The 226,950-nt window shown below is 71.9% G+C and carries 220 protein-coding genes and 4 pseudogenes (2 of these 224 cut by a window edge); 141 read left to right on the top strand and 83 right to left on the bottom strand.

The features are described 5' to 3' along the window. A protein-coding gene (locus C4J65_RS18855; protein WP_115743455.1) for a molecular chaperone Hsp90 crosses the window boundary here: on the top strand, nt 1-2,945 show its 3' portion. 214 nt of this gene lie to the left of the window's left edge; 2,945 of the gene's 3,159 nt are visible here — the last part of the coding sequence; its start codon lies off the left edge, out of view; the stop codon is at nt 2,943-2,945. 127 nt (nt 2,946-3,072) lie between these two features. Here the strand turns inward: C4J65_RS18855 and C4J65_RS18860 are convergent, their stop codons facing one another. Next, entirely contained in the window at nt 3,073-5,481 is a 2,409-nt protein-coding gene (locus tag C4J65_RS18860; protein ID WP_115743456.1) for an HAD-IC family P-type ATPase, read from the bottom strand. Between the two features lie 99 nt (nt 5,482-5,580). Continuing rightward, nucleotides 5,581-5,841: a DUF2530 domain-containing protein gene (locus tag C4J65_RS18865; RefSeq protein WP_115743457.1), complete on the bottom strand. Its 261-nt coding sequence runs from the start codon at nt 5,839-5,841 to the stop codon at nt 5,581-5,583. Between the two features lie 203 nt (nt 5,842-6,044). On the opposite strand from C4J65_RS18865, the gene C4J65_RS18870 reads away from it, so the two are divergent. Continuing rightward, nucleotides 6,045-7,502, top strand: a complete 1,458-nt coding sequence (locus C4J65_RS18870; protein WP_115743458.1) for an NCS2 family permease — start codon at nt 6,045-6,047, stop codon at nt 7,500-7,502. A 31-nt stretch (nt 7,503-7,533) separates the two neighbouring features. Here C4J65_RS18870 and C4J65_RS18875 read toward each other — a convergent pair whose 3' ends face one another. After that, the gene (locus C4J65_RS18875; protein WP_003974640.1) at nt 7,534-7,722 is read right to left on the bottom strand and encodes a hypothetical protein; all 189 of its coding nucleotides are present in this window, start codon (nt 7,720-7,722) and stop codon (nt 7,534-7,536) included. Nucleotides 7,723-7,871: 149 nt separating this feature from the next. On the opposite strand from C4J65_RS18875, the gene C4J65_RS18880 reads away from it, so the two are divergent. The 3 genes from C4J65_RS18880 to thpR are packed head-to-tail and all read left to right on the top strand — an operon-like array spanning nt 7,872 to nt 10,338. Next, nucleotides 7,872-8,309, top strand: coding sequence for a MarR family transcriptional regulator (locus C4J65_RS18880; protein WP_003974639.1), 438 nt, complete (start codon nt 7,872-7,874; stop codon nt 8,307-8,309). A gap of 26 nt (nt 8,310-8,335) precedes the next feature. Next, the gene (locus tag C4J65_RS18885) at nt 8,336-9,715 is read left to right on the top strand and encodes an MFS transporter (protein ID WP_115743459.1); all 1,380 of its coding nucleotides are present in this window, start codon (nt 8,336-8,338) and stop codon (nt 9,713-9,715) included. A 50-nt stretch (nt 9,716-9,765) separates the two neighbouring features. Continuing rightward, nucleotides 9,766-10,338, top strand: coding sequence for an RNA 2',3'-cyclic phosphodiesterase (gene thpR, locus C4J65_RS18890; protein ID WP_115743460.1), 573 nt, complete (start codon nt 9,766-9,768; stop codon nt 10,336-10,338). A gap of 141 nt (nt 10,339-10,479) precedes the next feature. Here the strand turns inward: thpR and C4J65_RS18895 are convergent, their stop codons facing one another. Together C4J65_RS18895 and C4J65_RS18900 are read right to left on the bottom strand one after the other, a co-directional pair. Beyond that, nucleotides 10,480-11,472 (bottom strand): aldo/keto reductase, encoded by a 993-nt coding sequence (locus tag C4J65_RS18895; RefSeq protein WP_115743461.1) that lies wholly within the window; start codon nt 11,470-11,472, stop codon nt 10,480-10,482. Nucleotides 11,473-11,523: 51 nt separating this feature from the next. Further along, nucleotides 11,524-12,111, bottom strand: coding sequence for a Uma2 family endonuclease (locus C4J65_RS18900; RefSeq protein WP_115743462.1), 588 nt, complete (start codon nt 12,109-12,111; stop codon nt 11,524-11,526). 90 nt (nt 12,112-12,201) lie between these two features. Here C4J65_RS18900 and C4J65_RS18905 point away from each other — a divergent pair, with 90 nt between their 5' ends. Next, nucleotides 12,202-12,990 carry an aminoglycoside adenylyltransferase family protein gene (locus C4J65_RS18905; protein ID WP_115743463.1) on the top strand — a complete coding sequence of 263 codons (789 nt, stop codon included), beginning with the start codon at nt 12,202-12,204 and terminating at the stop codon, nt 12,988-12,990. Here C4J65_RS18905 and C4J65_RS18910 read toward each other — a convergent pair. Then, a complete protein-coding gene (locus C4J65_RS18910; protein ID WP_115743464.1) occupies nt 12,963-13,652 on the bottom strand; it encodes a GDSL-type esterase/lipase family protein in 690 nt (229 codons plus the stop codon). The two genes, C4J65_RS18905 and C4J65_RS18910, sit on opposite strands and share 28 nt — an antisense overlap. A 112-nt stretch (nt 13,653-13,764) precedes the next feature. Here C4J65_RS18910 and C4J65_RS18915 point away from each other — a divergent pair, with 112 nt between their 5' ends. Further along, on the top strand, nt 13,765-14,748 hold the full coding sequence (locus C4J65_RS18915) for a WD40 repeat domain-containing protein (protein WP_162833244.1): 984 nt from the start codon (nt 13,765-13,767) through the stop codon (nt 14,746-14,748). Here C4J65_RS18915 and C4J65_RS18920 read toward each other — a convergent pair. Further along, the gene (locus C4J65_RS18920) at nt 14,722-15,528 is read right to left on the bottom strand and encodes a TetR/AcrR family transcriptional regulator (protein WP_115743466.1); all 807 of its coding nucleotides are present in this window, start codon (nt 15,526-15,528) and stop codon (nt 14,722-14,724) included. The two genes, C4J65_RS18915 and C4J65_RS18920, sit on opposite strands and share 27 nt — an antisense overlap. Nucleotides 15,529-15,624: 96 nt before the next feature. On the opposite strand from C4J65_RS18920, the gene C4J65_RS18925 reads away from it, so the two are divergent. The 6 genes from C4J65_RS18925 to C4J65_RS18950 all read left to right on the top strand — a co-directional run bounded on the left by C4J65_RS18925 (nt 15,625) and on the right by C4J65_RS18950 (nt 20,462). Further along, nucleotides 15,625-16,632 (top strand): ATP-binding cassette domain-containing protein, encoded by a 1,008-nt coding sequence (locus C4J65_RS18925; protein WP_115743467.1) that lies wholly within the window; start codon nt 15,625-15,627, stop codon nt 16,630-16,632. Further along, a complete protein-coding gene (locus C4J65_RS18930) occupies nt 16,629-17,471 on the top strand; it encodes an ABC transporter permease (RefSeq protein WP_115743468.1) in 843 nt (280 codons plus the stop codon). The genes C4J65_RS18925 and C4J65_RS18930 overlap by 4 nt, the downstream gene beginning before the upstream one ends. A 114-nt stretch (nt 17,472-17,585) precedes the next feature. Beyond that, nucleotides 17,586-18,125, top strand: a complete 540-nt coding sequence (locus C4J65_RS18935) for a hypothetical protein (RefSeq protein ID WP_115743469.1) — start codon at nt 17,586-17,588, stop codon at nt 18,123-18,125. A 2-nt stretch (nt 18,126-18,127) separates the two neighbouring features. Further along, the gene (locus C4J65_RS18940; protein WP_115743470.1) at nt 18,128-19,345 is read left to right on the top strand and encodes a histidine kinase; all 1,218 of its coding nucleotides are present in this window, start codon (nt 18,128-18,130) and stop codon (nt 19,343-19,345) included. Beyond that, nucleotides 19,342-20,022, top strand: a complete 681-nt coding sequence (locus C4J65_RS18945; protein WP_115743471.1) for a response regulator transcription factor — start codon at nt 19,342-19,344, stop codon at nt 20,020-20,022. Before C4J65_RS18940 ends, C4J65_RS18945 begins: the two co-directional genes overlap by 4 nt. Before the next feature lie 59 nt (nt 20,023-20,081). Continuing rightward, nucleotides 20,082-20,462 (top strand): nuclear transport factor 2 family protein, encoded by a 381-nt coding sequence (locus C4J65_RS18950; RefSeq protein WP_115743472.1) that lies wholly within the window; start codon nt 20,082-20,084, stop codon nt 20,460-20,462. Between the two features lie 22 nt (nt 20,463-20,484). On the opposite strand, the gene C4J65_RS18955 is transcribed toward C4J65_RS18950, so the two are convergent. After that, entirely contained in the window at nt 20,485-20,952 is a 468-nt protein-coding gene (locus C4J65_RS18955) for a hypothetical protein (protein WP_115746522.1), read from the bottom strand. A gap of 90 nt (nt 20,953-21,042) precedes the next feature. Then, nucleotides 21,043-21,276, bottom strand: a complete 234-nt coding sequence (locus C4J65_RS18960; protein WP_115743473.1) for a DUF397 domain-containing protein — start codon at nt 21,274-21,276, stop codon at nt 21,043-21,045. A gap of 179 nt (nt 21,277-21,455) precedes the next feature. Here C4J65_RS18960 and C4J65_RS18965 point away from each other — a divergent pair, with 179 nt between their 5' ends. After that, a complete protein-coding gene (locus tag C4J65_RS18965) occupies nt 21,456-22,220 on the top strand; it encodes a DUF6879 family protein (protein WP_115743474.1) in 765 nt (254 codons plus the stop codon). Nucleotides 22,221-22,238: 18 nt separating this feature from the next. Next, nucleotides 22,239-23,087 (top strand): helix-turn-helix transcriptional regulator, encoded by an 849-nt coding sequence (locus C4J65_RS18970; RefSeq protein ID WP_115743475.1) that lies wholly within the window; start codon nt 22,239-22,241, stop codon nt 23,085-23,087. A gap of 248 nt (nt 23,088-23,335) precedes the next feature. Here C4J65_RS18970 and C4J65_RS18975 read toward each other — a convergent pair whose 3' ends face one another. Further along, a complete protein-coding gene (locus C4J65_RS18975; protein ID WP_115743476.1) occupies nt 23,336-23,755 on the bottom strand; it encodes an ATP-binding protein in 420 nt (139 codons plus the stop codon). Between the two features lie 136 nt (nt 23,756-23,891). On the opposite strand from C4J65_RS18975, the gene C4J65_RS18980 reads away from it, so the two are divergent. The 3 genes from C4J65_RS18980 to C4J65_RS18990 all read left to right on the top strand — a co-directional run bounded on the left by C4J65_RS18980 (nt 23,892) and on the right by C4J65_RS18990 (nt 26,021). Then, nucleotides 23,892-24,761 carry a helix-turn-helix transcriptional regulator gene (locus C4J65_RS18980; protein ID WP_115743477.1) on the top strand — a complete coding sequence of 290 codons (870 nt, stop codon included), beginning with the start codon at nt 23,892-23,894 and terminating at the stop codon, nt 24,759-24,761. Continuing rightward, entirely contained in the window at nt 24,758-24,940 is a 183-nt protein-coding gene (locus C4J65_RS18985) for a DUF397 domain-containing protein (RefSeq protein WP_115743478.1), read from the top strand. Before C4J65_RS18980 ends, C4J65_RS18985 begins: the two co-directional genes overlap by 4 nt. A gap of 160 nt (nt 24,941-25,100) precedes the next feature. After that, nucleotides 25,101-26,021, top strand: a complete 921-nt coding sequence (locus C4J65_RS18990; protein ID WP_115743479.1) for a hypothetical protein — start codon at nt 25,101-25,103, stop codon at nt 26,019-26,021. 74 nt (nt 26,022-26,095) lie between these two features. Here C4J65_RS18990 and serC read toward each other — a convergent pair whose 3' ends face one another. Further along, on the bottom strand, nt 26,096-27,214 hold the full coding sequence (gene serC, locus C4J65_RS18995; protein WP_115743480.1) for a phosphoserine transaminase: 1,119 nt from the start codon (nt 27,212-27,214) through the stop codon (nt 26,096-26,098). 110 nt (nt 27,215-27,324) lie between these two features. Here serC and C4J65_RS19000 point away from each other — a divergent pair, with 110 nt between their 5' ends. Then, nucleotides 27,325-30,177, top strand: coding sequence for an FAD-binding and (Fe-S)-binding domain-containing protein (locus C4J65_RS19000; protein WP_115743481.1), 2,853 nt, complete (start codon nt 27,325-27,327; stop codon nt 30,175-30,177). Between the two features lie 19 nt (nt 30,178-30,196). On the opposite strand, the gene C4J65_RS19005 is transcribed toward C4J65_RS19000, so the two are convergent. Both C4J65_RS19005 and C4J65_RS19010 read right to left on the bottom strand, forming a co-directional pair. Beyond that, the gene (locus C4J65_RS19005) at nt 30,197-31,357 is read right to left on the bottom strand and encodes an alpha/beta hydrolase (RefSeq protein WP_115743482.1); all 1,161 of its coding nucleotides are present in this window, start codon (nt 31,355-31,357) and stop codon (nt 30,197-30,199) included. Nucleotides 31,358-31,496: 139 nt separating this feature from the next. Further along, on the bottom strand, nt 31,497-31,847 hold the full coding sequence (locus tag C4J65_RS19010) for a hypothetical protein (protein ID WP_115743483.1): 351 nt from the start codon (nt 31,845-31,847) through the stop codon (nt 31,497-31,499). Between the two features lie 201 nt (nt 31,848-32,048). On the opposite strand from C4J65_RS19010, the gene C4J65_RS19015 reads away from it, so the two are divergent. Further along, nucleotides 32,049-33,566 carry an FG-GAP repeat protein gene (locus tag C4J65_RS19015; protein WP_240330457.1) on the top strand — a complete coding sequence of 506 codons (1,518 nt, stop codon included), beginning with the start codon at nt 32,049-32,051 and terminating at the stop codon, nt 33,564-33,566. A 73-nt stretch (nt 33,567-33,639) separates the two neighbouring features. Then, nucleotides 33,640-34,218 carry a DinB family protein gene (locus C4J65_RS19020; protein WP_115743485.1) on the top strand — a complete coding sequence of 193 codons (579 nt, stop codon included), beginning with the start codon at nt 33,640-33,642 and terminating at the stop codon, nt 34,216-34,218. A gap of 15 nt (nt 34,219-34,233) precedes the next feature. On the opposite strand, the gene C4J65_RS19025 is transcribed toward C4J65_RS19020, so the two are convergent. Continuing rightward, nucleotides 34,234-34,686, bottom strand: coding sequence for an NUDIX domain-containing protein (locus tag C4J65_RS19025; protein WP_115743486.1), 453 nt, complete (start codon nt 34,684-34,686; stop codon nt 34,234-34,236). A gap of 197 nt (nt 34,687-34,883) precedes the next feature. Here C4J65_RS19025 and C4J65_RS19030 point away from each other — a divergent pair, with 197 nt between their 5' ends. From C4J65_RS19030 to C4J65_RS19080, 11 genes are all read left to right on the top strand, one after another. Continuing rightward, a complete protein-coding gene (locus tag C4J65_RS19030) occupies nt 34,884-35,882 on the top strand; it encodes an EamA family transporter (protein WP_162833245.1) in 999 nt (332 codons plus the stop codon). 124 nt (nt 35,883-36,006) lie between these two features. Further along, on the top strand, nt 36,007-37,779 hold the full coding sequence (locus C4J65_RS19035) for a serine/threonine-protein kinase (RefSeq protein WP_115743487.1): 1,773 nt from the start codon (nt 36,007-36,009) through the stop codon (nt 37,777-37,779). 150 nt (nt 37,780-37,929) lie between these two features. Beyond that, on the top strand, nt 37,930-38,781 hold the full coding sequence (locus C4J65_RS19040; RefSeq protein WP_115743488.1) for a TIGR03084 family metal-binding protein: 852 nt from the start codon (nt 37,930-37,932) through the stop codon (nt 38,779-38,781). Beyond that, nucleotides 38,778-40,454 carry an acyclic terpene utilization AtuA family protein gene (locus tag C4J65_RS19045; protein ID WP_115743489.1) on the top strand — a complete coding sequence of 559 codons (1,677 nt, stop codon included), beginning with the start codon at nt 38,778-38,780 and terminating at the stop codon, nt 40,452-40,454. Before C4J65_RS19040 ends, C4J65_RS19045 begins: the two co-directional genes overlap by 4 nt. 37 nt (nt 40,455-40,491) lie before the next feature. Then, nucleotides 40,492-42,090, top strand: coding sequence for a carboxyl transferase domain-containing protein (locus C4J65_RS19050; protein WP_115743490.1), 1,599 nt, complete (start codon nt 40,492-40,494; stop codon nt 42,088-42,090). An 8-nt stretch (nt 42,091-42,098) separates the two neighbouring features. Continuing rightward, nucleotides 42,099-43,949 (top strand): biotin carboxylase N-terminal domain-containing protein, encoded by a 1,851-nt coding sequence (locus C4J65_RS19055; RefSeq protein ID WP_115743491.1) that lies wholly within the window; start codon nt 42,099-42,101, stop codon nt 43,947-43,949. 80 nt (nt 43,950-44,029) lie between these two features. Further along, complete coding sequence (locus tag C4J65_RS19060) at nt 44,030-45,178, top strand: acyl-CoA dehydrogenase family protein (RefSeq protein ID WP_115743492.1); 1,149 nt, start codon at nt 44,030-44,032, stop codon at nt 45,176-45,178. A gap of 39 nt (nt 45,179-45,217) precedes the next feature. Further along, complete coding sequence (locus C4J65_RS19065; RefSeq protein ID WP_115743493.1) at nt 45,218-46,786, top strand: 4-coumarate--CoA ligase family protein; 1,569 nt, start codon at nt 45,218-45,220, stop codon at nt 46,784-46,786. Next, on the top strand, nt 46,783-47,526 hold the full coding sequence (locus C4J65_RS19070) for an enoyl-CoA hydratase family protein (protein ID WP_115743494.1): 744 nt from the start codon (nt 46,783-46,785) through the stop codon (nt 47,524-47,526). Before C4J65_RS19065 ends, C4J65_RS19070 begins: the two co-directional genes overlap by 4 nt. Continuing rightward, nucleotides 47,514-48,143 carry a TetR/AcrR family transcriptional regulator gene (locus C4J65_RS19075; RefSeq protein ID WP_205351036.1) on the top strand — a complete coding sequence of 210 codons (630 nt, stop codon included), beginning with the start codon at nt 47,514-47,516 and terminating at the stop codon, nt 48,141-48,143. Before C4J65_RS19070 ends, C4J65_RS19075 begins: the two co-directional genes overlap by 13 nt. A 51-nt stretch (nt 48,144-48,194) precedes the next feature. Then, entirely contained in the window at nt 48,195-48,782 is a 588-nt protein-coding gene (locus C4J65_RS19080) for a hypothetical protein (protein WP_205351037.1), read from the top strand. Between the two features lie 18 nt (nt 48,783-48,800). Here C4J65_RS19080 and pdxH read toward each other — a convergent pair whose 3' ends face one another. Next, a complete protein-coding gene (pdxH, locus tag C4J65_RS19085) occupies nt 48,801-49,505 on the bottom strand; it encodes a pyridoxamine 5'-phosphate oxidase (protein WP_115743496.1) in 705 nt (234 codons plus the stop codon). Nucleotides 49,506-49,782: 277 nt separating this feature from the next. On the opposite strand from pdxH, the gene C4J65_RS19090 reads away from it, so the two are divergent. The 3 genes from C4J65_RS19090 to C4J65_RS19100 all read left to right on the top strand — a co-directional run bounded on the left by C4J65_RS19090 (nt 49,783) and on the right by C4J65_RS19100 (nt 53,665). Next, on the top strand, nt 49,783-50,883 hold the full coding sequence (locus C4J65_RS19090) for a citrate synthase 2 (protein ID WP_115743497.1): 1,101 nt from the start codon (nt 49,783-49,785) through the stop codon (nt 50,881-50,883). Between the two features lie 337 nt (nt 50,884-51,220). Beyond that, on the top strand, nt 51,221-52,096 hold the full coding sequence (locus tag C4J65_RS19095; RefSeq protein WP_115743498.1) for a GNAT family N-acetyltransferase: 876 nt from the start codon (nt 51,221-51,223) through the stop codon (nt 52,094-52,096). Between the two features lie 165 nt (nt 52,097-52,261). Continuing rightward, entirely contained in the window at nt 52,262-53,665 is a 1,404-nt protein-coding gene (locus C4J65_RS19100; protein ID WP_115746525.1) for a PAS domain-containing protein, read from the top strand. 10 nt (nt 53,666-53,675) lie between these two features. Here the strand turns inward: C4J65_RS19100 and C4J65_RS19105 are convergent, their stop codons facing one another. Continuing rightward, nucleotides 53,676-54,431, bottom strand: coding sequence for an SIS domain-containing protein (locus C4J65_RS19105; protein ID WP_115743499.1), 756 nt, complete (start codon nt 54,429-54,431; stop codon nt 53,676-53,678). 222 nt (nt 54,432-54,653) lie between these two features. Between C4J65_RS19105 and C4J65_RS19110 the strand changes: the two genes are divergently transcribed. Both C4J65_RS19110 and C4J65_RS19115 read left to right on the top strand, forming a co-directional pair. Further along, entirely contained in the window at nt 54,654-55,346 is a 693-nt protein-coding gene (locus tag C4J65_RS19110) for a metal-dependent transcriptional regulator (protein WP_052839193.1), read from the top strand. Between the two features lie 501 nt (nt 55,347-55,847). After that, entirely contained in the window at nt 55,848-56,738 is an 891-nt protein-coding gene (locus tag C4J65_RS19115) for an alpha/beta hydrolase (RefSeq protein ID WP_162833247.1), read from the top strand. 550 nt (nt 56,739-57,288) lie between these two features. Here the strand turns inward: C4J65_RS19115 and C4J65_RS19120 are convergent. The 3 genes from C4J65_RS19120 to C4J65_RS19130 form a co-directional block, all read right to left on the bottom strand. After that, entirely contained in the window at nt 57,289-58,941 is a 1,653-nt protein-coding gene (locus tag C4J65_RS19120) for a transporter (protein WP_115743501.1), read from the bottom strand. Then, entirely contained in the window at nt 58,938-59,729 is a 792-nt protein-coding gene (locus tag C4J65_RS19125; RefSeq protein ID WP_115743502.1) for an ABC transporter ATP-binding protein, read from the bottom strand. The genes C4J65_RS19120 and C4J65_RS19125 overlap by 4 nt, the downstream gene beginning before the upstream one ends. A 140-nt stretch (nt 59,730-59,869) precedes the next feature. Continuing rightward, nucleotides 59,870-60,523, bottom strand: coding sequence for a bifunctional DNA primase/polymerase (locus tag C4J65_RS19130; protein ID WP_115743503.1), 654 nt, complete (start codon nt 60,521-60,523; stop codon nt 59,870-59,872). Nucleotides 60,524-60,827: 304 nt separating this feature from the next. Here C4J65_RS19130 and C4J65_RS19135 point away from each other — a divergent pair, with 304 nt between their 5' ends. Further along, on the top strand, nt 60,828-62,213 hold the full coding sequence (locus tag C4J65_RS19135) for a transcriptional regulator (protein WP_115743504.1): 1,386 nt from the start codon (nt 60,828-60,830) through the stop codon (nt 62,211-62,213). A 202-nt stretch (nt 62,214-62,415) separates the two neighbouring features. After that, nucleotides 62,416-64,158 carry a hypothetical protein gene (locus C4J65_RS19140; RefSeq protein ID WP_240330458.1) on the top strand — a complete coding sequence of 581 codons (1,743 nt, stop codon included), beginning with the start codon at nt 62,416-62,418 and terminating at the stop codon, nt 64,156-64,158. A 52-nt stretch (nt 64,159-64,210) separates the two neighbouring features. On the opposite strand, the gene C4J65_RS19145 is transcribed toward C4J65_RS19140, so the two are convergent. After that, nucleotides 64,211-65,527: an ABC transporter substrate-binding protein gene (locus C4J65_RS19145; protein WP_115743505.1), complete on the bottom strand. Its 1,317-nt coding sequence runs from the start codon at nt 65,525-65,527 to the stop codon at nt 64,211-64,213. A gap of 116 nt (nt 65,528-65,643) precedes the next feature. Here C4J65_RS19145 and C4J65_RS19150 point away from each other — a divergent pair, with 116 nt between their 5' ends. Beyond that, nucleotides 65,644-66,144: a hypothetical protein gene (locus tag C4J65_RS19150; protein ID WP_115743506.1), complete on the top strand. Its 501-nt coding sequence runs from the start codon at nt 65,644-65,646 to the stop codon at nt 66,142-66,144. A 73-nt stretch (nt 66,145-66,217) separates the two neighbouring features. Beyond that, nucleotides 66,218-67,111, top strand: coding sequence for a formyltetrahydrofolate deformylase (gene purU / locus C4J65_RS19155; protein ID WP_115743507.1), 894 nt, complete (start codon nt 66,218-66,220; stop codon nt 67,109-67,111). 166 nt (nt 67,112-67,277) lie between these two features. Here purU and C4J65_RS19160 read toward each other — a convergent pair whose 3' ends face one another. Together C4J65_RS19160 and C4J65_RS19165 are read right to left on the bottom strand one after the other, a co-directional pair. Next, the gene (locus C4J65_RS19160; RefSeq protein ID WP_115743508.1) at nt 67,278-68,510 is read right to left on the bottom strand and encodes a zf-HC2 domain-containing protein; all 1,233 of its coding nucleotides are present in this window, start codon (nt 68,508-68,510) and stop codon (nt 67,278-67,280) included. After that, the gene (locus tag C4J65_RS19165; RefSeq protein ID WP_115743509.1) at nt 68,507-69,100 is read right to left on the bottom strand and encodes a sigma-70 family RNA polymerase sigma factor; all 594 of its coding nucleotides are present in this window, start codon (nt 69,098-69,100) and stop codon (nt 68,507-68,509) included. Before C4J65_RS19165 ends, C4J65_RS19160 begins: the two co-directional genes overlap by 4 nt. Nucleotides 69,101-69,430: 330 nt before the next feature. Between C4J65_RS19165 and C4J65_RS19170 the strand changes: the two genes are divergently transcribed. The 3 genes from C4J65_RS19170 (at nt 69,431) to C4J65_RS19185 (ending at nt 71,455) form a co-directional block, all read left to right on the top strand. Continuing rightward, nucleotides 69,431-69,811, top strand: a complete 381-nt coding sequence (locus C4J65_RS19170) for an STAS domain-containing protein (RefSeq protein ID WP_115743510.1) — start codon at nt 69,431-69,433, stop codon at nt 69,809-69,811. 71 nt (nt 69,812-69,882) lie between these two features. Further along, a complete protein-coding gene (gene calD, locus C4J65_RS19175; RefSeq protein WP_115743511.1) occupies nt 69,883-70,395 on the top strand; it encodes a calcium binding protein CalD in 513 nt (170 codons plus the stop codon). 583 nt (nt 70,396-70,978) lie between these two features. Next, the gene (locus C4J65_RS19185) at nt 70,979-71,455 is read left to right on the top strand and encodes an ATP-binding protein (protein ID WP_162833601.1); all 477 of its coding nucleotides are present in this window, start codon (nt 70,979-70,981) and stop codon (nt 71,453-71,455) included. Between the two features lie 326 nt (nt 71,456-71,781). Here the strand turns inward: C4J65_RS19185 and C4J65_RS19190 are convergent, their stop codons facing one another. Further along, nucleotides 71,782-72,843: a helix-turn-helix domain-containing protein gene (locus tag C4J65_RS19190; protein ID WP_240330459.1), complete on the bottom strand. Its 1,062-nt coding sequence runs from the start codon at nt 72,841-72,843 to the stop codon at nt 71,782-71,784. Nucleotides 72,844-72,927: 84 nt separating this feature from the next. On the opposite strand from C4J65_RS19190, the gene C4J65_RS19195 reads away from it, so the two are divergent. Continuing rightward, nucleotides 72,928-74,244 carry an MFS transporter gene (locus C4J65_RS19195; RefSeq protein ID WP_115743514.1) on the top strand — a complete coding sequence of 439 codons (1,317 nt, stop codon included), beginning with the start codon at nt 72,928-72,930 and terminating at the stop codon, nt 74,242-74,244. A gap of 137 nt (nt 74,245-74,381) precedes the next feature. Beyond that, on the top strand, nt 74,382-74,513 hold the full coding sequence (locus tag C4J65_RS37070) for a hypothetical protein (RefSeq protein WP_275898160.1): 132 nt from the start codon (nt 74,382-74,384) through the stop codon (nt 74,511-74,513). Here the strand turns inward: C4J65_RS37070 and C4J65_RS19200 are convergent. Next, entirely contained in the window at nt 74,510-75,724 is a 1,215-nt protein-coding gene (locus tag C4J65_RS19200; RefSeq protein WP_115743515.1) for an NAD(P)/FAD-dependent oxidoreductase, read from the bottom strand. The genes C4J65_RS37070 and C4J65_RS19200 overlap by 4 nt on opposite strands. A gap of 99 nt (nt 75,725-75,823) precedes the next feature. On the opposite strand from C4J65_RS19200, the gene C4J65_RS19205 reads away from it, so the two are divergent. Beyond that, nucleotides 75,824-76,444, top strand: a complete 621-nt coding sequence (locus C4J65_RS19205; RefSeq protein ID WP_115743516.1) for a GNAT family N-acetyltransferase — start codon at nt 75,824-75,826, stop codon at nt 76,442-76,444. A gap of 7 nt (nt 76,445-76,451) precedes the next feature. Here the strand turns inward: C4J65_RS19205 and C4J65_RS19210 are convergent, their stop codons facing one another. The 3 genes from C4J65_RS19210 to C4J65_RS19225 form a co-directional block, all read right to left on the bottom strand. Then, complete coding sequence (locus C4J65_RS19210; protein ID WP_115743517.1) at nt 76,452-77,120, bottom strand: pyridoxal 5'-phosphate synthase; 669 nt, start codon at nt 77,118-77,120, stop codon at nt 76,452-76,454. Between the two features lie 13 nt (nt 77,121-77,133). Further along, a complete protein-coding gene (locus tag C4J65_RS19215) occupies nt 77,134-77,559 on the bottom strand; it encodes a pyridoxamine 5'-phosphate oxidase family protein (RefSeq protein WP_115746528.1) in 426 nt (141 codons plus the stop codon). Nucleotides 77,560-77,886: 327 nt separating this feature from the next. After that, nucleotides 77,887-78,522, bottom strand: a complete 636-nt coding sequence (locus C4J65_RS19225; RefSeq protein ID WP_115743518.1) for a TetR family transcriptional regulator — start codon at nt 78,520-78,522, stop codon at nt 77,887-77,889. A 134-nt stretch (nt 78,523-78,656) separates the two neighbouring features. Between C4J65_RS19225 and C4J65_RS19230 the strand changes: the two genes are divergently transcribed. The 3 genes from C4J65_RS19230 (at nt 78,657) to C4J65_RS19240 (ending at nt 82,636) form a co-directional block, all read left to right on the top strand. Next, the gene (locus tag C4J65_RS19230; RefSeq protein ID WP_115743519.1) at nt 78,657-79,415 is read left to right on the top strand and encodes a VOC family protein; all 759 of its coding nucleotides are present in this window, start codon (nt 78,657-78,659) and stop codon (nt 79,413-79,415) included. A 219-nt stretch (nt 79,416-79,634) separates the two neighbouring features. Next, complete coding sequence (locus tag C4J65_RS19235) at nt 79,635-82,028, top strand: PQQ-binding-like beta-propeller repeat protein (RefSeq protein ID WP_115743520.1); 2,394 nt, start codon at nt 79,635-79,637, stop codon at nt 82,026-82,028. 71 nt (nt 82,029-82,099) lie between these two features. Next, entirely contained in the window at nt 82,100-82,636 is a 537-nt protein-coding gene (locus C4J65_RS19240) for a hypothetical protein (protein WP_115746529.1), read from the top strand. Between the two features lie 74 nt (nt 82,637-82,710). Here the strand turns inward: C4J65_RS19240 and C4J65_RS19245 are convergent, their stop codons facing one another. The 4 genes from C4J65_RS19245 to C4J65_RS19260 all read right to left on the bottom strand — a co-directional run bounded on the left by C4J65_RS19245 (nt 82,711) and on the right by C4J65_RS19260 (nt 88,172). Further along, nucleotides 82,711-82,905: a hypothetical protein gene (locus tag C4J65_RS19245; RefSeq protein WP_115743521.1), complete on the bottom strand. Its 195-nt coding sequence runs from the start codon at nt 82,903-82,905 to the stop codon at nt 82,711-82,713. 197 nt (nt 82,906-83,102) lie between these two features. Continuing rightward, entirely contained in the window at nt 83,103-86,078 is a 2,976-nt protein-coding gene (locus C4J65_RS19250; RefSeq protein WP_115743522.1) for a BTAD domain-containing putative transcriptional regulator, read from the bottom strand. A gap of 102 nt (nt 86,079-86,180) precedes the next feature. Beyond that, a complete protein-coding gene (locus C4J65_RS19255) occupies nt 86,181-86,591 on the bottom strand; it encodes a nitroreductase family deazaflavin-dependent oxidoreductase (protein ID WP_115743523.1) in 411 nt (136 codons plus the stop codon). A 69-nt stretch (nt 86,592-86,660) separates the two neighbouring features. Then, nucleotides 86,661-88,172: a CehA/McbA family metallohydrolase gene (locus tag C4J65_RS19260; RefSeq protein ID WP_115743524.1), complete on the bottom strand. Its 1,512-nt coding sequence runs from the start codon at nt 88,170-88,172 to the stop codon at nt 86,661-86,663. A gap of 188 nt (nt 88,173-88,360) precedes the next feature. On the opposite strand from C4J65_RS19260, the gene C4J65_RS19265 reads away from it, so the two are divergent. Both C4J65_RS19265 and C4J65_RS19270 read left to right on the top strand, forming a co-directional pair. Continuing rightward, nucleotides 88,361-90,964 carry a bifunctional FO biosynthesis protein CofGH gene (locus C4J65_RS19265; protein ID WP_115743525.1) on the top strand — a complete coding sequence of 868 codons (2,604 nt, stop codon included), beginning with the start codon at nt 88,361-88,363 and terminating at the stop codon, nt 90,962-90,964. A gap of 97 nt (nt 90,965-91,061) precedes the next feature. Continuing rightward, entirely contained in the window at nt 91,062-91,625 is a 564-nt protein-coding gene (locus C4J65_RS19270) for a hypothetical protein (protein WP_162833248.1), read from the top strand. Between the two features lies 1 nt (nt 91,626). Here the strand turns inward: C4J65_RS19270 and C4J65_RS19275 are convergent, their stop codons facing one another. The 3 genes from C4J65_RS19275 to C4J65_RS19285 are packed head-to-tail and all read right to left on the bottom strand — an operon-like array spanning nt 91,627 to nt 93,158. After that, the gene (locus C4J65_RS19275; protein WP_115743527.1) at nt 91,627-92,136 is read right to left on the bottom strand and encodes a DUF2165 domain-containing protein; all 510 of its coding nucleotides are present in this window, start codon (nt 92,134-92,136) and stop codon (nt 91,627-91,629) included. Between the two features lie 21 nt (nt 92,137-92,157). Beyond that, nucleotides 92,158-92,349, bottom strand: coding sequence for a DUF397 domain-containing protein (locus C4J65_RS19280; RefSeq protein ID WP_115743528.1), 192 nt, complete (start codon nt 92,347-92,349; stop codon nt 92,158-92,160). Then, entirely contained in the window at nt 92,346-93,158 is an 813-nt protein-coding gene (locus tag C4J65_RS19285) for a helix-turn-helix transcriptional regulator (protein WP_115743529.1), read from the bottom strand. The genes C4J65_RS19280 and C4J65_RS19285 overlap by 4 nt, the downstream gene beginning before the upstream one ends. A gap of 116 nt (nt 93,159-93,274) precedes the next feature. On the opposite strand from C4J65_RS19285, the gene C4J65_RS19290 reads away from it, so the two are divergent. Then, nucleotides 93,275-93,706 carry an ATP-binding protein gene (locus tag C4J65_RS19290; RefSeq protein ID WP_115743530.1) on the top strand — a complete coding sequence of 144 codons (432 nt, stop codon included), beginning with the start codon at nt 93,275-93,277 and terminating at the stop codon, nt 93,704-93,706. 225 nt (nt 93,707-93,931) lie between these two features. After that, nucleotides 93,932-94,777 carry a helix-turn-helix domain-containing protein gene (locus C4J65_RS19295; protein WP_205351038.1) on the top strand — a complete coding sequence of 282 codons (846 nt, stop codon included), beginning with the start codon at nt 93,932-93,934 and terminating at the stop codon, nt 94,775-94,777. A gap of 47 nt (nt 94,778-94,824) precedes the next feature. Here the strand turns inward: C4J65_RS19295 and C4J65_RS19300 are convergent, their stop codons facing one another. Further along, nucleotides 94,825-96,039 (bottom strand): serine hydrolase domain-containing protein, encoded by a 1,215-nt coding sequence (locus C4J65_RS19300; RefSeq protein WP_115743531.1) that lies wholly within the window; start codon nt 96,037-96,039, stop codon nt 94,825-94,827. A gap of 233 nt (nt 96,040-96,272) precedes the next feature. On the opposite strand from C4J65_RS19300, the gene C4J65_RS19305 reads away from it, so the two are divergent. Both C4J65_RS19305 and C4J65_RS19310 read left to right on the top strand, forming a co-directional pair. Beyond that, the gene (locus tag C4J65_RS19305; protein WP_115743532.1) at nt 96,273-97,388 is read left to right on the top strand and encodes an ADP-ribosylglycohydrolase family protein; all 1,116 of its coding nucleotides are present in this window, start codon (nt 96,273-96,275) and stop codon (nt 97,386-97,388) included. A 52-nt stretch (nt 97,389-97,440) separates the two neighbouring features. Next, nucleotides 97,441-97,851: a VOC family protein gene (locus C4J65_RS19310; RefSeq protein ID WP_115743533.1), complete on the top strand. Its 411-nt coding sequence runs from the start codon at nt 97,441-97,443 to the stop codon at nt 97,849-97,851. A gap of 70 nt (nt 97,852-97,921) precedes the next feature. Here the strand turns inward: C4J65_RS19310 and C4J65_RS19315 are convergent, their stop codons facing one another. From C4J65_RS19315 to C4J65_RS19325, 3 genes are all read right to left on the bottom strand, one after another. Next, complete coding sequence (locus C4J65_RS19315; protein WP_115743534.1) at nt 97,922-99,505, bottom strand: sodium:solute symporter family protein; 1,584 nt, start codon at nt 99,503-99,505, stop codon at nt 97,922-97,924. Between the two features lie 235 nt (nt 99,506-99,740). Beyond that, a complete protein-coding gene (locus C4J65_RS19320; protein ID WP_115743535.1) occupies nt 99,741-101,618 on the bottom strand; it encodes an MFS transporter in 1,878 nt (625 codons plus the stop codon). Between the two features lie 219 nt (nt 101,619-101,837). Beyond that, the gene (locus C4J65_RS19325) at nt 101,838-104,573 is read right to left on the bottom strand and encodes a D-alanyl-D-alanine carboxypeptidase (RefSeq protein ID WP_240330460.1); all 2,736 of its coding nucleotides are present in this window, start codon (nt 104,571-104,573) and stop codon (nt 101,838-101,840) included. Between the two features lie 189 nt (nt 104,574-104,762). Here C4J65_RS19325 and C4J65_RS19330 point away from each other — a divergent pair, with 189 nt between their 5' ends. From C4J65_RS19330 to C4J65_RS19340, 3 genes are all read left to right on the top strand, one after another. Beyond that, nucleotides 104,763-105,521 (top strand): GPP34 family phosphoprotein, encoded by a 759-nt coding sequence (locus tag C4J65_RS19330; RefSeq protein ID WP_007388668.1) that lies wholly within the window; start codon nt 104,763-104,765, stop codon nt 105,519-105,521. 323 nt (nt 105,522-105,844) lie between these two features. Beyond that, entirely contained in the window at nt 105,845-106,702 is an 858-nt protein-coding gene (locus C4J65_RS19335) for a helix-turn-helix transcriptional regulator (RefSeq protein WP_162833249.1), read from the top strand. A gap of 174 nt (nt 106,703-106,876) precedes the next feature. Continuing rightward, complete coding sequence (locus C4J65_RS19340; RefSeq protein ID WP_059301326.1) at nt 106,877-107,068, top strand: DUF397 domain-containing protein; 192 nt, start codon at nt 106,877-106,879, stop codon at nt 107,066-107,068. Nucleotides 107,069-107,163: 95 nt separating this feature from the next. Here C4J65_RS19340 and C4J65_RS19345 read toward each other — a convergent pair whose 3' ends face one another. The 3 genes from C4J65_RS19345 to C4J65_RS19355 form a co-directional block, all read right to left on the bottom strand. Continuing rightward, entirely contained in the window at nt 107,164-108,036 is an 873-nt protein-coding gene (locus tag C4J65_RS19345; RefSeq protein WP_115743537.1) for a MerR family transcriptional regulator, read from the bottom strand. Between the two features lie 73 nt (nt 108,037-108,109). Continuing rightward, nucleotides 108,110-108,631, bottom strand: coding sequence for a glutathione peroxidase (locus C4J65_RS19350; protein WP_115743538.1), 522 nt, complete (start codon nt 108,629-108,631; stop codon nt 108,110-108,112). Between the two features lie 10 nt (nt 108,632-108,641). Continuing rightward, the gene (locus C4J65_RS19355) at nt 108,642-109,628 is read right to left on the bottom strand and encodes a winged helix-turn-helix domain-containing protein (protein WP_115743539.1); all 987 of its coding nucleotides are present in this window, start codon (nt 109,626-109,628) and stop codon (nt 108,642-108,644) included. Nucleotides 109,629-109,716: 88 nt separating this feature from the next. Here C4J65_RS19355 and C4J65_RS19360 point away from each other — a divergent pair, with 88 nt between their 5' ends. After that, a complete protein-coding gene (locus C4J65_RS19360) occupies nt 109,717-110,934 on the top strand; it encodes an MFS transporter (protein WP_115743540.1) in 1,218 nt (405 codons plus the stop codon). A 184-nt stretch (nt 110,935-111,118) separates the two neighbouring features. After that, nucleotides 111,119-112,207 carry a PP2C family protein-serine/threonine phosphatase gene (locus tag C4J65_RS19365; RefSeq protein WP_115743541.1) on the top strand — a complete coding sequence of 363 codons (1,089 nt, stop codon included), beginning with the start codon at nt 111,119-111,121 and terminating at the stop codon, nt 112,205-112,207. A 90-nt stretch (nt 112,208-112,297) separates the two neighbouring features. On the opposite strand, the pseudogene C4J65_RS36720 reads toward C4J65_RS19365, so the two are convergent. Beyond that, nucleotides 112,298-112,828: pseudogene (locus tag C4J65_RS36720) on the bottom strand (DUF5701 family protein); the annotation flags it as partial. On the opposite strand from C4J65_RS36720, the gene C4J65_RS19380 reads away from it, so the two are divergent. Beyond that, a complete protein-coding gene (locus C4J65_RS19380) occupies nt 112,731-114,305 on the top strand; it encodes an MFS transporter (RefSeq protein ID WP_115746532.1) in 1,575 nt (524 codons plus the stop codon). The pseudogene C4J65_RS36720 and the gene C4J65_RS19380 overlap by 98 nt on opposite strands. Here C4J65_RS19380 and C4J65_RS19385 read toward each other — a convergent pair. The 3 genes from C4J65_RS19385 to C4J65_RS19395 all read right to left on the bottom strand — a co-directional run bounded on the left by C4J65_RS19385 (nt 114,277) and on the right by C4J65_RS19395 (nt 116,626). Then, on the bottom strand, nt 114,277-115,428 hold the full coding sequence (locus C4J65_RS19385) for a DUF6596 domain-containing protein (protein ID WP_115743542.1): 1,152 nt from the start codon (nt 115,426-115,428) through the stop codon (nt 114,277-114,279). The two genes, C4J65_RS19380 and C4J65_RS19385, sit on opposite strands and share 29 nt — an antisense overlap. A gap of 97 nt (nt 115,429-115,525) precedes the next feature. Further along, nucleotides 115,526-115,933, bottom strand: coding sequence for a YciI family protein (locus tag C4J65_RS19390; RefSeq protein WP_115743543.1), 408 nt, complete (start codon nt 115,931-115,933; stop codon nt 115,526-115,528). Nucleotides 115,934-116,026: 93 nt separating this feature from the next. Next, a complete protein-coding gene (locus C4J65_RS19395; RefSeq protein WP_115743544.1) occupies nt 116,027-116,626 on the bottom strand; it encodes a TetR/AcrR family transcriptional regulator in 600 nt (199 codons plus the stop codon). Nucleotides 116,627-116,763: 137 nt separating this feature from the next. Between C4J65_RS19395 and C4J65_RS19400 the strand changes: the two genes are divergently transcribed. Both C4J65_RS19400 and C4J65_RS19405 read left to right on the top strand, forming a co-directional pair. Continuing rightward, nucleotides 116,764-117,336: a hypothetical protein gene (locus C4J65_RS19400; protein ID WP_115743545.1), complete on the top strand. Its 573-nt coding sequence runs from the start codon at nt 116,764-116,766 to the stop codon at nt 117,334-117,336. Nucleotides 117,337-117,443: 107 nt separating this feature from the next. After that, entirely contained in the window at nt 117,444-117,584 is a 141-nt protein-coding gene (locus tag C4J65_RS19405; protein WP_162832947.1) for a hypothetical protein, read from the top strand. A 78-nt stretch (nt 117,585-117,662) separates the two neighbouring features. Here the strand turns inward: C4J65_RS19405 and C4J65_RS19410 are convergent, their stop codons facing one another. Next, a complete protein-coding gene (locus C4J65_RS19410) occupies nt 117,663-118,664 on the bottom strand; it encodes a DUF389 domain-containing protein (protein ID WP_115743547.1) in 1,002 nt (333 codons plus the stop codon). A gap of 142 nt (nt 118,665-118,806) precedes the next feature. Here C4J65_RS19410 and C4J65_RS36725 point away from each other — a divergent pair, with 142 nt between their 5' ends. From C4J65_RS36725 to C4J65_RS19425, 3 genes are read left to right on the top strand one after another with little or no spacing between them, the layout of a single operon-like run. Then, nucleotides 118,807-119,598, top strand: coding sequence for a hypothetical protein (locus C4J65_RS36725; protein ID WP_115743548.1), 792 nt, complete (start codon nt 118,807-118,809; stop codon nt 119,596-119,598). A gap of 30 nt (nt 119,599-119,628) precedes the next feature. Beyond that, nucleotides 119,629-120,783: a sensor histidine kinase gene (locus C4J65_RS19420; protein ID WP_115746533.1), complete on the top strand. Its 1,155-nt coding sequence runs from the start codon at nt 119,629-119,631 to the stop codon at nt 120,781-120,783. Between the two features lie 2 nt (nt 120,784-120,785). Further along, nucleotides 120,786-121,472, top strand: coding sequence for a response regulator transcription factor (locus tag C4J65_RS19425; RefSeq protein WP_115743549.1), 687 nt, complete (start codon nt 120,786-120,788; stop codon nt 121,470-121,472). A gap of 80 nt (nt 121,473-121,552) precedes the next feature. Here the strand turns inward: C4J65_RS19425 and C4J65_RS19430 are convergent, their stop codons facing one another. The 3 genes from C4J65_RS19430 to C4J65_RS19445 all read right to left on the bottom strand — a co-directional run bounded on the left by C4J65_RS19430 (nt 121,553) and on the right by C4J65_RS19445 (nt 123,567). Continuing rightward, a complete protein-coding gene (locus tag C4J65_RS19430; protein WP_162833250.1) occupies nt 121,553-122,212 on the bottom strand; it encodes a DUF305 domain-containing protein in 660 nt (219 codons plus the stop codon). 117 nt (nt 122,213-122,329) lie between these two features. Beyond that, the gene (locus C4J65_RS19435; protein WP_115743550.1) at nt 122,330-122,722 is read right to left on the bottom strand and encodes a DUF6153 family protein; all 393 of its coding nucleotides are present in this window, start codon (nt 122,720-122,722) and stop codon (nt 122,330-122,332) included. Nucleotides 122,723-123,009: 287 nt separating this feature from the next. After that, nucleotides 123,010-123,567, bottom strand: coding sequence for a TetR family transcriptional regulator (locus tag C4J65_RS19445; RefSeq protein ID WP_115743552.1), 558 nt, complete (start codon nt 123,565-123,567; stop codon nt 123,010-123,012). 125 nt (nt 123,568-123,692) lie between these two features. Here C4J65_RS19445 and C4J65_RS19450 point away from each other — a divergent pair, with 125 nt between their 5' ends. Further along, nucleotides 123,693-124,952, top strand: coding sequence for an MFS transporter (locus tag C4J65_RS19450; protein ID WP_115743553.1), 1,260 nt, complete (start codon nt 123,693-123,695; stop codon nt 124,950-124,952). 52 nt (nt 124,953-125,004) lie between these two features. Continuing rightward, a pseudogene (locus C4J65_RS19455) lies at nt 125,005-125,400 on the top strand (arsenical-resistance protein); the annotation flags it as partial. Nucleotides 125,401-125,437: 37 nt separating this feature from the next. On the opposite strand, the gene C4J65_RS19460 reads toward C4J65_RS19455, so the two are convergent. After that, on the bottom strand, nt 125,438-125,803 hold the full coding sequence (locus C4J65_RS19460; protein ID WP_115743554.1) for a metalloregulator ArsR/SmtB family transcription factor: 366 nt from the start codon (nt 125,801-125,803) through the stop codon (nt 125,438-125,440). A 116-nt stretch (nt 125,804-125,919) separates the two neighbouring features. Between C4J65_RS19460 and C4J65_RS19465 the strand changes: the two genes are divergently transcribed. Then, nucleotides 125,920-127,260, top strand: coding sequence for an NAD(P)-binding domain-containing protein (locus tag C4J65_RS19465; RefSeq protein ID WP_115743555.1), 1,341 nt, complete (start codon nt 125,920-125,922; stop codon nt 127,258-127,260). On the opposite strand, the gene C4J65_RS19470 is transcribed toward C4J65_RS19465, so the two are convergent. Continuing rightward, complete coding sequence (locus C4J65_RS19470; protein ID WP_240330461.1) at nt 127,251-127,793, bottom strand: hypothetical protein; 543 nt, start codon at nt 127,791-127,793, stop codon at nt 127,251-127,253. The genes C4J65_RS19465 and C4J65_RS19470 overlap by 10 nt on opposite strands. Then, nucleotides 127,790-128,227: a hypothetical protein gene (locus C4J65_RS19475; protein ID WP_003974483.1), complete on the bottom strand. Its 438-nt coding sequence runs from the start codon at nt 128,225-128,227 to the stop codon at nt 127,790-127,792. The genes C4J65_RS19470 and C4J65_RS19475 overlap by 4 nt, the downstream gene beginning before the upstream one ends. Nucleotides 128,228-128,712: 485 nt before the next feature. Between C4J65_RS19475 and hemL the strand changes: the two genes are divergently transcribed. The 7 genes from hemL (at nt 128,713) to ccsB (ending at nt 136,655) form a co-directional block, all read left to right on the top strand. After that, entirely contained in the window at nt 128,713-130,029 is a 1,317-nt protein-coding gene (gene hemL / locus C4J65_RS19485) for a glutamate-1-semialdehyde 2,1-aminomutase (protein WP_115743556.1), read from the top strand. Beyond that, a complete protein-coding gene (locus C4J65_RS19490; protein WP_115743557.1) occupies nt 130,026-130,733 on the top strand; it encodes a histidine phosphatase family protein in 708 nt (235 codons plus the stop codon). Before hemL ends, C4J65_RS19490 begins: the two co-directional genes overlap by 4 nt. Before the next feature lie 165 nt (nt 130,734-130,898). Continuing rightward, nucleotides 130,899-132,209: a hypothetical protein gene (locus C4J65_RS19495; RefSeq protein WP_115746536.1), complete on the top strand. Its 1,311-nt coding sequence runs from the start codon at nt 130,899-130,901 to the stop codon at nt 132,207-132,209. Between the two features lie 66 nt (nt 132,210-132,275). Then, entirely contained in the window at nt 132,276-132,977 is a 702-nt protein-coding gene (locus tag C4J65_RS19500; protein WP_115743558.1) for a TlpA disulfide reductase family protein, read from the top strand. Between the two features lies 1 nt (nt 132,978). Then, nucleotides 132,979-133,749, top strand: a complete 771-nt coding sequence (locus tag C4J65_RS19505) for a cytochrome c biogenesis protein CcdA (protein ID WP_162833251.1) — start codon at nt 132,979-132,981, stop codon at nt 133,747-133,749. Between the two features lie 3 nt (nt 133,750-133,752). Continuing rightward, nucleotides 133,753-135,516 carry a cytochrome c biogenesis protein ResB gene (locus tag C4J65_RS19510; RefSeq protein WP_115743559.1) on the top strand — a complete coding sequence of 588 codons (1,764 nt, stop codon included), beginning with the start codon at nt 133,753-133,755 and terminating at the stop codon, nt 135,514-135,516. Then, the gene (ccsB, locus tag C4J65_RS19515; RefSeq protein ID WP_115743560.1) at nt 135,513-136,655 is read left to right on the top strand and encodes a c-type cytochrome biogenesis protein CcsB; all 1,143 of its coding nucleotides are present in this window, start codon (nt 135,513-135,515) and stop codon (nt 136,653-136,655) included. The genes C4J65_RS19510 and ccsB overlap by 4 nt, the downstream gene beginning before the upstream one ends. Before the next feature lie 133 nt (nt 136,656-136,788). On the opposite strand, the gene C4J65_RS19520 is transcribed toward ccsB, so the two are convergent. Both C4J65_RS19520 and C4J65_RS19525 read right to left on the bottom strand, forming a co-directional pair. Next, nucleotides 136,789-138,210, bottom strand: a complete 1,422-nt coding sequence (locus tag C4J65_RS19520; protein WP_115743561.1) for a condensation domain-containing protein — start codon at nt 138,208-138,210, stop codon at nt 136,789-136,791. A 168-nt stretch (nt 138,211-138,378) separates the two neighbouring features. After that, nucleotides 138,379-139,143 carry a MerR family transcriptional regulator gene (locus tag C4J65_RS19525; RefSeq protein WP_115743562.1) on the bottom strand — a complete coding sequence of 255 codons (765 nt, stop codon included), beginning with the start codon at nt 139,141-139,143 and terminating at the stop codon, nt 138,379-138,381. A 42-nt stretch (nt 139,144-139,185) separates the two neighbouring features. On the opposite strand from C4J65_RS19525, the gene C4J65_RS19530 reads away from it, so the two are divergent. Next, entirely contained in the window at nt 139,186-139,788 is a 603-nt protein-coding gene (locus tag C4J65_RS19530; RefSeq protein WP_162833252.1) for a class I SAM-dependent methyltransferase, read from the top strand. Between the two features lie 68 nt (nt 139,789-139,856). Here C4J65_RS19530 and C4J65_RS19535 read toward each other — a convergent pair whose 3' ends face one another. Together C4J65_RS19535 and C4J65_RS19540 are read right to left on the bottom strand one after the other, a co-directional pair. After that, nucleotides 139,857-140,750 (bottom strand): alpha/beta fold hydrolase, encoded by an 894-nt coding sequence (locus C4J65_RS19535; protein WP_115743564.1) that lies wholly within the window; start codon nt 140,748-140,750, stop codon nt 139,857-139,859. Between the two features lie 181 nt (nt 140,751-140,931). Beyond that, the gene (locus C4J65_RS19540; protein WP_115743565.1) at nt 140,932-141,534 is read right to left on the bottom strand and encodes a TetR/AcrR family transcriptional regulator; all 603 of its coding nucleotides are present in this window, start codon (nt 141,532-141,534) and stop codon (nt 140,932-140,934) included. Between the two features lie 200 nt (nt 141,535-141,734). On the opposite strand from C4J65_RS19540, the gene C4J65_RS19545 reads away from it, so the two are divergent. Next, nucleotides 141,735-143,570 (top strand): serine/threonine-protein kinase, encoded by a 1,836-nt coding sequence (locus tag C4J65_RS19545; protein ID WP_115743566.1) that lies wholly within the window; start codon nt 141,735-141,737, stop codon nt 143,568-143,570. Here the strand turns inward: C4J65_RS19545 and C4J65_RS19550 are convergent. Beyond that, nucleotides 143,567-144,448, bottom strand: a complete 882-nt coding sequence (locus tag C4J65_RS19550; protein WP_240330462.1) for a LysR substrate-binding domain-containing protein — start codon at nt 144,446-144,448, stop codon at nt 143,567-143,569. The genes C4J65_RS19545 and C4J65_RS19550 overlap by 4 nt on opposite strands. Before the next feature lie 80 nt (nt 144,449-144,528). Between C4J65_RS19550 and C4J65_RS19555 the strand changes: the two genes are divergently transcribed. Together C4J65_RS19555 and C4J65_RS19560 are read left to right on the top strand one after the other, a co-directional pair. Further along, nucleotides 144,529-145,092, top strand: coding sequence for a cupin domain-containing protein (locus C4J65_RS19555; RefSeq protein ID WP_240330463.1), 564 nt, complete (start codon nt 144,529-144,531; stop codon nt 145,090-145,092). After that, complete coding sequence (locus tag C4J65_RS19560) at nt 145,089-145,451, top strand: DoxX family protein (RefSeq protein WP_115743568.1); 363 nt, start codon at nt 145,089-145,091, stop codon at nt 145,449-145,451. The genes C4J65_RS19555 and C4J65_RS19560 overlap by 4 nt, the downstream gene beginning before the upstream one ends. A gap of 63 nt (nt 145,452-145,514) precedes the next feature. On the opposite strand, the gene C4J65_RS19565 is transcribed toward C4J65_RS19560, so the two are convergent. Then, entirely contained in the window at nt 145,515-146,519 is a 1,005-nt protein-coding gene (locus C4J65_RS19565; RefSeq protein ID WP_115743569.1) for a YafY family protein, read from the bottom strand. Between the two features lie 102 nt (nt 146,520-146,621). On the opposite strand from C4J65_RS19565, the gene C4J65_RS19570 reads away from it, so the two are divergent. The 3 genes from C4J65_RS19570 (at nt 146,622) to C4J65_RS19580 (ending at nt 150,828) form a co-directional block, all read left to right on the top strand. Then, nucleotides 146,622-147,029, top strand: coding sequence for a VOC family protein (locus C4J65_RS19570; RefSeq protein WP_115743570.1), 408 nt, complete (start codon nt 146,622-146,624; stop codon nt 147,027-147,029). A gap of 59 nt (nt 147,030-147,088) precedes the next feature. Next, nucleotides 147,089-148,858, top strand: a complete 1,770-nt coding sequence (locus tag C4J65_RS19575; RefSeq protein ID WP_115743571.1) for a LamG-like jellyroll fold domain-containing protein — start codon at nt 147,089-147,091, stop codon at nt 148,856-148,858. A 128-nt stretch (nt 148,859-148,986) separates the two neighbouring features. Continuing rightward, nucleotides 148,987-150,828 carry a serine/threonine protein kinase gene (locus C4J65_RS19580; protein ID WP_115743572.1) on the top strand — a complete coding sequence of 614 codons (1,842 nt, stop codon included), beginning with the start codon at nt 148,987-148,989 and terminating at the stop codon, nt 150,826-150,828. 14 nt (nt 150,829-150,842) lie between these two features. On the opposite strand, the gene C4J65_RS19585 is transcribed toward C4J65_RS19580, so the two are convergent. Then, entirely contained in the window at nt 150,843-151,151 is a 309-nt protein-coding gene (locus tag C4J65_RS19585) for a PLD nuclease N-terminal domain-containing protein (protein WP_115743573.1), read from the bottom strand. Between the two features lie 88 nt (nt 151,152-151,239). Between C4J65_RS19585 and C4J65_RS19590 the strand changes: the two genes are divergently transcribed. The 11 genes from C4J65_RS19590 (at nt 151,240) to C4J65_RS19635 (ending at nt 160,351) form a co-directional block, all read left to right on the top strand. Next, nucleotides 151,240-152,697, top strand: coding sequence for a menaquinone biosynthesis decarboxylase (locus tag C4J65_RS19590; protein WP_115743574.1), 1,458 nt, complete (start codon nt 151,240-151,242; stop codon nt 152,695-152,697). Then, complete coding sequence (mqnP, locus tag C4J65_RS19595) at nt 152,694-153,599, top strand: menaquinone biosynthesis prenyltransferase MqnP (protein WP_115743575.1); 906 nt, start codon at nt 152,694-152,696, stop codon at nt 153,597-153,599. Before C4J65_RS19590 ends, mqnP begins: the two co-directional genes overlap by 4 nt. 55 nt (nt 153,600-153,654) lie before the next feature. Further along, the gene (locus C4J65_RS19600) at nt 153,655-154,305 is read left to right on the top strand and encodes a UbiX family flavin prenyltransferase (RefSeq protein ID WP_115743576.1); all 651 of its coding nucleotides are present in this window, start codon (nt 153,655-153,657) and stop codon (nt 154,303-154,305) included. 67 nt (nt 154,306-154,372) lie between these two features. Beyond that, nucleotides 154,373-154,828, top strand: a complete 456-nt coding sequence (locus C4J65_RS19605) for an Lrp/AsnC family transcriptional regulator (protein WP_030401669.1) — start codon at nt 154,373-154,375, stop codon at nt 154,826-154,828. 61 nt (nt 154,829-154,889) lie between these two features. After that, complete coding sequence (gene mqnE, locus C4J65_RS19610; protein ID WP_007443789.1) at nt 154,890-156,053, top strand: aminofutalosine synthase MqnE; 1,164 nt, start codon at nt 154,890-154,892, stop codon at nt 156,051-156,053. A 226-nt stretch (nt 156,054-156,279) separates the two neighbouring features. Beyond that, entirely contained in the window at nt 156,280-156,918 is a 639-nt protein-coding gene (locus C4J65_RS19615; RefSeq protein WP_115743577.1) for a UdgX family uracil-DNA binding protein, read from the top strand. 16 nt (nt 156,919-156,934) lie between these two features. Further along, nucleotides 156,935-157,459, top strand: coding sequence for a GNAT family N-acetyltransferase (locus C4J65_RS19620; protein ID WP_115743578.1), 525 nt, complete (start codon nt 156,935-156,937; stop codon nt 157,457-157,459). A gap of 100 nt (nt 157,460-157,559) precedes the next feature. After that, on the top strand, nt 157,560-157,859 hold the full coding sequence (locus C4J65_RS19625) for a DUF4229 domain-containing protein (RefSeq protein ID WP_115743579.1): 300 nt from the start codon (nt 157,560-157,562) through the stop codon (nt 157,857-157,859). 140 nt (nt 157,860-157,999) lie between these two features. Beyond that, nucleotides 158,000-158,101 (top strand): putative leader peptide, encoded by a 102-nt coding sequence (locus C4J65_RS37195; protein ID WP_309546884.1) that lies wholly within the window; start codon nt 158,000-158,002, stop codon nt 158,099-158,101. Between the two features lie 72 nt (nt 158,102-158,173). Continuing rightward, the gene (locus C4J65_RS19630; protein ID WP_115743580.1) at nt 158,174-159,496 is read left to right on the top strand and encodes a dicarboxylate/amino acid:cation symporter; all 1,323 of its coding nucleotides are present in this window, start codon (nt 158,174-158,176) and stop codon (nt 159,494-159,496) included. Between the two features lie 60 nt (nt 159,497-159,556). Further along, nucleotides 159,557-160,351: a TetR/AcrR family transcriptional regulator gene (locus tag C4J65_RS19635; protein ID WP_240330464.1), complete on the top strand. Its 795-nt coding sequence runs from the start codon at nt 159,557-159,559 to the stop codon at nt 160,349-160,351. Here C4J65_RS19635 and C4J65_RS19640 read toward each other — a convergent pair. Both C4J65_RS19640 and C4J65_RS19645 read right to left on the bottom strand, forming a co-directional pair. Then, complete coding sequence (locus tag C4J65_RS19640) at nt 160,336-161,211, bottom strand: MaoC/PaaZ C-terminal domain-containing protein (protein ID WP_115746539.1); 876 nt, start codon at nt 161,209-161,211, stop codon at nt 160,336-160,338. The genes C4J65_RS19635 and C4J65_RS19640 overlap by 16 nt on opposite strands. Further along, nucleotides 161,211-162,503: a 3-oxoacyl-ACP reductase gene (locus C4J65_RS19645; RefSeq protein WP_115743581.1), complete on the bottom strand. Its 1,293-nt coding sequence runs from the start codon at nt 162,501-162,503 to the stop codon at nt 161,211-161,213. Before C4J65_RS19645 ends, C4J65_RS19640 begins: the two co-directional genes overlap by 1 nt. 418 nt (nt 162,504-162,921) lie before the next feature. Here C4J65_RS19645 and C4J65_RS19650 point away from each other — a divergent pair. The 6 genes and pseudogenes from C4J65_RS19650 to C4J65_RS19675 form a co-directional block, all read left to right on the top strand. After that, a pseudogene (locus C4J65_RS19650) lies at nt 162,922-163,605 on the top strand (response regulator transcription factor); the annotation flags it as partial. 137 nt (nt 163,606-163,742) lie between these two features. Further along, complete coding sequence (locus tag C4J65_RS19655) at nt 163,743-165,221, top strand: HAMP domain-containing sensor histidine kinase (RefSeq protein ID WP_115743583.1); 1,479 nt, start codon at nt 163,743-163,745, stop codon at nt 165,219-165,221. A 131-nt stretch (nt 165,222-165,352) separates the two neighbouring features. After that, nucleotides 165,353-166,495: an ROK family transcriptional regulator gene (locus C4J65_RS19660; protein ID WP_240330465.1), complete on the top strand. Its 1,143-nt coding sequence runs from the start codon at nt 165,353-165,355 to the stop codon at nt 166,493-166,495. Between the two features lie 95 nt (nt 166,496-166,590). Continuing rightward, nucleotides 166,591-167,001: a cysteine/serine endopeptidase inhibitor gene (locus tag C4J65_RS19665; protein WP_115743585.1), complete on the top strand. Its 411-nt coding sequence runs from the start codon at nt 166,591-166,593 to the stop codon at nt 166,999-167,001. Between the two features lie 16 nt (nt 167,002-167,017). After that, nucleotides 167,018-167,758 (top strand): chitinase, encoded by a 741-nt coding sequence (locus C4J65_RS19670; RefSeq protein WP_115743586.1) that lies wholly within the window; start codon nt 167,018-167,020, stop codon nt 167,756-167,758. A gap of 12 nt (nt 167,759-167,770) precedes the next feature. Then, nucleotides 167,771-168,271, top strand: a complete 501-nt coding sequence (locus tag C4J65_RS19675) for a CAP domain-containing protein (RefSeq protein ID WP_115743587.1) — start codon at nt 167,771-167,773, stop codon at nt 168,269-168,271. 80 nt (nt 168,272-168,351) lie between these two features. Here C4J65_RS19675 and C4J65_RS19680 read toward each other — a convergent pair whose 3' ends face one another. After that, complete coding sequence (locus tag C4J65_RS19680) at nt 168,352-169,530, bottom strand: beta-1,3-glucanase family protein (RefSeq protein WP_115743588.1); 1,179 nt, start codon at nt 169,528-169,530, stop codon at nt 168,352-168,354. A 235-nt stretch (nt 169,531-169,765) separates the two neighbouring features. Here C4J65_RS19680 and C4J65_RS19685 point away from each other — a divergent pair, with 235 nt between their 5' ends. Together C4J65_RS19685 and C4J65_RS19690 are read left to right on the top strand one after the other, a co-directional pair. Continuing rightward, on the top strand, nt 169,766-171,052 hold the full coding sequence (locus C4J65_RS19685) for an acetyl-CoA C-acetyltransferase (protein WP_115743589.1): 1,287 nt from the start codon (nt 169,766-169,768) through the stop codon (nt 171,050-171,052). Between the two features lie 223 nt (nt 171,053-171,275). Continuing rightward, a complete protein-coding gene (locus tag C4J65_RS19690) occupies nt 171,276-173,204 on the top strand; it encodes an AMP-dependent synthetase/ligase (protein WP_115743590.1) in 1,929 nt (642 codons plus the stop codon). 215 nt (nt 173,205-173,419) lie between these two features. Here the strand turns inward: C4J65_RS19690 and C4J65_RS19695 are convergent, their stop codons facing one another. Beyond that, entirely contained in the window at nt 173,420-173,623 is a 204-nt protein-coding gene (locus C4J65_RS19695) for a cold-shock protein (protein ID WP_003974443.1), read from the bottom strand. 291 nt (nt 173,624-173,914) lie between these two features. Between C4J65_RS19695 and C4J65_RS19700 the strand changes: the two genes are divergently transcribed. From C4J65_RS19700 to C4J65_RS19710, 3 genes are all read left to right on the top strand, one after another. Beyond that, nucleotides 173,915-174,766 (top strand): menaquinone biosynthesis protein, encoded by an 852-nt coding sequence (locus C4J65_RS19700; RefSeq protein WP_115743591.1) that lies wholly within the window; start codon nt 173,915-173,917, stop codon nt 174,764-174,766. An 81-nt stretch (nt 174,767-174,847) separates the two neighbouring features. Beyond that, nucleotides 174,848-176,683, top strand: coding sequence for a serine/threonine-protein kinase (locus C4J65_RS19705; protein ID WP_115746540.1), 1,836 nt, complete (start codon nt 174,848-174,850; stop codon nt 176,681-176,683). Between the two features lie 180 nt (nt 176,684-176,863). Continuing rightward, nucleotides 176,864-179,170: a PQQ-binding-like beta-propeller repeat protein gene (locus C4J65_RS19710; protein ID WP_115743592.1), complete on the top strand. Its 2,307-nt coding sequence runs from the start codon at nt 176,864-176,866 to the stop codon at nt 179,168-179,170. 89 nt (nt 179,171-179,259) lie between these two features. On the opposite strand, the gene C4J65_RS19715 is transcribed toward C4J65_RS19710, so the two are convergent. Next, the gene (locus C4J65_RS19715; RefSeq protein ID WP_115743593.1) at nt 179,260-183,858 is read right to left on the bottom strand and encodes an FtsK/SpoIIIE domain-containing protein; all 4,599 of its coding nucleotides are present in this window, start codon (nt 183,856-183,858) and stop codon (nt 179,260-179,262) included. A gap of 274 nt (nt 183,859-184,132) precedes the next feature. Here C4J65_RS19715 and C4J65_RS19720 point away from each other — a divergent pair, with 274 nt between their 5' ends. The 10 genes from C4J65_RS19720 (at nt 184,133) to C4J65_RS19765 (ending at nt 191,640) form a co-directional block, all read left to right on the top strand. Beyond that, a complete protein-coding gene (locus C4J65_RS19720) occupies nt 184,133-184,432 on the top strand; it encodes a WXG100 family type VII secretion target (protein WP_240330467.1) in 300 nt (99 codons plus the stop codon). 109 nt (nt 184,433-184,541) lie between these two features. After that, complete coding sequence (locus C4J65_RS19725; RefSeq protein ID WP_162833253.1) at nt 184,542-184,856, top strand: hypothetical protein; 315 nt, start codon at nt 184,542-184,544, stop codon at nt 184,854-184,856. 72 nt (nt 184,857-184,928) lie between these two features. Then, nucleotides 184,929-186,251, top strand: coding sequence for a hypothetical protein (locus C4J65_RS19730; protein ID WP_115743595.1), 1,323 nt, complete (start codon nt 184,929-184,931; stop codon nt 186,249-186,251). A 31-nt stretch (nt 186,252-186,282) separates the two neighbouring features. Next, a complete protein-coding gene (locus tag C4J65_RS19735; protein WP_115743596.1) occupies nt 186,283-186,945 on the top strand; it encodes a hypothetical protein in 663 nt (220 codons plus the stop codon). Further along, nucleotides 186,942-187,547, top strand: a complete 606-nt coding sequence (locus C4J65_RS19740) for a hypothetical protein (RefSeq protein WP_115743597.1) — start codon at nt 186,942-186,944, stop codon at nt 187,545-187,547. The genes C4J65_RS19735 and C4J65_RS19740 overlap by 4 nt, the downstream gene beginning before the upstream one ends. A gap of 240 nt (nt 187,548-187,787) precedes the next feature. Further along, on the top strand, nt 187,788-188,087 hold the full coding sequence (locus tag C4J65_RS19745) for a WXG100 family type VII secretion target (RefSeq protein WP_240330467.1): 300 nt from the start codon (nt 187,788-187,790) through the stop codon (nt 188,085-188,087). 271 nt (nt 188,088-188,358) lie between these two features. Next, entirely contained in the window at nt 188,359-188,658 is a 300-nt protein-coding gene (locus C4J65_RS19750; protein ID WP_115743598.1) for a hypothetical protein, read from the top strand. Nucleotides 188,659-188,660: 2 nt separating this feature from the next. Then, nucleotides 188,661-189,911, top strand: coding sequence for an enoyl-CoA hydratase/isomerase family protein (locus C4J65_RS19755; RefSeq protein ID WP_115743599.1), 1,251 nt, complete (start codon nt 188,661-188,663; stop codon nt 189,909-189,911). Between the two features lie 52 nt (nt 189,912-189,963). After that, complete coding sequence (locus C4J65_RS19760; protein WP_115743600.1) at nt 189,964-190,878, top strand: hypothetical protein; 915 nt, start codon at nt 189,964-189,966, stop codon at nt 190,876-190,878. 192 nt (nt 190,879-191,070) lie between these two features. Continuing rightward, entirely contained in the window at nt 191,071-191,640 is a 570-nt protein-coding gene (locus C4J65_RS19765) for a hypothetical protein (RefSeq protein ID WP_240330468.1), read from the top strand. A gap of 110 nt (nt 191,641-191,750) precedes the next feature. Here C4J65_RS19765 and C4J65_RS36730 read toward each other — a convergent pair whose 3' ends face one another. From C4J65_RS36730 to C4J65_RS19780, 4 genes are all read right to left on the bottom strand, one after another. Beyond that, nucleotides 191,751-192,044, bottom strand: a complete 294-nt coding sequence (locus tag C4J65_RS36730) for a hypothetical protein (protein WP_240330469.1) — start codon at nt 192,042-192,044, stop codon at nt 191,751-191,753. Between the two features lie 63 nt (nt 192,045-192,107). Further along, nucleotides 192,108-192,233, bottom strand: coding sequence for a hypothetical protein (locus C4J65_RS37075; protein ID WP_275898162.1), 126 nt, complete (start codon nt 192,231-192,233; stop codon nt 192,108-192,110). A 162-nt stretch (nt 192,234-192,395) separates the two neighbouring features. Continuing rightward, nucleotides 192,396-193,418 (bottom strand): hypothetical protein, encoded by a 1,023-nt coding sequence (locus C4J65_RS19775; RefSeq protein WP_240330637.1) that lies wholly within the window; start codon nt 193,416-193,418, stop codon nt 192,396-192,398. 59 nt (nt 193,419-193,477) lie between these two features. After that, complete coding sequence (locus C4J65_RS19780; RefSeq protein ID WP_162833254.1) at nt 193,478-194,149, bottom strand: hypothetical protein; 672 nt, start codon at nt 194,147-194,149, stop codon at nt 193,478-193,480. Between the two features lie 211 nt (nt 194,150-194,360). On the opposite strand from C4J65_RS19780, the gene C4J65_RS36735 reads away from it, so the two are divergent. Then, on the top strand, nt 194,361-194,552 hold the full coding sequence (locus C4J65_RS36735; RefSeq protein ID WP_240330470.1) for a hypothetical protein: 192 nt from the start codon (nt 194,361-194,363) through the stop codon (nt 194,550-194,552). Next, entirely contained in the window at nt 194,552-194,923 is a 372-nt protein-coding gene (locus C4J65_RS19785) for a hypothetical protein (protein WP_240330471.1), read from the top strand. Before C4J65_RS36735 ends, C4J65_RS19785 begins: the two co-directional genes overlap by 1 nt. 111 nt (nt 194,924-195,034) lie before the next feature. Here the strand turns inward: C4J65_RS19785 and C4J65_RS19790 are convergent, their stop codons facing one another. After that, nucleotides 195,035-195,919, bottom strand: coding sequence for a hypothetical protein (locus C4J65_RS19790; RefSeq protein ID WP_240330472.1), 885 nt, complete (start codon nt 195,917-195,919; stop codon nt 195,035-195,037). Between the two features lie 516 nt (nt 195,920-196,435). Between C4J65_RS19790 and C4J65_RS19795 the strand changes: the two genes are divergently transcribed. The 9 genes from C4J65_RS19795 (at nt 196,436) to C4J65_RS19835 (ending at nt 203,150) form a co-directional block, all read left to right on the top strand. After that, entirely contained in the window at nt 196,436-197,155 is a 720-nt protein-coding gene (locus C4J65_RS19795) for a hypothetical protein (RefSeq protein WP_115743604.1), read from the top strand. 18 nt (nt 197,156-197,173) lie between these two features. Continuing rightward, nucleotides 197,174-198,046 carry a hypothetical protein gene (locus C4J65_RS19800; protein ID WP_115743605.1) on the top strand — a complete coding sequence of 291 codons (873 nt, stop codon included), beginning with the start codon at nt 197,174-197,176 and terminating at the stop codon, nt 198,044-198,046. Further along, nucleotides 198,043-199,350 (top strand): ATPase, T2SS/T4P/T4SS family, encoded by a 1,308-nt coding sequence (locus C4J65_RS19805; RefSeq protein WP_115743606.1) that lies wholly within the window; start codon nt 198,043-198,045, stop codon nt 199,348-199,350. Before C4J65_RS19800 ends, C4J65_RS19805 begins: the two co-directional genes overlap by 4 nt. An 82-nt stretch (nt 199,351-199,432) precedes the next feature. Then, a complete protein-coding gene (locus C4J65_RS19810; protein ID WP_240330638.1) occupies nt 199,433-200,425 on the top strand; it encodes a type II secretion system F family protein in 993 nt (330 codons plus the stop codon). Then, nucleotides 200,422-201,342, top strand: coding sequence for a type II secretion system F family protein (locus C4J65_RS19815; RefSeq protein WP_003974413.1), 921 nt, complete (start codon nt 200,422-200,424; stop codon nt 201,340-201,342). Before C4J65_RS19810 ends, C4J65_RS19815 begins: the two co-directional genes overlap by 4 nt. Nucleotides 201,343-201,440: 98 nt before the next feature. Beyond that, nucleotides 201,441-201,701: a hypothetical protein gene (locus tag C4J65_RS19820; protein WP_016326983.1), complete on the top strand. Its 261-nt coding sequence runs from the start codon at nt 201,441-201,443 to the stop codon at nt 201,699-201,701. A gap of 172 nt (nt 201,702-201,873) precedes the next feature. After that, nucleotides 201,874-202,254, top strand: a complete 381-nt coding sequence (locus tag C4J65_RS19825; protein ID WP_202493508.1) for a TadE family protein — start codon at nt 201,874-201,876, stop codon at nt 202,252-202,254. Continuing rightward, nucleotides 202,255-202,692, top strand: coding sequence for a TadE/TadG family type IV pilus assembly protein (locus tag C4J65_RS19830; protein ID WP_115743608.1), 438 nt, complete (start codon nt 202,255-202,257; stop codon nt 202,690-202,692). It abuts the gene before it with no gap. Beyond that, nucleotides 202,689-203,150 (top strand): pilus assembly protein TadG-related protein, encoded by a 462-nt coding sequence (locus C4J65_RS19835; RefSeq protein WP_109035685.1) that lies wholly within the window; start codon nt 202,689-202,691, stop codon nt 203,148-203,150. Before C4J65_RS19830 ends, C4J65_RS19835 begins: the two co-directional genes overlap by 4 nt. A gap of 22 nt (nt 203,151-203,172) precedes the next feature. On the opposite strand, the gene C4J65_RS19840 is transcribed toward C4J65_RS19835, so the two are convergent. From C4J65_RS19840 to whiJ, 8 genes are all read right to left on the bottom strand, one after another. After that, entirely contained in the window at nt 203,173-203,640 is a 468-nt protein-coding gene (locus C4J65_RS19840; RefSeq protein ID WP_115743609.1) for a hypothetical protein, read from the bottom strand. Then, the gene (locus C4J65_RS19845) at nt 203,588-203,962 is read right to left on the bottom strand and encodes a hypothetical protein (RefSeq protein WP_115743610.1); all 375 of its coding nucleotides are present in this window, start codon (nt 203,960-203,962) and stop codon (nt 203,588-203,590) included. The genes C4J65_RS19840 and C4J65_RS19845 overlap by 53 nt, the downstream gene beginning before the upstream one ends. Before the next feature lie 2 nt (nt 203,963-203,964). Beyond that, nucleotides 203,965-204,306: a hypothetical protein gene (locus C4J65_RS19850; RefSeq protein WP_115743611.1), complete on the bottom strand. Its 342-nt coding sequence runs from the start codon at nt 204,304-204,306 to the stop codon at nt 203,965-203,967. A gap of 22 nt (nt 204,307-204,328) precedes the next feature. Continuing rightward, nucleotides 204,329-204,952, bottom strand: a complete 624-nt coding sequence (locus C4J65_RS19855; protein ID WP_115743612.1) for a hypothetical protein — start codon at nt 204,950-204,952, stop codon at nt 204,329-204,331. Then, nucleotides 204,952-205,635, bottom strand: a complete 684-nt coding sequence (locus tag C4J65_RS19860) for a hypothetical protein (protein ID WP_115743613.1) — start codon at nt 205,633-205,635, stop codon at nt 204,952-204,954. Before C4J65_RS19860 ends, C4J65_RS19855 begins: the two co-directional genes overlap by 1 nt. 76 nt (nt 205,636-205,711) lie before the next feature. Continuing rightward, complete coding sequence (locus C4J65_RS19865; protein ID WP_115743614.1) at nt 205,712-207,298, bottom strand: WXG100 family type VII secretion target; 1,587 nt, start codon at nt 207,296-207,298, stop codon at nt 205,712-205,714. 78 nt (nt 207,299-207,376) lie between these two features. Beyond that, nucleotides 207,377-207,568 carry a DUF397 domain-containing protein gene (locus tag C4J65_RS19870; RefSeq protein ID WP_115743615.1) on the bottom strand — a complete coding sequence of 64 codons (192 nt, stop codon included), beginning with the start codon at nt 207,566-207,568 and terminating at the stop codon, nt 207,377-207,379. 10 nt (nt 207,569-207,578) lie between these two features. Further along, the gene (whiJ, locus tag C4J65_RS19875; RefSeq protein WP_115743616.1) at nt 207,579-208,430 is read right to left on the bottom strand and encodes a transcriptional regulator WhiJ; all 852 of its coding nucleotides are present in this window, start codon (nt 208,428-208,430) and stop codon (nt 207,579-207,581) included. 213 nt (nt 208,431-208,643) lie between these two features. Here whiJ and C4J65_RS19880 point away from each other — a divergent pair, with 213 nt between their 5' ends. Both C4J65_RS19880 and C4J65_RS19885 read left to right on the top strand, forming a co-directional pair. Beyond that, nucleotides 208,644-209,069 carry an ATP-binding protein gene (locus C4J65_RS19880; RefSeq protein ID WP_115743617.1) on the top strand — a complete coding sequence of 142 codons (426 nt, stop codon included), beginning with the start codon at nt 208,644-208,646 and terminating at the stop codon, nt 209,067-209,069. Between the two features lie 35 nt (nt 209,070-209,104). After that, nucleotides 209,105-209,350, top strand: coding sequence for a hypothetical protein (locus C4J65_RS19885; RefSeq protein WP_240330473.1), 246 nt, complete (start codon nt 209,105-209,107; stop codon nt 209,348-209,350). Here C4J65_RS19885 and C4J65_RS19890 read toward each other — a convergent pair. Beyond that, nucleotides 209,340-210,449, bottom strand: coding sequence for a hypothetical protein (locus tag C4J65_RS19890; protein WP_240330474.1), 1,110 nt, complete (start codon nt 210,447-210,449; stop codon nt 209,340-209,342). The two genes, C4J65_RS19885 and C4J65_RS19890, sit on opposite strands and share 11 nt — an antisense overlap. Beyond that, the gene (locus C4J65_RS19895) at nt 210,446-211,111 is read right to left on the bottom strand and encodes a hypothetical protein (RefSeq protein WP_115743618.1); all 666 of its coding nucleotides are present in this window, start codon (nt 211,109-211,111) and stop codon (nt 210,446-210,448) included. Before C4J65_RS19895 ends, C4J65_RS19890 begins: the two co-directional genes overlap by 4 nt. A gap of 283 nt (nt 211,112-211,394) precedes the next feature. On the opposite strand from C4J65_RS19895, the gene C4J65_RS19900 reads away from it, so the two are divergent. From C4J65_RS19900 to C4J65_RS19925, 6 genes and pseudogenes are all read left to right on the top strand, one after another. After that, nucleotides 211,395-214,415, top strand: a complete 3,021-nt coding sequence (locus tag C4J65_RS19900; protein WP_115743619.1) for a bacterial transcriptional activator domain-containing protein — start codon at nt 211,395-211,397, stop codon at nt 214,413-214,415. Next, nucleotides 214,412-215,257: an A24 family peptidase gene (locus tag C4J65_RS19905; RefSeq protein ID WP_115743620.1), complete on the top strand. Its 846-nt coding sequence runs from the start codon at nt 214,412-214,414 to the stop codon at nt 215,255-215,257. Before C4J65_RS19900 ends, C4J65_RS19905 begins: the two co-directional genes overlap by 4 nt. Before the next feature lie 78 nt (nt 215,258-215,335). Then, nucleotides 215,336-216,535 (top strand): cyclic dehypoxanthinyl futalosine synthase, encoded by a 1,200-nt coding sequence (gene mqnC, locus C4J65_RS19910; protein WP_115743621.1) that lies wholly within the window; start codon nt 215,336-215,338, stop codon nt 216,533-216,535. Between the two features lie 7 nt (nt 216,536-216,542). Continuing rightward, a complete protein-coding gene (locus C4J65_RS19915) occupies nt 216,543-217,142 on the top strand; it encodes a hypothetical protein (RefSeq protein WP_115743622.1) in 600 nt (199 codons plus the stop codon). 71 nt (nt 217,143-217,213) lie between these two features. Continuing rightward, a pseudogene (locus C4J65_RS19920) lies at nt 217,214-217,697 on the top strand (acyltransferase); the annotation flags it as partial. Nucleotides 217,698-217,765: 68 nt separating this feature from the next. Continuing rightward, complete coding sequence (locus C4J65_RS19925; protein ID WP_115746545.1) at nt 217,766-218,461, top strand: demethylmenaquinone methyltransferase; 696 nt, start codon at nt 217,766-217,768, stop codon at nt 218,459-218,461. Here the strand turns inward: C4J65_RS19925 and C4J65_RS19930 are convergent. After that, complete coding sequence (locus C4J65_RS19930) at nt 218,448-218,795, bottom strand: PASTA domain-containing protein (protein ID WP_115746546.1); 348 nt, start codon at nt 218,793-218,795, stop codon at nt 218,448-218,450. The two genes, C4J65_RS19925 and C4J65_RS19930, sit on opposite strands and share 14 nt — an antisense overlap. 104 nt (nt 218,796-218,899) lie before the next feature. Beyond that, complete coding sequence (locus tag C4J65_RS19935) at nt 218,900-219,415, bottom strand: GNAT family N-acetyltransferase (RefSeq protein WP_115743623.1); 516 nt, start codon at nt 219,413-219,415, stop codon at nt 218,900-218,902. Between the two features lie 97 nt (nt 219,416-219,512). Here C4J65_RS19935 and C4J65_RS19940 point away from each other — a divergent pair, with 97 nt between their 5' ends. After that, entirely contained in the window at nt 219,513-220,805 is a 1,293-nt protein-coding gene (locus C4J65_RS19940; protein ID WP_003974386.1) for a geranylgeranyl reductase family protein, read from the top strand. A gap of 64 nt (nt 220,806-220,869) precedes the next feature. On the opposite strand, the gene def is transcribed toward C4J65_RS19940, so the two are convergent. Together def and C4J65_RS19950 are read right to left on the bottom strand one after the other, a co-directional pair. Continuing rightward, the gene (def, locus tag C4J65_RS19945; RefSeq protein WP_115743624.1) at nt 220,870-221,496 is read right to left on the bottom strand and encodes a peptide deformylase; all 627 of its coding nucleotides are present in this window, start codon (nt 221,494-221,496) and stop codon (nt 220,870-220,872) included. 129 nt (nt 221,497-221,625) lie between these two features. Further along, complete coding sequence (locus C4J65_RS19950) at nt 221,626-222,459, bottom strand: C40 family peptidase (RefSeq protein ID WP_115743625.1); 834 nt, start codon at nt 222,457-222,459, stop codon at nt 221,626-221,628. An 807-nt stretch (nt 222,460-223,266) separates the two neighbouring features. Between C4J65_RS19950 and C4J65_RS19955 the strand changes: the two genes are divergently transcribed. The 5 genes in view from C4J65_RS19955 to nuoE are tightly spaced (at most 12 nt apart) and all read left to right on the top strand, a layout consistent with a single transcriptional unit that may run on beyond the window. Then, nucleotides 223,267-223,626 carry an NADH-quinone oxidoreductase subunit A gene (locus C4J65_RS19955; protein ID WP_003974383.1) on the top strand — a complete coding sequence of 120 codons (360 nt, stop codon included), beginning with the start codon at nt 223,267-223,269 and terminating at the stop codon, nt 223,624-223,626. 12 nt (nt 223,627-223,638) lie between these two features. Next, a complete protein-coding gene (locus tag C4J65_RS19960) occupies nt 223,639-224,193 on the top strand; it encodes an NADH-quinone oxidoreductase subunit B (RefSeq protein ID WP_006133126.1) in 555 nt (184 codons plus the stop codon). Continuing rightward, nucleotides 224,190-224,945: an NADH-quinone oxidoreductase subunit C gene (locus tag C4J65_RS19965; protein WP_115743626.1), complete on the top strand. Its 756-nt coding sequence runs from the start codon at nt 224,190-224,192 to the stop codon at nt 224,943-224,945. Before C4J65_RS19960 ends, C4J65_RS19965 begins: the two co-directional genes overlap by 4 nt. Further along, nucleotides 224,942-226,264, top strand: coding sequence for an NADH-quinone oxidoreductase subunit D (locus C4J65_RS19970; RefSeq protein ID WP_115743627.1), 1,323 nt, complete (start codon nt 224,942-224,944; stop codon nt 226,262-226,264). The genes C4J65_RS19965 and C4J65_RS19970 overlap by 4 nt, the downstream gene beginning before the upstream one ends. Next, a protein-coding gene (gene nuoE / locus C4J65_RS19975; RefSeq protein WP_115743628.1) for an NADH-quinone oxidoreductase subunit NuoE crosses the window boundary here: on the top strand, nt 226,261-226,950 show its 5' portion. It continues 183 nt past the right edge of the window; only the first 690 of its 873 coding nucleotides appear in the window; it begins with the start codon at nt 226,261-226,263; the stop codon falls past the right edge of the window. Before C4J65_RS19970 ends, nuoE begins: the two co-directional genes overlap by 4 nt.

Below are 226,950 nucleotides of genomic sequence, written 5' to 3' on the forward strand. Positions count from 1 at the left end.
CCGGCCGGCTCCGGCTCACCCTGCGCGACGGCGTCCTCGTCGCCGCCAACACCGGCGCCCCGCTCGACGCGACCGGCGTCGAGTCGCTGTCCACCCTGCGCGCCTCCGCCAAGCGGGACGCGGTTCACGGCTCGGTCGGCCGGTTCGGGGTCGGCTTCGCCGCCGTCCTGGCCGTGACCGACGAGCCCGCCGTGGTCGGCCGGCACGGCGGGGTGCGCTGGTCCCTGGCCGAGGCCCGCGACCTGGCCGCCGACACCGCCCGGCACAGCCCCGGCCTGGGTGACGAGATCCAGCGGCGCGACGGTCACGTACCGCTGCTGCGGCTGCCGTTCCCCGCCGAGGGCACCGCCCCGGACCCGTACGACACGGCGGTCATCCTGCCGCTGCGCGACACGGCCGCCGCCGACCTCGCCGAACGCCTCCTGCACGGCGTGGACGACGCCCTGCTCCTCGCCCTGCCGGGCCTGGCGGAGGTCGTGATCGAGGCGGGCGACGAGGTGCGCACCCTCTCCCGCCGCGCCGAGGACGACCTGACCGTGGTGGAGGACTCCCGGCAGGGCGTCACCCGCTGGCGCACCGCCGCCGCGCACGGCCCCCTCACCCCCGACCTCCTCGCCGACCGGCCGGTGGAGGAACGGCTGCGCCCCCACTGGTCCGTGACCTGGGCGGTGCCCGTCGACGCCGACGGCGCACCCGCCCGCCCCCGCACCAGCCCCGTCGTGCACGCCCCGACCCCCAGCGACGAGCCCCTCGGCGTGCCCGCCCTGCTCATCGCGTCCTTCCCGCTGGACGCCACCCGCCGGCACACCGCGCCGGGACCGCTGACCGACTTCCTGGCGGAACGGGCCGCCGACGCCTACGCCGGGCTGCTCGCCGACTGGCGGCCGGTCACCGCCGGCCTCATCGACCTGGTGCCCGGCGTGCTGGGCCGGGGCGAACTGGACGGCGCGCTGCGCCAGGCGATCCTCGACCGGCTGCCGCGTACGTCCTTCCTGCCGCCCGCCGCCCCCTCCGGGGGCCAGGACGCGGAGGACGACCTCCCGGAGTCCCTGCGGCCGCGCGACGCCGAGGTGGTGGAGGGCGCGGGCGCCGACACCGTGCGGGTGCTGGCCGAGGTGCTGCCGACCCTGCTGCCCGCCGGCCTGGAACGCCGTGCCGAGCTGCGCACGCTGGGCGTGGCCCGGGTGCCGCTGACCGACGCGATCGACCGGCTGGCGGGGCTGGAGAGGGCCCCGGCCTGGTGGCGCAGCCTCTACGACAGCCTCGCCGGGGTCGACCCCGACCGGCTGTCCGGGCTGCCGGTGCCGCTCGCTGGGGCTACCTCCCAGGCTTTCGGCTCTGGGGGAGGCCGGACGGCCATCGGGCCCCGGCAGGTGCTGCTGCCCTCCCCGGAGGCCGCCTCCCTCGACCCGGAGGTCCTCACCCGGCTCGGCCTCAAGGTCGCCCACCCCGACGCCGTGCACCCGCTCCTGGAGAAGCTCGGCGCCCTCCCCGCCACCCCGCGCGCCGTCCTCACCACCCCGCAGGTGAGGGCCGCCGTCGCCGCCTCCCTGGACGACGAGGGCGCCGCCAACTGGGAGGAGGACGCCCTCGACGCCGAGGAACTGGCCGACACCGTGCTCGGCCTGGTCCAGGGCGCCGGACTCGACGCCGGCGACGAGCCCTGGCTGGGCGCCCTGGCCCTGCCCGACGAGGACGGCGAACTCTCCCCGGCGGGCGAACTCGTCTTCCCCGGCAGCCCGTTCGCCCGGGTCATGCGCGAGGACGAACTCGCCGCCGTGGATGCCGAACTCGCCGAGAGGTGGGGTCCCGAGCCGCTGGCCGCCTGCGGCGTCCTGGTCACCTTCGCCCTCGTCCGCGCCACCGACGTGGTCCTGGACCCCGACGAACTGGAGCCCCGCGAAGGAGACTTCGCCGAGCCCGACGACGCGGGACTGCTCGACGCCGTGGACGTGTGGAGCGAGGACGTCCTCGACCGCTTCCCGGACACCCCCGTCCCGCCGGTCGCCACCGAGATCGTCGCCGTGCGCGACCTCGACCTCGTGGACGACGACCACTGGCCCGAGGCCCTCGCCCTGCTCTCCCGGCCGCCGCTGCGCGACGCGCTGGTCCAGCCGGTGCGCGTCCTGCTGCCCGACGGCACCCACGAGGTCGTACGGCCCTACACCGCGTGGTGGCTGCGCGGGCACCCGGTGCTCGGCGGACGCCGCCCGGCCGGTCTGCGCGCGGCGGGCGGCGACCCGCTGCTGCGGGGCCTGTACGACGAGGCCGACGCGGCGGGCTTCGAGGACGAGCAGGTACTGCGGGCCCTGGGCGTCCGCACCTCGGTCGCCGCGCTCCTCGACGAGCCCGGCGGCGCGGCCGAACTCCTGGACCGCCTCGCCGACCCGGACCGCCCGGTCACGGCCGCCCAACTGCACGCCCTGTACGGGGCGCTGGCCGAGCTGGACCCCGAGCGGGTCACCCTGCCGGACGAGGTGCGGGCCGTGGTCGACGGCGAGGTGCGTGTGGTGGACGCCGCCGACGCCGTCGTGGTCGACTCGCCCGACCTGCTGCCCTTCACCTCCGGCGTGCCGCTGCTGCCGGTCCGCCCGGCCCGGGCCGCCGAACTGGCGGAGCTGTTCCAGGTGCGGCGGCTGAGCGAGTCCGTCACCGGCCGCGTCGACTCCGAGGGCACGGAGCACGACGTACCGGAGCCGGTGCGGGTGCTGCTCGGGGCGCGGACCCCGACGTCGTACGTGGAGCACGGGGAACTGCTCGTCGACGGCTTGGAGATCGACTGGCGCCTCACCGACGACGGTGCGCTGCACGCGGCGACGCTGGAGGGCGTGGCGGCGGGCCTCGCCTGGGCAGCGGGCCAGTGGCCCCGCCGCTTCGAGGTGGCGGCCCTCCTGGAGGACGAGTCACGGACGGAGGAACTGGCGAGGGACCGCTGGTTCGACTGACGGGCGGTGCCATCCGGTGGCGCGGGGCTGTGACGCGCCCCTTCAGGGGCGCGGGGCTGTGTTCGATATGCGGCTCCGCCGCGTGGGCGCGACCAGCCACGACGGCGCCGCGGCGGACAACGAACCGTCATACGGGAAACCGCCGATCCACCCACCTCCAGGTGAACTCCAGAACGCCCGCCCCGACCACCGCGATGCCGACGGCAGTCCACGGCATCGTCACCCCCACCAGCTTCAGCGCGAAGAAGTCCTGCAGCCACGGCACCGCCAGCACCACCACGAAGCCCAGCCCCATCGCCGCCACCAGCAGCACCCGCCACCAGGTGTAGGGCCGGGCGATGATCGCCAGCACCCACATCGAGATCAGGAACAGCGTCAGCGTCGCCGCGCTGGTCTCCGCGTCCAGCGCGCCCGGGCCGGTGTAGTGCTGCCGGGCGACGAGGTAGGTCACGAAGGTCGCTGCCCCCGCCACCACCCCGCCCGGGATCGCGTACCGCATCACGCGCCGGACGAAGTGGGGCCTGGCCCGTTCCGTGTTCGGGGCGAGGGCCAGGAAGAAGGCCGGGACGCCGATGGTGAGCGTGGAGAGCAGGGTGAGGTGGCGGGGCAGGAACGGGTACTCCACCTGCGAGCAGACCACCAGGATCGCGAGCAGCACCGAGTACACGGTCTTGACCAGGAACAGGGTCGCCACGCGCGTGATGTTGCCGATGACGCGGCGGCCCTCGGCCACCACCGACGGCAGCGTGGCGAAGCTGTTGTTGAGCAGCACGATCTGCGCGACGGCCCGGGTCGCCTCCGACCCGGAGCCCATCGCCACGCCGATGTCGGCGTCCTTGAGCGCGAGGACGTCGTTGACGCCGTCGCCGGTCATCGCGACCGTGTGGCCGCGTGACTGCAGGGCGCCCACCATGTCCCGCTTCTGCTGCGGGGTGACCCGCCCGAAGACCGTGCCCTCGTCGAGCGCCCCGGCCATCTGCTCCCGGTCCGAGGGCAGCCGGCGCGCGTCGACGGCGGCTCCGGACAGCCCGAGCTTGGCGGCGACCGCGCCGACCGACACCGCGTTGTCACCGGAGATGACCTTGGCGTGGACGTCCTGCTCGGCGAAGTAGCGCAGGGTGTCGGCGGCGTCCGGGCGCAGCCGCTGCTCCAGTACCACCAGGGCGGTGGGCTCGACGCCCTCGGCGACCTCGGGGTCGTCCAGTTCGCGGGAGGCGCGGGCCAGCAGCAGTACCCGCAGGCCCTGTTCGTTGAGCCGGCCGGTCTCGGCGAGCGCCGGGTCGTCCTCGGTCAGCAGCACGTCCGGGGCGCCCAGCAGCCACGTCCCGGCGGCGCCGTCGCCGTCGTCGAACGTGGCGCCGCTGTACTTGCGGGCGGAGGAGAAGGGCAGCGACCGGGTGTGCCGCCACGCCCCGGCGGGCCCGTCGACCGGGTAGGTGTCGATGATCGCCCGGAGGGAGGCGTTGGGGCGCGGGTCGGCCGCGCCGAGGGCGCCGAGCACGGTGCGGACGTGAGTCTCGTCGGCGCCGTCGAGCAGGCGCAGGTCGGTGACGTCCATGCCGCCCTCGGTGAGGGTGCCGGTCTTGTCCAGGCAGACGGTGTCGACGCGGGCCAGGCCCTCGATGGCGGGCAGCTCCTGGACGAGGCACTGCTTGCGGCCGAGCCGGACGACGCCGATCGCGAAGGCGACGGAGGTGAGCAGGACCAGGCCCTCGGGGACCATGGGCACGATGCCGCCGACGGTGCGCGCGATCGAGTCGTCCAGTTCGTTGTCCTTGGCGAGCAGCTGGCTGAGGATCAGGCCGATCGCGGTCGGGACCATCATCCAGGTGACGTACTTGAGGATCGTGGAGATGCCGGAGCGCAGCTCGGACTGGACCAGCGTGAAACGGGAGGCCTCCTCGGCGAGCTGTGCGGCGTACGCCTCGCGGCCGACCTTGGTGGCCCGGAAGGCGCCGCCGCCCGCGACGACGAAGCTGCCCGACATGACCTGGTCGCCGGGCTGTTTGACCACGGGGTCGGCCTCGCCGGTCAGCAGCGACTCGTCGATCTCCAGGCCGTCGGCCTCGACGCACACCCCGTCGACGACGGCCTTGTCGCCGGGGCCGATCTCGATGACGTCGTCCAGCACGATCTCGGACGTACTGATCTCGGCCGGTCTCCCGTCCCGGCGCACCGTCGGCCGGACCTCGCCGATCAGGGCCAGCGAGTCGAGGGTCTTCTTCGCCCGCCACTCCTGAATGATGCCGATGCCGGTGTTGGCGAGGATCACGAAGCCGAACAGGCTGTCCTGGATCGGCGCGACGAACAGCATGATCACCCAGAGCACGCCGATGATCGCGTTGAACCGGGTGAAGACGTTGGCGCGGACGATGTCGGCCAGGGAGCGGCTGCTGCGCACCGGCACGTCGTTGACCTGGCCGCGGGCGATCCTCTCGGCGACCCCGGCCGCCGTGAGTCCGGCCGCGGGCGAAGGGGCGTCAACGGCGTGCGCGGGATGCCCGGGGTCGAGTCTGTCCGCGTCGAGATGCGTCATGGATTCGACGGTACGTGCGGATTTACGGCTTCACCCATCGAGTGCGGCGAAGATCCGACCTGGGTACGAGACGGGCGGGCGCGGTGTGCTGCCCTGGTACTAGTTCTCCGCCCTGGCGGCCGTGTCCCGCTTGATCGCGGCGTCGCGCCCCCGGACGTACCAGATGCCGATCAGGCCGAGCCCCGCGCCGGCCAGGCAGGTCCACACCCACCAGGTGTGCCCGTGGTCGTCGAACCAGCCGTAGAAGGGCAGCTGCACCAGGAAGAGGACGAACCAGAGGATGGTGCCGCCGACGATGGTCGGAACCACGGGGCCCTCCAGGGGCTCCGGCGCCTCGTGCGTGGGTGTCCACTTCGTCATGCGTACAGCTTACGAGGAGCGTGCGAACGGGTTGACGGCGCGGCGCCACACGGCGATTCCACGGGTCTACGCGCGGAGATAGCGATCAGGGGCTCATACGTTCATACTGAACCCGTTTGTCTCTGACCGCTTTCATTCGTAGAAAACACCAATAGGAACACCGACAAGGCCGTGGGGGAACCTGTTGGTGATGAGGTCCCCGCATGTCCACCTCGGCCTCCGCCAAGGTCCCCCCGTCCCCCGAGTCGCCGGAAGACCGGCGGCCCCCGCAGAACGGCCTCGACCGTTACTTCAAGATCTCCGAGCGCGGCAGCACCCTGCCCCGTGAGATCCGCGGCGGCTTCGCCACCTTCTTCGCGATGGCCTACATCATCGTGCTGAACCCGATCATCCTGGGCAGCGCGAAGGACATGTACGGCAACCAGCTCGACAACGGTCAGCTGGTCACCGCGACCGCGCTGACGGCGGCGTTCACCACGCTGCTGATGGGCGTGATCGGCAACGTGCCGATCGCACTCGCCGCCGGTCTCGGCGTGAACTCCGTCGTCGCCCTCCAGCTCGCCCCGCGGATGTCCTGGCCGGACGCCATGGGCATGGTGGTGCTGGCCGGTTTCGTCGTCATGCTGCTGGTGGCCACCGGGCTGCGCGAGCGCGTGATGAACGCCGTGCCCTACAGCCTGCGCAAGGCCATCGCGATCGGCATCGGCCTGTTCATCATGATCATCGGTCTGGTCGACTCCGGCTTCATCACCCGGATGCCGGACGCCGCCCAGACCACGGTCCCGATCCAGCTCGGCACCGGCGGGCACCTGCACGGCTGGCCGGTCCTGGTCTTCGTCCTCGGTGTGCTGCTGACCCTCGCGCTGATCGTCCGCAGGACCCCGGGTGCCATCCTCATCTCGATCGTCGTGATGACGGGCGTCGCGATGATCATCAACGCGGTCACCGACATCCCCTCCTGGGGCCTGACCACCCCCGAGTGGCCCGGCAACCCGGTCGCCACGCCGGACTTCGGGCTGGTCGGCGAGGTCAGCCTGTTCGGCGGGTTCGACAAGGTCGGTGTGCTGACCGGTGTGCTGTTCGTCTTCACCGTGCTGCTGTCGTGCTTCTTCGACGCGATGGGCACGATCATGGGCATCAGCGACGAGGCGAAGCTGACCGACGGCGAGGGCCAGATGCCGGGCATCAACAAGGTCCTGTTCGTCGACGGCGTCGCGGTCGCCGTGGGCGGTGCCAGCTCCGCCTCCGCCACCACCTGCTTCGTGGAGTCCACGGCCGGCGTCGGCGAGGGCGCCCGCACCGGCTTCGCCAACATCGTCACGGGCGGGCTGTTCGCCCTGGCGCTGTTCCTCACGCCGGTCGCCACCATGGTCCCGTCCCAGGCGGCGACCCCGGCGCTGATCGCGGTGGGCTTCCTGATCCTGGCCGGTTCGATCAGGGAGATCGACTGGTCCGACTTCACGGTCGCCATCCCGGCCTTCGTGACGATGCTGATGATGCCGTTCACCTACTCGATCACCAACGGCATCGGCATGGGCTTCATCACCTTCTCGGTGCTGCGCCTGGCGGCCGGACGGGGCCGCGAGGTGCCGGTGGCGATGCACGTCGTGTCGGCGGTCTTCGCCTTCTACTACCTGATGCCGGCCCTGGGCCTGACCTGATCCCGCGAGGGTCCGAACCGGGCCCTCCGGCTCACGGCACCCCGTAGAACCGTTCCGTCTCCTCCACGGCGGACTGGAACCGCTCGTCGAAGTCATCGCGGATGAGCGTCCGGACGACATAGTCCTGGACGCTCATTCCTCTTTTGGCCGCATGGTCCCGGAGCCGGTCGAGCAGCTCCCCGTCTATCCGCAGGCTGAGCACGCTGGTCCCCATGAGCACGAGGGTCGCCCCGGCCGACCGGGTGATGCCTCCATTTCCGGACACGACTCACTCGTACGGGTGAACTGCGGGTTTGAGTGGCGGGCGTCACGGGCACCGGGGTGACGTGCGGTGGTATTTCGCCAGACTAATGAGTTACGCTAAGGAACATGCCGGACCTCAAGCATGGCGACGACGCCGCCGCCGTGAACTCCCTGCGCTCCGCCGTGATGCGACTGTCCCGTCGGCTCAAGCACCAGCGGGTCGACGAGTCGCTCAGCCCCACCGAGATGTCGGTCCTGGGCACCCTGTCGAACTGCGGCAGCGCGACCCCGGGCGAGCTGGCCCGCAAGGAACACGTCCAGCCGCCCTCGATGACCCGCATCGTGGCACTGCTTGAGGCCAAGGGCCTGGTCCGGCTGGAGCCGCACCCCGAGGACCGGCGCCAGAAGGTCGTGACGCAGACCGAGCAGGCCGTGGTGATGCTCGAGGAGAGCCGCCGCAAGCGGAACGCCTTCCTGGCCACGCTGGTCGAGGGCCTCGACGAGGACGAGTGGGCCAAACTGCGCGCCGCCGCCCCCGTGCTGGAGAAGCTCGCACACAAGTAAGCAGTTCTCGCGAGGAGGCGAACCTTTTGAGTACGGGATCCGGAGCAGCTTCCGCCCCCGCACCTGACGGCCACGACAACCCGACCACCCCCGACGGTCCGACGGGCCCCGCCGCCCCGCGCAGGACGTCGATGTTCGCCTCCCTGAAGGTCAGGAACTACCGCCTGTTCTTCATGGGCCAGGTCGTCTCCAACATCGGCACCTGGATGCAGCGCATCGCCCAGGACTGGCTGGTGCTCAGCCTCACCGGCTCCTCGGCCGCCGTCGGCATCACCACCGCCCTGCAGTTCCTGCCGATGCTGCTCTTCGGCCTCTACGGCGGCGTCCTCGTCGACCGCCTGCCCAAGCGGCCCACGCTGCTGGTCACCCAGACCGCGATGGCCCTGACCGCGCTCGCCCTCGCCGTCCTCACCCTGAGCGGACACGTCCAGGTCTGGCACGTCTACGTCGCCGCCTTCGCGATGGGCCTGGCCACCGTCATGGACAACCCGGCCCGCCAGACCTTCGTCTCCGAGCTGGTCGGCCGCGACCAGCTGCAGAACGCGGTCAGCATGAACTCGGCCAACTTCCAGTCCGCCCGCCTCGTCGGCCCGGCCGTCGCCGGTCTGATGATCACCGGCGTGGGCACCGGCTGGGCGTTCCTCGCCAACGGCCTGTCCTTCGTGGCGCCGCTCACCTGCCTGCTGCTGATGCGCGCCCGCGAACTGCACACGGTCGAGCGCACCCCGCGCGGCAAGGGCCAGCTCCGCGAGGGCCTGCACTACGTCGCCGGCCGCCCCGAGCTGATCTGGACGATCACCCTGGTCGGGTTCATCGGCACCTTCGGCTTCAACTTCCCGGTCTTCCTGTCCGCCTTCGCCGACGACGTCTTCCACGCCGGCGCCGGGGCGTACAGCCTCTTCAACACCCTCATGGCCGTCGGCTCGCTGGCCGGCGCCCTGCTCGCCGCCCGGCGCGGCACCGCCCGGCTGCGCGTCCTGATCGCGGCGGCCCTCGGCTTCGGCGCCCTGGAGATCGTGGCCTCGACCGCGCCCGAGCTGTGGCTCTTCGCGCTGCTCATGGTCCCCATCGGCGTCTTCAGCATGACCGTCAACGTCACCGCCAACACCAGCATCCAGATGTCCACCGACCCGGCCATGCGGGGGCGCGTGATGGCCCTGTACATGATGGTCTTCCTCGGCGGCTCCCCGGTCGGCGCCCCGATCGTCGGCTGGGTCACCGACACCTACGGTGCCCGGGTCGGCTTCGCCGCGGGCGGCGCGGTGGCCGCCACCGCCGCCCTCGTCATCGGGCTGGTCCTGGCCCGCGTCGGGAACCTGCGCCTGTCGGTCGGCTGGCACCGCGGCCACCCGCAGGTGCGGTTCGTGCCGCGGGAACGGCAGGAGGCCCTGGCACCGGCGGCGTAGGGGGTGGAAAACCGGGGGTCCGGGCGGCGGGGCTCTGCCAGGCTGGCCCCATGAGACTGTTCGCCGCCGTACTGCCGCCCGAGGACGTCACCGCCGCCCTCGCCGCGGAGGTGGCCGTGCTGCGGGGGCTGCCCGGCGCCGACGGGCTGCGCTGGACCGGCCGTCCGGGCTGGCACCTCACCCTCGCCTTCTACGGCGAGGTCGACGACGAACTCGTCCCCGACCTGGCGGCCCGCCTGGAGCGGGCGGCCCACCGCACCGCGCCCTTCGAACTGGCGCTGCGCGGCGGCGGCCAGTTCGGCCGCGGGCGGGCGCTGTGGGCGGGCGCGGAGGGCGGCCTGGCGGCGCTGCGGCTGCTGGCCGACCGCGCGGAGGCCGCGGGGCGCAGGGCGGGCGTCGAGATGGGCGAGCACCGGCGCTACCAGCCCCACCTGACCCTGGCCCGCAGCAGGCAGGCCGTCCATGTCCGCCCCTACGTCGAGGCGCTGTCCGGCTTCACCGGCCCCACCTGGACCGTGACCGACCTGGCGCTGGTCCGCAGCAACCTGCCGGAGTCGGGCGTGCCGGGCGAGCAGCCCCGTTACGAGGCGGTCGCCCGCAGCCCGCTCGGCGCCTCCGGTTAGGCTCGGGGGCGTGGACCCGAAGACCCGAAACCGGATCATGGCCGGTGTGCTCGTGCTGATGCTCGTGGTGGTGGCGTTGGCGGCGGCCCTCGGCTGACCGGCCCGTGCGGCGGCCGCCGCCCCGCTCACCACCTCACCCCGCTACCAGGCGAAGGCCTCCGGAGAGGGCCCCGGCCCCGGGAAGACCTCGTCGAGCCCGGCCAGCAGCTCCTGGGACAGCTCCAGCTCCACGGCCCTGAGCGCCGACGCGAGCTGCTCGGCGGTGCGCGGACCCACGATCGGGCCGGTCACGCCGGGCCGGGTCAGCAGCCACGCCAGCGCGGCCTCGCCCGGCTCGACGCCGTGCTTGTCGAGCAGGTCCTCGTACGCCTGGATCTGTGCCCGCTTCGCCGGGTCGGCCAGGGCGTCGGCCGCCCGTCCGGAGGCCCGGCGACCGCCCTGGACCTCCTTCTTGATGACCCCGCCGAGCAGCCCGCCGTGCAGCGGCGACCACGGGATGACGCCGAGGCCGTACTCCTGCGCGGCCGGGATCACCTCCATCTCGGCGCGGCGCTCGGCCAGGTTGTACAGGCACTGCTCGCTGACCAGGCCGATGGTCCCGCCGCGCCGGGCGGCGGTCTCGTTGGCCTGCGCGATCTTGTATCCGGGGAAGTTCGAGGACCCGGCGTACAGCACCTTGCCCTGCTGGACCAGCGTGTCGATGGCCTGCCAGATCTCGTCGAAACCGGTGGCGCGGTCGATGTGGTGGAACTGGTACAGGTCGATGTGGTCGGTCTGGAGCCGCTTCAGGCTGGCGTCCACCGCCCGCCGGATGTTCACGGCGGACAGCTTGTCGTGGTTGGGCCACGCCTCGCCGTCGGCGCCCATGTTGCCGTACACCTTGGTGGCGATGACGGTCCGGTCGCGCCGGTCGCCGCCCTGGGCGAACCAGTTGCCGATGATCTCCTCGGTACGGCCCTTGTTCTCGCCCCAGCCGTACACGTTGGCGGTGTCGAAGAAGTTGATACCGGCGTCCAGCGCCGTGTCCATGATCGCGTGGCTGTCGGCCTCGTCGGTCTGCGGACCGAAGTTCATGGTGCCGAGGACGAGCCGGCCGACCTTGAGTCCCGTGCGTCCGAGCTGCGTGTACTCCATGTCCCCAAGCCAACGACTTGGAGTGCGCTCCAGGCAAGCGGGCAGGTCCGGTCAGTCGCGGGGGAAATCCGCGGTGGGGAGCGTGAGGCCGAGGACGGTGTCGGTGAGGTCCAGGTCCTGCCCGAAGGCGAGCCGGAACTCGGCCGTGTAGTCCCCGTCCTTAGGCTGTGAGAAGACGTGGCAGCGCCCCTGGTAGGGGTCGGCGATGAGGTAGAGGGGGACCTCGGCTGCGGCGTAGGCGAGCTTTTTGGGGCCGTAGTCGTTGGCGGCGGTGCCCTGGGAGATGACCTCGGCCACGAACTCGACGTCCTGGTAGCGCCAGTGGCCCGTTCCGTCCGGCTCCGCTCCGTCGCGAAGTTTGGCGACGTCCGGGCAGAAGCCGTTCTCATGGCCGGGGAAGTCGATGCGAACGTCCGAGAAGATCTTGACGTCCTTGCCGAACTTGTCGTCGACGGCTCGTGCGATGCGGAAGATGATCGCCCAATGCGTGTCCCGCTGCGGTGTCATATGAACGTTGCCCTCGACGATCTCGACCCTGAATCCTTCGGGGACGGGCATCCGCTCCAGCCGCTCGAACCACTCGTCCAAGCGCTTGGTGTTGGCGTCGGCCATGTCGATCCTGTCGTCAAGGACGGTCATCGTGGCGCTCCTCCCCGGCTGTCCCACGGGCGGGAGCAGCCGCGCGGTACAACGATACGCACGGCGACCTGGACACGGGAGGACGCGCATATGCCAGACCTGGAGCGGGACCGGGACCGCACCGATCACCTCGTCGCCCTCGTCCGGCGTCACCTCGACCAGGACGGCGACGTGCTCGGCGTCTACGCGCACGGCTCCGCCACCCTCGGCGGGCTGCGCCCGTACAGCGACCTCGATCTTCTCGTCGTCCTGGGACGTCCGACGACGGCCGGGCAACGCGCGCGGCTCACCGGGGAGTTGCTCGGCGTGTCCGGTGGTGCGGGGCGCCCCGTCGAGCTGATCGCCGTGGTGCGGGACGAGGTCCGGCCCTGGCGGTATCCGCCCCGCCGGGAGTACCTGTACGGCGAGTGGCTGCGCGACGCCTACGAACGCGGCGCCGTCCCGGAGCCGGAGGACGACCCCGACCTCGCCCCGCTCCTGACCATGGTGCTGCGCGCCGACGCCCCGCTGTACGGCCCGCCGCCCGCGACCCTCCTGGACCCCGTGCCGCACGGCGACCTGCGGCGGGCGATCACCGCCGGGGTGCCGGAGCTGCTGGGCGAGCTGGAGTCGGACACGCGCAACGTGCTGCTCACCCTCGCCCGCGTCTGGAGCACGCTCGCCACCGGTGACATCCGGTCGAAGGACGCGGCGGCGGACTGGGCCCTGGGGCGGCTGCCCGCCCCGTACCGGCCGCCGCTCGCCCACGCGCGCGCCGTCTACCTCGGGCGGGAGACGGAGAACTGGAGCGGTCGGGCGGTGCGGGCCTGCGCCGACCGGCTGGTCCGGGAGATCCGGGAGATCCGGGCGGTCTACGGGGACGGGGGGCCGGGGGAGTAGGGCCCGCCGAGCCCCCACTCCTCGGCCATCGCCGTCGCGAAGGCCTCCGCGATCCGGTGCTCGCCGCGCTCGTTGGGATGCGTGCCGTCGTAGGTGTCGGTGTGGAAGTCGTACCCGGGCGGCGGCGGGACGAGCAGCAGCGGGGAGCCCTCGTCGTCGAGGTCGGCGACGGTCTTCACGAGGAGTTCGTTGAAGTGGGCGACCTGCGCGGCGAAGGTCTCGTCGGCGTCCACCCGGATGTTGTGCAGCACCGGCATCACCGCCACGCGCACGCGCGGGTTCGCCGAGCGCGCGTGCGCCAGGAAGACGCGGACGTTGGCGGCGGTCTGCTCGGCGTTGGTGTAGAAGCCGAGGTCGATGAGGCCCAGCGAGACCAGGAGCACGTCCGCGCGGCAGGACCGTACCGTCTCCGCGATCAGCGGGGCCATGTGGTGCCAGCCCTCGCCCCAGCCGGCCAGGTGGGCGCGGGGGAAGCCGGGTTCGGCGTAGGCGTACGAGGTGGGGGCGTCCGTCACCCGGTCGTGGAGGGTCTCGCGCGGGCCGACGAAGGTGAAGGGGCGGCCGCAGGAGTCGCGCAGGTGCTGCCACAGCCGGAAGCGCCACGTGTGTTCGCCGGCACTCCCGATCGTCATGGAGTCACCGACGAACATGAACCTGAGCATCCGCTCATCATGGACGATCGGCCTGGTCGACGCGATGTGAGCCCGACCACGCAGGGTGACCGAGGGGGTGACCGCCGACGTGAACGCCCGCGCGGGATGGCAGGCTTGGCGCATGCGCCGACCCTTCGCCCTCCTCGCCTCGGCCCTTCTCGTGGGTGCGTTCGCCGTGCCCGCCTCCGCGGCGGACGCGGACGACGGGCCCGCCGGGAGCGACGGGTTCACGATCAAGGACCCGCGCATCACCGAGTCCAGCGGCCTCGCCGCGTCCCGTCTGCACCCCGGCATCTACTGGACGCACAACGACCAGGACACCGGCCCGTACATCTACGCCGTGGACGGCGCCACCGGCGAGACCGTCGCCCGGGTCGCGCTGTCCGGCGTCGGCACGCCCCGCGACGTCGAGGCGATCGCCATCGGGCCCGGCAACAAGATCTTCGTCGGCGACATCGGCGACAACGACGGCGTGACCTGGCCGTACGTGTGGATCTACGAGCTGCCCGAGCCGACGGACCTGAAGGACCAGACCGTCAAGGCGACGCAGTACGTCGTGAAGTACACGGACGGCTCCCGCGACGCGGAGTCGATGGTGGTCCACCCGAAGACCGGGCGGGTCTACATCATCGACAAGCACGAGGACGGCGGGCATCTCTACGAGGGCCCGGCCAAGCTGTCGCCGTCCGGCACCAACGTCTTCAAGCCCACCGTGCCCGTCGACCTCTGGGCCACGGACGCCGCGTTCTCCCCGGACGGTGAGCAGCTCGCCGTGCGCGGCTACCTCGGGGGCATCTGGTACGACTGGAACGGCGGGAAGATCAAGCGCGGGGAGCGGATCAGCGTGCCCCTGGGGCAGGGCGAGTCCGCCACCTACACCACCGACGGCAAGAAGCTGCTGCTCGGCATGGAGGGCGTCAACAGCCCCGTGAAGGCCGAGGACGTGCCCGGCGGCGACTCGGGCGGCGGGTCGGGTTCCGGCTCCCATGCCTCGGGTGCGGACTCCGACGGTCCGGGCGGCAACACGCTCAAGGTGGGGGCGGTCGGGCTGCTCGTCGCGCTGGCCGCGCTGTTCGGGCTACGCCGGATCTTCCGGCGTCGCTGAGCCGTCCCCCGCCGCGGGGGCGTCCGCCGCCCGTCGCGAGGCCACCAGCACCTCCAGCCCGTCGAGGATGCGCTGGAGCCCGAACTCGAAGTGGTCGAAGCCGGTGCCGAAGGCGTCCTCGGAGAGGGAGGAGAGCACGGGGTAGCGCCCGCTGCTCATGGCCTTCACCAGCACCGGCTCCTGGGCCGCCCAGAACTGCGCGTCCGTCAGCCCGGACCTGCGCTCGGCCTCCCGCTCGTACACCTGCGTGCGGGCGGCCCCGACGACGTACCCGTCGATCATGACGATCACCGAGACCAGCTCGGGGTCGGTCAGGCCCATCGGCTTGATCCGGGCCAGTACCTTCTCCATGCCGTCCAGGGCGGACGGGCCGAGGACCGGGCGGGACTGGTTGACCTCCAGCAGCCAGGTGTGGCGGCGGTGGAGGGCGAGCGCGGCGTGGCCGAGGGCGTGCAGCGCCGAGCGCCAGCCGCCGTCGCCGAGGTCGGCCGGGTTCTCGGACGGGCGCTGCACGCGGTCCAGCATCAGGTCGATCAGCTCGCCCTTGCCGGGGACGTAGCGGTACAGGGACATCGTGCCGGTGCCAAGCTCGGTGGCGATCCGGCGCATCGAGACCGCGCCCAGACCGTCCCGGTCCGCGACCTCGACGGCCACCTCCACGATCCGGTCCAGCGTCAGGCCCGGCCTGGGGCCCCGGCTGGGGCGTCGGCCGGTGTCCCACAACAGTTCGAGGGTGCGGCCGATGTCGCCGCTGCCGCTGGTCTCCGTACCGCTTGCCATGGGGTCAGTTTAAGTCCGCGCCAAAAAACTGAGTACGGTGTACGCGCAATCGGGTACGGTGTACTCAGTCAGGGAACGAAAGGGGGACTGGGACCCATGAGTGAGCGACACGCGGTACGGGCCGAGGGCCTGGAGAAGCGCTACGGCGACAAACGCGCTCTGGACGGCTTCGACCTGACCGTCCGCGAGGGCACGGTGCACGGCCTGCTCGGGCCGAACGGCGCGGGCAAGACCACGGCCGTGCGCATCCTGTCCACGCTGGTCCGGCTGGACGGGGGACGGGCCGAGGTAGCGGGCCTCGACCTCGCCCGGCAGGCACGCGAGGTGCGGGCGCGGATCGGCCTCACCGGCCAGTACGCGGCCGTGGACGAGGTGCTCACCGGCCGGCAGAACCTGGAGATGTTCGGGCGCCTGTTCCACCTGGGCGGCAGGCGGGCCCGGGCCCGCGCGGTCGAGCTGCTGGAGCGGTTCGACCTGACCGACGCCGCCGACCGCGGCGTGGGCAAGTACAGCGGCGGCATGCGGCGGCGCCTCGACCTCGCCGCGTCGATGATCCTCGCCCCGGCCGTCCTGTTCCTGGACGAGCCGACGACGGGCCTGGACCCGCGCAGTCGCGGCGAGGTCTGGGAATCGGTCCGCGCGCTGGTGGCGAGCGGCACGACGGTCCTGCTGACCACGCAGTACCTGGAGGAGGCCGACAAGCTCGCCTCCCGCATCACCGTCATCGACCGGGGCCGGGCCATCGCCGACGACACCCCGGACGGGCTGAAGAACCTGGTCGGCGGCGACCGGATCGAGGTCGTGGTCGCCGACCGGGCCGAGATCCCGCGGGTGGTGGAGACCGTCGCCCGGGTCTGCAAGGGCGAACCCGAGGTGGAGGACGAGGCGCTGCGCGTGCACGCCCCGGTCGCCGACCGGGTGGCGGCCCTGACCGAGGTGGCGCGCACCCTCCAGGACGAGGGCGTCGCCGTCGAGGACATCGGCCTGCGCAGGCCGAGCCTCGACGACGTGTTCCTGCGCCTGACCGGCCACCGTACGAGCGCCGGGAGCGCGCAGGACGCGGAGCACACGGCGAGCCCGGAGAAGGAGGCGGTGGCGGCATGAGCGCCCTCGACGTCGACCCCGCCGCCGGTCCGGCGACGGCCCCGCCCGAGCGCGGCCGCCTCTACTGGCTGCTCGCCGACTGCGGCAACATCGTCCGCCGCGGCCTGACCCACTACCAGCGCCAGCCCGTCAACATCGCCTGGCAGCTGGGCTTCCCGATCCTGTCCGTCCTCCTCTACGGCTATGTCTTCGGCAGTGCGATGACGGTGCCCGGCGGCGGGGACTACAAGGACTTCCTGATGCCGGGCATGTTCGTGATGACCATGGCGTTCGGCTTCATCAACACCGCGACGGTCGTGGTGTACGACTCCACGAAGGGGGTCATCGACCGTTTCCGCTCCATGCCGATGGCGTCCTCGGCGGTGGTGGCCGGGCGCGGGGTGACCGATCTGGTCGTCGCCTGCGCGGAGTTGGCCATCATGATGCTGACGGCGCTGGCCATGGGCTGGCGCCCGGAGGGCGGTTGGGGCTTCGTGGCGGCCTTCGGCCTGCTGCTGTGGCTGCGCTTCGCGCTGATCTGGATCGGCGTGTGGCTGGGCCTGCTGGTCCCCAACCCGGAGGCGTCGGGCGGCCTGTTCGCGGTGGCCTTCCCGCTGACGATGATCTCCAGCATCTTCGTCGCCCCGCAGCTCATGCCCGACTGGCTGGGCTGGGTCGCCGCGTGGAACCCGATCTCGTCCACGGCGGCGGCGGCCCGCGAGCTGTTCGGCACGCCGGTCGGCGGCGGCGACTCGTGGGTCGAACAGCACGCGCTGCTGATGGCGGGCGTGTGGCCGGTGGTCCTGACGGCGATCTTCCTGCCGCTGGCGGTACGGAGGTTCCAGCGGCTGAGCCGGTAGGGGCGGCCAGGGCGTCCGGGCCGGGGGTGGAGACCGGGGGAGCGGTGGATCTCCACCCCCGGCTCCACCCATGGGTCCAGGTGTCGGTGGCCTGGTCAGAGGAGCCTTGAGGGCATGACAACGACTGAGTGGATCACCGACATCGCCCTGGTTCTCATCGTCTTCCGGCAGCTGCGAGAGGGCCGGCTCGACCGCGGGACCTTCCTGATCCCGCTGGGGATCGTGGCCGTCGTGGCGTACTCGTACCTGGATTCCGTTCCGACCGCGGGCAACGACCTCGTCCTGATCGCGGCCCTCACGGCCGTGGGCGCCGCGCTCGGCATCGCGGGTGGCGTCTACACCCGGATCCGGCCCCTCGACGGGCACCTCGTGATCAAGGCGGGCGCCGTGCCGGCGATCCTGTGGGTGCTGGGCATGGGCGCCCGCATGGGCTTCCAGGTCTGGGTCGAGCACGGCGGCGGCGCCGACGACGTCGCCCGGTTCAGCATCGACCACCACATCACGAGCGACCAGGCCTGGGTGGCGGCGTTCGTCCTGATGGCGGTCACCGAGGTGGTCACGCGGGTCGCCACGATCTACGTACGCAGCCGCACCCGGAACGTCACCGGGGCTCCCGCCGCCTCCGCCGCGCCCGTCCTCGACCGTACGGCCTGACCGTGCGCTATGTTCTGCCGGTGGCCGCCACCGAGAACCCTCCGCCCCCGGACCCGGGGGCGGACCCGCGTCCGGCTCCGGGTCCGGGGGCGGTCCCCGGTCAGGACCCGCGTGTGCAGTGGGGCCTGAGTCTCGCGGTCGTCGCCGTGGGAGCCCTGACGATCCGGCCCATGGGATTCAGCGGCCAGGGCCTGGCGGTCGCCGTCCTCTTCGTGGTCAACTCCGCGGCGCTGCTCGGCCGGGGCGTGCCCGAGCACCGGGTCCCCCCGCGGGTGGCGCTCACCTGGCTCACCCTCGGCATCGTCGCGGCGGCCGCCCTGCTCGGCGTCAGCGACAGCGGTACGGGCTACCTGTTCGCGTACTTCCTCGCCGGACACATCGGCTACCGCCTCGACACCGGGCGGGCCCTCACCCTCGCGGCGGCATGCTCCCTGCTCTGCGCCGCCGTCCTGTACTTCCACCTCGGCCCGGGAGACCCGGAGTTGCCCTGGGTGCTCGGCCTCACCACGGGCGTCCCGGTCGTGGTCGGCATCCTCAACCGCACCCAGCGCCAGGCCGTACGGTCGGCGCTCTCGGCCGCCGAGTCGGCGGAACGCGCCGCCCGCGCGGAGGCGAGGACCGCCGTCCTCACCGAGCGCGGCCGGATCGCGCGGGACGTGCACGACGTCCTCGCGCACTCCCTGGCCGGCATCAACATGCAGCTGGAACTGGCCGACGCCCTGCTCGAGACGGGTGACCTGGAGAAGGTCCGGGAGGCCAACGGCAAGGCGCACGCCCTGGTCAAGGAGAGCCTGAAGCAGGCGCAGTGGACCGTGCACGCGCTACGGGAGGACGCGCTGCCGCTGCTGGAGAGCCTGACCGCGATGGTCGAGTCGGCGGGCCACCGCGACGCCCTCACCGTCGCCGGCACGGTCCGCGAGGTGCCGGCCCAGGTGACCCAGAACCTGCTGAGGATCGCCCAGGAGGCGTTGACCAACGCGGCCCGGCACGCACCCGGCGGAAAGGTCGGGGTGGACCTGACGTTCACCGCGGCGTCGATCACACTGAGGATCCGCAACCGGCCCGCCACCCGCGCGGTGACGCCGGGCATCGGCAGCGGAATGGGGTTGATCGGCATGCGCGAACGCGTCGCCCTGCTGGGCGGGAGCGTCACCGCGGGGCCGGTCACCGAGGGACCGGACCAGGGCGGCTGGCAGGTGGAAGCGGTGATACCGGGATGAGTGAACAAACCGACGGTCAGGCGCGGTTGAGGGTGATCGTCGCCGACGACCAGGCCGCGGTGCGCGAGCCGCTCGCGGCGGTGCTCGGCCTGGCCGAGGACATCGAGGTCGTGGCGGCGGCCGCGGACGGCACCGAGGTACTGGCGGCGGTGACCGCCGGTCCCGTCGACGTGGTGCTGATGGACCTGCGCATGCCGGTGCTGGACGGCATCGAGACGACCCGCCGCCTGACCGAGGAGCACCCGGAGGTGGCGGTGGTCGTCCTGACCACCTTCGCCGACGACGAGTCGATCCTGGGCGCGCTAGGCGCGGGGGCCCGCGGCTACCTGACCAAGAACGCGGGACGCCAGGACATCACCCGCGCGATCCGGGCCGCGGGCGCGGGCCAGTCCGTACTCGACGGCGAGGTCCAGGCCCGCCTGCTCGCCACGGCCAGGGCGCAGGCACCCGCCCCCGACCAGGCGGCGGCCCGGCATCCCCTGCCGGACGACCTCACCCCCCGCGAACGCGAGGTCCTCGCCCTCATCGGCCAGGGCCTGTCCAACCGGGGCATCGCGGAGAAACTCTTCATCAGCGAGGCCACGGTCAAGACCCACATCAACAACCTGTTCGCCAAGGCCCACATCCGCGACCGCGCCGACGCGGTCCGCCGGGCCATCGGGGCGGGGCTGGCTTGAGGAACAACCGACTTGCCGCTGTCGAGGCTCTTGTCAGACCGGTGTGAAAGGCTCCGCCGATGGAATCGTCAGAGGTCATCGAGACACTGTGGGACCGGATCCAGGCCCGCGACTGGGCAGGTGTCGCCGGGCTGATCGCCGCCGAGGATGCCGTTGTCGAGTGGCCGATCAGCCTCGAACGCATCGTCGGCCGGGAGAACTTCGTCGCGGTGAACCGTGAATACCCGGAAGGCTGGTCGATTCGGGTGCTCAAGGTGGTGGCCGAGGGCGACGAGGTCGTCTCCGAGGTGGAGGTGCCGCACGACACTCTCGGCGTCTTCCGCGCGGCGTCGTTCTGGACCGTGCGCGACGGGCAGGTCGTCCGTGGGACGGAGTACTGGACGAGCATGGGGGCCGACCCGCGACCCGATTGGCGAGCCGCCCTCGTCGAACCGATGTAGCGGCGGCGGGCAGCCGCCCCGTTCACAGCATGGGGCAGGGAGGAGCGGGAGATGCGTCCTCCGAGGAGCAGGCCACCAGGGCGAGGGACAGAAACGTCGGGCGTTCGAGGTAATGGCCCAGCGACACGTCTCCGCCCCACCGCAGCCGTGCCTCCGCCGAGGTGATGAGGGCGGACAGACGGCAGGCGTCACGCTGGGTGTCGGACAGGAAGCGGGGCGCGTACTCGGTCAGACGTTCACCGAGCCATGCTGCGGCGTCCCGCGCGTCGGACCAGGTGCCGCGCACCTGTACGGGCGGCTTGCGCAGCCAGTGCCGCGTTTCCAGCGGGGGCAGGTCGCAGGACGGGAACTCGGCGGCCACCTCGCGATACCGCTGGGCCAGCTCCGGCCGGCCCCCGGCGGGCGGCGGCTCGCTGTGCGGAGGGCGCCGCAGGGCCTCCTGGTCGAAGCGGGACTTGGGGCCGACCCAGAGGTAGCCGTGGTGATGCAGGTGATGCACCGGCGGTCCTTCGGTTCTTCTGACTCCTCCTCCCGGCCGAGGTGGCCGGGAGGAGGAGGTCGGAGAAGTGCGGGGCGGTGGTCAGAGGGCCAGACCGAAGCGGGTCGGGTCGATCCCGGCCACGCTCAGTTCCTCGGTCGTGAACCGCAGCGGCTCGGCGTCCGGCCGCTTGCTGTCACCGAGGGCCCAGGCGTCGCTGCCGATGCGGGCGAGCGTCACGCAGGACTCGCCGTCGGGGTGGGTGTTGCCGCCGCACGCCGTCGCGAACGAGGCGTCGGAGAGGTCGAGTCGGTACAGATCGTTTCGGTGCGGCATTGCTGTTGTCCCTTCCTGGTCGTGTGGCTTGGGGATGACCGTAGGGAGGGGCAGAGGAGCAATGAGGCGAATATTCTTCGTTATTCTCGCACCGTCACTCTGAATGCATGGACATTCACTCAGAGGTACGACCATGCTGAGTGCGCAACATCGTTTAGACCCGAGGGGGTTGGTGCGTAATGGCGCGCAGGTTGCGGTTCAACGGGACGGGGAGCAATGGTGGCGGATGCCCGTCCGTGCACGAGGACGTGGACAGCGGAGAGGTGATCGTGCACGGACCTCCGCTCGGGCAGGAGGATGTTGCCCAGCTGCAGCACCTTTCGGAAAGCGAGGTCGCCGTGGTCGTGCCGCGCGACCTGTTGGTGGACTGGACCCCGAAGGAGCGGACTCGGCAGGCAAGGACGATCGATCTCGCCGAGTTCAGTGGCCTGTTCGGCAAGTTCGAACACACCGCGTGGCGCCTGGAGACGCGGCGGCGGTACGCGAGCGACGAGGACGGCGATTCCTGGCAGCAGTTCATGAAGGCCGGACGAGTCGAGGAGGACTGGTCCAGGGATGATTCGGTCAGTGCCTTCCGCAAGACGATTAAGACCCAGACGGCACTCGGAAAGCGCATCGAGCGGGTGCGGTTGGTGGATACGCCGCCCACTCCTGGTCAGCGCTACCTGTTGGAGCATGCCCGGTGGAACATCGAGTCGGGCGAGGACATCCGCAACATGCGGCGTGCCGACGCGGACCGGCTCCGGCTCCCCGCCGAGGACTTCTGGCTCTTCGACAGCCGCCTTGTCGCGCTCCTGCGCTTCGATGACGACGACCAGCTCACACATGTGGACCTGATCACCGAGCCCGCAGAGGTCGTGCGCTGCTGCATGCTGCGGGACACTGCTTGGCACCACGCCGTACCGTGGACGCGATTCATGGCGGAGATGCGCAGCGAGATGTAGGGGCAAGAGCGGACACCGGTGAGCACGGACTATCAGAGAGCGCGTGAGGAACTGGGCCGAAGGCTGCGGGAACTGCGCGCCGAGAGCCCCGATGGCCGGCTCACCGGTACGGCACTGGCCTTGCGTCTCGGGTGGCCCCAGTCGAAGGTCAGCAAACTGGAAAGCGGCAGGCAGACCCCTACGAGGGACGACCTCAGGGCCTGGGCCGAGGCGGTGGGGCAGCCTGCCGCTTTCGATGAGCTACAGGCTCGTCTGAAGGGCTTCGAGAGTCACATCCGATCCTGGCAGCGACTGCTCGCGGCAGGTCACGCTCCTGTACAGGAGACATGGAATGCCGTCGTCGGTGAGGCGCGAACACTGCATGTGTGGGACGGCCATGTCGTCAACGGTCTGCTGCAGACGGCCGACTACGCCAGAAGCCTGTTCACGTCGCACGCAGAGCTCCGCCGCTCACCGCAGGACACGGAGAACGCGGTGCGCGCCCGTATGAAGCGGCAGGAGTGGCTGTACCGGCCAGGCAGGCGGTTGAACCTGCTGATGTGGGAAGCCGCACTTCAGTCTCGCGTGTGTGCGCCGGACGTCCTGGCCGCTCAACTGGACCGGCTGCTCGGCGTGGTGGGCATGGACACCGTTCACCTGGGGATCGTTGCCTTGGACAGCCCGTTGCGCGTCCCGGCCGGGAACGGGTTCTGGTTAATGGACGACCGGCTGGTCACGGTCGAGGACTGGCACGCCGAACTCTGGCTCGACGATGCTGAAACGATCGCTCTGTACCGCCGGGCCTGGGACGCCCTTGCGGAGTCAGCCGTCTACGGCGTGGAGGCGCAACAGGTGATCGCCCGCGTGCGACGCGGTATCAAGGCCTGAGGACATACGGCCGCACCATGTCGTCCTCGGTCTGCCATGGCGGTGGCTGCGGATGGTCCGGCATTGGCCAGCAAAGTTCGTTGGCCGGACACGGCAAGTAACGTCCCTCCCTGCGGCAGCGTTTGTGCCAGCGGCGCCAGCGGGCGTCGTACGGGCTGAGGAGTGGCCACACGTACGGGTCCGGTTCCCGCACGTGGTGGGCGAGAGGCACCGCTGTCGTCCTGTCGGCGCGCCGCCGTACGAGCGCGTCATGGAGCCGCCGGAGCCACATCGCACCTCCCCGCGAGCGTGAACCGCGCCCAGACGCACTTCGTGTACGGGCCTTGGCGGCAGCCCCAGTCGTCCGACAGCGCCGACACGAGAGCCAGCCCGCGCCCGCCCTCCTCGTCGGGTCCGGAGTCGTGAGGCCGGGGAAGCCGGTCCCGGTCCGGGTCGGAGACCTCCAGGACCAGTTCCGGACCGTCCAGGGTGAGGGTGACGCCGACCTGCGCGTACGAGGTGCGGCAGTGCAGTACGGCGTTGGTGACGAGTTCGCTGGCCAGCAGGACGACGGCATCGGTGAGTTCGTCGGCGACGCCCCAGCCGGCGAGGGCCTTGCGTAAACGCTGCCGAGCTGTCGGCACGTGTCGCCTGTGCTTCGGGACGAGGAAGCTCTCGGTTGCGGGCATGGGCTGAAGCTAGGGCGGCAAATGGCAAGCCCACAACCCACTCAACTGAATACATTCAGTCGTCCACTCGATCGAGTGAAGCGCGCTCGATGCCGACGGCCGGTATGTCATCGTTGCGTGAGGAGAGGGGAGGGCCATGCCCGCAGGAGGACGGCCGACCGTACGCAGCAGGCGACTTGGCACCGCGCTCAGGCAGTTCCGGCACGCCGCGAAACTCGATCAGCCGCAGGCGGCCGAGATCATCGCAGCGAGTCAGGCCAGAGTCAGCCGTCTTGAGAGCGGGCATGTGACCGCTCGTGTCATTGAGGTGCGGCTGCTGCTGGACGCTTACGGGGTCCACGAGCCTGAGGTCCGCACCAAGCTGGAGGAGTTGGCCAAACACTCCAAGAATCGAGGGTGGTGGCTCGAGCACGCTGCGCACCTGCGGCCCGACTATGTCGATCACATCGCCTTGGAGGATGACGCAACCTACATCCGGGAGTGGCAGCCCGTGATGGTGCCGGGCCTGCTCCAAACTCCGGCCTATGCCGAGGCTGTCATCGCCGGCGGGCCCCACTACATCGATCCGGAACGAGTCGCCCAGTTGGTGACAGTGCGTGTGGGCAGGCAGGCTAAGATCGAAGAGGGCGGGACCTCGTACACGGCGATCCTCTGGGAAGCGGCCATTGCGCACCCGCTGGTGGGCGTCGACATCCACCGGGATCAGTTGTCCGCGGTCCTGGAAGTCGGCAAACGGAAGAACGTCACTGTCCAGGTACTGCCGTTCAGTGCCGGAGCGTTGGCCGGTCTCGCCTCCGCCTTCTCATCGTTCAGCTTCGACGAGGAGCCGACCGCCGAGGCCGTCACCTTGGACAACCTGCGGGGGACCTCGGTCCTCGAAAGCCCTGAAGACCTCGCCGCTTACGCCAATGCGTTCGACCTACTACGATCGTCGGCACTGGCACCGGACGCGAGTGCGCAGCTCATCCGGGGCATACTGCGGAGCCTGAAGGAAGACGGATCGTGACTGAAGTCGTAAGCCCTTTCCGCAAGTCCTCGTACTCGGGGCAGGAGAACAATTGCGTCGAGGTCGCCAACACAGCCCCCGGGGATGGTCGCGCCGTCCGCGACAGCAAGCAGCAGGACGGCCCCTTGCTCACCGTCTCCCGCGATGGCTGGCAGGCCTTCCTGCGCCAGTTCGCGTAGGCATCGCACGCGCGAAGGGCGCCCGGCGGGGGATCCGCCGGGCGCCCTTCGTCTTGCGTGCCGACCGGAGTTGTCATAGTCCCCTGGCATGTTCACTCGTACGACTGAGCCCGACCCGAATCCCCACGCTTAATGTGCCCATGCGATTACGTTCCGTCGCATGGTCAGTTCACCGCATGAAGCCTTGCACCGGATCTTCCGGGCGGATCCGGGGCTGTTCGCCCGCCTTCTTCCGCAGGCGGGCATCGACTTCCCGGAACACAGCGCGATCGAACCCCTGGACACCGATCTCACCGAGATCAGGCCGCTTGAGCGCCGAGTGGACAGCGTGTTCCGGGTGCGTGTGCCCGGCGAGGAGGGCGGCTTCGTGCTCGCCGTCGAGTCACAGGGCAAGCCGGATCCGAAGAAGCACAACAGCTGGACGTACTACTTGGCACACATCTATGCCAAGTACCGGTTGCCGCCGTTCCTTCTGGTGGTGTGCAGGGACAAGGCGACCGCGTCGTGGGCGGCGGAACCGATCCGTATCGGTCGCGGGTTCCACACGAGCATGGTGGTCTTCCCGCTGGTCCTGGGGCCCGGAACCCTCCCCGTGATCACGGAGCCGGACGAGGCGGCCCGGGACCTGGGAGTCGCCGTCTTCTCCGCGCTCGCCTACGCCAAGGATCCGGGGCTGACTGCGATACTGGACGCGCTGGCGTCAGGAGTGGCGGTCGATGCCGACAAGTCCGGGTCCAGGGGCAACTCCGAGACCGGCGGGGACGTGGACCGTGTGGACTGGGCGGAGATCGTCGAAATCGGTCTGGGCGAGGGCCCGGGTCGTGAGTACTGGAGGCATCTGATGGCCACTTACACCCCGAACTTTCCGGGCAGCAACACGATCGTCGAGGAGTCCTGGCTCGAAGGCCGCGCCAAGGGCCAGGCGGAGGCTGTTCTGCACATCCTCAAGGCGCGAGGTATTGAGATCTCCGGCTCCGTCCGGGAGCGGGTCACCGAGTGCACCGACCTCGACGCGCTGGGGACCTGGCTCGACCGCTCCCTCAGCGTGGCACGCGCCGAGGAGCTGTTCGTCGAGGAGTAAGAGCGTACGGATGTGCGGAGGCGCCCGGCGGATGATTCGCCGGGCGCCCTTCGTCGTTGGACTCGTGGTCGCGGCTACAGCTTCTCGATCACGTAGTCGACGCACTTCGTCAGCGCCTCGACGTCCGCCGGGTCGATCGCCGGGAACATCGCGACGCGCAGCTGGTTGCGGCCGAGCTTGCGGTACGGCTCGGTGTCGACGATGCCGTTGGCGCGCAGCACCTTGGCGACGGCGGCGGCGTCGATGTCGTCGGCGAAGTCGATGGTGCCGATGACCTGCGAGCGCTTGGCCGGGTCGGAGACGAACGGGGTGGCGTACTTGGACTCGTCGGCCCACGTGTACAGGCGGGTCGAGGAGTCCTTGGTGCGAGCCGTGGTGAAGTCCAGGCCGCCCTGGCCGTTCATCCAGTCGAGCTGCTCGCCGAGGAGGAACAGCGTGGCCAGCGCCGGGGTGTTGTACGTCTGGTTCTTGCGGGAGTTGTCGATCGCCGTCGGCAGCGAGAAGAACTCCGGGACGTGGCGGCCGGACGCGTGCACGCGCTCGGCGCGCTCGATCGCGGCCGGGGAGAAGACGCCGATCCACAGGCCGCCGTCGGAGGCGAAGGACTTCTGCGGGGCGAAGTAGTAGACGTCGGTCTCGGCGATGTCCACCGGGAGGCCGCCCGCGCCGGACGTCGCGTCGACCAGCACGAGGGCGCCCTCGTCGGCACCGGCCACGCGCTTGATGGGCATGGCGACGCCGGTGGAGGTCTCGTTGTGCGTGAGGCCGTACACGTCCACGCCGGCCTCGGCGCGCGCCTCGGGGTGGGTGCCCGGGTCGGAGGAGACGACGGTCGGCTCGGCCAGCCAGGGAGCCAGCTTGGCTGCCTTGGCGAACTTGGAGGAGAACTCGCCGAAGCTCAGGTGCTGCGACTTGTTCTCGATCAGGCCGTGGGTCGCGACGTCCCAGAACGCGGTGGAGCCGCCGTTGCCGAGGATCACCTCGTAGCCCTCGGGGAGCCGGAACAGCTCGCGGACGCCCTCGCGGACCTTGCCGACCAGGTTCTTGACGGGCGCCTGGCGGTGGGAGGTGCCGAGCAGGGACGTACCGGTGGCGGCCAGGGCGTCCAGCGCCTCCACCCGCACCTTGGAGGGACCCGCGCCGAAACGACCGTCCGCGGGCTTCATGTCAGCAGGAATCTGGATCTCAGCCACGAGCCGGAGGGTATCGCCTCGGCCAAACCGGACGAAGACATGTCCGTCCGATGAGACGAGATCTCCGCCGTGCGGACCTGTGCGGAGCTACGAGAGCCCATGCTGGAGGCATGACCGATCTGGAGGCAGCACTGCGCAGGGCCGTCCGCGGCGAGGTCGGGTTCGACACCACGTCCCGGGCGCTGACCACCATGGACGCGTCGAACTACCGGAGGGTCCCGCTCGGGGTGGTCGCGCCCAGGGACGCCGACGACGTGGCGGCCGTGCTGGAGGTGTGCCGGGAGCGCGGGGTGCCGGTCGTGGCGCGGGGCGGCGGTACGTCGATCGCCGGGCAGGCGACGGGTACGGGGGTGGTGCTGGACTTCACCCGGCACATGAACCGGCTGGTCGCGCTCGACCCCGAGGCGCGTACGGCCGTCGTCCAGCCGGGGCTGGTCCTCGACCGCCTCCAGGACGCCGCCGCGCCGCACGGGCTGCGTTTCGGGCCCGACCCCTCCACCCACAGCCGCTGCACGCTCGGCGGCATGATCGGCAACAACTCCTGCGGCTCCCACTCGGTCGCCTGGGGCACGACGGCGGACAGCGTGCGCGAGCTGTCCGTGCTCACCGCGCGGGGGCGGCGGCTGCGGCTCGGGCGGGAGTGGGCCGGCGCGCCGGACGGGCTGCGCGGGCTGGTGGACGGCGACCTCGCCCGCCTGCGCACCGGCTTCCCCGACCTCCCCCGCCGCATCTCCGGCTACGCACTGGACGCCCTGCTCCCGGAGAACGGCGCGGACGTGGCCCGTTCCTTCTGCGGCTCGGAGGGCACGCTGGGCGTGCTGACCGAGGCGGTCGTACGGCTGGTGGAGGCACCCCGGGCGCGTGCGCTGGCGGTGCTGGGCTACGCCGACGAGGCCGGGGCGGCGGAGGCGGCGGCCGGGCTGCTGCCGCTCGGCCCGCTGACGGTGGAGGGCATGGCGGTGGACCTGGTGCCGTCCACGGAGGGACTGCCGCGGGGCGGGGCCTGGCTCTTCGTGGAGACGGGCGGGGAGACGGAGACGGAGGCACGCGCGCGTGCGGAGGCGGTCGTACGGGCGGCGGACGTCGTCGACGCGCTGGTGGTGACCGACCCGGCCGGGCAGCGGACGCTGTGGCGGATCCGGGAGGACGCGAGCGGTACGGCGACCAGGATGCCGGACGGTTCGGAGGCGTGGCCGGGGTGGGAGGACTGCGCGGTGCCGCCGGCCCGGCTGGGCGGCTACCTGCGGGACTTCCGGCGCCTGCTCACCGCCCACGGCCTGCGCGGCACCCCGTACGGGCACTTCGGCGACGGCTGCATCCACGTACGCATCGACTTCGACCTGCTGACGGAGGCCGGGGTGGTCCGCTTCCGCCGCTTCTCGGAGGAGCTGGCGGACGTGGTCGTGGCGCACGGGGGTTCGCTGTCCGGCGAGCACGGGGACGGGCAGGCGCGGGCGGAGCTGCTGCCGCGGATGTACGGGGAGGAGACGGTGGCGCTCTTCGAGCGGGCCAAGGCGGTCTGGGACCCGGACGACCTCCTCAACCCCGGCATGCTGGTCCGCCCGGCGCCGCTCGACGCGAACCTCCGCTTCGCCGTCCTGCCGCGCGAGCCGGTGGACGTGGAGTTCGGCTATCCGTCCGACGGCGGCGACTTCTCGGCGGCGGTACGCCGGTGTGTGGGCGTCGCCAAGTGCCGTACGACGTCGGTGTCGGGGGCGGGCGTGATGTGCCCGTCGTTCCGCGCGACGGGGGACGAGGCGCATTCCACGCGCGGACGGGCGCGGCTGCTGCACGAGATGCTCGCCGGGGAGCTGGTGACGGACGGCTGGCGGTCGACGGAGGTACGGGACGCCCTCGACCTGTGTCTGTCCTGCAAGGGCTGCCGCTCCGACTGCCCGGTCGAGGTCGACATGGCCACGTACAAGGCGGAGTTCCTGCACCACCACTACGAGGGGCGCCGCCGCCCCGCCGCCCACTACGCGATGGGGTGGCTGCCGGTGTGGCTGCGCTGGGCGGCGCGGACGCGGACGGCGCCGGTACTCAACGCGCTCGCGTCGGTACGGCCGTTGGCCGCCGTGGCGAAGCGGCTGGGCGGGATCGCGGGGGAGCGGGAGGTGCCGCGGCTGGCCAGGGAGACGTTCAGCCGGTGGTGGCGGGGGCGGCGCCGGGGACCGGCCGAGGACGGCGACCTGGTGGTGCTGTGGCCCGACACGTTCACCGAGCACCTCTCGCCCTCCGTGGGCCGGGCGGCCGTACAGGTGCTGGAGGCGGCGGGGCTGCGGGTGGTGCTGCCGCCGACGCTGCGGGGACGCGCGCTGGTCGGGGACGGTACGTCGAGGTCGGCGCCGGCGCTGCTCACGGCGCGGCGGGGACAGGTGTGCTGCGGCCTGACGTACGTCTCGACGGGCCAACTGGACCGTGCCCGCGCGGTGCTGCGCCGCACGCTCGACCTGATGGCCCCGGTGCTGGAGACGTCGGCGCCGGTCGTCGTCCTGGAGCCGAGCTGCGCCGCCGCCCTGCGCACCGACCTGCCCGAGCTGCTGCACGACGACCCGCGCGCGGCCCGGCTCGCGGCGCGTGTGCTGACCTTCGCGGAGGCGCTGGAACGCCACGCACCCGACTGGACACCACCGGCGGTGAACCTCCCGGCGGTCGGCCAGACCCACTGCCACCAGCACGCGGTCCTGGGCGACGCGGCCGACCGGCGCCTGCGCGAGTCGGCGGGCCTGACCGGTGAGCTGAGCGGCGGCTGCTGCGGCCTCGCGGGCAACTTCGGCTTCGAGGACGGCCACTACGAGGTCTCGGCCGCGTGCGCCGAGGACCAGCTCCTCCCCGCGGTGCGCGAGGCGCCGGACGGCGCGGTGGTCCTGGCGGACGGGTTCTCCTGCCGGACGCAGCTGGAGCAGCTGGCGGGGGTGCGGGGGCGGCATCTGGCGGAGGTGCTGGCGGAGGGGCTGGAGTGACGGTTCCGCCGGGGGTCCCCTACGGCCGGTGGAATCCGACCTCGGGGTGGGAGGACGTGGGGCCGTGGAGGAGGGGCTGGGCGATGCCCCGGAGGTGGAGGTCGAAGAAGGCGCCGACGTAGTCGCGGGTGATGTACCAGCCCCGCTCGCCCGAGAGCGGCACCTCCGGATCGGGCAGCTCCAACTGCTCCGCCAGCCAGGGGATGTCAGTGAAGGAGAAGTGCCCGGCCCCCGCCACGGTCAGCCAGCGTTTCCAGCCGTGCAGGCGGTCGTAGGTGGCGGCCCAGTCGCTGGCGGTGTTGCCGGGACCGTGGACGGCCTCGGCTCCGACCATCATGAACGGGCGTCTGCCGATGCGGTGTCCCGCGTCCGGTACGAAGAAGCCCCCGTCCAGGTTGACCCCCGCCCGTACCCGGCGGTCGGCCGCCATCGTGGCCATGGCGGCCGCTCCGCCGATCGAGTGGCCGGCGATGCCGATACGGCGCGCGTCGATCATGTGTGCCGGTGCCCCCGTACTCCGGCGGTCGGTCAGCTCGTCGATCACGAAGGAGAGGTCCGCGGCCCGGCCCCGCACGACCGTCGCCTCGTCGACATCGGCGCCGACGCGGTCGCAGGCCACGCAGGGCGGGACCCGGCCCCCGGGGAACTCCGTCCCGACGGACTCGTAGGCGTGGTCCACGGCGGCCACGACGTGGCCGCGGGCGGCCAGGTCCTCGGCGAGCGCGGTGAGCGTGGTGCGTGGCATGGAGAAGCCGGGGGACAGGAGCACCAAGGGGAAGCGGCCCCGCGCGGTCGGCGTGGCGAGCCGTGCGTGCGTACGCGTTCCGGCGACCGTCTCGGCCGGGACGGCCTCGGCGAGTCCTTTGGCCTCCAGGAGCCGCTGCGCCTCGCTCTCGGTCATGTACGCCGCCGGGGCCCCGCCGGACGAGCGACCCGGGTAGAACACGGACACCATCAGCTCCCGGCCGCGTGCCGTCGGCACCCAGGGGTCGCGGCGCTGCCGGTCGACGAGGTGCAGGGTGCGGCGCCCCACGGGGTGGGGGCCGGAGGGCCGGGGCAACTCCAGCGCCGGGGCGGACACCGACGACGCGGGCGCGGCCCCGACAAGGGGTACGGACACGGCTCCCGCGAGCAGCGCGGCCAGGACGGTTCTGCGCGAAGTGCTCGAACTGATCGTCATGCGGCCGACGTTAGGGGCCCGGTCGCGCTCAACGCGTCCGGCCTGGGCGGTACTTGGGCGTACGACCGGAGGGTGATCCCGGGGACCGGGATGGCACCGTGGGATCAGGAACCCGTGCGGCCGCTTCGTGGGCGGGGTTTCACAGCCACCGCTTGGCTGCCTCGACGCTGTCGCCGATGCCGGTGTTGAACGCGATCGCGGCACTTGGTGCGTGTCGCCGGACCAGGTTCACGACCTGCTCGAAGAACGTCAGAGCGGGCTCCGGTTTGCGTATCCCACCTCCGATGACGACCACGTCCCAGTCTCGTTCGGACAGTGCCGCGACTACCGTGGACTCGGCTGATTCGCCCGGTGTGATCAACGCCGCGGAGACGTCGATGGCATGTTCACCGAAACGGGCCAGTTCCTTGTCCAGGGCCGCGCGCAAGGCGTCCCCGTCCGTACCGGGCAAGGCCTGTGGGTCGAAACCAAGAATGAGGGCGGAAGGCATGCCCTGTATGACGGTCAGTCGGTCCCGCTCGTTCCCCCGGTCCGAGGCTGATCGACGCCCAGGATCTCCGCGAGGCGCGAGAGTCTGTGCGCGGGAGACGTCGGAACCGCGTGCCGCGGTGGGTGCGTGATCTTTCGTATGGACGGTTCGGGTGATCAGGGGCAGGCGTCGCGGTGGCGGGGCGTCAGGCGGTCGTGGGTGATGGGGGGCGGCGCGGTCGTCGTCGCCTTGGCGGTCGCCGCGGGTCTGGTGATCGCCGACGACGGGCCGGCCGGCATCGCGTCGCCGTACGACTGCGGGACGGGCGGCGGCCACGGCACCGCCACCGCCGCACCCGGGTCGGACCGGCCCGCGTCGGAAGGCACCGCCGACTTCGACGGGGACGGGCACCCCGACCTGGTCCTCGGGGGGCCTGCGGACGTGGAGGGCGCCGTCGGCGGCGGGAGCATCGAGGTCGTGTACGGGGCGGGGGAGGGGGCGGGGACCGCCCGTTGTCAGTTTCTGACGCAGGACGACGCCGGAATACCCGGGAAGAGCGACTACGAGGCCTTCTTCGGGGCGGAGACCGTGGCGCGCGACTTCGACGGGGACGGATACAGCGACCTCGCCGTGACCGTCCTCGACTCGGGGTCGGGCATCATCATCATGTGGGGGTCCGAGGAGGGGCTCTCGCGTGCCGCGCGGGTACCGGGGACGGACGTCAGCCACGTCGCCTGGGACAACGACGGTTCCCTGAACGAGAGCCTCGTCGCCGGGGACTTCGACGGGGACGGGCATTGCGACCTGGTCTTCGGGCTCGGCTCCGACAAGGGGCTGCTCAAGGGGCCGTTCGGACGGGACGGCGACCCCGCCGGGACGGGCCGTGTCCGCGCCCCGCGCAGGCCGTCCGCCGATGTCGAACTCGCGAGCTACGTCGACCTCGTCGCCGGGGACCTCGACGGCGACGGGATCGACGACCTGGTGAGCTTCCACAACGCGGACACGAAGTCCGAGGTGAACCGACCGGTGAGCTACCTGCGCGGTGGCCGAAACGGCTTCACGCAACCGGAGGGCACCCGCCTGCCCGACGCGGACACGGGCGCGATCGGCGACGTGGACGGGGACGGCATCGACGACCTGGTCCTCAACCCCTTCGGCGGCGACCCGAGCCGCAGTTCGGTGACGGTGGCGTACGGATCGGAGGACGGCCCGGGGGAGAGGACGACGACCGTCGACCAGAACACCCCCGGCGTGCCGGGCGATGAACTGCGGGAACAGGACGTCGTCTTCGAGAGCCTGGACACCGGGGACGTCAACGGTGACGGATACGAGGACGTGGTGGCCGGGGCTCCCCGGTGGGACCTGGACGGGAACGGGGAACCGGGGCCCGAGTACGTGCTGTTCCTGGCGGGAGGACCGGAGGGGCTCAGCGGTGCCGGCGCCCGGCTGTTCGACGGGCGCGACCTCGGCGCCGCCCCGGGCGGGGACGCCGACTTCGGCGCCGCCGTCGGCCTCACCGACCTGGACGGCGACGGGCTGGCCGACCTGGTGGTGACGGCGCCGGGCAGCGGCACGGTCGACAGCGTCACGTGGCTGTTGTCCGGCACCACCGACGGCCCCTCCGCCGAGGGCGTCGCCCGGCTGTCCGCGGACACCTTCGAGGACGCCGGGCCAGACACCGCGATGGGCTTGGGCGGGATCGCCCACCGAGGATTCCGGTCCTCGTCCCCTGCGATCTAGGACACGAACTGGCCTAGATCGCTCCTAGTGTGGTCCTCGACCGACGGAGCAGGAACACCGGAAGGCGGAGACCATGACCCTTGACGAGTCGACCACCAGCGAGCCGACCACCCGCGACCTCGCCGAGGCCCCGGCCGCAGCCCTCACCGGCGAGCGCGCCGACCTGGTGGAGATGCTGGCCAAGCACCGGCACTTCCTGCGCTTCACCACCCGTGACCTCACCGACGAGCAGGCCGGGCTCCGGACCACCGTCAGCGAGCTGTGTCTGGGCGGCCTGATCAAGCACACGGCCTCGGCCGAGCGGAACTGGGCCGAGTTCATCGTCAACGGCCCCTCCGCGATGGGCGACTTCGCGGCCATGACCGAAGCCGACTGGGCCCAGCGGGCCGACGAGTTCAAGATGCTGCCCGGCGAGACGCTGGCCGGTGTGCTGGACGACTACGCCGAGGTGGCCCGCCGGACCGAGGAGCTGATCGCCACTCTGCCCGACCTGGGAGCCACCCAGCCGTTGCCGAAGGCGCCGTGGTTCGAGGCCGACACCGAGTGGTCGGCGCGCCGGGTGCTGATGCACGTCATCGCCGAGACCGCCCAGCACGCCGGCCACGCCGACATCATCCGCGAGTCCCTGGACGGCGCGAAGAGCATGGGCTGACCCGCCGTCCGCTGCTCAGGGCACCGTCTCGCCCTGTACCAGCGGACGGCAGACCGGCTGGACGTCCTCGGGCAGCTCGTCCGGGCGGCACCAGCGGGCCTCCAGGATCTCGAACGGGTCGAGGCGCAGCTCCCCGCCCAGGAGCCGCGCCTCGTACGCCACCTCCAGGCGGGTGCGCAGGCCGCTGTTGAGCATGACCAGCCGGCCCGCCTCCACGTCGAGCCCGGTCTCCTCCCTGACCTCCCGGACGACGGTCCGCCGGAAATCCTCGCCCTTGTGCGCGAAGCCGCTCGGCAGACCCCACTGGCGGCCCGGCGCCCACAACCGGTGCTTCAGCATCAGGACCCGCCCCTCGTCGTCCCGCACGACGCCGGTCACGCCGACCACGAACTTGGCGTTCACCAGCCACATCAGGCGGCTCTGGACGGGCCGCAGCAGGCGCCAGAGGCGGGTCAGGAGTCGTCTCACCCGGTGGACGCTACCCGCTCGGTCCGGGGCCCGGTCCGGACGGTCCCGGTTCGCCCGGCGGACGGGCGTTGACAGCCGCATGTCCCGGCCCTGACAGTTGCGTAAAAGTGCTACGTGCCTGACATAGTCCATTACTGTGGACCGTGCAGTGCAGTACGCTGAACGACGTCCACCCCGCGCACCGTCCCGGAGCCCCCGTGAGTACCCCCAGTGCCACTCCCAGCGCCACCCCCGGCACCTCGTCCCCGGCCGCCGCGCCCGCCGCCGCGCCCGCCGTCGGTCACGCGTCCATGCCGGACGGAGCGCCGGGTGATGCTCCTGGCGGACGGTTCGGCGCCCTCGGCCCCGTGGGCCTGGTCCTCGCCGGCGGCATCTCCGTGCAGTTCGGTGCCGCGCTGGCGGTGAGCCTGATGCCGCGGGCCGGTGCGCTCGGCGTGGTGACCCTGCGGCTGGCCGTGGCCGCCGTCGTCATGCTGCTGGTCTGCCGGCCGCGGCTGCGCGGCCACTCCCGGGCCGACTGGGGCACGGTCGTCGTCTTCGGCGTCGCCATGGCCGCCATGAACGGCCTCTTCTACCAGGCCGTCGACCGCATCCCGCTCGGCCCCGCCGTCACCCTGGAGGTGCTCGGCCCGCTCGCCCTCTCCGTCTTCGCCTCCCGCCGCGCGGTCAACCTGGTCTGGGCCGCGCTCGCCCTGGCCGGCGTCTTCCTGCTGGGCGGCGGCGGCTTCGACGGCCTCGACCCGGCCGGTGCCGCCTTCGCCCTGGCGGCGGGCGCCATGTGGGCGGCGTACATCGTCTTCAGCGCCCGCACCGGACGCCGCTTCCCGCAGGCCGACGGGCTGGCCCTGGCGATGGCGGTCGGCGCGCTGCTGTTCCTGCCGCTGGGCGTCGTCGAGTCGGGGACCAGGCTCATCGACCCGGTGACGCTCGCACTGGGCGCCGGGGTCGCCCTGCTCTCCTCCGTCCTGCCCTACACCCTCGAACTCCTCGCGCTGCGCCGCCTGCCCGCGCCGACCTTCGCCATCCTCATGAGCCTGGAGCCCGCCATCGCCGCCGCGGCCGGTTTCCTCATCCTCGACCAGGCCCTGACCGCCACCCAGTCCGCCGCCATCGCCCTGGTCATCGCGGCCAGCATGGGCGCGGTACGGACCCAGGTGGGGCGGCGGCGGCCGAAGCCGCTCCCCGAGCTGCCGTGAGCGCCGCGGGTGACCGCCCCGGCGCGCGTGACCACCCGGTGACGGCCCCGGCGCGCGTGACCCTCACCCGCGGCGCATAGGCTGCGTACCTGGTCAGCTCATCGGGATCACGGGGAGGGAACCGATGAATCACACGGCCGAGGTCTTCCAGCCCTTGCAGGACGACGATCCGCGCACGGTGGCCGGTTACCGTCTCGCGGCCCGGCTCGGCGCGGGCGGCATGGGGCGGGTGTACCTGTCGCACACCCGGGGCGGCCGTCCCGTGGCCATCAAGGTCGTACGGTCGGAACTGGCCGACGACGCGACCTTCCGGCGGCGCTTCGGCCGGGAGATCACCTCGGCGCGCACGGTGAAGGGCGCCTACACCGCCGAACTGATCGACGCCGACCCGGACGGCAGCCCGCCCTGGCTGGCCACCCTGTACGTGCCCGGGCCCTCCCTGGCGGGCGCCGTCGCCCGGAACGGGCCGCTGCCGGTGTCCGCCGTGCTCTGGCTGATGGCGGGGGTCGCCGAGGCCCTGCAGGCCATCCACGCGGCGGGGATCGTGCACCGGGACCTCAAACCGGCCAACGTCCTGCTGGCCGCCGACGGACCGCGCGTCATCGACTTCGGCATCTCGCTCGCCGCCGACAGCACCGCGCACACCGCCACGGGCACCACCATCGGCACGCCCCAGTACATGGCCCCCGAGCAGGCCTCCGCGGGTGCCATCACGGCGGCCACCGACATCTTCTCGCTCGGGCAGACGGCCGTGTTCGCGGCGCTGGGGAAGCCGCTGTACGGCGACGGACCGGCCGCCACCGTGCTGTACCGCATCGTCCACTCCGAGCCCGACCTCTCCGAGCTGCCCGAACGTCTGCGCGACCTGCTCGGCCGCTGCCTGGCCGCCGACCCGGGGGAGCGGGCCACTCCGGCGGAGATCGTCGAGTGGTGCCGCCGGGAGCTGGGCCGGGACGGCGCGGAGGAGTCGGGTCCGGCCGTGTGGCGGGAGATCGCCGGGCCGCCGGTGACGGTCCCGCCGCCGGTCGCGGCCACGGGACCGGCGACCGCCGCGGCTCCGGTCGCGGCACCGGGCCCGACCGCGGTGCACACCACGCCGTGGACCGCCCCGCAGGGGACCGTCCCGGCGCCCTGGCCGGGCGGCCCCGCGCCCTGGCCGGGCGCCGTCGGACCGGTCGGACCGGTCGGACCGGTCGGGCCGGTCGTGCCGCAGCGGCCGAGCGGGCCGGAAGAACGCAGGCGCCGCCGGAGAAACGCCGTCCTGATCTCGGCCGCCGCCGTCGTCGCGTGCGGCCTGGTGATCGCGGCGGGCACGGCGCTGCTGGACGCGGCGGGGCGGGGCCTGGACCGGGCCCGGGACGCGGTCGGGTCCGCCTCGGCGTCCGGTACGCCCCGTCCGGTGGCGGAGGGGCCGGCGTCGGCGGGGGAGACCGCGTCGTCGACCGGGCCGGGCGCCGCCTCGTCCGCCGACACGTCGGGCACGGGGGCCGACGGGCCCACGGCCGTGACCACGGCACCGGTGGCCCACGCCTACTACGCCCCGATGCTCGGGGACGACAACTCGCTGATCCTCCACAACGGCAAGGAGAGCAAGGACCGCAAGGGAGACATCCGCTTCGGCTGCGAGAACGTGGGCTGCGAGCTGGAGAGTGACACCAGCGTGATGGTCGAGAACGTCCTCGGCCCCGGCGCCACGTACGAGACGTGCCGTCGGCTGACCTCCGACCCGGAGGCCTCCCACGAGCTGCTGCTGGCCGACAAGGCGGCGGGTAGCGAAATCTGCGTCAAGCACCGCAACGGAGACATCGCGCTGCTGGTCATCCAGGTCAAGTCGACCGCCATGCGGGAGGACGGCTTCCTCACGTTCGACATGACGGTCTGGCCGGCGGCCGGGTGACCGCGCTGATCCGAAGCCGTCCCGGCCAAGGATTGCGGGGGCGCCCGCCCGTCGCGAAAAAGCATGCAAGCATGCTTGATTGTTAATGCCGCCCCTGCCATGCTCCTCACCACACCGCGCCGCACGCCGCCGTGCCCGAGGGGAGCGACCGTGTCCGACCCGACACCCGTGATCGACGACCTGCGCGAGGAGAGCGAGGAACTCGACGCCCTGGTCGCCGAGTTGAGCCCCGAGGGCTGGCGCCTGGCCACCCCGGCGCCCGGCTGGACGATCGCCCACCAGATCGCGCACCTGAACTGGACCGACCGGGCCACCCTGGTCGCCGTCACCGACGGGGACGGATTCAAGGGGCTGATCGAGCAGGCCCTCGCCGCGCCCGACCGGTACGTCGACGACGGCGCCGAGGAGGGGGCGAAGCAGGACCCCGCCGCGCTGCTGGCGGCCTGGCGAGAGGGCCGCGCCGCCCTCGAAGAGGCGCTGCGCACCGCCGCCCCCGGCGCCCGCTTCCCCTGGTACGGCCCGCCCATGGCCACCGCCTCCATGGCCACCGCCCGCCTGATGGAGACCTGGGCGCACGGCCTGGACATCGCGGCCGCCCTCGGTGTGTCCCGCCCGCCCACCGGCCGACTGCGGCACGTCGCCCGCATCGGCGTCCGCGCCCGGGACTTCGCCTACGCCGCCCACGGGCTCACCCCGCCCGCCGAACCGTTCCGCGTCGAACTCACCGCGCCGGGCGGGGACGTGTGGGCGTACGGCCCCGAGGACGCCCCCCAGCGCGTGACCGGCCCCGCGCTCGACTTCTGCCTCCTGGCCACCCAGCGCGCCCACCGCGCCGACCTCGCGCTCACCGCCGAGGGCCCGGACGCCGACCGCTGGCTGGACATCGCGCAGGCCTTCGCCGGACCGCCCGGAGCCGGACGCCCGCCCGGAGCCGGACGCCCGCCCGGAGCCGATAACCCGCCCGGAGCCGGGAGCCGCCCGGCGCAGGGGGAACCCCGGTGAGCGTGCTCCGCGTCGGCAACGCCTCCGGCTTCTACGGCGACCGCTTCGACGCCATGCGCGAGATGCTCACCGACGGCCCGCTGGACGTCCTCACCGGCGACTACCTCGCCGAGCTGACCATGCTCATCCTCGGCCGGGACCGCCTGAAGGACCCCGCCGCCGGATACGCCCGCACCTTCCTGCGGCAGTTGGAGGAGTGCCTCGGCCTCGCCCACGAGCGGGGCGTGCGGATCGTCGCCAACGCGGGCGGCCTCGACCCGGCCGGACTCGCCGACGCCGTACGGGCACTGGCCGAGCGGCTCGGCATCCCGGTGCGGGTCGCGCACGTCGAGGGCGACGACCTCACCGCCGCCCACCCGGGCACGCTGGCCGCGCACGCCTACCTCGGCGGCTTCGGCATCGCCGCGTGCCTGCGGGCGGGCGCGGACGTGGTGGTCACGGGCCGGGTCACCGACGCCGCGCTGGTCACCGGGCCCGCCGCCGCGCACTTCGGGTGGGGGCCCACGGAGTACGACCGGCTCGCCGGCGCGGTCGTCGCCGGGCACCTGCTGGAGTGCGGGGCACAGGCGACCGGCGGCAACTACGCCTTCTTCCGGGACGGCGACGTACGCCGCCCCGGCTTCCCGCTCGCCGAACTGCACGCCGACGGCACCTCGGTCGTCACCAAGCACGACGGCACCGGCGGCTTCGTCGACGTCGGCACGGTCACCGCCCAACTGCTGTACGAGACGGGCGGCGCCCGGTACGCCGGACCAGACGTCACCGCCCGGCTGGACACCGTACGGCTGAGCCAGGACGGGCCGGACCGCGTCCGCGTGGAGGGCGTGCGCGGTGAGGCTCCGCCACCCACCCTCAAGGTCGGCCTGAACCGCCTCGGCGGCTTCCGCAACGAGGTCGCCTTCGTCCTCACCGGCCTGGACGTCGAGGCCAAGGCCGAGCTGGTCCGGACCCAGCTGGAACCCGCCCTCGGCAAGATCGCCGACGTCCGGTGGGACCTGGTCCGCACCGACCGGCCCGACGCCCCCACCGAGGAGACGGCCGGCGCCCTGCTGCGGCTCGTCGTCCGGGACGCCGACCAGCAGGCCGTCGGACGGGCGCTGAGCGGCGCCGCGATCGAGCTGGCCCTCGCGAGCTACCCCGGCTTCCATGTGCTCGCGCCACCCGGAAAGGGGGCGCCCTATGGGGTCTTCGAGGATGTGTACGTCCCCCATGGGGCCGTCGACCATGTGGCCGTCCTCCATGACGGGCGGCGCGTGACCGTGGCACCACCCCAGGCCCAGGACACCGTCGTACTCGCACATGTTCCGGAGCCACCCCTGCCGCGGCCACTCCCGCCGGGGCCCGTCCGCCGCGCCCCCCTCGGCCTCGTCGCCGGTGCCCGCAGCGGCGACAAGGGCGGCAACGCCAACGTCGGCGTGTGGGCGCGGACCGACGACGCCTGGCGCTGGCTCGCCCACGAACTGACCGCCGACCGCTTCCGCGAGCTGATCCCCGAGGCCCGCGACCTGCCCGTCACCCGGCACGGGCTGCCCAACCTGCGCGCCCTCAACTTCGTCGTCGAGGGCATCCTCGGCGAGGGCGTCGCCGCGCAGGCCCGTTTCGACCCGCAGGCGAAGGCGCTCGGCGAGTGGCTGCGGGCCCGGCACCTGGACATCCCGGAGAGCCTGCTGTGACCGTCCCGCCGTACACCCCCGCCCCGGAGGTCCTGCCGTGACCGTCCTCGCCTCCGCCCTGGACCCCACCGACCCCGACCACCGCGCGCACCGCGAGGCCATGCTCGCCAAGCTCGCCGAGCTGGACGCCGAACACGCCAAGGCCCTCGCGGGCGGCGGCGAGAAGTACGTCGCCCGGCACCGGAAGCGCGGCAAGCTGCTCGCCCGCGAGCGCATCGAGCTGCTCCTCGACCCCGACACGCCCTTCCTCGAACTGTCGCCGCTGGCCGCCTGGGGCAGCGAGTACACGGTCGGCGCCTCCCTCGTCACCGGTATCGGCGTCGTCGAGGGCGTCGAGTGCCTGATCACCGCCAACGACCCGACCGTGCGCGGCGGCGCCAGCAACCCCTGGTCGCTGAAGAAGGCCCTGCGCGCCAACGACATCGCCCTGGCCAACCGGCTGCCCTGCATCAGCCTGGTCGAGTCCGGCGGCGCCGACCTGCCCTCCCAGAAGGAGATCTTCATCCCCGGCGGCGCGATCTTCCGGGACCTCACCCGGCTGTCGGCCGCCGGCATCCCGACGATCGCCGTCGTGTTCGGCAACTCCACGGCCGGGGGCGCCTACATCCCAGGCATGTCCGACCACACCATCATGGTCAAGGAGCGCGCCAAGGTGTTCCTCGGCGGCCCGCCGCTGGTCAAGATGGCCACCGGCGAGGAGAGCGACGACGAGTCGCTGGGCGGCGCCGAGATGCACGCCCGTACCTCCGGCCTCGCCGACCACTTCGCCGTGGACGAACCCGACGCCCTGCGCCAGGCCCGCCGTGTCGTCGCCCGCCTCAACCACCGCAAGGCGTACGCCGACCCGCCCCTGGCCGAGCCGCCCAAGTACGACCCCGAGGAACTCCTCGGCATCGTCCCCGGCGACCTGCGCACCCCCTTCGACCCCCGCGAGGTGATCGCCCGGATCGTCGACGCCTCCGACTTCGACGAGTTCAAGCCCCTGTACGGGACGAGCCTCACGACCGGCTGGGCGAGCCTGCACGGCTACCCGGTGGGCATCCTCGCCAACGCCCAGGGGGTCCTGTTCAGCGAGGAGTCCCAGAAGGCGGCCCAGTTCATCCAGCTCGCCAACCAGCGCGACATCCCGCTGCTCTTCCTCCACAACACCACCGGCTACATGGTCGGCAAGGAGTACGAGCAGGGCGGCATCATCAAGCACGGCGCCATGATGATCAACGCGGTCTCCAACTCCCGCGTCCCCCACCTGTCCGTCCTCCTGGGCGCCTCCTACGGCGCCGGCCACTACGGCATGTGCGGCCGCGCCTACGACCCGCGCTTCCTCTTCGCCTGGCCCAGCGCCAAGTCCGCCGTCATGGGCCCGCAGCAGCTCGCCGGCGTCCTGTCCATCGTCGCCCGCCAGTCCGCCGCCGCGAAGGGGCAGCCGTACGACGACGAGGGCGACGCCGCGCTGCGCGCCATGGTGGAGCAGCAGATCGAGTCCGAGTCGCTGCCCATGTTCCTGTCCGGGCGGCTCTACGACGACGGCGTCATCGACCCGCGCGACACCCGCACCGTCCTCGGCCTGTGCCTGTCCGCCGTGCACACCGCCCCCTACGAGGGCGCGCGCGGCGGCTTCGGCGTCTTCCGGATGTGAGGAACCACGTGATTGCTTCCGTACTGGTCGCCAACCGGGGCGAGATCGCCTGCCGCGTCTTCCGCACCTGCCGCGACGCGGGCATCCGCACCGTCGCCGTGCACTCGGACGCCGACGCGAACGCCCTCCACGCGCGCGTGGCCGACGCCGCCGTACGCCTGCCGGGCACGGCCCCCGCCGACACCTACCTGCGCGGCGACCTGATCGTGAAGGCCGCCGTCGCCGCCGGGGCCGACGCCGTCCACCCCGGCTACGGCTTCCTCTCCGAGAACGCCGGCTTCGCGCGCGCCGTACGGGACGCGGGGCTGGTGTGGATCGGACCGCCGCCCGAGGCCATCGAGGCGATGGCGTCCAAGACCCGCGCCAAGGAACTGATGGGCATCGCGCCCCTCACCGACGTCACCGAGGCCGACCTGCCGGTGCTGGTGAAGGCGGCGGCCGGCGGCGGCGGACGCGGCATGCGCGTCGTACGCCGCCTCGCCGACCTCGACGCCGAACTGACCGCCGCCCGCGCCGAGGCCGCGAGCGCCTTCGGCGACGGCGAGGTCTTCGTCGAGCCCTATGTGGTCGACGGCCGCCACGTCGAGGTGCAGATCCTCGCCGACACCCACGGCACCGTGTGGGCGCTCGGCACCCGCGACTGCTCCCTCCAGCGCCGCCACCAGAAGGTGATCGAGGAGGCCCCCGCACCCGGCCTGCCCCCCGGGCTCACCGCCGAACTCCACGACCTCGCCGTACGCGCCGCCCGTGCCGTCGACTACGTCGGCGCGGGCACCGTCGAGTTCCTCGTCGCCGACGGCAGGGCGCACTTCCTGGAGATGAACACCCGCCTCCAGGTCGAACACCCGGTCACGGAGGCGGTCTTCGGCATCGACCTCGTCGCCCTCCAACTCCGGGTCGCCGAAGGGCACGCCCTCGAAAGCGACCCCCCGCGCGCGCGGGGACACGCCGTCGAGGCCCGCCTCTACGCCGAGGACCCGGCGAACGCCTGGGCCCCGCAGACCGGCCGCCTGCACCGCCTCGCCGTCCCGGGCGGCATCCGCCTGGACACCGGCTACACCGACGGCGACGACATCGGCGTCCACTACGACCCGATGCTCGCCAAGGCGGTCGCCCACGCACCCACGCGCGCGGAGGCCGTCCGCCGGCTCGCCGGCGCCCTGGAACGGGCGGCGGTCCACGGCCCGGTCACCAACCGCGACCTCCTCGTGCGCTCCCTGCGCCACGAGGAGTTCACCTCCGGCCGCATGGACACCGGCTTCTACGACCGCCACCTCGCCGCCCTCACCGAACCGGTCCCCGACCCCCTCGCCCCGCTGGCCGCCGCCCTCGCCGACGCGAGCACCCGTGCGGGACGCTTCGGCGGCTGGCGCAACCTGCCCTCGCAACCGCAGGTCAAGCGCTACGCCGTGGCGGGCGAGGAGCACGAGGTCCGCTACGGGCACACCCGCACGGGCCTCACCGCCGAGGGCGTCCGCGTCGTCCACGCCGGCCCCGACCGGGTCGTCCTCGAAGCGGACGGCGTACAACGCCCCTTCGACATCGCCCGCTACGGCGACCACATCCACGTCAACACCACGCGCCTCACCGCCCTGCCCCGCTTCCCCGACCCCACCACCCAGCACGCCCCGGGTTCCCTCCTGGCCCCCATGCCGGGCACGGTCGTCCGCGTCGCGGAGGGCCTGACCGAGGGCACCACCGTCCAGGCGGGCCAGCCCCTCCTGTGGCTGGAGGCCATGAAGATGGAACACAGGATCACGGCCCCGGTGACGGGAAAGCTGACGGTGCTCCCGGCGGCTCCCGGACAGCAGGTTGAGGTCGGCGCCCTCTTGGCCGTAGTAGAGGGAGACGCCGAGTAGGGGCGCGGGGCTGCATTGAATATGCGGCTCCGCCGCGTGAGCGCGAGCAACCACACACAACCCGCACCCGAAGGAGCACAGTGACCACCCTCATCGAATCCGAAGAGCACAAGTCCCTCCGCGCAGCGGTATCAGCCTTCGCCCGGACCCACCCCCACACCCTCAACCCCGAAGACAACAAACGCCTCTGGCAGGACGCCGCCAAGCTCGGCTACATCGGCGTCAACCTGCCGGCGGCATACGGCGGAGGCGGCGCCGGCATCACCGAACTCTCCCTCGTCCTCGAAGAGCTGGGCGCCGCGGGCAACCCCCTCCTCATGATGATCGTCTCCCCGGCGATCTGCGGCACCGTGATCTCCCGCTTCGGCACCGAGGAGCAGAAACGCGAGTGGCTCCCGCCACTCGCCGACGGCACCCGCCTCATGGCCTTCGGCATCACCGAACCCGACGCCGGCTCCAACAGCCACCGCATCACCACCACCGCCCGCCGCGACACCGCCACCGGCGACTGGATCCTCACCGGCCGCAAGGTCTTCGTCTCCGGCGTGGACATCGCCGACGCCACCCTGATCGTCGGCCGCACCGAAGACGCCCGCACCGGCAAGCTCAAGCCCTGCCTCTTCATCGTCCCGCGCGACGCCGAAGGCTTCGAGCGCCGCCCCATCGACATGGAACTCGATGCCGTGGAGCGGCAGTTCGAGCTGACCCTCGACGACGTACGACTGCCCGCCGACGCCCTCGTCGGCGACGAGGACGCGGGGCTCCTCCAGCTCTTCGCGGGTCTCAACCCCGAGCGCGTGATGACGGCGGCCTTCGCGATCGGCATGGGCCGCCACGCTCTCGCGAAGGCCGTCGAGTACGCCCGTGAACGCACCGTCTGGAAGACCCCCATCGGCGCCCACCAGGCCATCGCCCACCCCCTCGCGCAGGCGCACATCGACCTCGAACTCGCGCGCCTGATGATGCAGAAGGCGGCCCATCTCTACGACGCGGGCGACGACGTCGGCGCGGGCGAGGCCGCCAACATGGCCAAGTACGCCGCCGGGGAGGCCTGTGTGAAGGCCGTCGACCAGGCCGTGCACACCCTCGGCGGCAACGGCCTCACCCGCGAGTTCGGGCTCGCCCGGCTGATAACGGCCTCGCGCGTGGCCCGTATCGCCCCCGTGAGCCGGGAGATGATCCTCAACTACGTCTCCCACCAGACCCTGGGCCTGCCCAAGTCGTACTAGGCCAGTACTAGGCCGTTTCCGAGCGGCGTTGGAGGAACCGTGTTCCGCAGCGAGTACGCAGACGTCCCGCCCGTCGACCTGCCCATCCACGACGCGGTGCTCGGCGGGGCCGCCGCCTTCGGGAGCACCCCGGCGCTGATCGACGGCACCGACGGCACCACCCTCACCTACGAGCAGGTGGACCGGTTCCACCGGCGCGTCGCCGCCGCCCTCGCCGAGACCGGCGTGCGCAAGGGCGACGTCCTCGCCCTGCACAGCCCCAACACCGTCGCCTTCCCCCTGGCCTTCTACGCCGCCACCCGCGCGGGCGCCTCCGTCACCACGGTGCATCCACTCGCCACCGCCGAGGAGTTCGCCAAGCAGCTGAAGGACAGCGCGGCCCGCTGGATCGTCACCGTCTCACCGCTGCTGTCCACCGCCCGCCGGGCCGCCGAACTCGCGGGCGGCGTCCAGGAGATCCTGGTCTGCGACAGCGCGCCCGGCCACCGCTCGCTCGTCGACATGCTGGCCTCGACCGCGCCCGAACCGTCCGTCGCGATCGACCCGGCCGAGGACGTCGCCGCCCTGCCGTACTCCTCGGGCACCACCGGCACCCCCAAGGGCGTCATGCTCACCCACCGGCAGATCGCCACCAACCTCGCCCAGCTCGAACCGTCGATGCCGTCCGCGCCCGGCGACCGCGTCCTCGCCGTGCTGCCGTTCTTCCACATCTACGGCCTGACCGCCCTGATGAACGCCCCACTGCGGCTCGGCGCCACCGTCGTCGTCCTGCCCCGCTTCGACCTGGAGCAGTTCCTCGCCGCCATCCAGAACCACCGCATCACCAGCCTGTACGTCGCCCCGCCGATCGTCCTGGCCCTCGCCAAGCACCCCCTGGTCGCCGACTACGACCTCTCCTCGCTGAAGTACATCGTCAGCGCCGCCGCCCCCCTGGACGCCCGCCTCGCCGCCGCCTGCTCCCGACGGCTCGGCCTGCCGCCCGTCGGCCAGGCCTACGGCATGACGGAACTGTCCCCGGGCACCCACGTCGTCCCCCTGGACGCCATGGCCGACGCGCCGCCCGGCACCGTCGGCAAACTCATCGCCGGCACCGAGATGCGCATCGTCTCCCTCACCGACCCCTGCAAGGACCTCCCCGCCGGCGAGTCCGGCGAGATCCTCATCCGCGGCCCCCAGATCATGAAGGGCTACCTCGGCCGCCCCGACGCCACCGCCGCCCTGATCGACACCGACGGCTGGCTGCACACCGGCGACGTCGGACACGCCGACAGCGACGGCTGGCTGTTCGTCGTCGACCGGGTCAAGGAACTGATCAAGTACAAGGGCTTCCAGGTGGCCCCCGCCGAACTCGAAGCCCTCCTGCTCACCCACCCCGGCATCGCCGACACCGCCGTCATCGGCGAGTACGACGACGACGGCAACGAAGTACCCCACGCCTTCGTCGTCCGCCAGCCCGCCGCACCCGGCCTCGCGGAGGGCGAGATCATGATGTACGTCGCCGAACGCGTCGCCCCCTACAAACGCGTCCGCCGCGTCACCTTCGTGGACGCCGTCCCGCGCGCCGCCTCCGGCAAGATCCTCCGCCGCGAGCTGAGGGAGCACCGGTGACCCCGGCCGCCCACGTAGACCGCACGCGCGCGCGGGGCGTCGAGACCCTCACCCTCGACTCGCCGCACAACCGCAACGCCCTGTCCGCCGCCCTCGTCGGCGACCTGGCAACCGCCCTCACCGACGCGGGTGAGGACCCCGGCGTCCGCGCCGTCGTCCTCACCCACACCGGCAACACCTTCAGCGCCGGAGCCGACCTGCGCGACCCGCCCCACCCGGACGCCCTGGTCGGCCTGTTCCGGCGGATCGCCGAGCTGCCGAAACCGGTGATCGCCCGCGTCGCCGGGCACGTCCGCGCGGGCGGCCTCGGCCTGGTCGCCGCCTGCGACATCGCGGCGGCGTCCACCGAGTCGACGTTCGCCTTCACCGAGGTCCGCATCGGCGTGGCACCGGCCGTCATCTCCCTCACTCTGCTGCCCCGCACCGACCCCCGCGCCCTCGCCCGCTACTACCTCACCGGCGAGCGCTTCGACGCCGCCGAGGCCGCCCGCACCGGCCTGGTCACCGCGGCGGGCGACGACGTGGACGCCGTACTCGAACCCGTCCTCGACGGGGTGCGCCGTGCCTCTCCGCAGGGCCTGGCCGAGACGAAACGGCTGCTCACGGCTAGGGTGCTGGAGGCCTTCGACCGGGACGCGGCCGACCTGACCGCGCTCTCGGCCCAGCTGTTCGCCTCCCCGCAGGCCCGCGAGGGGATGACGGCCTTCCTCGAACGACGGGATCCGGAATGGGTGGTGTGAGCGGCGCCGTGAACGCGGCCGACCGCGCGGAGCGCGTCCCCAAGCAGGACCGCAGCCGGGCCACCCGGCAGCGGCTCCTCGAAGCCGCCGTGGCCTGCCTCGCCGCACGCGGCTGGGCCGGCTCCACGGTCTCCGTCGTCGCCGAACACGCCGGAGTCTCCCGGGGTGCCGCCCAGCACCACTTCCCGACCCGCGAAGACCTGTTCACCGCGGCCGTGGAGTACGTCGCCGAGGAACGCTCCGTCGCCCTGCGCGCCCTGTTCCCCGAGGGCGCCGCCGCCGACGACCGGCGCGCGGTGGTCGCCGCCCTCGTCGACCTCTACACCGGTCCGCTCTTCCGCGCCGCCCTGCACCTGTGGGTGGCCGCCTCCAACGAGGAGCAGCTGCGCGACCGGGTCACCGAACTGGAGGCCCGCGTCGGCCGCGAGACCCACCGCATCGCCGTCGACCTCCTCGGCGCCGACGAGACCCGCCCCGGCGCCCGCGAAACCGTCCAGGGCCTCCTCGACATGGCCCGCGGCCTGGGCCTCGCCAACCTCCTCACCGACGACGGGGCACGACGGGAACGGGTGGTGGAGCAGTGGGCGCGGCTGCTGGACGCGGCGCTGGCACAGTGACCGGCATCCGGCACCGGGGCGCTGTCGGTGCCCGCCGCTACTGTCTCGGCCATGGGTGACTACTTCCAGACGATCGTCGACCTCGAGGCCGACGAGGCGGGGGCCGCGGAACTCGCCGAGCGCGCGGTCGCGTGGCTGGTGAGCGAGGGCATCGTCCTCGCCGACCGCGAGGTCTGCGTCCTCGGGCAGCCCCTCGGACACCCGCCCGGACCCCACTGGAGCCGGGCGGTGGCCGACGACGACCCCGACGGGGAACCGTCCGACGGGCTCGCCGTGCACACCGGCCCCACCGTCTTCTTCAGCGGCCAGGACGAGCCCGAGGCCGTCACCTGCCCCCGCTGCCGGACCACCACGGACCTGTCGGACGAGGGCGAGGAGGAAGACGAAAAAGAGGGCGCCTGGCCCCGCTTCTCAGAGGCGATCACCGACTGGCAGGACACCGCGCACGCCGACGTGACCTGTCCCGCCTGCGCCCGCGACGTCCCCCTGAGCGAGTGGCTCTGGACCGACGACCGGCTGGCGGTCGGCCGTCTCGGCCTGGAGTTCTGGAACTGGCCCGAACTCGGCGACGACTTCCGGGCCCGTCTGGCCGCCGTCCTCGACGGCCACCGCACGGCGTACCTCTGGGGAAAGCTGTAGGCGAGGCGCCGGACCCGGTCACGGACTCAGCCGCTCCACCCGCCAGCCCCCGCCCGCCTCCGCCACGTACCGCAGCCGGTCGTGCAGCCGGTTCTCCCGGCCCTGCCAGAACTCCACCGCCGCCGGCACCACCCGGAACCCGCCCCAGTGCGGCGGCACCGGCACCTGCTCGCCCTCCGGGTAGCGCGCCGCCAGCTCGGCGTACGCCGAGTCCAGGGCCCGCCGCCCGGCCACCACCGTGGACTGGGCGCTGGCCCAGGCGCCCAGCTGGGAGCCGTGCGGCCGGGTCCGGAAGTACGCGGCGGTCTCGTCCCGCCCGGTGCGACGGGCGACGCCCGTGACCACGACCTGCCGGGCCATCGGATGCCAGGGGAACAGCAGCGAGACGTGCGGGTTCGCGTCCAGCTCGCGCGCCTTGCGGGAGTCGTAGTTGGTGTAGAAGACGAACCCCTGCTCGTCGAAGTGCTTCAGCAGCACCGTGCGGGAGCTGGGCCGCCCCTCCGGGTCCGCCGTGGAGACGACCATGGCGTTCGGCTCGAACAGCCCGCCGTCCGTCGCCGCCTGCTTGAACCAGCGCGCGAACTGCTCGAGGGGCGTCGCCGCCAGCTCGGTCTCGGACAGTCCCTCGGCCCGGTACTGCTTGCGCATCGAGGCGAGATCGAAGGGGACTGGGTCGGCGGCGGGGACGGCGGAATCGGCTTCGCGATCGGTCACGCCGCCCATCCTGCCGTATCCGTCCGAGCGCCCGGCAGCCCGGCAGCCCGGCCGCCCACGGCACGGAGGCGGGTCCCAGGTGGCACTCAGTGCCGTAGGCACTCCCCAAACGGGGCACCCGGGGATATGGTGCTTGGTCCCGCTCCGGCCGGATGACCGACGGCCGTACGGGGCATCACAGGGGTGACCGCCGGGACCGCGAGTCGAGCACGACCGTGGATCCATGGAGGCGCCGCACCGTCTCCGCACAGGTCGCCGTACACCACTGATCACGAGGAGCCGCCTGATGTCCGACTTCGTACCCGGGCTAGAGGGAGTCGTCGCGTTCGAGACGGAGATCGCCGAACCCGACAAGGAGGGCGGAGCCCTTCGCTACCGCGGCGTCGACATCGAGGACCTGGTCGGGCACGTCTCCTTCGGCAACGTCTGGGGCCTGCTCGTCGACGGTGCCTTCAACCCGGGCCTGCCGCCCGCCGAGCCCTTCCCCATCCCCGTGCACTCCGGCGACATCAGGGTCGACGTCCAGTCCGCCCTCGCCATGCTCGCCCCCGCCTGGGGCCTCAAACCCCTGCTGGACATCGACGCCGCCCAGGCCCGCGACGACCTCGCCCGCGCCGCCGTCATGGCCCTGTCCTACGTCGCCCAGTCCGCGCGCGGCCAGAGCCTGCCCATGGTCCCGCAGCGCGAGATCGACAAGGCCCAGTCCGTGGTCGAACGCTTCATGATCCGCTGGCGCGGCGAACCCGACCCCAAGCACGTCGCCGCCGTCGACGCCTACTGGACCTCCGCCGCCGAGCACGGCATGAACGCCTCCACCTTCACCGCCCGCGTCATCGCCTCCACCGGCGCGGACGTGGCCGCCGCCCTCTCCGGGGCCGTGGGCGCCATGTCGGGCCCGCTGCACGGCGGCGCCCCCTCACGCGTCCTGCACATGATCGAGGAGATCGAGCGCACCGGCGACGCCGACGCCTACGTCAGGAAGACCCTCGACGCGGGTGAACGCCTCATGGGCTTCGGCCACCGGGTCTACCGCGCCGAGGACCCGCGCGCCCGCGTCCTGCGCCGCACCGCCCGCGAACTGGGCGCCCCGCGCTACGAGGTCGCCGAGGCCCTGGAGAAGGCCGCCCTCGCCGAACTCCACGCCCGCCGCCCCGACCGGGTGCTGGCCACCAACGTCGAGTTCTGGGCCGCCATCATGCTGGACTTCGCCGAGGTGCCGGCCCCCATGTTCACCTCGATGTTCACCTGCGCCCGCACCGCGGGCTGGTCCGCGCACATCCTGGAACAGAAGCGCACCGGCCGCCTGGTCCGCCCCTCCGCCCGCTACGTCGGCCCGGGCACCCGCGACCCGCGCGAGATCGAGGGCTACGCCGACATCGCGAACTGACCGCCGCGGCCCCTGAACGCAGGCGACCCGCGAGTCTGGTTCCTCCGTGGAGGAGCCGGCCGGACGTACCGGCGACTCGCGGGTCGGGTGACTGCTTGGGATTGGGCCGGCTGCACGCGTCGTTCACGCGCTGGTCCGGCACCGCACTCCGTGTGGTGCCGGGCTGCTAGCCCGCAGCCACCTCACGCGTCCGGATGTCATACATTGGCCGAACCACCTCCCTTCTGTGTACGGACCACCCTAAGAACCGGTCGGCCGCCGATCAATCGAATTTCCGGGTGGATTCGTCGTCGATCTCCCATGGACGCGTCTTCGCTGGTCACCTACGGTTTCGCCCATGACGAAACGATGGGGGGACCCGCCGGCCAGGCGGGCGATAGTCAGCGGGTCGACGTTCGAGGAGCGGATCGGGTACGCCCGTGCCGTCGTCGACGGCGACCTGGTGCACGTGTCCGGGACGACCGGCTTCGACTACGCGACGATGACGATCTCCGGGGACGTGGTGGAGCAGGCCGAGCAGTGCCTGCGCAACGTCGGGGCCGCGCTGGCCGAGGCGGGGTGCACGTTCGCGGACGTGGTGCGGGTGCGCTACCTGCTGCCCGCGCGGGAGGACTTCGAACCGTGCTGGCCCGTCCTGCGGCGGACGTTCGGGCAGGTGCGGCCCGCCGCGACGATGATGGTGTGCGGCCTCGCCGACGAGCGGATGCGGATCGAGATCGAGGTGTACGCGCGGCGCGGAACGGTCGCGACCGGAGCGGGCTCGGCGCTGCGGATCGAGCCGGTGGACGGGGACGCCATGGTCGAGGAGTGGCGGCACGTGCACAACGTGATCGTGCCGCCGGCCGCCATGACCCACGACGAGGCGCGGGAACGCGCCGGGCGCAACCGCCTGGCCAACGCCTACCTCGGAGACACGCTCGTCGGCTGCTCCACCGTGCGGCCGCCCGGCGGCGAGGAGCGGGTGGCGACCGTGATCGCACGGACGCTGCCGGCCTACCGGGAGCGCGGGATCGGAACGGCGCTCTACGAGGAGGGGCTGACACACGCGCGCGTGCTGGGTGCCGGAGCGGTGGAGACCGTGGTGCTGGCGGCCAACGCCGACGGGTTGCGGTTCGCCGGAGCGCGTGGGTTCGTGGAGAAGGAGCGGTACGTGCTCGACGGCGAGCGCGACGAGTGGGTCGATCTGACGCTCGCCGCCACCCGCCCGGCATGACCGGCCGCACCCCTTCATGACACGGGCGTATGCCGAGTTTCCGCAGTACAACGATTTCCGCGAACTTGCGGGAACTCGGTGTGTGCTGCATCACGTTCGAGTTGAATGAAGGCCAGTGAGCGAACCGACGTACCGTACGGCGGACGCAGCCTGCAGGGGGTCCAGGTGAGTGCTTCGCGGCGTAGTGGGACCACCGACGAGCTGGGGCCGGACGAGCCGGAGCAGCCCGAGCGGGACGGCGCGGACCTGTTGGCCGCGCTCCTCGACGGCATGGACGCGGCCCTGTGCGCCTTCGACGCGGACGGGGTCGTGACCCATTGGAACCGCGAGGCGGAGCGGATCCTCGGCTGGAGCGCGGCCGAGGCCGTCGGACGGCAGGGCTTCGCCGGCTGGGCCGTGCGCAGCGCGGACGCCGGGGAGGTGGAGGACCGCCTGCTGTCCGCCATGCGGGCGCCGGGCCGCCAGGTGAACGAGTTCGCGCTGCTGACCAAGGACGGCGGCCGGGTGCTGGTGCGCACCCAGTCCGCGGCGGTGCGGGGCCCCGACGGACGCCCCGCGGGGGTCTACTGCGCGTTCAGCGAGGTGCACGCGCAGATCGACCTGGAGCGGTCCATCGCGCTGAGCGAGGCCCTGCTGGAGGACGCCAGCTGGGGTGTCGTCCTGGTGGACGCGGACCTGCGGCCCGCCGTGGTCAACGCACACGCGGCGCGGGCGCTCGGCGCCGGGCGCACATCCGTGCTGGGACGGCCGCTCGGCGACCTGCTCGCCCAGGGCGTCGAGGAGCTGGAGAACGCGCTGACGCACGTCCTGGCCGAGGGCGCGCCACCCGCACCCGCCGAGGTGTGGGTGAGCCTGCGCACCCCCGAGGGGGAGCGGCGCCGGTGCTGGCGCAGCGGGTTCGTGCGGCTGGCCTCGCCGCTCGCGGAGGAGCCGGTGCCGCTGGGCGTCGGCTGGCTGTTCCAGGACGTCACGGAGTCCAAGCAGGGCGAGCAGGAGGCGGCGCTGCTCCGCTTCCGGGCCAACCAGCTGCACCGGGCGGCGCGCGCCGCCGCCGAGTGCGAGGACCCGGCCGAGGCCGCGATCGTCCACCTGGACTTCGCGCTGGCCGGGTTCGCCGACCACGCCCTGATCGACCGCGTGGTGGGCGGCGCGACGTCCGACACCGATGCCGCGGAGCAGGTGCGGCTGGTGCGGGTCGCGACCACACCGTCCGGCGCGCCCGGACCCAGCGTGCCGTCCGGGACGTCCGGGATGCCGGTGCGCTACGGCGAGGGGCACCCCGCCGTGCAGTGCGTCGAGCGGGCGGGCTCGGTGCGGGCCAGCGCCGGCCTGCGGGCCGTCCCGGCCGAGCAGGTGCGCCGGTGGGCCACGGCCCGGCAGTGGCCGGAGGACACGGTGCACGGCCTGTGCGCGGTGCTGCGCAGCCGCGGCCGGACACTGGGCGTCGTGACGTTCCTGCGGGGTGCGGGCCGCAGCGCCTTCGAACGGCCGGACGCCATGTACGCGGAGGACGTGGCGGTGCGCATCGCGACCGCACTGGACCTGGCCGGCGCGGTGGAGCGGCCGTAACCGGCCGGGCTCAGCGGCGGTAGAAGATGCGCTCGCCGTACTGGTCCAGTACGCGGGCGTTCCAATCGTGGCCGCCGTCCACGTTGCCCGAGCGCAGCAGCGGGGGTTCGATGCCGCGGTCGGCGAGGGTGGCGGCGGCGGTGGCCGTCACGGCCTGCATCAGGGCGGCGGTGACGACCGTGGAGGCGGGCGCGAAGGGGGCGGGGACGGTGTCGAGGGTGAGTTCCGCGTCACCGACGGCGATCTTGGAGTCCAGCACGATGTCGCAGTGGTCCTTGAGGAAGGTGCCGGAGGCGTGCCGCGACGTGGTCTGCGACGCGTACGCCACCGAGGTCACGCCGATGACCCGCAGGCCGAGGGCGCGGGCGTGCAGGGCCATCTCCACGGGCAGGGCGTTGCGCCCGGAGAGCGAGATGATCACCAGGGCGTCGCCCGCGCGGAGGGGCGAGGAGTCCAGTACGGCGCTCGCGAGGCCGTCGACCCGTTCCAGGGCGGAGCCGAGGGTGGCCGGCATGACGTCGACGCCGACGACGCCGGGCACGGTGAGCAGGTTCATCAGGGCGAGCCCGCCGGCGCGGTACACGACGTCCTGGGCGGCGAGGGAGGAGTGCCCGGCGCCGAAGGCGAAGAGCCGGCCGCCGTTCTGCACGGTGTCGGCGAGCAGCGTGCCGGCCGCCTCGATGCTGTCCGCCTCCTCGTCGCGGACGCGTCGCAGAAGGTCGATCGCCGCGTCGAGGAACTGGCCGGCCGGCTTGTGGTCGCTCATGCGGGGCCCCTTCGGAGTGGCTGCGTCGCGGATCACGGTGCGGTCTGGACCAGTGCGGTGTCAATACGGCGTCAACGCGGTACGCGGGGTCCGAGCGGGCGCGGTCGGCCCCGGCTTTTCGCGCCGAGGCACGGTTGTCGGTGGTATGCGTCAGAATTGGTGGCAGGGCCAGCGCACGCGCCGGTGGGCCGTAGCCTCCGGCAATCTCATCGAGGGGCACGTATGTCCGGACTGATCGACACCACGGAGATGTACCTCCGCACCATCCTGGAGCTGGAGGAGGAAGGTGTGGTCCCGATGCGCGCCCGGATCGCCGAGCGGCTCGACCAGAGCGGTCCGACGGTCAGCCAGACGGTGGCGCGGATGGAGCGCGACGGGCTGGTGTCCGTGGCGGCGGACCGGCATCTGGAGCTGACCGACGAGGGCAGGCGGCTGGCGACGCGCGTGATGCGCAAGCACCGGCTCGCGGAGTGCCTGCTGGTCGACGTGATCGGCCTGGAGTGGGAGCAGGTGCACGCGGAGGCGTGTCGCTGGGAGCACGTGATGAGCGAGGCGGTGGAGCGCCGCGTGCTCGAGCTGCTGCGGCACCCGACCGAGTCGCCGTACGGGAACCCGATCCCGGGCCTGGAGGAGCTGGGCGAGACGGACGGGGCCGATCCCTTCCTGGACGAGGGGATGGTCTCCCTGGCCGACCTCGACCCGGGGCTCGAGGGCAAGACGGTCGTCGTGCGCCGGATCGGCGAGCCGATCCAGACGGACGCGCAGCTGATGTACACGCTGCGCCGGGCGGGGGTGCAGCCCGGCTCGGTGGTGAGCGTGACCGAGTCGGCGGGCGGCGTGCTGGTCGGCAGTGGCGGCGAGGCCGCCGAGCTGGAGGCGGACACGGCCTCCCACGTGTTCGTCGCCAAGCGCTGACCGCGCCCGGACAAGACCGTTGTCCGGGGTCCGTGGATTCGGTGTCCCAGTGCGCCGAATCGCAGCGGCCGGGCGATTCGCGTGCGAGGCTGTCGCGTGAGGCACCGGACATGAGGGGCTCTTGGCCGCGGCTGACAGCGATGTCGCCCGCGCCGGAGAGGGGGAGGGGCCATGCCGGAGAGACGGAGAGGGCCCCGGCGCCGTGTGGCGCCGGGGCCTGTCCTCCCCTGTGCTGACCTGGAGCCCCGAGCTCTCAAGGTCAATCCCCTCGGACCGTTTTCCCCGAGCGGTCCGCCTCCCGTTGAAGATCTCCCCTGGGCGGCGGCGATCAATCCCTGAGCGGTGTCACTCGAATGAGGGGTGTTGCTCGTCGGGACGGCTCTTTCGAATGGGTATTCGATAAGCTTCGATACTCTGCACGGCAGGCAGGACACGGTTCACAGGACCGGCCGGTCCGCGGGGGCGGGCGGGTCCGAGCGGAGCTTGGGGGTGCCAGGACCTATGGCGCGGCGCATCGACGTGACCGGCGCGGGCGGCGTACGCCTCGCGGCCTGGGAGTTCGGCGACCCTCCCAAGACCGACCGGGGGCACGACCCGGCCGCACCCGCAGCCGGCGCCGGAGACCTGCCCGGCGTCCTGTTATTGCACGGGCTGATGGGCCGCGCCTCGCACTGGGCCCCCACGGCCCGCTGGCTCTCCGCCCGCCACCGGGCCGTCGCCCTCGACCAGCGCGGCCACGGCCGCAGCGACAAGCCCCCGAGGGCCGCCTACACCCGGGAGGCCTACGTCGAGGACGTCGAGGCCGCCCTGGAGCAGCTCGGCCTCGGCCCGGCCGTCCTCATCGGCCACGCGATGGGCGCGCTGACCGCCTGGCAGCTCGCCGCGAAACGCCCCGACCTGGTCCGCGGTCTGATCATCTGCGACATGCGGGCCTCCGCCCTCGGCGCCGCCTCCCAGCACACCTGGACCGAGTGGTTCCGCGCCTGGCCGGTCCCCTTCGCCACGCTCGCCGACGTCCGCAAGTGGTTCGGCGAGGACGACCCGTGGGTGGAGCGGCCGAACCCGGCCCGCGGTGAGTTCTACGCCGAGGTGATGGCCGAGTCCCCGGACGGCTGGCGCCCCGTCTTCGAACCCGAGCAGATGCTGCGCTCCCGCGAGACCTGGGTCTACGACGCCCACTGGGAGGAGCTGGCTCAGGTGCGCTGCCCCACCCTGGTCGTGCGCGGCCTCGACGGCGAGCTGGGCCGCGCCGAGGCCCAGGAGATGGTCCGCGTCCTGCCGGGCGGCCAGTACGCGGAGGTCGCCGACGCGGGCCACCTCGTCCACTACGACCAGCCGGAGGCGTGGCGGACGGCCATCGAGCCCTTCCTGACCACCCTCGGGAACGCCTGACCGCCCGGCCGGTCCGACCGGACCCGTCCGCACCTTGCGCGCCGCCCGTCCGCCGCCTGCCTGCCCGGGCCCTGTCCGCCGCCTGCGGGCTGCCCGTGGGCCGATCGCCGTCGGCCGTCGCGCGCACCGCCACCCGTCCGCCTGCCCGGGCCCTGCGCGCCGCCTGCCGCCCGTCCGTCGTCTGCCTGCCCGGGTCCCGTCCCGAGCGCCGCCTGCCGCCCGTCCGCCCTCTGCCTGCCCGGGTCCTGTCCGCCGCCTGCGGGCTGCCCGTGGGTCGAGCGCCGTCGGCCGTCGTGCGCACCGCCACCCGTCCGCCTGACCGGGCCCTGCGCGCCGCCCGCCGCCCGCCGCCCGTCCGCCGTCCGTCTGACCGGGCCCTGCGCGCCGCCCGTCCGCCGTCCGTCTGACCGGGCCCTGTGCGCCGTCTGCCGCCCGTCCGCCGTCCGTGGGGTGGGCGCCGTCCGCCGCCGTGGGCAACCGCCGGCGGTTGCCCGGCCGCTCCCGTGCGTCGCCTGCTCCCGTGGGCCGCCCGTCCCGGGCGGCCGGTCCGTCACCCCTTGCTGACCGCCGTGAGGATCTCCGGGAGTCGCTGTGCCGTGCGCGGGGCGGCCAGGCGCAGGCCCAGCAGCGTCAGCACCGTGCCGTACACCGCGCCGACCGGCAGCAGCGCCCAGCCCAGGTCCCCGGCGCCCTCGCTCACGTTCAGCCAGATCGTCAGCGCGATCACCGGCGCGCACAGCAGGGCCGCGCCGATCATGCCGCCGAAGATCGAGACCCAGGCCAGCCCGACCTGACCGGGCGCGACGTTCTTGTAGCCCTCCTGCGGGATGGAGTACGGGAAGCGGGCCGAGGTCCACGCGCCGGTCGCCAGCATCGCGCCGAGCAGCGCGAAGGACAGGCCGAGCGCCTCGGGCAGGGCCCGCCAGTCGTCGAGCAGCGCGGTGGTCAGCACCGTGACGAGGGTGGCGTACGGCAGCGTGATCAGCAGCAGCGCCAGCGCGCGGGCCCGCAGTTCGACGTAGGCGTCCCTGGTCGAGGAGATCGTCATCGCGACCATCCAGAACGCGGACGTGTCCTGCCCGAACTGGTTGTACATCTGGATGCCGAGCATCCCGGCCGCGAAGCAGGCGAAGTAGACCGAGCCGGTGCCCTGCCACGCGTTGAACACCGGCACGATCAGGCCGATGGCCAGCGAGGTCACCCACGCGGCCTTGGTCTTCGGGTCGCGCCACACATAGCGCAGGGTGCGCTCCATGGTGGTGCCGGTGCGGCCCGCCGGCAGCCACCGGGCGAGTCCGGCCGACCCGCGCTCGCGCACCGGCCCGGTGTCGCTCTGGAGCGTGGAGCCGTCGGGCGCCGTCATCAGCCGGGTCAGATGCCGCGCCCACACCCGCAGCAACAGCACCAGCGCCACGGCGGTCAGCGCCAGCTGGGCCAGTGCGGTGCCGTACGAACCGTCGCTCGCCGCGTCCATCGCGCCGACCGCCGACGCGGGCGGAATCCAGCGCACCACGTCGGCCACCGGGTCCAGCTCGCCGAGCCCCGACGAGCCCAGCCGCTGCGCGCCGAAGTTGACGAGCTGGGCGCCGACCGCGACGACCAGCCCGCTCAGCACCGCGAGATCGCGCCCCTTGCGGCTGGTCAGCAGCCGCACGTTGGCGGCGGCGACGGCCCGTGCGAGGGTCACGCACACCAGCAGCGCGAGGACCGCCCCGACGACGCCGACGGCGTACGCCGCCCCGCCGTGCGCGACCGCGACCACGGAACCGGCGAACACGCACAGCGTGAACAGCGGCCCGATGCCCACCAGGGAGGAGGTCAGCAGGGCCCGTACCAGGGGCGCCGGCCGCAGCGGCAGCATCACCAGCCGGGTCGGGTCGAGCGTCTCGTCGCCGCCGGGGAAGAACAGCGGCATCACCGCCCAGCCCAGGGCGAGCACCGCGGCGAGCAGGACGACCAGCGAGTCCACGTGCGCGTACCCGCGCAGCGCGATCAGGCCGACCAGCTGGAGTGCGGCGAAGAGCAGCACGAGGACGGCCGAGGCGAGGTAGGCGGCCCGCCGCCCGCCGGACTGCCGCAGCCCGTTGCGCAGGAGCGACAGCTTCAGCCGGACGAAGACGGGCGTGATGGACGAGTCGGAGGGGACCGGCGGGCTCGGCGGCCCGGGCGGGACGGGGGCGGCCGGGGTGGTCCGCGTGCTCATCGGGACCCGCCGCCCAGCCAGTCCAGGTCCGACCCGGCGTCCCGGCCGCCCGCACCGACGAGTTCGAGGAACGCCTCCTGCAACGAGGCCGCCCCGCCGCGCACCTCGGCGAGCGTGCCGGTGGCCCGGATCCGGCCGGCGGCCATGACGGCCACCCAGTCGCACAGCGACTCCACCAGCTCCATGACGTGCGAGGAGAAGACCACGGTGGCGCCGGAGGCGGTGTAGCGCTCCAGGACGCCCCGGATGGTCTGTGCGGAGACCGGGTCGACGCCCTCGAACGGCTCGTCCAGGAACAGCACTTCCGGATTGTGCAGCAGGGCGGCGGCCAGGCCGATCTTCTTGCGCATGCCGGTCGAGTAGTCGACGACCAGCTTGTGCTGGGCCCCGGCCAGGTCGAGCACGTCGAGAAGCTGGGAGGCCCGCTTGTCGACCTCGTCGCCGGGAAGTCCGCGCAACCGGCCCGTGTAGCCGAGCAGTTCCCGTCCGGACAGCCGTTCGAAGAGTCGCAGCCCCTCGGGCAGCACCCCGATCCTGGCCTTCACCTCGACCGGATCGCGCCACACGTCGTGCCCCACGACCTCGACCGACCCCTGATCGGGGCGCAGCAGCCCGGTCACCATGGAGAGCGTGGTGGTCTTCCCGGCCCCGTTGGGTCCGACGAGCCCGATGAACTTCCCGGCCGGCAACTCCAGATCGATCCCACCCACGGCCACCTGCTGCCCGAACCGCTTCCAGAGCCCTTGAACCCGCACGGCGCTGTTGCTCACCACGTCTCCCTCCGTCAACTGCGCACCCTACGGGGGAGCAGCGCGCCCCAAAGGGGCGCGGCTGTGTCGATGTCCGGCTCCGCCGCGTGGGCGCGAGCAACCAGGTACCACCCGCGGTCGTCAAAGGGACAGCGACCGGGCGGACGAGAGGGCGCCTCCTAACGATCCCTGCCGCACGCGTACGCCAACGGCGAGATCAACTCCTCCACGTCCGGCAGCCACCGGTTCACCGCGGTCGGCCGGCAGGCCCACTGCACGGCCCCCCGCGTCCCGATCCGCGTGGGCGGCGCCGCCACGTACGCCCCCTCCCCGAGCACGCCCAGATCAAGGGCCCGGGGTGTCCACCCCAACCGCCGTACGAGATCCGGCACCTTCACCCCCGCACCCGGCAGAACGAAGAACCGCATCCGCCGGTCCGGCGCCAAGGTCACCGGCCCCAGCGTCAGCTCCATCCGCTGCATCCGCGCCAGCGCCAGGAACCCGGCGGTCTCGGGCACGTCGATCGCGTCGAACGTCCGCCCCGTCGGCAGCAGGATCGACGCCGACTGCTGCTTCTGCCACATCCTCCGGGCGGCGGTCGCGCTGCCCGTCGCCTGCGCCGCCCAGTCCTCGCGCGCCGGGTGCGCGCCCGGGACGGCGCACGCCGGGTCCTCGCAGGAGCAGCGCTGTACCCCGTCGCCGGGCACCAGCCAGGTGCCGGGAAACACGTCCCAGTGACGCTCCTCGGCATAGCGAACGGCGGTCTCCAGCAGCGACGTACCGCGCTGCTGCGGGATCTGGGCGGCTTCGGTGCCGGGGATGGTCTCTTCCACGTGGAACTCAACTCCCGGGCTCACCAGGGGTTACGGGGGTGTTGCGCGCGGGGGAGGTGCATCGGCACGGCATTCGGGGCGCATGGGTGCATACGTGGGGGCGCGCAGGAGGATTCACCGCGGGAGCTGGGTAGCCAGGACTGGGGCCGGCACCGGCCGTTACCCCGGCAATCCTCGCAAGCTTCGCAAGTCTCGCATTGTCGGCACATCGACGGGGCATTGATCTTCACGGGCCGGATCCTCTTCGTCCAACGATCCGCCGGGACAGCATCGAGACCGCATGAGACCGCATGGGGGTTACGCCATGGCCGCAAGGCCTCTCGTCGCGCGGCAGCCGAACGAACGACTGCAGGCGCTCATTCAGGAAGCGGGCTGCTCGAACGCGGGCCTCGCCCGCCGGGTCAACGTGTGCGGGGTCGAGCACGGTCTCGACCTGCGGTACGACAAGACCTCCGTGGCCCGCTGGCTGCGCGGACAGCAACCGCGGGGCCGGGCACCGGCGATCATCGCCGAGGCGCTCGGACGCAAGCTCGGCCGCACGGTCACGATCGACGAGATCGGCATGGCCAACGGCAAGAACCTCGCGTCCGGCGTCGGCCTCCAGTTCTCGCCGACGGTACTGGGGGCCATCGAGCAGGTCTGCGAGCTGTGGCGCAGCGACGTGGGACGCCGGGACTTCCTGTCCGGTTCCTCCGTCGCCGCCTCGGCGCTCGTCGAGCCCAGCCGGGACTGGCTGATTTCCGCCCCCGACCCCCAGGTGTCGCGCTCGGCGGGACCGCGGGTGGGCCAGTCCGACGTGGCGGCCGTGCGGGCGATGACGCAGGCCCTGACGGACCTGGACCACCAGTACGGGAGCGGGCACGTGCGCCCGGTCCTCGTGCACTACCTGAACAGCGTCGTCTCCGGCCTGCTTGCCGGCTCCTACCGGGAGGCGGTCGGACGGGAGTTGTTCGCCACGGTCGCGCGACTGACCGAGCTGGCCGGATACATGGCCGTCGACACCGGCCAACCCGGCCTCGCCCAGCGGTACTACATCCAGTCGCTGCGACTCGCGCAGGCGGCCGGGGACCGCGGCTACGGCGGGTACGTGCTGGCCGCCTCCATGAGCCACCTCGCCGCCCAGCTCGGAAACCCGCGCGAGATCGCCCAGTTGGCGCGGGCGGCGCAGGAAGGCGCGCGCGGGCGGGTCACGCCGCGCGCGGAGTCGATGTTCCACGCGGCCGAGGCCCGCGGCCACGCGCTCCTGGGCGACGTACGGGCGGCCCACGAGGCGGCCGGGCGGGCGGTCGGCGCGATGGAGTCGGCCGACCCGGCCACCGGGGACGACCCGGTGTGGATCGCGCACTTCGACGAGGCCTACCTCGCCGACGAGTTGGCGCACTGCCACCGGGACCTCGGACAGGCCGACGCGGCCGCCCGCTACGCGCGGCAGTCCCTGGACGGGCACCCCGAGTCGCGGGCGCGCAGGCGGGCCATCGGCCATGTGCTGTTGGCCACGGCGCAGGTGCAGCAGCGGGAGATCGAACAGGCCTGCAACACGGCGACGAGGGCGGTGGAACTCCTGGAGACCCTGCGCTCCAACCGGGGTGCCGAGTACCTGGACGACTTCCAGGCCCGGCTCGAGCCGTACCGGGAAGAAGCGGTGGTCAGGGAGTTCGGCGCCCGGCTCGATCTGCAGGCCGCCGCGTGAGCGGAGGGGGCACGGAGTGAGTGAACACGCGTGAAATCTCGCCGCGGTGAGCGGAAAGGGACATCAACAGCGCACCGCGGCCCGGTTTTGTTACTGCTGTCACAGGGAAGGAGTTGACGCCCCGGGCGGCGTGGCAGTGGGCTCGGGGGACCCGGTAGCGTGAGCCGACGATTCCGAAGGTCCCCCATTCGTAGGAGTCCCGGTGACGCAGAGTGGACAGGGCGAGGAGCCCTCGGCGCGGCAAGCGCACGAAGGCATCGTGCTGCCCTCGGACGGTGGCGAGCCCTTGCTGCCCGGTCTGGCCGGCGTTCCGGCCGGCCCCCGGGCCGGTGGCCCGGTACCCGCCTCGGCGCCGCCCGGTGGCCAGGCCTGGGACCGGCCCTGGGGCCCCGAGCAGCAGCAGGAACCGCCGCCCGGCCAGGGCTGGCCCACGCCGCCCGGGGCTCAGCCCTGGGGCGCTCCGGAGACCCCGCACCAGCCCGCACCGCCGTCCGCGCGGCAGCCCGCACCGCAGGCCTGGCCGCCCGCCCCCGGCGCGCAGTCACCGGCCCCCGGCGCTCTGCCGCCGCAGGCCGGGCCCGGCCCGCTGCCGCCGGAAGGCGCGCGGCCCCCGTCGTACGGGACGCCGGTGGGCGACCAGTCCTACGGCGCGCAGCCGTCGTACGGGCAGCACCAACAACATCACCAGCACCAGCAACAGCAACAGCAACAGCAACAGCAACAGCAACAGCAACAGCAGCAGCACCAGCACCAGCACCAGCAGTACCCGCAGCACGGCGCGGGTGTCGCGCCGCTGCCGCCCGCCGACGAGGGCGCCACGCAGTACATACCGCCGGTCGGGCCGCCCGCCGACGAGGGCGCCACCCAGTACATACCGCCCATCGCGCCCGCGGGGCCGGGCGCGCTGCCGCCGGAGAGACCCGCGCAGCCGCACGCCGCCGAGTCGACGCAGTACCTCGGCCAGGCACCGCAGTACCCCGTGCAGCCCACGCCCGCCGCACCCGTGCCCCATCCCGACGCCGAGGCCACGCAGTTCATCGCGCCCGTGCCCGGCGGCCCCGCCGGTGCCCCGTTCGGGGCCGGGCCCGGCCCCGACGAGGGACGTCAGCCGCCCGCCGAGTTCGACAACCTCTTCCGCGGCGCTCCCGGCGCCGACGGTCCGGCCTCGGCCACCCAGCAGATGCCCCGCTTCGACGCGCCCCAGGCGCAGTACCCGGGCGACCAGCCCATGTACGCACCGCAGGGCCCGGGCGGTGGCGGTGGCAGGCGGCGCGGGCACGACGACGGCGGCGGCCGCGGCGGCCGCGGCGGCCGCTCCGGTTCCCGGCTGCCGCTCCTCGCGGCCGTCGGCGTGGGCATCGTCGTGGTCGGGGTCGGCGCCGGCGCGATGATGGCCGGCGGGGGAGACGACGAGGACAAGGGCGGCAACCAGACGGTGTCCGCCACGGCCCCCGCCTCCGAATCCGCGTCCGCCGAGCCCTCCCCGACGGTCGACCCGGTCCGGCAGCAGGCCGTCGAGCTGGACAAGCTGCTCGCCGAGAGCGGCACCGGACGCACCACGGTGATCAACGCCGTGGGCGACGTGAAGACCTGCGACAAGCTCCCCCAGGCGGCCAAGGACCTGCGCGAGGCCGCCAAGCAGCGCAGCGGGCTGGTCGACAGCCTCGCCAAGCTGTCCGTGGACGAGCTGCCCCGGCACACCGAGCTGACCACCGCGCTCACCAAGGCGTGGCAGGCCTCCGCGTCGGCCGACAACCACTACGCGACCTGGGCCGACCGGACGGCCGGCAAGAAGGGCTGCAAGAAGGGCAAGGCCGCCACCCAGCCCACGGCGGCCACCCGGGCGAGCGGCACGGCCACCAAGGAGAAGGCCAAGGCCGCGACGCTCTGGAACGCCATCGCCAAGAAGTACGGCCTGACCGAACGCCAGCCGACCCAGCTGTGAGCCGCCCGCCCGGGAACCGTCCGCCGGACGGTCCCCGGGCCCGCCGCCCCGGCTAGGCCACGTCCGCGTTCTGCAGGGTGCGGGTGGTGTCCACGGCGCCGTCGCGGGCCGAGACCAGGCGGCCCTCCCGTACGACCTGGAGGGTGACGTCGGCGTTGACCAGACGGGGGAAGCCGACCGAGGCCAGCTTGTCGGCGAACGTCCACCGGAGGTCGGGCGTGAGTCCGCCCGTGCCGACCCCCGGGCCGTCGTCGAGGGCCCGCCGGACGGTGTCGGCGCTCACCTCGCCGTCGCCGAGCGACTCGACGACCTGCTTGAGCACCGTGTACGCGATCCAGGTCGTCTGCACCCCGGCGTCGGCCGCGTCGACGTCGTTGTCCCCGAACGCCTGCTCCTTGATCAGCCGCTTCAGACCGTCCCAGGCCGGGTCGCTCACCGAGGGGTACCAGCCGGTGACGTACGCCCCTTCGTAGGGCCCGGACGCCCCGCCGCTCGCGTTGATCGTCGTCTGGTCCACGCTGCCGAGCACGGTCGCGGTCCGTACGTCGGTACGGTCCTCGCGGGCCCGCCGGAAGGAGTCCATGAAGGTGCCGGTGCGGTCCCCGAGGACGGGCACCACGCACCCCGGCTCCGACAGGTCGCCGCCGCCCCGCGCCAGCGCCCGCTCGGCCTGGTCGTCGTACGCGGTGGCGTCCTCGGCCGCCCGCTGGTCGTGGGACCGTTCGTGCCCGCCCGAGGTCAGCCCCGAGTCCAGCAGCGCGGGCAACTGGTCGCCCGCGATCGTGTCGGGGCGGACCAGCGTGACCGGCCCGCAGGAGCCGGCGAGCGCGCTGCCGAGCCCCGCGAGCAGCGCCGGCTGGCCCCCGTTGACCGGGTACGACAGCGGACTGGTGAACTCCGTGTTGGTGAGGCCGTATCCGCCGACGTACGGGATGCGGGCGCCCTCGAGGACGGGGAAGAACGAGTCGGCGTGCTGGCTGTAGGAGCCCACCACGGCGACCGCGTTCTCCTTGACGGCACGGCGGGCGCACTTCGCGGCGGCCACGCTGTCGTTGTGGTCGTTGCAGGTCAGGACGTTGAGCTTGCGGCCGCCGAGGCCGCCCTGGGCGTTGATCGAGCGGGCGTAGGCCCGGGCCAGCGCGGGCATGCCCGGCTTGTTGGTCGCGCCGGTGTCCTGCGGCGCCCAGGTCATGACGGTGATCGGGTCGTCCCCGGAGCCCCCCGTGGCACCGGGGACGACCCCGCAGCCGACGGCGAGTGACGCGCACGCCACCAGCGCGCCCGCGGACAGGACGCCGGTGCGGGTGGCCCGGGAGCGGCCGCGGGGGCCGCCGGGGGGAGTGCTGCGGATGGGTCGCCTGCCGGTCATGTCCCCGCACGATTCCGTCACCCGGCCAACCCGGGAGTGACCTGCGGTCAACGCGTGGTGACGCGGAGGTGAATTGCGGGGGCCGGCGGGGCGCGGAGAAGGGGAACGTAGGATCGATGACCGTGCAAGGTTCGGAGAACTCTTCCCGTCGCGGCCGTCGCTCCACCACCATGGGCGGCATGCCACTCAACGACATGCCGTGGTGGCGCTGGCGCAGTCAGGTGCGCTCCGCGCTGCACATGCTCTCCGCCCCCGCCTTCCAGCAGGACGTCTGGCTGGCCGGCGTCGACGGCTACGGGGACGTCACCGACGCCGTGTACCGCCTGGTGGAGGACACCTGGCTGGACCACTGGTCGGCCGAGAAGTACGTGGGCACGGTCTTCCGCGACTCGCAGGAGGCGGCGCTGGTCGACACCGCCGTGCTGCGGGTCCTGCGGATCATGCACCAGGTCGGGCCGGACGCACCGGTGACGGCGTACCTGGAGCACGCGGACTGGCCGGAGGCGGTGCGGGCGGCGCGCGACGCGCACGTACGGCTGGCCACCAGCGACGGCGAGGACCCGGAGGTGCAGCCGCGCACGCTCGAGGTGCTGCAGATCATGACCCGGTCCGCCTGACCGGTCCGCCCGACCGGTCCGCCTGACGGGACGGCACGCGGTCCGGGAGGCCGGATATGGGACCCTGTGCTGCATGAACGCGCAGTCCTCCGCCGCCGTCCCCGCGGCCGACGCCCCGGCCGACCAGTACGTCCTCACCCTGTCCTGCCCCGACAAGCAGGGCATCGTGCACGCCGTCTCGAGCTACCTGTTCATGACCGGCTGCAACATCGAGGACAGCCAGCAGTTCGGGGACCACGACACGGGTCTGTTCTTCATGCGGGTCCACTTCTCGGCCGGCGAGCCGGTGACGGTGGACAAGTTGCGCGCCAGCTTCACCGCGATCGGTGACGCCTTCCACATGGACTGGCAGATCAACCGGGCCGACGCGAAGATGCGCATCGTGCTCATGGTGAGCAGGTTCGGACACTGCCTGAACGACCTGCTCTTCCGCGCCCGGATCGGCGCGCTGCCCGTGGAGATCGCCGCCGTGGTGTCCAACCACACTGACTTCGCGGAGCTGGTGGGGTCCTATGACATCCCCTTCCACCACATCCCCGTGACGAAGGACACCAAGGCGGAGGCCGAGGCCCGGGTCCTGGAGATCGTGCGCGAGGAGAACGTCGAACTCGTCGTGCTGGCCCGCTACATGCAGGTCCTCTCGGACGACCTGTGCAAGGCGCTCAGCGGCCGGATCATCAACATCCACCACTCCTTCCTGCCGAGCTTCAAGGGCGCGAAGCCGTACCACCAGGCGCATGCGCGGGGCGTGAAGCTGATCGGCGCGACCGCGCACTACGTGACGGCCGACCTCGACGAGGGGCCGATCATCGAGCAGGAGGTCGAGCGGGTCGGCCACGACGTCACGCCCGACCAGTTGGTGGCGGTCGGGCGTGACGTGGAGTGCCAGGCGCTGGCGCGGGCCGTGAAGTGGCACGCGGAGCGGAGGATCCTGCTCAACGGCCGCCGGACGGTCGTCTTCGCCTAGCGGGACGGGAGCTTCTGCCTCAAGGGCGGCCGCGGGTGTTCGGTGGTTGCTCGCGCCGTTCCCCGCGCCCCTGAAGGGGCGTTCACCGCACGCCCTCAAGGGGCGCGCGGAACTGCACGACAAGCCTCGACCCACCCGCACCCGCCGACGAAACAGCCACCGCCCCCTACATCCTGCTCAAGCTCGCCGCCGCGAACAGCACGTCCCTGATCGCCTCCCGGTCCCCGACCTGACCCGCCGCCGCCTCCGCCGGAGGCACATGGCCCGCCGCCAGCCGGCAGAACTCCACGCCGTCCAGGGCGACATGCGCCACCTCGTGGTCGGCGGAGCCCACCGCGCCGGGGGAGTCCAGCGGGATGAGCCACTCGCCGCCGCCCGAGCCCTCGATCTCCAGCCGCAGGCTGCGCCCCGGCCCACCCGCGGCGACCAGGTGCGGTCGGCCACCGGGCGTGGCCAGACCGGCCCGGCGGCGGGCCGCGAGGGCGCCCGGCAGCAACCGGGCGGCGAGGTCGATCATGCCGTTGAGATGGCGCGCGGACGGCGGCTCGTACGGATAGTCCACCGCCTCGGCGATGTCCTCCGCGTGCACCCAGCACTCGAACGCCCGGTCCAGCATCGCGTCCCGCAACGGCAGCTCGAAGTCGCCGTACGAGACCGGCATCCCGCCCGAGCCGCCGGTGAACGCCACCGTCCGGACGATGCCGTGGCTCTGGTCACGCCAGGGTGCCCGCACCGCGCGGGTGGGCGGGTAGTGCGAGGCCCGCCAGTACGCCTCCGTGCGGGCGGCCGGTGCGTGGCTGGGCGCGGCGATGTCACCCAGCGGGTCGTCGAGGCCCAGGCCGACGGCGACCGCGCCGTCGACCGTCAGCAGGTGCGCGATGACCCCGGCGACGGTGGTACGGCGGCTCGCGGGGCCGTCGTCCTCGAACCAGCGCAGCCGGACCGGGGCGTGCCACTCGGCGTCCCCGAAGTCCTGGAGCAGCGCGTCGAGGCGCGCGGTCTCGGCATCGTAGGAGGCGGCCCACTCGGGCACCGGGATACGGGGCGGACGCCGCTCCAGGCAGCCCTCCAGGACCCGGGTGCGCAGGGCGGGGTCCAGGTCGAGGCTCTCCGGCCGCTGGAGCAGCGTGACGGCCTCGCGCAGGCGCAGCGCCTCGTCGGCGCAGCTGTCGCACTCCCCGAGGTGCTCGTCGACGGCCGCCGCCTCCCGCGCCGAGCAGGCGGCCAGCGCCCACGCACCGAGCAGCGACGTCAGCACGTGGTGCTCCAGCGCGAGCGGCGCCGCCTCGGGCAGCGCCCGCCCGCCGTCCTCGACGGAGGCGCGGGGCAGCGGTATGCGCGCCCCGGTGCCACCGGCGTCGTCTTCGCCGTTCTCGCCGTTCCCGTCGTACGCCGTCATGCCGCACCTCCGTACCCGGGCGGAGCCGCGGGTGGGCGCGGGGCGGTGCCGGCGTCGCGGGCGGTGGACAGGAGCTGGAGGCCCAGGCGGAGGCGGCGGCGGGCCTCGTCCTCCGTGACCCCGAGGTCGGCGGCGGTCTGGCGGTAGTCGCGGCGCTGGAAGTAGGCCAGCTCCAGCGCGGCGCGCAGGGGAGCCGGCATGGACTGCACGATGTAGTCGGCGCGGGCGGCGACCGAGGCGTGCCGCACCTTGGTCTCCAGCTCCTCCGCGGTGCCCGCCCCGCCCCGCACCAGAGCCGCGGTCTCGGTGGCGCGCAGCCGCTGGACGGCGAAACGGTGGGTGAGGGTGGCGATCCAGGTCCGCAGCGGGCCCTGCCGGGGGTCGTAGGCGTCGGGATGCTCCCAGACGTGCGCGAAGACGTCGCGCGTGATGCGGTCGGCGGCCCGCTCGTCGTCGAGCACGCGGTGCGCCAGGCCGTGCACCAGCGAGGCGAACCGGTCGTACAGCTCGCCCAGGGCGGCGGCCTCCCCACGCGCGAGCCGCTGCTGCATCTTGCGGTCCCAGCGCAGTGGCACGTCCCTCTTCGCCATGCGGTCCCTCCACCCCTTCCCCGGTCCCAGCCTGCGGCCGCCCTCTCCCCGAAATGTAGTCGGCACGTCCGACAGCGCACGCCCCTTTGTTCCAATGTGCGCCCCCGGGCAGCCGGAGGTGATATGCGCCTCCACTACCCTCTATCGTGCGACCACACTCGATCGAACAGGATCGAAACCGTCTGAAACGAGCCACTTCCGACCGGTCCCCGTTTCTGCCGCGGCGTTTGCGGGAACGGCCGGTGGGCAGGCGCGCCGCCAAGAAGCGTAAGCACGGCTTCCGTTTCGGGTGAATCCCGAAGGTTCCAGGCGTTCCGACGAAGGAAGGGCATGGTGGTGACGTTCAACGTGACCGGCGGCGAGCGGGGCCGGTGGGCCGTGCTCCAGGTGTCGGGCGAACTGGACCTGGTGACGTCACCGGTGCTGCGGCAGCGCGTGCACGACGAGGTGGCGGAGGGGCGGCACAGCCTCGTCCTGGACCTCTCCGACGTCCTGTTCTGCGATTCCAGCGGGGTCGGCGTCCTCATCGCGTCCCGGCGGCTCATCCGCTCCTGCCAGGGCAGGCTGCGCCTGATACTGCCCGCCCAGGGCGCCGTCGACGGCTCCCACGTCAACCGCGTCCTCGGCGCGCTGGGAGTGCGCCGGCTCTTCGACTGCCACCCCGACCTCGCCTCGGCGACCGGGGACGAGCCGCGGCCCCTTTCCGCGTAGGCCGCGTCCGGCGTCGTACGCTCCGGGCGAGACGTACCCCGAACACCGACGTGAGGCGGCCGGAGAGAATCATGGTCAACAGCGAGTACGAGCGCAGGATCGCCGCGCGGTTCACCACCTTCGACCAGGACGGCAACGGCCACATCGACCGTTCCGACTTCAGCGGGGCGGCCAAGGCCCTGCTCGCCGAGTTCGGCGTCGCCGCCCGCTCGGACAAGGGCCAGTCCCTGTACGGCGGTGCCGAGGCGCTCTGGCAGGGCCTGGCCGGGATCGCCGACCGGGACGGCGACCAGCGCATCACCCGTGAGGAGTTCGTCACCGGAGCGGTCAAGCGGCTGCGGGACAAGCCCGACCGGTTCGCCGAGATCGCCCGCCCCTTCCTGCACGCCGCCCTGGCGGTCGCCGACACCGACGGCGACGGAGCGGCCACCGTCGCGGACACCGCGCGGGCGCTGACCGCCTTCGGCGTGCCCGAGGACCTCGCCCGGCCGGTCGCCGCCGCGCTCGACACGGACGGCGACGGCAAGGTGGGGGAGGCGGAGATCGTCCCGGCCTTCGCCCGCTACTTCACGGTGCCCGAGTAGCGCGTGCCCGAGTAGCGCGTGCCTGAGTGGCGCGTGCCCGAGTGGCGCGTGCCTGAGTGGCACGTCCGGAGTGGCGCGTACCGGAGTGGCGCGTACCGGAGCGGTGCCCGCCCGGGTGTCGCGGATCGTGGCAGAGCGGCATCACGGAGCGTTGATACCGGGTTGTGTCCGCCGAGTCGCCCGTTACGGCCCGGAGTCGGTGCCACGCTCCGGTACCTTGTGTGGGATGCGAGTGCTCCCGAGCGCCAGCCGTGCCGGAGTTGCCCCCGGGGCGGCTCCGGAACCGGCGGTGTGCGCCTTGCCCCGCAGGGCGGAACGGCCGTCGGCCGCCGCCTGTTCGACTCCTCGGGACGCGCGTCGCACAGTATGCCGCACGCGTACTCCTTCGCGCTGGAATATGCCCGAAGCGCTTGTTGCCGTGACTGTACGTCAACCATGCTGTCCCATAAGGGATTCACGTTCCGTGAACCCTGTCCAGGCCGTTGTTCTGGCCATGCTGGAAATGGCTACGATCGTGGCCCTCATGAGGCGCGAGCCTTGGTGTCCGCCGGTTCGGATGGTGTGAGCGGTGCAGGTGCTTCAAGTGCAGCTGGAGGTCCGTCCAGACCCCTCGGAAGTGGGGCGTGCCCGGCGTTGGGCGCGTTCACGGCTCGCCGGATCGGGGATACGGACCGACGAACCACTCGCCGAGACGCTGGTTCTGCTCGTCTCCGAACTCGTCACCAACGCCGTGGTGCACACCGGGCGTTCGGCGGTGCTGCGGCTGCTGCTGCCGGGCGCGGTGACCGAGGAGACGGAGAAGGCCACCGTCCGCCTCGAGGTGGACGACGCCAGCGACCGGGCTCCCGTGCCCCGTTGCGCGGGCGGCGAGTCGACGGGCGGCCGGGGCCTCGCCCTCGTGGACGGCCTCGCCGACCGCTGGGGCTGGAGCCGGGAGGGCACCGGCAAGCGCATCTGGTGCGAACTGGACCGGCGCAGCGCGGGCGAGGAGGCCCCGCCCGTCCGCGGGAGCGGTGGCGGCGCGGTGGCGTACGAGGGATTCGCGTACGAAGTGGTGTGACGGCCGTGCGCCGGGGTGTGCTTCCGTGCGCGTCCCCGGCGAAGCGGGACACACGTGAGGAAAGCCCCCTCGCCGGTTGACGGATCGTGACCGTTTCCTCACGCTTGTAGGCACGATTCGCCGCGAGGGGACGACGAGGGCCCGGTGACGGGGCCCTCGACGAGCGTGGGTCGTGTCGGCGGCGGTTTCCTCGGGGGCGACGGGAGCCGGGCGGGAGCGCCGGAGTCGGGTGGCGGCGCGCGATGCCGTGCTCGGGGCGGACAACGCCGCGCCGCCGGCCGACGAGTCCCGGGACGGAGCCCGCTCGTTCTCCGCTCGCTCTCCTCTCATTCTCCACAGGCTGTGGACAACTCCGCGCGGAAGGTCCGCCGGTACCCGGTCGGTGTGACCCCGAGCGCCGCCTGAAGATGCTGCCGCATCGACTGGGCCGTGCCGAATCCCGCGTCCTGGGCGACCTGGTCGACCGACAGCGCGGTGGACTCCAGCAGGTGCCGGGCCCGTTCGACGCGCTGCCGGGTGAGCCACTGGCCCGGACTGACACCGACCTCCTCGCGGAAACGGCGGGTGAAGGTACGGACCGACATCGACTCCTGGGCGGCCATGTCCCGCAGCTGGATCGGCTCGTGCAGGCGGTCGAGCGCCCACGCGCGGGCCCCCGTCGTGGACGACTGCTGCGGATCGGGCACCGGCCGCTCGATGTACTGGGCCTGCCCGCCGTCCCGGTGCGGCGGTACGACGGTGCGGCGGGCCACCTCGTTGGCGACGGCGGTGCCGTGGTCCCGGCGCACGATGTGCACGCACAGGTCGACACCGGCCGCGACCCCGGCCGAGGTGAGCACGTCGCCGTCGTCGACGAACAGCACGTCGGCGTCCACCCGCACCTGCGGGAAGAGCCGCTGGAAGTGCTCGGCGGAGGCCCAGTGCGTGGTCGCCGGGCGGCCGTCCAGATACCCCGCCGCGGCCAGTACGAAGCCACCCGTGCAGATCGCGACGAGCCGGGTGCCGGGCCGCACGTGCACCAGCGCGGCGGCAAGCTCCCCGGTCAGCACGCCCTCCTCGTAGACCGGGCCCAGCTCGTAGGAGGCGGGGACGACGACCGTGTCGGCGGTGGCCAGCGCCTCGGGGCCGTTTCCGACCAGGATCTCGAAGTCGGCGTCCGTGACGACCGGGCCCGGCGGCCGGACCGAGCAGGTGACGACCTCGTACAGCGGGCGCCTGTGCTCGTCGCGGGCGAGGCCGAAGATCCGCGACGCGATGCCCAGCTCGAAGGGGAGCAGGCCGTCGAGTGCGAGGACGACGACACGGTGCGGACGGGCGGGGGCGTCGACGACGCTGCGGGCATCGGGGACGCTGCGGGCATCGGGGACGCTGCGGATATCGGGGGCCATGACCCGATCCTATGGCCCGATCCTAGCGAACGGTGTCCTTCGGGCCACTCGCCCGAGTGGTGACCGCTGCGGAGACTCAATGACGTGACCCAGACAACCGACGCCGCAGCAGCTTCCGAGGAACAGCCGCAGCCCACCCGGCCAAGCCGCCGCACCCGGGCGCACCGCGCCTGGTGGGTCGCCGCCGTCACCTTCGTGACGATCATCGGGGCCGCCGCCTTCCGCTCCCTGCCCGGCATCCTCATCGACCCGCTCCACCAGGAGTTCGGCTGGTCGCGCGGCACGATCGGGGCCGCCGTCTCGGTCAACCTCGCGCTCTACGGCCTGACCGCACCCTTCGCCGCCGCGCTGATGGACCGCTTCGGCATCCGGCGGGTGGTCGCCGTCGCCCTGCTGGTGATCGCGCTCGGTTCGGGTCTGACCGTGTGGATGGACTCCGCCTGGCAGCTCATCCTGTGCTGGGGCCTGCTGGTCGGTCTCGGCTCCGGCTCGATGGCCCTGGCCTTCGCCGCGACCGTCACCAACCGCTGGTTCACCGAGCGGCGCGGCCTGGTCACCGGTGTCCTCACCGCCGCATCCGCCTCCGGACAGCTGATCTTCCTGCCGCTGCTGTCCTGGATCGTCGAGACGTACGACTGGCGCCCGGCGGCCGTCACCGTCGCCCTCGCCGCCCTGGCCGTCGTCCCCTTCGTCTGGCTCCTCCTGCACGACCACCCGGCCGACGTCGGCCAGAAGCCGTACGGCGCCGAGGAGTTCGTCCCCAAGCCCGCCCCCGTGCCCGGCGCCGCCCGCCGCGCCCTGACGGTCCTGTTCTCCGCCGTGCGCACCGGCCCGTTCTGGCTGCTGGCCGGCACCTTCGCGATCTGCGGCGCCTCCACCAACGGCCTGATCCAGACCCACTTCGTGCCCGCCGCCCACGACCACGGCATGCCGATCACCGCCGCCGCCTCGCTGCTGGCCGTCATCGGCGTGTTCGACGTGGTCGGCACGATCGCCTCCGGCTGGTTCACCGACCGCTTCGAACCGCGCCGCCTGCTCGCCGTGTACTACGCCCTGCGCGGTGTCTCCCTGCTCTTCCTCCCCATGCTGCTCGCGCCGAGCGTCCACCCGCCGATGATCTTCTTCATCGTCTTCTACGGCCTCGACTGGGTCGCCACCGTCCCGCCCACCCTCGCCCTGTGCCGCGAGCACTACGGCGAGGACAGCGCGATCGTCTTCGGCTGGGTGCTGGCCTCCCACCAGGTGGGCGCCGCCCTCGTCGCCTTCCTCGGCGGCGTGGCCCGCGACCGGTTCGGCTCCTACGACGTGGTCTGGATCGCCTCCGGCGCCCTGTGCGCGGCGGCGGCGCTGATGGCGTTGGTGATCCGGCGGCGGCCGGTTCCGGTGGCCGCGCTGACATGAGCAGGTCGTAAGCTCCCGGGCATGGGGTGGGGGACGGAGCCGGGGGCGGCCAGGGACAGACGCCTGACGTGGTCGAACGACGAGTGGAACGTGGCGGCGGCACTGTGCGCGACGCAGCTGCCACTGGTGTGGCTGGCGTGGTGCGGCTCGACGGTGACTGCGGTGAGGAGACGCGCTGGACGATCAGCGGCAGCGGGCAGGCGCCCGAGCTGTTCGCGCTGTTCGGCGACCCGGACGCCGGTGACCTGCTGATCCTCACCCGGCATTAGCCCGGCAGCCGCGACACCCGCCCCGCCCCCCTTTTCGCGCTCTTCGCGACCGCCCCGGCGATCCGCTCCGCGTCGGTCGCCAGCTCGCGGAGCATGCCGCTGATGGGATTGGTGAAGCCGGTGAAGTACAGGCCGGGGGCGGTGGCCGGGGTGCGGCCCCCGTGCGCGAGCGGTCGCCCGGTGCCGTCGAGGACGCCGAGGTGCCCGACCAGCCCCTCCAGGCCGCGCCGGTACCCCGTGGCCGCGATCACCGCGTCGGGGGCGATGCGGGTGCCGTCGGCCAGCAGGACCTTGCCGTCCTCGAAGCCGTCCATCGCGGCGACGACCTCCACCCGGCCGGAGCGCACCGCGTCGATCAGGCCCACGTCCTGTACCGGGATGGCACCCTCGGCCACCCGGCTGTAGAGCCCGGTGCCGGGACGCGGCAGCCCCTGCGCCGACAGGTCGGGCACGCTGATCCGGGCCAGCGGCCGGGCCAGCCGGTCCACCAGGGCGACCGGCAGCCGCCGGCACAGCACGCCGGTGTACTGGGCGGCCCACCCGGCGGTCGAGCGCCGGACGATGTGCGGCGCCGTGCGCACCGCGAGGCGGACCCGGGCGGCCCCGCCCTCCACCAGGTCCACGGCGATCTCGGCGCCGGTGTTGCCCACTCCGACCACGAGGACGTCCCGGCCGGCGTACGGGGCCGGGGCGCGGTAGTCGGCGGCGTGCCGGAACTCGCCGCTGTACGTGTCCCGGCCCGGCCAGTCCGGGACGCGCGGGGTGTGGTTGTAGCCGGTGGCGACCACCACCGCGGCGCCGGTCAGCTCCCGGCCTCCGGAGGCGTGCAGCAGCCAGCCGGTCCCGTCGGCCGCGCGCTCGACGCGGAAGACCTCGACGCCGGTGACGATCTCCAACTGGTGGTACTCGGCGTATTTCTCCAGGTACCGCACCACGTCGTCCCGGGCCACCCACCGTCCGAAGCGGCGCGGCATCGGCAGGCCGGGCAGCGCCGACAGGCGGCGGGTGGTGTGCAGCCGCAGCCGGTCGTAGTGGCGCCGCCACGAGGAACCGACGTGCTCGGCCCGCTCCAGGACCACGGCCCGCAGACCGCGGGCGCGCAGCGCGTGGGCGGCGGCGAGACCGCCGGGACCGGCGCCTATGACGTACACGGGACGGTCCGCGGGGTGGGCGGGCCGCTGCGGATCAGCGGACACTGTGGAGTCGGCCATGCGGCGAGCGTAACCGCGCCCACGGTTGATGGGTCTCGGTCAAGACCGGAATCGGTTGCGGATCGGTCACGACCTGGACGGGTCGGCTTGAATGGCCGGATGGCCCACACACCGATGTACACCCTCGACCCCGCCCTCCTCTCCCGTACCGAACCGCGTGGACACGGCCTGCGCCTGGGCGCCTGGGACGCCGGCTCGGACGCCGACGCCCACACCTGGCTGCGCGGCCACCTGGACCCCGACTTCCAGCGCTGGAACACGCCCCTGAAGCTGTGGACCGACCTTGCCGGGGCCCGCGAGTCGCTGCGCGGGCGGGCGCGGGAGGCGGCGGACGGCAGGTCGGCGTCGTTCCGGATCACGGACGACGAGAGCGCCACGACGCTCGGGCACCTCGGCATCGGCGAGATCAGCACGCGGCTGAGGACGGCCCGGGTCGGCTACTGGGTGCTCCCCGAGGCCCGCGGCCGGGGCGTCGCCACCCGGGCCCTGCTCCTCGCCTCGCGCTGGGCCTACGCGGAACTCGGCCTGCACCGTCTGGAACTGGGCCACGCCGTGGGCCACGACGCCTCCTGCCGGGTCGCCGAACGGAGCGGCTACGTCGCCGAGGGGACCCTGCGCGAGGCGATGTTCGAAACCGGCCGGCACGACGCGTTCCGGGACGTGCACCTGCACGCCCGGCTGGCGACGGACGAGGAGCCGACGCCGCCCGGCGCGCGGTGAGTGCCGTTCACGGCCACAGCAACCGCCGGTCCCAGCCCTCCTCCGCCGTCCGCCGGTAGGCCAGCCGGACGTGCCGCCGATGGGCCTCGCCCTGGAAGAACTCCACCTCGTCGGGGCGCAGCCGGTACAGCGTCCAGGACGGGACCGGGGCGTCCGGCTCCCGCTCGGCCCGCTCCCAGGCCGCCCCGGAGGCGCGGGCCAGTTCGTCCGCCGAGCCCAGCTCCGCGCTCTGCCGCCCGGTCAGCGCGGCGGCCAGCGCGCCGGTCGACCGCACGTGCAGATCGGCCCGCGCCTGATCGGCCGGGGCGACGGCGACCGGTCCGCGCAGCCGCACCTGGCGGCCCAGCACCGGCCAGTAGAAGACGAGCGCGGCGTACGGGCGGGCGGCGAGATGGCGGCCCTTGCGGCTGTCGGCGTGGGTGGCGAAGGCCCAGCCGTCCGCGTCCGCGCCGTGCAGCATCACGATGCGCGCGTCCGGCAGACCCTCGGCGTCCGCCGTCGCAAGCGACACCGTGTGCGGCTCTGGTTCCCCGGCCGCGACCGCCTCGGCGAACCACCGGGTGAACAGCTCCAGCGGGTCACCGGGCGCGCCGGCCGGGTCGAGGGGCGGCAGTTCGGTGACCGCGGGGTCCCACACCCGCAGCGACCTCAGCAGCTCGTGGAGATCGGTTCCCATGCCTGCCCGGGGCTCACACGGAGCCGAGGTCGGAGGAGACCCAGCGTTCGGGGCGCATCCGGACGACGACCTGCTCACCGTGGTTGGCCGAGGCGAAGGCGACGTAACCGTCGACCTTCTCCGCCGCGAGGTAGCGCGCGGAGATCTCCCGCAGGTGCTCCTCGGTCGCGGTGACGGTCTCGACGACCGGCCCCTCCACCGACACGTAGCGGATGGTGGGCTCCAGCCGGTCGACCATCAGCGAGAACCGGCCCGCCTTGCTGATCAGCCGGTTCTTGCGGCTGTCCAGGCCCGTCATGATCCACACCTCGCCGCCGGGCGCGTACTGGTACCAGATCGGCACGGTCAGCGGGGCACGGCCCGCCCCCGCGTCGACCGCGAGCGCGGCGACGTGCGGCTCGGCCAGGAACGTCTCGCGCTCTTCGCGGGTCAGGGCCACGGCGGTCTCCTCCAGCGGATGCGGATGCGGATGCGGATGCGGATGCGTGCGGGTACGGATGCGTGCGGGTGCCGATGCGGAACACAACGTCGGCCGGGCGGGCGGCTGTTCCCGGCCGGGGCCGTCACGGGTGCTGAACTTCGAGGCGCTGGACGTCGTGCCGGTGCGGCCGCGGGGCCGGGGCACGGTCGCCGAGTTCGAGCGGGCGGGCCGACGAGGGCGAAAGGCTGGAGGTGCGGAGGCGAGGAGGTGCGGAGGCGCGGAGGTGCGGAAGTGCGGCAGGCGGCGACGCGGCGCGGCGGAGATGACAGGCTGCCGCGCGGCGTACTACTTGACGGGCTTCTTTCCGGTGATACCGAGATACGTCAACAGAGCGAGATGCGGCTTGAGTTCAGCCTGTTTGACGCCCCACGAGGAGAAGCCCCTCTGGTGCGAGGCGGCGGCCGCGAGCATGACGACCAGCGACCCGGCGATCGCCGCGGGGTTCACGTCCTTGTCGACCTTGCCCTTTGTCTGGAGATCGGCGACGGAATCCGTGAGGGGGGAATTCACCGAGTTAAGGATCTTCATGCGGATTTTGGCGAATCGCTTGTCGCCCTCCGCCGCGCCGAGATCCACCACGCGCAGAATGGCGTCGTTCTTCCGCCAGAACTCCAGGAATCCGTCGACGAGTTCCTGTGCCGTCTGCCAGCCGGCCTTGCCGACCCACGAGCGGCCCGCCGTCAGTTCGGCCAGCGAGGAACTCTCGGCGGCCATGCGCTCGGCGATCTCCAGTACGGCGCCCTCGACGTCCGGGAAGTACTGGTAGAAGGTCGCGGGCGACGTGCCCGCCTTGCGGGCGACATCGATGACTTTGACATCGCGATAGGGGGAGGAGCTGAGCATTTCGCTGAGGCAGTCGAGCAGTTTCTGCCTGGTCGCCTGCCCACGCCGACCGGCCACGCGGCCGTCGACGGTACGCACTTGTCCTGTCATGCCGTCAGCTTACCGACGGGTGATCCGAGCGCGATTCGGCCGACTGCAAATGGGGTGCGGGACGGGAAAGTGACTGGTGTGCCTGGTCTGCGCGGTGCGGGTGACGCGGTTACTTTGACGGCATGGCCGAAAACGGGGCATTCGAGAAGAGGCGCGAGGGCGTCCCCTGCTGGGTGGACGCACAGCTCTCCGACGTGGCGGCGGGCAAACGCTTCTACGGCGAGCTGTTCGGCTGGACCTTCCAGGAGGAAGAGGGGGAGGCCGAGGGGAGCCCCTACCGGGCGGCGGCGGAGTCCGTACGGGCCTGTCTGGACGGGGAGCCGGTCGCCGCGCTGGTCCGCAAGACGGACGGCCGGATGCCCACCGTGTGGTCGGTGTACTTCCACACCCCGGACGCCGCCGCCCTCGGCGCGCGGATCCGGGCGGGTGGCGGTCAGGTCGTCACCCCGCCCCATCCGCTCGGCGACCTGGGCACCGTCGCCCTCGCCGCCGACCCCGACGGTGCGGTCTTCGGGCTCTGGCAACCGGGCCGGCGTACCGGCTTCGGGCGCCGGCACCGGCCGGGCACCTTCGCCTGGGCCGAGCTGTACACCCGGGACACGGAGGCCGCCAACGCCTTCTACGGCGACCTGTTCCACGAGGCGCTCTTCGGCCCGGACGCGTCCCCCGGCCTCGGCCGGGCCCAGGTCTCCGACGTCTTCCCCGCCGAGATGCCACCGCACTTCCTCGTCCACTTCCTGGTCGAGGACGTGGACGCCGGGCTCGCGACGGTGGCCCGGCTCGGCGGGCGGGTGCGGGTGCCGCCCTTCGGGACGTCGTACGGGCGGGTGGCCGTGGTCTCGGACGGCCAGGGGGCGTCGTTCGCGCTGCTGCAACGCTGAACCGGCGGCCAGGCCGCCGAACGGGGCCGGGAACGGGCCGCGTGGGGGCTCCTTGCCCGGAATCAGGCAAGACACCCCGATTGTCGCCAGGTTCGCCACCAGCGCCTCGGACAGGAAGAATCGGGGTGCGTGGCGCCACGGAGGTGCGGTGGTGAGACGCTGCACTTCGGTCGCGTGCATATGTGGGTGGCGCGGCCCGTACGGGGAGGTGGCAGGCAAGTGGTGGATCAGCTGACACAGCACGATCCGCGGCGGATCGGGCCGTTCGAGGTGCTGGGGCGGCTCGGCGCCGGCGGCATGGGGCTGGTCTATCTCGCGCGCTCGGCGTCCGGGCGGCGCGTGGCGATCAAGACGGTGCGCACGGAACTGGCGGAGGACCAGCTGTTCCGCGTCCGTTTCACCCGCGAGGTGGAGGCGGCCCGCGCGGTCTCGGGCTTCTACACGGCGGCCGTGGTCGACGCCGACCCGCGGGCCGCCGTGCCGTGGCTGGCCACGGCCTACGTGCCCGCCCCCTCCCTCGAGGAGATAGTGAACGAGTGCGGGCCGATGCCGGCCCAGGCGGTGCGCTGGCTGGCGGCCGGCGTCGCGGAGGCGCTCCAGTCGATCCACGGCGCGGGCCTGGTCCACCGCGACCTGAAGCCCTCCAACGTCCTCGTCGTCGAGGACGGCCCCCGCGTGATCGACTTCGGTATCGCGTCCGGCGTCTCGAACACCCGCCTGACCATGACGAACGTGGCCGTCGGCACCCCCGCCTACATGTCCCCGGAGCAGGCGAAGGACTCCCGCAGCGTCACCGGGGCCAGCGACGTGTTCTCGCTCGGCTCGATGCTGGTCTTCGCCGCCACCGGCCACCCGCCCTTCCACGGCGCCAACCCGGTCGAGACCGTCTTCATGCTGCTGCGCGAGGGCCCCGACCTGGAGGGCCTGCCCGACGAGCTGCGCCCGCTCATCGAGTCCTGCATGCAGATGGAGGCCACCGGCCGCCCCAACCCGGCCGACCTCCAGGCCCAGCTCGCCCCGCACCTCTTCGGCTCCGGCTCCGACGACAGCGGTACGGCGTCGGCGTGGCTGCCCGAACGGGCCGTGGGCCTGATCGAGGGACGCCGGGGCGGCCGGCCCGCCGTCAAGCCCGCCACCACGGCCGGCGGCCGCGGCCCGTCCGGCGCCCGTGCCCCCGTCCACGCGCCCCCGCTGCCGCCCCCGCCCGCGCACGACCCCGTCGTACCGGCGCCGCCCGCGCACGGCCCGGCGGTGCCCGTTCCGGTCGGCGCCCCCGACGGCGGGCCGGTCCGGCTGCCCGGCGCGGCGGTGCCCATCGGGCCCGGCCCGCGCGTCGCCGACATGCGCGTCGCCGCCGTCGCCGCGCCCCCGCCGGAGTCCGCCCTCGCCGGGTCCTGGTCCCGCCCGCGCCCCGGCGTCAACGGCGCCGACCCGGCCGTACCGGCCCCGTCCGTGGCGGCCCCCTCCCCGGAGGCCTCGCCGGCCGGGTGGCGCCCCTGGCGGTTCCGCATGTCCAACGACGTCTGGGGCACGCCGCGCGTCGCCGAGGACCTGGTCTACGTCACCTCCTTCGAGGTGCACGCCCTGGACGTGGCGACCGGACGCCGCCGATTCAAGACCCGGGACGTCGCCTGGTCGATGGCGGTCGCGGACGGCCGTATCCACGCTTCCGACGGACCCACCCTCTTCGCCCTGGACGCCCGGGAGGGCGCCGACCTCTGGCGGGTGCAGACCGACGCCTGGGTGTACTCGCTCCAGGCCGAGCGCGGCACCGTACTCACCGCCACCCGCGGCGGCGGCGTCCAGGCCTGGGAGGCCTCGGCCGGCCAGAAGCTGTGGGAGGTCACCGGCGCGCAGACCGACTTCGAGTCCCCCGAGGCGGGCGCCGCGCTGCACGACGGCACGGCCTACGTCTGGCAGGACGCCCGCCTGCGCGCCCTGGACGCCCGTACCGGCGACGAGAGATGGTCGTACCCGATCGGCGACGCCGCCTCCTGCGGCGGCGTCCCGGTCCGCCTCACCCGGGCGCCCGACGGCTACGTGTACGTCGCGGCCGGCACCCGGGTGCTCGCCCTGGAGGTCGCCTCCGGCCACGTCCGCTGGCACTTCGAGGCCCCGGCGGTCTTCCTGGCGCCGCCCACCTTCGTGCCGGGCCCGGCCGTGACCGGCGGCGGCGTCTACCTGGCCGACTACCTGGGCACCGTCTACGCCCTCGACGCGACCGACGGCCGCGACCGCTGGCGCATCGCGACCGAGGCCCGCTCCTCGACCGACCCGGTCCTGGTCGCCGCCGGCCATGTCCACGTGGGCAGCGGCAAGGGCCTGTACACCCTGGACGCGGTCACCGGAACGCCCAAGTGGCGCTTCCAGGCGGGCGGCGACATCGTGGGCGCGCCCGTCGTCGCCGAGGGCCGCATCCACTTCGGCTCGACCGACCACCTGCTCTACACGCTGAAGGCCGACGACGGCCGCCTGCGCTGGAAGCTCGCCACCGGCGGCGAGATCACCGGCCCCCCGGTCGTCCGCGACGGCATCGTGTACGCGTGCAGCAAGGACCGCTGCGTCTACGCCCTGGACGCGGAGAAGGGCACCGGGACGGCCCGCACGGCGTGAAGCGGTACGGCGTGACGGCCCGTGCCCGGCCGGTGACGTGTCCGTGACATGCGCGGACTAGCGTGATCTTCATGACGACACGGGGGCGAGCACTCAGGTACACGGCGATCTCGGCACTGGTGGTCCTCAGCCTGACCGGCTTCTCGACCGGCCGCCACGGCCACGGAGGCGACGGGTCGGGCGGCGGCTGCAGCAGCTCCGGCCAGGACCACGACGGTTCGTCGTCCACGTCGGGCGGCGGCGACGCCTACAAGGACGACGACGACACGTACGGCACCGGCGGCAGCGGCTACCACGACGACGACACCTACGACGACGACACGGGCAGCGGCGGCGGCAGCGGCGAGGCAGAGGGTGCGGTCCTGAACCTGATCACCTGCGTCAGGGTGGACCAGCCGTGGGCCACCGTCGAGGTCAGCAACCCGAACGCCGTCGAGCAGACGTTTCCGGTCACGGTCCTCTTCAAGGACGCGGACGGCACGACGATCGACGAAGGCACCGAGGAAGTCACCGTCCCCGCGGACGGCGTGAGCGCGGTCCGCGTCCCCTTCGACGGCTCCGGCACCCCGGACCACTGCGAACCGAGACAGCCGGACTCCGTCTCCTGAATCCCCGGGCACACGTCGGCCGCGGCGGCTCCCCCTCCGCGCCGCCGCGGCCGATCCCCGTGCGGGAAAAAGGTCTACTTGCCGTCGCCGTCCAGGTCCAGGGCGGGAGGAGCGGGGGCGTGGTTCTCCAGGGTCGTGATCTGTTCCTCGGCCGGCGGCTGCGGAGCGTGGTTCTCCAGGAGCTTGGCCTCGGCGCTGCCGACGGGCGGGGCCGGAGCGTGGTTCTCCATGGTGACGACGTCCGTCGGCTTCTTCTCGGTCTCGCTCATGCTGCACCCCTGGGACTCGTTGCGTACGGTGTCGATCGCCTCTGTCCGGCGACTCCCCCGAGTATCGCCGGACAGAGGCCCTGCGCGGTCTCCCGGCCGGGCGACCGCGGTGACCCGTCTGCCCCCCGACGCGACGGATCCGGATAAGAGCTTGGCCCGTGGTCATAAACGTTCGATGAACGCCCGCCCCGGCGCCGTTATGCGGCGTCGACGGGTGCCGCGAGCAGGTGGCGCACCTCCGACGCCTCGGGAGCGTCGGCCCGCTCCAGCAGCGTCAGGGCCTCGAGCCAGCAGGCGCGCGCCCGATCGCTCTGCCCCAGCGAGCTGAGGCTCTGCCCCAGGGTGTTCAGGATGCTGCCCCGGATGAGGTCACCGCCGATGAAACCGATCGCCAGCGACTGTTCCGCGTGCTGGGCCGCCGCCGCGGGCCGTTGCGCGGCCAGGTGCAGCTGCGCGATGCGGAAGTGGGCGGTGCCCTCCCACAGGCGTTGGCGGTTGTTGCCGAACATCACGAGGGCGTCCTGCATCTGCCGCAGGCCCTCCTCGTGCCGGGCCGCACGCAGCAGCGCCACCCCGAGCGCGTAACGGGCGTTCGCGAGGCGCAGCGTGAGGCCGAGCTGACGGAAGATCTCCACACCCTGCTGCGCCAGTGCGATCGCGCTGCGGGTGCGGTTCATGCGTTCGTGGAGCCGCGAGAGGTTGCACAGGGCGCTCGCCTCGCCGGGACGGTTGTCGTCCGAGCGGTAGCCGTCCCGGGCGATCGTCAGGAGCTCTTCCGCCTCCTCGTAACGCCCCTGGCTGAGAGCGATGATGCCGCGGTCGGTGGCGGCCCAGCCGATGGGCGTGGAGTCCGCCGCCTCGGTGGCGAGCTGGATGGCGATCCGCGCTTCGTCGTCCGCCTTGGAGTACTGGCCGGCCGCCAGGCAGACATTGGACAGAGCGGTTCTGGCCCGGCTCTCCGCCCGGATGTCCGCGGCGGCCCTGGCGGCGTCCCGCAGCGTCGTCGCGGCCGTCTCGTACTGCCTGGCATTGGCTCCGGACTCGGCCAGGTCCTTGGTCGCCCAGAGCAGGTCGACCGCCCGGCGCAGTTCGCTTCCCGTCACCTGTTGCTGTGCGCAGGCCAGCAGGTTCTGGGCCTCCGTGAAGAGCCAGTCCAGAGCCTCGCTGCGGTCCTCGAACGCGAGGCCCGGGTAGGAGGTGGGTTCCAGGTGCTCGACCGTCCGGTCCCCCGGCCGTTCGATCGCGTACACCCCCGCCGCCGTCGCCAGGTAGAAGTCCAGCAGGCGGGACAGCGCCGCCGCGCACTCGCTCGGCGGATCCTCGTCCCGTTCGGCGCACGCACGCGCGTAGAGGCGGACCAGGTCGTGGAAGCGGTAGCGGCCCGGGGCCGCCGATTCGAGCAGCGAGGTGTCGACCAGGGACTCCAGGAGGTCCTCCGTGTCCTCCGCCGGGAGGTCCAGGACGGCCGCCGCCGCCGCGAGCGAGATGTCCGGGCCGTCGGCCAGGCCCAGCAGGCGGAAGGCGCGGGCCTGGGCCGGCTCCAGCTGGCCGTAGCCCAGTTCGAAGGTGGCCTCGACCGCCTGGTCGCCGGCCTGCAGCTCGTCCAGCCGGCGTCGTTCGTCCGCCAGCTTCGCGGCCAGGACCGAGACCGTCCAGGTGCGGCGGGCGGCCAGCCGGGACGCGGCGATGCGGATCGCCAACGGCAGGAAACCGCACGCGCCGACCACGTCGAGCGCCGCCTCCCGCTCCGAGGCGACCCGCTCCTCGCCCACGATTCTCGTGAAGAGGGCCAGCGCCTCCTCGGGCGACATCACGTCCAGGTCGACGAGGTGCGCCCCGGCGAGGTCCACCATCCGCACCCGTGCCGTGACCAGCGCGGCGCAGCCGTCCGTGCCGGGCAGCAGGGGCCGCACCTGGGCGGCGTCGCGGGCGTTGTCCAGCAGGACGAGGACACGGCGGCCGTCCAGGACGGAGCGGTACAGGGCGGCCCGCTCCTCCAGGGAGTCCGGGACGGCCGAGTCGGCCGTGCCCAGGGCCCGCAGGAAGGCGCCGAGCACCGTCTCCGGCTCCGCGGGCCGCGCGCCGGCGCCCTGGAGGTCGACGTACAGCTGCCCGTCCGGGAAGGCGGCCCGCGCCTGGTGGGCGACGTGCACCGCGAGGGTCGTCTTGCCGACGCCGCCGATGCCGGCCAGCGCCGAGACCGCCATCACGCGGCCCGACGCCGACTCCCCGGACGCCGCGGACAGGACGCCGCTCAGCTCCCGGACGAAGGCCGCACGACCGGTGAAGTCCGGCACCGTCGCCGGAAGTTGTGCCGGGCGGACGGTGGCCGTCGCGGTCTCCGCGGTGGCCGCCGAGGGCTCGGCCAGGTCCGGGTCGGCCTGGAGGATGCGCTGCTGGAGCTCCTGGAGGCCGGGGCGCGGGTCGACGCCCAGCTCGTCGGCGAGCAGGCGGCGCGTGTCCGCGTAGACGGCGAGGGCCTCCGCCTGGCGGCCGCTGCGGTACAGGGCCAGCATCAGCAGCTCGCGCAGGCGTTCGCGCAGCGGGTGGGCCGCCGTGAGTGCCGTCAGTTCCGAGACCGCCTCGGCGTGACAGCCCTGGTCGAGGTCCATGTCGAGGCGTGTTTCGAGGAGTTGGAGCCGCCATTCCCCGAGCCGGACGCGCTGTGTCTCCGCGTACGGCCCCGGCACGCCGGCCAGCACCTCGCCGTCCCACAGGGCCAGCGCCCGGCGCAGCAGGTCACGGGCGTGGCACAGGTCCCCGGAGCTCCTCGCCTTCTCGGCCTCCGCGGCCAGGTCCTGGGCCCGCGCCAGGTCCAACGCGCCCTCGGCCAGCCCCCGTACGGCGTACCCGCCCGACTCGCTGACCAGTACGCCAGGGTCGAGGACCTTGCGCAGCCGGGACGCGTACGTCCGCACCGCCGCCAGCGCCTGCGACGGCGGTTCCTCGCCCCACAGGGCGTCGATCAGCTCGGCCGCCGTGGCCGTACGGCCCTCGCGCAGCAACAGGGCGGCCAGCAGCGCGCGCTGCTGCGGGGAGCCGGTGGCCAGCGTCTCCCCGTCCCGCCAGGCGCGCACCGGTCCGAGCACCCCGAAGCGCAGCGCGCCCGATTCCTCCCCTTCCGCCGGGAATCCGGGACGCCGCTGCTCCGGAACCCGCGGTCCATCGTCCATGCCGTCCCCCTAGACATCCTGAGCAACCACGTCAGTTTGCCTTGTTCATGCCGACCACGTCAGCCGTGGGAGACGCCGATCACAGGTTCTTCATCAGCTTCTTTACCGCTGCCCCTCCAACTCCACCCGTACCGTGAGCAGCCCCGTCCCGACGCCCATCGCCCGCACCGCCATGCTGTTGAAGCGGGGGAGGCGGCGCAGGCGGGCGAGCGGGTCGTCGTCGGGAAGGAGGTGGGCCGTGCCCGGGTGCCAGCGGCCCCGGATGCGCACCCGTACCCGCGGGTCGGCCCGGATGTTGCGGATGTACTGCGAGCGCTCGCCGAACTCCGAGACCAGCCAGAAGGAGTCGCCCTCGCGGCGGCCGCCCACCGGTGTGCGGCGGGGGAGCCCCGAGACGCGGCCGGTGGTCTCCAGCAGGGTCTGGCCGGGCAGGCGGCGCACGACGGCGTTCAGCCGGCGCTGGAAGGCCGTGACGGTCCGGTACTTCCGCTCGGGGTTCGGCGGTTTCGGCATCGTGGTCCGCGCTCCGTCTCGCTCGGGGGCTCCGCGATCGGTCCCGGGGAGCCCGGTGGCCCCTGGAGCCTAACTTCCCAGGAAGACCGGGTTGGTGAACGCCGCCAGCGCCCCCGGCAGCGGGCCCGCAGCCGCCTCGTGCCGCACCTCCGCCCGTACGTAGGCCGCGTACGAGGCGGTCGTGCGCCACTCGAAGACGCCCGCGCCGGACACCGGCAGCGGATCACCGGTGAACAGCACGCCCTGGTCCGTGACGAGGCGCACCGTGCAGCGCGGGGCGCCCGCCACCTCCAGGCGGACGGTGACCGGGGTGTCGGCGTCCACGCGCAGCCGTTCGCCGATCCCGGCGTGTTCGCCCCGGCCGCCGGACGCGGTGAGGGACAGGGACACCTTCGACGACTCGGCCACGTACGACCGCCCCGCCCGGATGCCCTCCTGGATCGCCTCGCGGGTCAGGTCGTCGGCGAGGACGACGGTCTGCGGGCGGCCGATCACGTCGGGGGAGCGGTGGGAGTCGCTGCTGCCCATCGCCGGGAGCCAGTCCCGCCTCCCGTCGCGCACCGATGCGACCAGCATGCCGTCCCAGTCGGCCAGCGCGACCTCGTCGTCGGGCGTGTAGGCGCCGTTCCACACCTCGACCGCGTCCGCCTCGCCGAACCCGAACTTCCAGTTGCAGCCGATGCAGGTGGCGTGCGGGTGGGCGGGCACGACCAGGCCGCCGGCGCGGCGGATCTGCCGGGCGAAACGGCCGAAGCGGTTGTCGCGGGCCCGGTAGCGCCAGTCGACGAAGGTGCCGGGATCGGTGCCGAGGGCGACGACGTGGCCGTTGCGGGTCGTCACCTCCTCGCCGAGCAGGATCAGCAGGTCGTCCCCGGCGAACTCGGCCCAGTGCGCGTGCGCCGAGTGCGTGTTGTGCTCGGAGGAGTTGATGAAGTCCAGGCCCGCCGCCCGCGCCAGCTCCGCGATCTCGGCGAGGGTGTAGCGGCCGTCGGAGTACTCGGAGTGCAGGTGGCAGTCGCCCCGGTACCAGGCCCGGCCCCGCCCCCCGGCCCGCTCGGGCGGGTACACCGGCCGCACGGTCTCGCCCTGCTCGCCGTGGGTCAGCGTGATCGTGATCTCGTAGGACAGCCCCTGCGGGGCCACCGTGTACGGGCCGAGCGCGATGTGCCAGGTGCCCGCGCGCACCGGCCCCGGGACGTAGCCCGGCGTGGCGGCGTCCGCGCGGACGAAGAACTCGGTGCGCGCCCCGCCCGACCAGCCGCGGAAGCCCCGGCCGCCCAGGTCGGTGCCGCGCTCGTCGAAGAGGCCGATGTCGAGGGCGTTGCCCTGGGTGCCGGCCGGCACGGTGGGGCGGTCGTAGGTGTAGGCGACGTGGATCTCGCGCACCCCCCGGGGGACCTCGACCGGGACGTACACGAAGTCGGGGGAGCCGGGCGGCAGGGTGCCGCGTACGGTTCTGGTCCGCGGGCCCGTACCGCCCGCCGCTGAAGCGAAGCTCACGGTCGCCAACGTAAGCGCGGCGGCGGCTCCCGTCACGAACACCGCGCGTCTGCCGATCCCGGCGTGGTCGTCCTCGCACATGCTGCTGCTCCCCAGGTGTCGTCGATGACATGGCATGGGTGGTGCAGGGGGTGGTGCGTGCAACCCTCGTATTGAGCCGTGAACTGCGGGGCAAGGGAAGGGGGGAGACGGATGGAGGACCGGAAACCGCCTGGTGGGTCGCAGGGACGGGACACCCGCGCTGATCACGCCGCTCGTATGCTCGAAGGATGACGACTTCCGCGACCTCCGGAACCGGTCCCGCCGACCCCGCAGGGCCCACCGAGAACTCCATGCGTCGCGCCCTCAAGCGCGCCCGGGACGGCGTCGCCCTCGACGCGGCCGAGGCCGCCGTGCTGCTCCAGGCACGCGGCGAGCACCTCGACGCCCTCACCGCGTCCGCCGCCCGGGTCCGGGACGCGGGCCTGGAGGCCGCCGGGCGGCCCGGCGTCATCACGTACTCGAAGAGCGTCTTCGTTCCGCTGACCCGGCTGTGCCGGGACAAGTGCCACTACTGCACCTTCGTCACCGTCCCCGGCAAGCTGCGCCGGGCGGGCCACGGGATGTTCATGTCGCCGGACGAGGTGCTCGACATCGCGCGCAAGGGCGCCGCCCTCGGCTGCAAGGAAGCCCTCATCACGCTCGGCGACAAGCCCGAGGACCGCTGGCCGGAGGCCAGGGAGTGGCTGGACGCGCACGGCTACGACGACACGATCGCCTACCTCCGCGCGATCTCGATCCGCATCCTGGAGGAGACGGGGCTGCTCCCGCACCTCAACCCCGGCGTCATGACCTGGACGGACTTCCAGCGGCTCAAGCCCGTCGCGCCCTCCATGGGCATGATGCTGGAGACCACCGCGACCCGCCTGTGGTCCGAGCCCGGCGGCCCGCACCACGGCTCCCCGGACAAGGAGCCCGCCGTACGGCTGCGCGTCCTGGAGGACGCCGGCCGCTCCTCGGTCCCCTTCACCTCCGGCATCCTCATCGGCATCGGCGAGACGTACGAGGAGCGGGCCGAGTCGCTCTTCGCGCTGCGCCGCGTCTCCCGCTCCTACCACGGCATCCAGGAACTGATCATCCAGAACTTCCGCGCCAAGCCCGACACGGCGATGCGCGGCATGCCGGACGCCGAACTGGACGAACTGGTCGCCACGGTCGCCGTCGCCCGGCACATCATGGGCCCCGCCGCCTGCCTCCAGGCCCCGCCGAACCTGGTGGACGCCGAGTACGAGCGGCTGATCGGCGCGGGCATCGACGACTGGGGCGGCGTCTCCCCGCTCACCATCGACCACGTGAACCCCGAGCGCCCCTGGCCGCAGATCGACGAACTCGCCGCGAAGTCCCGGGCAGTGGGTTTCGAGCTGCGGGAACGCCTCTGCGTGTACCCGGAGTTCGTGCAGCGCGGCGAGCCCTGGCTCGACCCCCGCCTGCGCCCGCACGTGGCGGCGCTCGCCGACCCGGCGACGGGCCTGGCACGCGAGGACGCGACGGTCGAGGGCCACCCGTGGCAGGAACCGGACGAGGCGTTCACCGCCACCGGCCGCACCGACCTGCACGCCACCATCGACACCGAGGGCCGTACGTCCGACCGCCGCGACGACTTCGACGAGGTGTACGGCGACTGGGGCGCCCTGCGCGAGGCCGCCGCCCCCGGCATGGTCCCCGAGCGCATCGACACCGACGTACGCGCCGCGCTGGCCACGGCGGCCGAGGACCCCACGAAGCTGACGGACGACGAGGCGCTCGCCCTGCTGCACGCCGACGGCCCGGCGCTGGACGCCCTGTGCGGCATCGCCGACGACGTGCGCAGGTCGGTGGTCGGCGACGACGTGACCTACATCGTCACCCGCAACATCAACTTCACCAACGTCTGCTACACCGGCTGCCGTTTCTGCGCCTTCGCCCAGCGCCGCACGGACGCCGACGCCTACACGCTCTCCCTCGACCAGGTCGCCGACCGCGCCCAGCAGGCCTGGGACGTGGGCGCGGTCGAGGTCTGCATGCAGGGCGGCATCCACCCCGACCTGCCCGGCACGGCGTACTTCGACATCGCGAAAGCGGTCAAGGCCCGCGTCCCCGGCATGCACGTGCACGCCTTCTCGCCGATGGAGGTCGTCAACGGCGCCACCCGCACGGGGATGTCGATCCGGGAGTGGCTGACCGCGGCGAAGGAGGCCGGCCTGGACTCGATCCCCGGCACGGCGGCGGAGATCCTCGACGACGAGGTCCGCTGGATCCTCACCAAGGGCAAGCTGCCCACGGCGACGTGGATCGAGGTCATCGAGACGGCCCACGAACTGGGCATCCGTTCCTCCTCCACGATGATGTACGGCCACGTCGACCAGCCCCGCCACTGGCTGGGCCACCTGCGCACGCTCGCCGGGATCCAGCAGCGCACGGGCGGCTTCACGGAGTTCGTGACGCTCCCCTTCATCCACACCAACGCGCCGGTGTACCTGGCGGGCATCGCGAGGCCCGGGCCCACCCTCAGGGACAACCGCGCGGTGACCGCGATGGCCCGCCTGCTCCTGCACCCGCACATCCCCAACATCCAGACAAGTTGGGTGAAACTGGGCACGGAGGGTGCGGCGGAGATGCTCCGCTCCGGCGCCAACGACCTGGGCGGCACCCTCATGGAGGAGACGATCTCCCGCATGGCGGGCTCGTCCTACGGGTCGTACAAGTCGGTCAAGGACCTGATCGCGGTCGCGGACGCGGCGGACCGCCCGGCGAAGCCGCGCACCACCCTCTACGGCCCGGTCCCCGAGGAGCGGCAGCGGGCGGCGCGGGACTCGGACGGACACCTGCCGGAGCTGCTGCCGGTCCTGGACTAGAGGGCTCGCGCTTCGGGAGTGCGGCGGGCGCGCAGTACGATGATCGGGCCCCCGGTGTGTCGTGTCGGGGTTCTCGTAGCTGAGGAGATGCGTGCCCGTGCCTGCCCTACTTCCCTCATGGGCGTGGGTCTCCGGTCTGACCGTGGGCGCGATCGCGGCGGTGACCGTCCTGGCCGTGCAGGCGGACCAGGGGCCCCACCCCACCGCCGTGGCGACGAAGCCGAAGCCGTCGGCGTCGGCGGAGGCGCACCCCACGCCGAAGGAGACCGCGCCGGCCCCGGTGCCGGAGGGCTCCGGCACCGGGCGGCGCGTCGTCTACTCGGTGGGCCAGGACCGGGTGTGGCTGGTCGACGCCAGCGACGCCACCCGGCGCTCCTTCAAGGTGTGGCCGGGCACGGTCGACCCCGACCCCGGCAAGTACAGCGTCGGCACCCGCCGCCAGGACCCGACGACGGGCTCCGACGGGGTCCGGGTCGAGCAGATCATGTACTTCACCCAGGAGGGCGGCGTCTGGGTCGCCTTCTCCAACGCCGTGGACGGCTCCTCGCCGCCGCCGCCCGCCGACGGCGCCAAGACCGGCGGCATACGGCTGCCCAAGGCGGACGGCGACGCGCTCTGGGAGTTCGGCACGTCCGGCACGACGGTCACTGTGGTCTCGTAGGTCACTGTGGTTTCGTGGCTTCCGCCTCGCCGGACGGCAGGTGCGCCACGATCAGCACGACGCCGCTGAACAGGAGCACCCGGGTCGCCGCGTCCAGCCCGTTCCAGTCCTCGGACTGCCACATCGCGAACCACTCCCCGCCGATCGCGAGGAACCCGGCGCCGAAGAGCAGCATCAGCATGAGCGTGCCGTAGGTGGTGAAGCGCCGTGCGGGAGCGTGCTGCCGGCGTATCCAGAGCCAGGTCGCCCAGATCAGCACGAGCGCGGCGGCGGTCTCCCACACGATGATCGCCACGTAGGCGGTGTCCTGGAGCCCCTTGCTCGTGATCGCCCGCCACATCAGGTCGTCGTCCTTGAACGTCGTGTCCATCGCGAGGACGTGATGCACGTACTGCTGGTTGTTGTCGAAGTCGGTGATGTTCCCGAGGGCCACGAGGGCGATGTAGAGGGCGAGGACCGCGGTGAGCACGGTGGAGGCGAGTAAAAGGGTGCTGCGGGGGATGTTGGCCATGGCAGCACTATCCCTGAACCGCTACACCTGCCTGTTGGTGAACGTCAGGAACGAGGTCCAGGAGGCGTCGGTGAAGGAGAGGCGGGCGGCCTCGGGGTTCTTGGAGTCGCGGACGTGGACGGTTGGGTCGACGGAGGCTATGGCGACCTCCACGCACTCAGGGCCGTCGTTGCTGCTGTAGCTGCTCTTGAACCACTCCAGGGCGGAGGTCATGTCTCTTCTCCCATGACTTTCTCGATGAAGGCGAGTGACTCGCGGGGCGTGAGTGCCTGTGCCCGGATGATCCCATAGCGCAAGTCCAGGGTCTGGACCTCGTGTGGATCAGTGATGACTCGGTTGTGCAGCTGAGCTTCCGAGTGGCCGAACGCCTTGCCACCCCGCAGTTTCAACAGTTGCAGCGACCCGGCCATCCCCGCGTGGTCCTCGCGGTCCGTCGGCATGACCTGGATCTCGACATGCCTCAACCTTCCGACCTCCAACAGGTGTTCGAGCTGTTGTCGGAGCACCATTCTGCCTCCGAGCGGGCGCCGTAGCGTCACCTCTTCCTGGACAAAGGTGAGCTGGGCGTGGGGAACACGCTCGAAGACGACCTTCCGTGCCATGCGGGCGGAGACGTAGCGGTCGACCTCCTCCTCCGTGAACGCGGGACGGCGCATCACGTACAACGCGCGGGCGTACTCGGGCGTCTGCAACAGCCCGTGGATGTGGTGGCCCGCGTAGGCACCCAGTTCGACCGCCTCGTCCTCCAGCTTGGCCAGGTCCCGCACCTTCTTCGGATAGCGGGCCTTCTCCACGTCCTCCTTCATGGTCGCGAGCTTCCCGCCCGCGCCCAGCACCTCGTCGGCCTTGTCCAGGAAGTCCGGCTTGGGCACGCGTCGCCCTCGCTCGACCGACGACACCATCTCCTCGCCGTAGCCGATGGCGGCGCCCAGTTCCGCCTGCCGTAGCCCGGCGGCCTCGCGCCACATCTTGATCTGCCGCCCGACCGTCCTGAGCACGGCCGTGGTCTCCTCGTCCTCCATGTCTTCCCCTCCTGGCGTACGAGACGTACGACCACGGCGGGCATCCGGACAGTCACGCTCGGTACCGAGGTCGTTGCTGTTCAGCGTAGGGACGGACGGCCACGCTGGGTGACGTGATGGAGGAAATGGCCCTGCGCGGCAGCATGAACGCACCTCAGTTCGCAGTCCAGTTGTCCGCGACGCGGCGAGGTGCCCGGCTCGCGCGCCTGCTCACCGAACGCCAACTCGACGACTGGTCCGTGCCGTCGGGGGAGGCGGTGCAGGTGGTCGCCGAGCTGGCGGCGAACGCGGTGCTGCACGGCCGGGTGCCGGGGCGGGACTTCCGGCTGACCCTGCGCCTGTTCCCCGGCGGCACCCTTCGGGTCGAGGTCACGGACGCCCGGGGCGACCGGGTCCCGTGTCTCCCCGACCCGGCCGCCGACGAGGAGGAGTGCGGACGCGGACTGCGCATCGTGGCCGCGTACGCGGACCGTTGGGGCGTCGATGCGGGACCGGCTCCCGCGAAGACCGTCTGGGCCGAACTGGTACCGGGTCGTGGCCGGACGTGACCCGATCGGGCGCGACGCCAAAGACCAAAGAACCGGGGAAAGAACCGAACCCACCCCTGCCGTCGCCGCTCGTCACCCTCCGGAGTGAACATCGACAACTCGGCTGGCGTGGCGCGGCGTTCATGGTGCAGCGTCAGCCGCAGCAGACCCCGACATGATTCGGCCCCCGCCGGGAATAGCGTCCCACTGCGAGGGCCTGATCACCGAGGAAGTGGACCCTTCCTGATGACTGAGCAGAAGCCTAGCGCGCCCTCGCACCCCGTGTCCCGCCGTCACCCCGGTGGTGTCGAGCACGAGAACCATCCCCACCACGACCACTTCACCGTGGTCGGCAATCATCTCCTCCAGCATCCCGAGCTGTCCCTGACGGCGATCGGACTGGCCGTCCACATCCAGTCGCTGCCCGCCGGGACACCGGTCGGGATCAAATCGCTGGCGGGCAAGTTCCCCGAGGGCGAGATCCGGATCGCCGCCGCCCTGCGGGAGTTGGAAGAGCACGGCTACCTCGCACGCACCAAGGAGCGTCTTCAATCGGGGCGAGTCGTGACCCGGACGGTCTCCCGCAACAAGCCCCGCGCCGCCTTCGCGATGGCGGCGCAGCCCGCCCGGCCGGTCGTCGGCGAGCCGCCCTTCCCGGTCCCCGGCCCGGTGATGGATGCCCCGGTGACGGAACAGGCGGCGGACCCGGTGGCGAATCCGGTGGCGACGGAACTGCTCGCCCGTCTCCGGGTGCACGACTCACGCCTGCTCCTGACCGAGCGCGACGTCCGGCGCCTCGCCCCCGCCGTCGTGGCCTGGCTGGAGCGCGGCGTACCGCCGACCGCCGTGGAACGGACGCTGACGGCCGGGCTGCCCCAGGAGCCGATCCGTCACCCGGCGGCCTTCCTGGAACGCCGTCTCACCTCGGACCTTCCCCCGGCCCTGCCCGCACCCCGCACTCCCGCTCCCGGCCTGCGCCGCCCCGACCCCCTCCAGACCTGCGACGGCTGCGAACGCGCCTTCCGTGCCGCGCGACCGGGCCGCTGCCGTGACTGCCGCCAGAGCCCCCTCCCGGCGCAGGTGGCTGCGTAAAGGCGTGGGCCCGGCTCCCCGGGTCACCAGGACGAGCGCGGTCGCGTTCACTCGCAGACCGCTGTGTCCACCACGTCGAAGACGTGCTGGTGGGCCGCCATCATGTCGGCCGGCTCGGCGGCCACCGAACTGGACAGGGCCGTCGTCGCCACTGTGGCCGCGCGGCCGTCCTGCGTGGCGCCGCCGTAGGTCTCGTAGCCGTGGATGGAGCCGCCGTGACCCCACAGCTCGACGCCGCAGGACAGGGGAGTGCGGAAGAGGCCCAGGCCGTAGCCGGTACCGGGCGCGGGAGCGCCCTCGGTGACCGGGACCGTGGTCTGCATCTCCTTCAGCTCGGCGGCCTCCAGGACCTTGCCGTCGAGCAGGGCGGAGAAGAAGCGGTTGAGGTCGCGCGGGGTGGTGACGAGCTGTCCGGCGGCCCAGGCCTGGGACGGGTCGAGGCGGGTGATGTCCTCCAACGGCGCGCCGGGGGTGGCGGCGGCGTAGCCCTTGGGGTGGGCGCCCCGGATGCCGCGCTCGCCGATGCCCGGCCAGTAGGTGTCCTTCAGACCGAGGGGGCGGATGATCCGGTCGGTGATCTCCTCGCCGAAGGGGCGGCCCGTGACCTTCTCGACGAGCAGGCCCGCCAGGACGTAGTTGGTGTTGCTGTACTGCCACTTCGCGCCCGGCTCGAACGCCGCCTTCTGGCTCAGGGCGAGGTCGATCAGGTCACGCGGGTTGTAGTACGTGTCGCGGACCTCGAACGGGTCCAGGCCCAGCGTCTGGACGTAGTCGGGCAGGCCGCTGGTGTGCTGGAGCAGGTTGCGCACGGTGATCCGGCCGCCGTCGATGCCGTCGCCGTGCACGAGGCCCGGCAGGTACGTCTCGATCGGCTCGTCCAGCTTCACCTTGCCCTCGCCGACCAGCTGGAGCACGACCGCCGCGGTGAACGCCTTGGTGTTGCTGCCCGCCCTGACCTGGCCGTTGACCGGCACGGACGCGCCGGTCGCCAGGTCGCCGGTGCCCGCCGTGTAGTCGCGGACGCGTCCGTCACGTCCCTGGTCGGCGACCAGTGCGGCGGGGAAACCGTCCTCGCGGACCAGGTCCTTCGCGCCCTCGAGGACGGCGCCGCGATGACCGGGGTGGCCCGGGGTGCCGTAGGCCAGGGAACCGGTCGCGGCGAGGCCGCCGCCCAGGACCGCGAGCGCGGCGACCACCGACAGCACGCGCCCGCGCTGCTTCCTCGGCTTGGACGGGACGGAGGCGGCAAGACGAACGGACACGGGGTTTCCTTCCAACAAGGCTGCTCTCGGAACGCCTTGAGCCTTTCGCGAACCGGCCGCCCGCTCGATGGGGCCAGGCGGCGGAACAGGGGTGTACCTACCTCCACCCCGGCCGTGAGCGTTTCCACACCGATCCCGCCCGCCCGGGCCCTGAACCGACCGTCTCCGTTCGCATACAGTGCTGGACGTCGTACGTACGGACAGTGGTGTGGACGGTGCCGAGGGAGGTCCAGGTGGGCGGGACAGCCGGTGCCGTCTGGGGGCGGGCCGAGCAGCAGGACTTCCGCAGCCGGGTGCGCGGGACGCTGCTCGGTGTGGCCGTCGGTGACGCCCTCGGCTCACCCGTCGACGGTCTCGCCCTCGACGCGATCCGGGAGGCGCACGGCCCCGAAGGGCTGGCCGACCTGGCCGCCGCCCACGGCCGGCGGGGTGCCGTCACCCACCTCACCCAGCTCACCCTGTTCTCGGTCGACGGGCTGATCCGGGCCCAGGTGCGACGCGACACAGGCGCCTGGCATCCGCCGACCGACCTGCACCGGGCCTACCGGCGCTGGGTCGCCACCCAGCGCGACTGGGGGCCCGACCTGCGGCGCAAGGACGACGGCTGGCTGGCCCACGAGGAGTGGCTCTACGTCCGCCGGGACGCCCCGCGCGCGCTGCTGCTCGGTCTCGGCGACGAGACGATGGGTACCCCCGAGGCGCCCAAGAACCCCGGCGAGCGCGGCCCGGAGGCCGCCGCCCGCTCGGCGCCGTTCGGGCTCCTGGTCGGCTGGGAGCCGCAGTTGGTCGCCCAGCTCGCCGTGGAGTGCGCGGCGCAGACCCATGGCCACCCCACCGGCTACCTGGCGGCGGGCGCGTACGCCGTGATCGTGCACGGGCTGGCGCGCGGCGAGAGCCTGGACGCCGCCGTGCAGCGGACCCTGGCGCTGCTCGTCGCCCGGCCGGGGCACGAGCCCGTGACGGACGCCCTGCAGCACGCGCTGGGCGCCGTACGGCAGGGGCTGCCGACCCCGGCCCGGGTGACCGGGCTGATCGGCGCGGGCACGGCGGAGGGCCTGGTCGCCGCCGCCGTGTACTGCGCCCTCGTCGGCGAGGACGTACGGCACGGGCTGCGGCTCGCCGTGAACCACGACGGCGCCTCGGCGGCGGCCGGCGCCCTGACCGGCGGCCTGCTCGGCGCGCTGCACGGCGAGACGGCGCTGCCCCCGGCCTGGCTGGCCGAACTGGAGGGCCGCCCGACCGTCCTGGAACTGGCCGACGACTTCGCCATGGAGATGACCCAGGGCCCCGCCCTGCACGGACCGGCGGGCTCGTCCCCCGGCTGGCTGACCAGGTATCCGCGGGGATAGCGGTCACGTTTCGAGAAGCGGTGGCCCGTGGGCCCCGGCTAGCGTGGCAGCCATGGACATCAGCATTCACACCACCGTTCTCCCGCACGACGACCCGGACGCGTCCCTGGCCTTCTACCGGGACGTCCTCGGCTTCGAGGTCCGCAAGGACGTCGGGAACGGCAAGATGCGCTGGATCACGGTCGGACCGGCCGACCAGCCGGACGTCTCGCTGCTCCTGTCGCCGCCCGCCGTGGACCCCGGCATCACCGACCCCGAGCGCCGCACCATCGCCGAGATGATGGCCAAGGGCACCTACGGGTGGATCCTCTTGGCCACCGAGGACCTCGACGGCACCTTCGAGAAGGTCCGCGCCGGGAACACCGAGATCGTCCAGGAGCCGACCGAGCAGCCGTACGGCATCCGGGACTGCGCCTTCCGTGACCCGGCCGGCAACCAGATCCGCATCCAGGAACTGCGCTGAACCGGACGGCCGGTGACCAGGACCGTGGTCACCGGCCGAGCGCCCTTCCCCCGGCGGGTCCTGGCTGCCCCTAGTCGCCCACCCGGCTGCGGCCCACCGCGTCGTCCACCCCGCCCGCGGGCGCCGGGATCGCGGCCGCCGCGCCGGAGGCGTCGTCGTCCCCGTCCGTGTTGACGCGCTCGATGATCGCCAGCCGCTCCGGGGTGTCCTCCGGCTTCAGGTAGCCGATCAGGATGTACAGGACCAGCGAGACCGCCAGCGGGACGGAGACCTGGTACTCCAGGGGCACCCCGCCGTCCACGCTCCAGTTGATCGGGTAGTTGACCAGCCAGAACGCGACCAGACCCAGACCCCAGCTGGTGAGTGCCGCCGTCGGGCCCGAGCGGCGGAAGGGCCGCAGCAGACCGAGCATCATCGGGATCGCGATCGGGCCCATCAGCCCGGCGACCCACTTGATCACGACGGTGATGATGTCCTTGAACGTCGGCGAGTCGACCTGCGTCGCCACCGCCATCGAAAGACCGAGGAAGATCACCGTCGTCAGCCGGGCCGCCAGCAGCCCGGACCGCTGCCCCCAGCCGCGCGCCCGCTTCGACAGCACCGGGGCGACGTCACGGGTGAACACGGCCGCGATGGCGTTCGCGTCCGAGGAGCACATGGCCATGGTGTGCGAGAAGAAGCCGACGATGACCAGGCCGAGCAGCCCGTGCGGCAGCAGCTGTTCGGTCATCAGGGCGTACGAGTCGGAACCGTCCGACTTCTGCGACTCCACCAGCAGCGGTGACATCCACATCGGGAAGAACAGCACCACGGGCCAGACCAGCCACAGCACCGCCGACAGCCGCGCCCCCCGTGACGCCTCGCGGGCGTCGCGGGTGGCCATGTAGCGCTGGGCCTGGTTGAGCATGCCGCCGTTGTACTCGAAGAGCTTGATGAAGAGGAAGGCCAGCAGGAACACCGTTCCGTACGGGCCGACCAGCGGCTTTCCGTGACCCTGGAGGGCGGGCTCGTCCCAGACGCCGAAGAAGCCGCCGTGGTCGCCGAGCTTCAGGACCACGGCCACGAACATCGAGACACCGGCCAGCAACTGGATGATGAACTGGCCCAGCTCCGTCAGCGCGTCCGCCCACAGGCCGCCGATCGTGCAGTAGATGCCCGTGATGACGCCGGTGATCAGGATGCCCTGGTTGAGGCTGATGCCGGTGAAGACCGACAGGAGCGTGGCGATGGCCGCCCACTTCGCGGCCACGTCCACGATCTTCAGCAGCATGCCGGACCAGGCCAGCGCCTGCTGGGTGGGCAGGTTGTACCGGTTCTTCAGGTACTCCAGCGGTGAGGCCACGTGCAGCCGTGAGCGCAGCCGGTTGATGCGCGGCGCGAACAGCTTGGAGCCGATGGCGACGCCGAGTGCGATGGGGAACGACCACGTCACGAAGGACGTGACGCCGTAGGTGTAGGCGATGCCGGCGTAGCCCGTGAACATCACCGCGCTGTAGCCGGACATGTGGTGCGAGATGCCGGACAGCCACCACGGCATCTTGCCGCCGGCCGTGAAGAAGTCGCTCACGTCGTCGACACGTTTGTGCGACCAGACACCGATCGCCACCATGACGGCGAAGTAGCCGATGAGCACGGACCAGTCGAGACCGTTCATGTGCCCCCTTCCGGGGTCCGCCTTGTGAACTCCGCTCAGCTGGTTGGCACTTCGCACGAGCGGGGTAGGGGCGTGGCAGGCCGCGAAGTGCCCGCTCATCTTTGGTGCGGCGACGCGGGCACGACAAGGAAGCGGAAGGTCAAGAGGGAGTAAAAAGGTTCGGCTTGCTGACCTGTGTTCACCTACATGAACGTCAGCGGGAGTGGCCGGTGGCTCGATCCGGCCGCCCGGTCCGCTACTTCAACTCGTCCGGGCACGGCGTGCCCCGCTTCAGCCCGTACGGCGCCGACAGCCGGTAGGTGCCCGCCTCGGGCGCGACGAGCGTCGTCCACACGTCGCCGTCGGCGGTCTCCTCGGTCTCCGTCAGACAGCCGTTGACGTTGTCGTACGTCTTCGGCGTGCCCTCCGGGGCGTCCTTGGAGGCCTCCGTCTCCTGGGGCGGCTCCAGCTTGTTGCCGTCCTCGTCGACGAGGCTCAGCCACGGCGAGTACGGCATCCGGACCAGGACGCGGCCGGGCCTGCGCACGTCGATGACCCACTCGTCCTGCTCGGCCCGCTGGACGACCGCGTCGGGCTCCGCCAGCGGCGTCGGGTCGAGCACCTGGAACAGCTGCCAGTTGGCGTCGCCCCAGACCTGCTTCAGGTAGGGCAGGCCCCGCTGCAGCAGCTCCCGCTCGCGCTTGCCGCCGTCGCCGTCCGGCTCGCCCTTGGGCAGCACCACGTAGTGCACCGCCCAGCGCTTCAGCCACTCGTGGTAGTTCGCCGAGTTGAGCGTGTCGTCGTAGAAGAGCGGGTTGCGCTCCATGTCGGCCTGGCGGGTCCAGCCGCGGGCCAGGTTCACGTACGGCGCGAGCGCCGAGGCCTCCCGGTGGGAGCGCGCCGGCACGGCCTCCACCCGGCCCTGCCCCGCGCCGACCTCCTGCAGCTCGTTGACGAGCGGCGCCAGCTCGCGCGCCCAGGAGGCGGCGGGCGTGGTGTGGATGATGTCGTCGGCCGACTTGAAGCCGATCCAGCCCACGAAGCCGACGATCGAGACCACCAGCGCGTACCACTTGCGCGACTTCACCGCCGTGAAAGGCAGCGCCGCCACCAGCGCCACCCCGGCGAAGAGCATCGGCAGCCGCGTGATGTTGGAGCCGATCTGCGAGCTGATCAGCCAGACCAGCAGCACGGACAGGCCGTAGACCGCCGACGTGATCCGCACCGTCTTCCAGGTGCTCGGTACGAACCAGTAGATCAGGCCCGCGTACACGATCGGCAGCACCGCCGAGCCGAACCCCATCGGCTGCGTGCCGGAGAAGGGGAACAGCACGGCCGACAGCGCGACGACCACGCTCGGGGCCACACCCAGCGCCCAGGCCCCCGGGCGGCGCTTCTGCAGGAACAGGGCGACCGCCACCAGGCCCACGAACAGACCCGAGACCGGCGAGGCCATCGTGGACAGCGCGGCCAGCGGCGCCGCGCACAGCCCCTTGGCCCAGCGCTCGTGCCGCCACCTGTGGGGCCAGCAGAACACCGCGGCGACCGCGCCCAGACCGAACATCATGCCGAGCCCGAACGTCACCCGCCCCGACACCGCGTTGCCCAGCAGCGCGAAGAGCCCCGCAAGCGACGCCCACAGCGGATTGCGGACCACCCGGCTGCGGATCAGGATCATCGTCAGCAGCCCGGCCGACACCGTGCCCGCGATCATCATCGTGGTGCGCACGCCGAGCACCGACATCAGGTACGGCGAGATCACGCTGTACGACACCGGGTGCATGCCGCCGTACCAGGCGAGGTTGTACGCCGAGGCCGGGTGCCGGCCGACGAACTCGGCCCACGCGTCCTGCGCCGCGAGGTCGCCGCCGCTGTTCGCGAACGTGAAGAACCACACTATGTGGAGCACCCCGGCCAGGGCGGTCACGGACAGCACCGGATGGCGCAGCATGCGCTCGCGCAGGGCCAGGAAGGCGGCGTTCACCGCCGAGGGCGCTTCCGGCTCGGCGGGAGGCCGCCGCCCGGCGGGCCGGGTTTCACCGTCGTCCCTGCGGGGCGCGGGCACACGTGGTCGCGGGTCGGCTCCCGAACCCGGATCGGCGTCGTCGGCGCGTGTCGGCTCCGCAGTGGCCACCTGAAGGCACTCCCCGTGTCCCGTCTTCTTCTTTGGGCCGTGTCCCGTTCCCACGACCGGCGACTGCCCCGTTTGGCGACGCTAGCACGCGCCCCCGCACCGCTGCCTCCTCCCTTTCGGGACCCTCACAGCACCTCCGGGGACGCGAACGCCCCCGCGGCCGGACGACCGCGGGGGCGGGGAGCGCGGGGTGTCGCCGCGGCCCGGACGGGCCGGACGTCAGCCCAGGCGGGTCAGCTTGGCCGACAGGCCGGGCTCGACGAGGTCGTCCCCCAGGGCCACCGGTACCTTCACCGCGCCGCTGGTGCCGCCGTCGCCGACCGTGAGGGTGCCGACCTTGGTACCGGCCTTCGCGGTGTGCGGCACCTCGTCCGCGTCGAAGGTCAGCTTCACGGTCAGTCCGCCCCAGCCGACGGCCTTGACGTCCTTGGTGGCGACGACCGGCGTCCGGCCGCCGAGGCCGTCGTCGACGTACCCGACGACGCTTCCCTTCTTCAGGAGCGTCGACGACTGCAGGGTGTCCTGCGCGGCCCGGATCAGCTCGTCGCTGGAGTCCAGCGCCGCGGCGAGAATGCCCCCGCCGACGTCCGGCTGGCGCACCACGGCCCCGACGATGGTCCGGGTCTCGCCGCCGACCTTTTTCTGCGCGGCGAAGACGAGGTTGCCGAGCGCGGAGGTGGTGGTGCCGGTCTTGATGCCGACGACGCCGTTGTGACCGACCAACTGGTTCCAGTTGCCGTGGTTCTCGCCCTTGTAGTCGTTGTACGACATCATCGCGGCGACCTCGCGGAAGGCGGGATCCTTCATCGCCGCCTTGGCCAGCTTCACCTGGTCCACGGCCGTGCTCACCGTCGTGTTGTTCAGCCCCGACGGGTCGGTGTACGTCGTGTTGGTCATGCCGAGGTCCTTGGCGGCGGTGTTCATCTTCTCCACGAACGCCTTCTCCGACCCCGCGTCCCAGCGGGCGAGGAGACGCGCCACGTTGTTCGCGGACGCGATCAGGATGGCCTGCAGGGCCTCGCGCTGGGAGATCGAGTCGCCCGCGAAGACGTTGACCGTCGACTCCTGACCGGCCTGCGACTGGTCCTCGGCCGCCTGGTCGATCTTGATCTTCGGGCCTTCGGCGCCGCTCTTGAGCGGGTGGTCGCGCAGGACGACGTACGCGGTCATGACCTTGGCCACGCTCGCGATCGGCACCGGCTTCTGGTCGCCGGACGAACCGAACGAGCCGATGCCCTGCACGTCGAGCGCGGCCTGACCGCTCTCGGGCCACGGGATCTGCGGCTTGCCGCCGTCGAACGAGAAGCTGTCCTGCGCCGTGAGGTCGAGGGTCGGCGCGGGCAGCGGGCGCATGGACTGCACGACACCGAAGATGATCACCAGCAGGACGACCAGCGGCGTCCAGATCTTGACCCGGCGCACCGTCGTCCGCAGCGGGGTCTCCGGCGGCGGCGGGGTGTTCGTCAGCTCCGCCAGCAGGTCCAGCGGCGGCTTGGGCGGCAGCGGCTGCTGCGTGGTCCGGTCGGGCCCGACGTGCGACCTGGCGGCGGTCACTCCCGTACGGGGTGCCTGCGACGCCTTCGGAGCGTCGCCGGGGGGCGTCTGGGACCCCGGGGGCTTGCGGGTCGCCGGTTCGTCCGGGTTCCGCAATGCCACGAACTTGCTGGTCCGCTCGGCGTCGCCCTCGGGCCGCGCGGGGGCGTCGCTCTTCCGTCCGGCCTTCTTGGCGGCGGAGGCGGCGTCCCCCAGCTTCAGCATGGTCGTCGGCTGGTCGACCGCGGGCCTGCCCAGCCGCGGCGCCTTGAACACGGCGGTGGGCTGATCGACCGGCGGGGGGCCGTCACCGGTGTCGGTGTCGGGGTCGCGGCCGGATGCCGCCTGCGCGTCGGGGGCCGCCTTGGGGTCCGCCTTCGGATCCGGGCCCGTGTCCGCGCCGGAGCCCGTGGCGGGGCCGTCGCCGTCGTCGGTGTCGGGGTCGCGGCCGGATGCCGCCTGCGTGTCGGGGCCCGGCTTGGGGTCCGGGCCCGCGTCCGTGTCGGAGTCGCCGTCGCGGCCGGACGCCGCCTTGGGGTCCGCCTTCGCGTCCGGGGCCGGGCCTGTGTCCGTGTCGGAGCCTGTGGCGGGGCCGTCGTCGCCGTTGGTGTCGGGGTCGCCGTCGGGGTCGCGGTCGGATGCCGCCTGCGCGTCGGGGGCCGGCTTGGGGTCCGCCTTGGAGGCCGGGTCCGCCTTCGGGTCCGGGGCCGGGCCCGTGTCCTCGCCGGAGTCCGAGGCGGTGGTGGCGTCGGCTTCGGTGTCCGTGTCCGGGTCGGCTTCGGCGGACGATCTCTCGTCCCCGTCCGATGCGGAGCCCGCGTCCGGGCCCGCGCCGGATGCGCCGTCGGCGGCGTCCCCGGCGGCCTGCTCGGCCCTCTCGGTGTCCTCGGACGCCTCCGTGTCCTCGCCCTCGTCGCCCTCGTCGCCGTTCCGCGAAGACTCCTCCGCGTCCGGCGTGTCCTCGAGCCGCGCGTTGGCGGCGGCACGCTCGTCCGCGGTGGCCACCCAGGCCGCGACGGCGTCCCGGAGCCGGCCGTCGTTCCCCGCGGCGGGCGCCACGGCGTCGCCCTCGGAGCCGTCGGGGCGTTCGGACCTCTCCGGAGCGGCGGGGGCGTCCGACGACGCGTCGGCCGCCCCGGCGGCGTCGTCCTCGCCTGAGGCCTCCGGTTCCGGTTCCGGTTCCGGCTCACGGACCGACAACACGCGGGTGGCCGTGTCCACGCCGCCACCGGACCCGGACCCCGCGGACCCCGCGGAGCGCTTCGCGTCCTCCCGGGCCACCGCCAGCCGCGGATCACGCCGCTCGCCCGCCCCGGTCCTGGCTTCGGGAACCGGACCCGCGCTCCCCGACGTCGGTTCTTCCGACGACTCGCGCTGCTTCGAACTGTCGGGGGACTCGCCCGCCACCGATGCCTCCTCCATGCGCCGCACGTCCTGTGCGCGCTGCCGAACCCGTACCGAAACCATTTACCAGTGTCCTGTGTACGGGTGGAACCCACGCGGAAGACGAGAACGACATACCTACTGGTTCCACTACGAAGCGGTCACGCACCCTCGACAGACCAATGTGAGAGGGGTCACCCTGTCTGTCATCCACGCGGGGAGGCATGGATGGGCAGGAGCCGCAGAACACTTCCGGAGGAGCTTCTGCTGCTGGCGTTGGACCCGACCACGGGTACCACCGCACAGCCGCAGTCGCTCGACCTCGGTCTGGCCGGAGCACAGCTGGTGGAGCTGGCGCTGGCCGGACGTATAGCCCCAGACGGGGATCGTATCGCCGTGGTGGCCCCACGGCCGACAGGAGATCCAACACTCGACTGCGCGTTGGAGTTGCTGCGAAGGCGTGGCGCTCCCGTACGGGCGGTCAACTGGATCGGCGGGCCCCGCCTGGGGCTGCGCCAGACCTATCTCTCGCATCTGGAGCGATGCGGCATGGTGCATGCCGTGGAGGGCCAGATGTGCGGGGTGCTGCCGACGACTCGCTACCAGGCGACGGACACGGCGATCAGCAGGGAGATCAAGGCCCGGCTGGACTCGGCGATCCGCACCGGCGTCCCGCCGGACCCGCGGACCGCGGCGCTCGCCGCGCTGGCCCACGCGGTCGGACTCGGCAAGCACCTCTACCCGGGCAACGAAGGACGCTCGTCGCGGTCCCGGCTGCGGGACCTCATCAGGCACGACCCCATGGGCGGTCTGGTGGCGCACGCGGTGATGGACGTCCAGAACGGCGCTGCGGCACAGCCACGCCGCAGTCCGGCCCCGGCCGGCCGCCAGGCCCCGGGACCGGGGGCCAGGCCGGCCCCGGAACCCGCCCGCGGTGTTCCGGCGCAACCGCGCCACGGATCCATGGCGCGGGCGGTGGCCCACTAGCCCGACGAGCGCACCGCACCACGCACACATCGCACACCACCGCACCGCACCACAGCACCGCCGCACCGCCAGTCCCCAAGCCCGGTCACGGGAGCCGCAGGTCCGCGTGGGGCGGCGGAGCCGACCGCACGTCCGGCCTACCCGGACCGCGGAAAGGTTCCGCCGCCCCACGCGGCCGCATGCGGGGGTGGCGCCCCGAACTGGCGTGTACGCGGCGCATATCGACCGTTTCCCAGCGGTAGAAAGCACCTTGGTGGCAGTCTGCTCAGCAGCAGATACACAAAGTGGCAAGTATGAGTCACGCAGCCGGAGGTGCACGTCCCGTGGCGTCGAGTGTCAATCCCACCGTAAGGCGGCGTCGGCTGGGCCAGGAGCTGCGCCGGCTCCGTGAGCTCAAGGGCATGACGGCCGAGGAGGTCGCCGAGCGGCTGCTGGTCTCGCAGTCGAAGATCAGCCGCCTGGAGAACGGCCGGCGCAGCATCAGCCAGCGGGACGTCCGCGACCTGTGCGGGGTGTACGAGGTCGAGGACCAGCGGATCGTCGACTCGCTGATGCAGATGGCGAAGGACTCGCGCCAGCAGGGCTGGTGGCACGCCTTCGGGGACATCCCGTACAGCGTCTACATCGGCCTGGAGACCGACGCCGAGTCGCTGCGGACCTACGAACCGCAGATCATCACCGGCCTGTTGCAGACCCGGCCCTACGCCGAGGCCCTGATCCAGGGCGCGTTGCCCGAGACGTCCGTCGCCGACGTCGAGAAACGCGTGCAGGTCCGCATACGGCGGCAGGAACGCATCTCCGCCGACCACAACCCGCTGCGACTGTGGGTGGTCCTCGACGAGGCCAGCCTGCGCCGGACGGTGGGCAGCAGGCAGGTGATGCGGGAGCAGCTGGAGCACGTCGCCGAGATGTCGCAGCTGCCGCACATCACCGTGCAGGTGCTGCCCTTCGACGTCGGGGCGCACCCCGGTATCAACGGCCAGTACTCCATCCTGGAGTTCGCGGACACGGCCGACTCCAGCGTGGTGTACATCGAGGGCGTGACCAGCGACCTGTATCTGGAGAAGGCGCCGGACGTGCAGAAGTACACGGTGATGTACGAGCATCTGCGGGCCCAGGCCCTGAACGTGGAGCAGTCGAGGCAGCGCATCGAGGACGTGGCGAAGGAATACGCACGCTGAGGGGTGCGGCATGGTACACCCCTGCCGCGATGTACTGGAAGACTCGCCGGGAATATGCCATCCGGTCGAGTGAATGGCTGCTCCGTACGGAGAGGCCAGCGAGTAGCGTCGATCACGCCAAAGATCACACGTCATTGGCGTAAACCACACTCGCGACTCGCCATCGGAGCAGACATGGCAATTCTTCAGGGCGCCCAGGAATCGTGGACCAAGTCCTCCTACTCCGGAGGAAACGGCGCATGCGTCGAGGTCCGGTCACCGGTCGTGGCGGCGCTCGCCGTCCGCGACTCCAAGGTGACCGGCGGACCGGTCCTCGCGTTCCCCGCCGACGCGTGGACCGCCTTCGTGACCTCGGTCAAGGAGTAACGCCGCCACGCGTCACTCCCGCCGGTACCACCGACGGAGCCCTCTCGACCAGTTCGCCGACCTTGCCGAGAGGGCGCCCGCCGGCCCGGTTCAGCTCAGCTCACCGGGAACGCCACGTCGCACACCGGGTCCTCGGGACCCGCGGCCTCCCAGTCGGCGAAGTACACCTCGCGGCACGGCCCCGCCACCGTCAGACCCTGCGCGGCGATCCACTCCTCCACCGCCCCGAAGGCGGCCAGGATCTGCGGATACGCCACCTGGGCCTTGGTGATCCGGGTGTAGGCCAGCCGCCCGGCCGGCTCCACCCGGACCCGCGTCTGCCACGCCCGCCCCCGCTCCTCGCTCCACGCCCGCGCCGCCGCCTCGTCGGCGACCGGCACGCAGGACTCGGCCGGGCCGTCGCTCTCCATCGACACGTCCGAGTGGTAGACGACGTACGGCGCCGCCGTCACACCCCCGCAGCCCCGGGCCGCCTCCTCCAGGCGGCCCAGCGAGGCTCCGATCCACGGCGGCAGCTCGTCCGCCAGCAGGTGCCGGGTCTCGCTGATCACCACCTGCCCGGGCACGTCCACCGTCTCGACCACGAACTTTCCGTACACGTCGGAATCCCTTCCGGTCAGCCGTCCACGGAGGTACGCGACGAGCGTGCGCTGACCGGCCACCCGGGCCTCCACGTCCGCCCAGTAGACGTCGAGCAGACCGGCCGCCCGGTCGCCGTCCGCGCGGACCACCTCGGCGATCCGCGCGAGCGGCATGTCCAGCCGGCGCAGCAGGGCCACGAGCCGGGCGCTTTCGGCCTGCCCGGCGCGGTAGTAGCGGTAGCCGGTGGCCTCGTCCACGTGGGCGGGCGCCAGCAGGCCCAGCCGGTCGTACAGCCGCAGGGCCTTGGCCGACAGCCGGGCCCGCGCGGCGAACGCGCCGATGGTCAGCAACTCGTCGTCCACGCCGTCGTCCACGCCGTCGTCCACGTCGTCGTCCTCCGTCGCCGGGCGGCTGTTCCGCCCGACGACGGAGAGGCTCGGCCTTCCCCCAGGGGCAAGGTCAACCGGCGAGGCGTTCCTCGACGGCCGTCACGACCTCGGCCGCCTCCGGCTCGGTCTGCGGCGAGAAGCGGGCGGCGACCTTGCCGTCCCGCCCGATCAGGAACTTCTCGAAGTTCCAGCGGATGTCCCCGCTGTGGCCCTCGGCGTCCGCGAAGCCGATCAGCCGGTCGTACAGCGGGTGCCGGCCCTCGCCGTTGACCTCGGCCTTCTCGGTCATCGGGAAGGTGACCCCGTACGTCGCCGAGCAGAACTCGGCGATCTCGTCGGCGCTGCCCGGCTCCTGGCCCATGAACTGGTTGCAGGGCACGCCCAGCACGGTGAACCCCTGCTCCGCGTACCGCTCGTGCAGGCGCTCCAGACCGGCGTACTGCGGGGTGAGCCCGCACTTGGAGGCCACGTTGACCACCAGTACGACCCGGCCGGTGTACTGGGAGAGGTCCGCGGCCCCGCCCTGGAGGGCGCCGATCTCGACGTCGAGGGGCAGGCTGTCGTCGTTCCGCGTGTTCGATGAGCTCGTCATGCACCGGATGCTAGTCCGGTGCCCCGGCGCTCCCCTCGCTGCCCGCCTCGACGAGCACTTCCCCGGCCGGTGTCCGCGAGTACAGCACCGAGCGGCCCGCGCGGCGCCGTTCCACCAGGCCCGCGTCGAGCAGCACCCGCAGATGCCGTCCGACCGACCCGAGGCCCTGCCCGGTCACGCCGACCAGCTGGCTGGTGCTCATGGGGGTGCCGAGCAGCGTCAGCACGCCCGCGCGGGCCGGGCCGAGCAGGGCCCCGAGGGCGGCGGGCACGCGCCGGGCGCCGTCGTCCGCGAGGGCGCCCGCGCACGGGTAGACCATCGCGTACCGTTCGGGCTCCTCCCAGGCCACCCAGCCGTGCCGCTGCGCGGTGATCGGCACGAGGAGCAGCTCGGCCCCGGACAGCTCGCGCGGCGGGTACGGGTTCAGGTTGATCTGGAGCCGGTTGTCGCCCAGCCAGCGGGTGCCGGGCCGCAGGGCGTCCAGCACCGTCGCCCAGCCGCCCCGGCTCACCTGCGCGGTCCGCGCGACGACGTCCGCCTCCAGCACCCGGCGGCGCCGTTCCCAGTCCGGCCGTACCGCCTCCGCCCAGACCTCCTCGAGGAGCGCGGCGGCCCGCTCCGGCAGGTCGTCGCGGTCCAGGGCCGCCGGGAGCCTGCCCCCCAGCGAGACGGCCAGGTCGGCGCGCGCCACGTCGGGGCGGGTCGCCCGGATCCGCGCGACGCCGTCCGCGAAGCTCTGGCCCTCGGCCGGGGTGGGGGTGAGGAAGTCGGCGTTCCACTCCCGGCCGAGGCCCGAGGCCACCAGCAGCGCGGCCACCGGGTCGGCCGCCATACGGCGCAGGTGGGCCGGCCGGTGGGCGTCGAGCCAGACCCGCTCACCGGGATGCCCGGCGACCCCCGCGTGCAGCATCTTCAGACAGGCGAGGGTCTCGTCGAGCGGCGAGACGACGAAACGGCCGCGCGCGAGGGTGTCGGCGTTGATCTCCCACCAGCCCATCCGGTCGTCCCCCTCCGCCTCCCTCGTGACCTTTCGCGTCCACGCGAAACAATACCGGCCGGTCTTCCGCCCACCCCACACTCCCCGCATGCCGGACACACCCCGCAGGACCTACGCGGACCTCTTCCGCACCCCCGAGTTCAGCCCCCTCTTCCTCTCCTCCTCCGCCAACATCGCCGCCCAGACGGTGAGCGGGCTCGCGCTCGGCACCCTGGTGTTCCGGGCGACGGAATCACCGCTGCTGTCCGCGGTCAGCATGTTCGGCCCGGCGCTCGCCCAGGTGCTGGGCGCCACCTTCTTCCTCTCCGGTGCCGACCGGCTGCCGCCGCGCGCGACGCTGGCGGGCCTCTCGCTCTCCTTCGCCGCCGCCACCGCGGCCCTCGCGCTGCCCGGCCTGCCGGTGTGGGCGATGCTCGTCATCGTCCTCGTCGAAGGCCTGATCGCCTCGCTCGGCGGCGGCGTCCGCTGGGGCCTGCTGACCGAGATCCTCGCCAAGGACGGCTACCTGACCGGGCGTTCGCTCTTCAACATGATGAGCGGCCTCATGCAGATCGCCGGATACGCGACCGGCGGCGTCCTGGTGACCCTGCTGTCGCCGCGCCTGTGCCTGCTGCTCGCGGCCGGTCTGTACGGCACGTCGGCCGCCCTCGCCCTGCGCCTGACCCGCCGCCCGCCCCGGGTCTCCGGCCGCCCCTCGGTCCGGGCCACCTGGCGGGCCAACTCCCTGCTCTGGTCGGCCCGTCCGCGCCGTCACGTGTACCTGGCGCTGTGGGTCCCCAACGGCCTCGTCGTGGGCTGCGAGTCGCTGTTCGTCTCCTACGACCCGCGCGCCGCGGGCACCTTGTTCGCCTGCGGGGCGCTGGGCATGCTCGCCGGGGACGTGACGGTCGGCCGGCTGCTGCCCGCCCGGCTGCGCCCGCGGCTCGGCGTCCCGCTCCTGGCGCTGCTGGCCGCTCCGTACCTGGTCCTCTTCCTGCGTCCGCCGCTGCCGCTGACGGCCGTACTGGTCGGCCTCGCGTCGGTGGGCTTCGGCGCGAGCCTGGTACAGCAGGAGCGCCTGGTCGCCCTGACCCCCGACGAACTCTCCGGGCACGCCCTCGGGCTGCACTCGGCCGGGATGCTCACCCTGCAGGGCGTCGCCGCGATCCTCGCGGGCACGGTGGCCCAGTTCACCTCACCGGCGACGGCCATGTCCGTGATGGCGGTCGCCTCGCTCACGGTGACGCTCACGCTGACGGCGGCGAGCCGGCGGGGCGCGCCCGACGGCGGGCTGCTGCCGACCCGGGCGGCGGTGCGGTCCGCGTGACGTGCGGTCCGCGTGACGTGCGGTCCGCGTGACGTGGTCCGGCGGGCGCGACTCGGCCTCGATTGGGTTAAGGACCGTCCGGAAACTCCTGCGCGCACCGTCCCTTGCCTAGGGTGAGAGGCTGGGGAGGACGCCTGAGGACAGGGAGAGGGCGGCTCTTGAGCGTTGCGACACCGGAGTAGTCATGACCGTGAAGAAGTCGACGTCCGGTTCCGCGGTGCTCTTCTGGATGCCCGTCGCCGCCATGGCCGTGGTCGCCGTCGTGGACCTGACGATGGGCCCCGGGGTGGGTCTGCTGCCGCTGGTGTCGCTGGGCCCGGCGTTCGGCTCACTGGTCGGCGGCTGGCGGCGCACCGCGGTGATCGGACTGGCCGCACTGCTGCTCTGCGTCGGCCTCGGCATGTACAACGGGCTCTTCGACCGCCCCCGCGGCTACACCGCCATGCTCTCGGTGGCCGGTGTGACCGGCGTCGGCATCGCGGCGGCCGTGATGCGCTCGCGCCGCGAGGCGGAGCTGGCCAGCGTGCGCTCGATCGCGGAAGCTGCCCAGCGGGTCCTGCTGCGCCCGGTGCCGCTGACCGCGGGCCCGCTGCACGCGGCCGTCTCGTACACCTCGGCGGTCGCCGAGGCCCGGATCGGCGGCGACCTGTACGAGGTGGTGGCCTCGCCGCACGGGGTCCGGGTGATCGTGGGCGACGTCCAGGGCAAGGGGCTGGCCGCGGTGGAGACCGCCGCCCGCGTCCTCGGCGCCTTCCGGGAAGCGGCGTACGACGAGAAGGACCTGGTCAAACTCGGCGAACGGCTCGAACGCAGCGTCGCCCGGGAGCTGGAGGACGAGAAGTTCGTGACCGCGATCCTCGCCGAGATCGGCCACGACCACCGGGTCGTCCTCCTGAACTACGGCCACCCGGCGCCGCTGCTCGTCCACGGCGACGGCACCTCCGACTTCCCGGAGCCGCCCGCGTACGCCCTCCCGCTGGGCCTGGCCGCGCACGGCGGGCCCGGCCCCGATCCCTTCCCGGTGCCCTTCCGCCCCGGCGACCAACTGCTCCTCTACACCGACGGCGTCACGGAGGCCCGGGACGAGCGGGGCGGCTTCTATCCGCTCGCCGAGCGCGCCCACCTCCTGAAGGACAGCGACATCCACCGTGCCCTGGACGCCCTCCGCGAGGACCTGGTCCGGCATGCGGCGGGGCCCCACCATGACGACGCGGCGATGCTGCTGCTGCGCTACCAGGGCGGGGACGGCCTCGCGCCGAACGCCCCGGAGTGACGGAGCGACGGAGTGACGGTCCTCGGGCGTGCCGCGCCGGCCGGTCCACAGCGCCGGTACCCGGCGGGCGCCGCACCGTGAACCGCCCGGCGAGAAGCACTTGTTCCTGACCAGGAGCTCCGGCACGTGGGTCAGCAGGGCGATGCCCTCCTCGATGGTGAGCGGCATACGGCCCCGCCCGGCGACGGTGGCCATCGCGTCGCCCGGCACGACCCCGCAGAACTCCTCCCCGCGCTCGACGTCGAACAGCAGGCGGACGCCGTCCCGCGCCACCCGGAGATCGCCGAGGTGCCGGCGCGGGAGACGCCCCGGCCCTTCGACCTGCCGGCACCGGCCGTAGCGGAGTACGGGCGTCGCGCCCAGCGGATGGCGCAGGGGCCGGTCCGGTGCGCTCCGGCGCCCGGATGCGCGGTCACCGGAGCGGACGCAGACTGACCGGGTGAGCGGAACGCAGACGAAGCGGGACCCGAGTACGCCCGGTGCCGGTCGCCGTCCTCCCTCCCAGTCGCTGGCCCTGGCCGCCATGATGTTCGCGGTGGCGATGACGTTCATCGACCAGACGATCGTCTCGATCGCGGCCCCCGACATCGTCTCCGAACTGGGCCTGTCGGCCTCGGGCATGCAGTGGGTGATCAACGCCTACCTGCTGGCCCTCGCCGCCTTCTTCGCCCTGGGCGGACGCCTGGCCGACCTGTGGGGCCCGCGCCGCGTGGTCGTGATCGGCACCCTGGTCTTCGTCGTCTCCTCGGTCCTGTGCGGCTGCGTACCCTCCGACGACTACGCGCTGACCTGGCTGATCGTCTTCCGCGCCACCCAGGGCCTGGGTGCCGCGCTGCTCTTCCCGGCCGCGCTCGCCGTGGTCGTCGCCGTGTTCCCGGTGGAGCGCCGGGGCCGCGCGCTCGCCCTCTTCTTCGGCCTCACCGGCGCCCTGACCGCCGTGGGCCCGCTGCTCGGCGGCTGGTTGACCGCGTGGACCTGGCGGGCGATCTTCTGGGTCAACGTCCCCGTGGCGATCGCGGCGCTGGTCCTGACGGCGCTGGCCGGCATCCCCGACCGCCGGCGCGAGGAGTCGCTGGACGTCAAGGGCGCGCTGCTGATCGTCGCCGGCATGGGCCTGAGCGTGCTCGGCTTCCAGCAGTCGGCGGCCTGGGGCTGGGACAACGCCGTGACCTGGGTCTGCATCGCGGGCGGCCTCGCGATCCTCTACGTCTTCTGCCGCTACGAACTGGGCACCCGCCACCCCCTGGTCAATCTCGCGGTCTTCCGCGACCGCGCCTTCACGGTGGACGCGCTGGTGCTCTTCTTCGCCATGCTGGCGTTCGTCCCGCTGTTCTTCTTCGCCTCGGTCTACGCCCAGGTCTCGCTCAGCGCCTCACCCAACCAGGCCGCCCTGTACCTGCTGTACTTCTTCGCCGGGTTCGCCATCGCCTCCCAGTGGGGCGGCCGCATCCTCGACAAGCGGGGCGCCCGGCCGGCGCTGCGGATCGGCTGCGCGCTGGGCGCCGTCGGCTTCGCGCTGTGGGCCGGCAAGCTCACCGACCTGTCCATGCACGACCAGTGGCCCTACGCCGCGCTCGCCGGCGCGGGCATCGGATTCGTCCTCGCCCCCGCGTCGACGGACGCCGTCAACCGCTCGATCGACTCCTCCTACGGCGAGGTCACCGGCATCACCCAGACCGTCCGCAACTACGCCGCCAGCGTCGGCCTGGCCGTCTTCGGCACCATGCTGACGCACCGCATGACCGACCGGGTCGAGGAGACCCTCGCTGCGCGCGGGGTGCCGCCGGACGGGCGGCACTCCATGGCCCGGGACGTCACGGAGGCGATCACGGGCAACGCGGACGCCCGCACCCCGACGGGCGGTGGCCCGACCGAGACGGCCATGCGGGACGCGATGCCCGCGATCCGCCTCGACTTCGCCGAGGCCAACCAGTGGGTCTTCTACGGCATGGCCGTCGCCCTCGCGATCGGCTACTTCTGCGCGCTGCGGCACCCGGGCGGCCGGGCGGAGGACGTCGACACGCGTCCCGACGAGACCGGTGCCCGCGCGGGGACGGTCACCCGGCCGGTCACCGGCCCGTACGACGCCGGGAGTTGAGGCGGGCGGCCTGACGCGTCAGATGGTCGCGCTCGGCCAGGTCGGGCGCCTTGTGGGCAGCCTCGGCGTACAGCCGCGCCGCCGTGTCCGGATCGCCGTCGCGCTCGTGCAGGTACGCCGCCACCGCGGTGTGGCGGGGCAGCGTGTCGTCCAGCGCCGCGAGTGCCGCCAGTCCGGCGCGCGGCCCGTCGGCCTCCCCGACGGCGACCGCGCGGTTGAGCCGGACGACGGGGCTGTCGGTCAGCCGCGCGAGCTCGTCGTACCACTCCACGATCTGCACCCAGTCGGTCTCCCCGGCGGTGGGCGCGTCGGCGTGCAGGGCGGCGATCGCGGCCTGGGCCTGGAACTCGCCCAGCCGGTCCCGGGCGAGCGCCGCCTGCAGGATCTCCACCCCCTCGGCGATCGACGCGGTGTCCCACCGGCCGCGGTCCTGCTCGGCGAGCGGCACCAGGCTGCCGTCGGGCGCGGTCCGGGCCGCGCGCCGGGCGTGGTGGAGCAGCATCAGCGCCAGCAGCCCCGCCACCTCGGGATGGTCGACGGAGGCGGCGAGCTGCCGGGTGAGCCGGATGGCCTCGGCGGCCAGGTCGACGTCACCGGAGTAGCCCTCGTTGAAGACCAGGTAGAGCACGCGCAGCACGGTGGCGACATCGCCTGGCCGGTCGAACCGGACACCGGACACGGTGCGCTTGGCCCGGCTGACGCGCTGGGCCATCGTCGCCTCGGGCACCAGGTACGCCCGCGCGATCTGCCGGGTGGTCAGCCCGCCGACGGCGCGCAGGGTGAGCGCGACGGCGGAGGACGGGGTCAGCGAGGGATGCGCGCACAGGAAGTACAGCTGGAGCGTGTCGTCCGCGTCCGGCGCCGGTCCGGGCGCCGGCTCCTCCTCGACGCGGTCCTCGCGCCGCCGGCGGGCGGTGTCGGCGCGGGCCGCGTCGAGGAACCGCCGCCAGGCCACGGTGACGAGCCACCCCTTCGGGTCTCGCGGCGGGTCGGCCGGCCAGCCGCGGACCGCCTCGACCAGCGCGTCCTGGACCGCGTCCTCGGCCGCCGCGAAGTCGGCCCCGCGGCGGACGAGGACGGTCAGCACGCCGGGGGTGAGCCTCCTGATCAGGGCCTCGTCCATCGGAGCCCCGTCCATCGGAGCCCCGTCTGTTCGAGCCCCGTCTGTTGGAGCCTCGTCCACCGAATCCTCGTCCGTCGGGGCCTCGTCCATCGAAAGGTCACTCCGTGACGGTGGGGTGCGCGCCCATGAACGGGCGCAGCTCCAGCCACTCGTGGATCGGCCTCCCGCCCGCGCCCGGAGCGGCGGACAGCTCCCCGGCCAGCTCGACGGCGCGCTCGTAGTCGTCGACGTCGATCACCATCCAGCCGGCGATGAGGTCCTTGGTCTCGGCGAACGGCCCGTCGGTGACCGGCGGCCGCCCCTCACCGTCGTACCGCACCCACGTCCCCTCGGGGGCGAGTGCCTGCCCGTCGACGAACTCGCCGGTCTTCTCGAGCCGGGCCGCGAAGTCGTTCATGTATTGGATGTGCGCCGAGATCTCGTCCGGCGTCCACTGGTCCATGGGCACGTCGTTGGCCGGTGCCGGGGCGCCCCGGTAGTGCTTGAGCAGCAGGTACTTGGCCATGATGCGTCGTCTCCTCGGTGCTGGTGCGGCCCATTGTGGCCACCTTCACCCCTGGGACGGAGCCGGACGCGCGTTCTCGACACGGCGGGTGGGTCAGGCGGAAGATTTTTCCGAGACGTCCCTCAGGACTCCTTCCACGCCGTGCAGGAAGGTCGCGGAGACCAGCTCCGGGTCGAAGAGGCACCCGGCCGCCATCGCGCCGTCCCGGAGCATGACGAGGTGCCGCCCGGCGGCGACGCCGTCACCGTCGCCGGCCTGCGCCAGCAGCTCCGTGACGGTGTCCAGGAACCACTGCCGGTGGGCCAGCACCGCCTGGTGCACGGGGTGCTCCGGGTCCGGGTACTCGGCCACGGCGTTCAGGAAGGCGCAGCCGCGGAAACCGGGGGACCGGATCCCGTCCACGATGGACCGCGCGACGGCCCGGACCTGCCCGGCGGCGGACGGACCGCCGTCCATGGCCGCGGCCACCTGCGCCCGGATGCCCCGGTCGGCCTGGTCGAGGTAGGCGAGGACGAGGTCTTCCTTGCCCGAGAAGTGCCGGTACAGCGTGGCGCGGGTGACCTGCGCCTCCGCGGTGAGCCGGTCGATGCCGACGGAGTGGATCCCCTCGGCGTAGAAGATCCTCGTGGCGGTGCCGAGCAGCCGGGCTCGCGCTTCGGAGGGGTTGCGGGCGGCTTCCGTGCTCGGGCTCATGCGGCCACCGTATCAAGGCGGCGAGGGAGAACGTTCGGTCTTGACAGGGGAGGTGGAAGAACGTTGACTGCGTGACGAGACCGAACGTTCTCCCTCGCTCGAGTCCTGCTCGCCCGCTGCCCCGAAAGGCACTCACCGTGGAAACCGTCGTCGTCGCACCGCCCGCCAGCGCCGCCTCCGTCCCCGTCACGCTCCGGAAGCTGTACTTCCTCCGCTTCGCCTTCGCCGCCGTGTGGGCGGCCCTGCTCTTCACCACCGCCGACGCGCTGGGCCCGCTGAGCACGGCACTGCTGCTGATCTATCCGCTGTTCGACGTGGCGGCCGCGGTCGTCGACGTCCGGTCGGTGCGGGCGAACGGCGGCCCCGCCGCGCCCCTGTACGCGAACATCGCGATCAGCTCCCTGACCGTCCTCGCCCTCGCCCTCGCCGCGACCTCGGGCATCCCGGCCGTCCTGCGCGTCTGGGGCGCGTGGGCGGTCGCCGCGGGAATCGTCCAGCTCGTCGCGGGCGCCGTCCGCCGCCGGCTGGGCGGGCAGTGGCCGATGATCGTCAGCGGCGCCGTCTCCACGCTCGCCGGCCTCTCCTTCGTCACGCAGGCCGGCGCCGACGACCCCTCGCTGAACAGCCTCGCGGGCTACGCCTTCCTCGGCGGCGTCTTCTTCCTGGCCTCCGCCCTCCGCCTGGGCCGCGGGGCACGCGGTCCGGCCTGAGGGGACTGCAGCGGCCCGCCGCCGTGCCGCCCTCCCCTCCGCGGCGGCCTGTGGTTCCCGGGTTTCGGCAACCTTCGGCCCATGGCGCTGAACGAGACTCGAAGGCCGTGGTGGGGGCGGCGCACGGCTACCCGCCCGGCCGCGACCCGCTGGGCAGCGACGAGTTCTCCGGCGGCAAGGACCACGCCGTCAGGCTGCCGCGGGACCTCGGTTTCGAAGTGGTGGTGGTGGTCCGTGCGGCGGACTGAGCCCTGACGCCGGGCGGCAAGGATCCCGCGGTGAGGATCCCGCGGTGAGGATTCCGCCGAGGGCGCCGTCCGAGGGCGTTACCCGCCGACTCGTCCGGCCGCGATCTGTCGGCCGCGGGTGGTGTCGACCACGATGGGGACGCCGTCGGGGATCTGGCCCTCCAGGTCGTTCAGCAGGTCTTGGAGCGGGGGCAGTTCGTCGGGGCCGCGGACGTGGATGTACAGGGTTCTGGACTGCGCGTCGACGCTGGTGACCGTCGCGCCCGGGCTGTGCGTGAGCCACCGTTCGGCGGCGCTCTTGGCCCTGAGGGTCCAGGTGTTGAGCAGCACGGTGGCGACCGTGTTGGCGCCCAGGGGGAGCAGGACGGCCGTGAAGAGCAGCCCGAGCATGACGTGGGCGCGGCGCGGCCGGCGGTGGGACCGCCGGCCGGCGGTCCGGGCGTAGGCGAGGACGGTGAAGACGACCATGCCGGCGAAGACGAGGGCGAAGAGGTTGGACAGGAAGAGCACCAGGGCGCCCAGCGCGAGCCACCACGCCGCCTGGCCGGCGCAGACGCCGGTGACCACCAGGGGCGGTACGAGCGAGATCGCGATGGCCACCCCCGGCAGTACGGCGGCGACGTCCTTGCGGGCCAGTGCCACGGCCCCGGCGAAGCCCGTGGCAAGGGCGGAGACCAGGTCCAGCAGTCCCGGCGAGGTCCGGCCAGCGATCTGGCCGTTGGTCAGCAAATCGTAGGACTGGGGCACCACCAGTGAGGCCACCGCCCCGACCAGGATCACCAGCAGGCACCCGAGGGCCACGAAGGCGGCGGCGGTGCTGCGGCGGCGCCGCACGGCCCCGAGGGCGATGCCCATGATGGGTGTGGAGAGCGGAGCGATGATCATCGCGCCGATGACGGTGGCGGTGGAGTCCGTCAGGATGCCGCACGCGGCGATGACCGCGGAGAGCGTGAGCATGGTCCAGAACGCCGACTGCTTCGACCGGCTGTCGCCGGACGAGAGATCGAGGTCTTCCTGGAGGTCGTCCAGGGATCGGCGTTGCCGGTCCGGCAGGACCATGGCGCGGAGTTGGCCGGGCATGCCCCCAGTATCGTGACCTGGCCCATCGCCACCCGGCAGGAACACGAGCCCGCGGCACGGCGGTGTCATACCCGGGTCTGACCTCCCGGTTCAGCTCCCGGTCCGACGCCCCCGCGGGGCGGATGGAGGCATCGTCCTCGGCATGAGGAATCCGACCGCATCCACCGCCGCCGCCCCGGTCACGAGGACCGGTGACCGACTGCGTGCCGCGCTGCCCGTGACGCCGTGGGGAGCCACCGGCTTCCCCGGACGCTGGGTGGGCGGCACCGCCATGGTGCTCGGCCCCCCGCTGATGCTGACCGGCGCCCTGCTGCGGGCCCGGTTCCACTTCTTCTTCCCCGACCAGCTCTCCGCGTACGAGCGGCACCCCGCCCTGATGGCCACCGCGTACGGCCTCTTCGCCGCGGGCAGCCTGCTGCTGTGGCCCGCCGTGGCGGTGCTGGCCGGACGGATCGGGGCGCGGAGCGCCGGCTGGGGCCTGTGGGGCGGGGTCCTGGCGATGTCCGGACTGTTCGCCCGCGCCTTCCACGCCGGGGTGGACCACCTGGCCTTTCAGCTGGTGCGCTCCCAGGGAGCCGGGCCCGCCACCGAAGCCGTCTCGGCCGGCTACGGCGCCTTCCACGTCTTCAGCACGCTGAACCTCGCCGTCCTCGCCGGGTGGCTCGTCCTCGCCCTCGGCGCCTGGCGCACCCGTGTGCTCGGCCCGGTCCGCGCTGCCGCACTCGCCCTCGCCGCCGCACTGCCCCTCGGAGTCCTCAAGGGGACCACCCCGCTGTCGCTGGTGGCCCTGACCGGACTGTGCGTCGCACTGGTGCCGCCGGGCCTGGCGCTGCTGTCGGAAGCGCCCCGCCCCGGCCGGGCGGCGGTGCTGCGCTGGGTACCGCTGACCCTGGCGGTCCTCGGACTCATGACGCTGCTCGGACAGGCCGGTTGAATGCACCCGCCGCCCCCGTACGGTCGGACCATGAGGCGCAAGCGGCAGCACCATCTCCACGCCCTGGATCTCGGCGCGGCCCTGGCCCTGACCGCCGTGTACACGGGCTTCGCCCGGCTGACCGCCGACGACGGCCAACCCGTCTACACGGGACCCTTCTGGCTCGGCTGCCTCCTCGCCGCCGCGGTCGGTCTGCCGATCGCCGTGCGCCGCCGCTGGCCGCTGGCCGTCCTGGGCACCGTGCTGGCCGCGCTGGCCACGGCGTCGCTCCTCGACATCCCGCGTGAGCCGTACGCCGCCGCCGGGCTCGCCGCCTACCTGGTGGGACTCGCCGAGCCCGTCCGTCGGTCCGTGCCCGCACTCGCGGTGACGCTGCCGGTGGCGTGCGGCGCGGTGTACCTCGGCGAGGCGGTGGTCACTCCCGCCGAGGACGCCCGGGGCGCCGCCGGGGTGGCCGGCCTCGTGCTACTGGTGATCGCCGGCTCCTGGGGCGTGGGGTTCACCGTGCGCGGTCGCCGGGCCGCGGTCGCCGGGGAACAGCGGCGCCGGGCGGAGCGGGCACGGGACGAGGAACGCCTGCGGATCGCCCGCGAGCTGCACGACATCGTCTCGCACCACCTCGGCATGATCGCCGTCAAGGCGGGCGTCGCCGGGCACGTGGCGCAGGACGACCCGGCACAGGCGCGGGACGCCCTCAAGGTCATAGAGGAGACCAGCCGTTCGGCGTTGGCCGAGATGCGGCGCACCCTCGGCATACTGCGGACCGACAGCGCACCCCTGGGGCCCGCCCCGCGCCTGGACCGCCTCGACACACTGGCGGCGGAGGCGCGCCGGGCGGGCGTGGACGTCGCCCTGACGGTCCGCGTCGGGGAGGACCTGGCCGAGGGGACCCAGCTGACCGTCTACCGGATCGTCCAGGAGTCCCTCACCAACGCGATCCGGCACGCCGCCCCGACCCGCTGCCGGGTCACGGTGGAGGCGGACGCAGGGGAGATCCGCATCCACGTCGCGGACGAGGGACCCCCGCCGGGATCCGGGCGGCAGACCAGCGAACCGCCGGGCGGACACGGGCTCATGGGCATACGCGAACGGGCGACGATGTACGGCGGCAGCTTCGAGGCGGGCCCCCGGCCGGAGGGCGGCTTCGCGGTGTCCGTCCGCCTGCCCACGGAAGGGAACCGATGACCATGACCGACGCGACCCCGGTCCGGGTACTGATCGCCGACGACCAGGCGATGGTGCGCGGCAGCTTTCGGGTCCTCGTCGACCACACCCCCGGCATGACGGCCGTGGGCGAGGCCGCGAACGGAGCGGAGGCCGTCCAACTCACCCGCCGCGAACGGCCGGACGTCGTGCTGATGGACGTACGCATGCCGGTCCTCGACGGCATCGGGGCGACCCGGCAGATCTGCTCGGACCCGGCCCTGTCCGCCGCCTGCGTCCTCATCCTCACCACCTTCGACCTGGACGAGTACGTCTACGCCGCCCTGCGCGCCGGCGCCGCGGGCTTCCTGCTCAAGGACACCCCGCCCGCCGACGTCCTCACCGCCGTCGGCGTCGTCGCCGCGGGCGAGGCGCTGCTGGCGCCCTCGGTGACCCGCCGCCTGATCGCGGAGTTCGCCCGCCGTCCGGAGCCCGCCCGTCCGCCCCACCGCTCACTGGACGGGGTCACCGACCGGGAGGTGCAGGTGCTCGGACTGATCGCACGGGGTCTGTCCAACACGGAGATCGCGGAGCACCTCCACCTGAGCCTGGCCACGGTCAAGACCCACGTCGGCCGCCTGCTCGCCAAGCTGCGCGCACGCGACCGCGCCCAGCTCGTGATCGTCGCCTACGAGACCGGGCTGGTGGGCGACGGCCGGCACGGCGCGTGACCCGTGAGACGGTCCCAGGGGACGGGAGGCCGGTGCGGGGCCGACGCCCTCGGCGTCGCCCCCGCACCGGCGTGGCGGGGTCAGCCCCTGCCGAGCAGTTCGTTCATCTGCTCGATCTCCGCGCTCTGCGAGTCGATGATCTCGCCGGCCACCTTCTTGGCCGGTCCGTAGGTGCCGTCGGCCTGCTCGGTCTTCGCCATGTCGACCGCGCCTTCGTGGTGCTTGATCATCATCTCCATGAAGGCGGTGTCGAACGCGGTGCCCGAGGCGTTCTCGAGTTCGGTCATCTCCTCGGCCGTCGTCATGCCGCCCATGTCGTGCGCGGAGTGGTCCATGGCACCCTCGGCGGGCACGTCCTCGCCCCAGGAGGTCAGCCAGCCGGAGAGCGTCCTGATCTCCGGGTCCTGGGCCTTCCTGATGTCGGCGGCGAGCTTCTTCACCTCGGCCGACCGCGCCCGGCCGGGCGCGAGGTCGGCCATCTCGACGGCCTGGCGGTGATGGGGGACCATCCCCTTCGCGAAGGCGACGTCGGCAGCGTTGTGCTGCCCCTGCGATGCCGATGCCGACGCGGATGCCGACGCGGATGCCGGGGCGGACGAGGAGGCGGGGGCGGCGTGGCCGCCGTGCCCGGCCGAGCCGTCATCGTCGCCGCTGCCGCCACAGGCGGCCAGGACCAGCGCTGCCGCGCCTGCGGAGGCGACGACGGCGGTGCGGCGCATGAGGGAACGCTTGCGGATCATGGTGGTGCAACTCCTTGACGCGCGCCGTCGCGCGGCACGCGGTGGGAACGGATGGAGAACGTGCGGAAGCACGGCACCCGGCACCGGCAAGGGCCGGGCGCACGGGAGCCGGCCGCTCTATATCCGTAGGAGCTGCAGCTCGGAGAGGTCGGGCGGAGCCCGGCCGTCGTGCGGCGACCCCGGGAACGCCGCAGCGGGCACGGGGGTCGCGGGCGCGTTCAGCAGGGCGCCGGCCAACGCGGGCGGCGTGTACGCCGAACCGATGCCGGCCGCCGCACACGTCCCGTCGGCATGCTCGAGGTGGCTCGATCCGCCGTCCGTGTGCGTACATCCCCCGTCCGCGTGCGGAACGCCGTCGGCCGCGGTCATCACCATCTCGTGACCGGCACCCGCTTGCCCCAGCGGCGTCGCCCCGGGGCCGAGGCCGTGCATGCCCAGCACACCGGCCAGCACCAGCAGCACGAACAGCCGCCCGGCCGGACGGCTGCTTGATCGGGTGCTCCTGGTCACCCGCTCATCGTACGGGCCTCTCGTGGTGCGTCCGCGTAAGAGACCATCTGGACACGCGAACCTCTGGCCACGCGAACACCACCAGGAGGAACCGGTGTCACACCCGCGACTGTCCACTCCCGAGGAGACGCTCGCCGACGCGAAGAAGCGGCTGAATCTCCCGCGCATCGTGCCCGCAACCGAACCGACAAGGGCCCTCCGTGCCCTCCATGTTCCGTGACGGCACACGACGGCACACGACGGCATACGACGGGGCATGAGGGGGCATGGCGGGGCATCACCTTTGTTCACTGGTGCCGGTCGACGACGGCGCTGACGACGGCGGCGACGTCCCCGCGGGCGGTGGGGCTCAGGTCGACGGAGTTGTGAATGGAGAAGCCTTCGATCAGGGCGTCGAGGGCGCGTGCGGTGAGCGGGTCGAAGTGCCTGGCCAGGGAGTCCCGGCTGGCTCGCATCCAGGAGCGCATGACGGCGCGCACCTCGGGATGGCGGGTGGCGAAGGCGTAGAGCTCGTAGCTGAGCAGGAGGTTGCGGTTGGTGCCCCAGACCTTGCCGCAGATGATCTCGACGACCGCTTCCTCGGCCTCCTGGCGGGTTCGTGCGGCCTCCAGGAGGGCGCCGTAGCGCATGGAGACTGTCTCGGCGAGCCGGGTGAAGGCGTCGGTCAGCAGGTGCTGCATGTCGTCGAAGTAGTAGGTCAGTGACCCCAGCGGTACACCCGCCGCTTCGGCGATCTTGCGGAAGGTCACCTTGATCGCGCCGTGCTCGGCGATGACGTCGAGCGCGGCGTCGAGAATGCGTTCGCGGCGCAGGGGGTCGTTGGGGCCGCGGGTACTGCCGGTCATCTCCGTTGTCCGCCTTGTCTTTTCGGTCTCCCACGCCGGTGTGTACATTTGTGCATACTCGGTGGGTGACGCGAGATCGTCGCCTGCCTGTCCTCCATTGTGTCCAACCCCGGCGGAGCCCTTCCTTGACAGACCGCGCTGTTCAGCGACGCCGCCGGGCGCTGTACCTCTTCTTCTTCCTCAACGGCGTCGCCATGTCCTCATGGGTCACGCGCACTCCGGACATCCGTGACCGTCTGGGCGTGTCCACGGCGCAGATGGGGCTGGTGCTGTTCGGCCTGTCCGTCGGCTCGATGACCGGCATCCTCTGCTCCGGCCGTTTGGTCTCGCGGTTCGGGACCAGGCCCGTGACGGCGGTCGGCACGCTGTCGATCGTCGCGAGCGTGGCCGTCGTCGGCGCGGGCAGCGCCCTCGCCTCCGCGCCACTGGTCACCGCGGGACTGTGTCTGTTCGGCGTGGGTGCCGGGGCGGGCGAGGTGGCGATCAATGTGGACGGCGCCGACGTGGAACGGATCACCGGCAGGGCGGTCCTGCCGACGCTGCACGGGTGCTTCAGCCTGGGCACCGTCGTCGGAGCCCTGGCCGGCATGGCGGCCACCGCCGCGGCGTTCCCCGCCCACTGGCACCTGCTGGCCGTGGCCGTGGTGGCGGCCGGGATCTTCACGTACGCCATCGGTGCCGTCCCCGCCGGGACCGGGATTCGTGCCGCACTGCCCGCTTCGGACTCCGCGGGCCCCTCGAAGCCGCAGGTGTGGAGGGACCGGCGGCTCCTGTTGATCGGGACCGTCGTCCTCGCCATGGCTCTCGCCGAGGGCGCCGCCAACGACTGGCTGCCGCTGCTCATGGTCGACGGCCACGGGCTCGACGCCGCCGCCGGCTCGCTCGTCTACGTGGGGTTCGCCGCGGCGATGACCCTGGGACGCTTCAGCGGCACGTTCTTCCTCGGTCGTTACAGCCGGGCGACCGTCCTGCGGGCCAGCGCCGTCTCCGGGGCCCTCGGTCTGTGCCTGGTCATCTTCTCCGACAACACCGTCGTGGCCGCGGCCGCCGTCCTGTTCTGGGGGCTGGGCGCGTCCCTGGGCTTCCCGGTGGCCCTCTCGGCGGCGGGCGACTCGGGGCCCGACGAGACCGCCCGTGTCGGCCTCGTGGCGACGATCGGCTACATCGCCTTCCTGGTGGGGCCGCCCACTCTCGGTTTCCTGGGCGATCACTACGGGCTGCGTCCGGCGATGGTCGTGGTGCTGGCCTTCGTCGCCCTGGCCGCCTTCGCCGCTCCCGCCGCCGGAACACGCGACTCCCGCCACCGCGGGGCCGAGACCCGCACCCCCGCCGAACTCGCCGCCGCCGCCCGCACCGCCGCCGAGAACAAGAGGGCCTGCCCGTGACCTCCACCGAGCCCACCACCTCGGTGCGGACCGGGGGCGGGGACGACTCGCGAAGATCGGGCCATGGGCGCTGTACGGGCTGCTGTTCACGATCGTGATCCTCTTCGCCCTGCAAGGGAAGACCATCACCTCCCGGCCGCTGGACGTCGCCCGGATCGCGCTGCCGCTGCTGGTGTACTTCGCGGTCATGTTCTTCGGCACCTTCCTCCTCGGGAAGGGCCTCGGCCTGCCCTACGACCGCACCGCGACCCTCGCCTTCACGGCGGCGGGCAACAACTTCGAGCTGGCCATCGCGGTCGCCATCGCGACCTTCGGCGTCACCTCCGGCCAGGCGCTGTCCGGTGTCGTCGGACCGCTCATCGAGGTCCCGGTGCTGATCGGTCTCGTATACGTCGCGCTCGCCTGGCGCAGGAGGTTCGCCGCCGGCTCGGTGACGACGGCTCCGTAACGAGGCGGGTGGCGGCGGAGGCGGAGGCGACCGGCGGTCAGCCGCGCAGGTCGAGCATCGCGGCCATGGCCGCCACCACGGCCGGCGCGACCCGGTAGTAGACCCAGGTGCCACGCCGCTCGGAGGTCAGCAGGCCGGCCTCGCGGAGCTTCTTCAGATGGTGGGAGACGGTCGGCTGGGAGACACCGACGTCCGCGATGTCGCACACGCACGCCTCCCCGCCCGGATGCGAGGCGATCCTGGAGAACAGGCGCAGGCGCACCGGGTCCGACAGCGCCTTGAACATGCCGGCCATCTTCTCCGCGTCCGCCGGGGACAACTCCCCGGCGGTGATCGGCGGGCAGCACGGCACGACGTCGCTGTCCGGCAGGACGGGGAGTTCCACGACCTCTGAGTTCGACATGTGTCTATGTTGACACTCGTCGATGCGAGTGGCAATCTCCGCTGTATCGACGTGTATCGACGTGTATCGAAGTAACGCGCACGCGCCGCCCCTTCCCGCAGAGGAGACCGAGCGTCATGAACACCCAGCAGCTCCCTGTCGTCGTCGTCGGAGCCGGCCCCGTCGGGCTCGCGACCGCCGCCCACCTCGTCGAACGGGGCATCGAGCCCCTCGTCCTGGAAGCGGGCGGCCGTGCCGGCGCGGCCGTCCGTGAGTGGAGCCACGTGCGCCTCTTCTCCACCTGGAGCGAGGTCGTCGACCCGGCCGCCGGGAAGCTCCTCGCCCCCACCGGCTGGACCCGCCCGGACCCGGCGACGTATCCGTCCGGCGGAGAGTGGGCCGAGCGGTATCTGCAGCCGCTCGCGGACGCCCTCGGTGACCGGGTCCGCACCGGTGTCACTGTCACCGGTGTCTCCCGCGCCGGCCGCGACCGGATCGTCGACGCCGACCGGGAGCAGCAGCCGTTCGTCGTGCACGTCGAGCACGCCGACGGCCGCGAGGCGCGCATCCTCGCCCGCGCCGTGATCGACGCCTCCGGCACCTGGGCCACCCCGTCCCCGGCCGGCGGCGGCGGCCTGCCCGCGCTCGGCGAGAAGGCGGCGGCCGACCGGATCACCTACCGCGTTCCGGACCTGAAGGACCCGGCCGTACGCGCCCGTTACGCGGGCAGGCGCACGGCCGTCATCGGCTCGGGCGCCTCCGCCTTCACCGCACTCGCGTACCTCGCCGAGCTGGCCGAGTCCGAGGACGGTACGGGCACGCACGCGGTGTGGATCCTGCGCCGCGGCATCTCCGGCTCCACCTTCGGCGGCGGCACCGCCGACCAACTGCCCGCCCGCGGCGCCCTCGGTCTCGCCGCGAAGGCCGCCGTCGACAAGGGGCACGCGGACGCGGTCACGGGCTTTCGCACCGGGGCGTTCGAACGCGACGCCGACGGCCGCCTCGTCCTGGTCGGCGAGGACGGACGTCGCCTCGACCCGGTGGACGACGTGATCGTGCTGACCGGCTTCCGCCCCGACCTGTCCTTCCTGGACGAACTGCGCCTGGGCCTGGACGAGCGTCTTCAGGCCCCGGTGGCACTGGCGCCGCTGATCGACCCCAACCAGCACTCCTGCGGCACCGTCTACCCGCACGGCCACCGCGAGCTGTCCCACCCCGAACGGGGCGTCTACCTGGTCGGCATGAAGTCCTACGGCCGCGCCCCCACCTTCCTCGCGATGACCGGGTACGAGCAGGTCCGCTCCGTCGCCGCGGCGATCGCCGGGGACCTCGACGCCGCCGACCGCATCGAACTCACCCTCCCGGAGACCGGAGTCTGCGGCGGCGCGGGCCTGTTCGACACCCCCGACACGGAGCAGACCGACGGTGGCGGATGCTGTGCCGCCCCTCTGGGTCTCGGTGAAGCGGGTCAGGAGTAGAGGAGGGTCTGGCCGCTGCCGAGTCGTCTCAGGCCCATGGACTCCAGCGACTTGTCCTGCTCTTGCTGTTGATCAAAGGCGTGCAGCTCGTCGACCGCTGAGGGCGGCAGCGAGTCCGACACCTCGGTGATCAGGCTCCGGAGTGATGTGCCGAGCAGGGATGCGGCGTCGTTGAGGGCTGTGAGCGGGTACAGGTTCTCGCGGGCGTCGTCGAGGCGTACTTGTGCCATGCCGACGGCGACGAGGCCGCGGCGCAGCGTGTCCACGGACCCGGCACGGACCGCGGCCGAGGCCATGCGCTGCCCGTACACGCTGAGCACGGACGCGCTGCGGGTGTTCAGGTCGTCTATCGCCCGTTGCCTGACCGGCCCGGCGGCCTTGAGGTACGAGGTGATCACCGCATCGACGATGGCGTCGCGTTCATGAGGGAGGGGATGGCCCAGATAGCCGTTGAAGCGTCTGTCCTTGAGGCGGGACACGGGTACGGGCGGGGCTCCGGAGCCCCGCCCGTCGGCGGAAGAACGCCGGCTCACGGCCACACCAGGCAGTACGGCTGGTGCCCCGCCTCATGCAGCCGGTGCGAGAAGTCCTGCCACTCGTGCAGCAGCTGGTACACGTTGAACGCGTCCCGCGGGCCGCCGCGGTCCGGGACCGTGGACCATATGAAGGCCGCCGCGCCGACCGCCTCCTCGCCGATGCCGCGCAGGGGGTCGACCACGGTCATCGGGAGTTTGACGACCGCGTAGTCGGGGTGCAGGACGACCAGCTCCAGCGGGGGCACCTTGTGCAGGGGCACGCCCTCGATGCCGGTGAGGACCATGGCGGCCATGGTCTCCGGCTTGATCTTGGTGAACATGCCGTTCATCCCGAGCTCGTCGCCGCCCAGTTCCTCGGGGCGCATCGAGATCGGGACGCGGGCCGCGGTCGCGCCGTCGGGCGCGCCGAAGTACTTGTAGGTCACCCCCACCCGACCACCATTCCCGCTCCCCGCCCCCAGCCGGTCGGCCCGCCGGTCGAGCCGGTCGGGCTCGCCCGGGGTGCCGTGTGCCTGACGTGCTTCGGACGCTTCCTCCGCCTCGCGTCGGTGCCTTCCCCGCCGGGCACGTCGAGGACCCAGGTCATCGGTCCCCTCGCCCAGTCCGCCACCGCGATGCATATCTCCACCCGACTGCTTTTCTAGGACGCGGGGCCCCTGCCGCGCAACCCGATCATCGTGTCAGTGACCTCCCCCACGGCCGCTCGCCGAAACGTGCGGTGGGACATATGCCCGCCGGACGGTCGGCAGCCCCGTCCGCGTCGCCCCGGTGAGCTGCGTGGATGAGTTCCAGTCTGGCAGACGGCACGGCATGGGGAGCGGTTGTCTACCCTTGACGAAGTCACCCTGGGCAACCAGAGGCCGCGCAGGGTCCGATACGTCGGAGAAGGTCGAGAAGGTCGGAGAAGTCGCAGGTCATGAGCGAACTGGCATATCCATACGAAGCACCGGCCTCGCAGGCTCTGTTCGACCGCGCCGCGGCCGTCACGCCCGGCGGTGTGAACTCCCCGGTGCGCGCCTTCCGCGCCGTCGGCGGCACGCCCCGGTTCATGGTGTCCGGCACCGGGCCGTATCTGACCGACGCCGACGGGCGTGAGTACGTCGACCTCGTCTGCTCCTGGGGGCCGATGATCCTCGGGCACGCGCACCCCGAGGTGATCGCCGCCGTGCAGGAGGCGGTGGCGCGCGGGACGTCCTTCGGTACGCCCGCCGAGGGCGAGGTCGCACTCGCCGAGGCGATGGTCGAGCGGGTCGCGCCGCTGGAGGAGGTCCGGCTCGTGTCCAGCGGGACCGAGGCGACCATGTCCGCCATCCGGCTGGCGCGCGGGTTCACGCGGCGCACCAAGGTGATCAAGTTCGCCGGGTGCTACCACGGTCACGTCGACTCGCTGCTCGCCGCCGCGGGCTCCGGCGTCGCCACCTTCGCGCTGCCCGACACCCCCGGAGTCACCGGCGCCCAGGCGAGCGACACGATCGTCCTGCCGTACAACGACCTCGACGCCGTGCACGCCGCCTTCGCCGCCCACCCCGGCGAGATCGCCTGCGTGATCACGGAGGCCTCGCCCGGCAACATGGGCGTCGTGCCGCCGCTGCCCGGGTTCAACCAGGGGCTCAAGGACGCCTGCGCCGCGGACGGTGCGCTGTTCGTGTCCGACGAGGTCATGACCGGGTTCCGGACCAGCCGCGCCGGGTGGTACGGGGTGGAGGGGGTCGTTCCCGACCTGATGACCTTCGGCAAGGTGATGGGGGGCGGGTTCCCCGCCGCCGCGTTCGGCGGGCGCGCCGACGTGATGGCGCACCTCGCGCCGGCCGGGCCCGTCTACCAGGCCGGCACCCTCTCCGGGAACCCGGTCGCCACCGCCGCCGGACTCGCCCAGCTGCGGCTCCTCGACGACGCGGCGTACGGGACCGTCGACGCCGTGTCCGCGCAGATCCAGTCGCTCGTGACCGAGGCGCTCACCAAGGAGGGCGTCGCGCACACGCTCCAGAACGCCTCCAACATGTTCTCGGTGTTCTTCACCGACCGGCCGGTCGTCAACTACGAGGGCGCGAAGGCGCAGGAGTCCTTCCGGTTCACCGCCTTCTTCCACTCCCTCCTCTCGAACGGCGTCTACCTGCCGCCGTCCTCCTTCGAGTCCTGGTTCGTGTCCACCGCCCACGACGAGCGGGCCGTCCAGCGCATCGCCGACGCCCTCCCGGCGGCGGCCCGCGCGGCCGCGGAGGCGACGGCATGAGCAACGAGAAACACGGGAACCACGAGAACGACGCGGAGCTGACCGTCGTCCACGTCATGCGGCACGGCGAGGTCGAGAACCCCACCGGTGTCCTGTACGGGCGGCTTCCCGGCTACCACCTCTCCGAGCTGGGCCGGCGCATGGCCGAGCGGGTCGCGGAGCACCTCGCGCCCCGCGACGTGACGTACGTCGTGGCCTCCCCGCTGGAGCGGGCGCAGGAGACGGCGACGCCGATCGCCAAGACGCACGGGCTCGACCTCGACACCGACACACGGCTCATCGAGGCCGCCAACGTCTTCCAGGGCAAGACCTTCGGCATCGGCGACGGCGCGCTGCGCCGGCCCGCCAACTGGAAGCACGTGGTCAACCCGTTCAAGCCGTCCTGGGGCGAGCCGTACGTCGACCAGGTCGTGCGGATGAAGGGCGCGATCGACGCCGCGCGGGACCGGGCGCGCGGGCACGAGGCCGTGGTCGTCAGCCACCAGCTGCCGATCTGGATCCTGCGGTCGTACGTCGAGCGGCGGCGGCTGTGGCACGACCCGCGCAAGCGGCAGTGCACGCTGGCGTCCCTGACGACGTTCACCTACCGGGGCGACCGGATCGTCTCCGTCGGCTACACCGAGCCCGCCCGCGACCTGGTCCCGGCCCACCTCCTCGCGGGAGCCAAGCCGGTGAAGGGGCAGGGGAAGGCGTACGGGGCCTGACGTTCGCCCCGGCCCCCCGGGGCCCTGCTCGCGGCCCCCGGGCCCCGGCCCCTTTCTGTGGGTCCGCTGTCCGTTGTTACCCAACCCGCACAAATTTGCGGAACCCGCTCGTTCGTCGCGTCCTCTCACCCAGTGACCACCAAGGACGCGACGAACGAGGTTGCGATGCGCATTTCCAACCGCACTCTCACCCGCAGGGGGATGCTCGGACTCGGCGCGGGGGCCGCGGCGGCGGTCGGGCTCGCGGGCTGCGGCACCGGTTCCCACCCCTCGTCGGACGGCTCGCACCAGGCCGGCGGCTCCGGCGGCGCCGGGAAACCGTCGCCCTCCGGCAGCAGCAAGGCCCCGGCGAAGCCCATCGGCGACGGCTCCACGTCGTACACCGGCAAGCAGCCGCACCAGCCGGACGCCCCCGTGCCGCTGGAACCCGGCCAGACGCCGCCGCAGTTCGTCGTCTTCTCCTGGGACGGCGCGGGCGAGGTCGGCAACGGGCTCTTCCCCCGCTTCCTGGACCTGGCCAAGGAGCACGGCGCGCACATGACGTTCTTCCTCTCGGGCCTGTACCTGCTGCCCGAGTCGAAGAAGCGCCTCTACGACCCGCCGAACAACCCGCGCGGCGCCTCCGACATCGGCTACCTCACCGACGAGCACATCAAGGCGACGCTCACCAACGTCCGCCGGGCCTGGCTGGACGGGCACGAGATCGGCACCCACTTCAACGGCCACTTCTGCGGGGGCGGCGGCAGCGTCGGCAACTGGACGCCCGCGCAGTGGCGCAGCGAGATCGACCAGGCGAAGTCCTTCGTCAAGGAGTGGCGGACCAACAGCGGCTGGACCGACCTGCCGTCCCTGCCCTTCGACTACGACAAGGAACTCGTCGGCGGCCGCACGCCCTGTCTGCTCGGCCAGGACAAGCTGCTGCCCACCGCCCGTGAGCTGGGCTGGCGCTACGACGCCTCCTCGCCCGGCGGCCGCCAGGTGTGGCCGGTGAAGAAGGACGGGATCTGGGACCTGCCGCTGCAGCAGATACCGTTCCCCGGCCACTCCTTCGAGGTCCTCTCGATGGACTACAACATCCTCGCCAACCAGTCGGTCAACTCGACCAAGGCCCCGGCGCACAACTACCCGGGCTGGCGCGAGCAGGCCACGAAGGCGTACATATCCGGCTTCAAGCGGGCCTACGAGACGAACCGGGCACCCTTCTTCGTCGGCAACCACTTCGAGGAGTGGAACGGCGGCATCTACATGGACGCCGTGGAGAACGCCCTCAAGCACATCGCGCGGCAGAACGAGAAGGGCGGGGACATCCGGCTGGTCTCCTTCCGCCAGTTCGCCGACTGGCTGGACGTGCAGAAGCCCGAGGTGCTCGCCAAGCTGCGGACCGTCGAGGTGGGGCAGCAGCCGGCCGGTGGCTGGAACGCCTTCCTCAAGGACACCTCCTCCCAGGGCTCGACACCGGGCGGGAACGCCGCCTGAAATGCGGGTTCCCGGCCGCGAGGGGGGTGCGCAAGATCCTCGGAACGGACATGCGAAACTTTTCACATGAGTGCCGCCAGCCGCGCCCCCCTGCGCTCGAACCGCTCGAACCGCTCGAACCGCACCACCGAGCGCACCGTCGAGCGCTCCACCGACCGCACCACCGACGCCCGCGCCCGCGTCCGTAGCCGGGCCGCCCGGGCCGCCGTCGGCGCGGCCGCCGCGGCGCTCCTGGTGTCCGCGTGCAGCTCCGGCGGCACCTCGGGCGGCGGCGGCCAGACCGGCTTCATCACCGGCTCCGACGGCATCGCCACCGCGAAGAAGGGCGAGCGCGCCGACGCCCCCGAGCTGTCCGGCGAGACCGTCGACGGGGGACAGGTCGACGTCGCCGACTACCAGGGCAAGGTCGTCGTCCTCAACGTCTGGGGCTCGTGGTGCCCGCCCTGCCGCGCCGAGGCCAAGAACTTCGAGAAGGTCTACCAGGACGTCAAGGACCAGGGCGTCCAGTTCGTCGGCATCAACACCCGCGACACCTCCACCGGCCCGGCCCGCGCCTTCGAGAAGGACTACGGCGTCACCTACCCGAGCCTGTACGACCCGGCCGGGCGGCTGATGCTCCGCTTCGAGAAGGGCACCCTCAACCCGCAGGCCGTCCCCTCCACGCTCATCATCGACCGGGAGGGCAAGGTCGCCGCGCGCACCCTCCAGGCGCTCAGCGAGGAGAAGCTGCGCAAGATGCTCGCCCCGTACCTCCAGCCGGAGAAGTGACGTGTCCGCAGTGACCACCCTCGCCGCCGAGGGCTACAACGGCACGGTGCTGAACGGCGCCCTGCTCGTGGCCCTCCCCATCGCGCTGCTCGGCGGCCTGGTCTCCTTCTTCTCGCCCTGCGTCCTGCCGCTCGTCCCCGGCTACCTCTCCTACGTGACCGGCGTCACCGGCACGGACCTCGGCGAGGCCCGGCGCGGCCGGATGGTCGCCGGAGCCTCCCTCTTCGTCCTCGGCTTCACCGCCGTCTTCGTCTCCAGCGGGGCGCTCTTCGGCTACTTCGGCTCCACGCTCCAGGAGGAGCGCGGCACCCTGACCAAGGTGCTCGGCGTGCTCATGATCCTCATGGGCGTCTTCTTCGTCGGCCTCATGCCCTGGTTCACCCAGCGCGAGTTCCGCTTCCACAAGCGCCCCGTGACCGGCCTGGTCGGCGCGCCGCTGCTGGGCGCGCTGTTCGGCATCGGCTGGACGCCCTGCATCGGTCCGACCCTCGCGTCCGTCCTCGCGCTCTCCGCCGACCAGGGCACCGCGGGCCGCGGCGCCATACTGACCGTCGCGTACTGCGTCGGCCTGGGCGTGCCCTTCGTGCTCGCCGCGGTCGCCTTCCGCAAGGCGCTCGGCGCCTTCGGCTGGATCAAGCGCCACTATGTCTGGGTGATGCGGATCGGCGGCGTCATGATGATCGCGACCGGCGTGCTGCTGCTGACCGGCGCGTGGGACAGCATCGTGCAGGACATGCAGACCTGGTCCAACGGCTTCACTGTAGGGATCTGACCGATGAGCAACACCACCACGGGCAAGACCCCGGCGACCGACGAGGAACAGGACCTCGGCGCCGCCGGCTCCCAGCTGTCCACCGCCCCCAAGGAGGAGGCCCCGAACCTCCCCTCGCTCGGCGTGATCGGCTGGGCCCGCTGGTTCTGGCGCCAGCTCACCTCGATGCGCGTCGCGCTGCTCCTGCTCCTGCTGCTGTCCCTGGGCGCGATCCCCGGGTCGCTGATCCCGCAGGACGGCGTCGACGCCATGAAGGTCCAGGAGTTCCGCGACAACCACGACCTCCTGGCGCCGGTCTACGACAAGCTCGGCCTCTTCCACGTCTACAGCTCGGTGTGGTTCTCCGCGATCTACATCCTGCTGTTCGTCTCCCTCATCGGCTGCATCGTCCCGCGCACCTGGCAGTTCGTCGGCCAGCTCCGCGGCCGCCCGCCGCGCGCCCCCCGGCGCCTGGACCGGCTGCCCGCCTACACCACCTGGCGCACCGGGGCCGAGCCCGAGGAGGTCCGCGAGGCCGCCCTGAAGCTGCTGAAGAAGCGCCGCTTCCGCGCGGACGCGGACGTCGCCGGTGACGCCGTCACGGCTGAGAAGGGCTACCTGCGGGAGGTCGGCAACCTCGCCTTCCACATCGCGCTGATCGTGATGCTGATCGCCTTCGCCTGGGGCCAGCTGTTCAAGTACGAGGGCAACAAGCTGATCCTGGAGGGCGACGGCTTCTCCAACACGCTCACCCAGTACGACGACTTCAAGTCCGGGAACCTCTTCGACGCGGCCCACGACCTGGCCCCCTTCAGCTTCACCCTGAAGGACTTCCACGGCACCTACGAGGCGACCGGCCCCAACCGCGGCACCCCGCGCGTCTACGAGGCCAAGGTCACCTACAGCGAGGGTGCCCACGGCGCCGAGAAGTCGAAGACCATCGAGGTCAACAAGCCGCTGGACATCGACGGCTCCAAGGTCTACCTGGTCAGCCACGGCTACGCCCCCATCCTCACCGTCAAGGACGCCAAGGGCGACGTCGTGATGGACAAGCAGGCGGTGGCCCTGCTGCCGCTGGACGCCAACGTCACCTCCTCCGGCGCCGTCAAGGTCATGGACGGCTACCGCAACGCCAAGGGCGAGAAGGAGCAGCTCGGCTTCAACGCGTTCTTCCTGCCGACGTACGGCGGCAAGGGCAGCACGATGCTCTCCAGCTTCCCGGCGCTGATCAACCCGATGCTCGCGCTCTCCGCCTACCACGGGGACCTCGGCGTCGACGCGGGCATCCCGCAGAGCATCTACCAGCTCGACAAGACCAACCTGGAGGAGTTCAAGGGCTCCGACGGCAAGCTGTTCAAGCAGCAGCTCAAGGTCGGCGACACCATGACCCTTCCGAACGGCGCCGGCTCGGTCACCTTCAACGGCGTCCAGGAGTGGGCCGGCTTCCAGGTCACGCAGCAGCCCGGCAGCGGCTGGGCCCTCGGCGGTGCCGTCGTCGCCATCCTCGGCCTGGCCGGCTCCCTGTTCATCCAGCGCCGCCGGGTCTGGGTGCGGGCCGTGCGCGGCGCCGACGGCGTCACCGTCGTGGAGATGGCCGGCCTCGGCCGCAGCGAGTCCGCGAAGGTCCCCGAGGAACTGGGCGCCCTCGCCGGAACCCTGTACGACCAGGCACCCGACGCACCCGACGCACCCGACGCACCCGACGGGTCCGAGAACGACGACACCCCCGACTCCCTCGATTCCCCCGACACCCACGTCGCACCTGCCGAAGGGGCTGAGAAGAAGTGAATCTCGCCGCCGCAACCGAGTTGGCCGCCGCGACCAACGAGAATCTCGCGAACGTCAGCAACACGCTGATCTACTCCTCGATGGCCGTGTACACGCTGGCCTTCTTCGCGTACATCGCCGAGTGGCTCTTCGGCAGCCGCAGCAAGGTCGGCCGCACCGCCGCCGCGCTCACCGCCGCCCCGGCCGGGGCCAAGGCGAACGCCGGGTCCGGTCCGGCGGTCACCGTGAAGAAGGCCGGCGGCACCGCCGTCCTGGAGCGCCCCGAGGTCGTCGTACGGACCGCGTCCGGCACCCGCGACGTGCCCGACGGCCCCGGCGCGCACGGCGGCACCGAGAAGGGCGACCTGTACGGGCGGGTCGCCATCTCGCTCACGGTGCTCGCCTTCGCCATCGAGGCGGGCGGCGTCCTCACCCGCGCCCTGTCGGTGGAGCGGGCGCCGTGGGGCAACATGTACGAGTTCAACATCACGTTCACGACGGTCGCCGTCGGCGTGTACCTCGCGCTGCTCGCCCTGAGGAAGAACATCCGCTGGCTCGGCCTGCCCCTGACCACCACGGTCCTGCTCGACCTCGGTCTCGCCGTCACGGTCCTCTACACCGCCAGCGACCAGCTCGTCCCGGCCCTGCACTCGTACTGGCTGTACATCCACGTCTCCACGGCGATCTTCTGCGGCGCGGTCTTCTACGTCGGCGCGGTCTCCACGATCCTGTACCTCTTCAAGGACAGCTTCGAGAGCAAGCTCGCCTCCGGCGGCACGCCCGGCCGCTTCGCCGGCTCGGTCCTGGACCGGCTGCCCGCCGCCGCCTCCCTCGACAAGTTCGCCTACCGCGTCAACGCCGCCGTGTTCCCGCTGTGGACGTTCACGATCATCGCGGGCGCGATCTGGGCGGGCGACGCCTGGGGCCGCTACTGGGGCTGGGACCCCAAGGAGACCTGGTCCTTCATCACCTGGGTCGCCTACGCCTGCTACCTGCACGCCCGCGCCACCGCCGGCTGGAAGGGCCGCAAGGCCGCCTACCTGGCCCTGATCGCCTTCGGCTGCTGGCTGTTCAACTACTACGGCGTCAACATCTTCGTCTCCGGCAAGCACTCCTACGCGGACGTGGGCCTGGGCGCCCTCCAGTCCGTCGGCTTCTGAGCAAGGCACGCCGAAAGGCCGGTTCCCGTGACCCAGGTCACCGGGACCGGCCTTTCGCGTGTGCCGTCCGAGGAACCGCGGGGGTCGTACTTCGACGGCGGCGACGGGCGCCCGCACGCGGGCGGCGTTTCCCTCACCGAGCGGCGGGCGGTGGCCCGAAGCCCCCGCGGGCGACGCCGGTGACGACGTCCCGCAGCCGCTCCACGTACAGCCGCAGGTGCTTGTGGGCGACGTCGGTGTCCGGGTAGCGGCTCGCGAACCACAGGCCCTCCGGGAGCCGGGTCACCCAGGCGCACACCTGGTCGCCGTACGAGACCCGCAGCAGCGCGTACGCCGTCCGGTCCGGCCAGCTGTCGGCGCCGGGGACGCCACGGGCGTCGACGTACGACACGATGGAGTACAGGTCGGGCGAGGTCGGCCGGAAGTCCGTGCCGAGCAGGCGCAGCACGCGGTCGATCGGCATACGGGACAGCCGCCGGTTGGCCTGGAGTTCGGCGCGGACGGTGCCGAGGGCGGAGGGGAAGTCGTGGGCCCGGTCCACCGGGACCTCGATCGGCGCGCCGCCGACGTACCAGCCGACGGAGTCCGCCCACTGGGACCGCGACCGGGTGTGGAAGGGCACGACCGTGCGGTAGACGGGCTCGCCGCCGATCTCGTGGACGATCAGCGCGGTCGCGGCCAGCACGCCGACCAGGCTGCCGCCGTAGGGACGGCAGTACGCCTCGAACGCGGCGGCGTCCGCCGCGTCCACCAACGGCTCGCGCAGCAGCCGCTGTTCCGGCAGCGGGCCGCCGGCCCTGACGCCGAGGTCGACGGGGAAGGACGGCAGCCGCCCGTCGCAGCGCCGGATGAACTCCCGCCAGCGGGCGACGATGTCGTGGCCGCCGTCGATCCGGTCCGCGTCCGCCCGCTCCGCCTCGCAGAAGTCGACGTAGGAGCCCACCCGGGGGTGCGGCACGGTCCGCCCCGCGACTCCTGCGGCGTACAGCTCGCCGACCTCGGCGGGGATGCGGTAGATGGAGTAGGCGTCGACGTTGCTGTGGTCGAAGGCCATGTAGACGCTGACGCCGTCGTCGCGGACGACCGCGGTGTAGATGAGGTTGGGCCAGCGCAGCGCGTCCGCGACCCGGTCGAACCGGTCCTGGAGGTGCCGGGCCAGCCCCGCCGCGTCCGGAAAGTCGCCGACGTCCTCGCGGTGCAGCGCCACGGCGTCCGCGTCCAGCGTGAACCGGCGCATCGTGTCCCCGCGCTCGCCGCTCCACCGGAAGCCGCTGCGCAGCGTCTCGTGCCGCAGCGTCCAGGCGCGCAACGCCTCCTGGAGCACGTCGAGATCGACCGGCCCCGGGATGTCGAAGGCCGCCCCGAGCCAGGTCGGCACGAACAGGCCGTCCTCGCGCACCGACCGGGCCGTCCGGATGTGCGACTCCTGGATGTACGCGGGCGGTCGCGCGTCCTCGGGCAGCGCCGCCGCGATGTCGAGCGTCGCGGGACTGAGCGTCCACTCGACGAGGCGCCCGGGCCGGATCTCGCAGCGCTGGATGTCGGTCATTCGCACGAGGAGGTCTCCGTTCGCAGATGTACAGACCCGACCAAGGGAATGCCGTCCGCGCGGCCGCGCACCTGCCGTGTCGACACTGTTCAACGGAACGGATGGCCTCTCGAACGCCGATACGCCCCCACGGTCCGTGTGCCCTTCACTCTTTCCCCCTGCACCCTTCACCCATCACTCCAGGTAGGTGTGCAGGGCACCGGCCCCCGCCAGCATCGCCCGCGTGCGCGCGGTGAGGGCCTGTCCGCGGGCCTCGACCGCCGCCCGCAGCGCCGCACCGCTCCCCGCGCGCCGCAGGTCCTCCAGCACGGGCCGGATCTGCTCGAAGAGGTGGTGACTGCGGCGCAGGGTGCGCACCACCCGCGCGTCCCGCACGTCGGCGGGCCCGTACACGCGGTACCCGGTGCCGTGTTCCCGCTGGGGCACGAGCAGTCCCGCCGCCTCCCACACCCGGAGCGCGGAGGTCCGTACGCCGACCAGCGCGGCCACCTCGCCGATGTGCAGCCCGTGTGGTTCGTGCGGTCCGTGCGGTCCGTTCGGTCTGTGCGGTCCGTCGTCGGTGCGGCCCCGTGCCGCGGCGGCCTTCGGACCGGCCGGTTCGGCCAGCGCGTCCAGCGCCTCGCCCGCGGCCCGCAGCGCGACCCGCTCCTCGTGCAGCGCGGCGTGCGCGGCGTCCACCAGCGCGAGGGCACCGGCCACGTCCCCGGCGTGCACCGCCCGCATGACCCGCGTCGCCGTCACCGCCCCGTACCCCGGCTGCAACGCCCGGTACGTCAGCAGCGCCTCCCGGTGCCGCTCCCCGAACACCCGGTACCCGGCGTCGGTGCGACCGGCCGGGGGGAGGACACCGGCGTCCTCGTAATTGCGGATCTGCTGCGTCGACAGCCCGGCCGCCCGGGCCAGATCGACGGTGCGCAGACGACGCTCGCGGTTGCTCACCGGGCGCAGCCTATGCGGGACCGGGCGGCGATAATGCCGGGCATGTCGCTTCAGGGGACGGACGCTCACCACGCCGCCGACGGCACCCTCCCGGCGCTGGTCCGCCGGGCCGTGGCGGCCGCCCGGGCGCACGGCTTCGCCCACTCGTGCCGCCCCGAACAGGGCCGCCTGCTCCACCTGCTGGCCGCGGGAGCGACACACGGCATCGCCGAGACGGGCACGGGCTGCGGGGTGGGCCTGGCCTGGCTGGCCTCCGGCGCCCGCCCGGGCGTCGGGCTGGTCAGCGTCGAACGCGACGCGGAGCGGGCCCGGGTGGCCAGGCAGGTCTTCCACGACCGCCCGGAGGTCGAGATCCTGCACGGAGACTGGCGGCGCGTCGAGGAACACGGCCCGTACGACCTGCTGGTGCTGGACGGCGGAGGCCAGGCGAAGGGCGACGGCGCCGCCGACCCGGCCCGCCTGCTGACCCCCGGCGGCACGCTGGTGGTCGACGACTTCACCCCGGCCGCCACCTGGCCGCCCCTCTTCGACGGCGCCCCCGACCACCCCCGTCTCCACTGGCTGGAGCATCCGGCCCTGCACACCGCCGAACTCCGCCTGGCCCCGGACCTCGCCGCACTCGTCGGGACCCGGCTTCGGGACTGACGGGAAGAGGCCCTGGGCCGTGGCGGGGGAAGCCACGGCCCAGGGCCGGTCTGTGGGGGCAGCGGTTGCTACTCGGCGTCGGCGACGCTTGCGGTGACGCTCTGGACGGCCTTGAGGGCGAGGTCCGGGCGGTCGGTGTGGATGTAGTGGCCGCTGCCCTTGGCGGTGGTGAGCTTCGCTGCGGTGGAGAGCTGCTGCCACTCCTGCTGGCCCTTGGCCCACATCTTCTCCAGGGCGGGGCCGTACTCCGGGACCGCGGCGTACTGGGACTCGTGCTTGAGGATCTCGACGGGGATGTCCCCGGCGGAGTGGACCGGGCCGTCGGCGATCAGGAACTGCTCGGGGTTCTGGCCCTCGTTGGCCGCGATCGCGCCGTCCCGGACCTGGGTCGCGCCGCCGGTTGCGTCGGCGGGGATGGTGCGCTTCATGTCGCGGGTGAGGTGGGGGACGGTGGCGTCGAGGAGGACCAGGCCCTTGACGCGGTCGGGGTGGTCGGGGGTGTAGCGGGCGGCGATGTAGCCGCCCAGGGAGTGGCCGGCCAGGACGACGGGCCGGTCGCCGGCGAGGTGGTCGAGGAGCTTGGTGAGCAGGACGCTGGTGTCGTTGACGGTCTGGAGGGTGCCGGGAGCGGGCTTGTCGCTCTTGCCCTCGCCCAGGCGGTCGTAGGAGCAGACCCGGTCCGTCTTGCTCAGGGACTTCTGCAGCCCGGCCATGTTGTCCAGGCCCTCACCGCCGCCCGCCAGCAGCACCACCAGCGGCTGGTCCGCGTCCGAGTGGCCGGAGCAGGAGACGTTGACCGCGTGGCCGTCGACGTCGATCTTCTTCGTGCCGGTGAAGGAGGGGCCCGCGTCCTTGGAGTCGGAGTCGTTCTTGCCGTACTCCTCGTTCAGGACGAGTCCCGCGCCGGCCACGGCGCAGACGACGGCGATCGCGGCGATCGCCTTGGCGAAGGTGCGGAACATGGGGGGCCTCCAGCAGACAAGGGTGGGGTACGGGCGCGGTGTTGGGGGGCTTTCTCGGTCGGCCTGTTGTGCTCGGCGACTGATGAAAACTCTATGGATCCACCGGCCCCGGATCGTCACCCCGCGGTGGACACCTGCCCGTAGCTCCGTCGGGGGACAGCCCCGCCGCCCCGCGCGGCCCCTATGCCCCGTCCGCGCTGACCGACCGCCAGATCCGCTCCGGCAGGATGCGCGCGGCCTCGTCCAGGTCGACGTCCCGGACCCCGGACAGGCGGCGCCGGGCGACGGCCACGACCGGGCCCAGAACCAGGGTTTCCAGCAACGGCATGGGCAGCGGGGCGATTTCGCCGGCGTCGATGCGGGGCTGGATCCACCCGGCCATCGCCGAGACGGCCGGCTGCTGCGCGTCCCGCATCTCCCGGCCCCGCGCCATCAGGCGCCGGTCGGCGCTCGGGGAGTGTACGAGGAGCGCCGCGCCGGGGTGGTCGCGGACGAAGGCCAGATAGGCCCCGACGACGGCCCGGATTCCCTCGCGGGCGGTCTCGGTACTGGTCAGCGCGGTGACCAGCTGTTCGAGGAGCCGTCCGGTCCAGCGCTCGGTGAGTGCGGTGAGCAGGCCGTCGAGGCTGCCGAAGTGGTGGTACAGGCTGCCGAGGCTGACCCCGCTGGTGCGGGTGACGGCGGTGACGGTGACGCCCTGTTCGCCCGACTCCGTGTAGAGGCGGAGCGCGGCGTCCAGGAGGAGGTCGGAGGTGACCTCGCCGCGGTGCTGTTTGGGGCTCATGGGCAGGCGCTCTCGTCAGGGTCTTCGCACGGTGGTTCTCACTACTGTTTCTAGAACAATTTTCTAGAAGCTTCTTCCAATCCTAGGCCTCTCTGACTCAGACTGTCCCCTGCGGGACGCGCGAGTCCGCCCGGACTTCGGAGGGGAGCGGGCGGGCCGCGGGTCCCCGTTGGTCGGAACAACGGGGAGACGGGGCTGACGTGTTGGAGCTGGACGGCAGCGGGGCGGAGCCGCTGGGGGACGGGGACCCGCGGTGGATCGGGCCGATCCCGCTGATCGGACGCCTCGGCGCCGGCGGCATGGGCCGCGTGTATCTCGGCGTCCACGAGGGCCGGTACGCGGCCGTCAAGCAGGTGCTGCCCTCCGTCGCCGCCGAGGACAAGGGCTTCCTGCGCCGCTTCGGGCACGAGCTGGACAACCTAGCCCGGCTGCCCGAGGGAGTGACCGCGCCCCTGCTGGCGGGGGACCGCGAGGCAGGCCCGCCGTGGTTCGCCACCGCGTACGTGCCGGGCATCACCCTGTCCCAGGCGCTGGCCACCCACGGCGGGCCGCTGCCCGCCCGGGCGCTGTGGCTCATCCTGCGGGAAGCCGCGAAGGCGCTGGTGGCGGTGCATGCGCTGGAGATGGTGCACCGGGATCTGAAGCCGTCGAACCTGATGCTGACGGTGGAGGGCCTGACGGTCATCGACTTCGGGGTGGCCCGGGCCGCCGACCAGAGCCAGTTGACGTCGGTGGACAAGGTCGTGGGGACGCCGGCCTACATGTCGCCGGAGCAGGCGTCGGGCAGCCGGACGCCCAGTGGGGCGGTCGACGTCTTCGCGCTGGGCGGGGTGCTGGCGTACGCGGCGTCGGGGCACGCGCCGTTCGGGGACGATTCGGCGTTGCCGGTGCTGCACCGCATCCTGACGGCGGAGCCCGACCTCGGGCCTCTCAAGGACCTGGACCCCGAACTCGCCGATGTCGTCGCGTCCTGCCTGGACAAGGACTACGAGGGCCGTCCGACCGCCGCCGAACTGCTCGGGACGGCCGAGCGGCACGGGCCGTACGAGCCGCCGCCGTGGCCGCGGGCCGTGGCCGAGGTGCTGGCCGAACGAGCCGCGTTCGTCGAGCAGTTACCCCGAGCGGCGGACCTGCCCGCTCCGGAGCCCCTGGCGACGGACGCGAGGAGCGACGAGTCCGGGCGGCGTGGGAACCGGCGCCGGACCCGGATCCTCGTCGGCGTCGTCCCGATCGTGCTGGCGACGGGAGCGACCCTCGCCATCCAGCTCCTGCCCTACGCCGCCCACGACAAGGCGGAGGCGGGCACCGCGCCGTCCCCGTCCGTCTCCGCGGCCCTTGACCCGACGGCCTCGGCCCCGGCCTCGGCGTCGGCGCAGGACCGGCCGACCCCGAGTCCGTCGCCGTCGGACAACAGGGCCGGCAAGGACGCCGAGGACGGGAAGGACGGCCGCGACGGCAAGGACGGCGCGAGCGGCGAAGGCCCGGGGGAGGGCGACGGCGGCGGGGGAGCGGAACGGGCGGCCGGCACCGGCACGGGTGCCGGTGACGCAGGCTCGGGCAGTGGCTCGGGCAGCGATTCCGGTGATGCTCAAGACTCGTCCGGTTCCGGCGGATCGTCCGGGGCGGGTGGCTCGTCGTCCGGTGACGGATCCGGAGACACCGACACGCCCTCCTCGGGCACGTTCGCCCTGAAGAACGGCGAGAACGGCAAGTGCCTCACCCAGGTTTACGGCGCCGCCGACGACGGCTCCTGCGGCAGCTCGACCGCGACCTGGAGCTTCCGGAGCGCGGCGGACGGCGCGGTCAAGGTCGTCAACACGTCCACGGGTGCCTGTCTGGGCGCGAACATGATGGGCCAGGCCGTCTCCACCGTCGACTGCGGCTCCTTCGGCAACGCCCACCTGTGGCGTCCCGGCTCCGGGGGCAGCCTGACGAATGTCTTCAACGACGGCTGCCTCGACCTGGCCTTCGGCGGCGGGGTCTCCTCGCAGCCCTGCCGGTCGGGAACGGCCTCGCAACGCTGGACGCGGACCTAGGGAGCGTCGTACACCGCGACCGCGAGCCGGACGAACGAGCGGATCAGCGGGTTCGGGTCGGTCCGGGGCCAGGCCACCACCACGGGGCTCGGCGGCAGACCCGTCAGCGGGACCACGGTGAGCCCCTCCGCGGGCAGGTGGTCGGCGAGGGTCATGCCGACCGTGCCGTTCCACAGCACGACCTGCTGACACTCCCGTACGGTGCGCACCACCGGCCCGGGCCGCGGCTCGCCGCCGTTCCAGTACGCCTGCCACAGCGGGTCGGTGCCCTCCGGGAAGCGGAACCAGCGGCGGTCGGCCAGCTCGGCCGGTGTCAGGCTCGCCCGGCCGGCCAGCGGATCGTCGGCGCGCAGCAGGGCACCCACCGGGTCGGCGCGCAACGCCCGCGTGGTCAGGCCGGTCGGATCGAAGGGGCCGCGGGTGAGGGCCACGTCGACCAAACCGGCGTGCAGCCCGCAGGTGGGGTCGGTCAGGTCGGTCTCGCGGACGGTGACCTCGACGTGCGGGTGGCGCCGGCGGTAGGCGTCCGCCAGCCGGACCACGTCCGGGTCGGTGCTGTCGCCGAGGATGCCGACGGTGAGGGTCGCGGCACCGGCCGCGGCCGCCACGCGGGCGGGTATGCGTTCGGCCCGGTCGAGCAGGGCGCGCGCCTCGTCGAGCAGCACCGCACCGGCCCCGGTGAGGGTGACGCCCGCGGAGGTGCGGTGGAACAGAGTGGCGCCGAGTTCCGTCTCCAGCGCCCTGATCGCCCGGCTCAGCGGCGGCTGGCTCATGTGCAGCCGGACGGCCGCCCGGCCGAAGTGGAGTTCCTCGGCGACCGCCACGAAGTAGCGCAGCGTCCGCAGGTCAAGCCGGTCCATCCGGTTCACCCGGTCCATCCTGCGACGATACCCGCGCGGTATCGAGGGTGCGGAACGGGTCTTGGACGCTGCCGGTGCCCCGGCGGTGGAATCGAGGCATGAGCGACGAACCGCGGAACAGCGAGAACAGCGAAACCAACGAGAGCACCGAGAACACCGAGGCGGTCGCGGACCCCGCCGTGTCGGTGGTCGGCCCGGGAGACGGCGAGACGATCCTCCTCGGCACCACCCGCATGCGCGTCCTGGAGGACGGCAGCCACACGGGCCACCGCCTCGGCATGGCCGAGTCCGTACTCGCCCCGTACACCCCCGGGCCGCCCCAGCACCGCCACGCCCGGCACGACGAGGGCTTCTACGTCATCTCCGGCACGGTGCGGTTCACGGTGGGGGACGAGGACATCGACGCGACGGCGGGCACCCTCGTGATGGTCCCGCCCGGCGCGCCGCACACCTTCGCCAACGCCACCGGCGAACCGGCCCGCATGCTCAGCACGTTCACCCCCGACCTGTACGTCCAGTACTTCCGCGACCTGGAGGAGCTGTACGCCGGCGGCCGCACCCCGACTCGGGAGGAGAGCCTCGGGACGATGAGCCGCTACGCGACCGAGCCCGCCACCGACTTCGCCCCCCTGTACGCGCCGGCCCGGGGGACCGGGTCGTGAACGTCGCGTACTGGATCGTCGCCGGTCTCCTCGCCGCCTTCTACCTCTACGGGGGCGCGGTGAAGGTGGTGCGCGGCCGGGACGCGCTGCGGCCGATGATGGCCTGGGTGGACAGCGTGCCGATGCCCGCCGTCCGCGCCATCGGCGTGGTCGAGCTGCTCGGCGCGGCCGGGCTGGTCCTCCCGCCGCTGACCGGCGTCGCGCCCGGGCTGGCCCTGGCCGCGGCGGCCGGGTTCGTGGTCCTGCAGATCGGCGCCACCGGGGTCCACCTGCGTCTCGGGGACCGGCAGGTCGCCCTCAACCTCAGTCTCCTGCTCACCGCCGCAATCACCGCCTGGCTCGCCACGACCCGGCTGTGACCCGCCGTCCGCCGTCCACCCTCCGCCGTCGGTCGTCCGCCGTCCGCCGTCGGTCGTCCGCCGTCAGTCGCGCGGTGGCGGAGTGCCCCGGGCCGCGTCCATGAGACGGCTCGCGAGGTCCGCGACGAGACCGCGCAGCTCGTCCGGCCGCTCGATGACGAACGGGCGGTCCAGCGACGCGAGAAGGCCCGGCAGCCAGTCGAGGCGTTCGGCCCGGATCTCGACCCGGCACCATCTCTCGTCGTCGTCGCCGCCCTCGCCCTCGCCGTCCGCATCGGCGACGACGGCCACGCTGCCCGGCAGCAGGGCGCGGATCTCCTCGGCCGTCCCCCGGACCCGCACCGTCACCTCGTGCCGGTAGGGCGCGGTGGCCAGCGCCGTCAGCACGCGCTCCGCCGGACCGGGCCCCGGCGGCGGTTCGAAGGTGCCGGGCAGGACCCGCGCGCCGTCGATGCGGTCCAGGCGGAACGTCCGCTCCGCCCCGACCAAGAGGTCCCGGCCCGTCACGTACCACCGCCCTGCGTGCGCGACGAGCCCGTACGGGTACACGGTGCGTTCGCCGCTCCCACCGCGCCCGCCGGTGTAGCGGATCGCCAGCGGACGGTGATGGCGCACCGCGTCGGCGACCGGGAGCAGGACGGCGGCCTCCGGGGCGGCGGACCCGGCCGGCGCGGTCGTGAACGTGAGCGAGTCGAGCACCGCGTCCAGGCGGTGGCGCAGCCGCTCCGGCAGCACCCGCCGGACCTTCGCCGCCGCCGTCTCGCCCGCCGTGCCCGCCGCCGCCGTGACCCCCGTCCGCCGGCCGGCGACCAGACCCAGCAGTACGGCCAGCGCCTCGTCGTCGGTCAGCATCAGCGGGGGCATGCGGTGGCCGGGGGCCAGCCGGTAGCCGCCGTAGCGGCCGCGTACCGACTCCACGGGGACGTCGAGGTCGACGAGGTGGTCGACGTACCGGCGCACCGTGCGCTCGCCGACGCCGAGCCGCTCGGCCAGTTCGGCCACGGACCGCACACCGCCCGCCTGGAGCAGTTCGAGCAGGGTCAGCACACGGGAGACGGGACGCGACATGCCCCAAGTCTGCCGCCGATACTGGCCGGATTGTGACCGGTATTGCTCCTAGCGTGAGGTCGTAGGCACTGATCGACCCCCAGGAGGCACCCCGTGCGACCCGTGAATCTCGTCTCGCTCCGCGTCATCACCGACGACGTCGCCCGTCTCGTCGGCTTCTACGAGCGCGCCACCGGCCTGCGCGCGACCTGGGCCACCGAGGACTTCGCGGAACTGCGCACCCCGTCCGGGACGCTCGCGATCGGCAGTACCCGCACCGTGCCGCTCTTCGCCCCCGGCTCCGCCCACCCCGCCGACAACCGCAGCGTGATCATCGAGTTCCTCGTCGACGACGTGGACGCCGTGCACCGGAACCTCACCGGCCTAGTGAGCGAGTTCGTCAAGGAACCCACCACCATGCCCTGGGGCAACCGCGCGCTCCTCTTCCGCGACCCCGACGGCAACCTGGTCAACTTCTTCACCCCGGTCACCCCGGCCGCCGTCGAGAAGTTCGCCGACGCCGCCCGCTGACGGCCCCCCTATGCTGGACCCGCCCGCAGGGGCGAGGAACCGCACGCCGGGAGGGATCTGTGTCAGCGCTGGAGCCGGACGACCCGCGCTCCGTGGGGGAGTACCGGCTGCTGAGCCGGCTGGGTGCGGGCGGCATGGGCCGGGTCTTCCTCGGCCGGTCCCCGGGCGGGCGGCTCGTCGCCGTCAAGGTGGTGCACGCCGAGCTGCTGCGCCGACCCGAGTTCCGCGACCGCTTCCGGCGCGAGGTCCAGGCGGCCAGGATGGTCAGCGGCGCCTTCACCGCGCCCGTCGTCGACGCCGACCCGGACGCGCCGCTGCCCTGGCTGGTCACCAGCTACATCGCCGGGCCGTCGCTGGAACAGGCGGTGGCCGAGCGGGGGCCGTTCGACCCGCAGGCCGTACTCACGCTGGCCGCGGGACTCGCCGAGGCGCTGGTGTCGATCCACGCCGCGCACCTCGTCCACCGCGACCTCAAGCCCTCCAACGTGCTGCTCGCCGAGGACGGGCCGCGCGTCATCGACTTCGGCATCGTCCGCAGCGTCGACGCCGACTCCCTCACCGGCAGCGGGCACATGGCGGGCTCCCCGGGCTTCATGTCCCCGGAGCAGGTCAACGGCGACGAGGTCACCTGGGCCAGCGATGTGTTCTGCCTCGGCGCGGTGCTGGCCTTCGCGGCGACCGGCGCGGGCCCCTTCGGCGCCGGACCGACACCCGCGCTGCTCTACCGCGTCGTGCACAACGCCCCGGACGTCGCCGCCGTCGCCGACCCGGCCCTGCGCTCCCTGATCGCCGACTGCCTCGCCAAGGACCCGGCCCACCGTCCCGCACCGCGCGAGATCCTCGCCCGCATCGGCCCGCTGGGCGGCGAGAGCGCGACGGCCCTGCCGCACGCCCAGCAGTGGACGCCGGCCGTCCGGCCGACCCACGCGGACGCCGCGCCCACCCAGATCGTCCCGCCGGCCGCGGCACCCCCGGCGCATCCGCACACCCGCGTCGACACCGCACGTCCGCAGGCGTACCCGCCGGCGCCCGCACCGGCGGACGTACGCCCGACGGCGACCGGGGACGGCGGCCGCCGGAGCCGACGGGCCTTCCTGCTCTCCGGCGCGGGCGCGCTCGCCGCCCTCGGGGTGGGGACCGGATTCTGGCTCAACCGCCCGGCCGACCCGGGCCCGGCGGACGGTTCCGCACCGTCGCCGTCGCCCTCTTCCGCGCCCTCCCCGCCCCCGGGCCTGGTCGGGCTCTGGCCCCTGGACGAGGCCTCCGGGAAGGTCGCGCGGGACACCGCGGGCGGGCACGACGGCATCGTGACCGGTGTCGCCTGGCAGGGCGCCGGGGCCGGCGCCGCCTTCGACGGGACCGGCAGCCAGATCGTGACCGCCGGTCCGGTGCTGAAAACCGGCGCGGGCGCCAGCTTCACCGTCGCCGCCTGGGTCCGCCTCTCCGTCCTGCCCGGCGTCTTCGCCACCGCCGTCAGCCAGGACAGCGCCGACGCCAGCGGCTTCTACCTCCAGTACTCCAGCGAGGACCAGGGCTGGGCCTTCGCCCGCCCCGGCCTGCGCGCCGTCGGCCGTACCGCTCCCGCCGCGCACGTCTGGACCCACCTGACCGGCGTCTGCGACGGCCCGGCCCGCAAGCTGCACCTGTACGTCAACGGCGCCCAGGAGGCGGTCGTCGAGGACACCGGCCCCGCGCCCGCCACCGGCGCCTTCATGATCGGCCGGGCCTCCTTCGACGGGCAGGCCCGGGACTTCTTCCCCGGCGTCATCCGTGACGTACGGGCCTTCGACCGGGCGCTCGCTCCGGCGCGGATCGCGAAACTCGCGTGACCCGGCTGACGGGAGTTCATCGGCGTTCTGCGGAGCGGTAGTTGGGGCTCTCGTGCTAAAGATGTAGCTTCCGATGAGTGGCCGCGGCACCCGCACGGAGCACGCGGCGCCGGCGAACGGGGAGAGAGTTGAGCGGGGAAGCCGGATCCGGCCTCACGGGCAGTGGTGCCGAGCCGTTGGAGGACGAGGACCCGCGCCGGATCGGACCGATCCCGCTGCTGGGCAGGCTCGGGACCGGCGGCATGGGCCGCGTCTACCTCGGCGTCCACGAGGGCCGGTACGCGGCCGTCAAGCAGGTACTGCCGTCGGTCGCCGGGGAGGACGAGGACTTCCTGCGCCGTTTCGGGCACGAACTGGACAACCTCGCCCGGCTGCCCGAGGAGGCGACGGCGCCGCTGCTCGCGGGGGACCGGGAGGCCCGGCCGCCGTGGTTCGCCACCGCCTACGTCCCCGGCCTCACCCTGCGCGAGGCCGTCGACCTGCACGGGCCGCTGCCCGCCGAGGCGTTGTGGCTCGCCCTGCGGGAGGCCGCCACCGGACTCGCGGCGGTGCACGCGATGGACATGGTCCACCGGGACCTCAAGCCGTCCAACGTGATGCTGACCCTGGACGGACTCACCCTCATCGACTTCGGCGTCGCCCGGGCCGCCGACCAGAGCCAGTTGACCAGGACCGGCATGGTGGTGGGCACCCCCGCCTACATGTCGCCCGAGCAGGCCTCCGGGAAGCGGGCGTCCAGCGGCGTCGTCGACGTCTTCGCTCTGGGCTCGGTGATCGCGTACGCGGCCTCCGGCCGCCCGCCCTTCGGCGACGAGTCCGGGCACGCGGTGCTGTACCGCATCGTGCACGAGGAGCCCGACCTGCAGCCACTGCGGGACCTGGATCCCGAACTCGCCGACGTCGTCGCGTCCTGCCTGGACAAGGACCACGAGGGCCGGCCCACCGCCGCCGAACTCGTCGAACGCGCCGAGCGGCACGGACCGTACGAGCCGCCGCTGTGGCCGGAGGCCGTCACCGAACGGCTCACCGAACGGGCCGCCTTCGCGGCACGCACACCGGAGCCGGGCGACCTCCCGCCGCCGGCACCCGCGACGGCACCGGACCCGAAACCGGAACAGGCGCCCGAGCCGGTCGTGGGGCACAAACCCGAGAAGTCCCGCACAGAGCGCCGCCGCAACCGCATCGTTCCCGTCTTCGTCCCCGTCGTGGCCGTCGTCGCGGGCGGCACCCTCGCCTTCCAGCTCCTGCCCCACGTCACGGACTCCGGCGACGCCGCGGAAGCCGGACCCTCCGCGTCCGTCACGGTCTCCGCCACCACGACACCGTCGGGAACCGCCGACGGGTCCGCGAAGCCGTCGCCGTCCACCAGTGCCTCCTCCTCGAAGAAGGCGAAGCCGGAGGAAAAGGGGTCGGCGACCGCCCCCGGGGCGGCGGACGCGGAAGACGGCAAGGACGGCAAGGACGGCGAGGGCGACGACGGTCGGGACACGGGTGCCGGAGCAGGCCCGGGCGCCGTCGACTCGGACGGCGGCAGCGGCAGCGGCAGCGGGGGTGGTGGCGGTGGCGACTCCTCCTCCGGCACGGGAACCGGGACCAAGGCCCCCTCGTCGGGCGGCTTCACCCTGCTCAACGCGTCGAGCGACCAGTGCCTCGTCGCCTCCGCCGGCTCTTCCTACGGCACGGTCTCCGGCGGTGGCTGCGGTGCCGCGACGGCCCGCTGGAGCCTGCGGGGCGTCTCGTCCGGCACGTACCGGATCGTCCACCAGGCGTCCGGCACCTGCCTGTCCGGCTACGGCTCGATGCACAGCGCGGCCTGCGGCGCGGACGATGCCCAGGAGTGGCGTCTCGGTTCGGGCGGCACCGTGGTCCTCACGAGCCACGACCTGTGTCTGGAGCACGCCTCCCCGAGCGGCATGATCATGCGGCGGGCGTGCTCCGGCTCGGCGGCCCAGAGCTGGACCAGGTCCTAGCCCTAGTCCTAGCCCTAGTCCTTGTCCCCGTCCTTGTCCCTCTCGTCGTCCTTCTCCAGGGACTTCAGGAACTCGGGGTTGTCGTCCGGCGCCACCCACTGCCGCCGCCCGCCGCCGCCCTGCCGGGGCGAGGAGCCGGCGGGCTGCCGCTTCTTCCCGGCGATGATCCAGGAGATCGAGCCGACCAGCGGGAAGAGGAGCACGAGGATCGCCCACAGCGGCTTGGGCATGTGGCGGATGTCCGCGTCCTTCGTGCTGATGCAGTCGATGAACGCATAGACGCTCAGGGCCAGTGGAACGAGGAACATCAGCACCCGGAGCATGGGCTTCTCCAGCTCAAGCGAGGGGGTGGGGACGCGTCACGGCCCCCAGGTACAGGGCCAGGGTAGCCGCTCGGGGATACTGGACGGCATGGCTTACGACGATCTTCGCTCCCTGCTCAGGACGCTGGAGCGCGAGGGCGACCTCAAGCGCATCAAGGCCGAGGTGGATCCGTACCTGGAGGTCGGGGAGATCGTCGACCGGGTGAACAAGGCGGGCGGCCCGGCATTGCTCTTCGAGAACGTGAAGGGCTCCGACATGCCGCTGGCGATGAACGTCTTCGGCACCGACCGCCGCCTGCTCAAGGCCCTCGGCCTCAAGTCGTACTCCGACATCTCGGACAAGATCGGCGGGCTGCTCCGGCCCGAGCTGCCCCAGGGCTTCGTCGGCGTGCGCGAGGCCTTCGGGAAGCTCGGCACGATGACGCACGTACCGCCGAAGAAGGTGAAGCCGGGCAGCGCGCCCGTCCAGGACGTCGTCCTCACCGGCGACGACGTGGACCTGGAGCGCCTCCCGGCCCTCTTCACCTGGCCGGACGACGGCGGCTCCTTCTTCAACCTGGGCCTGACCCACACCAAGGACCCGGAGACGGGCATCCGGAACCTGGGCCTGTACCGGCTCCAGCGCCACGACAGGCGCACCATCGGCATGCACTGGCAGATCCACAAGGACAGCCGCAACCACTACCGGGTCGCCGCCCGCCGCGGTGAGCGGCTGCCGGTCGCCATCGCCTTCGGCTGCCCGCCCGCCGTCACGTACGCCTCCACCGCCCCGCTCCCCGGCGACATCGACGAGTACCTCTTCGCCGGGTTCGTGCAGGGCAAGCGGATCGAGATGGTCGACTGCAAGACGGTCCCGCTCCAGGTCCCCGCGCAGGCGGAGGTGGTCCTGGAGGGCTGGCTGGAGCCCGGCGAGATGCTCCCCGAGGGCCCCTTCGGCGACCACACCGGCTTCTACACCCCGCAGGAACCCTTCCCCGCCCTGAAGATCGACTGCGTGACGATGCGGAAACGCCCGCTGCTCCAGTCGATCGTGGTCGGCCGCCCCCCGACGGAGGACGGCCCCCTCGGCCGGGCCACGGAACGCTTCTTCCTGCCCCTTCTCAAGATCATCGTCCCGGACATCGTGGACTACCACCTCCCCGAGGCCGGCGGCTTCCACAACTGCGCGATCGTCTCGATCGACAAGAAGTACCCCAAGCATGCCCAGAAGGTGATGCACGCCATCTGGGGCGCCCACATGATGTCCCTGACCAAGCTGATCGTCGTCGTCGACTCCGACTGCGACGTCCACGACCTGCACGAGGTCGCCTGGCGGGCGCTCGGCAACACCGACTACGGCCGCGACCTCACCGTCGTCGAAGGCCCGGTCGACCACCTCGACCACGCCTCCTACCAGCAGTTCTGGGGCGGCAAGGCGGGCATCGACGCGACGAAGAAGCTGCCCGAGGAGGGGTACACCCGCGACGGGGGCTGGCCGGACATGGTGCTGTCCGACCCGGAGACGGCGGCGAAGGTCGACCGCCGCTGGAAGGAGTACGGACTGTGACGTCGGCTTCCGCCGCCCTGCCGCAGCAGCCGGGGCGCACCAAGGCATTTCTCCGCCTGGTGATGATCGAGCACTCGGTGTTCGCGCTGCCCTTCGCCTACATCGCCGCGCTGACCGCGATGTTCCTGTGGGACGAGAACATCCACTGGGGCCGGCTGCTCCTGGTCACCGTCGCCATGGTGGGCCTGCGCACCTTCGCGATGGCGGTCAACCGGATCATCGACCGCGAGATCGACGCCCGGAACCCGCGCACCGCCCACCGCGAACTGGTCACCGGCGCCATGTCGGTCAAGCACGCCTGGACCGGCGCGCTGATCGCCCTGGTCGTGTTCCTCGGCGCGGCGGCCCTGCTCAACCCGCTCTGCCTGGCCCTGGCCCCCGTCGCGGTGATCCCGATGGTGGTCTACCCGTACGGCAAGCGGTTCACGAACTTCCCGCAGGCCATCCTCGGCCTCGCCCAGGCCATGGGCCCGATCGGCGGCTGGCTGGCGATCACCGGCGAGTGGTCCTGGGAGGCGGTGATCCTCGGCCTCGCGGTCGGCATCTGGATCGGCGGCTTCGACCTGATCTACGCCTGCCAGGACGTCGCGACCGACCGGCAGGTCGGCGTGAAGTCCGTCCCGGCCCGCTTCGGCGTCCCCGCCGCGATCTGGGGCGCCCGCGCCTGCCACACGGTCACCACGGCCCTGTTCGCCTGGTACGCCGTCGCCACCGACGCGGGTGCCTTCTTCTGGCTCGGCCTGCTGATCGTCGCGGGCGCCTTCCTCTACGAGCACACCATCGTCCGCCCCACCGACCTGACCCGCCTCAACAGGGCCTTCTTCAGCGTCAACGGCTTCATCGGCATCGCCCTTTTCGTGTGCGCGCTGCTGGATCTGCTCGTAAGGGGCCTCACGGTCTGAAAAGCATGAGCCTGCGACTAGGCTCGGCATCATGAAGCCAGGACAGACGCAGCGCGTGCCTTGGATCGTGGGGGTGTCCGGGGCCTCCGGCACCCCGTACGCCGCCGCCGTGCTGCGTGCGCTGCTCGCCGCCGGCGAGAGCGTCGACCTGGTGGTCAGCCGGGCCTCGCGGCTCACCCTGCTCGACGAGACCGGCATCCCCTTCCGCGACGCCCACTGGCAGCAGGACCTGCGCGAGTGGCTGGCCCGCGGAGCCGACGGAAAGCCGGGCACCTTCGACCCGGACGTCTCCGGCGTACGGCACTGGAGCGCGGGCGACCTCGCGGCCGGGCCGTCCTCGGGGTCGTACCCGACGAAGGGCATGCTGATCGTGCCCGCGTCCACGGCCTGCGTGGCCGGTGTCGCGCTCGGGCTGTCCAAGGACCTGCTCCAGCGCACCGCGAGCGTGACCCTCAAGGAGCGCCGCAGGCTCGTCGTCGCCGTACGGGAGACCCCCCTGGACGGCCGGACCCTGCGGCACCTGGTGACCCTGGACGACGCCGGCGCGAGCGTGGTGCCCGCCTCGCCGGCCTTCTACGCGGGGGCGACGCACATCCAGGACCTGGTGGACTTCGTCGCCGGACGCGTCCTCGACGCCGCGGGCGTCGGACACGACCTCTACCGCCGCTGGCGCGGCGGCCTCGGCGGGGCCCGCCCCACCGGCTGAGCACCAACTCCCCCCACACGTTTGTTACCCACATCTTCAGAATTCTTCAGTGGAAGGCTTCGATCGCATGGACGCGGTGGACAGGCAGCTCATCCAGGCCCTGAGGGAGAACGGCCGGGCCTCCTACGCGGAGCTGGGGCGCCTGGTCGGACTCTCCGGACCCAGCGTCACCGACCGCATCAACCGGCTGGAGGCGGCCGGAGTCATCACCGGCTACCGGGCCACCGTCGACGCCGCCTCGCTCGGCCTCGGCGTCACCGCCCTGATCGGCGTCTCGCTCTCCGACGCCGCCGACCACGAGGACGTGGCGCAGCGCCTCAAGGAGCTGCGGGAGATCGAGGACTGCTGGTTCATCGCCGGTGACGACTCCTACATGCTCAAGGTGCGCGCGGCCGACGTGGACGGCCTGGAGAGCATCATCCGGCGGCTGTCGGGCACCAAGGGCGTGTCCCGGACCCGTACCACCATCGTGCTCTCCACCAAGTGGGAGAACCGGGTGGGCGAGCTGCCCGAAGAGGTCTAGTCACCGGGCCCCGGTGGCCGGGGCGTACGGTTTACCCGTCTGTCTCAGAAAGAGGTATCGCATGGACGCCGGGCTCAAGCGCGAGCTGGAGCAGAAGGTCCGCTCCGGTGAGCGGCTGACCCGCGAGGACGGCATCGCGCTGTACGAGTCGGACGATCTCGCCTGGCTCGGCGGCCTCGCGCACGAGGTACGGACGCGGAAGAACGGCGACGTCGTCCACTTCAACGTCAACCGCCACCTCAACATGACCAACGTGTGCACCGCCTCCTGCGCGTACTGCTCCTTCCAGCGCAAGCCGGGGGAGAAGGACGCGTACACGATGCGCATCGAGGAGGCGGTGAAGCTCGCCAAGGCGATGGAGGGCGAGAACCTCACCGAGCTGCACATCGTCAACGGCCTGCACCCCAACCTCCCGTGGCGCTACTACCCGCGGTCGCTGCGGGAGCTGAAGGCCGCGCTGCCCGACGTCTCGCTGAAGGCGTTCACGGCGACCGAGATCCACCACTTCGAGACCATCTCCGGGATGTCCGCCTCCGACATCCTGGACGAGCTGATCGACGCCGGTCTGGAGTCCCTCACCGGCGGCGGCGCGGAGATCTTCGACTGGGAGGTGCGGCAGCACATCGTCGACCACCGCACCCACTGGGAGGACTGGTCCCGCATCCACCGCCTGGCCCACGAGAAGGGCCTGAAGACCCCGTGCACCATGCTCTACGGCCACATCGAGGAGCCCCGCCACCGGGTGGACCACGTGCTGCGCCTGCGTGAGCTGCAGGACGAGACGGGCGGCTTCCAGGTCTTCATCCCGCTGCGCTACCAGCACGACTTCGTCGACATGAAGGACGGCAAGGTCAGGAACCGCCTCCAGGCGCGGACGCAGATGGCGACCGGCGCGGAGGCGCTGAAGACCTTCGCGGTCTCCCGCCTCCTCTTCGACAACGTCCCGCACGTCAAGGTCTTCTGGGTCATGCACGGCGTCCAGACCGCCCAGCTGGCCCTCCAGCACGGCGCGGACGACATGGACGGCTCGGTCGTCGAGTACAAGATCACCCACGACGCGGACGACTTCGGCACGCCGAACAAGCTGACGCGCGAGGACCTGCTGGACCTGATCCGCGACGCCGGGTTCCGGCCGGTCGAGCGGAACACGCGGTACGAGATCCTCCGGGAGTACGAGGGTCCCGACCCGGCGCGCCGGGAGGCGCCGCAGCCGATGCGGGTGTGATCTTCCGGTTGTTCTTCGGGCGCGGGTGAGTGGGTGGTTGCTCGCGCAGTTCCCCGCGCCCCTGAACGGCATGCCCTCAGCGCCCGCTTACGAGGCGCCGGGACTGTACCGACTCAGGGGCGCGGGGCTGTGTCGATGTGCGGCTCCGCCGCGTGGGCGCGACACAGCCACCCGCGGCCCGCGCACGGCATCCATTCGAACCGTCCGCGGCGGGTACCCGCACCCCATGGCCACCGAGGACGACTACACGGCACAACCCTTCGTTCCGAAGCGCGGCGGCCTCCCCGCCCTGCGCGCGGCGGCGGCCGAATGCCGGGGCTGCCCCCTGCACCGCGACGCCACCCAGACCGTCTTCGGCGCCGGCAAGGCGTCCGCCCGCGTCATGCTCGTCGGCGAGCAGCCCGGCGACCAGGAGGACCGGCAGGGCAAGCCCTTCGTCGGCCCCGCCGGACACCTCCTCGACCGGGCGCTGGCGGAAGCCGGCCTCGACCCGGCGGACGCGTACGTCACCAACGCCGTCAAGCACTTCAAGTTCACGCAGGCCGAGCCCCGCAAGCGCCGTATCCACAAGGCGCCCACCCTGCGCGAGACGGCCGCCTGCGGTCCCTGGCTGGCCGCCGAGCTGGACCGGGTGGAGCCGGAGCTGATCGTCGTGCTGGGCGGCACGGCCGGCAAGGCGCTGCTCGGCTCGTCCTTCCGGGTCACCCGGGTGCGCGGCACGGTGCTGGAGGAGGAGATCCACGGGCGCCCGCAGCGGCTGGTGCCGACCGTGCACCCCTCGGCGGTGCTGCGGGCCGACGACCGGGAGGGGGCCTACCGGGGGCTGGTCTCGGACCTGAAAGTCGCCGCACGAGCACTGGCGTAATAGCTACTATGGCTCGGTGTCCCTTACCTTTACTTTCGATCCGGCCGTCACCCCCGACCTCCGCGACGGCGTCCTCGACCTGTGGACCGACGTCTCCAACGCCGGCGGCTCCGTGGGCTTCGTGCCGCCGGTGACGCGCGAGGACGTCCGCCCCGAGCTGCTCAAGCACCTGGCTGGCATGACCGAAGGGCGTACCCGCCTCCTCGTCGGACACGACGAGGAGGGCCGGGTGGCCGCCACCGCGTTCCTCGCCCTCAACACGCACCGGCTGATGCGGCACTGGCTCTGGCTCTACACGGTCATGGTCCACCCGCGCCACCAGGGCCGGGGCTACGGCCGGGACCTGATGGCCGCCGCCGCGGACGCCGCCCGCACCTGCGACGGCATCGAGGCGATACGCCTCACCTGCCGCGGCGGGCTCGGCCTGGAGCGGTTCTACGAGTCCTGCGGCTACAAGGAGGTCGGCCGCGTCCCCGGCGCGATCCGGGTCGCCCCCGGCGACGACCGGGACGACGTCTTCATGCTGCTGCCCCTGGGCTGACCCTCGGCCGAGGGCCGGCCGACCCCCCTGCAAGATCGACGGCCCGGCATGTTTCACTGGACAGTGCCTCTTTGTGCCAGAAACGGAAGAGTGGATTGAGATGCTCCGCTACACGCTGATGCGCCTCGGGATCTTCGCAGGCTGCCTCGTGGCCGTCTGGGGGCTCGTCTACGCCGGAGTGTTCCCGCGCGGCCTCGGCGACTCCAACGGCATGTGGATCCTCCTGCTCTCCCTGCTCATCTCCGCCCCCATCAGCTACGTCGCGCTGCGCAAGGAGCGGGACCGCGCCTCGGTCCAGGTCGTGGGCCGGGTGGACCGCATGAAGGCCAACCTGGAGGCCAGCCGCGGCCAGGAGGACGGCGCCGACGACACGGCGCGGGCCCAGGGCCAGACCTCGTAGCGTCCGTCACGCACCCGCACGCCCCGGCTTCCGAATTCACCGGAAACCGGGGCGCTTTGCGTTTTGCGGGCAGTAGGGCACTCCTGCCTCTCAAAGTATGGCTTTGAGTGTCCCAAAGCATGGGTGTTAAAGTCGTGCGCATGAAGCAAGCAGCCGCGCCCACCACACCACAGCGCCTCGCGCTCGTGGCGCGCCTGCACGTGGACCTCTGCCGGTGCGCGTCCGCGAACTGTCGCCCCTGACGTTCCCCCCTCGCCAGTCGTCCCCACGTCAGCTCAGCGCATCCCATCCCGCGTCCCGTCCCCCTACGGAGCATGTCCGTGTCTTCACCCTCTTCTTTCACGAAGTACCTCAAGGTGCCCTTCTGGGCCCAGATACTCGCCGGTCTCGTCCTCGGCGTCCTGCTGGGCTGGCTGGCCCGCAGCCAGGACATATCGTGGCTGGTCACCACCCTGGAGAAGGTCGGTGACACCTTCATCGGCCTGCTGAAGCTGGCCGTCGCACCGCTGGTCTTCTTCGCGATCCTCGTCTCGATCACCAACCTGCGGAAGGTCAACAACGCGGCCCGCCTGGCGTCCCGCACCCTCCTCTGGTTCATGATCACGTCGCTGATCGCGGTGGCCATCGGCCTCGTCATCGGCCTGGTCACCAACCCCGGCGCCGGCACCGGCCTCACCGCGGCCGACGGCGCCAAGCCCGAACACACCGGTTCCTGGATCGACTTCCTGACCGGCATCGTCCCCACCGACGTCATCACGCCGTTCACCGAGCTGAACGTCCTGCAGATCGTCTTCATGGCCGCCGTCGCCGGCATCGCCGCCCTCCAGCTCGGCGAGAAGGCCCAGCCGATCCTCAACCTGAGCGAGTCCGTCCTCGAACTCCTCCAGAAGGCCCTGTGGTGGGTCATCCGCCTCGCCCCGCTCGGCACCGTCGGCCTCATCGGCAAGGCCATCGCCACCTACGGCTGGGACCTCATCGGCAAGTACGCCACCTTCACCGCCGACATCTACGTCGGCTGCGCCATCGTGATGTTCGTGGTCTACCCGACGCTGCTCGCCACCGTCGCCAAGGCCAGCCCGCTCCAGTTCTTCAAGGGCGCCTGGCCCGCGATCCAGCTGGCCTTCGTCTCCCGCTCCTCGGTCGGCACCATGCCGCTGACCCAGAAGGTCACCGAGCGCCTCGGCGTCCCCAAGGAGTACGCGTCCTTCGCCGTGCCGTTCGGCGCGACGACCAAGATGGACGGCTGCGCCGCGATCTACCCGGCGATCGCCGCGATCTTCGTCGCGCAGATCTTCGACATCCAGCTGGGCGTCGGCGACTACCTGCTGATCGCCTTCGTCTCGGTGGTCGGCTCCGCCGCCACGGCCGGCCTCACCGGCGCCACGGTCATGCTCACCCTGACCCTCTCCACGCTGGGCCTGCCCATGGAGGGCGTCGGCCTCCTCCTCGCCATCGACCCGATCCTGGACATGATGCGCACGGCCACGAACGTCGCGGGCCAAGCTCTCGTGCCGGTGATCGTCTCGGCCCGGGAGGGGCTGCTCGACCGCAAGGCCTACGACGCGGCGCACGCCTCGCCGATCGACGAGCCGGAGCGGGAGAAGCAGGCGTCGGAGCCGGTTCCGGTCGCCGCCTGACCGTCCCGTCCGGGGCGCTGACGTCCTGAACACCGCCGCACGGACCGTACGCTGATTCGCATGGGTGCAGGGAAGACCAAGCGGATGCCGCGTGCGGTCCGTGAGCAGCAGATGCTGGACGCCGCCGTGAGCGTCTTCGGCCGGCGCGGGTACATGGCGGCGTCGATGGACGAGATCGCCGAACTGGCGGGCGTGTCCAAGCCGCTGGTGTACCTGTACCTGAACTCGAAGGACGACCTCTTCAGCGCCTGCATCGACCGCGAGGCCCGCGCCCTCACCGAGGCGGTGCGGGCCGGCGTGCGTCCGGGGCTGTCCGCCGACGGACAACTCTGGTCGGGGCTGCGGGCGTTCTTCACGCACGCCGCGCGGCACCCGGACGCCTGGCGGGTGCTGCACCTGCACGCCCGTACGCACGGGGAGCGGTTCGCCGCCGAGGTGGCGGTGATGCGCGAGGAGATCGTCGCCTTCGTGACGCAGCTGATCGCCGCCGCCGCGCGCGACGCGCACCGGGACCCGCACCTGGCCGAGGGCGAGGTCGCCGGGCTGGCCGAGGCACTGGTCGGGGCCGCGGAGTCGCTCGCCGACTGGGCGGGCGCCACCGAGGGCGTCACCGCGAAGCAGGCGGCGGCGACCCTGATGAACTTCGCCTGGGCCGGCCTGGGCGACCTGATGGCGGGGCGGCCGTGGTCCGCGCCGGAGGAGCCCGGACCGGAGGAGACCGGACCGGGGGAGCCCGAGACGGGGGAGCCCGGACCGGGGGAGCCCGAGCCGGAGGAGCCCGAGTCGGGGGAGCCCAGACCGGAGGAGCCCGGAACGGTGGCGGAGCCCGCGCCGGTGGCTCAGGCCGCCGGGTAGGGGCCGACCTCGCCGGACAGGTGCAGCCGCCGTCCTCCGTCGCCGCCGCGCAGTTCGAACCGGCCGTCCCCGGCCCCGTACGCCACCGCCCCCGGCAGCAGCACGGGCGCCCGGAACTCCGCCCGCACCACGGCCGCGTCCGGTGTCCCGTGCTCGGCGAGGCAGCGGGCCACGGTCCACATGCCGTGCGCGATGGCCCGCGGGAAGCCGAACAGGCGGGCGGTGAGCGGGTGCAGGTGGATCGGGTTGCGGTCACCGGAGGCGGCACCGTAGCGGCGTCCGACGTCACCGGCGAGTTGCCACTCGGCGCGCACGGGGAGCGGGTCGCGGTCGGCCGAGGGGGTCTCCCCGGCGGGGAGCCGGGCGGTGGTTCGGTGCCGGGCCAGGTAGGTGCTGCGGGACTCCCAGACCGGGTCCGCCCCGGCGCGGACCTCCGTGACCACCGTCGCCTCGGTGCCGCGCCGGTGCGCGGCCAGCCCTTCGACGTACACGGTGAGTTCGTACTCGGCGGTCGCGGGCATGGCGGCCCGGCGGATGATGCCGACGGACGTGTGGACGAGGCCGAGCAGCGGCAGCGGGAAGCCGCGGCCGCTCATCAGGCGCATGGCCATCGGGAAGCCCAGCACGTGCGGATAGGTCACGGGGAGCGCGTCCGCGCCGGTCGCGAACCCGCACGTCCGCTCGTACGCCGCGAGCCGCGCGAGGTCGACGCGCAGGCCGGGCAGGACCAGCCGGGTGCGGGGGAAGTCCGCGTCCGGGCGGGGACGCTTGAGGGGCGACAGGAGCGCGCCGCGCGCGAGGAGCGGGGCGAGGGCGGGGGTGCCGGTCAGGGTGCTGGTGGTCGGGGCCGCGGTGGTCATCACGCCCCCAGCAGGCTCTGGCCGCAGACCCGTACGACCTGGCCGTTGACCGCGCCGGAGGCCGGGTGGGCGAGCCAGGCGGTCGTCTCGGCGACGTCGACGGGCAGTCCGCCCTGGGCGAGGGAGTTCATGCGGCGGCCGGCCTCGCGGATGAGGAGCGGGACCGCCGCCGTCATCCTCGTCTCGATGAACCCCGGCGCCACCGCGTTCACCGTCACCCCGTGATCGGCGAGGGCGCGGGGCGCCAGGGAGCGGACCAGCCCGACGATCCCCGCTTTGCTCGCGCCGTAGTTGGTCTGGCCCGCGTTGCCCGCGAGCCCGGCGATGGAGGCGGTCGCCACGATCCTGCCGCCCCGGTTGACGGCGCCCGCCGCGAGCAGCGCGTCCGTGGTGCGCAGGACGCTCGCGAGGTTGACGTCGAGGACCGAACTCCAGCGGTCGGCGGGCATGTTGACCAGGCGCCGGTCGCGGGTGATGCCCGCGTTGTGGACGAGGACGTCGAGTCCGCCGGGCAGCGCGGCGGCGATGCGCTCGCCCGCGTCCGCCGCGGTGATGTCCAGCGCGAGGGCGGTGCCCCCGAGGCGTTCGGCGGCCCGGCGTGCCGCCTCCTCGGCCTGCGGCACGTCGAGGACGACGACCTGGGCGCCCTGCCCGGCCAGCGTCTCGGCGACCGCCGCGCCGATGCCCCGCGCGGCACCGGTGACCAGGGCGGTGCGTCCGGCGAGGGGGAGGGTCCAGTCGTCCGGGCCTGCGCCCCCACTCGCCGTCCCGACCTCGATCACCTGGCCGCCGACGTAGGCGGAGGCGGGGGAGAGGAGGAAGCGGAGGGTGGACTCGGCGGCCGCCGCGTCGGTGAGCCGTACGAGGTTGACCGTCCTGCCCCGCCCGATCTCCTTGCCGAGCGAGCGCGTGAATCCCTCCAACGCCTGCTGCACGGCGGCCTGGTGGTGGTCGGCCGGGTCGAGCGGGGCGCCGAGCACCACCACGCGGCCGCTCGCGGCGACGGACCGTACGACGGGGTGCAGCGCGGCGTGCACCTCGGCGAGCGCGTCGGTGTCCCGTACGCCGGTGGCGTCGAGGACGACGGCGGCGGGGCGGCCGTCCTCGTCCCGGGGCAGGCCGGTGCGGGCCAGGACGGGCGCGAGGTCGAGGCCGGTCTTTCCGGCGGTGAGGTGCAGCAGGCCGCCGTCGAACGCGTCCCGCCGCAGGGCCGTGGGCTGCGGCAGCCCGAGCCGGCGGGTGAGGAAGCGGCCGGGTGCGGTGCCGGTGAAGCTGAGATAGCGGTCGGCCATGTCCTGTCTCCCCTACGACTCTGTCGTGTCCACGCGCGCTCACGAGTGCTTACCCGGAAGTAAGGTTACCGGAGGTAATCCCGGGGCGGGTGAGGAGCGGGACGGGAGCAGTTCTCGCGCGGGATTCGGGCGGCCGCCGGGCGGGCTCTAGCTCAAGGCCGCGCCCCAGGGCACCCCGCTCGCCTCCCACGGGTTCGCGCTGAGGCCGCACAGGTACGGCGCGGAGGCGAGCGCCCCCGGCGTCAGGCGGATGCCCGTGAGGCGTTCGGCGGTTCGGTGATCCGCCGGTAGTCGTCGGCGGTGGGTTTGCCGGTCATGGCGGCATCCCGTCATCCGGCCCGGGCGCCGTGTCCGTGCTTCTGTCGCGCGTAACATCGCCTCGGGGAAGCAGAGTTGGGACCGCTGGGGGGAGTGCCGCATGGCTGGCAGGGCCGGACGGGTTCTCGTGGCCGACGACGACGTGAGCACACGGCGTTCGCTGGAACGGGGGCTGCGCCTGGGGGGTTTCGAGGTGACGCTGGCCGAGGACGGGCACGCCGCGCTGGAGGCGTTGCGCGGACAGCGGCCGGACATCGTTGTCCTCGACGTACGCATGCCGGGGCCGAGCGGTATCGAGGTGTGCCGGGCCCTGCGCGAGAGCGGGGACGACGTGCCGGTGCTCATGCTCTCCGGTCTGGACGAAGTGGCGGACAGGATCGCTGGGTTGCAGGCCGGCGGTGACGACTACCTGGTCAAGCCGTTCGCCCTGCAGGAGCTCACGCTGCGGCTGCACGCCCTGCTGCGCAGGCGCCGTCCGGCCGCCGGTGACCGCGTGCGGGCCGGCGGCCTGGTCCTGGAACCCTCCGCCCGCCAGGCGTCACTGGACGGACGGCCCCTGCGACTGACGCTCCGCGAGTTCGATCTGCTGGAGATGCTGGCCCGCAACGCGGGCATCGTCCTGACCCGCGGCCAGTTGCTGGAGCGGGTCTGGGGGTACGACGCCGAAGTCCGCACGGACGTCGTGGACACCTTCGTCAGCTACCTGCGACGCAAGACGGAGGCGCACGGAAGCCCCCGCATCCTGCACACCGTGCGCGGCGTCGGGTTCGTGCTGCGCACGGACGGGAGCCCGCACGAGAGCACCGGCGGGAGCACGGGCGAGAGCGCGGTCTTGCCGACGGGCGAGAGCGCGGTCCGGCCCACGGGCGAGAGCACGGTCCGGCCCACGGGCAGGAGTGCGCGAGCGGCCGGAGCCGCCCCGTGAGGCTCTCCACCCGCATCGCGCTGTCCGCCGCCGTGATCGTGCCCGTGCTGGCCCTCGCCACCAACTACCTGCTGCTGGACTGGTTCACCGGCGACCTGCGCGCCGAGCAGGAGAGACAGCTGCGTTCCCGCGCCACGACCCTCACGCACAACGCCCAGGCCTATCTGCAGGCCGTCGAGGCCGGCCACCCCGTCGCCGCCAGGAACGCCCGGCGGCGACTGGTCGTCTCGTCGCCGGACGTGGGCTTCCGGCTGCGGGCACCGGGCGGCGTCGTCGCGGCCGGTCCGCGGCACGACCCGGCGCTGTCACTGCCGGACGAGGCCAGAGAGCCCGTCGTCCTGGACGGCGCGGGGCCGGGCGGCACCAAGTGGCTCGTCATGTCCCGCCGGGTCACACCGCCGAACGGCACACCCCCCGACCGGCCCAACCTGTGGATGTACTCCCCGGACACCGCCTACCGGGCGCAGCTGGCGCGGGTTCGGCACCGGATCCTGACGGTGGCCCTGCTGTCCGCGCCCGTCACCGGGGCGATCGCCTGGCTCATCGCGAGCCGCGCCACCCTGCCGCTGCGCCGCCTCCAGCACCGGGCGAACGGACTCGACCCCCGCAGCACCGTGCTCCGCCTGGATCACACGCCGAGCGGCGTCACCGAGGTGGACGACCTCGCCGGCACGCTGAGGACCGTACTGGCCCGGTACGACGAGCAGGCGGCGCGCGCGGGGGAGGCGCTGGAGACCGCCCGGTCCTTCGCCGCGGCGGCCTCCCACGAGATGCGCAACCCGCTGACGAGCATGCGCACCAACCTCGACGTCCTCACCGAGTACCCGGACCTCGACGCGGCCGACCGCGAGGAGGTGCTCGCCGACCTGGCGCGTGAACAGGCCCGGCTGCTGGGACTGCTGGGGATGCTGCGCACGCTCGCCCAGGGCGATCTGGTCGAGGCCGACGCCTTCACCACGCTCGATCTGGGCGCGCTCGTCCGCGCCTGCGTCAGGGACCTGCGCCGGTCCCACCCCGGCGCGCTGCCGACCGTGCGGGCCGCGGACGGCCTGCTGGTCCACGCCTGGCAGGAGGGGCTGCGCTCGGCGGTGGACAACCTGCTGATCAACGCCTGGACCCACGGCCGCACCAGGACGGGGGACGCCCGCATGGAAGTGACTCTGCGGGCCGTCCAGGGGTTCGGCGCACCGGCGGCCGTCCTCACCGTCGACGATCACGGCACGGGCGTCCCACCGGAGCTGCGCGAGGCGGTGTTCCGGCGCTTCCACCGCAGCCGGGACAGCCCCGGTTCGGGCCTCGGCCTCACCCTGGTCGCCCAGCAGGTCGCCCTGCACCAGGGGCGGATCGTGGCGACCGACCGTCCGGACGGAACACCCGGAGCGCGCTTCGAGGTGCGGCTGCCGGTCACCGGCGTCCAGGACGTCACGCACACCCTGCCGCTGCTCCGTCGCGACTGGCTGACCGCCGCCGACTGAGCCGGCGTACCCGCCGACTGAGCCGGCGTGCCCGCCGGGCCCGTCACAAGAATTTCACAAGATCGGCTCCTACGTTCCTCCCCACAGCAGGCTCGGACTGCTGCGGGGGAGGGATGCCGGAAGTGCCGGACGTGCGAACGCACTCGGACCAGGTGCTGCGGTCGTTGCGCCAGTCGGGCCCCCTGACCAGGGGAGAACTGGGGGAACTGTGCGGACTGTCCCGCACCACGCTGTACGAGGTCGTCAGCAGGCTCGTGGACCAGGGTCTGGTGGTCGCCACGGTGCCGGACGCCGGACCGCGCGGACGCGGGCGCCCGGCGGAACTGCTGGCGCTGAACCCGGACGCCGGGCGGGTCCTCGGCGTCGACTTCGGCCGGCGGGCCGTCCGGGTGGCCGCGATGGCGGTGCTGCACGACGACGTCGGCACCGCCGTTGAGCGCTGTCCCGCCGACGCGCCCTGGCCGGAGCGGGTCGCCCTCGCGCGCCGGCTGGCGGACACCCTGACCGGCGGGCGGCCTCGGCTCGACGGGTTCGACGGGGTCGGGGTCTCGGTGACGGACCCCGGCGCCGGCTCGTCCGCCCCGGCCGACCGGCGGGCCCTGGCGACGCTGGTCGGCCGCAGCTTCGGCACCCGGGTCCGCCTGGACGCCGCCCCGCGGCTGGCGGCGCTGGCCGAGACCGTGCGGGGCGCGGCCGCGGGACAGCGGGACGTGCTCTACCTGGAACTGTCCGACCGGGTCGGCGGCGGACTGGTCAGCGCCGGCGCGCTGCACCACGGCGCACACGGCCGGTCCGGGGAGTTCGGGCACATCACCGTGGAGCCCGCGGGCCCGTCCTGCGCCTGCGGCGGCCGGGGATGTCTGCAGACGGTGGCGTCCACCGGGGCCGTACTGCGCGCCTACCGGGCCGCGGCGGACGTACCGGACCTGACGGCCGCGCTGTGCGCCGGTGAACCGGCCGCCCACGCCGCGGTACGGCGGGCGGGCACGTACGCGGGCCGGGTGCTGGCCGGCCTGGCGAACGCGCTCGCACCCGGCGTCGTCGTCGTGGGAGGCGAACTCGTCACCGCCGCACCGGCGCTCATGGAAGCCGTCCGGCGAGAACTGGCGGCGAACGTCGTGCGGTGCGGCTCCCGGCCGCCGCTGCCGGTCCGCCGCGCCGAACTGGGCGAATTCGCCGCCGCCCTCGGTGCCGTATTCCTGCTGCGGCGGCCCACCGAAGCGAGCCGGAGTAAATCCGGCCGCAGGGCATTTAATCCGGACCCGGAATATTGACGGTCCTCGACGACAAAATTGGCGGCTTTCTAAGATCCCGGTGTCCGGGTGTGCTCATTCCACCCGCCCGCAGAGAGGAAAAACTCAGCGTGCTCATGAATCGGCGTGTCAGAGGAGTCGTCACCATAGGTGTGGCGGCCGCCCTTCTGGGCGTCGCGGAGGCGAGTCCGGCCTCCGCGGTCCCCGTCGGAACGGTGCGGCAGGGAAAGGCCACGTTCTACACGGACCGCGGCACCGGAGCCTGCGGAAAGCCGGTCGACGCGGCGCACCAGTCCATCGTTGCCGTCTCGCCGAAATGGTGGACGGCGGCAAACCCGAACAAGGACCCGTTGTGCGGTCTCAAGGTGCGCGTGACCTACCGCGGAAAGTCCGTGACCGTGCCGGTCCGGGACAAGTGCGCCGGCTGCGGCCCCCGTCACATCGACCTCGGGCGGCCCGCCTTCGCGAGGCTGGCCGCTCCGGCCAAGGGCGTCATCAAGGGCGTCAAGTGGAAGTTCGTCAGGTAGCAGAGGAGTTCGATCCATGTCCAAGCCCCGCATACTCACCGGGCTGCTCGCGGCCCTGACGCTCTCGACCCTGGCCGGACCGCTGGCCACCACGGCGTCCGCCGCTTCCGCCGCTCAGGCCGCTCCCGCCGCTCAGGCCGGATTCGTCGTCGGCAAGGCCGAGTTCAACCGCATGTTCCCGAACCACAACGCGTTCTACACGTATGCCTCGTTGACGAAGGCGATGAAGGCGTTCCCGGCCTTCGCCCACACCGGCGGCACCGCCGTCAGAAACCGTGAGGCCGCCGCCTTCCTCGCCAACGTCTCGCACGAGACCGGTGGGCTGAAGTACATCGTCGAACTGGACAAGTCCAACTACGACCACTACTGCGAACCGGACAGGCCCTACGGCTGCCCGGCCGGCAGGGCCAAGTACTACGGACGCGGCCCGATCCAGCTGAGCTGGAACTACAACTACAAGGCCGCCGGTGACGCCCTCGGCATCGACCTGCTGCACCACCCGGGCCTGGTGCAGAAGAACCCGGTCGTCGCCTGGAAGACGGCCCTGTGGTTCTGGATGCGGCAGACCGGCTCCGGCCCCATGACCGGCCACCGCGCCATGGTGAGCGGGGCGGGATTCGGCCAGACCGTCCGCAGTATCAACGGCGCCGTCGAGTGCGACGGCCGCAGGCCGGACCAGGTGCGCCACCGGGTGGCCCAGTACGACAGGTTCGCCCGGATCCTGCACGTCGCGCCGGGCAAGAACAAGAGCTGCTGAGGGGGCGGGAACATGTTCATGTCCCGGTACCTCGCCGCGGCCCTGACCGTCGCCGCCGCGGCGACCGCACTGTCCGCGGGATCCGCCGCCCCGGCCTCGGCGGCCGCGCCCCCGCCCAGGACGCTGAAGGCCGACGTACTCAGGCTGACGAACGCCGAACGGGCCAGGGCGGGCTGCCCCCGGCTGAGGTTCGACGCGGCGCTCGCCAGGGCCGCGCAGCGCCACACGGCCGACATGGCACGGCACGACTTCGTCGGACACGTCGGATCGGGCGGCAGCACGATCGTGACCAGGGCGCGGGCCGCCGGTTACACCGGCTGGAACGCGCTCGCGGAGAACGTCGCCGCCGGCCCGAAGACCGCCGCCGCCGTGGTGAGGAGCTGGATGAGGTCTCCGGGCCACCGGGCCAACATCCTCGACTGCTCGCTGGAGCACCTGGGCGTCGGGTACGTGAAGAGGCCGGGCACCCGCTACGGGACGTACTGGACCCAGGACTTCGGCGCGAAGTTCTGATCCGCCCACCGCGAGCCGACCGCCGCGTGCGGTGTGCCGATGCCGCGGCACACCGCACGCGGCGGTGGTCTGCCGGAGGGTCAGAAGGGCGTGATCGTCAGGCGCAGGCGCTGGGGCGCATTGTCCTGGATGTACGTGGCGAAGTCACCCACGTCGTCGAAGGCGAAGCCGTACGCCTTGCCGTTGTTCACCACCGAGTGGATCGCCCGCGCGTAGTGGTTGGTGACGGGGGTCCGGTAGAAGGCCGCCGCGCCGGTCGTGGGCTGGGCGCCGGCGCGCAGCAGCACGGAGCGGTTGAACCCGGCGCCGAGCACCGCGGCCACGGGGCCGCGCAGGCCGTCGTTGGGCGCGGCAAGGCTGCCGTCGCAGAAGAGGATGTCGCGGGTGGTGGGCCGGTCGAAGGTGAGCGTGGCCGGACCGTGGAAGGTCAGCTTCCCGTTGCGTACCCGGCCGGTGAAGGTGCCCGCGTTGGTGCGGACGGTGAGGTTCTGCCGCGCGTACCGCTGCCAGACCCGGTCGATGTACGGGCCGTAGTAGTTCCCCGGGAAGCGTCCGGCGTCGAGGCCGTGCCCGGGGGCGAGGGCCCGCAGGTCGCTCACCACCAGCCGGTCGAACGCCTCGTGCCGTCGCAGGGCGGCGAAGACGGCCCGCCTGCCGCCCTTGCGCACCGCGCCGGTGGTGTGCCGTCCGCGCCCGGTCAGCTGCAGGCTCATCGGGACACCGAACATGTCGACCATGGTCGTGTTGCAGAACATCCCGTCGGCGTTGTGCGTGAACTCCGCGCAGTCGTGCAGGACCGGGTGGTTGGGGTCCGACGCCACCCAGCCGGCCGGGGTCTGCAGCGCGGGCCGCCCGTTGCCGTCCCGCACCACCCTGAGCTTCAGCTTCCCGCCCAGGGACACGTAGATGCGGCCCGACATACGGGGGAGGGAGAGATGGGTCTCGCCCTTCGCCGCGAGCGGGATCGCGTAGTCGGTGAACCCGCCCGTCCTGTTGTCCGCGAGGGCGAGCGGGACGGCGTTTCCGGCCCGGTCGACCCTGACCTGCCGGTCGTTCCGGGTCCCCACGATGTACACATGGACCGACGCGTTCTTGAACTCGCCGCTGTTGTTGACGACGGTCAGCGGCAGTCGCCCGCCCGCCGCCGCACGGGCCGCGGGTGCGGCGGCGGAGACCAGGGGGCCCGCAAGCGCGGCTCCTCCGGCCGCCACGAGAAGTGAACGGCGCGCTATTGACCGCGGACGGTCGTGGATCGTCATCCCGTAATTCTCCTCTGATCGGTGATCGGTGATCGGTGAATGGTGAATGGTGAATGGTGAATGGTGATCGGCTATTGGCGAAGGTGACCGTACTGCGATTCACGGCATTCCTTGATTTGTCCGGGATTTTTTCCCGTATGGATCCGTGAATCCTCTTCGTTCCCGCCCTGCGCGGTTGTGCGTGCGGTAGTGTTACCGCCGGTAAGTCCATGTCGCGGGTGAGGAGCGGTCCGAGATGAGCCCACTGACACAGCAGTCCACGCGCCGCGTCGCCGTGCTCGGCGGCACGCGCGTCCCCTTCGCCCGCTCCGACGGGCCGTACGCCACCGCCTCCAACCAGGAGATGCTCACCGTGGCCCTCGACGGCCTGGTCGAGCGGTACGGGCTCCAGGAGCCGGGCGCGGTCGGCGAGTTCGTGGCCGGCGCGGTCCTCAAGCACAGCCGGGACTTCAACCTCGCCCGCGAGACGGTCCTCGGCTCGGCACTCGACCCGCGCACCCCCGCCTACGACATCCAGCAGGCCTGCGGGACCGGACTCCAGGCGGTGATCGCCGCCGCCAACAAGATCGCCCTCGGGCAGACCGAGTCGGCGATCGCGGGCGGCGCCGACACGGCGAGCGACGCGCCGCTCGGCGTCAACGACCGGCTGCGCCGCATCCTCCTGGAGGCCCGCCGGGCGAAGACCACCGGCGGCAGGCTCAAGGCCCTGGCCAAGGTCCGCCCGGGACACCTCGTCCCCGACATCCCGCGCAACGCCGAGCCGCGCACCGGCCTGTCGATGGGCGAGCACGCCGCGGTGACCGCACGGGCCTGGGGCATCACCCGTGCGGAACAGGACGCGTTGGCCGCCACGAGCCACCGGCGGCTGGCGGCGGCGTACGAACGCGGCCTCTTCCAGGAGCTGGTGATCCCCTTCCGGGGCCTGGCCCGCGACCAGAACCTGCGCCCGGGCTCGACGGTGGAGAAACTGGCCGCGCTGAAGCCGGTGTTCGGGCTCGACGGCCCCGGCCCCACGATGACGGCGGGCAACTCCACGCCCCTGACGGACGGCGCCGCGACAGTGCTCCTGGCGAGCGAGGAGTGGGCCGAGGCCCGGGGCGTCGAACCCCTCGCGTACCTCACGGCGTACGAGACGGCGGCCGTGGACTTCGCCGGCGGGGACGTGGCGGGCGGGGAGGACGGGCTGCTGATGGCCCCCGCGTACGCGGTCCCGCGGATGCTGGAGCGGGCCGGGCTCGGAACCGGGGACTTCGACCTCGTCGAGATCCACGAGGCGTTCGCGTCCCAGGTGCTGGCCACGCTGGCCGCCTGGGAGAAGCGCGGCCTGGCCCCGGTGGACCGGGCCCGCCTGAACGTGGCGGGCTCCTCCCTCGCCACCGGCCATCCCTTCGCCGCGACCGGCGCCCGTATCGTGGCGACCCTGGCCACCCTGCTCGCCGAGCGCGACGGCCCGGGGCGCGGCCTGATCTCCGTGTGCGCGGCGGGCGGTCAGGGCGTCACGGCCATACTGGAACGAACATGACTTACCCTCAGGTAACCCCCAAGACTGCACACCTCCGGCGCGGGAAGATCGTGGAACGCGCACCAACTCCCCACGCGGGCGCCGTACGATCCCGGAACTGACCGCCGGTAACCCATGTCCGCGGAACCGGCGATGAACGCCTCGGCGCGCGAGGCACGTACGTCATGCAGCAGAGCAGCGACAGCAGAAGCAGTGTCTTTGCTGCACGTCCCAGGAGCCGCCCGTGTCCACCCCGCTTCCGTCCTTCGCCGCATCCGCCGCCTACGCCGACTCGCCCGGCCCCACCCTGGTGGCGCCCGAGACGCGGATGCTGGACGGGACCGTACGGGAGGCGTACGTACCGCCCTTCGCGCCGCCGGTGCGCCGCGGGTCCCTCGCCGACCTGCCCTTCGACAACGCGGCGGCGGTTCCGGGCCAGGTCGTCCTCAGCCGCCGCTCACCGGACGGCGGCTGGTCCGACGTCACGGCGGCCGAGTTCGCCGGTCAGGTGCTGGCGGTCGCCAAGGGCATGATCGCCGAGGGCCTGCTGCCGGGCGACCGCATCGCGATCATGGCGCGGACGACGTACGAGTGGACCCTGCTGGACTTCGCCGCGTGGGCGGCCGGGCTGGTCACCGTCCCCGTCTACCCGACCTCCTCCCTCTTCCAGACCCGCTGGATCCTCCAGGACTCCGGCGCCGTCACCCTCGTCACCGAGACCACCGCGCAGGCCGCGGCGCTCGGCCCCGAGCTGGACCGCATCCCCGACCTCAAGCACCTGTGGGTCATGGAGAAGGGGCACGTGGAGCGGCTGGCGGAGCTGGGCGCGCGGGTGCCCGACGCTGAGGTGGAGGTGCGCCGCGGCATGCTCGGCCCGGGCACACTGGCCACCCTCATCTACACCTCCGGCACCACCGGCCGCCCCAAGGGCTGCGTGCTCACCCACGGCAACTTCTTCGCCGAGGTCGACAACGCCATCGAGCTGCTCTATCCCGTCTTCAAGGCGGAGACCGGCGAGGAGCCCTCGATCCTGCTCTTCCTGCCGATGTCCCACGTCTTCGGCCGCATGGTCGCCGTCGCCTGCGTCCGCGCCCGGGTCCGCCTCGGCCACGCGCCCAGCCTGAAGCCGGAGGACCTGCTGCCCGACCTGGCGGCCTTCCGCCCGACCTGCCTGCTGACCATCCCGTACATGCTGGAGAAGGTCTTCAACAGCGCCCGCGCCAAGGCCGAGTCCGGCGGCCGGGCCTCCGCCTTCGACCGGGCCGTCTCGGTGGCGGTGCGCTACGGCGAGGCCAAGGAGGCCCGCCAGACCGGCACCGGCGGCGGCCCCGGCCGCGGCCTGAAGACCGCCCGCTCCTTCTACGACCCGCTCGTCTACCGGAAGATCCGGGGTGCCATGGGCGGCCGGGTCAAGTACGCCATCTGCGGCGGCTCCCCGCTCGGCCGCCGCCTGGCCGCCTTCTACGCCGGCGCCGGCATCGAGATCTTCGAGGGCTACGGCCTCACCGAGACCACCGCCGCGGCCACCGTCACGCCCCCGCTCAAGCCGCGCCTGGGCACGGTCGGCTGGCCGCTGCCCGGCACCCGCATCCGTATCGCCGCCGACGGCGAGATCCTCGTCGCCGGGGAGCAGGTCCTGCACGGCTACTGGGACCCGCAGGCCGGCGGCGTCGTCCAGGCCGCACCGGACGGCTGGTTCGCCACCGGTGACATCGGCAGCCTGGACGACGAGGGCTATCTGACGATCACCGGCCGCAAGAAGGAGCTGCTGATCACCGCGGGCGGCAAGAGCGTCGCCCCGGCCCCGCTGGAGAACTGGCTGCGCTCCCACCCCCTGATCTCCCAGTGCATCGTCCTGGGCGACCGCCGCCCCTACGTCACCGCCCTGTTCACCCTCGACCCCGACGGCGTCACCCACTGGCGCCGCATGAACGGCAAGCACCCGGTGCCGCCGGAGCTGCTGACCGACGACGAGGACGTCCACGCCGTGCTCCAGCGCGCGGTCGACGAGGCCAACAAGCTGGTCTCCCGCCCGGAGTCCATCCGCCGCTTCGCCGTCCTGCCCAGGGACTTCACCGAGTGGGAGGGCCACCTGACCCCCTCCATGAAGCTCCGGCGCGAGGTGATCATGCGGGACTTCGCGGGGGCGGTGGAGGCGCTGTACGAGGGGTAGGCGCTGCACGGGCGTCAGGCGCTGGACTGGGGGCAGGGCCCTTCCAGCGGGTGCTCAGCGGCGGGTGCCCAGCGGCGGGTCTCGGCGGCGGGCGATGTCGGTGACCAGACCGGGCCCGCAGCCGAGGTCGGCCACCTGCCCCTGCGGCCCGATTTGTGAAAGGCAGGAGCCCCGTCGCCGAAACCGGCGCGGGGCTCCTTGGGTACTGCTGTCAATCAGACAGGAGTGACATTCTCCGCCTGCGGACCCTTGGGGCCCTGCGTGACGTCGAAGGACACCTGCTGGTTCTCCTCGAGGGAACGGAATCCCTGAGCGTTGATCGCGGAGTAGTGGACGAAGACGTCCGGGCCGCCGCCTTCCTGGGCGATGAAACCAAAGCCCTTTTCGGCGTTGAACCACTTCACGGTTCCGGTAGCCATAAGCCCTCCTTGGGCCCAAAGGGTTGCCCTGCTCCAGAACCAGCAAGTGTGAAGACTTTGAATGCCGCACAACTGCATACGTCTGAGAACGACGAGAGCCCGCGGTCACATGCTCCGCAGGCTCTGTACTGCAAGGGAAACCAAACTGCAACTTGCTGTGAGCCTAGCACGCAGGCCCCCGAGCGCAACAGAGGTCAAGATCACTTCACCCGGACGTTTGAACACCTGCGCCGATCGGCTGACGCCGGGGTCGGCGTCGGGCGGATGCCGGCGGAGGGCTAGCCTCCCGATGTGGACAATTCTCGCACCCGGCCGCGTGTCGGCCACATCCAGTTCCTGAACTGCCTGCCCCTGTACTGGGGGCTCGCGAGAACAGGCACGCTCCTCGACTTCGAGCTGACGAAGGACACCCCGGAGAAGCTCAGCGAGCAGCTGGTGCGCGGCGATCTCGACATCGGTCCCGTCACCCTGGTCGAATTCCTCAAGAACGCCGACGACCTCGTCGCCTTCCCCGACATCGCCGTCGGCTGCGACGGCCCCGTGATGTCGTGCGTGATCGTCTCCCAGGTCCCGCTGGACCGCCTGGACGGCGCCCGGGTCGCCCTCGGGTCGACCTCACGCACCTCCGTACGCCTCGCCCAGCTGCTCCTGGCGGAACGGTTCGGTGTCCAGCCGGACTACTACACCTGCCCGCCGGACCTGAGCCTGATGATGCAGGAGGCCGACGCGGCCGTCCTCATCGGGGACGCGGCCCTGCGCGCCAACATGATCGACGGCCCGCGCTACGGCCTCGACGTGCACGACCTGGGCGCCCTGTGGAAGGAGTGGACGGGCCTGCCGTTCGTCTTCGCGGTCTGGGCGGCCCGGCGCGACTACGCGGAGCGCGAGCCGGACATCACCCGCAAGGTGCACGAGGCCTTCCTCGCCTCCCGGAACCTCTCCCTTGAGGAAGTGGAGAAGGTCGCGGAGCAGGCCGCCCGCTGGGAGGCCTTCGACGAGGACACCCTGGCGAAGTACTTCACCACCCTCGACTTCCGCTTCGGCGCCCCGCAGCTGGAGGCGGTCACCGAGTTCGCCCGCCGCGTCGGCCCCACCACGGGCTTCCCGGCGGACGTGAAGGTGGAGCTGCTCGACACCCCCTGACCCCGACGCGCCCCGGGTGCCGGTGCGGGCGGGCCACTACCCTGCTCGCAGGTACCGGCGTACGGGGGAGGGGTGGACGCCATGCGGCCGCTCGAAGTCGACGAACCCACCGTCGTGGGGCCCTACCGGCTGCTCGGCCGGCTCGGCTCCGGCGGCATGGGCCGGGTCTACCTGGGCCGCAGTGCGGGCGGCCGCACGGTCGCGGTGAAGATCGTGCACCCGCACTTCGCGCTGGACGAGGAGTTCCGGGCCCGGTTCCGGCGCGAGGTGGCCGCCGCGCGCCGGGTCGGCGGCGCCTGGACCGCGCCCGTACTGGACGCCGACCCCGAGGCACGCGTCCCGTGGGTCGCCACGGCGTACGCGGCCGGCCCGTCCCTGACGGCGGCCGTCGCGGAGGGCGGCCCGCTGCCCGCCCACTCGGTACGGGCGCTCGGCGCGGGCCTCGGCGAGGCGCTGGCGGCCGTGCACGAACTGGGCCTCGTCCACCGTGACGTGAAGCCGTCCAACGTCCTCCTCACCCTCGACGGCCCCCTCCTGATCGACTTCGGCATCGCCCGCGCCACGGAGGGCACGGCTTCCCTGACCTCGAAGGGCGTGTCCATCGGTTCCCCCGGCTACATGTCACCCGAGCAGATCCTCGGCAAGGGAGTGACCGGCGCGGCGGACGTCTTCTCGCTGGGCGCCGTGCTGGCGTACGCGACGACGGGGCAGCCGCCCTTCCCGGGCGACTCCTCGGCCGCGCTCCTCTACAAGGTCGTCCACGAGGAGCCGAGCCTCGACGGCCTGGACGGGGAACTGCGCGAGCTGGTCGCCTCCTGCCTGGCCAAGGACCCGGCCGCCCGTCCGGTCCCCGCCGAGGTGGCCCGGCGGCTGGCCCCCGAGGGCGCGGCCCGCCTGGTGACCGGCGGCTGGCTGCCGGGGGCGCTGGTGGAGCGGGTCAGCCGCAGCGCCGTACGGCTGCTGAACCTGGAGGCGGCGGAGACGGGGCCGGGGGCGGTCGCGGGGGAGGCGTCGGGCCCGGGGGCGGGGGAGGCGTCGGGCCCGGTGGGCTTCAGCCGGCCGTCGGTCACGGCGGGCGGGGATAACGGGACGGGCGCTCCGCGGGGACCGGAGGACCGGGCGGCACCCACGCCCGCCGGTGCCTCCGGCACCTTCGGTCCTCCCCCGGTGATGCCGACACCCACGGCGCCCTCGACGCCACTCCCACCGCCACCGCCACCGCCACCGGCCTCCTCCTCATTCGTCCCCGGCGCGAGGGGCCCGGAGCAGCCGGGCGGCGATGCGGGCGCCGGGCCCCTCGCGCCGGGGACCGGGCAGGGTACGGGCCCGGGCACGGGGTACCCGCCCGGCAGGCTCGCGCTCTCCGTCGCGGCGACCTCGACGCAGGGCGCCCAGGGACGCGGCCGCCGGATCAGCTGCACCGTGGCACTGGCGGTGGCGGGCGCGCTGGCGGCGGTGACGGTGGGGTCGGTGTTCGTCCTGGACCTGCTGCCGGGCTCGGGCAACGACGCGCACAACGCGGGCGGCAACGAGGCCTCCCACGATCCCCCGGCCGCCACCCCCGGCGGGCTGCCCGCGCGCTACCTCGGCACCTGGGAGGGCCAGGCCGCCGCCCTGAACGGCAAGCTGCCGCTGGGCACCTTCCGGATCACCATCAAGCAGGCGAAAATCGGCCAGGAACTGGGCAGGCTCCGCCAGACCGACGCGCTGGGCGGTGTCTGCGTCGACGTGATCACCCTCAAGAAGGTGACGCAGAAGCAGATCGTCGCCGGGTCCGTCGGCGCCGAGGGCAACCACGACGGCTGCAACCCGGCGCCCACCACGGTCACCTTCACCCCGGTCGGCGACGACCTCGACTACGCGTCGAAGAGCGAGGAGTCGGGCCGACCGAAGGCACGGCTGTCGAAGATCAAGTAGCGGGACCGGGTCTCCACCCGCCCACTGCCTCCGCATCCGCCGCGCCATGCCCCGGTAATGGCCCTGCCCGGTAATGGCCCTGCCCCCTTTGTTACTACTGTGTCTGCGATACGAGCACCGGTGATGAGATGACCGTTCGTCAAGGCGTTCGTCAAGGTTTCGCTACGGGGAAGGCCCGCCATGGAGACACTGCAGTCGGACGATCCGCGGGAACTGGGCAGTTATCGCCTCCTGCGAAGGCTCGGCGCCGGTGGAATGGGCCGCGTCTACCTCGCCCGATCGCCCGGCGGCCGCACCGTCGCCGTCAAGGTGGTCCGCCCCGACCTCGCCGCCGACCACGACTTCCGCGAGCGCTTCCGGCACGAGGTCGAGATCGCGAAGGCGGTATCCGGCCGGTTCACCGCCCCCGTCGCGGACGCCGACCCGGACGCGCCGCTGCCCTGGCTCGCCACGTCGTACGTCCTCGGTCCCGATCTGACCGACGTGGTCGCGGCCCACGGGGCGCTGCCCGAACGCACGGTTCGCGCACTGGCCGCCGGTCTCGCCGCGGCTCTGCGGGACATCCACGCGGCGGGCCTGGTGCATCGGGACCTCAAGCCTTCCAACGTTCTGCTCGCTGCCGACGGGCCCCGGCTCATCGACTTCGGCATCGCACGGGCGGTGGACGGCAGCCGCATGACCCAGACAGGAGTGGTGGTCGGCTCGCCCGGCTACATGTCGCCGGAGCAGGCGACGGGCAAGGACGTCGGCGTCGCGGGTGATGTCTTCTCCCTCGGTTCCGTGCTCGCGTTCGCGGCCACCGGGCGGGCTGCCTTCGGCGACGGCACGACCTCGCACGCGGGGATGCTCTACCAGGTCGTGCACGGAGAACCCGACCTGACGGACGTACCCCCCTCGTTGCTGGGACTCGTCCGCGCCTGCCTGATGAAGGACCCGACGCAACGTCCGGCGCCGGGTGAGATCGTCGCGGCGCTCGCCGGGCAGGGCATCGACGCCGCCCTCCACGACTGGCTGCCGTCGGCCGTCGCATCGACCATCGCGACCCACGCCGCGGGAATCCTGGACCTGGAGGCACCCGGAACGCCGCGGACCGCTCCGCAGCCGGAGAACCACCCGGCGACGGGCTTCGGCCCGGCACCCACCATGCTCGACGGCGGGTCGTCGACCGGAACGGCCGCTCATGGCACGATGCCCGGCGGCACCCCGGTACCCGCGTACGGGACTCCGCTGCCCGGCACCGTCCGACTCGGAGGGACCGCAGAACCCGCTCCTGCCCGCTCCCGTCGTCGCGTCCTCGGCCTGGCCCTGGGTGGCGCGGCCGCCGTCGCGGTGGCCGGGGGCGGTATCGCCTGGGCGCTCACGTCCGACGACGCGTCCGACGATGCGAAGGGGACACCCGGCACCGGCACTTCGGCCGATCCGGCGGACGACGACTTCACGACTCCGCCCGCCGGGGTGGCCCCCCAGCCGCTGTGGCACAAGTCGGCCGGGAAGGACAGCACCAGCCCGCGCGTACCGCTCCTCACCCACGACGGACTGCTCCTGGTCAGCGGCGACCCGCTCGTGGCCTACGACGTCCGGACCGGCAAGGCCCGCTGGACCAAGGCGGGCATCTGCCGGCCCGGGGCCCGACTCCTCTTCCACGACGGCAAGGTGTTCCTGGCCGACGGCGACTACGAGGGCGCTCTGGTCGCCTACGACGTCAAGACCGGCGAAGAGGCCTGGCGCAGCCGCCTCGGCAAGCAGCTGTCCGTCGAGGACACGATCGCGATCGACGAGAAGAACCTCTACGTCACGGCGACCGACTACGGCCAGTCGAAGAGCGCCACCAAGTACCGCACGGCCGTCGCGGCCGTCAGCCACACCACGGGAAAGAAGACGTGGATCCAGCATCGGGACTGGGGCACGAAGGACTACGACGTCCAGGGCACCGCCTCCGGCAAGTACCTGGTCTATGCCGACTCGAACCTCAACCTCACCGTCCGGGACACCGCCACCGGCGGCCAGCTGTGGACCAAGAAGATCGGTGACGAGTGGTCCTGGCAGCCCACGGTCGCGAACGGCCTCGTCTTCCTGCCGGGCGACGAACTCGAGGCCGTCGACGTGGAGAAGGGCACAACGGCCTGGACACTCCCCCCGGCCGGCCGCCGCGGCTTCGACAACCCTACGGTCGTCGACGGCGTGCTCTACGTCAGCGACCACGACGACGGCGTATGGGCGGTGAACGTCAAGACCGGCAAGCGGAACTGGCTCTGCGACGAACTGGACGTCGACGGCCCGGAGTCGTTCCGCCGCGTGGGCTCGACCCTGTACGGCGCCACCGGCGCCGTCGACGGCGGCATCGTCGCCCTGGAGACGCGGACGGGCAAGCTCCGCTGGACGTACACCGACAGCAAGGCCGCCGGCGAGCCGTGGCAGGTCGCCCTCGCGGGCAACCGACTGCTGGCGACGCACGGCCAGGAGATCTACGCGCTGCCCGCGGTGTAGCGAGGACGACGGGCCGCTGAGACCTCTCGGTCCCGCGGCCCGTCGTCCTTTCCGGGCGGCTGTTGTCCTCTCCGGGCGGCCGGTGCCCGTCACATCGGCGTCGTGACCGTCAGGTGCTCGCCGCTGCCGAGGTGCAGCATGCCCTTGCCGGGAGTGATCTGGCCGCCGACCATGCTCCGGTTCGTACGGATGCCGATCAGTTCTCCCGCGGAGCTGTCCTGCGGAGACAGCAGGATGCCGCGGCGGGCCTTCTTCATGTCGACCTGCCAGCCGGAGAAGCCGTCGCAGATCTCCTCCTCGTCACCTGCGATGACGACGGCCAGGCCTTCCTCCACCCCGCGTTCGACGATGCGCTTGAAGATGTCCTCCGCGTCGCAGTCGTCGTGCACCTCGGCGTCGTCGACCAGGACGACGATCGGCTGCTCGGGACTGGCCGTCCCGACGAGCTCCTCCATCTCGTCCTCGTCGATGTCCCGTCCGGTGAAGACCTTCAGGACGCCCTCCGTCCCCTCCAGTTCACGCAGCGGGGACGGGCGGGGTGCCGCCAGGATCAGCCGTACGCCCTGGGCGAGGCAGGAGCGCGCGACGTTCAGCAGCACCGTGCTGCGCCCGGACTTCGCGGGCCCGCCGATCACGAACGCCGGGACACCCTGGGCGAGGTCCGGGCCGAAGGCGGTGAGCTCGTCACCGCCGACACCGACCAGCGCCCACAGCGGGGAGGCGCTCGCCACCGGGTCGCGCATGGCCCAGGCGTCGGCGAAGGAGATCCGGCTGGGCAGGACGTCGACGCGGAACGGGCGGCGGGAGCGGGGCAGGCCGGCGTCCCGGGCGGTCGCCGCCTCACCGATCGCGGCGAGCGCGGCGGCCTGACCCTGACCGGTGGTGTCCTCGGCGAGCAGCGCGAACTGGGTCTCGATCGCCGTCCCGCTCGCGAAGCCGCGGCCCGGCGGAATCTCCTCGGGGATCTTGCGCGCGTTGATGTCCAGCAACGAGAAGTCGCCCCGGTCCGCGAGGCGCAGACCGTACTTGTCCTCGGTGAGGGAGGAGATCCGCCCCGTCAGCAGTTGACGGTCACCGGTGATCACCAGGTGCAGGCCGACGCTCGCGCCCTCGCGCATCAGCGCCATCACCTGGTCGGTGAGGTCGCCGTGGTTGTACTCACCGAGCGTGGGCAGCCAGCCCTCCCAACGGTCGAGGAGGACCACGATGTGCGGCAGTCGCTCGTCCTCGGCCGCGGCGGTCCGCTGCTCCCCGATGTCGGCGTAGCCCTTCTCCGCCAGCAGGTCCTGCCGCCGGGTGAGTTCACCGGTGAGCCGGTTGAAGAACCGGATGACCCGTTCCTGCTGATTGCGGCTGACGACCGCGCCGCAGTGCGGCAGCCGGGTCAGTGCGTTCAGGGCGCCGTTGCCGCAGTCGATGCCGTACAGATGGACGTCGGCGCTCGACAGGGTGCGGGCCAGGGAGCCCGCGATGGTACGCAGCACCTGCGAGCGGCCGCTGCGCGGGCCACCGGCGACGAGCAGGTGCCCGAAGGTGGCGAAGTCGACGACCACCGGGCGGCGGGCCTGGTCGGACGGCAGGTCCGCGATGCCGTACGGGGCCGCCGACAGCGCCCCCTGGCCGCGCACCTCCGGAATGTCGTCCAACAGCAGGGACTCGTCCAGGGCGGGCAGCCACGGAGAGTGCTGGGCCGGAATGCCGAGGCTCTGGTTGGCCTCCCGGATGGCGTCGACCAGGACCTTGAGGTCGGTGATCTCGTCGTCCTCCCGCGCCTCGGTCTTGGGCTTCGTCAGCGCGGCCCGTCCCAGTTCCTGCCAGGAGAGCTGCCCGGCCCACGGGGCGAGCGCCGCCGGATCGGCGGCACCGGGGCGCCGGCCACCGACGCGGCCGGACTGGAAGGGAACGAGGGAGGCGTGGCCGAGTCGGACGTACGCGCGGCCCGGGGTGCTCTTGGCGATGTGACCGGCTTCCGGAGCGTCGATGACGTCGGTCGACTCACCGGCGTCGGTCACCCGCAGGGCGATCCGCAGGTTGGTGTTGGCGCGGATCTCGGGCGACACGACACCACTCGGCCGCTGGGTGGCCAGCAGGAGGTGAATGCCGAGGGAGCGGCCTCGCTGCGCGATGTTGACGAGCCCCGTCACGAAGTCCGGCAGGTCGCGCACCATCGACGCGAACTCGTCGATGACGATGAGCAGTCGGGGCACGGACGGGTGGGACGGGTCCCTGCGCGACAGGTCCTGATAGTCCTCGATGTCCTTGGCATCAGCGGCGGCGAGAATGTGCTCGCGCCGCTTCAGCTCCGCGCCCAGCGATTCCAGGGCGCGTTCGACGAGGTGCGCGTCGAGGTCGGTGACCATGCCGACGGTGTGCGGGAGTTTGACGCAGTCCTTGAAGGCGGACCCGCCCTTGTAGTCGACGAGGACGAACGTCATGTTCTCGGGGGTGTTGGCGACGGCGAGCGCGGCCACGATGGTCTGGAGCAGCTCCGACTTGCCCGAACCGGTCGTACCGGCGATGAGGCCGTGCGGGCCGTCGCGCCGGATGTCGATGCCGAAGGGACCGTCGTAGGACTCACCGATGACCGCCATGGTGGACTGTCCGCCCATGCGCCAGCGCGCGGCGACGTCGTCGCGGGTCGGGGGCTCCAGCTGGAGCACGTCGAGGAGCCGACTCGAGGACGGGAGTGCGGAATCCTCGGTCTCGCCACTGATGTCCCGCAGGGGCGCCAGCGCCCGGGACAGCCGCGCGCACCAGGCGGGGGAGACGAGGTCGGGCCGTACACCGGACCTGCGCCGGGCACCGGTCTGCTCGACGCGCAGTCGCAGTTCGGGGGCCCGCTCGGCGGTCTGCTGGTTCTGTTGGGCGCCCTGGTGCCAGGCCTGGAAGGACGGGAAGCCACCGGCGGCGGCCTGCGGGGGGTTGCCGGGCCGTGCGGCGACGGTGGCGTCGTGGGCCAGCGGCTCGGCGACGACGAAGGCCTGGCATTCGCCGGGCAGGAAGCGCTCTTCCTCGTCCAGGCAGATCGCGTACATGGCGACCGCCGGCCCTTCCCGCAGGAGCCGTACCACGCCCGGCAGCGACCTCAGCCGGCGCGACCCGTCCCACACGACGACGATGTCCGGGTCGGAGAAGGCGGGGCCGACACCACCGCTGTTGTTCTCCTTCAGGGCCTTCTGCCTGGCGTCGAGCAACTGCGTCAGCTCGCCGACCCGGGCGCTCACGGTCTCGGAGTCCGTCCCGATCACCACGTTGACGTCCTGGCCGCTCGTGGGGCGGGCGTGCGGGAGCCAGCGGACCCAGTCCCAGCGCGGCTCCGCGTGGTTCTCGGTGAGCACGTAGAACTGAACGTCCATCGGGCTGTGCAGTACCGCGGTCTGCGCCACGACCCATCTCGCGAGTGCCTGCGCCGAGTCACCGGGCCCGGCGACACCGATGACGCCCAGGTCCCTCAGCGGCAGCGCGACGGGAGAGTCCTCGATCTCCCAGGTGACCTGACGCTTGTGCTCGTCCTGCTCCGGGTCGTCGAGAACGACTTCGGACGACACCTGGCCGGTGCCGACCCGAAGGAGCAGATGGTCGGCGTCCGTGCGCCGCCTCTCCCACAACCGGGTACGCGGCCCGGTGCCGAAGGCCAGCACGGAGGCGGGATCGGGGCTGGCGGCGCGTCGGTCGAGCCGCTCCAGCCGCAGCGCGTCCTGGGCGTCCTTCTCGATCCGCTCCTTGGTCTCCTTGTACTCCTTGACCTGCTTCGCATGGGACTTGCGGCCGTGCTTCTTGTCATTGAAGTAGTTGCCGAAGAGCATGACCGGACTCAGCAGAGCCATGATCAGGTAGTACCAGCGTCCGAAGATCATGACGGACACGACCGCGCCGACCAGCGGGAACAAAGCCATCAGCCAGGGCAGCGGCCGGACTTCGTACTCCCTGGGCGGAGAAGGCAGCCGGAACTGTGTCTTGCGCTCCGCCGGACGCAATCGCGGAGGCCGGTTGTAGTCGAGCCCGGCTCCGTCCTCCGACCACTTCAGGGCGGCATCGGGAGGGGAGTAGCCGGCTATCTCCAGGAGCGTGTTGCCGAGGGCGAGTTGGGACCCCAGGGGCCAGCTGCCACCCTCGAACCCCTCGCCGTCGAGCCGCGGATGTGCGCTGTCGCCGCCGCCCTTCCCCTCTTTCTCCTCGTCCCCGGCGTTCTTCGGGCCGATGCCGTGCAGGGCGACGTCGCAGGTGCCGTCCATGGCGATGGACAGAGTGGCGGCACGCGTGGCGAGTTCGGGGTCGTCGACGCGCAGGTGCGCGGCCGGGCCGCTGCCGATGTCGTACCGACCGACACCCAGCCGGTGCACGGCACCGGCCGCGGGACCGCCGGCCACGCGGAACTCCACGACACCCGTCGGCTCGCCGGACACGCAGCCCGCCGGGTCGTGCAGGCTGACGACAGCACCCTCGCGCAGTGGTGAGCCGACGATGTTGGCGTCGGGGTCGAGGGCGTAGCCGTCGACGAAGGCCTGCGGTGTACCGCCGGGGCCGAGTCGCCCGCCGATGGGGATGATGTCCGCACCACCGGCGACACCGACATGGCGCGCCAGCTCCCGAGTGATGTCGCCGACCGACGACTCCGGATCGGCGTCGAGCACCACATCGGTGCTGGCTCCGCCGACGGGGTCGACGACGGTCAGACTCAGGCGCACGTTCGTCCTCCTCGCTGGGCTGAGGCCGCCCCCGGAACGCATAACACAGTGAAGCGACCTTAGCCGCCGTAGCTCACCCCCGTGCAACGGGATGCGCGGGGCCGCGCGGGCCGGGATGTGCACCGGTTCACGCTTGTGCTGCCGGGCATCCCTGTCGTCCCAAGTGCCTCACCCGTAGGATCTTTGCTCTAGCGGACGGCCTGTGGATGTGGGGGCGGACCGCTTCAGTCACGCCACGGGGGAAGGCCCTGAGGCGATGGGAGGGAGAGCTGTCATGGCGAAGGACACAGACCTTACTTACGCCGAGATGGAGAAGAAGGCCACCGACCTCATCAAGGCGATGGGCGACATGGAAGACATGTTGAAGGCCATCGAGAAGGGTGTGGAGGAGCTGGTCGCGAACGGCTTCACCACGCAGAAGGCCTCCGGTGCGTACGACGAGTCCATCAAGGACTTCACCAAGGGCGCGGCCAAGACCGTCAAGGGCCTGGAGGGCCTGTCCAAGTTCCTCACCAACGCCAAGAAGGCGTACGAGGACCTGGACGAGCAACTGGCGAAGAGCGCCAAGGGCTGAGTCGGGGCTCACGCGACACAGCTCGGTGCGACGGAGCGTGAGTGCCCTGTCGCACCGGGCGGTTGGTGACGAATGCCAGCGGGCTGGCAGGTGGACATGAGGGGGTGCCGTGGCCGGCGGGAGCGATCAGCGGCTCGATCTTGAAGTGATCAAGGAGATGGGCAAGGGGCTCGGCAACATCAAGAAGGCGTTCGACGGCCTGGATGATCTGAGCGGCAAGTACGAGGACGACTTCGGCAACGGTGATCTGGCCGACACGTTCGAGGATTTCGCCGGCAACTGGGAGCTCAGCCGTAAGAGGCTGACCGAGGAGGTCGACGCGCTGGCCCAGATAGCCAAGGCCGCCGGCAAGGCGTATGAGGACATCGATCACCAACTGGCTCAGGCGCTTCGCGATGCCCAGGACCCGAAGAAGGCGAGCTGACTGATGGCGGGAAGGCCACGCGACTGGCATCCGGTCGCGGACAGCGACCCCATTCCTGGAGACGCGGACCGCATGGCGTCCCTGGGCAAGCAACTGCGCAAGACGGCGGACGAGCTCGAACGGCAGGTCCGCAACCTGAAGGCCGTCGCAGAGGTGGACGCCTGGGACAGCAAGGCGGGCAAGGAATTCCGCGAGAAGGCCTCGGGCAACGTCAAGAAACTCGAGGCGGCTTTCAAGAGGTACGACACCGCCGCCACGGCGATCGGCGCGCAGGTCGAGGAAGTGGGTGGCACTTACCAGGACAAGGTGACGGCCAGCCCGCGGAACTACGCCTCCGACCTCAACCGGGCCCAGGAGATCGCCGACGCGGCGCTCAAGGAAGCGAAGGACGCGGACGAGCGGAAGAGCGCGTCCCAGAAGAGCCTCGACAACCTTTCGGGCAAGGACGGGAGTAAAGACTCCGGCGACAAGGACCGCAAGGATCTCGAGGCGAAGAGAAACGCGGCCGGCGACGAGATCGACGCGGCACGCGAGAAGATCAACGACGCGAAGCGGATCCGTGACGACGCCGCCAAGCGTGCCCGTGAGTCCATGGACGCGGTCATCAACCACGACGCCCTCAAGGACGGGTTCTGGGAGACCCTGGTCGACGACATCGCGACGATCACCTCATGGGTCGCCACAGTGTGTGGAATTTTGTCGTTGCTCGTTGGCTGGATCCCGGTGATCGGGCAGGCTCTGGCCGGAGTACTGGGCGCGATAGCCATGATCGCCACGCTCATCAACTTCGTCGCCACACTCGTTCAGGTCGCTCAGGGCAACGCCGATTGGATGGACGTGGGGATGGCGGCCCTCGGCTTCCTCATGATGGGCGTGGGCAAGGGCTTCTCCAAGATCGCGGGAAAGTTCGCGAAGGGGACGCTGGGGCGGCTCGGCAAGGCCGGAGCAGCGCGCACCGCACGCCAGGTGAGTCGGGCCAACAAGAATCTCCGCCGGGCGGCCTACAAGGACGTGAAGCTCGGGAAGGGCGACATCCTGAAGTCGCTCAAGGAACCTTTCACGGAACCCTTCTCCAAGGCTGCGTGGGCGAAGAACCTGAAGACTTTGAAGCCGGGCGGCGGAAACTGGAGCGCGGCCAAGAACGAGTTGAGCCTGCGTGGTGACGGCAGTGTCCTCAAGGGACTTCCCAAATCGTTCTCCATGGCCGATCCCGGTGTCGCCTCAGACCTGAAGTCGATCAAAATGGGAACGGCGGCCTTGGGCAGCCAATTCGACGCCGCCGCCGTCAATCAGATCTCCAAGTCGGCCAGTCGTCTGTCCGTCGTCGGGGCCGGCATTACGCTGGGCGGGCTGAGTCTGGACGGAAACCTCCAGAAGATGGTCGGAATCGGCTGAGCCCGTCCATACCCGCATGAAAGGACCGAGCATGACCGCACCGGACGATCCCGCTCCGCTGGATGAGACCTTCGAGTGCACCTTCGAATTCCAGCCCGGCTGGATCGATCTCACCCTGCACGACGGGACCAAGTCAGAGGCCAAGGCGCTGGCCACGGAGGTCGTGAACCGGCTCAATCCACTGGGCCTGGAGATCGAGAAGAGCGCGGTCTTCGACGACATGGTCGAGCGGGCCGTGGACCTCAACGACGACGTGCCCACCCTCGCGGCGGCGTATTACTCGGAGGCGGGGGAGGCCCTGGCCAACCTCACGGTCGACTCGTACGGAGACGAGGGCGTCGCCCGCCCCGGCCCGGACGAGGTCGTCCCGTTGCTGCTGCAGTGGGGAAACGCGGAGGTCACCGGCACGCCTCAGATCACTCACCTCGAGCTGGCGGCGGGGCCTGCCGTGCGCATCCAGGCGATGCTCAAGGTCAAGCGGATGCTCGGCTTCGGTCGCAAGCTGACCGAGTTCGTCAAGTACGCCGTCTTCCCGCCCGGCATGGAGAGTCTCGTCGTCGTCACGGTGACCTGGGAGAAGATCGCCCTCACGGAGCAGATCACCGAGCTGGCCGACGAAGCGGTGCGGACCATGCGGATCACTCCGCTCCCGACGGGAGGCGCCTCGACGTCCGCGGACGGGGGCACGGCATGAAGACGGCCGACCAGTTCCCCTCGCCGCCCACGGACTACAACGTCGTCGTCCCGGACGGCTGGTTCCAGCTCGCGCTCGAACCGGACGATCGTGACCGCGGCATCGTGGCGCTCGCCGAGCTGACGTTCCGTGGCCAGGACAACGCCCCGCACCTCAAGAAGCAGTTCATGCAGGACCTCCAGCGGAAGGCGAAAGACGCCTACCAGGTCGGCGGCACGGAGCTCTACCTCTCCACGATGACCGTCGGCCCCGTGCCCCTGGCGTCCTCACTCCTCATCAGTGTCCCCGGCCCCGGCGAGTGGCCCGAGACCTCGGACGCCGCGGCGCTGGCCGAGCACTTGGCCGGCCGCCGCCGCGACGAGGAGATCAGCGTGGTGGAACTGACCGCGGCGGGAAGGGCGGTCCGCCACCGCCGACGCGAAGCACCCGATCCCGCGAGGCAGTCGGGCAACACCCTGCCGACGACGACCCTCACCTACTACGTGCCGATTCCCGCCACCACGCGCTGGCTGCTGCTGAACTTCTCGACACCCATCGATCAGCTCGCGGACCAGATGGTGGCGCTGTTCGACACCGTGGCGGGGACGCTGCACTGGGGCTGACCTGCGGTGAGTGAGCGGGGCGAGACCACCGGTCGGGCTTCGGGGCTCCTCGCTGCACTGAGGCCGCCTTCACTGGCCGATTTGTGCACCGGTTCACGCTTCCGCCGCCGGGCATCCCTGTCGTCCCAAGTGCCTCACCCGTAGGATCTTTGCTCTAGCGGACGGCCCGTGGACGTGGGGGCGGACCGCTTCAGTCACGCCACGGGGGAAGGCCCTGAGGCGATGGGAGGGAGAGCTGTCATGGCGAAGGACACAGACCTTACTTACGCCGAGATGGAGAAGAAGGCCACCGACCTCATCAAGGCGATGGGCGACATGGAAGACATGTTGAAGGCCATCGAGAAGGGTGTGGAGGAGCTGGTCGCGAACGGCTTCACCACGCAGAAGGCCTCCGGCGCGTACGACGAGTCCATCAAGGACTTCACCAAGGGCGCGGCCAAGACCGTCAAGGGCCTGGAGGGCCTGTCCAAGTTCCTCACCAACGCCAAGAAGGCGTACGAGGACCTGGACGAGCAGCTGGCGAAGAGCGCCAAGGGTTGATCAAACCGATACCCGCAGGCTGAGCGGAGCGGGTGCGACGGGAGGCATCGCGTTCCCGTCGCACCCTCGTCTTCGGGGTTCGGTGCTTCTGGTCCCGTGGTTCGCAGTATGGCGCATCAAGCGCAGGATCAGCCTTCAGCGGGAGCGAACCGCTGGTGATGGGAAGAACGGCTGTACCAATGCAGCAGGAACTGGCCGGCTGTGCCGCCGAGGGTGGCTCGGGATTTCGCGGACCACCTGCCCTACGGCACCAGGGATTCTGGAAGAACGCATGAGTGACCTGAACCTTGACGACACCATCTTTCAGCACTTGAAGACAACCTTTTCCACCATCAGTGACCGCATGGACGCCGCCCGCCGAAGCCTGCGAGGCGCGGACGCCTCTGCTGTCGGGGAGAGCCAGCTCGTCGAGGACGTACAGGATTTCGCCGACGAATGGGCGTACGGCATCAAGCAGCTCGGTAAGCACACACAAGGTGCCGTGAAGATGATCAACATGATCGGTGACTCATTCGCCAAACTGGATCTGGATCTGGCCGAGTCGCTGAAGACCAAGAAGAAGGGCAAGTGAGCGTGGCCGGAAGGCGTCCTGCCTTCCCTCACATCGGATGGGATCCAACTCCGGGTGACGTCGACGACACCCGTGAACTTGCCAAGAAGCTTGGGAGCCTCGCAGGTGACCTGGGTACTGCGGTCAGGGAACTGGAGCGCATTGAGTGCGGCGCCTGGAAAGGGAAGACCGCGGTCGCCTTCACCGAGTACATAGGTGAAGACGTCACTCCTCTCATCCGCAAGAGCTACGAGTCCTTCGACAAAGCCTCACGTGCCCTGCACCGCTGGTCCAACGAGCTGAAGGACTTTCAGGACGAGGCAAACCGACTGGAGAAGTCCGCCGGCGAGAAGCTCGACGACAGGGCCAAGGCCGAGGCGAAGGCAGATGGCAAGGGCAGCAAAGAACTCGGCGAGGCATCCAGCGCTGTCGACGGAGTGATCCAGAAGGTTCGAGACCTGGAGGGGCGCTACAAGGAGGCCGCTCGGCAGATCAGCAAGGAACTGGACAAGGCGGCCGACATCGCGCCGGACGAGCCGGGTTTCTGGGACAAACTCGGCAAGGGCATCGCCGACGCCTGGGACGCCACCGGTGACTGGCTGAAGGAGCACGCCGACCTGATCAAGGCGATCGGCGATGTGCTGAGCGACATCACGGCGGTGCTTGGCATGCTGGCCATCATCACCCTGCCGTTCCCGCCTCTCGCCGCGATCTTCGGAACGGCAGCCCTCATCGGCAGTGGTCTCGCGCTGGCGACTCATGGAGTGGCCATGGCGGCCGGGGCGGATGTGAGCTGGGTGACGATGGGCACGGATGCACTGGGATTGCTGCCGGGCATCGGCATGTTCGGCAAGGGGGTGAAAGTTGTCGGGGAGTCGGCCAGGGCCGCCAGGGGTTTGTCGGCAGCCAAAGTCGGTGCATTGGGTAAAGGGTTCCAGTCCACAAACCTTGGCACCTCACGTGTTCTGGTTGCTTTCGGAAAGACGTCCAAGATCGTCGACGGCGGGCTCGGCAAGGCTGGGCTGGTGAAGATCGGCGGCAAGGGCAACTTCGTTCACGAGGTCGCGCATGCCAGCAGTGGACTCAAGTCGCGTATGGGTGGTCTCGTGAGTGCGGGTTATCACGAGGGACAGTGGCTGGGTACGAAGGGAATCAATACCTTCTTCAAGGGCAATATGGACCCGTTCAGCGGGCTCGGTAGAACCGTCGACGCAGGACTGAAGATCGCTCCCAAGGTGGCGACGCACATCACCAGCGCGGTTTCGGGAGATTAGCCTTGAGGGCGGGAAGCACATTGGACGCTGTCGTCGGAAGGGGAAGATGCGAGTGAACGTGTGGCAGCCGGAAGCCGGAGAAACGCTCCTCGCGCGCGCGCCCGTGACCTTTGCGACGGGTGCGGCGCCGCCAGTGAGAGGGATGCGTTGGTTTCGCGACACGGAGCGCAACGACATCCAGCACGAGCTTCAGGGGTGGCCGGAAGGCCCCTCCTTCACTCCTCGGTCAACCGGCAACACCATGGCGCGCCGGTTGTTGAAAGGCACCGCAAAGGTCACCGGAGTGACCGTCATGGCGGCCCTGAGCGCCGCGGGAGGCAACATCGCCACCCCCTCGTCCGCTGATTCCGGATCGGACACACCCGATGACCCGGCCAACGAGGTCGATGACTTCCCCGTCATGTGGGCCGCGCAAGGAACCATCGGTAGAACGCTTCCCTGGCAGCTGGATCCGGGGCGTGTGAATCAGAAGTACTGGCGGACACATCTCATCGTCACTGACCGCAGGATCCTTGTCGTCGAACTTCCCTACGACGGGAAGGACCAGGAAGCGATCGATGACGAGGTCATCTGGCAAGCCTCACGCACTGACATCCGTGCGGTCGAGCTGAAGAACTTCAAAGACGGCAATGATTTCACAATCATTTTTTCGGATGATTCTTGGTGCAGATTGAGCTGTCGTTCTCGAAGGCAATTGACTCGATATCTGATGCGGGTGCCGGTGTTGCTCGCTGTGGCTGATCTGAATCAGCGACAGCGGAAGGCTGTTCTGGATTACGCGGAAGAAATCGAAATGCCGGGTTCCGTTTTTCCCGTTATCACGCAAAATTCGTGCGGCCACTATAATGTCGACATCCTTCTTCCTAGTCGACTCACCTCTGCCTTCGGGGCATCCGAGGAAAGCCTCGTCCTGGATGGAGAAGGGCGCGACATCGATGTCTCGGAGTATCACCCCGAAGATTTCTGAGAGTTGCTACTACTCCCTTCCCTACTCGATGCAACGGTTCATATGACTCCCACTGCTGGTTCCTCCGCCCTCACCGTTCCGCCTATATCGTCGGCTGAGCCTCCACCCGTCTGGTTTCTGACACCCGAGGGATTCTTCGCGCTGCCGTTGGCCGATGACCCCGCGGAGCGGGTCGAACGAGCGGAATCCTTCGTGCGGCAGCTCTACTCTCGTGGCAGCGAGGAGATCTGGGCTCCTGCCGCCCCCACCTACGCGACCTTGGCCGAGAGGATCGGGGACACTGGTGTGTCCTACGCGGCCCTGGGGTTGTTCTCCACCTCGGAGGAGGAACGCACCCCCACCGGCGACGTCGCCAGGCACGACCTCTCCGAGGGAGCCGCCCAGTGTGCGTTCACTCTGGCGGCCGTCCCCACTGAGCAGGAGGCCGGCGCCGTCGACGTCGTCGCTCAGGGCATTGTGGCCGCCCTGTCCAAGGACACGTTCAACGACGTGCAGTGGCTGGACCTCCCCTGCGGACCAGCGGTCTCCTGCGTCACATGGCGGCAGTACCAACTCGGCCCCGAGGTCACGGCTGCAGCTGAGCCGACCGACTTCGTCACCGCCGAGATACAGGTCCATGTGCCCTTCCCGACCGGCCCGTTCACCGCGGTGTTCACGCTGGTTACGGCATCTACCGATCACTGGACCCAGTTCGTCGACATGATGGGGGGCATCCTTCAGACGGTTTCCTTCGCGGATCCGGTCGAGGCCCTCACCGAGTAGCCCGTCGTCGACCTCGCCCGAGTTTGTTGTTTCCGTCGGTCGACTGCGCTGTTCAAGTCGGGTGGGTCGGCGACGGTCTCACCCTTTGAGTTCGTTTTCGGCGGCGTTGGTCAGTCCGTCCCAGGAAGCCGGAGGGTCCGCGCGAAGTCGTCCAGTGCCTCCATTGCCGCGGCGATCACTTCGGGGGCGCTGTCCGGGACCGGAACGAAATACTCGACCCGGCGGTGAGCGACGTCGACGCCTTGGGCCGCGTCGGCAGGCACCTCCCGCTCCGAGCGCAGGGCCGCGGTGTCGTCGAGCGTGCGCGTCTCGGGACATGGAGTTACGGAGGCGAGTGCCGCCAGGGCCGCGTCCGGGCTGCCGACGGGCCCGACCCGTGGAATGTCGATCGGCGCGGAGGCCACGACCGAAACGGGAAGTGCGACGCCGTGAAGGCGTTCGGTAGGGAGGTGGAGGGTCATTCCCTCCTAGGCCCTGGCCCGGCGCGCGACCTTCTTCATCTCCTGGGTGAGCTTCAGCCGTGCCTTCGGAATGTCGTCCTTGGGGAAGCCCACGGGTAGTTGTGCGAAGGCCTTGCGGACGATGTGGTCCATCGCCTCCTGGGTGCCTGTGCGCAGCGGAATGACATCCCAGCCGGGTGGCGGCACGAGGTTTGCGTGCTGGGGCGTACGTCGTGGGACCGTCTCGCACCAGGTGGCACATTCGGCCCGAGAGCAAGTTGTGGCCTCACGGCCTCTGCGTGCCCGTGGATCTCATCAGCGATTGACCGCCTGGATTTCCTGCACCGTGACGGCCTGGGCGTTGTCGAAGGTGCCGTCGGGGAGGTCGCCGCCCGCGCCGCCGGTGCCGGTCCAGGCGATCTCCCAGGTGATGGTGGCCTGGAGGTCGAAGGTGCCGTCTCCGGAGGAGCGGAGGTACTTGATGCCGCAGGGCGGGGTCCGGTCGGCCTTGCCCTTGGCGTAGGGCTCGCCGATCGAGCCGTCGTCGTTGATCGTGCACTCGCCGGACGCCGGATACGTCTCGGCATCCGGGGTGCCCGGCTCCAGCTTGAGTGACACGGGCTTAGCGGTGGTCGTGGCCGTGAGGGCGAAGCCGGGGGCGTTGATGGCGGCCGTGGCCTGGACCTCGTGGAAGTCGGCCTTGTCGAGCCAGGCCCAGGTCGGCAGGTTCACCTTCGTGGTCCCGGCGGGGGCGAGGGTGACGTCGGTGCCGGGCAGCTCCATGTGCTGGTACGCGAGGGCGGCGAGTATCTCCGGCGTGATGGCCTCCTCGTACTGGGGCGGCGGGGCCTCGCCGTTGTCGACCCAGAACGGGAGGTCGGTGCAGGAGTTGCGCTTCAAATAGTCGGGCTCGTTCGGATTCTCGACGCCGGCCCAGAACATTCCCTCGCCGTCCTTGGCGACGTTGTAGTCCTTGTAACCGGGGGTGTCCGTCCAGCCGTACTCGTCCTCGTAGTGCGCCTTCGTCTGGCCGATCGCCGCGGCGGGAGTCCCGGTCATGCCGGGTGCGCTCGCGGCCTCCTTTATCTCGGCGGACATCTTCTCCTTGAAGTCCTTGGCGCCGAGGTAGGGGGCGTACCAGCAGGGTGGGGGAGTCCAGTTGACGTCGGCGGACGTCAAGTTTCCGGTGCCGCCGTTCGGGGCGACGGAACCGGAGTACGTGATGCGTGCGGCGGCGTAGATGCCCGTTTTGTCGCCGCCGCCTTCTTGCTCGGCGTTGCCGCCCTTGCCGGTGTCCACTGGTTCCGCGGTGGCGTTCGGGGCAGCGAGCAAGATCATGCCGGTCGCGGCGGTCAGGGCAGCGACGCTGCTGCCGAAGAAGCCTCGCCGTGGTCTCCTCACTGGCACTTCTTGGCCTCCGTCTCGACGAACACCTTGGACGCCTGCCACAGGCCGTCACCAGTGGGGTACTTGGTCATGATGATCTTGTAGTAGTTGAAGTCCTTGAGGCTGGGCTCGGACTTCAGCACCTTCCCCGTTTTGACTTCTTTTCCGTAGAACTTCCCGGTGTCCGCACAGAATGCGACCTCAACCGAGTTGCCGTTCGGGGCAGATCGTGTGGTGGCGTCGTAGTGACGGCGGGTGCCGGTGCCGGTCCAGCCGCCCTTGATCCACTCGTTGATCTGCGTCTCGGCGTAGTGGATTCCGTCCCCCGTGGCGTAGGCGGCCAGGGCGGCGTCCTTGGTCGTGCGCTTGTCGACGCCTCGGTAGATGGCGCGCAGGTAGTTCGCGGCATCGTCCATCGCGGCCGCTTCGTTCTTGTCCTTCGGCTTGTCCCAGTCGAAGACGAGGTTCATGTCCTTCGGAAGGGACAGGTCCACACCGTCCGGCTTGTCCTCCGCCGGTGCGGCCGAAGACTCGGCTGGCTCGCTCGGGGTCGCAGACCCCTGGTCCGCTCCCGCGATCTTGTCGTTGTCGCTGGACTTGTCGTCCCCGCCCCCGCAGGCCGTCAACAGCAAGGCGGCTGAGGCGGCGAGCGCGGCAGCAACGGGCAAAGAGCGGCGCTTCACAGTGGACTCCCCGTGAGACAGAAGTGCGGTCAAGGCCACTGACGCTATCGACGGGGTTCCTGGTTTCGCCAGTGTGAACCGCGTCAGGGATCGTTACCGTGCTCGGGACGTGCGGGGAACCAGTGAGGGGCGAAGGGGCACGTGACCGACGTCATGGCCGGGAAAGGTGGGACCGGGCGTATGGCGAGGGCGTGAGCGGGGGAGTGGGCAGGTGCAGCAGGAGCAGGATCGCCGTAACCGGGTGCGGGTGCGGGACGGGGCCGTACTCGGGCTGTTCCTCGTCGTCGCGGGCGCCGTCGTCTTCCTCGGTTTCGGGGGCGCGCGGTGGGCCGCCCGGGAGAGCGCGCACGCTCTGTACGGGCTGCCGGGGGTGCCTGGAGTGCCGGGGGAGTGCTGGGGCTGATGACTCTTCTGGGTTGCGGTGGCGCTCTGTCGGAGAGGTTCGGCAGTCCGGTCCCTGGCGACTCGGGCAAGGCGTCCGGGATGCTGCGCGGCATGGTCCGCGGGGTGTGCTACGTCGCTGCCGTCGCGCCGCCCCTCTTCCTGCTCAGCGGGTTGCGGGGCAAGAACTGCCGGTCGTACGAGCCAGGTTGTTCGTACGTCCCGGGAACGGGCCCCGCGCTCCTCGTGTACGTCGGTTGCGTGGCCGTCCTGGGATGGCTCATCCACCGTCGGCGTCGTGCCGTCCTCGACGCGCGCCGTGCCCGGGAGCGTGAACGCCTGCGGAAGCTGCGCAAGAAGGGCAGGGGGAAGAGCCGCACCGCCTCCCGGTAGGGATGGGCACGGCCGGAGAGGGAGATCACGCCCGTGGTGTCGCCCGCGGTGGCACCCGCCGCCGTGCCGTCGTCACGGGCGCGCCCTTGCTCCGTGGGCGGGAGAGAGCGGTCACTGCTGGTCGTCGAGCAGTGCGCGCAGCTGCGGGGAGAGCTCCGGTACGCGCCCGCCCGCTGCCTGTGCCGCCTCCAGCTCTTCGACGTACTTCAGGGCCTGCTCGCGCAGCTCCTCCTTCTCGCGGCCCTGGCGACGGCCCGCCAGCCAGACCCAGATGGCCACGGGGACGAGGAGGAGGGCCGCGTATCCGACCCCGGTGCCCACGGTGGCGGCCCAGGTCACGCCGCCCCCGCCGGCGAGGACCAGGAGCCAGCCCACCTCGTCGTGCCAGCCGCCCGCGTCCGCCACGCGCTCGTAGTAGGAGACGGCCCAGGGCTTCGGCGGTACGGCGACCGGTGCGGTGGCCGAGGGCGAGGGTGCCGTCTCCGTCTCCGCGGGGGCCTCCGGTGCCGGTTCCACCGGCGGGTACGTCGGGATCGGCGCCGCGCCCTTGCCGCCTCCGCCTCCGCCGGTCGTCCGGCCCTCCAGCCACGGCGGTATGTGCGCGAGCGGGATGCCGTGGGCGCGGGCGACGCCGAGGACCTCGCGGTAGCCGGCCAAGGGGCCGTTGCGCAGTGCGTGCTTCCACTGGGCCCGCGCGTGCACGAGCAGGGCCGCGCCGAGGACGGTCAGGCTGCCGGCCGCACCCAGTACGGCGAACAGGTGGGCGTCCAGCGCCGGGGACAGCGAGATCCCGAACGGCAGGAACATGCCCGCCATCAGCGTCAGCAGCCCCAGGTAGGCCGCAGGCCGGCGCTGTTCCGTCTCCAGGGACTTGCGGCGTTCGGCCAGCAGCGCCGTCACGGCCGCGTCGTCGGTGTAGTCGACGCCGTACCGGGCGCCGATGCCCCGCGCGGCCTCCCGTACCCGCGCGTCGGCTCTCAACGTGGCCCCGCTCACCGGAAGTAGCCCCATCCCAGTACCCCGTTCTCTCTGTGTACTCGTTCCCTCACTGATCCGAGCGAAGATCATGGCACGGGCGGTCGGGCCCCTCGTGAGTGAATCGTGCAGGGCTCATGGGTGCACCGTGACGAACCGCACCCGGATGGTGTCGGGCTCTGGCCGTTCTTGATTCGCGCGAGCACAGTGACAGAGTCTGCTTTACGCGCCTTGCTCAAAAGGGCTCCATCGATGCGAAGTTGCAGATGGGTAGCGGTGGACAGGGGGTGCGGGCAGGGGAGGGCATGCCTTGAGGGGCTTATGTGCGGCTGATACGGTGCGGTGGCTTGACACTCGCCTTACTGCTGGCTATTTGCCCAGGTCGGGCGGGTGCGTACGGGGATGCCCCGGGACGCCACCGGTCGGGCGGTCACGGGTGAAGTGTCCGAAACCGCAGACAATTCTGTGTACTTGGGCGCACGACGCCCGAGTGAATACGTGGCAGACGATTTTCTTGGTTGTACGGGGAGCGGTTGCGTGAAGATCCAGGAGCGTACGGGGGCGGGCGCGGGACGTTCCGCGGCTCCGGCTCAGCCGTCGGTCGGTGACCGGCTTCCCAGTCCTCCTCGCGAGCGCAAACCGGCGCTGGCCGCGCTGGCGGTGCTGCTGATCCTGCTGGGTGCGCTCGGCGCGACGATGCTGGTGCTCCAGGTCGGTGACCGGGTCGAGGCGATCCAGGTGACGGCGGACATCAAGCCCGGGGAGTCCATCACCGACGACAACATCAAGGTCGTCATGGTGAACGACGACTCCGGGGCCGACTTCGTGCCCTGGGAGCAGCGTGAGGGTCTGATGAAGCTTCAGGCCAAGTCCACGATCTACGACGGCACCGTCGTCGTGGGCCAGATGTTCGCCAAGAAGTCCGGCATGGAGCAGGGCAAGGCCACGGTCGGCGTCGCCCTCAAGGAGGGCCAGTACCCGAAGGGTCTGGAAGCGGGCGACAACGTCGCCGTCTACCGCGTCGGCGACAAGTCCACCGGCGGCGGGGACCAGGAAGGCTCCTCCGGGTCGGCCGGTGCCGACAGCTCGCTGCTGGTCGAGCGCGCGGTGGTCGAGGACGCCTCCGCCGCCTCGGGCGACAGCATCACCAGCACCAACCTGCCCGTCACGCTGACCGTCGACGCCGCCGACGCCGCGGCGCTGGCGCAGGCCGCGTCCGCGGGCGAGGTCGCCGTCGTTCTGATTCCCGGCAACTAGAAGGCGACCGAAGAAGCCATGGCCCTCATCGCCCTCGCCGCCGACAAGGGTTCCCCCGGCGTCACCACCGCGGCCGTCGCCCTCGCGGCGGTCTGGCCGCGCCGTGTCCTGCTCGCCGAGACGGACCCGGCGGGCGGCGACCTGGTGTACCGGTCGGCCGCCGCGCACGGCGGTCCGCTGAACCCGAACACCGGCATGCTGTCGATCGCCGCGACCGCCCGCCGAGGCCTCGTGCCCGACCAGCTCTGGGACCACGTACAGCCGCTCAGCGGCGGCCTGGAGGTGCTGGTCGGCCTCGGCATCTCCGAGCAGGCCGCCGGGCTCGCGGGCCTGTGGCCCACCCTCGGCCGGGCCTTCGCCTCCCTCGCCGACTCCCCGAACGCCCCCGCCGACGTCATCGCCGACTGCGGCCGGATCAGCGGGGACTCCCCGGCGACCGAGCTGTTCCCGCACGCCTCGCTCGTCCTCCTCATCTCCCGCACCGAGCCGGAGGCCATCGCCCGGGTCCGGGACCGTGCCGCCGCGCTGTCCAACAAGCTGCACGGCGGATCGCGGGGCGCCGCCGGCCTCGGCCTGCCGTTGGTCGGCGTCGTCCTCGTCGCCGACACGAACAACGCGGCCAAGCTCTCCGGCCAGGTCAACGACATGCTGGTGCACGCCCAGACCGGCGCCCGCGTGGTCGGCACCATCGCCGACGACCCGGCCGGCGCCGACCAGTTGGCCGGGCGCAGGCGCGGGCGGCTGGAGAAGTCGCTGCTCATCCGCTCGGCCCGCAAGGTCACCTCGGACCTGTACCAGCAGTTCGGCGCCGCCTGGTCCATGCCCGGCGGTCCCGGTGCCGCCGGTCCCGCCGGTCCCGGCATGTCCGGCCACGCGGGGGCCGGCCGATGACCGCTGTCGACCACTCATTGGTCAAGCGGTTCCGGCAGGACGCCGGCGACCGCATCTCCGAGCAGCGCCGCCAGGACCAGGTCAGCGGCGTCACGCCGATGTCCACCGAGGACGAACGGCACTACGCGCGCGCCGTCATCGCGCAGATACTCGAGGAGTACGCCCGCGCGGAGATCAACGGCGGGCGTACGCCGCTGGACGCGGAGACGGAGGAGGCGTACGCGGCCGCCGTGCACGCCGCGCTCTTCGGCGTCGGCCGGCTCCAGCCGCTCCTCGACGACCCCGAGGTCGAGAACATCGACATCAACGGGTGCGACCACGTCTTCGTCGGCTACTCCGACGGGCGCGAGACGCGCGGCGAGGCCGTCGCCGAGACCGACGAGGAGCTCATCGAGCTGATCCAGATCCTCGGCGCCTACTCCGGCCTGTCCTCCCGCCCCTTCGACTCCGCCAACCCGCAGCTGGACCTCAGGCTGCCGGACGGTTCGCGTCTGTCGGCGGTCATGGACGTCACCCGGCGCCCGGCGCTCTCCATCCGCCGCGCCCGCCTGGGCAAGGTCTTCATCTCCGACCTGGTCGGCAACGGCACCCTCACCCCCGAGCTGGGCCACTTCCTGGCCTGCGCGGTCCGGGCCCGCAAGAACATCATGATCGCGGGCGCCACCAACGCCGGAAAGACGACACTGCTGCGCGCCCTCGCCAACGAGATCCCGCCGCACGAGCGGCTGATCACGGTGGAGCGCGCGCTGGAGCTGGGCCTCGACACCTTCCCCGAACTCCACCCCAACGTCGTCGCGTTCGAGGAGCGGCTGCCCAACTCCGAGGACCAGGGCGCCATCACCATGGCGGAGCTGGTCCGCCGTTCGCTGCGCATGAACCCCTCCCGCGTCATCGTCGGTGAGGTGCTCGGCGACGAGATCGTCACCATGCTGAACGCGATGTCGCAGGGCAACGACGGCTCGCTCTCCACGATCCACGCCAACAGCTCGCACGAGGTCTTCAACCGCATCTCCACGTACGCCCTCCAGGCGACCGAGCGGCTGCCGATCGAGGCCAGCCAGATGCTGGTGGCCGGCGCCGTCAACTTCGTCGTCTTCGTCCAGCGGCGCAACGACTTCCAGAGCGGCGGCCGCCTCCAGCGCATGGTCACCTCGGTCCGCGAGGTCAACGGCGTCGACGGCCGCGTGCTGTCCAGCGAGGTGTTCGCCGAGACGCCGGACGGCCAGGTCGTCCCGCATGCCCCCATCGCCTGCCTGGAGGAACTCATCGCCTACGGCTACCGGCCCAACGGAACGTGGGGGTGACGGGGAAATGGAGACGACGACGGAGACGACGACGGGGATGACGACCACCACGACACTCGCGGCACTGGACTCGCTCGGCTCCATGGGCGGGCTGTTCTCCACCACGGTCCTGTTCGCGCTCGGCTGCGGCGTCGCCGTCGGCGGCGGCCTGGCCCTCTTCCTCGTCGCCGTACGCGGACTCCCCGCCAAGCCCGAGCACGAGAAGCGGCAGGCCAGCGAGCGCGTCAACGAGCTGATCCGCTGGGCGGGCCGGCGCGGCTCCGCCGCGGCCCTCGTCGGCCTCGTCGTCCTGCTCCTGACCCGCTGGGCGGTGCTCGGCATCGCCGCCGGTGTCCTCGTCTTCTTCTGGGACCGCCTCTTCGGCGGCGCCGCCGAGGAACGCGCCGCCATGAAGCGGGTGGAGGCCCTCGCCTCGTGGACGGAGTCGCTGCGGGACACCATCGCGGGCGCGGTCGGCCTGGAGCAGGCCATCCCGGCCTCCGCCCGAGCCGCCGCGCCCGTACTCCGCCCCCACCTGGATTCCCTGGTCGACCGGCTGCGCTCGCGCACCCCGCTGCCCGAGGCGCTCCAGCACCTCGCCGACGAGATCGACGACGCGTCCGCCGACATCATCGTCGCGGCCCTCATCCTCAACGCACGCCTGCGCGGCCCGGGCCTGCGCCAGGTCCTCGGCGCGCTCGCCAAGTCGGCGCGCGAGGAGGTCGACATGCGCCAGCGCGTGATGGCGCAGCGCGCGTCGACCCGCCGGTCGGTGCAGATCGTGGTCGCGGTCTCGGTCCTCTTCGTCCTCGGCCTGTCCATCTTCAACCGGGACTTCGTCGAGCCGTACGGCTCACCCGTCGGCCAGCTGGTCCTGGTCTGCGTGTGCGGCCTGTTCGCGCTGGGCTTCTGGTGGCTGCGCAAGCTGTCGACCATCGAGACCCCGGAGCGCTTCCTGGTCCGCGACGGCGCCGACGTCCAGTTCGTGCGCCCCCGCACGCCGGGCCAGCCGGGTCCCCCCGGTCAGCCCGTACAGCGCCTGCCGCAACCGTCCCAGCCGTCGCCGGCGTCTGGGGACGAGGGGGTACGACGATGAACCTGACCATGCCGGTCCTGGTCGGCGCCGTCACCGGCCTGGGCATCTACGCCCTGGTCCGTGCTCTGATGCCGAGCAGACGCAGCCCGATCCAGCAGGTCGCCCGCATCGACGCGATGCGGGCGCGCGGGGCGGCGTACGAGTCGTCCCGCGCGGCGAAGGACACCAGCCGTCTCGGCTCGCTGCGGGCCCAGGTCGGCGCCCGGGTCGCCGAGCTGTATCTCCAGCAGGGCTGGGAGCAGCGCTCGCTGCGCGCGGACCTGGCGGTGCTGGACCGCAGCTGGGAGAAGTTCCTGGCGACGAAGGCGCTGCTGGCGGTGGGCGGCCTGTTCTTCGGCCCGTTCCTGTTCGCGATCGTCTGGCAGCTGGGCTTCGGGGACAGCCCGATCATCCCGGTCTGGCTGGCCCTGCTCTGCGCGGCGCTCTTCTTCTTCCTCCCCGACCTGGAGGTACGCAGGGACGCCGCCGACAAGCGCCGTGACCTGCGGCGCGTGATCGGGGCGTACCTGGACCTGGTCTCCATGAGCCTGGCCGGCGGCCGGGGTCTGCCGGAGGCGCTGATGGCGGCGGCGGAGGTGTCGGACGGCTGGGCCACCCACCGCATCCGCAACGCGCTGGCCGACGCGCGCATCACGGGCATCAGCCAGTGGCAGGCGCTGGGGCAGCTCGGCGAGGACCTGGGCGTCGAGGAACTCAAGGACCTCTCCGCCTCCCTCGCCCTGGTGGCGGACGACGGTGCCAAGGTCCGCGAGTCCCTCGCCTCCCGCGCCGAGACCATGCGCCACCGTGAACTCTCCGAGATCGAGGGCAGCGCGGGCGAGAAGTCCCAGTCGATGCTCGTGGCCCAGCTCCTGCTGTGCGCCGGGTTCCTGGTGTTCCTGATCTATCCGGCGGCGATGCGGGTGTTCCAGGTGTGACGCAGTTTCCGGCGCACTCGCCGCACCCGCCGCAGCCCCGGTTCAGCAGCTCCGAGCCGCTTCGCTCCCAGAACTGACACGAGAGGACAGAACCCACCATGAACGGACGGAACCTCCGCACCGGCACCACGGGCATCGTGCCCGTCGACTTCCTGATCACCTTCCTGCGGGCCCGCGTGGAGCGCGCCCGCTCCGGCGAGCTGGACCGCGGCGCCTCCGCGGTCGAGTGGGTCATCATCTCCGCGGTCGTCGTCGCGATCGTCGGCGTGGTGGCCGCCATCATCAACGCCGCGCTCAGCGACGGCGCCAACAAGGTCGGCGACTGCATCAAGGGCGCGGACGCGGGCAAGACCTGCTGACCGGCCGACGCCAGGTTCTGACGGGGACGACGTGACGGGACAGACGGGGACGAGGACGCCGGGCGCTGTGCGCGGCGTGCTCAAGGGCGCACTCGGGGGCGTGCACAGACGGGTGCGCCGCAGGGTGGACGCAGCGCGGGAGGCCGCGACCACCCGCGGCGACGACTCCGGCATGACCGCGATCGAGTTCGTGCTGCTCACTCCGGTCCTGTTCTTCATGATCTTCGCGACGGTGCAGTTCGGTCTGTACTTCTTCGCGGACCACGTGGCGCAGGCCGCGGCCCAGGCGGGCGCGCGCAAGGCCCGCGCGACGGCGGACGCCCAGCCCGGCGCGTGGCGGGGCGAGGCCCGGGACGTGGTCGACAGCTACATCCGCCAACTCGGCCCGCAACTGGTCCTGTCCCCCGACGTGAAGATGGTCCAGCCGGAGCAGAACACGGTCGGGGTGGAGATCACGGCCCGTATCCCCACCGTCTTCCCCGGCCTGGACCTGACGGTGCACGCCCAGTCGATGGGCCCGGTCGAGCGCTTCGTGCAGGAGGGGGGCAACTAGATGAACCCCTTCCGCCGCAGCGGCGTTCGGCCGCTGCGCAACGAGGGTGACGACCGGGGGCTGTCCACCATCGAGGTGGTCATCCTGGCCCCCGTGATGATCCTCTTCATCCTCGTCCTGGTGGCCTTCGGTCAGCTCGTCGACGGCCGCGGCGCACTCGACGGCGCCGCCAGGGACGCGGCCCGCGCGGGCTCGATCCAGAAGGACCACGGTACGGCGATGGCGGAGGCGAAGAAGGCCGCCGAGGCCAACCTCGCGGACGTGTGCTCCGGCCCGGTCTCGGTCGTCCAGAAGAGCGCGGGCTTCGAACCGGACACCCTCTTCACGGTCGAGGTGAGCTGCGAGGTGCGCGGCCTGGACTCGATCGGCCTGAACATCCCCACGACCCTGTCGGCGACCTTCAGCTCCCCGCTGGACCCGTACCGGAGGACGGCGTGAGAACCCAGGTACGCGACTGGCTCGCGGACCGGCGCACCCGGCTGGACGACCGCGGCTCGGGCGCCGGCGCGGTCATCATCTTCGCGCTGGTCTTCCTGTCCCTGTCGGCCTTCGTCATCGACGGCGGCATGTCCATCTCCAAGCGCGAACGCGCGGCGGACATCGCCGAACAGGCCGCCCGCTACGCCGCCCAGGACATCGACCGCGAGGCCCTCTACGACGACGTGGGCGGCCCCGCCCCCATCAACTACGAGAACTGCAACGCCCGGGTCAAGGCCTTCGCCGCCGAGATGGACATGACCGGCGCGGACATCGCCGCGACCCACTGCGTCACAGCCGACGCGGCCCAGGTGCAGGTCGAGGTCCAGCTCACCTACTCCCCGGTCTTCACCGGCATGTTCTACGGCGGCGACGTGGTGGTCCACGGCGAGGCGGTGGCGGAGAACGAGGTGGGGTGAACGGCGAGCTGAGTGGCGGCGCTCAGTCCATGGGGATCCCGAGATCCCGGGTCAGGATGTCGACGAGCCTGGTTTCCGGGACCTCCGGTGGCCGGTGGCCCAGCTCTCTGACGCGCGCGACGAAGTCTCCGGGCAGAGCCAGGTGGTACCTGCCCACGTAGTACGCGAGATCCTCCCGCCAGAGCCAGACCCCGTCCGTGAGGAGGGAGCCGGCGCTCACCAGGACCGGCCCTTCGGGATCCAGCACGTCGGCCTGCGCGCCCATCTCCGACCAGATGCCGGAGCCTTGCCGGAGGTACTCGACGAGTCGTTGCCCGTCGCTGACCGCCGACGACCTGACCGCGTCCTTGATCGTGCCGTCGGTGGGGAACCCCCAGCCGGGCGAGAGCTCGTCGAAGAACCCGACGGCCCGGACCGTACGTGCCGCCCGGGTGCCCTCAGTCGGGCAGGGGGAGCCCTTCGGCCCGCGCGATGGCGAGTGCTCGTTCAACGCTGACCTCCGGGGCCGAGAAACGGAGCGAGACGGCGTGCCGGACGAATGCCGGTGGTGGCGCCACGCGATGCTGCCGGACGTGGTCTGCCCAGGCGAGGGGCCAGACCCAGCGTCCGTCGGTCATGACTCCCACACGTACGCGCACGTCAGCCGAGTCGGAGAACGGATCCGGCAGAGTGCCCGGTGAGAACAGGACGGGCTCCGCCTCCTCCAGGAATCCGGCCAGAGACTCGGCCAGCTCGTCGGAGAGAGTGCCGGGGGCGAAGTCGGACTCCAGCTGCGGCACGCCGACGAGATGCGGCACGGGCACCCTGACCATCGCTACTTGTCGCCGCCCTTGCCGCCCTTGCCGCCCCGCTTGTCCTCCGTCTTCACGGCGTCGTTGACCTGCTTGGTGAGTTCGTCGTCGAGCTTCTTGAACTCGCGGACCACGGCGTCGGACATGCTCGCGAGGGCGTCGAGCTGCTGGGTGATGTCCTCGCGGCCGTCCTCCCAGTTGGACTCGAAGTCGCCGAGGGCGTCGTTGACGCTGCCGTCGCCGATGTCGTCCTCGTAGGACTCGAAGAGCTTCGCCGTGTGGTTCAGCCGCGTCTTGAGCGACCGCAGCCGGCGCCCGTAGTCCTCCAGCTCGGTCAACGGGAGTGCGAGGTCGCTCTTGCCCATGGCCCGGAGTCCTCTCTGCAGGTCAGGCGAAACGGAAGGTGCTGGTCACAGCGTCGAAGATGTCGTGGAACGCCTCGGCGAGGTCCAGCACCGGGCTGGCTCCGGAGACGAGGACGACCCGGTCGGTGGTTCCCGGGACGGGGATGTACGTCTGTGTCAGCGCCATACGCAGGGTACGACTGTCGCCCGGCGCCACGGGCACGTCCTCGACGCCGTACGTCCTCGCGGCCGGGCCCACTTCGGGGACGTCGACGGTCGTCACCTTGCGCCAGGCGGCGCCTTCACGCCGCGCGGTGATCGTACGCAGGCTGTCGGCGATGGCCCGGGGGTCGGTGGACAGAGCGACCCCCTGCTTGTTCTTGGCGCCGAGCACGGACACGGTGACGGTCGCGGTGAGCGGGACACCGTCGAAGTTCTCCGCCATGCAGCCCAGGTAGAGGGCACCGGAGTCGTGGGCGTCCTTGGCCATCTTCCGGAGCATGGCGGTCAGGTCGGCGCGATACGGCGCCAGCTCGGGCGTCTCGGCGAGGCGTTCATCCACCAAGGCGCGGATCGTAGCCTCCCGGCCTTCGGGACGGATGTCGAACTCCCACCACGATTCCGGGACCGAAAGGGATACACCAATGGGCGTGGAAGGTGTGGACATCAGGCCTCGTCGTCGTAACTTACCGGGGTGTAATTCTGAACGTACTCAGTGAGGAATGCCACCGCCTCACGAGGTAGGCGCAGCGGTGCGCGAGCCACGTACTCGAGCAGCAGTTTCGGCGGGTAGTAGTCGACCGCTTCGTATTCCACGACGTCCGGCTCGTAGCGGTCCGTCACGCCCAGGACGGACAGCAGGGACGCAAGGCTCAACTCCCTGACGTCGTCACCGAGGTCGACCGGGAGACGGTACGGGACGACGTCCGAGGAAGACCGGAGAGCGGCGCCGCGGGCGAGTTCAGTGATGTCCTCCAGGCGCAGCCGGAACCACGGTCCGTTGCGCTTCACCACCATCCACCGGTCGGCAACGCCGCTCTGGAACACGCAGCATTCGGCACCGGAAAAGATCTCCGTCATGCCCAGGCCCATCCTGGTAAGGGAAGGAGGAGAACCATCAAGGCTTTCGACCTCTTCATGACCGGCGCGCAGCATGTGGGTGAACTCGTCGAAGAAGAGCCCGCTTCGATCCGACTCCGACAGACAGGAGAAATGGAGGTTGCCGTCGAGGAAGGACGGTTTCGGGGCCCACGGATCCCGCAGCAGACGGTACCCGGCGACACCGTCGCACTGTCCCGCGATGAGTGGAGCCGGAGCACCACAGATCTGGCACTCATTCACGTCTGGCATCTTGATCGCCTGTCGGTCCGGGTCGGGGTCACTTGAATCGCAGCGGAAGGCGGGCAGTGCGTCGATCCTTCTATCATCATAGGCCGGTCACTGGGACGATTCCGCCGCGCTCGCCGATGGGGCCGCCCGGAGGGTAAGTGCCCGGAGGCAATTCCAGAACGCCGGTGTTGTCGAAGAACCGGACCTGCCCGTCGCGGCTGATGACCGCTTCCATATGAGGGGACCTCTTGTTGTCCAGGTCGCGGCTCATGCTGTTCTTCATGCCACGAGCGGCTTCCATCTCGTCGGGCGGCCCGGGCAGGCGGTCTTCGGGATGCGTGTGCACGGTGAACTTGTAGCCCTCGTCGCGCAGTTCCTTCGGGACGATCGTCGTAACCTCGTCCCCCTGGAAGAGGCGCATCTGTCCCGAGGGGTTCTGTACGACCGCGTGCTCCACTCCGTGGAACTGCTGAAGTTCGGACATGTGAGATATGTTGACTTCGTTGGGTGAAATGCGAACGGGCCCTTTGGTCAGGTCCCTTGCCAATTGCCGCGCCTTGGGGGTGAGGGCCCGGTAGGGGATCGTGCCGCCGAAGAGACGGGTAGATCCTTTGAACGGGCGGTAGATGCCGCGTAGGCCCTCTCCGGACCTCAGCTGCTGGATCTTCTTGAGCAGCCCTCCACCGATTCCCTTCATGAAACCGGTGCCCAAGGCCCGCAGGCCGCCCGCCTTCCACAGCTTGCCGAGCTTCGCGAGGCTGGTGAAGCCCTTGGTGGCCGGTATGCAGTCCAGGGCGGCCCATAGGAGATCACCCCAGCCGGCCTCGCCTTTGATGACTTTTCTTATCGTGTCCGCCATCACGACGAGTGCCGCCGCGAACACCAGCCAGCCCAGCGGGCCGCCCACGATCATCACGATGATGCCGACGATCGTCACGACCCACTTGCATATGGTGACGATCTCGTCCCAGTGGTCGGAGACCCAGTCGCCGATCTCCTCCCACCAGTGCCGGTTGGGGATACCGGCGTCGGAGGCCTCCCGGAGCTTGGTCACCGTCCGGCGGGCGGCCTCCTCGCGCAGCCCCTTCGCCTGACCGGCGAGCTTCTTGGCCGCGTCGAGGGCGCTCTGGGCACTCCCCACGTTCCGCTCGGCCGCCGCCTGCCGGGCCTTGGCGTGCTGGGCGTCACGCGTGGCGCGGCGGACGTCGGCCTCGTCGGGCTTGGGGACGTCCTTGCCGCCGCTCTTGGCCGGGTCGTACGAGTCGCTCTTCTCGGTCGCCCTGCGCACCCAGTCATCAGCACCGGTCAGTGCGGTCTGGGCGGTGGTGAGTTCCTCGCGGGCCTTGCGGCCGTCACGCAGCGCCTTGTCGGCCTTCTCCTGGGCGTCCTGGAGATCGGGCCAGAAGGTGGCCAGCGCGTCGCCCGCCAGGCCGTACGACTTCTTCAGCTTGCGCAGCTTCTTCGGGGCGTCCTCGAACTCCTCGGCGAACACCTCCGCCGTCTTGCCCGCCCAGGAGAGGATCTCCTCCTCCTTGGCGATGCCCTTGAGGTCGCGCAGTACGTCGGACACGTCGTCGGCGAAGTCGTGCAGGGTGCCGGCGAGTTTGCGAATGCGGTCGGGGTCGCCCGGCGTCGGGTCATTGTCCAGGTCGAGTACGTACCAGTCCGCCGGCCTGTGCGACACCGTGTTCTCCCCCGTGCACGTGCGATGCCCTCGCTTGGAACGCGCGTCTGAACTTAGCGCACACGAGCGTATCGCCGGTCAGACAGTGGTCCTCTTGAGGCTCTGTATGAGGGCGGCGAAGGATCCGATCTGGACGGTGACTGTGCCCTGTGAGGGCGCCTTCGAGTCGCGTACGGCTATGCGGGTGTGCAGGGCTGCTATCTCCACGCAGGTGTTGCCGTCGCCGCCCTCGGAGTAGGAGGACTTCCGCCAGCGGGGGCGTACGGTCACGTCCCGTACCTCACAATTCCTTCGCCAGGTGGTGGATGAAATCACGCGTCCGATGGGGATCGAGTGACGCCTGCTCCACCTTACGGAACAGCGTTCGAAAGCGCTCCAGTTGCGACTGGGCGTCCAGGAACGCCGTGCCGTTGGGGGAGTCGCGAAGCACGGTGTCCAGCTGAGGGAGTGGCCCGCCCAGATGCATCATGGCAGCGCTGGCGCCGGCGAAGTGATCGGTGTCGAACGGGATGACCCGCACCGTGACGTGTTCCCTCTCCGACTCGTCCAGGAGCCTGCGCAACTGCGCTCGCCACACTCCGCGGTCGCCCACGCGGATGCGTAGCGCGGCTTCGTGGACCACGGTCTCGTAGGCCGCTCGAGCATCGCGCTCGATCACCGCACGGCGTCTCAAGCGATGCTCCACGCGTGGAATCAGCTCGCTGTCCGGCAACTCCGGCACCATGTAACCGAAGACCGCGCGTGCGTAGTCGGGCGTCTGGAGCAGCCCCGGGACATGAGTGATCACGACCTCGTGAAGGAACGTCGCGTGGTGCTCCAACTCGGCGACGTCCAGGAACACCGGAGGCAGAATTCCTCGGAACTCCTCCCACCATCCCTGAGTGCGATCGGTCGCCATCGTCACCAAGGCGTCGACCAGAGCTTCGTCGGCGCAGGCGTAGTGAGCGGCCAGCCGTCGCACACGCGCCTCGCTCGCCCCGGCGAAGCCTGCTTCAACCTGACTCATCTGAGCCGAAGTCGAGCTGATTAACCCCGCCGCCTCCCGTGCCTTCAGCCCGGCGGCCTCCCGCAACCTGCGCAGTTCCGTACCCAGACGTGCCTGCCGCGCCGTTGGCCGACTCCTTGGCGCCACGTGTTTCCTCCGGGCCTCAACTCGTCTGTCCCTGTACCGCTTACGGGGCCAGATTAGAGCAATGGCTTGCGTGGGCAAAAATTTTTGCTCTACCGTCGGTGATGCGACGCACACGGAGTGCTGTCGATGGGCTGGAAGAGCACCGTGTCGTCCTGATCACGACGGTTGCGGCGATGCCACCTGCCTCCCCCTTCCGACGAACGGAGTTCCCTCATGCCTGAAACCGAGCCCTTCGACCCGGCTGCTCCCTGGGAGTACACCCTCTACATCCCGAACGACTTGCGCGCCGTCACCGTCTGCCGCCGCACTCTTCGTCTCATCCTCACCATGCACGGCCTCATCCGCCTCGTGGACACCGCCGAGTTGCTCGCGACGGAGCTGGTCTCCAACGCCGTACGGCACACCAAGGGGCCCGCCGCGCTGCGGGTGCGGTGGGCGGCGGGTGTGCTGCGGGTCGGGGCGTGGGACGCCGACCCGGGGCCGCCGGAGCCGCCCGGGAACCTGGACGCGCTCACGGAGGCGGAGGAGGGCCGCGGCCTCGCGCTCGTGCGGGCGTGCGCGGACCTGTGGGGGTGGCAACCGCTGGCCAGGGACGGGAACCGGGGCAAGTACGTGTGGTGTGACCTTGTCGCGGCGTAGCGGGACGATCGGGCCGTACCGGAGAGGTGGGACGCGTGCCTAGGAAGATCCGTTACTTCTTCGACAACCCAGTGGCTGTGCAGGTCCGCGAGGAAGGCCGGGTGGAGGGCTGGATCCAGGAGCGAGCCAGGATGACGCTCCGCATTCTCGAATGGCGGGACATCCCGGTGTGCTTCGCTCTGCGGGAGCGCGTGCTCGACTGCTGGGACCTCGACCAGCTCGAAGTCTGGGCGCGGCGTGCGCTGACCGCGGAGCGGGCCGAGGATCTGTTCAGCGGTTGATGGACTGGATCTCCTGGACTTCCATGTCCTGGGTCGTCTCGAAGGTGCCGTCCGGCAGGTCGCCCTGGGCGCCGCCGTTGCCTTCCCAGGAGATCTCCCAGGTGATCGAGGCCTTCAGCTGGTACGGCTCGCCGTTCGACGCGCGTAGGTAGCGGATGCCGCAGGGAGGCGTCTCGTCGGCCTTGCCCTTCGTGTACGGCGTACCGATGGAGCCGTCGGCGTTGATCTCGCAGTCGCCGGAGGCGGGAAAGGTCTCGGCGTCGGCCGTGCCGGGTTCCAGATGGAGGGCGATCGGCTTCGCGGTCGTCTCCGCCCACAGACCGGTGCCCGGCAGCTCGGCCCGGACCTTGACCTCCTTGAAGGTGCCCTTGTCCAGCCAGACCCAGGTGGGGAGATTGACGGTGGACTTCGTCCGGGGCTTCAGCTCGACCTCGGTCTTGGGTACGTCGATCTGGTCGTACGCGTAGGCCGCGAGCGTCTCGGGGGTGGGGGCGTGCTCGTCGTCCGGGATCGTGCCGGCGTCCTGCCAGAACATGACGCGGCCGCAGTCCCAGGCCTTGGTGTCGTGCTCGTGCCCCTTGCGGACCACGCTGCGCCAGAACATCCCGTCCTTGCCCACGTTGTAGTCCTTGTAGCCCTTGGCCATGGTGTTCTGCGACGAGTTGACGTCGAAGTTGTCCTGCTCCTCGCCCTCCTCGTAGTGATCCACGAAGATGCCCGAGGTCCAGAACTCGTGGGCGTTCACGGCGCCCAGGCCGCCGTTCTTCTTCAGATCCGCAACCGCGGACTTGAGCTGTTCGGGAGTGAACACGGGCTCGTACCAGCAGACGGGCGGCTCCCAGTTGGGGTCGACGGAGGTGAGGTCCTCCATGGAGCCGCTGCCGGTCCGGCCGTCGGGATAGGTGAGCCGAATCCTGGACTGGGAGACCGACGACAGCAGGGTGCGGCCGTTCGCGTCGCCCTTGGGGCTCTCGTCGGCTGGAGGCGTCGTGGTGTTGCCGGGGGTGCCGTTGGCATGGGCCGCCGGGGCCAGGCCTCCGACCATGACGATCGACAGAGCTGCGGACGACCAGTAGAGGCGGCGACGACGCACGGTCATCCCTTGCACTCCTTCACCCGTCCCTGCACCTCGATCTGCCGCGCCTGCCACACCGCCGCCGACGCCTCGGAAGGGCTCATCAGCAGGCTGAACTTCTGGTAGCTGTCCAGGTTCTCCTCGGTGTAGTTGACCTTCCCGGTCTCGACCTTCTTGCTGTAGAACTTCGCCTGGTTGCGGCAGAAGCTGACGAGCACCGACTTGCCCTCACCCACGGGGTCGATACTGGCGTTGAAGTACCGGTCGTCTCCGGTGACCGTCCAGCCGTCCTTGACCCACGCCTCGATCTGGGACTTCGCGTATTTCTCGGCGCCGCCGGTCGAATAGAACTGATACGCGGGGTCGTTCGGATCCTGCTGCGCGATGCCGTGGTCCAGGGCGCGGATGTAGTTCGCGGCGTCCTCCAGCGCTGCGGCCTGGTCCGCGTCCGACGGCCGCTGGAAGTCGAAGACCAGCTTCAAGTCCTCGGGCAGGCTCACGTCCGGCCGGTCCACGTCGGCCGCTCCCGACGCCGAGGTCGACGGAGACGAGGTGCTCGCCCCCGTCCCCGCCCCCTTGATGTCGTCCGGGGACGACTCGTCGCCGTCTCCGCCGCAGGCGGTCAGGAGCAGGGCCGCCGTCGCGGCGAAGGTGGCGGCGGTCATGGTGAGGGCGCTGCGGGCCACTGGTGTTCCCCCCGGGATGCGGCGTGTGCGAGAGGGAACGAAGCTACCAGGGGTGCGTGCACGGCCTCTGACCGGTTTTCGGGGATTGTGTGCGGTGTGTGAAGAGGGTCTCCGTAGAGGCGGGCAAAGGGCGTGAAACGGGCGGACGTTGTGATGTGGGCCTCCCTCGCCCCTTCGCCGCCGCCGGTGGGAGTCCATAAGATCTCGGTAGGCTCAGCACACCCCTCTTACTGGACGCCCCCGCGGCTTTCGCCGCCCACGACCACGACCCAGGACTCCGCCCATGCCGCGACGCCGCACCACCAGCTCGTCAAGCTCGACGGCTTCCTCGGCACCCTCGGCACCGAGAAACCGCACGCCGCAGCCCGTGCGGGTGCGGCGGCGGTCGTTCGGGGACTTCGTCAAGGCGTTCCTTGCCTTCGTCGTACTGGCGGGGCTGGTCGTCGGGGTGCCGTTCGCGCTGGCCGTGACCGCGGGGTGGCCGTTCCCGGGTGGGGCGCCGAGCCTCGACTGGCTGCAGCGCGAGATCACCGTCTCCACCTTCCTGCACATCCTCACCGTCATCGTCTGGCTCGCCTGGGCGCAGTTCACCGCCTGTGTGCTCGTCGAGGTCAAGGCCGCGCTGTCCGGTGTCGGGGTGCCGGGGCGGGTGCCGGGGTCCGGGCCCAGTCAACTGCTCGCCCGGCAGCTGGTCGCCGCCCTGCTCCTCGTCGGCGCCACCGCGGCGAGCCTCACGCCGGGGCTGTCGCAGCTGGGGCAGAGCCTGGAGGGGAACCAGAAGCCGGCCGTCGCCGCCGCCCAGCAGACGCCCGGGATCTTCGCCCAGCAGCAGGAACAGGCGGCCGCCACTGCCAACGCCCTCGCTGAGCAGGCGGGACAGGCGGGTCAGGACGCCGCCCGCGCCGACGGCGGCTCCTCCGCCGCGCACGGCGACACGAAGTACTACCGGATCCAGCCGCCCGAGGGGCGTCACCACGACTCCCTCTGGGAGGTGGCCGAACGGCACCTCGGTGACGGGCGGCGGTACAAGGAGATCTTCGAGCTCAACAAGGACCGGGTGCAGCCGGACGGGTCCCGGCTGTCCGAGGCCAGCCTCATCCGGCCCGGCTGGATCATGGAGATGCCCGGCGACGCCCGTGGCGGCGAGCTGGTCGAGATGCCCGACGAGGCGCCCAACGTCTCCGAGCAGGTGCAGCAGCAGATCAGCGACTACGCCCAGAGCGGGGACCACGCCCAGGGCAGCGGCGGTGGCAGCGGCTCCGGCGACGCCCAGGTCTCGCTGCCCGAGCAGCGGCCCGCGCCCACGCCCGCGAACCCCGTCACGCCCGTCACCCCCGCCCCCCACGCGGACCGGGAACACGCGGCCCCCGCCGCCGCACAGGACGGCCACTCCTTCGGGCTGCCCGAGGCCCTGCTCGCCGCGCCCCTGCTCGCCGCCGGTCTCCTCGGCGCCCTCGGGCGACGGCGCCGCCAGGCGATGTGGCAGTCGGCGCTCGGCACGGTCGGCGGACGGCGCGGCATGGAGCCGCCCACACCGACCGGCGACGCCCAGGACGTGCAGGACGCGCTGCTCGTCGGCGCCGATCCCGAGGGCGTACGCCTGCTCGACCGGTCGCTGCGCGGGCTGGCCGGCTCCCTCACCGCCGAGTCCCGCCCGCTGCCCGTCGTCTACGCGGCCTGGATGAGCGGCAACGGCGACCTGCACCTCCAGCTCGCCCAGCCGTCCGGGAAGCCGCCCTCGCCCTGGCGGCAGGGGCAGGACCAGACCTTCTGGATGCTGGCCCGCGCCGACGCCGAGGGGTACGAGGAGGCCGAGACGGCCGCGCCGTACCCCGGTCTCGTCAGTCTCGGCACCATGGACGACTCCCGGCTGCTGCTCAACCTGGAGGCCGTCCCCGGCATCGTCTCGCTCGGCGGCACCGAGGCCGACCGGGCCGCCGTGTTCGCGTCGGTCGCCGCCGAGTTGGCCACCAACGGCTGGTCGGACCGTATGACCATCACCCTGGTCGGGTTCGGGGACGATCTCACGCCCCTCGCGCCCAACCGGATCCGCCATCTCGACGGGTTCGAGGACCTCTTCGAGACCATGTCCGCCGAGACCCGGCAGCGGCGCGGCGCGCTCGGCACCGCCGGGCACGGCTCCGTGCTCACCGGCCGCACCGGGCCCGCCCAGCACACGCGCTGGGCCCCGCACCTCGTCCTGCTGGCCGCCCAACCCTCCGACGACGACGCGATGCGACTGGCCGAACTCGCCGCCGACGCCGGTCGGCTCGGCATCGGCTACCTCGTCGGCACCGAGGGCACCGACCTGCCCGGCGCCGCCTGGGAGATGGAGATCACCGGCGAGGGCCGCCTGCTCGCGCCGCTGCTCGGGCTCGAACTGGACGCCCAGATGCTGCCGGCCGCCCAGCGGCGTGCCGTCGTCGAGCTGTTCACCGACGCCGACCCCGGCTCCGGCCCCGGCTCCGACCCCGAGGGTGGGTCCGGCCGGCCGGCCAACGCCCCGCCGTTCCTCGTCGACATCAGCGAGCAGGGGCGGCCCGCGGTGTACGCCCGCCTCGTCGGGTCGTACGAGATCATCGGCCTGGACGCGCCCGACGGTGAGCGCAGCGCCCTTCTGCACGAGGCGCTGGCGCTGCTCCTGCTGCACCGCGAGGGCGTCCACCCGCGGGTGCTGTCCTCCGCGCTGTGGCCGCGCGGCGTGACGGCGGACGTGCGCGACGCGCTGCTGGAGCGGCTGCGGGCCTGGCTCGGCTCCGACCCCGAAGGCAACCCTCGGCTCGGCACCGACGCCACCGGCCGGCTCACCCTCGCCAAGTCCGTCGTCTCGGACCTCGACGTCCTGCGCTCCCTCTACTACGAGGCCACCCAGGGCCGGGGCGTCGGCAGCCGCCAGGTGCGCGGGCGGCTGCTCACCGACGCGCTGGTGCTGGTGCGCGGGCCGCTGCTGGCCGACCGGCCCGAGGGCCGCTACCGCTGGCTCACCCACGAGATCGTCGACGCCCAGCTCCCACTGCTGGTCGCCGACACCGGGCTGGCGCTCTCCGAGTTCCACCTGGAGAAGGACCGCGCGGAGAAGGCCATCGAGGCGCTGACCGCGGCGCTGCGCACCGCCCCCGCCGACGAACGCCTGTGGCACGAGCTGCTGCGCGCCACCCACACCACCGGGGACCCCGGCCGGCTGCGCGCCCTCGCCGCCGACCTCGTCGCCCGGAGCGGAGCCCGTGGCGTGCCGCCGCGCACCGAGGCGCTGCTCGACGAGCTGCTGCCGACCTGGCGCGAGGGCGTCTCCGCCGCCGGATGAGCACCGACACCGCTATCAACGCCGCCATCAACACCGCTATCGACACGGCCATCGACATCGATCTCGTGGTCGTTCTCGTCGCCGCGCTGTGGGGCGCGGCGACGGGCGCGTTGCTGCCCCGCGCGGCCTACCGGTTCTCCGCCCCCTCCGGGGAGGCGTGGCGAGAGCGGTGCCCGGGCGGGCATCCCGTCCGGGGCTGGTTCGGCCCGGCGCGGTGCGGGCAGTGTGCGACCGGCCAGGTCGGCCAGGTCGAGCAGGCCGGCCAGGTCGAGCAGGTCGAGCAGGCCCACCAGACCGCCTACGGGCCCCGCACCGCGTCCCTCGCCGTCGCCACCGCCCTCGTCTGCGTCCTCCTCGCAGCCGCCACCGGCACCCGGCCCGAGCTCGCCGTCTGGCTGCTGCTCGCCCCCGTCGGCGTACTGCTCGCCGTCGTCGACCTGAAGGTGCGGCGGCTGCCCGACCCGCTCACCCTGCCGCTGGCCGGCGCCGCCCTCGTCCTGCTCGGGCTCACCGCGCTCGTGCCCGAGCACGCGGGGGAGTGGACGACCGCCCTGCTGGGCGCCCTCGCCCTCGGCGCCGGTTACCTCGTGCTGTTCCTCATCAACCCGGCCGGCATGGGCTTCGGCGACGTCAAGCTCGCCCTCACGGCCGGTGCCGTCCTCGGCTGGTACGGCTGGCCCACACTGATGCTGGGCACCTTCGCCGGGTTCCTGCTCGGGGCGCTGTACGGGGGCGCCCTCCTCGTCGCCCGGCGCGCGAACCGCAAGACGGCCATCCCCTTCGGGCCGTTCCTCATCGCGGGCGCCTTCCTCGGCGTCCTGGCCGGGGCGTACGCGGCCTGAGCACGAGCGGGAGAAAGGCCTGGCGTAGGCTGGTGCGGTCCGTCCACAACCCTTACGAACCTTGCGAAAGGGACGCCGGTGACCGAGAAGGCCGACCTTCAGCCCATCCTCGACCGCGCCGCCGCCGGTGGTCGGATCACCCCCGAAGAGGCGCTCGACCTCTATCGCGACGCCCCGCTGCACGCGCTCGGCGCCGCCGCCGACGCCGTACGCAGGCGCCGGTACGCCGGCACCGAGCACATCGCGACGTACATCATCGAGCGCAACATCAACTACACGAACGTGTGCGTCACGGCGTGCAAGTTCTGCGCCTTCTACGCGGCCCCCAAGGACACCAAGAAGGGCTGGAGCCGCGACCTCGACGACATCCTGCGCCGCTGCGCGGAGACGGTCGAGCTGGGCGGCACGCAGATCATGTTCCAGGGCGGCCACCACCCGGACTACGGCGTCGAGTACTACGAGGAGCACTTCGCCGCCATCAAGAAGGAGTTCCCCCAGCTCGTCATCCACAGCCTGGGGGCGAGCGAGGTCGAGCACATGGCGCGGATCTCGAAGGTGTCCGTCGGGGAGGCGATCCAGCGGATCCACGCCGCCGGACTCGACTCCTTCGCCGGGGCCGGGGCGGAGCTGCTGCCCGAGCGGCCGCGCAAGGCGATCGCGCCGCTGAAGGAGTCCGGCGAGCGCTGGCTGGAGATCATGGAGATCGCGCACGGGCTGGGCGTCGAGTCGACGTCCACCATGCTGATGGGCACCGGCGAGACCAACGCCGAGCGCATCGAGCACCTGCGCATGATCCGGGACGTGCAGGACCGCACCGGCGGCTTCCGCGCCTTCATCCCGTACACCTACCAGCCCGAGAACAACCACCTGAAGGGCCGCACGCAGGCCACGCTCTTCGAGTACCTGCGGATGATCGCCATCGCCCGCGTCTTCCTCGACAACGTCGCCCACATCCAGGGCTCCTGGCTGACCACCGGCAAGGAGGTCGGCCAGCTCTCCCTGCACTACGGCGCGGACGACCTCGGCTCGATCATGCTGGAGGAGAACGTCGTCTCCTCCGCGGGCGCCAAGCACCGGTCCAACCGGCTGGAGATCATCGATCTCATCAGGAAGGCGGGGCGGGTCCCGGCGCAGCGGGCCACGACGTACGAGCACCTCGTCGTGCACGACGACCCGGCGAACGATCCCGTCGACGAGCGCGTCGTCTCCCACATCTCCTCCACGGCGATCGAGGGCGGCACGGCCCACCCCGAGCTGAAGCTGCTGGCCCCCAACTGAGGCCGCCGTGCTGACGATCCACGCCTGCGAAGCCTCGCCCGAGACGGCCGTCCTGGTCGACGGTGCGCAGCTCGCCGCCGTCGGCCCGTACGAGGAACTGGCCGCCGACCACCCGCGGGCGCGGGTGCGCCGGTGGCCCGGCATCCTCACACCCGGACTCCTCAACCCGTACGCGCCGGAACTGCTGGAGCAGGCGTACCACCCCGACCCGCGCGAAGCGGACCGGCTGGGCACCGAGCCGATCTTCGGGCAGCGCGCGCTCGCACTCCTCGGTGCGGACGCGTCCGCGCGGGGCGCCAGCGCGCGCCGAGGGGTCCAACGCATGCTGGCGCACGGAACGGTCGCCGTCGCCGGGGAGCTGCGAGGCCGCGCGGCCCTGGACGCGGTGCGCGGGGCGGGGCTCGCCGTGGCGGCGCGTCCGGCCACGTTGCCCGGGCCCGCCTCCTTCTCGCCGGCGCCGCTGGTGCTGCTTCCCGCACTCGCTCCCGGCAAGCCCGCCCGGTTCGCGGTGTTCGACGTACCCGACCGGGCCGCGCTCGTGCGGGAGGGCGCGTCCACGTGCGTGGCCACCGTCGTGGGCGGCCGTCTGGTGTACCGGGGGCGCTGAGCGCCCGGCCCGGCCCGCGGGGCTCGTCCGACAGCCCTACGCGCCGAACGCCGTCCCGAACGCCCCGTCCTCACCGCGACGGCGTGCCGGTCCGCCCGAGGCCGGTCACCGTCGTCGCCCTGTCGCTCACCACCCTCGCCTGCGGCGCCTGGTACGCCTTCGCGCCACCGGGGCGAGTACGGCACCTACGACCTCGACGACATCCCGCTCGCGCAGGCCTTCTGGCCGGCCGGGCTCGTGACGCTGCTGATGTACTCCAAGGCGCGGCTCAGGGTCGACTTCTCGGGACTGGTCCGGCTGCGGCGGCCGGACCGGCCGGTGGCGGTGTTCAACGCCCGCGCGGTGACGGTCTACCTCTGGCACGAGCCGGCCCTCGTCCTGGGCGTGCCCCTGATCGACCGGTTGTGGGACGTGCCCGCCTTCGAGGCGTACCTGCCGCTGGAGAGCCAGTGGTACCTGCTCGGAGTGGGCTGGGCCCTGATCGCGGTGTCCGTGCCGCTGTTCGGACGGGTGGAGGACATCGCCGCGCGGAAGAGGCCGCGCCTGCTGCCGTGAGCCGCGCCCGCTGCCGTGAGCCGGGGCTGCGGCTCGGGGTCGCGGGGCGGGGCTGCAACAATGGGCCCGTGACCCGCGCTTCCCTGAACAAGCAGCCGCACGAAGTCGCCTCGATGTTCGACCACGTCGCGGAACGGTACGACCTGACGAACGCCGTGCTCTCGCTCGGCCAGGACCGGGCGTGGCGCAAGGCGGTCGCCAGAGCCGTCGACGCCCGCCCGGCGCAGAAGGTCCTGGACCTGGCGGCCGGCACCGCGACCTCCTCCCTCCCCTTCGCCCGCACCGGCGCCTACGTCGTCCCCTGCGACTTCTCCCAGGGCATGCTCCAGGTCGGCAAGGAACGGCACTCCTGGCTGCCGTTCACCGCGGGCGACGCGAGCCGGCTGCCGTTCAAGGACGACGTCTTCGACGCCGTCACCATCTCCTTCGGGCTGCGCAACGTCCAGGACACGGACGCCGCGCTGCGCGAGATGTACCGGGTGACGCGGCCCGGCGGCCGGGTCGTCATCTGCGAGTTCTCGCACCCGACCTGGGCGCCGTTCCGCACCGTCTACACCGAGTACCTGATGCGCGCCCTGCCGCCGGTCGCCCGCGCGGTGTCGTCCAACCCCGACGCGTACGTCTACCTCGCCGAGTCCATCCGGGCCTGGCCCGACCAGCCGGCACTCGCCGAGCGGCTGGGCAAGGCCGGCTGGTCCAGGGTCGCGTGGCGCAACCTGACGGGCGGCGTGGTGACGCTGCACCGCGGCTTCAAGGCGAGCTGAGCGCGGCGCAGTAGGACGGCGGTTGCCCCGGCTCCGCCAGCTCCCGGCGGAGCCCGCCCAGGGGAGGACGGGGCACGCGCGGCTCGCGGATGCCCCCGCCGCCCTCACCCTCCCCGAAGTCGAACCACACGTACACCGTCGACTCCCGGAGCACGTGCGCCCCGGGCCGCGGATACTGGCGTACGACGTGGTCGACAACGGCGGTCCGGAGATCGGGCCGGTCCGGCGCGTACAGGTCCAGGCCCTGTCCGTGGGCGGTCTCGTACGCGTCCACGGCCATGAGGCCGACCAGGCGCGGTACGAGGACATCGGGTTTCTCGGATACCAGGCGCACGGACGTCACCCCCAGCGGTACCCGGCAGACTAGCGCCGCCGGGCACCGCCCGGAAGCGTCAAGTGGCTGACTGCGACAGTTGGCGACTCTGTGTCATCGCGGTCTCAGTACTGGAGCAGATCGAGGCGGTAGCAGTGCCCCCGCTGCTCCGAGGACGGGATCGTGAAGACTTCGGCGAGCCGCATGCCCAGCCGCTCCGTGACCGCGATGGACCGGGCGTTGCGCGCGTTGACCATCGCGACCACTTCCGCCACACCCGCACCGCGGAGCCGCTCCAGCGTCTGCCGCGCGGCCGCCGTGACGTACCCCTTGCCCCAGTGCGCCCTGCCGAGCCGCCAGCCGATCTCGATCTCGCCCTTGGGGCCCCAGTCCCCCGGCCACGGCTGGGCGCCGGTGAACCCTATGACCTGCCCGGACTCGTCCACCACGGTCCACAGGCAGAAGCCGTGCTCGGCGTCGTGCCGGCGCTGCCGGGCGGTCAGCTCCTCGTAGACGGACAGCTCCGCCGCCCTCCCGCCGTGGAACTCCATGACGTCCGGGTCGTCGAAGATCCGGTGCCAGGCGACGGCGTCCTCGTCGGTGGGGACGCGCAACCGTACAACGGGGAGAGGTCGCTTCACTGGGCAGCCCTTCAGCCGGGTGGTCGGTGACGCTGAATAGACTGCCCATGACCAGTGCCGGTCGGCACGCAGATTCCGAACTTGGGGAGATCCCGCCGTGACCGTCGAGACCGAGCCGCTCTCCGAGAACACCGCCGACGTCATCGTCGTGGGCGCGGGGCCGGCCGGCTCCACGACCGCGTACCACCTGGCGAGGTCGGGACTGGACGTCCTGCTCCTCGAGAAGACCGCGTTTCCCAGGGAGAAGGTCTGCGGCGACGGCCTCACCCCGCGCGCGGTCAAGCAACTCGTCGCCATGGGCATCGACATCTCCGAGGAGGCCGGCTGGCTGCGCAACAAGGGCCTGCGCATCATCGGCGGCGGCTCCCGCCTCCAGCTGGACTGGCCGGATCTGGCCTCCTTCCCCGACTACGGACTCGTCCGCAAGCGCGACGACTTCGACGAGCAGCTGGCCAGGCAGGCCCAGAAGGCAGGCGCCCGGCTCTACGAGCGCTGCAACGTGGGCGCGCCGATCGTCGACGACCGCACCGGCCGCATCACCGGCGTCCACGCCAAGCTGGGCGAGGACAAGCGCGAGGTCACCTTCCACGCGCCGCTGGTCGTGGCCGCCGACGGCAACTCCACGCGCCTGTCCCTGGCGATGGGCCTGCACCGCCGCGAGGACCGCCCCATGGGCGTCGCCGTCCGCACCTACTTCACCTCGCCCCGCCACGACGACGACTACCTGGAGTCCTGGCTGGAACTCTGGGACCGGCGCGGCCCGCAGGACCGCCTGCTGCCCGGCTACGGCTGGGTCTTCGGCATGGGCGACGGCACCTCCAACGTCGGCCTGGGCGTCCTGAACACCTCCGCCGCCTTCAAGGAACTGGACTGGCGCGAGATCCTCAAGGCCTGGTGCGCGTCCATGCCCGAGGACTGGGGCTACACCCCGGACAACATGACCGGCCCGATCCGCGGCGCCGCGCTGCCCATGGCCTTCAACCGCCAGCCCCACTACACCAAGGGTCTGCTCCTCGTCGGCGACGCCGGCGGTCTGGTGAACCCCTTCAACGGCGAGGGCATCGCCTACGCCATGGAGTCCGGCCAGATCGCCGCCGACGTCGTCGTCCAGGCCCACGCGCGGGCCACCCCGGCCCAGCGCGAGATCGCCCTGCAGCGCTACCCGCGCGTCCTGAAGGACACCTACGGCGGCTACTACAACCTGGGCCGCGCCTTCGTGAAGCTCATCGGCAACCCGAAGGTCATGCAGATCGCGACCCAGCGCGGCCTCACCCACCCGATCCTGATGAAGTTCACCCTGAAGATGCTCGCCAACCTGACGGACCCGACGGGCGGCGACGCGATGGACCGCATCATCAACGGACTGAGCAAGGTCGCGCCGAAGGCGTGAACCGAGGGCCCGGCCTGGAACCGGGCCCTGGAACCGGGCCCTGAGACGGGGCCCCGGGGGCCGGTCAGGCGGCGAAGGCCGCGGCGTTGGCGGCCCGGCGCGCGAAGACCTCCTCGCGCCGGTCCGCCGACTGCCGCAGCGCCGCCTTCCGCTCCCGGCCGGAGAGCCGGTCCAGGTAGACGTGCCCGTTCACGTGGTCGGTCTCGTGGGCGAGGCTGCGCGCGAAGTAGCCCGTGCCCTCGACGAGGAGCGGCGCGCCGTCCTTGTCCAGGCCGCGCACGACGGCCCGGTCGGGCCGCGGTACGGCCATGACGGCGCCCGGCACGGACAGGCACCCCTCGCCCTCGTCGAGCAGCCGGCGCGCGGCCGGCTCGAGACCGTCGAGGACTGGATTGACGATGTGTCCGACATGTCGGACACCGTTGTCGTCGGGGCAGTCGTAGACGAACAGGCGCAGGTCGACGCCGACCTGATTGGCCGCCAGTCCGGCCCCCTCCGCGACGTACATCGTGCGGAACATGTCGTCGATCAGCGCGGCGAGGTCGGGCCCGAACTCCGTGACGTCCCGGCAAGGCCGGTGCAGCACCTCCTCGCCGACCTCGGTGACGCGCCGCACCGCTCCGCGCCGGGCTTCGGGCGCGAACGGGGGGTAGGAGGCGGTGGGCCGCCCCTGGACGAAGACGCTCGGCATGACGTTCTCTCCTTCGGCTCGTGGGCGGGCCGGTGGGTACCGGCCCGCGCCGAGCATGCCAGGAGAGGGCGGAGGGCCGCAGCCCCCGAGCGGCTGCGGCCCTTTCGCGTGTGTACGGGTGGGTGCGGCTTACAGGACGCGCACCGCGCCGCTCGGCGGGTCGTAGGAGAGGGGCCTCTCCACGACGCCCGTGGAGGAGTTCTGCGCGCCGACGAACATGCCGCCGCCGACGTAGACACCCACGTGGTACGCGCTGCCCGCGCCGCCCCAGTAGAGGATGTCGCCCGGCTGGAGGTTGTCCAGCCCGACCTGGGTGCCGGCCGTCGACTGCGCCTGGGAGACGCGGGGCAGGCTGATGCCGACCTGCTTGAAGGCGGCCTGCACGAGACCGGAGCAGTCGTAGGCGGACGGGCCGGTGGCGCCGGAGACGTACGCCTTGCCGACCTGGGCCTGCGCGAAGGAGACGACGGCGGCGGCCGACCCGGTCGCCGTGGACGTGCCGGTGCTGCTGCCGGCGCCGGTGCCGGTCGAGGAACCGGAGTCCGCGGAGGCGCTCAGGGTGGTGCGCTCGGCGGTGCGCGAGGCGCGTTCGGCGGCCTCCTTGCGTGCGGCCTCCGCGGCCTTCCTCTTGGCTTCCGCGGCCTTCTTCTTGGCCTCGGCGAGGTCCGTCTTGGCCTGCTTGGCGGCCTTGGCTGCCGCCGCGTCACGCTCGGCCTGCAGCTGGTAGCTCGCGGCCGCCTGCTGCGTGACGTCCGCGGACTGGGCGACCTGAGCGGCCAGGTCGGCCGTCAGGGTGGGCAGTTCGAGGGTCTGCGTCACGGGTTCGGCCGCGTGGGCCGCCCCCGACGCACCGGCCACTGCCAGGGTGCTGAGGACGCCACCGGCAACTCCGGTCCGCATCGCGATCGTCGACGCGCTGCGGCGGGGCTTCCGGTGGCTGCGTATGTGAGCGGTGTGGGACATAGGGACAACCGGTATCAGTAGCTCCTCCATACCTTCAAGAAACGTGTGCTGCGCCACAGTTGTTCAATCGAGCCGCCGAATCCCGGGCGTGTCGCTCTTTATTGACGCCGTAACGGACATAGTGGACGGGCCGTAACCGGCCTGTGATCACGGTCTTTGATCGTTACGCCCGAATTGCCCCGCGCTTACCACTTGTTGGGACACTTGGCCAAGCCCGGTTCTCAGACGTCTCTCATGAATGTGGCGCAGGTCACGGAACGGTTACCCCGGCGCACGCGTCCGTCGCGTGCGGGGTGCGCCGGCCGGCCTCCTCGGCCCCCTCGGCCGGTGCGGCGATGACTGCCGGGTGCGCGCCGCCGCTCGTGAACGCGTGCACGTGTCCACACCACCCTCCGGCCCTCCCTCTCATGTGTGAACGCCTCCTCTATCAAGGGCGTGCGTCCAACGCCAATTTGCATGCAAGGGAACCATCTTGATATTGAGACGCACCTCGCTCGGACCCTCTGGCCAGCGACGACGAGTGAAAATGTCACCTCTGGTGATCAGGTGAACGCTTCTTGTGTGAAGATCACCGCTCATCCGACTTCATGATCGTTCGTCAGGTGGTGGAGATCACAAAGCTTGTGCAATACCCCGTGTCGCAGATCACAGAGCGTCGGGCATAGGATGCGAGGCAGTTGGGCTTGTGACCTGCTTCACATGTTCGCGATCTTCGTCGGGACGGGCGGGGCTCGTGGGGCTGTTGGGGCGGCTGTGAGTCCAGTGCAACCGCCAGCAGTCAGTGCCGACTGAGAGGAGCGAGGAGCGGTGAACGCGTATGCGCCCATCCTCGTACTGGGAGCCCTCGGGGCAGGCTTTGCGATCTTCTCCGTGGTGATGGCCACGCTGATCGGTCCGAAGCGGTACAACCGGGCGAAGCTCGAGGCCTACGAGTGCGGCATCGAGCCGACCCCCACGCCGGCCGGCGGCGGGCGCTTCCCCATCAAGTACTACCTGACGGCGATGCTCTTCATCATCTTCGATATCGAGATCGTCTTCCTCTACCCCTGGGCCGTCACCTTCGACGCCCTGGGGATTTTCGGGCTCGTGGAGATGCTGCTCTTCGTGCTCACCGTCTTCGTCGCGTACGCGTACGTATGGCGGCGCGGCGGCCTGGAATGGGACTGAGGGGCCTTTGACATGGGACTCGAAGAAAAACTGCCGAGCGGCTTCCTGCTGACCACCGTCGAGCAGGCCGCGGGCTGGGTACGCAAGTCGTCCGTCTTCCCGGCCACGTTCGGCCTCGCCTGCTGTGCCATCGAGATGATGACCACCGGCGCCGGCCGCTACGACCTGGCGCGCTTCGGCATGGAGGTCTTCCGCGGTTCGCCGCGGCAGGCGGACCTGATGATCGTCGCGGGCCGGGTCAGCCAGAAGATGGCGCCGGTGCTGCGACAGGTCTACGACCAGATGCCGAACCCGAAGTGGGTCATCTCCATGGGGGTCTGCGCCTCCTCGGGCGGCATGTTCAACAACTACGCCATCGTCCAGGGCGTCGACCACGTCGTCCCCGTCGACATCTACCTCCCCGGCTGCCCGCCGCGGCCCGAGATGCTGATGGACGCCATCCTCAAGCTCCACCAGAAGATCCAGAGCTCCAAGCTCGGGGTCAACGCCGAGGAAGCGGCCCGCGAGGCGGAGGAGGCGGCCCTCAAGGCCCTGCCCACGATCGAGATGAAGGGGCTGCTGCGGTGAGTGACGCGAACAACACCGCGGGTGACGCGAACGAGGTCAACCCCGAGAAGGACCTGTCCGCGGAGAACCTCCCCGGCCAGCGGGGCCAGGGCGGCGAGGAGATCCGCGTCCAGCGCGGCATGTTCGGAGCCAACAACGGCGGCGACACCTCCGGCTACGGCGGCCTGGTCCGCTCCGTCCGGCTCCCCGGACCGGCGAGCCGGCCCTACGGCGGTTGGTTCGACGAGGTCGCCGACGAACTCGAGGGCGCACTGGAGGAGCAGGGGCTCCTGCCCGAGAACGCCATCGAGAAGACGGTCGTCGACCGCGGCGAGGTGACCTTCCACATCGAGCGCGAGCACCTGGTCCGGGTGGCCCGCACCCTGCGCGACGACCCGGCCCTGCGCTTCGAACTGTGCACCGGCGTCAGCGGTGTCCACTACCCGCACGACAAGGGCCGCGAGCTGCACGCCGTCTACCACCTGCGCTCGATCACCCACAACCGGCTGATCCGTCTCGAAGTCAGCGCCCCCGACGGCGACCCGCACATCCCGTCGCTGGTCTCCGTCTACCCGACCAACGACTGGCACGAGCGCGAGACGTACGACTTCTTCGGCATCGTCTTCGACGATCACCCGGCCCTGACGCGGATCATGATGCCGGACGACTGGCAGGGCTTTCCGCAGCGCAAGGACTACCCCCTCGGCGGCATCCCCGTCGAGTACAAGGGCGCCCAGATCCCGGCTCCGGACCAGCGGAGGTCGTACTCGTGAGCACTTCCCACGCCTCCCCCAGGGAGACGACCGAAGGCACCGTCTACACGGTCACCGGCGGTGACTGGGACGAGGTCGTCCAGTCCGCGGCCCGCGCCGACGACGAGCGCATCGTCGTCAACATGGGCCCGCAGCACCCGTCCACACACGGCGTGCTCCGCCTCATCCTGGAGATCGACGGCGAGACGGTCACCGAGGCCCGCTGCGGCATCGGCTACCTGCACACCGGCATCGAGAAGAACCTCGAGTACCGGAACTGGACGCAGGGCACCACGTTCGTGACGCGCATGGACTACCTGACGCCGTTCTTCAACGAGGCGGCGTACTGCCTGGGCGTCGAGAAACTCCTGGGCATCGAGGACCAGATCCCGGACCGCGCCACGATCATCCGGGTCCTGCTGATGGAGCTGAACCGGCTCTCCTCGCACCTGGTGGCCATCGCCACCGGCGGCATGGAGCTGGGCGCCACCACGATCATGATCTACGGCTTCCGCGATCGTGAACTGATTCTCGACATCTACGAGCTGATCACCGGCCTCAGGATGAACCACGCGTACATCCGCCCGGGCGGACTCGCCCAGGACCTGCCGCCGGGCGCCGTGGACCAGATCCGCGAGTTCGTGAAGAAGATGAACAAGAACCTCCCCGAGTACGACAAGCTCGCCACCGGGAACCCCATCTTCAAGGCCCGCATGCAGGACGTCGGCTACCTCGACCTGGCCGGCTGCATGGCCCTCGGCGCCACCGGCCCCGTCCTCAGGTCCACCGGCCTCCCGCACGACCTGCGCAAGACCCAGCCGTACTGCGGCTACGAGACGTACGACTTCGACGTCCCGACCGCCGACACCTGCGACTCCTACGGCCGCTTCCTGATCCGGCTGGAGGAGATGCGCCAGTCGCTCAGGATCGTCGAGCAGTGCCTGGACCGGCTCCAGCCCGGCCCGGTCATGGTCGCCGACAAGAAGATCGCCTGGCCCGCCCAGCTCGCCCTGGGGCCGGACGGCCTGGGCAACTCCCTCGACCACATCAAGAAGATCATGGGCACCTCCATGGAGGCCCTGATCCACCACTTCAAGCTGGTCACCGAGGGCTTCCGGGTACCGCCGGGACAGGCGTACACGGCGGTCGAGTCCCCCAAGGGCGAGCTCGGCGTGCACGTCGTCTCCGACGGTGGCACCCGACCCTTCCGGGTCCACTTCCGCGACCCGTCCTTCACCAACCTGCAGGCCATGGCGGCGATGTGCGAGGGCGGCCAGGTCGCCGACGTCATCGTCGCGGTGGCGTCCATCGACCCCGTGATGGGAGGCGTCGACCGGTGACCACCTCTTCTTCGGAGCGGGGCGTCAGCCTGGGCATGCCGGAACTGCCCGCGCCCGCCTACCCGGACGACGTCCGGGCCCGGCTGGAGACCGACGCGCGCGAGGTCATCGCCCGCTACCCGGACTCCCGGTCCGCCCTCCTGCCGTTGCTGCACCTGGTGCAGTCGGAGGAGGGACACGTCACGCGCACCGGGATGCAGTTCTGCGCGGACATGCTGGACCTCACCACCGCCGAGGTCACCGCGGTCGCGACCTTCTACACCATGTACCGGCGCCGGCCCAGCGGCGACTACCAGGTCGGGGTCTGCACCAACACGCTGTGCGCGGTGATGGGCGGCGACGCCATCTTCGAGTCCCTCCAGGACCACCTCGGCGTCGGCAACGGCGAGACCACCGACGACGGCAAGGTCACCCTGGAGCACATCGAGTGCAACGCGGCCTGCGACTTCGCACCGGTCGTGATGGTCAACTGGGAGTTCTTCGACAACCAGACCCCGGCGACCGTCAAGGACCTCGTCGACGACCTGCGCGCGGGACGGCCGGTGACGCCCACGCGCGGTGCGCCGCTGTGCACCTTCAAGGAGACCGCCCGGATCCTGGCGGGCTTCCCCGACGAGCGGGACGGCGCCGTCGCGGCCGGCGGCAGCGCGGGTCCCGCCTCCCTGGCCGGCCTGAAGCTGGCGAAG

Origin of the sequence: Streptomyces sp. CB09001 (assembly GCF_003369795.1) — a bacterium.
Taxonomy (GTDB): Bacteria; Actinomycetota; Actinomycetes; order Streptomycetales; family Streptomycetaceae; genus Streptomyces.

Coding starts and splice junctions, on each gene's coding strand:
- C4J65_RS18860 (WP_115743456.1), bottom strand. CDS start 5,481: ATGACGCATCTCGACGCGGACAGACTCGACCCCGGGCATCCCGCGCAC.
- C4J65_RS18865 (WP_115743457.1), bottom strand. CDS start 5,841: ATGACGAAGTGGACACCCACGCACGAGGCGCCGGAGCCCCTGGAGGGC.
- C4J65_RS18870 (WP_115743458.1), top strand. CDS start 6,045: ATGTCCACCTCGGCCTCCGCCAAGGTCCCCCCGTCCCCCGAGTCGCCG.
- C4J65_RS18880 (WP_003974639.1), top strand. CDS start 7,872: ATGCCGGACCTCAAGCATGGCGACGACGCCGCCGCCGTGAACTCCCTG.
- thpR (WP_115743460.1), top strand. CDS start 9,766: ATGAGACTGTTCGCCGCCGTACTGCCGCCCGAGGACGTCACCGCCGCC.
- C4J65_RS18895 (WP_115743461.1), bottom strand. CDS start 11,472: ATGGAGTACACGCAGCTCGGACGCACGGGACTCAAGGTCGGCCGGCTC.
- C4J65_RS18900 (WP_115743462.1), bottom strand. CDS start 12,111: ATGACCGTCCTTGACGACAGGATCGACATGGCCGACGCCAACACCAAG.
- C4J65_RS18905 (WP_115743463.1), top strand. CDS start 12,202: ATGCCAGACCTGGAGCGGGACCGGGACCGCACCGATCACCTCGTCGCC.
- C4J65_RS18910 (WP_115743464.1), bottom strand. CDS start 13,652: ATGCTCAGGTTCATGTTCGTCGGTGACTCCATGACGATCGGGAGTGCC.
- C4J65_RS18915 (WP_162833244.1), top strand. CDS start 13,765: ATGCGCCGACCCTTCGCCCTCCTCGCCTCGGCCCTTCTCGTGGGTGCG.
- C4J65_RS18920 (WP_115743466.1), bottom strand. CDS start 15,528: ATGGCAAGCGGTACGGAGACCAGCGGCAGCGGCGACATCGGCCGCACC.
- C4J65_RS18925 (WP_115743467.1), top strand. CDS start 15,625: ATGAGTGAGCGACACGCGGTACGGGCCGAGGGCCTGGAGAAGCGCTAC.
- C4J65_RS18930 (WP_115743468.1), top strand. CDS start 16,629: ATGAGCGCCCTCGACGTCGACCCCGCCGCCGGTCCGGCGACGGCCCCG.
- C4J65_RS18935 (WP_115743469.1), top strand. CDS start 17,586: ATGACAACGACTGAGTGGATCACCGACATCGCCCTGGTTCTCATCGTC.
- C4J65_RS18945 (WP_115743471.1), top strand. CDS start 19,342: ATGAGTGAACAAACCGACGGTCAGGCGCGGTTGAGGGTGATCGTCGCC.
- C4J65_RS18950 (WP_115743472.1), top strand. CDS start 20,082: ATGGAATCGTCAGAGGTCATCGAGACACTGTGGGACCGGATCCAGGCC.
- C4J65_RS18960 (WP_115743473.1), bottom strand. CDS start 21,276: ATGCCGCACCGAAACGATCTGTACCGACTCGACCTCTCCGACGCCTCG.
- C4J65_RS18965 (WP_115743474.1), top strand. CDS start 21,456: ATGGCGCGCAGGTTGCGGTTCAACGGGACGGGGAGCAATGGTGGCGGA.
- C4J65_RS18975 (WP_115743476.1), bottom strand. CDS start 23,755: ATGCCCGCAACCGAGAGCTTCCTCGTCCCGAAGCACAGGCGACACGTG.
- C4J65_RS18980 (WP_115743477.1), top strand. CDS start 23,892: ATGCCCGCAGGAGGACGGCCGACCGTACGCAGCAGGCGACTTGGCACC.
- C4J65_RS18990 (WP_115743479.1), top strand. CDS start 25,101: ATGGTCAGTTCACCGCATGAAGCCTTGCACCGGATCTTCCGGGCGGAT.
- C4J65_RS19000 (WP_115743481.1), top strand. CDS start 27,325: ATGACCGATCTGGAGGCAGCACTGCGCAGGGCCGTCCGCGGCGAGGTC.
- C4J65_RS19005 (WP_115743482.1), bottom strand. CDS start 31,357: ATGACGATCAGTTCGAGCACTTCGCGCAGAACCGTCCTGGCCGCGCTG.
- C4J65_RS19010 (WP_115743483.1), bottom strand. CDS start 31,847: ATGCCTTCCGCCCTCATTCTTGGTTTCGACCCACAGGCCTTGCCCGGT.
- C4J65_RS19015 (WP_240330457.1), top strand. CDS start 32,049: ATGGGGGGCGGCGCGGTCGTCGTCGCCTTGGCGGTCGCCGCGGGTCTG.
- C4J65_RS19020 (WP_115743485.1), top strand. CDS start 33,640: ATGACCCTTGACGAGTCGACCACCAGCGAGCCGACCACCCGCGACCTC.
- C4J65_RS19035 (WP_115743487.1), top strand. CDS start 36,007: ATGAATCACACGGCCGAGGTCTTCCAGCCCTTGCAGGACGACGATCCG.
- C4J65_RS19075 (WP_205351036.1), top strand. CDS start 47,514: ATGGGTGGTGTGAGCGGCGCCGTGAACGCGGCCGACCGCGCGGAGCGC.
- C4J65_RS19080 (WP_205351037.1), top strand. CDS start 48,195: ATGGGTGACTACTTCCAGACGATCGTCGACCTCGAGGCCGACGAGGCG.
- pdxH (WP_115743496.1), bottom strand. CDS start 49,505: ATGGGCGGCGTGACCGATCGCGAAGCCGATTCCGCCGTCCCCGCCGCC.
- C4J65_RS19090 (WP_115743497.1), top strand. CDS start 49,783: ATGTCCGACTTCGTACCCGGGCTAGAGGGAGTCGTCGCGTTCGAGACG.
- C4J65_RS19095 (WP_115743498.1), top strand. CDS start 51,221: ATGACGAAACGATGGGGGGACCCGCCGGCCAGGCGGGCGATAGTCAGC.
- C4J65_RS19105 (WP_115743499.1), bottom strand. CDS start 54,431: ATGAGCGACCACAAGCCGGCCGGCCAGTTCCTCGACGCGGCGATCGAC.
- C4J65_RS19110 (WP_052839193.1), top strand. CDS start 54,654: ATGTCCGGACTGATCGACACCACGGAGATGTACCTCCGCACCATCCTG.
- C4J65_RS19115 (WP_162833247.1), top strand. CDS start 55,848: ATGGCGCGGCGCATCGACGTGACCGGCGCGGGCGGCGTACGCCTCGCG.
- C4J65_RS19120 (WP_115743501.1), bottom strand. CDS start 58,941: ATGAGCACGCGGACCACCCCGGCCGCCCCCGTCCCGCCCGGGCCGCCG.
- C4J65_RS19135 (WP_115743504.1), top strand. CDS start 60,828: ATGGCCGCAAGGCCTCTCGTCGCGCGGCAGCCGAACGAACGACTGCAG.
- C4J65_RS19145 (WP_115743505.1), bottom strand. CDS start 65,527: ATGACCGGCAGGCGACCCATCCGCAGCACTCCCCCCGGCGGCCCCCGC.
- C4J65_RS19150 (WP_115743506.1), top strand. CDS start 65,644: ATGACCGTGCAAGGTTCGGAGAACTCTTCCCGTCGCGGCCGTCGCTCC.
- purU (WP_115743507.1), top strand. CDS start 66,218: ATGAACGCGCAGTCCTCCGCCGCCGTCCCCGCGGCCGACGCCCCGGCC.
- C4J65_RS19160 (WP_115743508.1), bottom strand. CDS start 68,510: ATGACGGCGTACGACGGGAACGGCGAGAACGGCGAAGACGACGCCGGT.
- C4J65_RS19165 (WP_115743509.1), bottom strand. CDS start 69,100: ATGGCGAAGAGGGACGTGCCACTGCGCTGGGACCGCAAGATGCAGCAG.
- C4J65_RS19170 (WP_115743510.1), top strand. CDS start 69,431: ATGGTGGTGACGTTCAACGTGACCGGCGGCGAGCGGGGCCGGTGGGCC.
- calD (WP_115743511.1), top strand. CDS start 69,883: ATGGTCAACAGCGAGTACGAGCGCAGGATCGCCGCGCGGTTCACCACC.
- C4J65_RS19190 (WP_240330459.1), bottom strand. CDS start 72,843: ATGGCCCCCGATATCCGCAGCGTCCCCGATGCCCGCAGCGTCCCCGAT.
- C4J65_RS19200 (WP_115743515.1), bottom strand. CDS start 75,724: ATGGCCGACTCCACAGTGTCCGCTGATCCGCAGCGGCCCGCCCACCCC.
- C4J65_RS19205 (WP_115743516.1), top strand. CDS start 75,824: ATGGCCCACACACCGATGTACACCCTCGACCCCGCCCTCCTCTCCCGT.
- C4J65_RS19210 (WP_115743517.1), bottom strand. CDS start 77,120: ATGGGAACCGATCTCCACGAGCTGCTGAGGTCGCTGCGGGTGTGGGAC.
- C4J65_RS19230 (WP_115743519.1), top strand. CDS start 78,657: ATGGCCGAAAACGGGGCATTCGAGAAGAGGCGCGAGGGCGTCCCCTGC.
- C4J65_RS19240 (WP_115746529.1), top strand. CDS start 82,100: ATGACGACACGGGGGCGAGCACTCAGGTACACGGCGATCTCGGCACTG.
- C4J65_RS19245 (WP_115743521.1), bottom strand. CDS start 82,905: ATGAGCGAGACCGAGAAGAAGCCGACGGACGTCGTCACCATGGAGAAC.
- C4J65_RS19250 (WP_115743522.1), bottom strand. CDS start 86,078: ATGGACGATGGACCGCGGGTTCCGGAGCAGCGGCGTCCCGGATTCCCG.
- C4J65_RS19255 (WP_115743523.1), bottom strand. CDS start 86,591: ATGCCGAAACCGCCGAACCCCGAGCGGAAGTACCGGACCGTCACGGCC.
- C4J65_RS19260 (WP_115743524.1), bottom strand. CDS start 88,172: ATGTGCGAGGACGACCACGCCGGGATCGGCAGACGCGCGGTGTTCGTG.
- C4J65_RS19265 (WP_115743525.1), top strand. CDS start 88,361: ATGACGACTTCCGCGACCTCCGGAACCGGTCCCGCCGACCCCGCAGGG.
- C4J65_RS19275 (WP_115743527.1), bottom strand. CDS start 92,136: ATGGCCAACATCCCCCGCAGCACCCTTTTACTCGCCTCCACCGTGCTC.
- C4J65_RS19280 (WP_115743528.1), bottom strand. CDS start 92,349: ATGACCTCCGCCCTGGAGTGGTTCAAGAGCAGCTACAGCAGCAACGAC.
- C4J65_RS19285 (WP_115743529.1), bottom strand. CDS start 93,158: ATGGAGGACGAGGAGACCACGGCCGTGCTCAGGACGGTCGGGCGGCAG.
- C4J65_RS19290 (WP_115743530.1), top strand. CDS start 93,275: ATGGAGGAAATGGCCCTGCGCGGCAGCATGAACGCACCTCAGTTCGCA.
- C4J65_RS19295 (WP_205351038.1), top strand. CDS start 93,932: ATGACTGAGCAGAAGCCTAGCGCGCCCTCGCACCCCGTGTCCCGCCGT.
- C4J65_RS19310 (WP_115743533.1), top strand. CDS start 97,441: ATGGACATCAGCATTCACACCACCGTTCTCCCGCACGACGACCCGGAC.
- C4J65_RS19315 (WP_115743534.1), bottom strand. CDS start 99,505: ATGAACGGTCTCGACTGGTCCGTGCTCATCGGCTACTTCGCCGTCATG.
- C4J65_RS19325 (WP_240330460.1), bottom strand. CDS start 104,573: ATGGAGGAGGCATCGGTGGCGGGCGAGTCCCCCGACAGTTCGAAGCAG.
- C4J65_RS19330 (WP_007388668.1), top strand. CDS start 104,763: ATGGGCAGGAGCCGCAGAACACTTCCGGAGGAGCTTCTGCTGCTGGCG.
- C4J65_RS19340 (WP_059301326.1), top strand. CDS start 106,877: ATGGCAATTCTTCAGGGCGCCCAGGAATCGTGGACCAAGTCCTCCTAC.
- C4J65_RS19350 (WP_115743538.1), bottom strand. CDS start 108,631: ATGACGAGCTCATCGAACACGCGGAACGACGACAGCCTGCCCCTCGAC.
- C4J65_RS19355 (WP_115743539.1), bottom strand. CDS start 109,628: ATGGGCTGGTGGGAGATCAACGCCGACACCCTCGCGCGCGGCCGTTTC.
- C4J65_RS19360 (WP_115743540.1), top strand. CDS start 109,717: ATGCCGGACACACCCCGCAGGACCTACGCGGACCTCTTCCGCACCCCC.
- C4J65_RS19365 (WP_115743541.1), top strand. CDS start 111,119: ATGACCGTGAAGAAGTCGACGTCCGGTTCCGCGGTGCTCTTCTGGATG.
- C4J65_RS19380 (WP_115746532.1), top strand. CDS start 112,731: ATGATGTTCGCGGTGGCGATGACGTTCATCGACCAGACGATCGTCTCG.
- C4J65_RS19385 (WP_115743542.1), bottom strand. CDS start 115,428: ATGGACGAGGCCCTGATCAGGAGGCTCACCCCCGGCGTGCTGACCGTC.
- C4J65_RS19390 (WP_115743543.1), bottom strand. CDS start 115,933: ATGGCCAAGTACCTGCTGCTCAAGCACTACCGGGGCGCCCCGGCACCG.
- C4J65_RS19395 (WP_115743544.1), bottom strand. CDS start 116,626: ATGAGCCCGAGCACGGAAGCCGCCCGCAACCCCTCCGAAGCGCGAGCC.
- C4J65_RS19410 (WP_115743547.1), bottom strand. CDS start 118,664: ATGCCCGGCCAACTCCGCGCCATGGTCCTGCCGGACCGGCAACGCCGA.
- C4J65_RS36725 (WP_115743548.1), top strand. CDS start 118,807: ATGAGGAATCCGACCGCATCCACCGCCGCCGCCCCGGTCACGAGGACC.
- C4J65_RS19420 (WP_115746533.1), top strand. CDS start 119,629: ATGAGGCGCAAGCGGCAGCACCATCTCCACGCCCTGGATCTCGGCGCG.
- C4J65_RS19425 (WP_115743549.1), top strand. CDS start 120,786: ATGACCGACGCGACCCCGGTCCGGGTACTGATCGCCGACGACCAGGCG.
- C4J65_RS19430 (WP_162833250.1), bottom strand. CDS start 122,212: ATGATCCGCAAGCGTTCCCTCATGCGCCGCACCGCCGTCGTCGCCTCC.
- C4J65_RS19445 (WP_115743552.1), bottom strand. CDS start 123,567: ATGACCGGCAGTACCCGCGGCCCCAACGACCCCCTGCGCCGCGAACGC.
- C4J65_RS19460 (WP_115743554.1), bottom strand. CDS start 125,803: ATGTCGAACTCAGAGGTCGTGGAACTCCCCGTCCTGCCGGACAGCGAC.
- C4J65_RS19465 (WP_115743555.1), top strand. CDS start 125,920: ATGAACACCCAGCAGCTCCCTGTCGTCGTCGTCGGAGCCGGCCCCGTC.
- hemL (WP_115743556.1), top strand. CDS start 128,713: ATGAGCGAACTGGCATATCCATACGAAGCACCGGCCTCGCAGGCTCTG.
- C4J65_RS19490 (WP_115743557.1), top strand. CDS start 130,026: ATGAGCAACGAGAAACACGGGAACCACGAGAACGACGCGGAGCTGACC.
- C4J65_RS19495 (WP_115746536.1), top strand. CDS start 130,899: ATGCGCATTTCCAACCGCACTCTCACCCGCAGGGGGATGCTCGGACTC.
- C4J65_RS19500 (WP_115743558.1), top strand. CDS start 132,276: ATGAGTGCCGCCAGCCGCGCCCCCCTGCGCTCGAACCGCTCGAACCGC.
- C4J65_RS19510 (WP_115743559.1), top strand. CDS start 133,753: ATGAGCAACACCACCACGGGCAAGACCCCGGCGACCGACGAGGAACAG.
- C4J65_RS19530 (WP_162833252.1), top strand. CDS start 139,186: ATGTCGCTTCAGGGGACGGACGCTCACCACGCCGCCGACGGCACCCTC.
- C4J65_RS19535 (WP_115743564.1), bottom strand. CDS start 140,750: ATGTTCCGCACCTTCGCCAAGGCGATCGCCGCGATCGCCGTCGTCTGC.
- C4J65_RS19540 (WP_115743565.1), bottom strand. CDS start 141,534: ATGAGCCCCAAACAGCACCGCGGCGAGGTCACCTCCGACCTCCTCCTG.
- C4J65_RS19550 (WP_240330462.1), bottom strand. CDS start 144,448: ATGGACCGGGTGAACCGGATGGACCGGCTTGACCTGCGGACGCTGCGC.
- C4J65_RS19555 (WP_240330463.1), top strand. CDS start 144,529: ATGAGCGACGAACCGCGGAACAGCGAGAACAGCGAAACCAACGAGAGC.
- C4J65_RS19565 (WP_115743569.1), bottom strand. CDS start 146,519: ATGTCGCGTCCCGTCTCCCGTGTGCTGACCCTGCTCGAACTGCTCCAG.
- C4J65_RS19585 (WP_115743573.1), bottom strand. CDS start 151,151: ATGCTCCGGGTGCTGATGTTCCTCGTTCCACTGGCCCTGAGCGTCTAT.
- C4J65_RS19590 (WP_115743574.1), top strand. CDS start 151,240: ATGGCTTACGACGATCTTCGCTCCCTGCTCAGGACGCTGGAGCGCGAG.
- C4J65_RS19605 (WP_030401669.1), top strand. CDS start 154,373: ATGGACGCGGTGGACAGGCAGCTCATCCAGGCCCTGAGGGAGAACGGC.
- mqnE (WP_007443789.1), top strand. CDS start 154,890: ATGGACGCCGGGCTCAAGCGCGAGCTGGAGCAGAAGGTCCGCTCCGGT.
- C4J65_RS19615 (WP_115743577.1), top strand. CDS start 156,280: ATGGCCACCGAGGACGACTACACGGCACAACCCTTCGTTCCGAAGCGC.
- C4J65_RS19625 (WP_115743579.1), top strand. CDS start 157,560: ATGCTCCGCTACACGCTGATGCGCCTCGGGATCTTCGCAGGCTGCCTC.
- C4J65_RS37195 (WP_309546884.1), top strand. CDS start 158,000: ATGAAGCAAGCAGCCGCGCCCACCACACCACAGCGCCTCGCGCTCGTG.
- C4J65_RS19630 (WP_115743580.1), top strand. CDS start 158,174: ATGTCCGTGTCTTCACCCTCTTCTTTCACGAAGTACCTCAAGGTGCCC.
- C4J65_RS19635 (WP_240330464.1), top strand. CDS start 159,557: ATGGGTGCAGGGAAGACCAAGCGGATGCCGCGTGCGGTCCGTGAGCAG.
- C4J65_RS19640 (WP_115746539.1), bottom strand. CDS start 161,211: ATGACCACCGCGGCCCCGACCACCAGCACCCTGACCGGCACCCCCGCC.
- C4J65_RS19645 (WP_115743581.1), bottom strand. CDS start 162,503: ATGGCCGACCGCTATCTCAGCTTCACCGGCACCGCACCCGGCCGCTTC.
- C4J65_RS19665 (WP_115743585.1), top strand. CDS start 166,591: ATGAATCGGCGTGTCAGAGGAGTCGTCACCATAGGTGTGGCGGCCGCC.
- C4J65_RS19670 (WP_115743586.1), top strand. CDS start 167,018: ATGTCCAAGCCCCGCATACTCACCGGGCTGCTCGCGGCCCTGACGCTC.
- C4J65_RS19675 (WP_115743587.1), top strand. CDS start 167,771: ATGTTCATGTCCCGGTACCTCGCCGCGGCCCTGACCGTCGCCGCCGCG.
- C4J65_RS19680 (WP_115743588.1), bottom strand. CDS start 169,530: ATGACGATCCACGACCGTCCGCGGTCAATAGCGCGCCGTTCACTTCTC.
- C4J65_RS19685 (WP_115743589.1), top strand. CDS start 169,766: ATGAGCCCACTGACACAGCAGTCCACGCGCCGCGTCGCCGTGCTCGGC.
- C4J65_RS19695 (WP_003974443.1), bottom strand. CDS start 173,623: ATGGCTACCGGAACCGTGAAGTGGTTCAACGCCGAAAAGGGCTTTGGT.
- C4J65_RS19705 (WP_115746540.1), top strand. CDS start 174,848: ATGCGGCCGCTCGAAGTCGACGAACCCACCGTCGTGGGGCCCTACCGG.
- C4J65_RS19710 (WP_115743592.1), top strand. CDS start 176,864: ATGGAGACACTGCAGTCGGACGATCCGCGGGAACTGGGCAGTTATCGC.
- C4J65_RS19720 (WP_240330467.1), top strand. CDS start 184,133: ATGGCGAAGGACACAGACCTTACTTACGCCGAGATGGAGAAGAAGGCC.
- C4J65_RS19730 (WP_115743595.1), top strand. CDS start 184,929: ATGGCGTCCCTGGGCAAGCAACTGCGCAAGACGGCGGACGAGCTCGAA.
- C4J65_RS19735 (WP_115743596.1), top strand. CDS start 186,283: ATGACCGCACCGGACGATCCCGCTCCGCTGGATGAGACCTTCGAGTGC.
- C4J65_RS19740 (WP_115743597.1), top strand. CDS start 186,942: ATGAAGACGGCCGACCAGTTCCCCTCGCCGCCCACGGACTACAACGTC.
- C4J65_RS19745 (WP_240330467.1), top strand. CDS start 187,788: ATGGCGAAGGACACAGACCTTACTTACGCCGAGATGGAGAAGAAGGCC.
- C4J65_RS19750 (WP_115743598.1), top strand. CDS start 188,359: ATGAGTGACCTGAACCTTGACGACACCATCTTTCAGCACTTGAAGACA.
- C4J65_RS37075 (WP_275898162.1), bottom strand. CDS start 192,233: ATGGACCACATCGTCCGCAAGGCCTTCGCACAACTACCCGTGGGCTTC.
- C4J65_RS19775 (WP_240330637.1), bottom strand. CDS start 193,418: ATGATCTTGCTCGCTGCCCCGAACGCCACCGCGGAACCAGTGGACACC.
- C4J65_RS19785 (WP_240330471.1), top strand. CDS start 194,552: ATGACTCTTCTGGGTTGCGGTGGCGCTCTGTCGGAGAGGTTCGGCAGT.
- C4J65_RS19800 (WP_115743605.1), top strand. CDS start 197,174: ATGGCCCTCATCGCCCTCGCCGCCGACAAGGGTTCCCCCGGCGTCACC.
- C4J65_RS19805 (WP_115743606.1), top strand. CDS start 198,043: ATGACCGCTGTCGACCACTCATTGGTCAAGCGGTTCCGGCAGGACGCC.
- C4J65_RS19810 (WP_240330638.1), top strand. CDS start 199,433: ATGGGCGGGCTGTTCTCCACCACGGTCCTGTTCGCGCTCGGCTGCGGC.
- C4J65_RS19815 (WP_003974413.1), top strand. CDS start 200,422: ATGAACCTGACCATGCCGGTCCTGGTCGGCGCCGTCACCGGCCTGGGC.
- C4J65_RS19820 (WP_016326983.1), top strand. CDS start 201,441: ATGAACGGACGGAACCTCCGCACCGGCACCACGGGCATCGTGCCCGTC.
- C4J65_RS19825 (WP_202493508.1), top strand. CDS start 201,874: ATGACCGCGATCGAGTTCGTGCTGCTCACTCCGGTCCTGTTCTTCATG.
- C4J65_RS19830 (WP_115743608.1), top strand. CDS start 202,255: ATGAACCCCTTCCGCCGCAGCGGCGTTCGGCCGCTGCGCAACGAGGGT.
- C4J65_RS19845 (WP_115743610.1), bottom strand. CDS start 203,962: ATGGTCAGGGTGCCCGTGCCGCATCTCGTCGGCGTGCCGCAGCTGGAG.
- C4J65_RS19850 (WP_115743611.1), bottom strand. CDS start 204,306: ATGGGCAAGAGCGACCTCGCACTCCCGTTGACCGAGCTGGAGGACTAC.
- C4J65_RS19855 (WP_115743612.1), bottom strand. CDS start 204,952: ATGTCCACACCTTCCACGCCCATTGGTGTATCCCTTTCGGTCCCGGAA.
- C4J65_RS19860 (WP_115743613.1), bottom strand. CDS start 205,635: ATGCCAGACGTGAATGAGTGCCAGATCTGTGGTGCTCCGGCTCCACTC.
- C4J65_RS19880 (WP_115743617.1), top strand. CDS start 208,644: ATGCCTGAAACCGAGCCCTTCGACCCGGCTGCTCCCTGGGAGTACACC.
- C4J65_RS19890 (WP_240330474.1), bottom strand. CDS start 210,449: ATGACCGTGCGTCGTCGCCGCCTCTACTGGTCGTCCGCAGCTCTGTCG.
- C4J65_RS19900 (WP_115743619.1), top strand. CDS start 211,395: ATGCCGCGACGCCGCACCACCAGCTCGTCAAGCTCGACGGCTTCCTCG.
- C4J65_RS19905 (WP_115743620.1), top strand. CDS start 214,412: ATGAGCACCGACACCGCTATCAACGCCGCCATCAACACCGCTATCGAC.
- def (WP_115743624.1), bottom strand. CDS start 221,496: ATGCCGAGCGTCTTCGTCCAGGGGCGGCCCACCGCCTCCTACCCCCCG.
- C4J65_RS19950 (WP_115743625.1), bottom strand. CDS start 222,459: ATGTCCCACACCGCTCACATACGCAGCCACCGGAAGCCCCGCCGCAGC.
- C4J65_RS19960 (WP_006133126.1), top strand. CDS start 223,639: ATGGGACTCGAAGAAAAACTGCCGAGCGGCTTCCTGCTGACCACCGTC.